This is a genomic window from Aliirhizobium sp. YIM B11859 (genome assembly GCF_057163345.1).
The window spans coordinates 512,424-677,566 of the sequence record NZ_JBXHAY010000004.1; the positions used below are offsets into that span (position 1 = coordinate 512,424).

Sequence of the window (165,143 nt, forward strand, 5' to 3'; positions counted from 1 at the left end):
CTCATATTTAGATACACCCGCACCAAGCGCTGGTCAAAGGGTAAAACGCCGCGTTGCAACGTGACATTGGGGCGCAGGGTGTGCCGGGAGCGAAAGCACAAGCCATCCAACCGCTGAGATTGGCTGAGGTCGCCATGATGGCGGGGCATTGACGGGGCGGCGGAAGGCCGCCGGCCAGGCACCAAAGCCTGATTTCAAAGGTGCAGCTCGTCGCGTCCAACGCTTTCGACATAATTCAGCAGATGCGCGAGAAGCGCTTTTCCGTAGCGTGGCAGTTGGGCTTCGGACCGGGCGCAGAGAAAGAGTTCGCGTTCGGCCCAGTTCTCGGCAATCGGCAGGGTCCTGTAGCACATGAAACCTGCATATCGCCGCGCGGCCGTTTCGGGGATCACGCCGAGACCGGCTCCGGCTTCAACCATTCTGCAAAGGCCTTCAAATCCATCCATGCGAATGCGGATATGGGATTTGCGTCCGAATTCATTGGCATGTCGATGCAGAAATTGTGAGAGCGCAACGTTCTCGCGCAGCGCAATTTGCGGGTGGCTTAGTATTTCGGAGAATGTCATCGGGTTTGTGATGTTCCACTCCACTGGTGTAACGACCACCAGCCTGTCGGCGACGAAGCGCCAGCGCTCCAGCTTGCTCATGTCGGCAGACGAGGCAACAATGCCGATATCGGCTTCGCCGTTTTTCAGCATGGTGACGGCCTCGAGGCTTGGCTTGTCCTGGATCGTCACGTCAATCTGCGGATTGGCGGTCAGAAATGTGCCGAGTGCCTTTGGCAAGTGTTCGGCAAGCATGTTCGTGTTGGACAGCAGTCTCACCTTGCCGCTTCGGCCGACGGCAAACTCCTCCAATTCGGTTTCTGCCTTGCGGGCATCATCGACAAGCTGCCGGGCCCTTCGCACCAGCATTTCGCCTGCCAAGGTCGGGCGAATACCGCGGCCGGTTCTTTCAAAGAGCTCGAGGCCGAAAGTGTTTTCAAGCCGGCGCAGCCGGGCGCTGACTGCGGCGACGACGACATTGTTTTCAGCCGCTGCCGACGTGAGGCTGCCACCATCGACAGCGGAAACGAAAACCTTGAGATCGGTCAGGTCGAATTTCATTATCGGATTTCACATTTTGTGTAAGCTGATTCTACCAAAAACTGATTTCCAAGGCCAGCGCCGCGACGCTATGACCCAGATCAAGTTGCGCACGCGACACATCGACACGCCCTCCGAAATGCTCATATAGGCCGGTAAGGGAAGCGTTTTCGTCCAAGAATTGCTTCGCCAGGCGAGGTATTATTCCTGATGTGGCCGTTTGCATCGCGGCGATAAGAACCGGTCCGGGTCGTGGGAGGCGATCCTGGTTGGCATTTAATGTTCACGCTTGATGAAAGCTCAGGGGTTTATGCCTACGCCCAATATCACGCCCTCCTCCGTCGGCCACATGTTTATCGCGCCGATCTCGGCTTCGCTTCGAACCGCGCTTCTCTGTCTTGGCACGCTGGCCGCAACGTCCAGCGCCGTTCTTGCTCAAGAAGGTTCCGACCTGGTTGCCCGAGGCCGATATCTGGCGACCGCAGCCGACTGTGCTGCCTGTCACACCGCGCCGCATGGCGGTACCCCCTTTGCCGGCGGTTACGGTATCGATACCCCGCTTGGCAAAATCTTTTCCACCAACATCACTCCTTCGAAAGAAGACGGGATCGGCAATTACAGCGAAGAAGAGTTTGCCCGTGCCGTGCGTGAAGGTGTGGCGAAGGGCGGCAGCCACCTCTATCCTGCCATGCCTTATACGGCGTATTCAAAAATCACCGATGACGACATGAAGGCGCTATATGCCTATTTCATGAATGAGGTGAAGCCGGACGACCACAAACCTCAGCAGACCGAGTTGCCATTCCCGTTTTCGATCCGCAGCTCGATGGCCGTCTGGAACCTGCTGTTTCTCGGCAATGACCGTTTTAAGCCGAACCCGGCAAAGTCTGCCGAGTGGAACCGTGGCGCCTATCTCGCTGAAGCGCTCGAACACTGCAGCACCTGCCACACGCCACGCAATGCCTTCATGGCAGAGAACGAAGGCTCGGCGCTGGGCGGTGGTTCCGTCGGATCGTGGTATGCGCCGAACATCACGTCGGACAAGGTCTCGGGTATCGGCGGTTGGTCCGACGATGATCTGAGCCAATATCTGAAGACCGGTCATGTAGCCGGAAAGGCACAGGCGGCAGGCCCGATGGCCGAAGCCGTCGAGAACAGCCTGCAGCATCTGTCGGACGACGACGTCAAGGCTATCGTCACGTATTTGAAGGACGTGCCGGCGGTCGTATCCGGTGAGAAGCAGTCCCGTAGTGACCTGGGCAAGCCTTCGGTCGAGCTCGAGGCCTCGTTGCGCGGCACGCCTGGGCAGTCGATCGATGAAAACGGCTTCCACGTCTTCAGCGGCAGCTGCGCTGCCTGCCACCAGTTGAATGGGCAGGGTAATGATCATTACCCGTCACTGTTCCACAACACCGCGACCGGTGGAGACCGCGCTGACAACCTGGTCTCGACCATTCTCTACGGTCTGCATCGCACGGTCGGCGAGACGGTAGCCTTCATGCCGGCATTCGGTCCGAATGCATCCTTCACGGATCGCCTGTCGGACCGCGATATTGCCGATGTCAGCAACTATGTGCTGGCCAATTATGGCAATTCTGCCGTGAAGGTGACGCCGGCCGACGTGGGGCGTATCCGCGAAGGCGGCGAGAAACCGCTTATCGTCAAGCTGGCGCCGCTGGCGTTACCAGCCGCCATCATGGTCGCTGTCATCGTCATCGCGGCAATTGTCTTGCTGGTGTTCCGCCGCCGTTCACGTCCGGCCTTCGGCTGAATAGCGTCGCATCTTCCTTTTCGCATTGAACGCTCCATTGGAGATCCTGATGCCTTTCGATCCTTCTTCTCCGGCCATCCTCGGCCATGGTCTTTCACGTCGCAGTTTTCTGCGCACCACCGCTGCTGTCGGCGGATTGGCACTGGTTGCCAATCTGGCCGGTCCCTTGTCTGCCGCTGCCGCGGATGACAAGGCCGCTTCCTTCACACAGCTCTCGGAATTCCTGACAGGCTATAAGCTTGATCCCGTTCTCGGCACCCGCTTTCTGGCAGCCCTGAGGAAGCGGGACGCCAATTTCGACGCCAGCCTCACGGCCCTGTCGCAACTGGTCAAGCAATCCGGCGTGCCGAATATGGACGGCTTTCTGGCCCTCACCGGAACCGATCCGGCGCTGACCCAGACTGCCAACCAGATCGTATCCGCCTGGTATCTCGGCGTAGTCGGCGAGCCCGAGGACCGGGAGCTAATCACCTATGCGGAAGCACTGATGTACCGCCCGACAAAGGGCATTCTTCCCATTCCGACCTACGGTCCCGGCCCGAATGCCTGGGGACCGAAGCCCGGCAGCAAGATCTGACAGGACAAGACAATGGCCAACGATTCATTTGATGCGGACCTGATCGTCATCGGTTCGGGCGTCATGGGCGGCATCGTCGCCGCCAACCTCGCCAAGGCCGGCAAGAAGGTCATCGTGCTGGAAGCCGGACCGCGTGTCGATCGCCGCGAGATCGTCGAAACCTTCCGCAACGCGCCGGTCAAGCTTTCGCTTGCCAATGCCAAGCTGCAAGGCGCTGGCTCCCCCTTCCCCAGCATGCCGTGGGCGCCGTCCACCTATGGCGACTATCTGCAATATGAAGGGCCGGTGAAGTACAGCACGTCCTACCTTCGCGTTGTCGGCGGCACGACGTGGCATTTCGGTTCGGCGCTGTGGCGGATGATCCCCAATGACTTCAAGATCCAGTCGCTCTACGGCCGCGGTCGCGATTGGCCGATCGGTTATGACGATCTCGAACAGTATTACAACAAGGCAGAACTCGAACTGGGCGTGACCGGCGTCGACGGCCAGGACGAAAGCGGCCAGGGCGGTATCCCGATGCCGCCACGCACGATGCCTTTTCCGATGAAGCAGCTGAATTCCAGCTACATGTTCCAGACGCTGGCCGAAAAGCTTTCAGTCGGTGGCTTCAACCCTGTACTGGAGCCGCATGGCCGCGCCTCGCGTCCCTATGGCAACCGCCCGGTCTGCGCGGGCAACAACAACTGCAACCCGGTCTGTCCGATCGGTGCCAAATATGACGGCACCCAGCATATTGACGAGGCCGAGCGGCATGGTGCCAAGGTGCTCGACAATTCGGTCGTCTACAATATCGAGGCAGGCGATGACGGCAAGATCACGGCCGTCTGGTACATGAAGCCGGACGGTTCCAAGCATAAGTTGACGGCGCCATATTTCGTCCTCGCCGCCTACGGTATCGAATCCGCCAAGCTGCTTTTGATGTCGACCTCGGAAAAATATCCGAATGGCATTGCCAATTCCTCCGACCAGGTCGGCCGCAATCTGATGGACCATACGGGCATCAGCATGAATATGCTGACCAAGGAGGACCTCTGGCCGGGCGAAGGTCCGACCGAACTGCTGGTTTATCTCAACCAGCGCGACGGCGAGTTCCGCAAAGATTATCCGAGCTACAAGATCAAGGTCCGCAATACCGTGCCGACCGCCCAGATGACCGAGGGTTTTCTCAAGAAGGGTATCATGGGCTCCAAGCTCGATGAGCAGATCCGCAAATATTCGGCCCGCTCGCTCAACTGGGCGATCGATTTCGAACCGCTGCCGCTGCCTGAAAACCGCGTCACGCCGTCGAAGACCAAGTTCGATGCCCTCGGACTCCCGGTTCCTGTTCTTTATTACAGCGTCACCGACTACTGGAACGCCGGCCGCGACCGCGGTCTGGAGGATCTGAACAAGATCGCCCAGCTGCTCGATGCCGAGGTTTTGTCGACCGACGTCAAGTGGCAGAACCGCCAGCATGTCATGGGTACGACCCGCATGGGCGATGATCCGAAGGATTCGGTGGTTGACCGCGACTGCCGCACCCACGACCACAAGAACATGTTCATCGCCGGTACCAGCGTTATGCCCTCCGCATCCTGCATGAACCCGACGCTGACGGGAGCGGCGCTCAGCGTCCGCATCGCCGAGCAGATCATTCGGGAGATTTGAGATCCGGCGGAAGGGTCTTAAAGGACTTCTACGCCACGATATGAAAAAACAGGCGAAGGCGACATCGAATACGATGCCGCCTTTGCTTTTCTATCCGCTCGAATGTTCGCCGGCTGTGATGTTTGCGTCAGGCCGATGGCGGAGGCGCCGGGTTTGATAACGGCCTGATCCTGGGACCGCGGTCAGGTCTCTGACCGCTTGAGATGCTCGACGAGAAAGGCCCCCTCGCGCTCGTTGTGAGCGGTAGCCGCTGCAGATGCCCCGGCCGCGTCACCGCGCAAAAGCGCATCGACGATCGGAGCGTGCTGTGCGGCAATCTCTTCAGGATCCCCCACCAGACCGTCGCTGGATCGGATATAGATGCGGATCTGATGTTCTATGCGCGCATACTGATCGTCCAGGCGGCTATGACCGGCGAGCGAAACGATCGCTCTATGCAGGTTCATGTCGGCATCCGCGATCGCATTGTGGTCGCCTCCCCTGCAGGCTTCCTTCAACCGCTCGAAAGCGGAGGTCAGTGTCCTGGCGGTGAGGCCAGCCGGGTCGCGATCGCCGCCGATCATTTCCGCAACAAGGCGGCTGGCAAGTGCTTCCAGACTGGCCCGCAGCGTATAAAGCTCCCAGGCATCCTTGGAACTCAGCGTCATGACGGTCCAGCCGGTATAGGGAACCTGAACCAGCAACCCTTCCTGCACAAGCTGATTGAAAGCCGAGCGTATCGTTCCGCGGGAAACTCCGACATGCTCGGCCATCACGATTTCCGTGATCCGCGCGCCCAAAGGAATGACGCCGCCGATAATGGCATCGCGCAATGTATCTGCTGCCTTGGCCTCGGTGCTGCGTTTGTGCACCTTTTCAATCGAGAATGACAACGTCGTGTTCATGGGCGCCTAATTATCAGAAGACTTGAATATTGTCGAACGCAGCACGGCTGCCGAAGCACCGCCTTTAGTAGGGCTGAAGGCAGCTGACAAGCTGAACAGACCATAGCATTCCCGGCGAATTGACTGCAAGCATTGTCCTTTGATCAATTGTTTGACAATCGACTATCGTCAGTCTTAGATTGCAAGGCAGGCGAGCAGCCGGCCCTACCTCCCTTTGACCGCAGTCCGACAATGATCAAAATCCGAAATTCCGCAGACATTCTTTCTTCAGGCGATACGACGTCACGCCGGATCGTGCTGGAAATTGCCGACCGCACGCTGGACCGGCTGGACAGTTACAAACGTATCAGGAGCATCATGCGCATGGAGGGCGGCACGCTCCATATCGGTGCTTGCTCATGGGATCTGGCGGCGAAGCGAAACGTCTATCTTTTCGGCGCCGGCAAGGCCTGCAATCACATGGCGATGGCCGTTGAACATGTGCTGGGCGATCACCTGACGCAGGGCATTGCAATCGTCAAGGTGAGCGAGGATACGGACCGCTTCGACAAGACCGAGGTATTTGTCGGGGGCCATCCCCTGCCGAACGAGGAGGGGCATCGCGCATCGCGCAAGATCATAGACATTGTCGATCAGGCCGGCCCCGAAGACCTCTTTATCGTTGTTATCAGCGGCGGCAGTTCGGCTCTGATGTCCTGCCCGATCGACGGTATCAGCTTGCAGGACGAAATCGACACGACCGACGTGCTGCTCAAATCCGGTGCCGGTATCTACGAGATCAATGCGGTGCGGCGCCATATCTCGGCACTCAACGGCGGTATGCTGGCCAAGCGCATTCAGCAGGTCGGCGCCGAACTCATCGGCTTCGGCATCAGTGATGCGGTGGGGTCACCGGCAACCGGAGATATTTCGGTTCCCTATTCCGCCTACAAGAGCACACCGATCGGTCCGGATGCGACGACACTCGACGATGCGCGCGCGACGATCGTCAACTTCGACGTCGCTGATCGCCTGCCGAAAAGCGTGGTCGATTATCTGATGAACGCGGGGCCGGAAGCCGAGACCCCGAAGGCCTTTCCCCACAACACCTATTTCCTGCTCAACACGCTGCCGGATTCCTGCATCTATGCGAAGGAAATCTGCGGGGAAATGGGCATTCCTGCGGTGATTGTCTCATCTTTCCTGGAGGGAGAAAGTCGTGACGCAGGTATTTTCCTCGCCTCGATCGCGCGGGAGATCCAGGCTTATGGCAATCCAGTCATGGCACCCTGCGTTCTCCTGAGTTCCGGCGAGGTTACTACCCAGATTCTCGATAATGCGGCGATCAGGGGCCACGGCGGCCCCGGCCAGGAGATGACGGTGAGTTTCGCCATCGCGGCGGCTAAGACAAAAGGCGCCTGCCTTCTGTCGATCGACAGCGAAGGCACTGATGGCACCACAAAGGTCGCAGGCGGCATCACCGATTCCACCAGCCTGAAAGCGGCGAGCGACAAGGGTATCAACCTCTATCATTCACTGCGCGAACACGCGTGTTTCGAGGCGCTCGAAGCAATCGGTGCGACCGTCTTCACCGGCAATACCGGCACAAACCTCTGTGACCTCAACATCCTCTATGTACCGGATCCGTCGAATGTCAGATAACCGCCAAGACAGGATCGTTTCGGTCCGCGCGCAGCAGATCATCGACTGCAAGTGCCGACCCGCCGTTGAAGTCGAGATCCGCACGGAAAGCGGTGCGATCGGGCGAGGTGCCGCACCGACCGGGACCTCGGTCGGCATGCATGAGGCCTTCGTACTGAGAGACGGAGACGCCCGCTCCTACAAGGGGCTCAGCGTCCACAAGGCGGTCGACAATGCGCAGGATGTGATTGGTCCCGCCCTTGTCGGGATGAATATCTTCGACCAGCGTATGATCGACGAGACGATGTCAGCTCTGGACGGAACGCCGGACAAGCGCCATCTCGGTGGAAACGCTATCTATTCGGTTTCGATTGCCGCTTTTCGTGCGGCAGCCGATTCCCGCCGCATCCCGCTCTACGAACATATTGCCAGTGGCGAAATCCGCACAGTTCCGGTGCCCTGCTTCAACGTTATCAATGGCGGACGTTCTGACGGCTTCGTGCAGGCCTTCAACGAATTCCTGATCGTTCCTTATGGTACCGACAGCATCGACTTTGCCGTCGAGATGGCCGTGGCGGTGTTTCATGAACTTGCAAATGTGCTCTCCCTCTATCTCGGCCACAAACCGCAGGTCGCCAGTTCCTACGGTTACGCTGCTCCCTCGGAGGATCCAGAAATCCTGCTCGGCCTGATGCAGGAGGCGATAGACAATTGCGGTTTTACCGGGCGGATCGCCTTTGCGCTCGATTGCGCATCGAGTGAGATGTACGATCAGGAAAGCAAAACATATCTGCTGAAGGGCGAGCGGGTCTCTTCCGACGAACTCATCGCCTACGCCAAGACGCTCACCGAAAAATTCGACCTCGTCTTTATCGAGGACCTGCTCGATGAAAATGACTGGGACGGATACATTAAAGCCTCGCGCGAACTGACCCGCACGATCGTCCTTGGCGATGACCTGACGGTGACCAACCGGAACCTGCTTGAAAAGGCGCATCGCATCCACGCTGTCGATGGCTTTATCCTCAAGCCCAATCAGGTCGGTACGATCACCGAGGCGATGGATGCCTACAGGTTTGCCAATGATCACGGCATGATCGCCGTGCCGTCCGGCCGCTCCGGCGGGGTTGTCGACGACGTCGTCATGGATTTTTCCGTCGGCCTGCAGGTTCCGTTCCAGAAAAATGGAGCGCCGCGCTCGGGTGAACGGATCGAGAAGCTGAATTTCCTGATGCGGGCGAATGCGCTCAGCCCTGGATGCCGGCTCTACGACATATCGCCACTCCTCAAGTTTCAGACTGCTCCAGCGCTTCTGCAAAATGCCCGCTAACAAGGCTCTCCCGATGGATCCCAAGATCGATTTTCTCTACCTTTCCGAACCGGACATGATTGCAGCCGGGGTGCTAGACGCCGCACGCTGCGTCGAGGTTTGCGAAGAAACCTTCAGTCTGCTCGGCGAGGGCGACTACCTGATGGGCGGTGCCAATCACAACAATCACGGCATGAACATCGTCTTCCCCAAGGAGACCAGGTTCCCTAACATGCCAGTTGCAGGCCCCGACCGCCGCTTCGCAGCCATGCCCGGTTATCTCGGCGGACGCTTCGATGTCTGCGGAAACAAATGGTATGGTTCGAACCACGCAAATCCCGGCAAAGGCTTGCCGCGTTCGATCCTGACGATGATGCTGAACGACAAGGAGACCGGAGCGCCGATGGCGCTGATGTCAGCCAATCTGCTGAGTGCGGCGCGCACCGGTGCGGTGCCAGGTGTTGCTGCCAAATACCTTGCCAACCCCGATGCCAGGATCGTCTCGGTCGTCGGTTGCGGGCCGATCAACAAGGCCTGTTTCACGGCGGTGATGACCCAGCTCGAAACTGTCGAGAAGGTAATCTGTTATGACCTCTTCATCGACAAGGCGAACGAGTTTGCCGGATGGGTGTCCGAAAGCTACGGTATCGAGGCGGTTGGTGTCGACGAGACCGAGGCCGGTTTCCGCGATGTCGATGTCATTACTGTTGCCGCATCGCGTCTCAAGCCGCTTGCCTTCAAGGACGAGTGGATCAAGCCCGGTGCGACCATTCTCGTGTCCGGCCCGGTGAACGCCGACGAGACCTTCCTTACCGGCTGCAAGGTCGTTTACGATCACACGCCGCTGCAGGAGGCCTATGTCGAGGACGCGATCGCTTCCGGCAACAGGGAAGGTTATTACAGCAGCGTCATCGGCGGCCCTTTCTACCGGTTGATCGATCAGGGCAAACTGCCCGAACTGAAGGATTCGACGGGGCTGGGCGACGTTGTCAATGGTCGCAAGCCGGGGCGCGAGACGCCGGAGGACCGGATCATCTTCATTGCCTGCGGCATGGCCGTGTTTGACATCAGCTGGGGATACGAGATGTATTCTTCAGCCAGGAAGAATGGCATCGGCCAGTCTTTGAACCTCTGGGACAGACCTGCGCAGGCGTGATCGCCTGACTGTCCGTGCGACCGTATCGTGCGGGCCTGTCCGGGCCCGTGTCTCTCAAGAAGAAAACCGGGGAATGACATATGACGACGGTAATGAGTTGGGCCGAATGGTTTGCCAAGGATGGGCTTGGGCTTGCGCAACTGGTGAAGACGGGTGAAGTCAGTGCAGCAGAGCTTGCGGCGCAGGCGGCCGCAGGCATAGAAGGCGTCAATCCGGACATCTGCGGTGTTATCGAGATCTTCGAGGATGCCGTTGCCGATGCGAGCGTCAACGGCGCCAATCCGGACGGAGCATTTGCCGGCTTGCCCTTCCTGCTGAAGGACCTTGGGCCGACGCTTGCCGGCCGGCTGCAGGAACAGGGCTCCTTCTACATGAAGGGGAACCGTCCGACATCCGATACCTTTCTGACCAGGAAAATGAAGGCTGCCGGTCTCAACATCATCGCGCGTACGACGACGCCGGAATTCGGCTGCTGCAGTTCGGCAGAAAACCCGGCCATGTATATCACCCGCAATCCCTGGGATACCGGTTATACCAGCTGCGGCTCGTCTGCCGGTTCCTCGGCCATGGTCGGTGCGGGCGTCGTGCCGCTTGCCCATGCCACCGATGGCGGCGGCTCGATCCGCATCCCGGCCGGCACCAATGGGGCGATCGGTCTGAAGTCGTCCCGTGGTACCTTCTCTATCGCACCTGCGACTTCCGACTTCACTTCGGTCGTCTCCACGCAAGGCTGCGTCAGCCGGTCGGTGCGTGATACTGCTGCGTTTGTCGATAATTGCCGCGGGGCCGCTCCCGGCGAATTCATGCCCTACTGGTCGCCTGAGATTCCTTTCCTTGAAACGATCAAAAGCGATCCAAAGCCGCTGCGCATCGCCGTGTCGCATGAATGGGGTCCCTACACGTCGTCGTCGCATATGGTGGCCGAACTGGACCGCGTCGCCCGCTTCCTCGAAGACCTCGGCCATCATGTCGAATGGGTCACGCCGAATGTCGATTTCGAAAAAGCCTACACGGCCCAGACCACCTGCTACATCACCAACTTCGCCCAGACGGTGAACAACTTGATGCGCATGCGCGGCCTCGACAAGCCACCGGCCGACCTGATCGAGCCGATGAACATCCGCATCTGGGAACAGGGCAAGGACGCGACCTATACCGAACGCGCCGACATGCAGCTGGCGTTCAACGAAACGTCGCGGGCCTTTGGCAACTTCTTCGAGGATTGGGACATCATCCTCACACCGGTGACGGCCCGCGAAACCCCGCCGATCGGCACGACCGAATATCTGACGATCACCGACAATCCTTCGGCGCGCGACTGGTTTGCCAATCTCTGGGGCTTCTTCGCCTATACGCCGCTCAACAATCTCTGCGGCACTCCAGCGCTGACCCTGCCGCTTGCCAAGCATGCCAATGGCCTGCCGCTCGGCATGCAGGTGCAGGGCAAGATCGGCAGCGATGCGCTGCTGCTGCAGCTCGGTGCCCAGATCGAACGGGCGATCGAGGGCAAATGGAACCTCGGCGACCTGCCTAAGGTGCATGTCACCAAGCTTTCCTGATCGAAGCAAAGCCCCGGATCGTTTTACGATCCGAGGCTTTGGTCTTTTCCGGCGATTTAAAAATGGCCTGCCTTCGAAGACCGGTTTTGTCGTTATGGCTCGGCAATGGTAACGGCCGATGATCGAACCTCGATCGCCTCGGCTGCCGCCAGGCAGACATCCTCGCGATAACGGGCCGAAACGAGATGGATGCCGACCGGCGTGCCATCATCGGTGAGGCCGCAGGCGAGTGTGAGGCCGGGCATGCCGGCGACCGGAAGCCCTATCATCGGTGCCTGCGCCGTCCAGACGCGCCGATAGGCCTCCGGGCTTTCGAGGTCGAGATTATCCGCAAACGGCAGTTCCCCGCTCGGCGGCAAAAGCACCAGAGGATAGGTCTCCAGGAATAGAGACCACTGCCGCGCAATGCCGAGGCGGCGCGACAGGGCCTGCGAGAATTCCGAAAGACCGATGGTTTTGGCAAACTCCTTCTGGCCGGCTAGAACGGCAATAGCACCCGGATCGCCTTCCTTCGCGGCTGTTGTGACCTGTCCCTCGTAATCGTCGCCGAGCCAGAGCGTGATCTGCACCGGCACGGCCTCGGCGATCGGCGGTAGGCTGTCGAGCTCATCGACCACCCAGCCGGCATCGATCAGCTTGTCCTTTGCGTCGAGGAGTGCCTTCTGCAATTCCGGCGCCGTTTCCATACCATCCGGACGCAGGCAGAGTGCTGCGCGCTTTGCCACGGTCGGGCCGACAAGCGGGGCCGATACATGCCAGGGATCGCGAGCATCCGGCCTTGCCATCGCCTCCAGTGCCAATCGCAGATCGCCGACGGTCCGTGCAAGCGGGCCGGAAACGGCCATGATCTGTCCGCCGATCGTGCGGTCCTTGCCGCTGGCATTATAGGCGGCGACCCGGCCGATCGTCGGACGAAGCCCGTGGACGCCGCAGGCATAGGCGGGATAGCGCACCGAACCGGCGATATCCGTGCCATGCCCGATCGCGCCGATGCCGGCCGCAACTGCTGCTCCCGCACCACCGGACGAGCCGCCCGGCGTCAGATCTTTCCGGCGCGGATTGTAGGTATGACCATGCAAACGATTGTTGGTGAACCAGCGATAGCTGAAAGCCGGCGTGTTGGTGCGTCCGAGCGAGACGGCTCCGGCATCGATGAAGCTCTGGACGACGGGATTGTTGGTCTCGGCGATCAGATCCTTCTGCAGCGTGATGCCATTGGTGGTGGCGTAGCTCCTTTGGTCGACATTGACCTTGATCGTGATCGGCACGCCGGCGAGAGGACCGGGCGCTCTGCCTGCGGCAATCGCCGCATCAACGGCTTGCGCATCCTTCAACACCGCTTCCGGCCGGTAGTCGACCACGGCGTTGATTGCCGGATTGACCGTTTCGAGCCTCGCCATCGCATCTGTCGCCACCTCGACCGCCGAGACCTTTCGGCTGGCGACCAGAGCTGCGATCCGTGTCGCCGGAAGATGCCAGAACTCGTCCTTGTTATCAGCGCTCATCGTCTCTCTCCTCAGCCTGCCGGGAACAGGTCTTCACCTTCCACCACGGCGTCGGCCCAAACATGGAATGGTTCGGCCACACCCTCGTTGATCGTCGCCTGCCGGCGAACGGCGCCGAGCGTGGTGAAATGGTTGGGATGTTCGATCCGCTCGGCGATGACGACCGGATAATGTTGCGACAGGCTGTCGATCATATCGCGCCCGAGGCGTGCATCGACCACGACCTGCGGCGGCGCCGACATGTCGAAGCGCGGCGCGCCGATGGCTGTTTCCAGATCGTAACCGAAATCGGCGACATGGCAGAGCGCCATATAGACCGCCGGCAGGATTTTTCGGCCGCCCGAACCACCGATGGCGATCACGTCGTCGCCCGGTCCGGTCATCATCATCGGCGAATAGTTGGCGAGCGCCTTGCGGTCCGGCCCGATACTGTTCACCCGGCCCGGCCGCGGATCGAACCAGTTGACGCCGTTATTGAGAAGGATACCCGTCTGCGGCGACACAACACCGGAGCCGAACAGCGAAAGCAGCGTCTGCGTCAGCGATACCGCCATGCCATCTTTGTCGACGACGCTGAAATGGGTGGTGCAACTCGGCAATGTCCGTTCGGCTCCGTCGCCGAGATTGGCGAAGCGGTGCTCCCAAGCCTTTTCCATCGCCTTGCAGTAGGACAGCATGTCGGCGGGCGACGGCATCTTGCCGGAAGGCTTTTCCTCACCGTTGAGATGGCGCATGGCGAGCGCAATGGTGACGCCACCATTCAGTTCCGGCACGATATGCAGCATGTGGTCGCGATAGGGTTCACTCTTCGCCGGCGCTTCGACAGCCTTGAAGCCTTCGAGATCTGCCACTGTAAGATAGCCGCCAGCGGTGCGGATATCGTCAGTCAGGGCTTCGGCGAGTGGGCCGGAATAGAGCGCCATCGGTCCCTTTTCGGCGATCGTCCGCAGGGTTTCTGCAAGCTTCGGCGAGGCAAGCCGCGCCACCTTGCCGCTGACGGCGGCCGGCGAGGATGGCGGCAGGCCGCTCGGCAGAAACCACGCCTTGCAGGCCTCGTTGCGCAGAAGGCGGGACATGTCCTGGGCGATCCAGGCAGTGGTTTGTGCATCGACGACGGGACCCTCTTCCGCAATCGCTGCCGCCGGCAGGACCAGATCCTTCCAGGGAAGGCGGCCGAAGCGGGCATGGGCGAGCGCCAGCCCCTTCAAGAGGCCTGGAATGCAGATCGACTTGGCGCCGATGACATTGCGGTCTTCAAGCACGGTCGGCCAACCGAAAAGGTCGCCGTCTTTACCTTCGACCAGCGGGAAATCGGCCGCATCGAGGCCTGCCGGGGAACGGGCGCCGGCATCGATCGTGGTGATCGCGCCGTCTGTTCCGCGCACCAGCATGGCGCCTACGCCGCCAATGCCGCTCATCCAGGGTTCGAGCACGCCGATCGCAAACGAGACGGCAATCGCCGCATCGACGGCGCTGCCACCTTTAGAGAGGATCTCGGCGCCGACCTGAGCAGCCAGTCTGTTCTGGGCAACGACAATGCCTTTTTTGCTTCGCGCGGCCGGCTTTTCCATCTTCAGGTGGCGCGAACGGTTGGGGGAGCGGATATCGACAATGGACATGAAAACTCTTCTTTACTTCAACGTTGCCAGGAGGCTGGCCATCAGCATGGTGGCCGGCACAAGGCTGTCGATATATATGTGTTCGTTCAGCGTATGATGATCACGGCCCGAGGCGCCAAGGCCATCGAGCGTGGTGATACCGAGCGCGCCGGTGAAATTGCCATCGGAGCCGCCGCCCGAGATCTCGCCGGGAATGGCCGTGCCGAGAGCCTTCGCCAGTTCGACGGCATGGGCATGCAGAGCCATGGAGGCTTCGGTCGGCTCCCAACGCGGCCGAAAGCGCAGCGGCTTGATCTCGAAGGACGATGCCTTGCCTTCGACTGCAAGGGCAGAAAGCGCGGCCAGCCGCTCTTCCTTTTCCGCCGGATCGCGGATCAGCACCAGAAGCTCGGCCGTGCAGGTTGTGGTGATGCAGTTCGACCAGAGACCGCCATTGACGATGCCGACAGCGAATGTCGTGCTTGGCGTGCGCAGGCTTTCGATCTCGATGATCTTTTCCGCCATCATCCGGATCGCAGATCTGCCGGCTTCCGGCGTCGCGCCCGCATGGGTCGGCGTGCCGCGGGCTGTGAGCGTAAAGCGCGCGACCTCGTGGCGACCGATGGTGACACCGCCATTGTCGGCGCGGGGTTCAGGCACGAGGATATATTTGTTCTGGCGCGCCAGGGTCTCGATGATGTGGCGGGTATAGGGGCTGCCGATTTCCTCGTCGCCGGTGAAGAGGATGCTGACGGGAAGCGGTGTTTCCATCCCGTTCAGGCCGAGCTGACGCATGGCCCAGACAGACAGAAGATCGCCTGCCTTCATGTCCTTGATGCCCGGCCCGTAGCAGAGATTGCCGTCGCGGCGGAACGGCAGAACGCCGAGCGTGCCGAGCGGGTGGACGGTATCGACATGGCCCATGATCAGAATGCCGGGCTTGCCTATATCGGCATGCGGAAACCGGCCGAGAACGGCGCCCGCCTGGCCTTCAAAACCGCTCACCAGTTTTTCCACCTGTGCGCCGGCGATCGACAGTTCGCTTGCGGCGAGATCGAGCATGGTGTCGACGGATGACGGCGAAATCGTCGGGCTTTCGCATTCCACCCAGCGCTGCAGGGCGGCAAGGATTTCCTCGACATCGATCCCGAGGCTCGCAGGATCGGTGAAAACGGCAGGTGTGGTCATGTCATTCTACCTTGAACATGGAAAATTGAAGGATCAGGCGTGAGGCCGACGACGTTGCCGTTCGGCGTCACGCGTAGTTCGCCGAAACCTCGGCATAGGTCGGGCCGCAGGGCGACATGCGGATATCGGCGGGCAGGTTCTTCCACTGCCAGTCGGTGGCGAGCATCGCCATCGGGCCGGGGGCAACCGCCGTCAGGATGTCGGCTGCGATCGGGCGGAAATCGGCGCGGAAATGGATGGCGCTTTTGACCACCAGGATCTTTTCGGTGGTCGGTTCGATGCCGACATAGCGATACATCGCCTGGTCGGCGAGTTGTGCCTTGTGGCTGGCAACGACCACCCGCACACCACCTTTCCGCAGGCAGATGGACGGGCCGAGATACATGTCACGCTCGCCATAATAGGGCCCATAGGTGCGCAAGTGACCGTCCGAGAGCTTTTCGACGGTAAAGGTTTCGACAAGCGGTGCATCACCCTCGACCGAGGAGTGGCCGCCGAGTGTCAGTTCGACTATTGCCCCCTCGCCTGCCTTATGTGCGACCGCGACGGCGGCTGGATCGTAGATCACCCCGATTGCGGCATCCTGTGCGTCATTGGCAATCAGCGCCCGCAACAGCCCGGTAGTATCGGAATTGCCGCCGGCGCCAGGATTGTCCTGAGCGTCGGCAATCACGATCGGTGTCATGCCCGCTGCAGCATCCGCCATCGCCTTCTTGACCACGGCATCCGGTTCATAGAGAGGGCCCTCGAAACTGGCTTCGGCTGCCATCACTGCATCGTAAAGCTCGGTTGCAGCCTTTTCGGCCGTAGCCTGATCCTCGCCATAGGCCCAGATGACCGGGCTGCACTCTGAAAAATCGGCGGCCGGAAAACCCATTGCGAAGGACATGCTGATCGCGCCCGTCTCTGTCTCGATCGCCTCGAGCTTGCGATAGAGACCGCCGGCCGGCTCGTCCTGGGTGCATTGCCAGCAGATAGGCAACAGGAAGGGAACGCGAAGCGCGTGCATTGCGAAGGATTTGCCGAGCGCGATGCGCTTTTCGATCAGATGGAAGGCGGCCCGGCCGGTATCGGCCATGTCCGTATGCGGATAGGTGCGGTAGGCGACCAGTGCATCGGCTTCTGCCAACATCCGCTGCGTGACGTTCGCATGCAGGTCGAGGCTGGCGACGACCGGGACATCCGCGCCGACGACGGCGCGCACACGCCGCAGCAATTCGCCCTCGCCGTCATCGAAATGCTCGGTGACCATGGCGCCATGGATGTCGAGATAGACGGCATCCGCCGGCAAGGCGTCACGAATGCCATCGACGATCTCGCCGGCGATCTTTTCATAGGTGGCTTCGGTGACATGCGCAGAGGGGCTTGCCGCCGTCCAGAGGATCGGCACCAGTTCGACCCCTGCCTTTTTCGCCTCGATGATGAAGCCGGCGGCCGGAAGATTGGCGGTTGGCACCAGCTCGTCATAGACTTTGTCGCCGCGAGTCATGCCGGGAAAACCGCCGCCATGCTCAAAGGCGGCATAATCCGCCTTGGATGGAGCAAAGGTGTTTGTTTCGTGCTGGAAGCCGCAGAAGATGATGCGCATGGTGATCTTGCCTCGATGGATCGGATGGAGGATCGCCATCACAGCGGTCCCGTCGGGCGAAGGGGAACGCCATCCCGCAACTGGGTACGGGATGGGGGATCATAGTCAGGCTGACGCGCGTGCCGGCCTGAAATTCTGAAAATCCCAGTCCGCGGCGGGCGCCGCGGCGATCAGGGCCTGGGTATAGCTGTGTTGCGGGGCGCTGAGCACGTCGATGGCGCTGCCCTGTTCCACCACCTTGCCGCGTTCCATCACCACGATCGTGTTGCAGATCTGAGCGGCGACGCGCAGGTCATGGGTAATGAACAGGATGGCGACGCCGGTCTTTTCGCGGATTTCCTCAAAAAGCTTCAGAACCTGCGCCTGCACTGACACATCGAGTGCCGAGACAGCCTCGTCGGCTACAAGCACATCCGGTTCCATGACGATCGCGCGGGCGATCGCGATACGCTGGCGCTGGCCGCCGGAAAACTGATGCGGATAACGGCTCATGACATTGGCCGGCAGGCCGACGAGTTCGAGCGTTTCCTCCGCCTTCTTCACCGCCTCAGCCTCCGGCATGCTGTAATTGATCAGCCCTTCGATCAGCGACTGGCCAATGGTGCGGCGCGGATTGAGCGAACGATAGGGGTCCTGGAAGATGTACTGCACCTTCTTGCGGATCGGCCTCATGTTGCGTTCGCCGACGATATCCTTGCCCGACAGGAAGACGGCGCCGATGGTCGGATCGGTGAGATGAATGACGCAGCGCGCTACCGTCGATTTGCCCGAGCCGGACTCGCCGATAATGCCGGTGATCTCGCCCCGTCTGACGGTGAAGTTGATATTGTCGGCAGCGACGACGACCCGGTTCTCGCCGAAGAAGCGCCGTTCTTCGTAGCGTTTCCCCAAACCGATGACTTCGAGCACGGGCGGATTGTTCGGCAGGGGTTCGCGGCGGGGAATGAGGCTCGGCACGGCCGAGACCAGCATGCGGGTATAGTCCTCTTTCGGTGCAGTCAGGATCTCGTCGCGGGTTCCCTCCTCCACCATGTCGCCGCGGTTCATCACCACGATCCGGTCGGCAATCTCGGACACAACGCCGAAATCGTGGGTGACGAAGACGACGGCGGTCTTTTCCTCCTCCTGCAATTCGCGGATCAGCGACAGGATCTGTTTCTGGGTGGTGACGTCGAGCGCGGTGGTCGGCTCGTCGGCGAGAAGCAGGCGGGGACGCAGGATCAGCGCCATGGCGATGACGATGCGCTGCCTCTGGCCGCCGGAAAGCTGGTGCGGGAAGGAATTGTAGATGCGCTTGATGTCGGGCAGTTTCACCCGCTCCAGCATCTTCAGGACTTTTTCCTTGCGTTCGGCGGATGTCAGCTTGGTGTGCAGCCGAAGAACCTCGTCGATCTGATCGCCTACCCGCTGAACCGGGTTGAGCGCTGTCATCGGCTCCTGAAAGACCATCGCAACCTTGCTGGCGCGAAGGGCTCTTATGCGCGCCGGCGTGGCTTTCAGGACGTCCTCGCCATCAAGGAGGATCTCGCCGCCGGTCGGCGCAAGTGCACCCTTCGGCAGAAGCCCCATGCAGGCAAGAGAGGTGACCGATTTGCCGGAACCGGATTCGCCGACGACACAGACCGTTTCGCCTTCACGCACATCGAAACCGATATTGCGGACGATCGAACGGGGATCGCTTGAGACCGTTGCGACGCTCAGATCGCGGACGGACAGGACGACCGAGGGGATGGCGGAAGTGTTGCTCATGATGTCTCTCCTTCGGGCGTTGCGGGTCAGAGGCGCTTGGCCATGCGGGGGTCGAGATTGTCGCGCAGCACGTCGCCGAGAATATTGACGCTGAGCACGGTCAGCGACACCATTACGCCGGGGAACAGGATGAGCTCCGGTTTGAGCAGGAAGTAAGTTCGCCCGTCTGCCATCATATTGCCCCAGGACGGCGTTTCCGGCGGCACGCCGGCGCCGAGGAAGCTGAGGATCGCTTCCGTCATGATCGCCGAGGCGAAAATATAGGTGCCCTGCACCAGAAGCGGGGCAACAGTGTTCGGCAGCATGTGGCGCCAGACCATTTGCGGCACGCTGGTGCCAAGGCAGGTGGCGGCCTCGACATAGGGCTCGTTGCGTACGCCGAGGATGACGCTTCTGACCATGCGAACGACGCGGGGGATTTCCGGGATCGAGATGGCGATCAACACGGTCGTCAGCGTGGCGCCGGAAATGGCGACGAGCGCGATGGCAAGCAGAATGCCGGGAATGGCCATCAACCCGTCCATAAAGCGCATGATCACCATGTCCGCCCAGCGGAAATAGCCGGCGACGACGCCGAAAAAGATGCCGAGCAGGACGCTGACCAAAACCGTTCCCGCACCGACGCTGAGCGAGATGCGGGCGCCATAAACGATGCGCGAGTAGACGTCACGGCCGAAACTATCGGTGCCGAGCCACGACACCGCAGAGATAGGTTTCAGGCGATTGGCGGTGTTGAGCGTGACCGGATCTGAGGTGCCGAGCCAGGGGGCGAGGATCGCCATGGCAACGATCAGCAGCAGCACGATGGCGGCAACTCTTCCGAAATTGTTGGAAAACAGTGCTTCTACCCCTGCTTTCAGGCCCGAGCTCTGGCTCGGCCCGTCCATGCTTGGCAGGGACGGGCTTGCGGGGGGCGCAGAAGGTGGAGCGGTCTGGGTTCCGGGTTGTGTCGTCGTTGTCGTCATGGGTTCGAAGCCAACTCGCGTTCTTTGGGAGACAAGTGACCTCGCCGGTGCCGGCGAGACGGATCGCATGCATTCCCTGCCTCCGATGAGCCGGGAACACGGTTCTGATCAGTAGCGGATGCGTGGGTCGAAGAAGCCGTAGAGCAGGTCCACCACCAGGTTGATCAGCACGTAGATCGCGGAGAAGAGCAGGATCAGCGACTGGATGACTGTGTAGTCGCGCGCCAGTACTGCTTCGAGCACCAGACGCCCGAGACCCGGGATGTTGAACACCGATTCCGTTACCACGACGCCGCCGATCAGCATGGCGATCGAGACGCCAATAATGGTGATGATCGGCACGGCTGCATTGCCGAGCGCGTGGCGGGCAAGCACGGCGGCCTCCGTCATCCCCTTGGCGCGGGCCGTGCGGATGAAATCCTCGTTCATCACCTCGATCACATTGGTCCTGACGATGCGGGCGATCAGCGCGATATAGGGAAAGCTGAGCGTTACTGTCGGCAGGACCATGCGGGCGGCGAAGGGACCGATACCGTTCGAGATCGGCTGGTAGCCCTGAACCGGGAAGAGGTTCAGCATCCTGGCAAAGACCAGGATCAGCGTGTAACCGATGATGAAGACGGGGACGGAGAAACCGAGAACCGACCCCGCCATTACCAGCCGGTCTACCCATTTGCCCTGCTGCCACGCCGCAATGATGCCGAGCGGGATGGCGACGATCACCGCGAAGATGATCGTGCACAGGCTGAGCGAGATCGTCGGCCCCATCCTGTCCATCACCATCTTGGTGACGGGCAGGCCTGAGATGAGCGAGTTGCCGAGGTCGCCCGAGAGGACCTGGCCCAGCCACATATAGAGCTGCTCCAGAATAGGCTTGTTAAGTCCCATGGCTTCGCGCAGGCCGGCAAGCTGCTCTTCCGTGGCATTGCTGCCCGCAATCATGGCAGCCGGATCGCCGGGTGATAGCCGCAACATCAGAAAGACGATGATTGCGACCATGAACAGGACCGGGATGGACGACAGGATGCGTTTTACGACGAAGCCGAGCATACCGTTACTCCGCCTTTTCGATGTTCCAGAACACCGGTGCTTCAGCGGAAATCTGGTTGGTCAGCTTCTTGCTGATCACCTCGACATTGCTGAATTCGCCCATCGGGATCGACGTCGTGTTGTCGATGATCAATTTGTGGATTTCCTGGCCGATCTTCTTGGCTTCAGCCGGATCGGCAGTCCGGGCCAGCTTGGCGCGGGCAGCCTCAATGGCCGGGACATCCGGCCAACCGAACCATGCGGCATCGCCACCGGCGGCCGCGCCGACAAAACCGATCGGGCTTCCGACATCGGGCAGAACATTGGTGGTGGAGAATATATTCCAGCCACCTTCGGCAATCGGTGCCTTGGACGAACGGCGGGCGACGACGCTGGCCCAATCCATCGACACCATGTTGACGGTGAAGCCGCCGTCACGCAGTTCCTGGGCAAAGACTGGACCCATGGGGCTCAGGCTCGGAATGTCGGTGGCATGCAGCAACAGGATCGGCTTGCCGTCATAGCCTGCTTCCTTGAGCAGCTTTTTGGATTCTTCCGGATGTGACGCGACGATCTCGTCGGCACCATAATCGCTGGCATAGGGGCTGGCGCAGCCGAACACGGCCGGGCAGGTCTTGCCGAAAGGCGAACCGGCGCCGACCTGTGCGTCGATCAGCTGCTGCTGACCAAGTGCAAGTGCTGCGGCCTTGCGGATCTTCGGATTATCGAAAGGCGGCTGGCGGAAATTGAGGCGTACGACATTCTGGCTGCCCTGCTTGGCGAAGACGACCTTTTCGACGTCTGCATTGCCTTCAAACAGCGGTAGAAGATCATGCGGAACCTGCTCGATCATGTCGATCTCGCCGCTCATCAGTGCATTGACCGAGGTCATCGCATCCGGCATGCCGATCCACTTGACCTTGTCCACCTTGACGACCTTGCCGCCGGCAAGGCCGCTTGCCGGTTCGGAGCGCGGCACGTAATCGGTGTTCTTTTCAAACACAGCCTGGACGCCGGGCTGGAATTCCGCGGTGACGAACTTGAACGGGCCGGATCCGATGGTCGAGGTGATCGGGGTGCTTACAGGCGTTTCGGCAACTGCCTTGGGGAACATGAACGGAGCAACACCACTCGGTTTGCTGAGTGCCGTCAGAACGAGCTGGGTCGGCTCCTTCAAGGCGATGGTGAAGCTCTTGTCGTCGACCGGCTTCATCTCGGTGACGAGCGTCATCAGAACCTGGCCGAGCTTGTCCGCCTGGGCCCAGCGTTTCAGGCTGGCGATGCAATCCTCAGGCATGACCGGCTTGCCGTCATGCCATTTCAGCCCGTCGCGCAGGGTTATCGTATAGGTCTTGCCGTCGTCGGAGACCTTCCAGTCGGCCATCTGCGGCTTGACGTTTCCGTCGGCATCGAGTGCCAGCAGCGTATCATAGAGCATGTAGCCGAAGTTGCGGGCGATATAGGCTGTGCTGATCACCGGATCCAGTGCACGCAGGGGCGCATGCATTACCGCATTGATGGTGGTCTCGGCGTGTGCCGCATTGCTCATGCTCGCCCCGGCAAGGCACAGTGAGATCAATGCGCTCTTGAGGAGGCGTGAATGGGATTTCTTCATTCGCATGGCTGTCTCCGGAAAATGAAAGGCACAAATTGGTGATTGTCCAACAATCATCAATAAGCAAGCGATGTGCCACTCTCCCCGATCAGCCCGATGTCCGATCTTTGTTGTTTGTATTTCAGGCTATTACAGAAGATGCGAAATTACCGACCGATTGTAGCCCGGCTGCCTGCAAAAGAGACGGGAGAGGCATTCGCTCAAAGTTTGGTCAGTTTTGGAGCTTGGGCTGTTTTCTCTACCATGTCGATTTGACCGTCATGGGTACGAAGGATGCAGTTTCCAGGCGAACGAAATCCACCATGCCCGGTCGGACATGGTGGATTTCGCATAGTATGGGCCTTGAGGATCAGGCCTTGGCCTTCAGCGGCACGACCTGACTACGCTTGGCGGAAGGCGCATCCCTGCGGTCCTCGACATAAGCACGGCCGTAGTAGCTTGCGATCAGCACTTCCCTGATCTCGCCAATCAGCGGATAACGAGGATTGGCGCCGGTGCATTGGTCGTCGAATGCCATCTCGGCCAATCTGTCGATCTTTGCCATAAAATCGGCCTCTGCTACGCCGGCCGCCTGGATAGATGGCGGGATATCGAGATCCCGGCTCAGCTGCTCCAGCCACGCGACGAGATTTTCGACAGAGGCCGCATCCGTCTTGCCGCTAAGACCCAGATGCTGGGCGATTTCTGCATAGCGGCAAAGCGCCTTTGGCCGGTCATACTGGCTGAAGGCTGCCTGCTTGCTCGGATTGTCGACCGCGTTGTAGCGCACGACATTGGCGATTAGCAAAGCGTTCGACAGGCCGTGGGCCAGGTGGAATTCGGCGCCGATCTTGTGAGCCATCGAGTGGCAGACGCCGAGAAAGGCGTTGGCAAACGCGATGCCGGCAAGCGTTGCCGCGTTATGCACCTGTTCCCTCGCCTTCGGATCCCCTGCCCCGTTCTTGTAAGCGGAAGGCAGATAGGCCTTGAGCAGTTTTAAGGCCTGAAGTGCCTGTCCGTCCGAATATTCGTTGGCCATGACCGAAACATAGGCTTCAAGTGCATGGGTAACCGCATCGATGCCGCCATGGGCGGTCAGCGACTTCGGCATGTTCATGACCAGATTGGCATCGACGATCGCCATCTGTGGCGTCAGTTCGTAATCGGCAATCGGATATTTGATGCCGGTCGCCTCGTCCGTCACCACGGCGAAGGGTGTGACTTCCGAGCCGGTGCCCGAGGTGGTCGGCACAGCGACGAAGATCGCCTTCTTGCCGAGTTTCGGGAACCGGTAGATGCGCTTGCGGATATCCATGAAGCGTAGCGCGAGATCGGTGAACTCGACATCCGGATGTTCGTACATCACCCACATGATCTTCGCCGCGTCCATCGGCGAACCGCCGCCGACAGCCAGGATCAGGTCCGGCTGGAACGCATTGGCGAGTGCGGTTGCCTTGCGCACGACCGCAAGCGTCGGGTCGGCATTGACTTCGAAAAACACTTCCACCTCAAGACCGAGATCCTTGAGGATGCGGATCGTGTCGTTGACATTGCCGTTTTCGAACAGGAAGCGGTCGGTGACGATCAGGCACCGCTTCTTGTCCTTGAGGTCTTCCAGTGCGAATGGCAGGCTGCCGCGGCGGAAATAGATCGACGGCGGTAGCTTGTGCCAGAGCATGTTTTCTGCACGCATGGCGACCGTCTTGCGATTGATCAAATGCTGAGGGCCGACATTTTCCGAGATCGAGTTGCCGCCCCAGGAGCCGCAGCCGAGCGTCAGCGACGGTGCCAGGCGGAAGTTGTAGAGGTCACCAATACCGCCATGCGACGCGGGCGAATTGATCAGGATGCGTGATGTCTTGAGCTTTGTGCCATAGACTGAGATCCGCTGTGTCTGGAGGTCCTGGTCTGTATAAAGCACCGAGGTATGGCCGACGCCACCGAAAGCGACGAGAGCCTCGGCCTTGTCGCAGGCCTCCTCGAAATTTGCCGCCTTGTACATGGCGAGCAACGGAGAAAGCTTCTCGAAGGCAAAGGGTTCGGAACTGTCGATCGCCTCCACCTCAGCAATCAGCACCTTGGTGCCGGCCGGGGCTTCGAAGCCCGCCATTTCAGCGATCTTCTGCGCCGACTGGCCGACGATTGCGGCATTGATCGAGCCGTTCTTCAGGATCAGGTTTTTGACGGCACCCGCCTCGTTATCCGAAAGGACGTAACCGCCATGACCACGAAAGCGTTCGCGGACCGCGTCATAGACCTTTTCCACCACCACGACCGATTGTTCGGAGGCGCAGACCACGCCATTGTCGAAGGTCTTCGACATCAGGATCGATGCGACGGCGCGCTTGATGTCGGCGAATTCGTCGATCACTGCCGGCGTGTTGCCTGCTCCGACGCCGATTGCCGGCTTGCCCGACGAATAGGCGGCCCTGACCATGCCCGGTCCGCCAGTCGCCAGGATCAGGTCGATCGACGCGTGGTGCATCAACGCGTTTGAGAGCTCGACGCTTGGTTCGTCGATCCAGCCGATAATATCCTTCGGCGCGCCGGCCTTGACCGCTGCATCGAGCACGATGCGGGCTGCCTCGCAGGTCGATCGCCTGGCGCGCGGGTGAGGCGAAAAGACGATGCCGTTGCGGGTCTTCAGCGCGATCAGCGCCTTGAAGATGGCGGTCGATGTCGGGTTCGTCGTCGGCACGATGGCGCAGATCAGGCCGATCGGTTCGGCGATCGTGACGATGCCGAATTCGGGCTCTTCGGAGAGCACGCCACAGGTCTTTTCGTCCTTGTATTTGTTGTAGATATATTCGGAGGCAAAGTGGTTCTTCACCACCTTGTCCTCCATGACGCCCATGCCGGTTTCCTCGACCGCCATCTTGGCAAGCGGGATACGGGCGTTGGCTGCGGCAAGCGCCGCATTGCGAAAGATCTCGTCGACCTGTTGCTGGCTGAAACCGGCATAGATCTTCTGGGCAGCCTCGACGCGGGCAACAAGTGCGTCAAGCTCGGCTGGGGTGCTGACTGTCATGATGCTCTTCTCCTGGGTTTGATAGGCGCGATGCTGCCTCAGGCCTTGTCCAGAAAGGCTTCGAGGCGTGAGAACGAGAAAGGTTCCTCAGTGAGGTAGCGGAAGTCTTCCGCCACCTTCGTCCGCAGGGCGGGCGTGTCGATCGACCGTCCCCAGAAAGCGGTTTCCTGCAGATAGGCGGCGACCATGGCGACCAACCCTTCATCGGATCCGTCGTCGATCGCGGCGATCGTTTTGATGCGTTCTACGATCTCAGCTGAATCGCGCGGGGGAAATGCCTTGGCAGCCTCGAAACGACCGAGATAGAAAGCAAGCCAGGAGGCAAGCGACAAAGTCATCAACGGAGCAGGCTTGCCGAATTTCTCATCATAGGCCAGCAGCCGCTCCAGATTGCGCGTCTGATATTTGACAATGCCGTTTAAGCTGATGTCGTACCAGAGGTGGCGGATATAGGGGTTCTGGAAACGCCGCAGTACGGCTGCGGCAAACTCCTGAAGTTCGGCCTTTGGCAGAGTAAGGAAAGGAATGACCTCCTCGTTTAAAAGCCGGTCGAGGAAACGAGCGCCGGCCGGTTGCGAGACGGCTTCGCCGACGGATTCGACACCGGCAAGCAGCGAAAGGGCGCAAAGACCGGTATGGGCGCCATTCAAAATTGCCACCTTGCGGGCTTTGTAGGGCGTCACGTCATCGACGACGAGTGTACCCTCGTCATAATCGGCCAGCGGGATCCTGACCTCCGGCATTCCCGGTTTCCGCTCGATCGCGAAAAAGTGGAAGAGTTCGGCCGCCGACATGAACTTGTCTTCGTAGCCCAGTTCCTCGGCAAGCTCGTCGGCCTCGGCCCGCGGAAAGCCGGGCACGATCCTGTCGACCAGCGTATTGTAGAAGGCATTGGCCGTTTCCAGCCAGGTGATGAACGCCGGTTCGAGTGTCCATTCGTTCGCATGCTGCAGCACGATGCGCCGCAACTCCTCGCCGTTATGATCGATGAGCTCGCAGGCGATCATCTGCAACCCGGCTTCCGCCTTGCCGTCGAACGCCTTCCAGCGCTCATGGAGGAAGCGGGTCAGCTTGGCGGGGAAGGAAATGGGTGGCGCATCATTAAACCTGACCGTCGGGACATAAGCGATGCCGGCATCCGTCGTGTTCGATACGATCACGGTAATGTTCGGATCTTGGGCAAGCGCCAATACGCCAGGCCAGTCCTCGTGCGAGGGCATTTCCTTGCGTACGCAAGCGATCAGTCGTGGCTCTGAAACCTTTTCACCCTCGTCGTTCATGCCGCGTGACAGGACAGTGTAGACGCCATCCTGCTCGTTCAAGGTGAAGGGCAGACCACCGGCGATCGGCCTCAGAACGATCACCCCCCAGTCCGAACCGGCTCTCTCGTTCAAGAGATCGACCTTCCAGTCGACAAACGAGCGCAGGAAGTTCCCCTCCCCCCATTGCAATACACGGGGGGTCGGGCGGGCGCGGCCCTTCAGAAAGCTCTCATTCAGACGTGTCATGCATTTCTCCTTGCAATGCAGCGGGCCGTCGCCGAGGCGGCATGCCCATGTTGAAGACCACGACGCCGGGTGCGTCATTGATCTAGCTTCGTGTTTTCTCGCCTTTGGCGGGATTGGGGACTTGGTGGTCAAAGAAAGCGGGGACATGCTGCCGACCGCCTCCCGGCAGTCGAATGGCGCATGAGCGACGCGTGATTGAGGATCAGCTTTTCGAATGGACGTGCAATGCGCTCTTTTGGCCCACCCGGGAGTTGTGGCGGCCAAAGGTATGCGTTGCTGCGGATCGAAGCGCGTGCCGGGCTGCGATGACAGGCTTGCTACCCCATCCGTTGCGCGGCATCTCGTTCGCCTCGATTATGTTGCCGGGCAACATACCCTGCCGACGGCTCGCAGGGCTGCGGCAGTTCGTTGGAGGGATGACATGCCCCCGATTTCTGCCGATGCGATCCGGGATGGGGAGAAATTACATAATTAAATCATAAAGATGGTGCCGCCCCGCCACCATGGGGCATCAGCATGTCGGGTCGCTGCAGATGTTGGAGAGGCATTGTTCCTGATGCCTTGACGCAATCACTTTTGGACCGGCAATTTCCGAGCCCGTGCCGCTGGCCGTAGTCGTCAAGTCACTTGGTGCTGCCCGTGGCCGACCGGACGGTTGTGTCCGTCAGTGACATCTGGTCGCGGTCTGTCACGCCTCGTGCAGCGGCAAACCTTCAGCCTTCTGCAAACGCACTGAGCGCCGGACAATCGCCCATGAATATGACAAAGATCACGCGTGAGGTACGTAAATCAAAAAAGACTTGCAACCTATAAGAAGTGTCGTATCAATAGGCCCGGAGGACGGCAGCGACGGTCAATGAGGGTCGCTGCATGCATCCCCCTGCGCCGGTTTTTCAGGCCGGTGTGGTGGATGGAGATGGGATTTGTGAAGCGGGCCAGGAGCGGCCGCGCTCGAAGAGGAGGCGAGTTATGAAAAGAGCTTTTCTATACACATGTGCAGTTTTGGGCTTGGCGTCCGGCATTTACGCCGTTGCCGGCACGGCGAATGCATCCCCGGACAAGCCGGTGATCGGTTTCTCGATCGACGATCTTCGCGTCGAACGATGGGTGCGCGACCGCGACTATTTCATTCAGGCTGCGGAAGGCCTTGGCGCCAAGGTCAGCGTGCAATCGGCTGACGGCAACGAGGAAAAGCAGGTCAAGCAGGTTGAAAACCTGATCGCCCAAGGCGTCGATGCGATCGTCATCGTACCGATGAATTCCAAGGTGTTCGACGCCGTGGTTGCGGATGCCAAGGCATCCGGCATCAAGATCCTGTCCTATGACCGCCTGATCCTCAATGCCGATATCGACGCCTATATCTCCTTCGATAACGAGCGGGTCGGCTTCATGCAGGCCGAGAACGTGCTGAAGGTGAAGCCGGAGGGCAATTACTACCTTCTCGGCGGCTCGCCGACCGACAACAATGCCAAATATCTGCGCGCAGGCCAGGAAAAGGCGCTGAAAGCGGCCGTGGATTCCGGCAAGGTGAAGATCGTCGGCTCGCAATGGGTCAAGGAATGGAGCCCGACCGAAGCACTTTCGATCATGGAAAATGCTCTGACGGCGGCCGACAACAAGATCGACGCCGTGGTTGCCTCCAATGACGGCACGGCCGGCGGCGCCATTCAGGCATTGGCCGCACAGGGCCTTGCCGGCAAGACTGCCGTGTCCGGCCAGGACTCCGACCTTGCCGCCGTCAAGCGCCTGCTCGACGGCACGCAGACCGTCACCGTCTACAAGCCGCTGAAGCTGATTGCATCGGAAGCTGCCAAGCTGACGGTCCAGCTGGTCAAGGGCGAGAAGCCTGCCTTCACGTCGAAGATCAACAACGGCAGCAAGGACGTGGATACCATGTTGCTGACGCCGACTGCAGTCACCAAGGACAATGTCGACATCTACGTTAAAGATGGTTTCTACACCAAGGAACAACTCGGCCTGAAGTGAACAAGGCGAACGACCCCGGGGCCGGCACACGGTCCCGGGGTCTTCAACCAGGTTGCGAGGGTGCGATGAGCGAATATCTTCTCGAGATGAAGAACATTTCCAAGAGCTTCTCCGGCGTGAAGGCCTTGGATGGAATTCATCTCAAGGTCCGTCGTGGGGAATGCGTCGGTCTCTGCGGTGAAAACGGGGCGGGAAAGTCCACCCTGATGAAGGTCCTGTCGGCAGTCTATCCCTATGGCAGCTGGGACGGCGAGATCGTCTGGGAGGGGCAGGAACTGAAGGCCGCCTCCATCCGCGAAACGGAAAAGGCGGGCATTGTCATCATCCACCAGGAACTGATGATGGTGCCGCATCTGTCGGTGGCGGAAAACATCTTCCTCGGATCGGAAATCAGCAATCGCGGCTTTCTCGACTATGACGCGATGAATGCCCGTGCGCAGGAATTGCTGGCCAAGCTCAATGTCCACGACATCAACCCGGCGCTGCCGGTGCTCAACTATTCCGGCGGCAAGCAGCAGCTGATCGAAATCGCCAAGGCGCTGAACAAGAACGCCAAGCTGCTGATCCTCGACGAGCCGACATCGGCACTGACCTCGACCGAGATCCGCACCCTGCTCGACCTCGTCAAGCGCTTCAAGGCGGAAGGCATGGCCTGCGTCTACATTTCCCACAAGCTCGATGAAGTGGCCGAGATCGCCGATACGGTGACGGTCATCCGCGACGGGACGCATATCGCCACCCGCCCGATGAGCGAGCTGAAGACCAGCGACATCGTGACGATGATGGTCGGCCGCGAGATGAAGAACCTCTTTCCGAGGGAAGAGCATGCGATCGGCGAAGTCGTTCTCGAAGCGCGCAACATCTCCTGCTGGGACGTTACCAACCCGAACCGGAAGGTCGTCGATGACGTGTCGTTCCAGATACGCAAGGGCGAGATACTCGGGATAGCGGGGCTGGTCGGGGCGGGACGCACCGAACTCGTATCGACGCTTTTCGGCGCCTATCCCGGTACTTATACGGGAGAAATCTCTCTCGACGGCAAGCAGGTTACGATCAAATCGCCCCGCGATGCGGTGAAAGCCGGCATCTGCATGGTGCCGGAAGACCGCAAACGCAGCGGTATCCTGCCCATTCTCGGGGTCGGCTACAATATGACCGTCTCGGTGCTTCCGCGCTTTTCCGGCTTCGGTCTGATCGACGAACATGCCGAGCTTGCCCAGATCCAGGCGGAGATCGTGCGGCTGAAGATCAAGACGGCGGACCCGCTCCTGCCGATTGCCTCGCTGTCCGGCGGCAACCAGCAGAAGGCGGTCCTGTCGAAGATGATGTTGCCGGAGCCACGGATCCTCATCCTCGACGAGCCGACCCGGGGCGTCGATGTCGGCGCCAAATACGAGATCTACAAGCTGATCTTCGCGTTGGCCAAGGCCGGTGTGGCAGTTCTGATGGTGTCATCCGAAATGCCTGAAGTGCTGGGGATATCCGACCGCGTGCTCGTCATTGGCGAAGGACGGCTGCGCGGCGATTTCGTCAATGACAATCTGACCCAGGAACAGGTGTTGGCCGCGGCTTTGGGCCAGGCCGCGCAGGTGGCCTGACAAATGCGGCAATGGCTGTAGAGGGCACTTTCATATGAATGGCAATGATTTCCGAAAATTCCTTTCCGAAAACAAGATCGTAGCCCTGCTTATCGTGGTTGGCCTGATCTGGGCCCTGTTCGGATATCTGACCTACAACGCTGATACCGGCGTGTCGGGCTTCCTGACAGCCCGCAACTTCTCCAACCTGCTTCGTCAGATGGCGATAACCGGGATATTGGCGGCTGCGATGGTGTTCGTCATCGTTGCAGGCGAAATTGACCTGTCGGTCGGATCGCTGCTTGGCCTTTTGGGCGGCATTGCGGCTATTCTAGACGCCGTTTATGGCTGGCCGCTGGCGGGGACGATAGCCTTCGTCTTGCTGGCCGGGGCAGCGCTTGGCCTGATGAACGGCTGGATGACCGCCTATCTGGGCATCCCGTCATTCATCGTGACACTTGGCGGGCAGCTGGCATTTCGAGGCGCCGTGCTGGGCCTCACCGGTGGCATCACGATTGCACCGGTTTCGCCGGCCTTGCGTTATGTCGGGCAGGGATATCTTCCCAGCTGGCTGGGCAATGGATGCGCGATCGCGCTGTTTGCTGTTCTGCTGTTCATGGCTTTCAGAACACGTCGCAAGCGCCTGCAGCACAATCTGCGGGTGCCGAGCGTGGTCATGGAGGGTGCGCGGGTTTTCGGGGTCGGCATACTCATCCTGGGTTTCGTGCTGGTGCTGAACTCCTACCAAGGTATCCCGGTGCCGGTTCTCGTCCTGCTTTTTGTGCTGGCGATCTTCACGGTTATCGCCAAAGGCACCGTCTTCGGCCGCTATATCTACGCCGTCGGTTCAAACGCCGAGGCCACGCGCCTTTCCGGCGTCAATGTAAATTTCGTCAAGATGGCGGTGTTCGGGCTGATGGGCGTCATGGCAGCGCTGGCAGGGCTTACCACGACCGCAAGGCTGGCGGCGGGCACACCATCGGCCGGTTTTGGCGGCGAACTCGATGCAATTGCGTCCTGCTTCATCGGTGGTACATCGATGCGCGGGGGGGTCGGTTCCGTCATCGGCGCGCTCGTTGGCGCATTGATCATGGCGAGCCTCGACAATGGCATGTCGATGCTTGGCGTCGACACGTTCTGGCAGCAGATCATCAAGGGAATTATCCTGGTCATCGCCGTCTATCTCGACATCATCTCTTCAGGGGTGAAGCGGGTCTGACAGTTTCAGAAGGCCGGACGGGCCGTGATTTTGCCCGGCCGGCCTTGTCTAAACTTGCCGTTATCGCCGGACCCGATCATCGAAACTGGGTTTAGTTACGGTAATGCTTCTCCGTTCAAGGGTCTCGCAAAGTCTCACCCTGTGGTCTGACGGGATGCGTCTGCGGTCCCCGACAGCAGCGATGTGAGTGTCGACAGTGTTGCGGCGGAAGGGTCTGAATTCGCCCCGAGATGCAGGCCAAGCGGTATGTTCCGTTCGGATCCGGCCTTCATGCGGACGACCGTCAGGGTTCCTTTTTCCAAATCGTCGGCGATAAGATGCTGGGGGAGCCAACCGTAGCACAGTCCGCAGCGAACGGCTTCAATGGCGGCCTCGACAGTGTTCATCGACCAGATTCTGCCCTCGCGCGCCTGCGGTGCAGTTGTCGCCTCCATCCCGCGGATTTCGACCCGTGCGTGACGTGACAGCTGCGTCTTGGTGGCGGGCCGAACGAGATCGGCAAGTGCATGACCGCGTCTCGCGACGGCCACCAGCGGAATGTTGATCGCTGCGCGGGTGAGCTGGGCACCCGGATCAACGATCAGGATCGCAAGATCGTAACTGTCATCCGGTGTCTCGAATATCGTCTGACGGACCGTTTCGTGCAGATGGATTTCCACATGCGGGTGGAGGTCTGAAAAGCGGATCAATGCATCGAAAAGCCGCGTCTTGGGGAAAAGCGCGTCGACCAGAAGACGGATAAGAACCGTCTCTCCGCCCGCCAAAGCGATCGTTCGCTCCTCAAGCCGAGCCATTTCCTCTATCAACGGGATGGCTTCTGCGAGAAGAGAGCTGCCCGCCTGTGTGAGGATTGCGCGCCGTCCTTGCTGCTCCAGCAGTTTTACCCCGATCAGGCTTTGCAGCTTGCCGACCGCATAGCTGATCGACGACTGGCTTCGGTTAAGTTGTGCGGCAGCCTGGGCAAAACCTCCGCTTTCCACCACCGTCCGCAGCACTGCCCATTGTTCTAGGGTCGAATACGGAATTCTTCTCACGCTGCGTTCCTTATCGATTGGGATCCCGCACGAATACATCGAATTATCCGATGAAAATAGATGAAATTTTGCGCTTTTCATTCCTCTTTTTCGATGTTTGATGGGGCATCGTAATTGGAGAAAGACGATGTCAGACCCATTTGAATCGACCAAGCCGGAAGAACTGAAGGCCTTTATCGGCAGGCATTTCATCTACACCTATGAAAACGGGTGGCAGTATGAAGTCTATGTCAAGAATGAGCGGACGATCGACTACCGCATCCATAGCGGCATGGTCGGTGGGCGCTGGGTGCGAGACCAGGTTACCCATATCGTGCGTCTGGCAGCAGATGTCTTCAAGTTTTCCTGGGACGAACCGACCGGGACAACAGTCAGTGTCGCCGTCAACCTGGCGGAGCGCAAACTGCATGGCGTGATTTTCTTCCCGAAATGGATCGAGGAGGACCCGGCCAAGACAGTCTGCTTCCAGAACGAACATGTGGACGAAATGCAGCGCTATCGCGATGCCGGTCCGACCTATCCGAAGCTGGTGATCGATGAATTCGCCAGCATCACCTATCTGGAGCAATGCACGGCAAACGACGAGACCATCATTTCCTGCGCGCCCTCCGACCTGCCGGATGGTTACGCGGCGCGGAAGAACTAAAGCCGCTCGACGATGTTGTCGTCGTGATCCCGAAAACGGACGCGGGCAATCAATGGCCCGCGTTTCCTCGTCCAGGCAGACCGCTTATCGCAGCTTGTTGCTGGGCGAGCCCGCGGCCGAATTCTCTCAGCTACTCTGCCGGATATGGCATTCTATCAGGCGCTTCAGTTCCCGCTCGTCTTTCGCTTCGAGCGCGTCAACCATCTGGACATGTTCCTGCGCTGACAGATCCACGCGCTTGCGTGTCTTCCATTGCGATACGGGCGCCGAAGATGTTCGCTGGCGCAACTCGGCAATCACGGTATGAAGCTCATGGTTTCCCGCGAGGTCAATGAGCGCGTGATGGAACCTCAGATTGGCTTCGTAGAGCTCCAGCAATGTGCCTGACACGGTCAGGGTCTGGAACTCGGCTGCAAGTTTTCGCAATGTGCCGATATCCTTTTGCCGTGCACGGTCGATCATCTTCGGCACCACGCCCGTTTCGAGCATGACGCGGATTTCGGCGATGTCGTCCCATTGCTGCCCGTCCCGCATATAGACGTGATAACCACGGTTGGGGACGTGTTGGACGACACGTTTTAATGCGAGCCGATCGAGGGCGCGGCGGATTTCGTTTCGTCCCCTTCCGTAACGCTCCTCCAGATCGATCTGCTTGAGCCAGGTGCCGGGCGGATAGGCACCCGCCTGAATATCCTGAAGAATCAATTGCGTGACATCCATCTCCTTGACGGCTGCATGGTCGTCCGCAATTCCAGCCATCGTCAAATCGTCTCCTTGCTGTATTTGCCCAATAAATAGTCAAAAAACGATATTGCGCAAAGGATAATCCGCGCATAGGATTGGTACCAATTTTGGATAACATAGAAAATCTGCGATGAAAAATACCGATCTCGTGTGGGACCTCGTCGATGCCAAGGCTTCCGATTTCTGCGCTCTCAGCGACGAGGTGTGGGATACGCCCGAAGTAAATTACGAGGAGTATCGCTCTTCGGCTGCCCATGCGGCACGATTGGAAGCGGAAGGTTTCAGGGTCACCAACAACCTTGCAGGCATGCCGACTGCGTTGATGGGTGAAGCGGGTGAAGGTGGACCGGTTATCGCCATCCTTGGTGAATATGACGCGCTTCCAGGGCTGAGCCAGCAGGCCGGCGTCGCGGAAGAGCGCCCACTTGTTGAAGGCGGACATGGCCATGGCTGCGGCCATAACCTTCTGGGCTCCGCATCGCTGCTCGCGGCCGCGGCGGTCAAGGATTTTCTGGCGGCAAACAATCTTCTGGGACGAGTGCGTTATTACGGCTGCCCGGCCGAAGAAGGCGGCTCGTCGAAAGGCTTCATGGTTCGCGCCGGTGTATTCGATGACGTCGATATCGCCATCTGCTGGCATCCGGCGGCTTTTGTCGGTGTCAACAAGCCGATTTCGCTTGCCTGCAACGAGCTCAATTTCCACTTCAGCGGTCGCGCATCCCATGCGGCTGCGACGCCGCATCTCGGGCGCAGCGCGCTCGATGCGGTCGAACTGATGAATGTCGGCGTCAACTACCTGCGTGAACACATGCCTTCGACCGCGCGGGTTCATTATGCCGTGACGGAGACCGGCGGGCATTCGCCGAACGTCGTGCAGGCACGGGCCACGGTGCGTTACCTTGTTCGCGCCCGCGATCTGCCTGATCTCCTGGAACTGGTCGAGCGCGTCAAGGATGTGGCGGCCGGTGCCGCCTTGATGACGGGGACCTCGGTTCGCAGCGAGATCATCAGCGGCGATGCCAATCTCGTCGGCAATACCCCACTTGAAACCTTGATGCACGCCCACATCGAACGGGTCGGCTTGCCGCCTTTCGATGACGCCGACCGTGCCGCCGCCGCAAGATTTCAGGAGACGTTTACCCCGGCCGATATCAAGGCCTCGTTTGCCCGCTTCGGTCTCAAGCCACGGGCTGGTGTGCCTCTCTGCGATGTCATTTTCCCACCGGATAGCGGTGACGGCACGATTGTCGGCTCCACGGATGTCGGCACAGTCAGTTGGGTCGTCCCGACCGTCCAGATGCGTGGTGCGACCTATGCAATCGGCACGCCCGGGCATTCCTGGCAGTTGGTGGCGCAGGGCAAGCTGCCTGCCGCGCACAAGGGCATGACCCAGGCTGCAAAGGTGATGGCATCGACCGCGGCAGACCTGTTCGGCAATCCGCAAGCAATTGCCGCGGCGAAGGCTGATCATGCGGAACGCCTTGCAGAAACGCCATTCGTCAACCCAATCCCCGATGATGTGGATCCGCCGTTTCCCGAGGCTCGCCATGATGCTGAAAATGCCCGTTAGTTTGACTTGTGGCCTGAGGGGGCGTCCCTTTGACCGTGAGTTTCCAACATGAAAACCCAGTCAGCTAAGAGCGGAGCCGCATGAGCCAGCCGACCATATTCGATCTGATCGGTTCTGGCCCGGATGGCTGGGGGCCGGCCCTGCTGACCGGCGCGATCATGACCGTGCTGATTGCGGTTGCCGGTTTCATGGTTGGCGCCATTATCGGTGCTGGTGGCGCCTGGGCGAAGATTTCCGGGGGCCCGGTTTTGCGGGCCGTCGCATCCACTTACACTACCGTGTTGCGCGGCATTCCCGATCTCCTCGTCATCTATCTCTTCTATTTTGGTGGCAGCAGTGCCGTGACTGCCGTCGGCCGTTTGTTCGGCGCTGACGGTTTCATCGGTTTTCCCGGTTTCCTCGCAGGGGCGCTCGCCGTCGGCATCACCTCCGGGGCGCAGCAGACGGAAGTCTTTCGCGGCGCCTTCAAGGCAGTCCACACAGGCGAACTTGAGGCCGCCGTCGCCTGCGGCATGTCGCGCCTTCTTTGCTTCCGCAGGATCATCGTGCCGCTGACACTCCGGCACGCCTTGCCCGGAATGGGCAATGTCTGGCAGGTGGTGCTGAAGGAATCCGCTCTTGTCTCGGTCACAGGTGTGGTCGAACTGCTGCGCCAGGCACAGATCGGCGCCGGTTCGACCGGCATGCCTTTCGATTTCTATGCCATCGCCGCCGTCATCTATCTGGCGATCTCGACCATCTCGGGGAGTATCCTGCAGCGTGGCGAGAAGCGCTTCTCCCGTGGTGTGAGGAGAGCCTGATGGATTTTCCTTTTCTCTACGAGACCTTCCTGACGCTAGGGGCCGCGGTTCCGCTGACCCTGCAGCTTGCCGCGAGTGCGATCATGCTCGGAGTGTTTCTGGCTTTGGCACTGGCACTCTGCCGGATTTCCGGCATTCCTCCGCTCGACTGGATGGCTCGCCTCTACATCTTCGTGTTCCGCGGAACGCCACTCCTCGTACAGATCTTCCTGATCTATTACGGTCTCGGGCAGTTCCGTGAAGTCCGTCACAGCATGTTCTGGTTCATCCTTCGCGATCCTTACTGGTGCGCGGTGATCGCGCTGATGCTGAACACGGCCGCCTATTCGGCGGAGATCATCCGCGGTGGTCTTCTGTCCGTGCCGCATGGACAGGTCGAGGCCGCGCGCTCATGCGGCATGTCGCCGTTTCTGGTTTTCCGGCGCATCACCATGCCGCTTGCGATCCGCCAGGCGCTGCCGGCCTATTCCAACGAGATGATCTCGATGGTGAAGGCCACCTCGCTCGCGTCGATCATCACCATCATGGAAGTTACCGGCGTTGCCGCCAAGCTGATTTCCGAAACCTTCCGGGCAATCGAGGTGTTCATCGTGGCAGGCGTCATCTATCTGGCGATCAATTTTGTTCTGACACGGCTGGTTGCTTTTGCCGAATACCGATTGAGCCCCCATCTGCGCCAGCCTGCCGCCCTTTCGCGCCTTGCTGCAGGAGACATGCGATGACTGCTGCTTCCCTCCCCTCCCCGTTCGCCATCGAGGTCCGCGGCCTGCGCAAGAGTTTCGGTCCAGTGGAAGTGCTCAAGGGCATTGATCTGGACGCGCGTGAAGGCGAGGTCCTGTCTATCCTCGGCTCCTCCGGCTCCGGCAAGTCAACCATGCTGCGATGCATCAACATGCTGGAGACGCCGGATGCCGGCGAAATTGTCGTTTCCGGTGAGACGATCAGCCTGAAGGCCCAGGCGGACGGCACGAGCCGTGTTGTGGATCGCAAGCAGGTCCAAAGGATCAGGTCCGAACTGGGCATGGTCTTCCAGAGCTTCAATCTCTGGTCACACAAGACAGTGATCGAGAATGTCGTCGAGGCGCCGATCCATGTGCAGGGACGTTCCCGCGCCGAATGCCTGGAAGAGGCCGAGGCGCTGCTTGCCAAGGTCGGCATTGCCGACAAGCGCAATCATTACCCATCGCATCTGTCCGGAGGCCAGCAGCAGCGTGCGGCGATCGCCCGAGCGCTTGCCATGCATCCCAAGGTGATGCTGTTCGATGAACCGACCTCCGCGCTCGATCCGGAACTCGTCGGAGAGGTGCTTAAGGTCATGCGAGCGCTGGCTGACGAAGGGCGCACCATGCTGGTCGTCACCCATGAGATGGGATTTGCCCGGGATGTTTCCAGTCGCGTCGTGTTCCTGCATCAGGGGGCGATCGAGGAACAGGGCACCCCGCAGGACATGTTTGCCAATCCGCAGACTGAACGCTTTCGCAAATTCATCAGCGGTTGACCGATCTTCACGCTCATACAAACGAAGGGGAATTGAAATGAAGACGACGAAATTTCTGGCGGTTGCGGCTCTTGCCGTCTCCGCCCTGTTTTCCGGCAGCGCGATCGCGCAGGACAAGACCGAAATCACCATTGCCACCGAGGGGGCATTCCCGCCCTATAACCTGACCCGCGCCGATGGCACGCTGGACGGTTACGACATCGATCTGGCGCATTACCTGTGCGACCACATGAAGATCAAGTGCACGATCATTGCCCAGGCATTCGACGGCATGATCCCTGCTCTCAATGCCGGCAAGTTCGACGCCATCATGGCCGGCATGTCGGCCACTGCAAAGCGCAAGGAAGTCATCGATTTCTCGATCCCTTACGGCAACACGGGACAAAGCTTCGCGGCGCTGAAGGACAGCGATCTGGCCAAGCTGCCGCTGAAGGATCAGCTGTTTTCGCTTTCCACCGATGATGCTGGCGCACGCAAAGCGATTGAAGACATGAAGCCGATGCTGCAGGGCAAGATTGTCGGCGTCCAGGCCGCCTCCATCGCTGCACGTTTCGTCGACGAATATATGAAGGGCATCGTCGAGGTGCGCGAATACAAGACGACGGAACAGCACGATCTCGATCTTCTGGCCGGCCGCGTCGACTTCACCATGGCTTCGATGGGCTACCTGAAGACCGCCGTCGAAAAGCCTGCAAACAGCGACATGGTCATCACCGGTCCTCGTTTCCAGGGTGGCTTTCTGGGTGCCGGCAGCTCTGTCGGCCTGCGCAAGGGCGACACGGCGCTGAAGGCAAAATTCGATGACGCGATCGCTGCTGCCAAGGCCGATGGCACATTGAAGACGCTTTCCCAAAAGTGGTTCGGCTTCGACGTGACGCCGCAGTAATTGGCGGGAATGATGTGCGACGGCAGCCTATGGGTTGCCGTCGTGTTCGACGATAATGCTGCTGAATTTTGAAGGTCCGACTGATCCGGCAGCGGTTATTCCGGTGTTGTCACCAGATGTTGCCTGTTTTCCTTGACTGTCTGCATGACGACGTTGGTCGATGTGCTGGCGACGAAGGGAAGCGTAGAGATCTTTTCGCCGAGGACGATCCGGTATCGGCGTATATCCCTCGTGCGCACCTTCAGAAGATAATCGAAGCGGCCGGCAATCATGTGGCAGGCCTCGATTTCCTTGATTTTCCGGGCGGCATCATTGAAGCTCTTCAACGCGTCCTCGCGCGTATCGCTGAGTTTGACTTCCACGAATGCAATGTGATCCAGGCCGAGCTTTTCGGAACTCAGGATGGCGCGGAAGCCTTCGATATATCCCTCATCGATCAACCGGCGCAGCCGCGACTGGCACGGCGTCTTTGAAAGCCCTATACGGCTTGCCAATTCGGTGATCGACAGCCGCCCATCAACAGACAATTCCTGCAGTATTCTCGTATCGAATTGGTCTAATTCACTGAACTCAACGCCTTGGCTTGCCATTTTGATCGAAAACTCCGAAATTTTCAGACGAAAAGCATAGGAACTGAGCGAAAACAAGACAACGTGAAAAACTGCGCCATGTTAGTCTCCGCGCTTCTAAGATCCGTCGTCTTCAAAGTAACCGGAAAAACCCATGACGCCCCCACGCCCAGCTGAAAAGAACGAAGACATTTTTCCCGTATTCGAGAGCTTCGCGCCGGTCGTGCGCGAGCAATCGGACCTGCGTCGCGCCATTACGGCCGCTTATCGCAAGTCGGAAGGCGATTGCGTTTCGGCTCTTCTGGAACAGGCCACCTTGCCGGAAGAGATGCGCAAAGCCATCCGTGCGACGGGCAGCAAGCTGATCACGGCGCTGCGTGCCAAGCACAAGGGCACCGGCGTCGAAGGGCTGGTGCATGAATATTCGCTTTCCAGCCAGGAAGGTGTGGCGCTGATGTGCCTCGCCGAAGCGCTGCTGCGTATTCCCGATACGGCCACACGCGATGCGCTGATCCGCGACAAGATTTCGGATGGCGACTGGAAATCGCATGTCGGCGGCGGGCGCTCGCTGTTTGTCAATGCCGCCACCTGGGGCCTCGTCGTCACGGGCAAGCTCACCAACACGGTCGATGGCCGCAGCCTTTCGGCGGCGCTGACCCGACTGATCGCCCGTTGCGGCGAACCGGTGATCCGTCGTGGCGTCGACATGGCGATGCGGATGATGGGCGAGCAGTTCGTCACCGGCGAAACGATTAGCGAGGCGCTGAAACGGGCCAAGCCGCTGGAGGAACGCGGTTTCCGTTATTCCTACGACATGCTGGGCGAGGCTGCCACGACGGCTGCCGACGCTGCGCGCTACTACAAGGACTATGAGACGGCGATCCATGCGATCGGCAAGGCATCGGCCGGGCGCGGCATCTACGACGGCCCCGGGATCTCCATCAAGCTCTCGGCGCTACATCCGCGTTATGTTCGCGGACAGGCCGATCGTGTCATGGCCGAACTGCTGCCGAAGGTGAAGGCGCTGGCGGCGATCGCCAAGGGGTATGACATCGGCCTCAACATCGATGCCGAAGAGGCGGACCGCCTCGAATTGTCGCTCGATCTCTTGCAGAGCCTCTGCGAGGATCCGGATCTGGCCGACTGGGAAGGCATGGGCTTCGTCGTCCAGGCCTATGGCAAGCGTTGCCCCCACGTGCTGGATTTCATCATCGACCTCGCTCGTCGCAACAAGCGGCGCATCATGGTGCGGCTGGTCAAGGGCGCCTATTGGGATGCCGAGATCAAGCGTGCCCAGGTGGATGGGCTTGAGGATTTCCCGGTCTATACCCGCAAGGTTCATACGGACCTCTCCTATATTGCCTGCGCCCGCAAGCTGCTGGCTGCGACCGATGCGGTGTTCCCGCAGTTTGCCACGCATAATGCCCAGACATTGGCCACCATCTATCAGCTGGCCGGCCCGGACTTCAAAAGCGGAAAGTATGAGTTCCAATGCCTGCATGGCATGGGCGAGCCGCTTTATGACGAGGTTGTCGGTCCGACCAAGCTCGGTCGCCCCGCCCGCATCTATGCGCCGGTCGGTACGCATGAGACGCTGCTTGCCTATCTCGTTCGCCGCCTGCTTGAAAACGGCGCCAATTCGTCTTTCGTCAACCGAATTGGCGATAAGAGCGTCTCGATCGACGAACTGGTTGCCGATCCGGCGGATATGGTGCGCGGCATGGCCGAAATCGGCGCCCGTCACGACCAGATCGCCCTGCCCGTCGATCTCTATGGTGCCCGTCGCAATTCTGCCGGTCTGGATCTGTCGAACGAGACGGTTCTTGCCGAACTCTCTGACACGCTGAAAGCTTCGGCGGTCCACGAATGGATTTCCAAACCACTGCTTGGCGGCGCTGAAGCTGTCGGCACGAGCCGGCCCGTCCTCAACCCGGGCGACCGGCGCGACCGCGTCGGGACCGTAACCGAAATCTCGCAAGCCGGTGTTGCGCAGGCGATGACGATTGCCACAGCCGCAGCGAGCTGGGCATCCGTTGCACCTGCCGATCGCGCCGCTTGCCTTGAACGGGCTGCCGATATCATGCAGGCGGACATGCCCAAACTGCTCGGCCTCATCATGCGCGAAGCCGGTAAATCCATGCCGAATGCCATCGCGGAAGTCCGCGAGGCGATCGATTTTCTGCGTTATTACGCCGAACAGGCGCGCCGTACGCTCGGTCCCGGGCATCGGCCCCTCGGACCGGTCGTCTGCATCAGCCCATGGAACTTTCCGCTGGCGATCTTTGCCGGGCAGATTGCAGCCGCGCTTGTTGCCGGCAATCCGGTTCTGGCAAAGCCTGCGGAAGAAACCCCACTCATCGCGGCCCAGGGCATCCGAATCCTGCATGAATCCGGGATCCCCGCCGAGGCGCTGCAGCTTTTGCCGGGCGACGGCCGCATCGGTGCTGCCCTTGTCGCCGCATCTCAGACCTGCGGCGTGATGTTCACCGGGTCGACCGAAGTTGCCCGCCTCATCCAGGCGGAACTCGCGGGCAGGCTGCTGCCGAACGGCAAGCCTATCCCGTTGATTGCCGAGACTGGCGGCCAGAACGCCATGATCGTCGATTCCTCAGCGCTTGCCGAACAAGTGGTCTTCGATGTCATTGCGTCGGCCTTCGATAGTGCCGGCCAGCGTTGCTCGGCCCTGCGGGTTCTCTGCCTGCAGGAAGATGTCGCCGATCGTATCCTCGCGATGCTGAAGGGCGCGTTGAAGGAACTTACCATCGGCCGTACTGATACGCTGAAGATCGATATCGGCCCTGTCATCACCGACGAGGCGAAGGGCACGATCGAAAAACATGTCGACGGCATGCGTGCGCTTGGCCGGAAGGTGGAGCAGCTGCCACTTGGTCCTGAAACCGCAAACGGCACCTTCGTTGCGCCGACGATCATCGAGATCGGCTCGCTGAAGGACTTGCAGCGAGAAGTCTTCGGCCCGGTTCTTCACGTCGTCCGCTACAAGCGCGATGATCTGGAGCGTGTCATCGAGGAGATCAACGGGACTGGCTACGGCCTGACCTTCGGCCTGCATACGCGTCTTGACGAAACGATCGCGCAGGTGACCGATCTCATCCGCGTCGGCAATATCTACGTCAACCGCAACGTCATCGGTGCCGTCGTCGGTGTCCAGCCGTTTGGTGGAAGCGGCCTGTCGGGCACGGGGCCGAAAGCCGGGGGACCGCTTTATCTCGGGCGTCTGGTGGATAAGGCACCGGTACCGCCGCGTCACAGCTCGGTTCATACCGATCCTCTGCTGACGGATTTTGCCCGCTGGCTTGGGCAGCGCGGTCGCAACCGCCTAGCGCAGGATGCACGCGAAACCGGTGCCGCCTCGGCGCTCGGTCTTGTTGCCGATCTGTCCGGCCCGGTCGGTGAGCGCAACATCTACGCGCTTCATCCGCGTGGCCGCATCCTGCTCGTGCCGAAGACGGAAGTCGGCCTCTATCGGCAGCTGACCGCGGCCCTTGCCACCGGCAACGAGGTCGTGATCGATGCGGCGTCCGGCCTGCAGGCTTCGCTGTCGGATCTGCCGGCGGCCATCGCGGCCCGGATTACCTGGAGCAAGGATTGGGCAGAGAATGCGCCATTTGCCGGAGCCCTGATCGAAGGGGAAGGCGAGGTCATAATCGAGGTAACGAAGAAGATCGCAACCCTGCCGGGGCCGCTCGTTCTCACCCAGGCGGCGACCACGCAGGAGCTTGAGGTGGATGCGGAGGCCTATTGCCTCAACTGGCTGCTGGAAGAGGTCTCCACCTCGATCAACACGACAGCTGCCGGCGGCAATGCCAGCCTGATGGCGATCGGCTGATAGCTGACCGATCATAGAATACCGGCCAGGTTCAGCCCTGGCCGGCAGCCTGCTTCATATCCCGTTCGGCGCGTTCAATCGCGCTGGCATTCAGGACCTTGCGTGAAAGGGCAACGGCGACGGCGCGTGTGCGCAGGTTGAACCAGCCCTCTCCCCCCTGCCCCGAGCTTTCATAGACGCCGAGCTTTTCATAAAGCTGCTGCAGCCGGTTCTGGACGCTGCGCAGCGACAGATGCTTGCGCTGCGCGATCGCCTTGTCGGTGAGACCGAGGGCGACATCGACGAGGATCTCGTATTCCACGTCGCTGAGCCCCAACGAATTGCCTAGGCTTTTCTGCTGAATGCCGCGCACCTCGCGGTCGATGACGCACTGGCTTTCGACAAAGACACTGCGTAGAGCGAGCTTCAGTCGCTCTTCCGATGCCGATTTCAGTACATAGCCGTAGGTGGCTCCTTCGGGCACGATCCGGGCCACGCCCCGAACGTAAGCTTCGTCCGAATAATTCGACCAGAACAGGATTTTCGTGTCCGGCCGTTCTCGCCAGATGGTGCGGGCGGCCTCTATGCCGTTACGCTCGCTCATCTGCAGATCCATGACGACATGTTCGACCCGCGAGGAGCGGGCCTGCGTTTCGCCGCTCAGGCCATTGCCGGCCTCCATGATGGTGCCGCATTCCGGCAGTGCAGCTCGTACCGCCTCGTTCAGATAGGAGCGATGCAGAGCATCATCCTCGACGATCAAAACGTCCATTGTCATCCTTCCACCGGCATGCGCTGGCCGGTCTGCAGCGTCAGCCTGACGCGGGTTCCACCGCTTGCCATTGCGGGATTGTGGCCGATCTCGAAACGGGCGGAAATCAGCCGCGCCCGGGTTCTCATGTTGTCGATGCCGTGCCCGGTCATCCCTTTCAGCTCAGCCATGCCCTGCCCGTCATCCTCGACATCGATGGAAAGTCCTTTCTCACGCTGCTCAAGGCGCACGGTTATTCTCTCGGCCTTGCCGTGGCGGATGGCATTGTTGACCGCCTCCTGCACGATCCGGAACAGGGCGACAGTGACCGTGGGCTCAAGCCCGCGCAGCATGCCGTCGCTTTCGTCGATCATCCGCCATTCGATCGGCTGGCCGCTTTCCCGTACCGATCGTTCAAGATGGGTCTCGATCGCTTCCGCAACGCCGAAAAGCTGGAGAACAGTCGGCTTGGCTTCCTCGATGATCTGGCGAAGGTCCTGCATGCACTGCTGGAGAGAGCGACAGAGCGGTTCCAGCGCGTCGCCCGGCACGGAAGCAAGATCGGTCAGCCGCTCCATCCGCCGCGTCAGCCGTGTCAAGTCGGCGAGCGTCTGGTCGTGAAGGTCCATGCCGATCCGCTGACGCTCGGCCTCCAGTGCCTCGGTCAGCTTCAGCGCGCCAAGCCGCAAGCCTTCCTCGCGGGCACTCGCCTCGGTCTCGATCACCGCCGAGCGCTTTGCCTGTTCGGCAGCGCGGAGTGCGAAGAAGTAAGGCGCCAGGAGATCGGCGACCGCCCGGGCGTTCTCGACATCTTCCATCGTGTAGCAATCACTTTGGCGCGATGAGCAGCTCAGCGCGCCGATGACGTTTCCCTGCGCTTTCAGCGGCACATGCAGTCTGCTGTGCAGCTTCAATTGAAGGATGGGGCTCGCAAAAGCGCCGTCGAAATGAAACCGTGGATCGGAGCAGGCATCGCCTGAAAGCAGGAAATCTACCTCGCCAGCCAGCAAGGTGCGTATCGGGCTTCCCGTTAGGAGCGCGGGCGGATGTTTGCTCCACGCGGTTTCGAGCCCGCTTTCATAGGCGATATGATACTTACCATTGACCTGCTTGATGCAGACGTCGAGATGGTCGTGCGGGATGATATGGCTGATCTCCTCGGCCACAGCCTTGATGATCGAGTCGAAGTCGAGCTGTCCTGCCAGCAGCCGGGAAATCCCCAGATAGCGGTCGAACAGCGTATTGCGCGCCGGATTGAGCATGGGCGGACCTCCTCCAGTCCTTTGGCCTGCAATTAAGCGTCAGCTTTTCAAGCATGTCCTGCGGGAACCCGCAGATTTGACGCGGAAGCCCGCAGAAAGCGTGCTTGGATGCGCCTGTACAATGTCAAGAAACTCCTCCATGCTCGATTTACTGAGCAAAAGGGGCTCAGGGCAATCATTATCTCCGGATTACCGTTGAGGAGCGGCCCGGACGATATGCAGGGAGCTTTTGGGAGGAAATCATGACCATCAGAACGATGCTGGCGGCATCCGTCGCACTCGCATGCCTGTGCGGACCGGCGCTCGCCGATACGTCATCCAAGAAAATCGCGCTGTCGAACAATTATGCTGGCAATTCCTGGCGTCAGGCAATGCTGACGAGCTGGGACAAGATCACCAAGGAAGCCGTTTCCAAGGGGGTGGTCGCAGCCGCGGACCCGTTCACGACCGCCGAAAACCAGGCGACCGAACAGGCCGCCCAGATCCAGAACATGATCCTGCAGGGTTATGATGCAATCGTCATCAACGCTGCCTCGCCGACCGCATTAAACGGTGCGATCAAGGAAGCATGTGATGCCGGCATCACGGTGGTTTCCTTCGACGGCGTGGTTACAGAACCATGCGCCTGGCGGATCGCCGTCGATTTCAAGGCGATGGGCGAAAGCCAGATCGACTATCTCGCCAAGAAACTGCCCAAGGGCGGCAATCTGCTCGAGATCCGCGGCCTTGCCGGCGTCTCCGTCGATGACGAGATCCATGCCGGTATCGCGGCGGGCGTCGCCAAGAACTCGCAGTTCAAGATCGTCGGTTCGGTCAATGGCGACTGGGCGCAGGACGTGGCCCAGCGCGCCGTCGCCGGCATCCTGCCGAGCCTGCCGGAAGTGGCGGCGGTCGTAACCCAGGGCGGTGACGGATATGGTGCTGCACAGGCGTTTGCCGCTGCCAAGCGTCCGACGCCGACGATTGTCATGGGCAACCGCGAGGATGAACTCGTCTGGTGGAAGCAGCAGAAGGATAAGGACAGTTACGAAACCATGTCGGTGTCGATCGCGCCCGGTGTCTCGACGCTCGCCTTCTGGGTGGCACAGCAGATCCTTGACGGCAAGCAGGTCAAGAAGGACCTCGTCGTGCCCTTCCTTCGCATCGACCAGGCCAATCTGGAAGAGAACCTGAAGAATACCCAGAAGGGTGGCGTGGCGAATGTCGAATATTCGCTCGAAGACGCCCAGAAGGTGATCGACGCGAAATAGCGTCGCCTCCCGAGTGCCGGGACGTCAGGAGCCCAACGCCTCGCGTCCCGGCATGAATTCCCAGATCAGAAACCCGACAGCGATTTCATGACCGAAACCTTGAAGCGACAAGAGGTTGTTGCCGCGCGCGGCGTTCGTGTGACATTCGGAGCCGTCAAGGCGCTCGATGGCGCAGACCTCGTCATCCATACCGGCGAATGTGTCGGACTGGTCGGCCATAACGGCGCGGGCAAGTCCACAATCGTTAACGTCATCAACGGCGGGCTGACCCCGCATGAGGGATCGCTCACCTATGGCGGTAGCGAGACCCACGGCATTTCCGCTGCCCGCGCCAATGGTGTGCGCTGCGTTTTCCAGGAATTGTCGCTCTGCCCCAACCTCACGGTCGGCGAGAACGCCCGTATCATGCATGCGGAGCTGAAGGGTTGGGCGTGGCGAGGCCGGGCTTTGAAGCTGGTTGAAACGCAGCTGAAGGAAATCTTTCCCGGCCACACGATTGATTGCGACGCGACCATCGATGACCTCTCGATTGCCGAGCGGCAGATGGTGGAGATCGCCATCAGCTTTGCCGGCATCGACAAGCGGCCGAAGCTTGTCATCCTCGACGAGCCGACATCGTCGCTCGATGCAGGGCTGGCGGCGCAGTTGATGGCTTATATCCGTAAATTAGTCGGCGAAGGCGGCTCGGTGCTGCTGATCTCGCATATCCTCGGCGAAATCCTCTCCACCTCCAACCGCATCGTGGTGATGAAGGATGGCCGTGTCGTTGCCGACCGGGCGGCGTCCGAATTCTCGACCCGCAGCCTTGTCGAGGCGATGGGCAATGTCGTGCGCGAGCAAGAATTTTCACGCGCTAACGCGACCCGGACCGGAGAGCCGGTCCTGTCCATGCCGCCGCGCCGCGGCCATGGATTGCCATTCCAGGCACATCGCGGCGAGATGATCGGGCTTGCCGGTCTCGGCGGTCACGGCCAGACAGAGGCACTGCTCGACCTTTATCTTAATCGCAACAGCAATTGGTGGCCGACGAAACGGCGGGAGGTCGCCTTCGTTGCCGGCGACCGCAGCCTGAACGGTACGTTTCCGCTCTGGAGCATCCTCAAAAACCTGTCGATTGCCTCGCTCGGCCAGCTCTCGACCAATCGTATGGTCGACCGCGCCAAGGAAGAGACGCTTGGCGCCGGCTGGAAGCAGCGGATCGAGATCCGCACACCCGACATGGGTAACCGCATCCTGTCGCTATCGGGCGGCAATCAGCAAAAGGTGCTTTTCGCTCGTGCGCTGGCAACGACAGCCAGTACGGTGCTGATGGACGATCCGATGCGCGGTGTCGACATCGGCACCAAGCAGGAGGTCTATGAAATCCTCCGATCGGAGGCCGCAAACGGCCGAACTTTCATCTGGTATTCGACCGAGATGGACGAAATCCGCCTCTGCGATCGCGTCTATGTATTTCGCGAAGGCGCCATCATGGCCGAGCTCGTCGGCGCAGAAATCACCGAAAAGAATGTGCTGGCTGCCTCTTTCAGCGAAGGAGAAGCGGCATGAAGATTTCGTCCGGCACCGTTCGCCTGATCATCCCCGCTGCCTCGCTCGCCTTGCTGCTCGTCGCTGTCTTCTACATGCAGCCGCGTGCCATGAGTTATAACGGGCTCAATCTGCTGTTCAATCTTGCCGTCCCGATCGCGCTCGCGACCATCGCCCAGATGCTGATCATGTCGGTCAACGACCTTGATCTGTCGATGGGGACCTTCGTCAGCTTCTGCGCCTGCGTGGCGGCAACTTTCCTGCAGTCGTCGCCGACGCTCGGCATCCTGATCTTTGTCGGGGCGATCGCCATCTATGCGGTGATCGGGGTTGTCATCCATATGCGCGATCTGCCGTCGATCGTCGTCACCCTCGGCATGAGCTTCGTCTGGGGTGGTCTTGCGGTCCTCATCCTCCCCTCCCCCGGCGGCACGGCGCCGACATGGGCAAGATGGGTGATGACGGCGAAACCACCGCTCGTGCCGATGGCGATCGTTGCCAGCATCCTGATTGCCGCCGTCACCCATTATATCGTGATGCGCTCCTCCTTCGGCGTGCTGATGCGCGGCGTCGGCGGGAATAATCGCTCGGTCGAACGCGCCGGCTGGTCGGTGCTCGGTCTCCGCGCCGCGACCTATGCGCTTGCCGGCGTTTTTGCCGTCCTTGCCGGCATTGCTCTCGTCGGGCTCACCACCTCGGCCGATGCCAACATCGCTTTGCGCTACACGCTTCTGTCGATCGCTGGCGTCATTCTCGGTGGTGGCCAGTTTGTCGGCGGCAAGGTGTCGCCGATTGGGGCCGTCATCGGTGCCCTGACGCTGACGCTTGCCGGCTCCTTCCTGTCCTTCATGCGTATTTCGCCCGACTGGCAGATCGGTGCGCAGGGCGCGATTCTGATCGTTGTCCTGGCGCTGCGCCTTGCCCTCAACCGTCTGGAAAAGCGGGAGAAGAGCCAATGACGCTCAATCGCCTTCTCGTCTCGAAACCCTGGCTATGGTCTTTCGCAGCCACCATCGTCGTCTGGGTGGTCACCGTGCTCTTCACCGGTGGCGCTAGTTCCTTCGGATTGTCGCAGGCAGCGCTTACCTTCGCGGCCTTCTCGGTTATCGTTGGCATCGGCCAGATGTTCATCATCACGCTCGGGCCTGGCAATATCGACCTTTCGGTGCCAGCCACCATGACCTTGTCCGGCACGCTGGCGCTGAAGCTGATGGATGTGCAGGACGGCATGATCGTCGTCGGTCTGCTTGCATCGATCGGTATCGGTCTCGTCATCGGGCTCGGCAATTACATCCTGATCAAGGCGCTTCGCATCCCGCCGATCATCGCCACGCTGTCGATGAGCTTCATCGTCCAGTCGGTGGCGATCTGGAGCAATCGCGGCCTGCGCATCAAGCCGCCGGAGACGCTTGCGAATTTTGCCACTTCCGGCCTGTTCGGCATTCCCAACATCGCACTGGTGGCGCTGGTGCTTTCCGTCATCGCCTGGATCCTTCTGGAAAAGTCGATCTACGGACGCTGGATCTCGGCCATCGGCCAGAGCACATTTGCCGCGCGGATGGCCGGCATTCCTGTCGATGGAACGCGGCTCATCACCTATATGCTCTGTGCCGTACTGGCATCCGTCTGCGGTTATCTGCTTGCCAGCTTCTCCGGTGGCGCGGCGCTCAACATGGGCTCTGAATATCTGCTGATGTCGATCGCGGTCGTCGTCATCGGCGGCACCGCAGTCGCCGGCGGAAACTCCAACATTCCCGGTATCTGGGGCGCCTCACTCTTCATGTTCCTGGTCGTCTCGATGCTCAACACCTATGGGTTCGGTGCCGGTTTCCGCCTGATCCTGACAGGTCTCATCATCATCGCCGTCATTCTACTCGCCGGCGGCCGGCAGTCTCTCCGTTAGCCGCCGACCGTCGACATAAACCCAACCGGACACAATGCCATGTCACAGACCTCATCCATCTATGAAATCCATGATGACCGCTTCCGGTTTCTCATCGTTCCGACATCCCCGCTGGATGAACTCTATTCGGAATGCCGCTGGGCGGAAGGACCGGTATATTTTGCCGACCAAGGTTGCCTGATCTTCAGCGACAATCCCAATGAGCGCATGCTGCGCTGGGTCGAAGGTGGCGGTGTTTCCATTTATCGCAGCGCGTCCAACTTCTCCAACGGCAATACGAGAGACCGGCAGGGCCGGTTGGTCACCTGCGAGCACGGCACCCGGCGTGTGACACGCACCGAGATCGACGGCTCGATCACCGTTCTTTCCGACAGTTTTGAAGGCAAGCGGCTGAATTCGCCCAACGACGTGGTGGTGCATTCGGACGGCGGCATCTGGTTTACCGATCCGACATACGGGATCATGTCGAATTACGAGGGGTTTCGCGCCGAGCCTGAGCAAGCGACCCGCAATGTCTACCGTATCGATCCCCAAAGCGGTGAAATGGAGGCGGTGGTCACGGATTTCGGCCAGCCGAATGGCCTCGCCTTCTCGCCTGACGAGCGTATCCTCTATGTGGCGGATTCATCCTCCAGCCATGACCCCAGCCGGCCGCGCCATATTCGCGCTTTCGACGTGTTGGAAGGCCGCAGGCTCTCAAACAGCAGGGAATATTGCACCATCGACACGGGTCTGCCGGACGGTTTTCGTGTCGACGTCTACGGCAATGTCTGGACGAGTGCCGGCGATGGCGTTCATTGTTTCGGTCCGGATGGAAAGTTGCTTGGCAAGATCCTCGTGCCGCAAACAGTTGCCAATGTCACCTTTGGCGGACCGAGGCGAAACCGTCTGTTCATCACGGCAACCAGATCGCTCTATGCCGTCTATACCGCCACGATCGGGACCGCACTGGGATGAGAGATACGGAACAGCAAGACGAACGTATCCGAAAAGCCGAGATCGGCAGCCCTCTCCGTCTGACGTTGCCTATCCCGTCATACTGCGATGCATCTGGGTGGCGTCTGTCGGCCAGGTTTGCAGCGTGTGCATGCGCTTTGCCTCGCGCATCAGCGGGATTGAGCAGATGACCAAGACGAGGGCCGCAACATACATCATACCGGGGCGGGTTCTAAACGAATTCACGAGATGCCAACTCCTCCTGTGACCGCTCCGAAATTGGAGCATGAAGCTGACATCGGGCTGAACAATTCGCAGGCATGGCGAGATTTATGACATTCAGGTGACTGTCAGGATCGGGTGCGATGCCGCCGGCATTAGAAACTGCCGGGAGCCTCCCCTTGTCCATCAATAGCATCTCCCAACCTATGCGGCTTCTTGGCCGGCCAAGGCTCGGCAGCGTTACGCTTGCGATCCTCGGGGCGGTTTACCTGATCGTGTTTACCAACCACACGTTCTTTTCCCGTGCCTATGCCTATTTCGACAGTCATCTGGCGCTTGCGGCCTTCGCGCTGGGACTTACCTGTCTGTATGCCGCCTTCACCATCACGCTTTCGGTCAAGTATGTTCTAAAGCCAGTGCTGGTTCTGATGATCCTTGCTGCGGCCTCGGCCGCTTGGTTCATGGACGGTTTCGGGACGATCATCGATGTCGACATGATCCGCAATGCGGCTCAGACGACCTCGTCGGAGGCGGGCCATCTGATCACTTGGCCCTATCTGCTCCACATGACGCTGTTCGGACTGGTGCCCTCGCTCCTTATCTGCTGGGTCAAGGTCGAGCATCGGAGCTTCCTGGGTAAGGTGAAATGGAACCTTGCGGCGATCGTTCCCCTCCTGCTTGTGGCAATCGCCTGTGGAGTGAGCAGCGCCCGCAGTGTCGCATCGGTGGTCCGTCTTCATAGGGATCTGATCCTGACACTCAACCCGTTTCTGCCGGTCGGTAGCGCTGTTGCTTTCGCGTTTGCCAGCGAAGCCGACAAGAACATCGTGGTTGCACCGCTCGGCACCGACGCCCATGTTGCGGGTCCGATTGCCTCCGGCAAGCCCCGCGTACTGGTGATCGTAACGGGAGAAACGGCGCGCGCTGAAAACTTTGCATTCGGCGGTTATGGCCGCGATACCAATCCGGAACTGAGAAAGCGCGATGTAACCTACTTTCCGGAGACTTCGAGTTGCGGCACATCGACGGCAGTATCCGTGCCCTGCATGTTCTCCAACCTGATGCGGCGTGGTTATTCTCATCGCGCCGGACTGGAAAACGAGAACCTGCTGGATGTTTTCGGACATGCCGGCGTCAAGACGGAATGGTGGGACAACAATACCGGCAGCAAGGCTGTCGCCGACCGCACGACCTACCGATCTTTCTCGGAAGCCAATGATCCGCGCTACTGCAAGAACAACGAATGCCTGGATGAAGGCATGGTGGCTGCGCTTGACGATTGGCTGTCGAAGGTGAAGGGAGACAGTGTGTTGGTCCTGCATCAGCTCGGCAGCCACGGACCGGCCTATTACCAGCGTTATCCGGCTGAATTCGCGCGCTTCACGCCGGAATGTCGCACCGGCGAACTCGGCACCTGCAGCCGCGATACCATCGTCAACGCCTATGACAACAGCATCCTCTATACGGACCATATCGTGGCCTCTGTCATCGATGCATTGAAGGCTCGCGAGGACAAGATGGCTCCGGCGATGATCTACATGTCTGACCATGGCGAGTCGCTTGGCGAGCACGGGCTGTACCTACATGGGGCTCCCTATATCGTTGCTCCGTCGCAGCAGACGCATGTTCCTTTCGCCCTCTGGCAAGGCTCGGAAATGAAGGCGTCAATCGACGCCGACTGCCTGTCGAAACGCGCCGGTGATGGGGCGTCTCACGACAATCTGTTCCACACCGCGCTCGGGATGATGGATGTGAAGACATCGGCCTACAACAGCGATCTGGATGTTCTCGGGGCCTGCCGCAAGAAAGCGCTGGCGAGTGGAGCAAGCTCATGACCGTCTCCGATTGTGCCGCGATCGGGAAGGTCAGGAGAACCGTTACCGAAGCCAATGAAGGGTCTTCCCCCAGCCGACCCATCGGTAAGGTGACGGGCAGTCGGCACCTCGGGGCAGCACTCGGTTATTCGCTGTGCGGTGCCCTGAGGTTGCTGCGCGAGACCGCATTTCGTCATGAGATCATCGCTGGACTGGTGATTTTCGGGGTTTTCGCCGTTGTTGGCGCCGGGCTGTCCGATTATGTCATGATGATGGTCCTCATGCTCGGCCTCGTCGCCATCGAGGCACTCAACACGGCGATCGAGGAAGTTGTCGACCGGATCTCGCCTGAATGGTCGGAGACCGGCCGCAATGCTAAGGATCTCGGCTCCTTTGCCGTCTTCTGTCTGCTTGTCGCGAATGGCTTGTTGGCGGCTTTTGTCATAATATCACGGCTTATTGCGACATGAGCACGATTGCCGCTCCATTCCCTCTCGAATTCTGCCGGTATTCTTTGCTAGACATGGGATACAAGGTAAAATCGGGATGGGACGGAGCAGGCAGTTTGAGGGTTCTTCTGATCGAGGATGATGTGACGCTCGGGGAAGCGGTGCGCGACCATGTGGCGAGCGGCGATCATGCGGTTGACTGGATGAAGACCATCGACACCGGGCGGAGCGCACTCGCAACCACTCAGTATGGCCTGATCCTCCTTGATCTGCGTCTGCCCGATGGCAGCGGCATCGCGCTTCTGAAGGAATTTCGTGCCAGGGGCGTCACTGCCCCGGTCATCATTCTCACCGCCCATGACCAGATTTCCGATCGCATCGAAGGGCTGAACAGCGGTGCGGACGACTATCTGGTAAAACCTTTCAATCTCGGGGAACTCACCGCGCGCATGCTGGCCGTAAGCCGTCGCTATAGTGGCCGGCCAGTCTCGCTCACGCGTGTCGGTGATCTGGAGATCGACGCCACCGACCGGCGGGTGACCGCAGCCGGCGAGACCGTCACCCTTTCCGGTCGCGAATGGGCTGTGCTCGATGCATTGTCGGCCCGACCCGGCGCAGTCGTGTCCAAGGCCCAGATCGAGGAGGCGCTCTATGCCTTCGGCTCCGAGATAGAGAGCAATACGGTGGAGGTCTATGTCAGCCGGTTGCGCAAAAAGCTCGGCCGCGACAACATCGCCACTTTGCGCGGTGTCGGCTACCGGCTTGGACGCGAACAATGAAACTTTTTGGTGGGGCGGCTGGTCCGTCGATGACACGACGGCTGATCCTGTCGTTGACTTTGGTGATGACCTTTCTCTGGCTGCTGGCCGTGGGCCTCGGGCTGGTTGTCATGGAGGAAGAGCTTGCCGAGATCTTCGACGGTACGCTTCAGGATACCGCGGAGAGACTGGTGCCACTGGTTGTCGATGATCTTGAGCATCGCGGCATGTTGGGCGGCGCTGTCGATGATGTCCCAAGCGCTGCGCCACAGCAGCTGCAGACCGGCAGTTCCAGCGGTGATCATGAATATCTGACCTACCAGGTGCGTGACCCATCCGGCAGGGTGTTGATCCGTTCGCATGATGCGCCGGAGCAGGCGTTCGAAGCGCCACTGAAGGCAGGCTTCTGGAAGGACCAGACCTATCAGTTCTACACTGCCACCAACGACGCCCGCACCATCTTCATCCAGGTGGCGGATGCTTTCGAAAACCGCGAGGAAGCCTTGCGGGAAGGCGCGATGGCTCTGTTTCTGCCATTGGTTCTGTTGATCCCGGTCACGGTCATCGCGATCTGGCTGGTGGTGCGGCGGGCGGTGAGGCCGGTCGGGGAGCTACGCCGCGAGATCGAGACGAAGGATGGCGGGAACATGGAGCCGATCGACGCCTCCATTCTGCCGCGTGAGCTGCAGCCCATTGCCGTGTCGGTCAATCGCCTGATGACGCGGCTACGGACCGCGCTCGATGCCGAACGCGAATTCACGTCCAACAGTGCGCACGAGTTGCGCACCCCGATTGCAGGCGCTCTGGCGCAGACGCAGATGCTGATCGCCGAGCTGACCGACGGAGCCAATTGTTATCGCGCCGGCCAGATCGAAGCTTCGCTGACACGTCTCAGTCATCTTGCTGAGAAACTCCTGCAGCTCTCGCGCGCGGAAGCAGGCATCGGGATGACCGACAAGCCTGCAGATCTCGGTGCGGTCCTGGAAATGGTGATGACCGATTTCTGGCGAAGCATGGCCGAGCCGCGGCGGCTCGTGCTTCATCGTTCGCCGGATGCTCAACTGATTGGCCCCTTCAGCGAAGACGCTTTTGCAATCGTGTTGCGTAACCTGATCGAAAACGCCCTGGTGCATGGCAGGCCAACGGACCCTGTCGAGGTGTTCCTTGACGGCGGCGGAGCGATTCGTGTCGTCAACGGCGCGGCGCCGATGACCGATGCCGAGCTCGATTCGATCCGCAAACGCTTCAGCCGTGGCCGGACCGAGGCCGCTGGCTCAGGATTAGGCCTTTCGATCATCGACCGGTTGCTTGGCCAGATGAATGGGCAGTTGGTGTTGTTGTCGCCGGCAAATGGCCGTAGCGACGGGTTCGAAGCCAGAATTCATCTCGGCCAATCCTGACGGCCAGACACGACAGGATGAGGGGCTCGTCGCGAAGACGCGAAACCCGCTCTCGCCTTTTATGATTGTCCTATATTTGATCTCAATGGCCCAGGCAAAAAGGGCCGGAGCATTTGTCCCCGATCGAAGTCAACAACCGGCTATTTGCCTTGGGCGGCGCCCGCCTCCGATCTTTTGTTGGCAAGTAGCTTGAATGTCGATCATCGCTGGCCCGAGACGAAGCTCTTGTGATCTTTCACATAAATCCGGTTGAATGCGGGCAACTTGCGACTATCTTCTCGCCACTGAAAACAACGGCACGTGTCTGCGTCCCACATTTGGAGGCGCCGCAGACCTTTGTCGCCGTTCTGGTGATACTGCATCCCTTGGCTGCCATGCAGACGGGACCAGAGGTGCGGCGCCGGCCGGTCCATGAGGGGCCTGCCTGCGCGACAGGAAAATTTATATGTCAGGGACAAACATGATCCATCTCGCCTATTCCGACCTGGTCGCTCTGCTTGAAAGCATTTTCGTTGCCAACGGCGTGTCCCAGCACAGTGCCAGAATTCTGGCTGAAAACTGCGCTGGATGCGAGCGCGACGGCTCGCTCAGCCATGGCATATTCCGCATGGCCGGTTACGTTTCGTCGCTTAACAGCGGGTGGGTAGATGGTCAGGCGGTGTCAGAGGTCGAGGATGTCGGGCCTGCCTTCGTGCGTGTCGACGCAAAAGGTGGCTTCACGCAGCCAGCCTTTCTTGCGGCCCGGCCTCTGTTGATCGAAAAGGTCAAGCAGAACGGTGTTGCCGTTCTCGCCATTCGCCGTTCTCACCATTTCAGCGCGCTCTGGCCCGATGTCGAACCCTTTGCCGAGGAAGGTTTCGTTGCGCTGAGCGTCGTCAACAGCATGGCGTGCGTCGTGCCACATGGCGGCAAGAAGGCAGTTTTCGGCACCAATCCCGTGGCATTTGCCTCGCCTCGCGCCGGGGCTGCTCCCTTTGTGTTCGACCAAGCGTCCTCCGCGATTGCCCATGGCGACGTGCAGATTGCTGCCCGGGCTGGTCATGACCTGAAGCCGGGCATGGGTGTCGATCGCGACGGTCAGCCGACCAACGACCCGAAAGCCATTCTGGACGGTGGTGCATTGCTGCCGTTCGGTGGCCATAAAGGCAATTCGATCGCGCTTATGGTGGAGATCCTCAGCGCCGCACTGACGGGCGGCTATTTTTCCGGCGAGTTTGACTGGAGCGGTCACAAGGGAGCGCAGACGCCGTTTACCGGACAGTTCTTCGTCGTCATCGATCCGGAACGTGGTGGAAATGACGTATTTGCGGAGCGTGTTGCCGGCATTTGTGACCTCGTGCTGGAAGCCGGACAGGATCGTCTGCCCGGTGATCGGCGGCATGTCACCCGTGCCAAGGCTGAGACCGACGGTATTCCGCTATCGACGGAGAACTACGAAAAGCTCAAGGCGCTCGCGGCAAACTGATCCGGCCCCGCCGTTCGACCTGCAGAATTCCGTAGCTTTCAGGCCAGGTTCTAAGCGCCGCCGGCCCGAAGAACCTTGCGGTTTTCGGCGACCAGGATGCCTTCCTTGAAAACCCTCCGGTTTTTGGGGAAGCCGACAACGGCTTCGGGCACATGTTCGGCCTTGACGGCGACGAAGTCGGCCTTTGCGCCGATTTCGATCCCGTAACCTTCAAGGCGCAGTGCTTTTGCGCCAGCGGAGGTGACTATGTCGAAAGCTGCTTGCAGTTCTTCGTCGGTGAAGAAGCCTGAGCGGTAACCAATGATCTCGGCGCGGCGCAGCATGTCTCCATCGCCATACGGCCACCAGCTGTCGCGGATATTGTCGCTGCCGGAAAATACGTTGACGCCTTCGCTGCGCAGCAGGGCAACCGGCGGAAAGCCGTGATGGCCGGGGGCGTTGGTCATGATCGAGATGCCGCAGGCGGCAATTTTCGCCGCGATCTTGCGGGCCAGGTCAGGCGGGAGGTCGCCGAGGCCATAGGCATGGCTGATCGATACATGGTCCTGCATGCCGAGTGCCTTTGTTCGGGTGCAAATCTCTTCGATGGTGAAGGCACCCATGCTGCCGCCGTCATGCAGGTGGATATCGACATCGACGCCCCGCTTTTCGGCAATGTTGAAGACAACGTCGAGATGTGCGGTGACGTCGCGGTCGAAACTGGCCGGATCAAGCCCTCCGATGAGGTCCGCACCCATGCCGATCGCTTCGTCGAGAAGCTCCGCCGTGCCGTGGCTTTTCAGGATGCCGCTCTGCGGAAAGGCGACAAGCTGGATATCGATGATGCCCTGATATTTTTCCTTGACCGCAAGGATCGTCTCCAGCGATTTCAGCCCTACCGAACCGTCTACCATCACGTGGCTGCGCATCTGCAAGGTGCCATGCGCAATGCAGAGGTCGAGCTGGCTGCACGCCCGATCTGCCATCGGTTCCGCTTTGGCCATGTTCTCGGCCTGGAAGGCGACACGCTCATGCACGTCGAAGCCATTGGTGCAGGGCCGGTGAGGTACCCATTTTCCACCATAGAAGCTGGTATCGAGATGAATATGCCCCTCAACGAAGCCCGGTAGGAGGAGCTCGCCACCGATATCGACGGTCTTGCCGGTTGCCGCATCAGGCGCAGCGGGCCTGATCGCAACAATGCGACCATTGTCGATATCGATGTCATTCAGGCTTCCATCGGCAAATCTGGCATTAGTGAATGTTGTCTTCGACATTTCCGGAAGCTTCCCCTGAATTTTCTTCATTCAACGCGCCTTATGCGCTTGGCGCAAGATGGGGAGCGAGCTGTCCACCGACCGGCAGGACCGGGTGGATCTACGGGAATGCGGAGAAGGCCAAGCCCCACGGCCGCGAGTTTCCAATGGGATAAGGTATGTGAGAATGCCGTCGGCAGTTCAGGCGGGGTTGTAGCGGTAGGACTCGAACCTGCGGACCGATTTGAATTTGTCATCGCCGGAGCGATCCGCCATTTGCTGAAGGGTCTCGACGAAAAGCTGCGCAACGGGCTGCAGTGAACGGTCGGACTTCCTGATAATGCCGACCCTGCGGCTGAACCAGGAGGCTTCGACCGGTTTGCAGGTGATACCATCCATATTACCCGCCTCTGTCGCGGAGCGGGGAAGGATGGCAACACCTATGCCTGCCCTGACCATGCTCAGAGCCGTCGACATGTAATTTGTTTCCATTGCGATGGATATCTCGCATCCCTCGCGGCTCATCGATCGCTCGAAAAGCACCCGCACACTGCTGTTTCTTCGCGTGAGTATAAGGGGATGAGCGATGATGTCGTTGATGCGCAATATTGGCTGGCCGTCGTTCAATACGTGGCGGATGGGGAAGAATGCGCAGAGATTGTCGGAAACGTAGTCCTCGACCTTGATGCTGCGATCCGAACTGATGCGCATGCCGATGCCAAAATCGACATCCTCTGCCTTGACCAGCCGGATGATTTCTTCGCCGACCACATCCCACACGTTGACGATGATCCCAGGGTTCTGCTGCTGGAAAGCCATTATCGCATGCGGAAGGAGGCCGGATGCGATGGACGGTAGGGCGGCCACCCTGACGATGCCCCTGCGGGCGTAGTTGATATCCGACGCGGCGAGGACGACTTCGTCCATATTGAGCGAAAGGCGCTCCATCAGCGGCAGGATATTGCGGCCCGCCGGGGTCAAGGCCACGTGACGTTTGTTGCGGTCGAACAACCGTATTCCAAGCTGTTCCTCAAGCTGGTTGATCTGGACGGTCAATGTGGGTTGCGAGACATTGAGCTCTTGAGCGGCGCGTGTGAATTTCAGATGCTGTGCGAGCGTCAGAAAGGCACGAATTTGCCGAAATGTCGGAGGAGACGTCATGGAGAAGGACTGCTCCTTGAATGGAAACGGCGGTTGACCGGGTGCCTTTACACGAGGTCCCAGTTTGAAATTGGCAGAGAGCGACATGTCGGCATTGATCCAGCGCATATTTCGCCGCTGGCGGCCGTCAACTACCCATTTTTGCTGCGAAATCGACGATCGTGCATGATCGACGGCAATTGGTGGGGCAACAGAGGTATGGGAGAACTCCGGGCAGCTCGGGGGTGGAGCTGCCCGGAGACTGTCCTGCAGTGACGGGAAGGAGGAGCCGTATACAAGACGGGAACCGTTTCAGCTGACCGACACCCTGCATCGGTTCGCTGATCTATGAGCTAGAATCGTTCGACGCAGAGGGCGATGCCCATGCCGCCGCCGATGCAGAGCGTCGCAATCCCCTTCTTGAGTTGACGGGCCTTCAACGCATGCAGCAACGTGACCAGAACGCGCGCCCCTGATGCACCGATCGGATGGCCAATGGCGATTGCGCCGCCATTTACATTGACCCTGGCCGGATCCCAGCCCATCTCCTTGTTGACCGACAGGGCCTGTGCGGCAAAGGCTTCATTGGCTTCGATCAGATCGAGATCCTCAACGCTCCAGCCAGCCCTTTCAAGAGCCTTGCGTGATGCAGGGATCGGGCCGGTACCCATGATTGCAGCATCGACGCCCATGGTTGCGAAGGATGCGATCCGTGCAAGCGGGGTCAGGCCGCGCCGTGCAGCTTCATCCTCATGCATCAACACCACGGCAGCCGCGCCGTCATTAAGGCCCGACGCATTGCCCGCCGTGACCGTGCCATCCTTCTTGAAGGCGGGGCGCAGGCCGGCCAGGGCCTCGGATGTCGTGGCGCGAGGATTTTCGTCAGTATCGACGACAATATCTCCCTTGCGGTTCCTGATGATGACGGGAACGATCTCGTCTTTGAAGCATCCCCCGGCAATCGCGGATGCTGCTTTGCTCTGGGATGACAGAGCGAACGCATCCTGTTCTTCGCGGCTGAGACCATATTTCTCCGCGACGTTTTCGGCCGTGATGCCCATGTGGTAGTCGTTGAAAGCATCCCACAGGCCATCCCTGATCATCGTGTCGACGAACTCGGCCGGACCCATCTTTATGCCGCTGCGCAAGACAGCCGCATGTGGTGCGAGGCTCATGTTTTCCTGCCCGCCGGCAACGACGATATCGGTATCGCCGGCGAGGATCGATTGTGCACCAAGTGCGACGGCGCGAAGGCCTGAGCCGCAAACCTGGTTGATTGTCAGAGCTGTCGCCGTCATCGGAATGCCGGCGGCGACGGCTGTCTGCCGGGCGGTGTTCTGCCCCTGCCCGGCGCTCAGGACATGGCCGAGGATGACATCGGAGACCTCGTCGCCTTCGAGGCCGGCACGTTTGAGGACTTCACGGATGACGATTGCGCCGAGTTCATGCGCGGGCAAGGTTGACAGCCCGCCGAGGAATTTGCCGACGGCTGTCCGCGCGGCGGACACGATTACGATATTGGTCATGACTTTTTCTCGATACGTTGCCGTTGCCCTTCGTATTTCGAAAGGCTGCGAGTGGTGGTTGAAGGCACGGCCAGATGATGCCGCGCGTTGGTGTATGGCTTTTGGATTGCGGCGGGGCCGGAGGAAGCGCAGGCTCGCGCCCCTCCCCGTTCCTTGCCGGGTTTGCTCAGGCCGCGATGTCCATGATACCGGGCTTTGCCGGGATGATCAGGCGCGCTTCCGTTGCCGCTATGACCTCTTCCACCGTCACCCGCGGAGCGATTTCCAGCAGCACGAGGCCGTCGTCTGTCGGCTTGATGACGGCCATCTCGGTGATAACGAGATCTACCCGACGGATCGATGTCAGCGGCAGATTGCACTTCTTGATGATCTTCGGTGTGCCCTTGGCGGTATGAATCATCGCGACAATAACGCGCTTGGCACCGGAAACGAGGTCCATGGCTCCGCCCATGCCCGGCACCATCTTGCCGGGCACCATCCAGTTGGCGAGCTGACCTTCTTCATCGACCTGCAGTCCCCCCAGGACCGTGACATCCAGATGACCGCCGCGAATGAGGGCAAAGGACATGGCGCTGTCGAAGGCGCAGGCACCTGGCAATGCGCCGATCGGCATTCCACCGGCGTCGGTGAGATTGGCGCCCGCCAAAGCCGGATCGGGCAATGCGCTCATGCCGATGATGCCATTCTCGGACTGGAACGAAATACCGGAATCGGTGGGCAGGTAGGAGGCGACCATGGTGGGGAGGCCGATGCCCAGATTGACGAGGTCGCCGCGCTTCAGTTCCTGGGCGACACGTTTGGCAATGATCTGTTTCTCGTTCATGCTTGCGCTCCCTTCGCGATGATGAGGTCGACGAGAACATGCGGGGTTGCGACGGCATCAGGCTCGATACAGCCGATCGGCAGGATCTCATCGGGTTCCGCGATGACGAAGTCGGCCGCAAGCGCCATGAGCGGGTTGAAATTGCGCGACGTCAGCGAATAGCGCAGATTGCCGGAATAGTCGGCACTCCTGGCGCAGATCAGGGCGAAGTCTGCCTTGAGTGCCTCTTCCACCAGGTAGACGACTCCGCCGATGGTGACTGTCTGCTTGTTGTCGGCGGCGGTTGTTCCGACGCCTGTCGGGGTCAATACCCCGCCAAGGCCCGATCCGCCGGCACGTACCCGTTCGGCAAGCGTACCCTGCGGTACAAGATCAACCTCGATTTCACCGGCTATCATCAGCTTTTGAGTCTGGGGATTGGTGCCGATATGGCTGGCGATGACTTTCCTGACCAGACCGGCGTCGATCAGCTTGCCAATGCCGACCCCGGGGCGGGCGGTGTCATTGGCGATCACGGTCAGGTCCTTTTTGCCTTGCCGGACCAGTTCGTCCATCAGGCGGGGGGGCGTTCCTGCTCCCATGAAACCGCCGATCATCAGGACAGCGCCATCCGGTATCTCTCGGACGGCTACCTCTACATTGTTTACTTTGGACATTGAAAAATCCTCCTGGACAGTGCCGGATACATCCGCTCGTGCGGCTTATCCGGCACTGCCTGTCATTCACCTCGTGGTTGGGACGTCCATCGCAAGCAGCGCCGAAGCCAGGCATTTGCCATGTGCGTCAAGGGCGAGCGATCGCGTGACCCCGCCGCCGAGAGCATCCTGCATGATGAAGTTCAGCGCGCCGAGGCCCGGAATTTCATGGCGAACGACGTCGCCGAAGACGATGCCCTTGAAGTGATCCCTGACCCGCTCGGCCGTGACATGGTCGCGGACGGTCTCGTAATCCTTCTGATCGTAAACAATGACGGAGATGTTGGAGATGTTGCCCTTGTCGCCCGTGCGGGAATGGGCAATGTCGATAAGTTTCATGGACTTAAGCCTCCAGATAATCGATAATGGGATCGACCTTGCTGCGCGGGAAGAGCGCAGACAGCATGGCTACAACCTGTTTTGCGGATTTGGTGGCACCACCGCCGCTGGCGGGGCCGTTGGTATAAAGCGTTTCGACTTCGTTGCCGATGCGGACCGCTTCCTTCATGCTTTCGCAACGCCCGACCACCCGCAGGCGAACTTCCGTCGGCTCTGGAGCCAGCGCGAGGACATCCTTGTGGATCGAGTTGACGCCGATCAGGTCGAAGCGCAACTCGCTCGTCTTCACGCCGGTGATCTTGAGCCGTTCCCTGACGATTTCCAGGGCCAGCTGGCCGCGGGCCAGCGCGCCGGGTCCGGCATAGGAAATCTGCCCCTCGCCCATATAACCGTCAACGTAACCGACTGAGACCTTGAGCGTTTCTGGCCGTGCCCGACCGGTGACACCTTCGACGAGGATACGGTTGGGTGCGATTTCCTTGAAGCTGATCTTGGAGAAATCGGCCGTCACATCGGGCGTCAGATAGGTTGACGGGTCGTGCACCTCATAGAGGATCTGCTCCTTGCAGGTATGTTCGGTTACCTTGCCGCCCGAACCGTCGACCTTGGTGATGACGGCTGCGCCATCTTCTGAGACCTCGGCGATCGGGAAGCCAAGGCGTGCCAACCCCTCGACATCCTTCCGGCCTGGTTCGGCATAATAGCCGCCTGTCACCTGACCTGCGCATTCCAGCAGGTGGCCAACGGCCGTTCCCTTTCCGAGCTTGTCCCAATCGTCCTGAGCCCAGCCGAATTCGTGGATCTGCGGAGCGAGGAACATGGAGGGGTCGGCAACGCGGCCGGTGATGATGACGTCGGCACCCTGTGCAAGGGCTTCGACGATCGGCGCCGCGCCGACATAGGCATTTGCCGATACGAGAACATTGAGCATGTTGGTTGCCGGCTCGCCGGTTTCCAGGATCTTGGTGTCGCTCGTCTTCAATCCTTCGATGACATCGTCGCCGGAGACGGCGGCGATCTTGAGATGGCCGAGGCCCAGTCGGCCGGCGATCTCACGGGTCTTGGCTGCGGCTGCCTGGGGATTGGCGGCCCCCATATTGGTGATGATCTTGACGCCGTTCTTCCTGCAGATCGGGAGGACGGCCTCCATGCGCTCTACCAGAAGAGGGTCATAACCCTGCGTCGGGTCGTTCAGCTTTGCCTTCTGGGCAATGGCGATCGTGCGTTCTGCCAAGCATTCAAATACGAGATAGTTGATTTCTCCCCTTTCGGCCAGTTCAACCGCGGGTTCGATACGGTCGCCGGAATAGCCGGCGCCGGATCCGATGCGAATGGTACGCATAATCATACTCCTTAAGTCTTGTTCAGATTGGGCCGGGTTCATCCGAAGGGGGATGGGAATACGCCCAGGATCACTGCAACGATCGTCATCAGGACGGTGGCTGCAAAGAGGAACGGGATGGCCAGCTTCTGATGCTCACCAAGGCTGACCCCGGTCAGGCCCATGATCAGGAAGGTGGCAGGTGTCAGTGGGCTGACAGGGAAGCCTGTGGTCATCTGGCCGAGGATCGAGGCCTGCGCCACATGGATCGGATCACCGCCGAAGCTGTGATAGACATTGGCGAGGACTGGCATGACACCGAAGTAGTAGGAGTCCGGGTCAAACAGCAGGCTCAGCGGCATGGAGATGATGCCGGTGATAAACGGGATGGCCTGAGCGTGCTCTGCGGGCACATAGGTTGCGCCGGCCGCAGCCATGGCCTTGATCATTCCCGTGCCGCCCATGATGCCGGTAAAGGCGCCGGCTGCGAAAAGGATGGACGCCATCATCAGGGCGGCCTTCGCATGCGCGTCGACCCGGGCCTTCTGATCCTTCACGGACGGATAGTTGATCATCAGGGCGAGCACGGTGCCGATCATGAACATCGGAGCGGCGTCTACATATCCCGAAATCATCGTGCCGAGGATCGCGAGAGCCAGCAGAATGTTGACCCAGAAGAGATGAGGGCGGCGTACCTCCTGTTCGGCGGGGGTGAGTTCACGCTTGTAAGCGCCCTCACCCATCGATGCGACCATGGTCGATCCACCGAGACCAAGGCGACGTTCCTCGCGCTTGCCCATGTACCAGGCGACGGCAAAGGTGAAGATCAAGCCGACGATCTGTACGACGAAAAGCGGCGTGAAGATGTGCGAGACGGGCACGTTGAGTGCTGCCGAGGCGCGCAGGACCGGGCCGGTCCAGGGCAGGAAGTTTACACCAGCCGCGAGGGACACAACGAGTGCCAGAACGCGACGTTGCATTCCCAGCCGGTCATACAAAGGCAGCATGGCCGGGATGGTGACGAGGAAAGTAACCGCGCCTGAGCCGTCCAGATGAATGATCAGGGCAAGCAAGGCGGAACCGACGACGATGCGGGTCGGCTTCAGCCCGACAGCCTTGAGGATGCGGTCGATGATCGGATCCATCATGCCGGCGTCCGTCAACACGCCGAAGAACACGATGGCGAAGACGAACATTGCCGCTGTCGGAGCGATGTTCTTGACGCCGGCGACGATGAATGTCGCAGTCTCTGCGCCGAAGCCCCCGATCAACGACGCAACGATCGGGATAACGATGAGGGCGACAAGCGGTGAAAGCTTGTTGGTCAATATAACGACCAACAGAACAAGTATGGTTATTAAGCCCAGAACGGCTAACATATTTCTCACTCCCTAGAGAAAATCATCACCTGGGTGAGGGATTGCCTCGGCCTGGTGATCTGCCAGATAAAACATTCTCGAATTGGTGCATTTACCTCCTTCATTCCGGCTGAGGCCTGTCCAAAGGTCGCCGGAATAGCCTCAAAGGGATGTCATTTCCCTCCGTCTTTGGTCGGTGAGGTTTTGTGTCAGAGCAGCGGTATTTACGAAATTGAATTTATCGGATCACAGTAATTACGCAGGGTAATTTGACGAGCATTGATGCGAATAACCATTTTATAACAATGCGTTGCGGATTTTGATCTGGGCAATTGTGGTGGAGTTAGTGCCGAGATGCCGACGTTATGTCGCACTTCAAGGCTTTAACCGATCTCATTCTGTTGTTGCGATGGGCCATTACCGGTGTTTGCCAGGGATGTTTTGGTTCCTCCTCCTCCTCGGAGCGCGGGCGCTGTGAGGCCTATCGGTCCGGCGCATTTGATGCTCTCCTGTTTGAATAGCCGGTGTCGAGACGATCAGCGTCGGCACACATGCGATTTGGCGCATGGTCTGATCCTCGTCGAAAGCTTGGCGGATGCGTGACGGTGCGGGTGAATTGCGGCGCGCGTCTATCACCGCGATGGCGGCCGATCGAAACCTTTCGTCTGCGAAGGTTCGGAACCATATCATTCTGTATCGTCTCTTTTGGGGAGGCGCCGTGTCCCGGCAAGGTGTGGCTTGGGAAGCCAGGTATAGGCGGACGGGAAATTGGTCGCCGTCGACAGGATGTCTGAGGGCGCCGCATACGGTGAGATCTTCTTGAGTGAAGTAAGCCGGATTGGCGTCTAACAGGTATGAAGTTTGCCCGACATGCGACGGCGGCTGTTGGCGCAGAGAGGGCTTGCTCTTTTGTCTTCGTTCTGATGTTGACAGCTGTCAACGTCGAGGTTTTTCGCCCTGCCCTAACTCGTTGAGTGTCGCTGGCGACGAGAGGACGGTGTTGAAACTCAACGAGCATACCGAAGCGCGCTGACGAAATCGTGGCCGATCATCAACTTCGAAGTTTGAACATTACCTTTCCTGAACCGGTGAGGTTCTGGATGCTGGCGTCGGAAATCGATCGCAGGGTATCTGCCGGGCGAGCATCGGTGGCCATGGATACGATTGGGCTAGGAATTCGTCGGACGCGGTGGCGGAGCGGGGAGGCGCTGCTTGTTTGGACGTCGTTATTCGTCACAGGTGACGTTTGCATATTGGTCCCTCCTTTGCGACGGCAACAACTGATGCTGAAGGTTGGTCATCGCGCGCGGGTCAATCGCGGCATCGCAGCAGCTTTGTTGCTGCCTGGAGCGTGGTTAAGGTGAGGTGCTGGACGGAAATCTCCGGGTGGTTTCAGGGCGTGACTTTGCTATTTTTCCTCACTGCCTCGATAGCTCACGTAAGATTGCGTTTAGCTGGTAGGTCGCTTGTCTCTTCTTTCAACAGCAACGATGGGTTCGCGCACTGGGATACGGCTGCATGCCGACAACAATTATCTAGGCGTGACCTCGCTTAAGCTTACTGAGTGTCGGGGCGCTTATGGTGGCGCCCGGGTTGCGGGGTTAGCGACGCGGATCCGGAGGTTTGCGAATTTGTATGAGACGCACGCCACTACGGTTGTGACAAACACGGTATCAGTGTTTGGGCTTGACGAAGCCAAGCTCTTCATCGGGATGCGGGAGTTTGGAATTGAGGGAGTCGGATTATACTTATCGATCATTGCGCCGCGGGAACTGATTGATACGCGAGAGCTTGGATCGATGGTGTCTACTGACTGGCAGTGCGTGTTGGCTTTATCCGATCTGAACGGATCGGCTTTGCCCTTGTCTTGGCTCGATTGGTCGTTGTCGATGCGCCATTCCGAATTGCGTAAACGGAGGTCGTGGGCACGGTACTTCGATGGGCACTATCTCTTCGCTCTGATGAGGCTGGGTGGCCGAGGTCATTTGCTGACGGGGAGGGCGTTCGATCGTGGCTACGGGGGAGGCTCTTTCGGAATGAGGTTTCGCCAGCAGGTGCGTTTAGGGAGGCTTTCGCGAGGCAAGCTCAGTCTTGCGTGGGTCTTGCCAGGAACGTCCCCGAATCGCACTTCCTCGGATGTGAGGTTCCAGAGGATGCTTAGTGAATGTTGTGGCGCTGAATCATCCCGGAAGTTAGCTCGGCATCCCGCCCATAGCGCTTCACGTCGATAGCGCTACGATGCCGTGCTTGTCAGATAGGGAGCCACCAATGCTGTTGACAGCTGTCAACGGCTCTTTCCAAAGCCCGTTTTCTCCTGCAGAATTGCACATTGCGGGTTATCTGAGCGTAAAATTCGCTCGGGTCTGGAGGATCGACGTCGCTTAGCAGCGCGTGTCCGCTTCTTGGCGTTATGGTTAACGGACCAGTGACGAAACTAAAGCGGAGATTCCGTTTAATTTGAGTCCAGCTCCCCAACGCTTTCAGTATGTTAGGTCATCCGTTGGCAGCGCAGGGAAAAGCTCGGATTGGGCCGAATACCTCCACCGCAGTATTGATTTGCAAGAATATTCCCCTTCAGACGGCACGGGCAATGCGATCGGCCCGTTTTCAACTCGGATCTCTCGTCGGCCTGATTGCCAAGTTTTGGCAACGTTGGCCGATGGCGGTGCCATGCACGGCAATTTTTCGTCTGCTCTTGAAATAGATGAAAAAAGACTGTCACCATCTGTCGCTAAAGCCTTGGCACAGGATAGGCAGGCGGGAGAATGCAGCCGATGAGCAGGAATTTCGATCTCGCGGTGGTCGGCGCCGGAATTGTCGGGCTGTCAGTTGCTTTGGCCGCAGCGAAAAAAGGCAAGAAGGTCGTCGTCATTGAGCGCAATGCCAAGGCAATCGGTGCTTCGATCCGCAACTTCGGTTTTATCACGATCTCTGGCCAGAAGCAGGGCGATCACTGGGCACGCGCCCGCCGAGCTCGGGACGTCTGGGCCGAGGTGGCGAAGGAAGCCGACATCGAGGTTATCCACCGCGGGCTCGTAATGCCAGCCTATCGAGAGGAAGCCGAAACCGTCCTTGACGCCTTTCTGAAGACAGATATGGGCGCGGAATGCCGCCAGCTGTCGCCGCGAGAAGCATGCGAGCATGTGCCCTCGATCCGCGGGGAAGGGATGCGGGCCGCGCTTTACAGTCCGCATGAACTCAGAGTGGAATCGCGCGAGGCTATCCCCAAGATTGCCGCGTGGCTTGAGACGCGTCACGGTGTGGCATTCAACTGGAATACGGCTGTGACCAGCATTGACGGGACAAAGGTCACGACCAGTCGCGGCATGATCGAAGCCGAGGCTTGTATTGTCTGCCCCGGCGATGACTTCTCTACGCTTTTTCCTGAGCGGATCGCGCCTTACAAGCTCAGGGTCTGCACGCTCCAGATGTTGCGCGTCATGCCGGCCGCTCCGTCGCACTTCGGTGCAGCCGTGATGTCTGACCTGAGTTTCGGCCGTTATGATGGTTTCGCTGATCTGCCGGAAGCGAAGGCGCTCTGCGACAGACTGGATGACGAATGTGGCGAGATGCGACGGGAAGGTATTCACCTGATCGCCGTGCAGTCCGCTGATGGTTCGCTGGTTGTCGGAGACAGCCATGTCTACGGCAATGTGCAGGAGCCTTTTGCGCAGGATCGCATCGACGGCCTGATCATGGATGCATTTGACGAGATCTTTGATCTGCCTGGCCGCCGCATCATCGGCCGGTGGTGCGGAAGTTACGCTTCAGCGAGCGATCGCGTCGTGATGATCGACGAACCGGCGGACAATATCCGTCTGGTCATGGTTACCGGCGGCACGGGTGCGTCCACCGGCTTCGCGCTCGGTGAGCAGGTCATCAACTCCCTCTACGCATAGGTCTGATATCATGGGACATCTCAAAGCAGTCGTCTTCGATTGGGCAGGCACGGTCATCGATTTCGGATCTTTCGCGCCGATGGGCGTTTTCGTCGAAGCGTTTTCCCGCTTCGGTATCGAAGTCTCCATCACTGAAGCCCGGGAACCGATGGGCCGGCCGAAATGGGATCATATCGAAACGATGCTGGCGCAACCGCGGATTCTTGCCGCGTGGCAGGCGACGCATGGTCGCGCGCCGACGCAGGAGGACATTCAGGCTATCTATGATGTCTTCGTTCCACTGAACGAGGATGTCGTCGACCAATATGCCGATCTCGTGCCTGGAACCATTGAGATGGCAAATGCGGTGCGCCAGCGCGGGCTCAAGATCGGCTCGACCACCGGTTACACCCGCTCGATCATGGCACGGGTGTTGCCGCTCGCCAAGGCTCAGGGCTACGAGGCCGACAATCTCGTTTGCGCCGGCGACCTGCCGCATGGGCGGCCGACGCCGATGAACATGTACAAGTGTTTTCTCGACCTCGATGTCTGGCCGGGCAATGCCGTTGTCAAGGTCGATGATACTGGCGTCGGTATAGACGAAGGCCGTGAAGCAGGATGCTGGACGGTCGGTGTATCATTGAGCGGCAACGAGGCCGGCGTTACGCCCGCAGAGCTTGCCGGGATGACCAATACCGAGAAGGATGAGTTGCGGGAAAAGGCCTCGGTGATCCTTCGCAAGCATCGACCGGACTACATTATCGATACCGTTGCCGACCTTTTGTCCATCCTCGACGAGATCGAACAGCGCATGGCAAGAGGAGAACGTCCGATAGGGCAGGGTGCGTAGGCCCAATGCCGGGATAATTCGTCCGGCCTATCCTGTCACGGTCTTGAGCTTCAGCCGGCGGCGAGTGTCGCTCGGGCTTTCCCCGTAACTGGTCCGATAGCTGCGGGAAAAGGCGGAGGCCGAATTGAAACCGGTCTCGGTGGCGATTTCGGCGAAGCTTCCTTTCGTCTCGATCACCTTGCGCCGGGCCGCATTAAGCCTCAGCGCAAGGTAATGGGCGTGCGGAGCAACTCCCATCGTTTCGTGAAACAGATCCTGCAGACGCCGGGCGCTGACCCCGCATCGTTTTGCCAGCCGTGCGAGTGAAAACGGTGCTTCCACCGTCTCCTCCATCAGCTTTACAGCTGCCTGCACGCGCGTATCAACGATGCGCATATTGCCGATGGCAGGCATCTGTAGGAGATCCCCGCGGATGCGCTCCTGCTCGTAGATGAACAGCCGCGACACTTCGAGTGCCAGCGAATAACCGTGAGCGCGGCGGATCAGTTCCAGCATCAGGTCGAGCGTCGGCAGCGAACCGCCGGTGGTGATGCGCTTGCCGTCGATGACGAAGCGTTCGCGGATCATGTTAACCTGCGGATAGGCGCGCGAGAAATCGTCGAAATCCTCCCAATGCGTGGTTGCGGAAAATCCGTCGAGCAGGCTGGTCTCGGCGAGAATGAAGGAACCGGCCTCTATGCCGGCCATCAGCCTGCGGTGCCGAGCCGTCTGCGAGAGCAGGATTTTCAGCTCGCGTGTGGCCCCCTTTTTCCAGTTGTAGCTGGAAAGAACGAAGAGCGGATCGGTTTCGCGGCCGGATTTGAACATGCCCGATACGGGAATGGGAATGCCGGATTTCGTCTCGACCTGCTGACCGTCGGGGGAATAGAGCGTCCAGTGATAGAGGTTGCGGCCCGTAATCCGATTGGCGGCGCGCAACGGTTCGATGAGCGAGGCGACCAGGATGAGATTGGTCTCCGGCAGCACGAGGACGTCGAAATGTTGGCCCGTATTCAGCTGTTCGGTCATCTATTCACCTTCGGTGTTTCCATTTTTGTATAGAATAGCGCTGAATGTGAAAAGCATCGCTGTCTTTTCCAGTTCGTAATGGAGTTCACGAACAAAGGAGGGGAGCATGCCGCTCGAGATGAATCGCGAGGTCTTCATCACTTGTGCCGTGACCGGCGCCGGCGATACGGTGAGCAAGTCGAAGCACGTACCGATCACACCGAAACAGATTGCAGAGTCCGCAATCGATGCAGCGAAGGCAGGTGCAGCGGTCGTTCACTGTCACGTCCGTAATCCGGAGACGGGTGCGGCGGCCCGTAACCTTGAACTCTACAGGGAAGTCACCGACCGTATCCGGTCTGCCGATGTCGATGTCGTGCTTAACCTGACGGCCGGCATGGGCGGTGACCTTGTGTTCGGCAATGTCGAGGCACCATTCCCGGTCAATCCCGACGGCACGGATATGGCGGGGGCCACCGAGCGTGTGGCGCATGTGGCCGAATGCCTGCCGGAAATTTGCACCCTCGATTGCGGCACGATGAACTTTTCGCTCGGCGATTACGTAATGACCAATACGCCATCGATGCTGCGCGAAATGGCGCGGCAGATGACGGCGCTCGGCGTCCGTCCCGAGATCGAGGCTTTCGATACGGGCCATCTCTGGTTTGCCAAGCAGTTGGCGGAAGAGGGGCTGATCGAGGACCCGGTACTGATCCAGCTCTGCATGGGCATTCCGTGGGGCGCGCCGGACGATCTCAACACCTTCATGGCGATGGTCAACAACGTGCCGAAGAACTGGACGTTTTCGGCCTTCTCGATTGGACGTAACGCGCTCGCTTATCCGGCGGCGGCGGTGCTTGCCGGCGGCAATGTCCGCGTCGGGCTGGAAGACAATCTTTATGCCGGCAAGGGCATGCTCGCGACCAATGCGCAGCTCGTCGAAAAGGCGGTCACCGTGATCGAAGGCATGGGCGCGAAGATCATCGGGCCCGAACAGGTGCGTGAAAAACTCAAGCTGACGAAGCGGTGATCGACATGACCGGTATCAAGAAGGCGGCCTGCATCGGCGGCGGCGTCATTGGCGGGGCATGGGCCGCCCGTTTCCTGCTCGGTGGCATTGATGTTTCGATGTACGATCCCCACCCCGAAGCCGAGCGCATCGTCGGCGAGGTGCTGGCCAATGCCGAGCGTGCCTATGCGATGCTCACCATGGCGCCGCTTCCGCAAAGGGGAAAGCTCACCTTCGTCTCATCCATCGAAGATGCGGTGGCCGGGGCGGACTGGATCCAGGAAAGTGTACCCGAGCGGGTAGACTTGAAACGCAATGTCATCACTCAGATCGACGCGGCAGCCGATCCCAAGGCACTGATCGGTTCGTCGACCTCCGGCATCATGCCGACCGATCTTCAGCGGGACATGAAACATCCGGAGCGGATGTTCGTCGCCCATCCCTATAATCCGGTCTATCTTCTGCCGCTTGCCGAGCTTGTCGGCGGCAGCAGGACGAGCCCGGAAACGCTTGAACTGGCCAAGGCAAGACTTGCACCGATCGGCATGAAGGGCGTGATCCTAAAAAAGGAGATAGAGGCCTTTGTCGGCGACCGGCTGCTGGAAGCCGTATGGCGCGAGGGGCTCTGGCTCATTCATGACGACATTTGCGATACCGAGACGCTTGACGACGTGATCCGTTATTCCTTCGGCATGCGATGGGCGCAGATGGGCATGTTCGAGACCTACCGCATTGCCGGCGGCGAGGCGGGCATGCGGCATTTCCTGGCGCAGTTCGGCCCCTGCCTCTCCTGGCCGTGGACAAAACTCACCGATGTCGTCGATCTCGACGACGCGCTGGTCGACAAGATCGCCGGTCAGTCGGACGCCCAGTCCGGCGCACGCGGCATCCGTGACCTGGAACGTATCCGCGACGAAAACCTGGTTGGCATCATGCAAGCGCTGAAGGCCGGTGATGGCGGCAAGGGATGGGGCTCGGGCAAGATCCTTGCCGAATTCGAAAAACATCTCTGGGCGCAGGGAGGCGGACAAAAGTCGGCGCCCAGCCTTTCCGCGCCGCTGCGCCTGATCGACACGAAGGTCAGCGCCGCCTGGGTGGATTATAACGGTCACATGACCGAACATCGTTACCTGCAGGTCTTCGGCGACACGTCTGATGCGCTGCTGCGGCTGATCGGCGTCGATTTCGCTTACGTCGAAGCGGGTCACAGCTATTATACCGTCGAGACCCACATACGGCATCTTGGCGAGGCGAAGCTCGGCACGAGGCTCTACGCAACGCTTCAAGTGCTTTCCAGCGACGAAAAGCGGATCCGGTTCTTCACCACCATCTTCAATTCCGACACCGACGAGGCACTCGCCACCGCAGAACAACTGATGCTGCATGTGGACAGTCATGCCGGCAAGGCCGTGCCAGCTCCCGCCGAGGTTCTGGCCAAGCTTGCGCCGATTGCGGAGGCACATGCAGATGTCGTGGTGCCGGATGGCGCCGGACGGGCAGTCGGCCAGAAAAGGTAGACAAGACGGCTGACATCACCGCGGAGGGGATAAATCATGAATTTCGGACTGACGGGCGAACAGGAAATGATCGTCGCCACCGTTCGCGACTTCGTCGAGACGGAAATTTATCCCCATGAGAACGAGGTGGAGCGTACCGGCTTCGTCCCACCCGAACTCGGCCTTGATATCGCCAGAAAATGTCGAGACATCGGCTTCTTCGCCTGCAATTTCCCTGAAGAGGTCGGAGGGGCAGGGCTTGACCACACGTCGTTCACCCTGGTCGAGCGCGAGCTCGGCCGCGGGTCGATGGGGCTCACCGTCTTTTTCGGCCGTCCTTCCGGCATCCTGATGGCCTGCGAAGGTGAGCAGCGGGAGAAATATCTGCTGCCGGCCGTAAGGGGCGAGAAGTTCGACGCGCTGGCGATGACCGAACCGGATGCCGGATCGGACGTGCGTGGCATGAAGTGTTTTGCACGTAAGGACGGTGACGATTGGGTCGTGAACGGCGCCAAGCATTTCATCTCGCACGCCAATATCGCCGATTTCGTCATCGTTTTCATCGCGACGGGAGAGGAAGATACGACGCGCGGCAAAAAGAAACTGATTACCTGCTTCCTCGTCGACCGTGGCACGCCCGGCTTCGAGATCCGCGAAGGGTACAATTCCGTCTCCCATCGTGGCTACAAAAATTGCATCCTCACCTTCGATGAATGCAGACTGCCGTCGGCACAGATCCTTGGCGAGTTGCACAAGGGGTTCGACATCGCCAATGACTGGCTTTACGCGACGCGCATCACTGTCGCGGCCACTTCTGTCGGCCGGGCGCGCCGGGTCTTTGATTATGCGCTTTCCTATGCGGCCGAGCGCAAGCAATTCGGCAAGCCGATCGGTGCCAATCAAGGGGTCTCCTTCAAGCTTGCCGACATGATCACCGAGATTGATGCCGCCGACCTGTTGACACTGTCGGCCGCATGGCGGCTCGATCAGGGCTTGCCCGCGAACCGCGAGATCGCCTCGGCCAAGGTTTACGCAACCGAAATGCTGGCGCGTGTCACCGACGAGGCGATCCAGATCTATGGCGGCATGGGGTTGATGGACGATCTGCCGCTTGCAAGGTTCTGGCGCGATGCCCGTGTCGAGCGCATCTGGGACGGAACGTCCGAAATTCAGCGACATATCATCAGCCGTGACCTACTCAGACCGCTGGGAGCATGAGCCGATGATGCGCTCTCTCGGCCGCCTCACGCGTCCCAAAACCATTGCCGTGTTCGGCGGCAAGGAGGCGCGGCGTGTCATCGAGCAATGCGACAAGATGGGGTTCAAGGGGGAGATCTGGCCCGTTCACCCGAAGAATGACGAGATTCTCGGCCGCCAATGTTTCCGCTCCGTGGCAGACCTGCCCGATGCGCCGGATGCTTCATTCGTCGGCGTCAATCGGCAGCTGACGGTAGAGATCATCAAGGCGCTTGCCGTTCGTGGTGCAGGCGGGGCCGTCTGTTATGCCTCGGGCTTCCGCGAGGCGGTGAGCGAACTTGCCGATGGTGACGAGCTGCAGTCGGCTCTGATCGAGGCTGCTGGCGACATGCCGATCCTCGGCCCCAACTGCTACGGTTTCATCAACATGCTGGATGGTGCGCTGATGTGGCCCGATCAGCATGGCATGCTGCGCGTCGACCGGGGCGTGGCGGTGCTGACACAGAGTTCCAATATTGCCTGCAACATTTCCATGCAGCAGCGAGGTCTGCCGCTCGCCTATCTGATGACCGCCGGCAACCAGGCCCAGACAGGGCTTTCCGATCTTGCCTGCACCGTTATCCAGGACCCGCGGGTAACAGCGATCGGCCTGCATGTGGAGGGGTTCGACAGCCTACAGAGCCTGGAACGATTGGCCGGTTTGTCCCGCAAGCTGCGGAAGCCCGTGGTGATGCTGAAGGTTGGTAGGTCGGAAGCTGCTCGGCTTGCCACGGTCTCGCATACCGCATCTCTTGCCGGCAACGACAGGGTCTCCTCGGCGCTTCTGGCCAGGCTCGGCATTGCAAGGGTCGAAACCCTGCCGGAACTGCTCGAAACGTTGAAACTGCTGCATCTCAACGGACCGCTTGCCAGCAACGAGATTTCCTCGATGAGCTGTTCCGGCGGAGAAGCATCGCTGATGGCCGATGCCGGGGTGAAGCGAAATATCGCTTACCGAGCGCTCGGCGACGAGCAGCTGAAGCCGCTGCGCGAGACGCTTGGACCTATGGTGACGCTCGCCAATCCGCTCGACTACCATACCTTCGTCTGGGGGAACGGTGAGAAACAGACGGCCGCCTTTTCCGCCATGATGCTCGGTGGGTACGCGCTCAATCTCGTCGTCCTGGACTTCCCACGACTCGACCGCTGTGACGCGACAGATTGGTTGACAACTGTCAACGCCATTGTCGCAGCCCGTAAAGGAACCAATGCTAATGCGGGCGTGGTCACCAGCATGGCGGAAAATCTGCCGGAGACGGTGGCGATCGGTCTTATGCAGAATGGCGTCGTGCCCTTTTACGGTATCGAAGAGGCACTCGCGGCGGCCGATGCCGCAGCCTTTATCGGACGTGCATGGGCAAGTTCGCCTGCCGCGCCGTTGCTGGAGGTTGCTGCCAGTGCTGGGGAGGCGGTGACGCTCAATGAGGATGAGGCGAAACGGGAACTCTCCGCTTACGGTGTGCCGACACCCAAGGGACTGGTGGCAATGGAACCCGATGAAACGGGACCGATGGCTGAAAAACTCGGTTTTCCCGTGGTGCTGAAGGGCCGGGGCGTGGCGCACAAGACCGAAGCAGGCGCGGTGAAACTGAATCTGAAAAACGTCGACGAGGTTGTTGCAGAGGCGCACGCTATGGCCGACGTTGCACATGGTTATCTGGTGGAAAAAATGGCGGGCAGGCCCGTCTGCGAGATCATTATCGGTGCAATGCGCGATCCCGTCGCCGGGCTGGTCCTGACCGTCGGTGCCGGCGGCATTCTGGTCGAACTCCTGGAGGATGCCGCGCTGATTACCCTGCCGGCCTCGCAAGAGGCGATTTCGACCGCAATATCGGGTCTCAAGGTGAAGAGGCTGCTCGACGGTTATCGCGGCGGACCCAAAGGGGACATTGCGGCACTCGAAACAGCGGTTGCCGCGGTCGCTGCCTATCTGGCCGCAAACGCAGCGGATATAGAGGAACTGGACATCAATCCCGTCATGGTGCTGCCGGAAGGCGAGGGCGTCCTGGCCGTGGATGCTTTGATCAGACGGAGGACCGCATGACTGACGAACCGATCAAGACGCGCCGCGAAGGCGGCATTCTGGAAGTCACGATCGACCGGCCGAAAGCGAATGCCATCGATCTCGTCACCTCGCGGATCATGGGGGAAATCTTCACCGATTTTCGCGATGACGAGAGCCTGCGTGTCGCGATCGTCACGGGCTCAGGCCCGAAATTCTTCTGTCCCGGCTGGGACCTGAAGGCGGCCGCGGCAGGTGATGCGGTCGACGGCGATTATGGTGTCGGCGGTTTTGGCGGCATGCAGGAACTGCGGGATCTGAACAAGCCGATCATTGCAGCCGTCAACGGCATTTGCTGCGGCGGCGGGCTGGAGATCGCGCTCTCGACCGATCTCATTCTTGCAGCCGAACACGCTACATTCGCACTGCCCGAAATCCGCTCCGGCACAGTGGCGGATGCGGCCTCCATCAAGCTGCCGAAACGTATTCCTTATCATATCGCCATGGATATGCTGCTGACCGGCCGGTGGCTGGATGCGGCCGAGGCGCATCGCTGGGGTTTCGTCAACGAGATCCTGGCGGCCGACAGATTGATGGAACGGTCATGGGAATTGGCTCGGCTTCTCGAAAGCGGCCCACCGCTCGTCTACGCTGCGATCAAGGACGTGGTGCGGTCGGCCGAAGGCGAGGCCTTCCAGACGACGATGAACAAGATCACCCGGCGGCAGTTGAAGACGGTTGACGTACTCTATTCCAGTGAAGACCAACTGGAAGGCGTCCACGCCTTTGCGGAAAAGCGCGATCCCGTATGGAAGGGGAAATAAGCCAACCGCTCGTTTCCAAGCGGTTCCCGACCGCGAAACCGCGCTACCTTTTTTTGCCGAAATTTTCCTAAGCGGCGATGTCGGCAATTTCGCCGGATTGCCACAAAACCTTCGGCTCCGACATGTCGCCGCTTTCCATGTCCACCTGCACGGAATAGGCCGCTACGCCGACAAAGCGTTCAGCCATGGCGCGCGCGATCTTTTCTGCAGAGGCCGCGTTGGAAGCCGCCCGCATCTCGCCGGGCGCAACATTGCCACGAATTTTCTTGAACGGCAGAACGATGAATTTTTCTGATTTGGACATGATGGTTCCTTGTTGTTCGCATTTTGTTCATGGCGCCGGCAAAGTCAATCTGCAATGGATGGAAATCGACATAAAGGCACGATGGTCGCGATTTGTGGTCATATTGTTGGCGAAATGGCCGATAACGCGTGCCGGCGAAAGCTCCGGCAGCTTTCGGTTCCATTGTTGGTCATGCCGCTGGATTGTCAGTATTGAAAATCAACACGGCGAATGCCTGCCGCGCCCGGATTTGAAAAGCCCATTGGGGTAAAACCGGCGGGTTCTCGCCGTTCAATCCAAAAAGCTTTCAGGGGAGCGATTTTAACCTGTCAGTGATGAAACCGAAGGACTACATTTACTGAACTGCGGTATCTTGTCACATCGCCTTGGTTGACGTACTCCAAACCCATAAGGCCTAAGGCTGATTAACAATACCGTTCGGTGGGGCTGCCCGTCAGCGCCATAAACCTCATGACGTTGGGACTGCAATGAACCTTTACTTGGATTACCTGGCTGAGATCAAAAGCAGAGAAACTCAAGGGCTAGCGCCCAAGCCGATTGACGATGGCGGGCTCATCGGTGACATCATTACACTGATTGATGATGCCGGTAGCGATTACCGGACTGATGCCCTCAAGTTCTTCATCTACAATACGCTGCCGGGCACAACCAGTGCTGCGGGTGTCAAAGCGGCGTTTCTGAAGAAGATCATCCTTGGCGAAACCCTCGTGCCGGAGATCACCCCCGAATTCGCCCTAGAGCTTCTATCGCACATGAAGGGCGGGCCTTCGATCGAAGTGCTGCTCGACATCACACTCGGTGATGACGCCGTGATTGCCGAAAAGGCCGGTGAGGTGCTGAAGACCCAAGTCTTCCTTTACGACGCCGATATGTTCCGGCTGCGCGATGCCTTCAAGGCGGGCAATGCGGTCGCCAAGGGCATTCTCGAAAGCTATGCAAAGGCTGAGTTTTTCACAAAGCTGCCGGATGTAGAGGATGAGATCAAGGTCGTGACCTTCATCGCCGCCGAAGGCGATATCTCGACCGATCTGCTCTCTCCCGGCAACCAGGCGCATTCGCGCTCGGACCGCGAATTGCACGGCCAGTGTATGATCACGCCTGAAGCGCAGCAGGAAATCGTGGCGCTGCAGAAGCTGCACCCGGACAAGCGCGTAATGATGATTGCCGAAAAAGGCACGATGGGCGTCGGCTCGTCGCGGATGTCCGGCGTCAACAACGTGGCGCTCTGGACCGGCAAGCAGTCCAGCCCCTATGTACCTTTCGTCAATTTCGCTCCGGTGGTCGCCGGCACCAACGGCATCTCGCCGATCTTTGCGACCACAGTCGACGTAACTGGAGGTATCGGCGTCAACCTGAAGAACTGGGTCAAAAAGCTCGGCGAAGACGGCAAGCCGATCCTCAACAATGATGGCAACCCGATCCTCGAGCAGAAATATTCGGTCGAGACCGGCACCGTGCTGAAAATCGACGCCAAGAACAAAAAGCTCTGTGATGAGAATGGCCAGGAACTGGTCGATGTTGCTGCAGCCTTCACGCCCCAGAAAATGGAGTTCATGAAGGCAGGCAGCTCCTATGCCATCGTCTTCGGCAAGAAGCTTCAGACATTTGCGGCCCAGACCCTCGGTGTCGAGCCGGCGCAGGTGTTTGCCCCGAACAAGGAGATCACTGTCGAGGGCCAGGGCCTGACTGCGGTGGAGAAGATCTTCAACCGCAATGCCGTTGGCGTGACGCCGGGCAAAGTGCTCCACGCAGGCTCCGACGTTCGCGTCAAGGTGAACATCGTCGGCTCGCAGGATACAACCGGCCTGATGACCGCGCAGGAGCTTGAAGCGATGGCGGCCACCGTCATCTCGCCGCTCGTGGACGGTGCCTACCAGTCCGGCTGCCACACGGCATCCGTTTGGGACAAGAAGGCTCAGGTTAACATTCCCAAGCTGATGTCCTTCATGAACAATTTCGGCGTCATCACTGCGCGTGATCCGAAGGGCGTCTATCACTCGATGACGGACGTGATCCACAAGGTGCTGAACGACATCACCGTGGATGACTGGGCGATCATCATCGGCGGCGACAGCCACACCCGCATGTCCAAGGGCGTGGCCTTCGGCGCGGACTCGGGTACCGTGGCGCTGGCGCTGGCCACCGGCGAAGCGACGATGCCGATCCCGCAATCGGTCAAGGTCACGTTCAAGGGCACGATGCAGCCCTATATGGACTTCCGCGATGTGGTGCATGCCACTCAGGCACAGATGCTCAAGCAATGTGGGGACAACGTCTTCCAGGGACGGATCATCGAAGTCCATATCGGCACGCTGCTGGCCGACCAGGCGTTCACCTTCACCGACTGGACGGCCGAGATGAAGGCCAAGGCGTCGATCTGTATTAGCCAGGACGAAACCCTGATCGAATCACTGGAAATCGCCAAGTCGCGCATCCAGATCATGATCGACAAGGGCATGGAAAATGCTGCAGGCACGCTGAAGGGACTGATTGCAAAAGCGGACGAGCGCATTGCCGAGATCCGATCGGGTGCAAAGCCGGCGCTATCTCCCGACGACAACGCAAAATACTTTGCCGAAGTGGTCGTGGATCTGGACATAATCGACGAGCCGATGATTGCCGACCCCGACGTGAACAACGCCGATGTTTCGAGGCGCTATACCCACGACACGATCCGCCCGGTTTCGTACTACGGCGGCACCAAGAAGGTCGACCTAGGCTTCGTGGGCTCGTGCATGGTGCATAAGGGCGACATGAAGATCGTTGCCCAGATGCTGAAGAACATCGAAAAGGCTGAAGGCAAGGTCGAATTCAAGGCGCCGCTCGTCGTCGCCGCGCCGACATACAACATCATCGACGAACTGAAGGCTGAAGGGGATTGGGAAATTCTTCAGAAGTATTCCGGCTTCGAATTCGATGACCTGAAGCCGAAGACATCCAACCGGACGGAATACGAGAACATCCTTTATCTCGAACGTCCGGGCTGCAACCTGTGCATGGGCAACCAGGAGAAGGCCGAAAAGGGCGACACCGTTCTTGCCACCTCCACCCGCCTTTTCCAGGGACGCGTCGTCGAAGACACTGCCGAAAAGAAGGGTGAGTCGCTGCTTGCCTCCACCCCGGTCGTGGTCCTTTCGGCGATCCTTGGTCGCACCCCCAACATGGACGAGTATCGAACTGCCGTCGACGGAATTGACCTGACAAAGTTCGCCCCTCCGAAGACTGTCCGGCTCGATGCCTTGTCCGTCCATTTCTAGGACATCACGCTTGTAAAAGCCGTGCCCGCGAAAGCGATACCTTCGCGGGCACCGTACTTCACGCCGATTGAGTGTGTTCGGCGGGACGTTTCTTCCTGAGCCTAACCTCTTCATATTGCCGATCGACTTGCACCTTCGGGCATATGCCCGGTGTATCCGGACAGGCGATGGGCGAGGCTGACGGTTATATGTTGGGGTCTTGCCAATAGGGAGCGGCCTCGCGATCAAGACCTGAATTATCGACGATACCATCACCGCCTTAATCTATCGGCGATCTTTGCGACGATGGCATGGTCTTTGGTAGGCCGGGAAGGTTATGGTTGCGCATCGTATCGCATAGGCTCATTTCCACGACATGTTTCATCTGATCTTCGGACTTCCCTGGCTCGTCGTCGCTGCCCGGTTTATTGCACCGCTCCCTTGGCACATCTCGATCAAGATCGCGCTCGCCGCCATTTTGCTGATTGCGTCCCAATACCATTACTTCAGTCGTCTCTCGTCCGGATCGGTTTTCGCGCCGGAATTTCCGCGTCCACTTGTCATCGCCTTTAACCTGCTGATGGCGACAGTGCTGATCCTCGCCGTCTTCCAGATCATTCTTGATGTGGTTTCCGTTGGGCTGATCGCCGTAAAAGGACATTTCCCGGTCGTACCAGCCGCTGTTCGATATGGGATGGGTGCCGTGGCTCTGGGGCTGAGCATGTTCGGTGTCTATCAGGCAATTCGAGTGCCGCCGCTGAACGATATCGAGATTTCCATCGCTGATCTTCCTCCCTCTTTTGACGGTTACAAGCTGGTCCAACTCACGGATCTTCATATAAGCCGCCTGTTTCCTAGGGATTGGGCCGATGCCGTTGTCGCGCGGACGAATGCACTGGATGCCGACCTTATCGTGATGACAGGCGACCTCATCGATGGCAGCGTAAATCATCGGCGCCGAGACGTTGAGCCGATCGCGAAATTGAGGGCTCGGGACGGAGTGCTCGCCATTCCCGGCAACCACGAGTATTTCTTCGACTATCTAGAATGGATGCGGGAATATGACCGGCTCAACCTACGCCCGCTTCTGAATGCTCACACGGTGATCGAGCGGAATGGTTCCAGCATCGTGATCGCAGGGGTAACGGACCATTCCGCTTCCAGATTCGGGGCGACCGCTCCGGATCTTGCGGCCGCACTGCAGGGCATACCTGGCGGCGCGCCGGTCATTCTCCTTGATCACCAGCCGATGTTTGCGGCGCAATCCGCCGCCGCGGGCGTGGCGCTCCAACTGTCCGGCCATACCCACGGCGGTATGGTCGTGGGGTTGGACCGGCTTGTCGCGCGTGCAAACAACGGCTTTGTTTCCGGCCTTTACCGGGTTGGCACTATGCAGCTTTATGTCAACAACGGCACGGCACTCTGGCCCGGCTTTGCGCTGCGACTTGGGACCATGCCGGAACTGACGCGCATCACGCTTAAGCGAAAGAGCTGAACGGGTGGTATCGCACGGCAGTTCTGAGAGCTTCGACGATAGCTCTCCTTACATCAGGCCTTGGCGGACGGTCGTTCATTGTAGTGCCACGACACAGGATCTTACGGGGTTTTGTGCCGCGGCTTTTCCGCCTTATCGAGATGCTGGCTACGGGAGACGAGGCCGAAGCTGCAACATCTCGTATTCTGATGCGGAGGGATAGCTCGCGGCAAGCCATTCAATCGCGGCATTGCGCTGTGCTTGTGCGCACGACGAGCTCGGTCTTCAGAACGATATCAGTGGCCGGCTGATCGCTATCGTCAATGAGGGACAACAATTTTGAAGCCGCGACCTCGCCCATCTGCCGCCGAGGCTGGCGGATGGTCGTCAGCGACGGATGTATGTGCTCGACGATTTCGATATCGTCAAAACCGACAACCGATACTTGGCCGGGAACGTCGATTCCGTGTCTAAGCAGTTCACCGACAAACGCACATGCAACGACGTCCGTCATACAAAATATCCCTGTGGGGCGCTTATCCATGGACAGCCAGTGCAAGGCTGCACGTCGGCCAAAATCGAATGAAAGATCGCCACTGACGACCCATGCGGGATTGAATGGAATATTGGCCGCCTCCATAGCCTCCTTCATGCCTGCGAGGCGTGTATCGGTAGTAAAATTGGCCGGGCCGCTCAAGAACCCGATATTGCGATGCCCCAATTCGATGAGATGGTCGACCGCAATCCGCGACGCCTGTTCATTCCTTATGCTGACGCGGTGCATTGGAATGCCGTCCGGCCATTCGCCGATCTGGACGATAGGGGGAGAAAGACCGTCCAAATTCCAGGCCTCTACCAACTCATTGGCAATGCTGCCGATGGTTATGATCAATCCATCTGCGCGGCGGTTGTTGAAATAATGCCGGGCCACCCTTTCGGCCTCGGCACCGGCATGTGTATCCACAACGATGAGGCTATACCCAGCTTCTGCGATAATCCGCGAAAGTCCTGACAGGATAGTGTGGTAGTAAGGGTTGGCGATATTGGGCAGAAAAGCTACGATCGTACCCGTTCTTTGCCTGCGGAAATTGCTGGCTGCCTCGTTGAAAACATATCCAGTTCTTTCAATCGCGGCATAGACGGCATTGCGCGTTTCCTCGTTAACCAGCGTCGGGTTCGAGAGTGTTCTGCTGACCGTAGCGGTCGATACGCCGGCTGCGGTGGCCACGTCCTTGATCCGCACATTTCCTGCCGTCATTGCTCGTCTCCCAATTAAAAACCGTCAAACATAAGACATAGATCAGCTCGTTGAAAAAAGCTGTTGAAATCGATTACATATTCTGTATTCTCTGCAATGTAACCGATTACATTGAGTGGAGCCTGCGGTAAATACCAATTTTACGAGCGCTCGGCCGCTCCGCAACCAAATCCGATTTTCATGCTTCGGTTGTCTTTGGCCTTATGTGTGACGGTGTTGTTTCCGGAACGTGGTGACAGAAGGCGGCGACCTGACAAGCCATCGGGCCAATTGCGTCATTCCGGAGAGCAAGCGCCGCCGGACCAGGTAGAGGGTTCATCTCAAAAGGCACGGAACTGCCCTTGTATCAAGACATGCATAAGCAACCAAAAAAGGGAACAGCATGAAAAATACACTACTCGCAGCAACAGCTTTTGCCCTAGTCGCGACCTCGGCGCTGAATGCCGCAGCCGCGCCGCAAGACGGTGGTCGCCTCAATATTATCGTCCAGCCAGAACCGCCCGGCCTGATGCTCGGCATCGTGCAGAACGGCCCGGCCTCGCTTGTGGCCGGCGAAATCTACGAGAGCCTTGTCAAATACGATGACAAGTTAAGGCCGATGCCGTCGCTGGCAAAGTCTTGGGAGATCTCGACGGACGGGCTGATCTACACGTTCCACCTGCAGGACAATGTCTTGTTTCACGATGGCAAACCGATGACGGCAGACGACGTATTGTTCTCCGTCAACGAATTCCTACCGAAAACGCTTGCGAAACACCGCAACACCATGACCCGTGTGGAATCCGTTACAGCGCCGGACGCGAAGACAGTGGTTTTCAAGCTGAAGGCACCGTTTGAACCCTTCATCCGTTCGCTGGATTTCGGCGCGATGCCGATTATTCCCAAGCATCTATATGAAGGCACGGATTTCACGACCAACCCCAACAACGAAAAGCCGATTGGCACAGGTCCGTTCAAGTTCGCAGAGTGGAAAAAAGGCAGCTATATCAAGCTGGTCAAGAATACCGACTATTACATGAAGGGCCTTCCACATCTCGATGAACTCTATTACCAGATCATCCCGGATGCAGCGGCGCGGGCTGTAGCTTTTGAAACCGGCGCGATCGATGTGCTGCCGGGCGGCTCGGTCGAAAATTTCGATGTGCCTCGGGTGTCTGCTTTGCCGAATACCTGCATGACCGAGAAGGGTTGGGAATTCTATTCGCCGCTATCGTGGTTGTGGATCAACAATCGCACCAAGCCGATGGACAACCCGAAGTTCCGCCAGGCCATCATGTATGCGATGGACCGCGAATTCGCCAAGGACGTGTTGTGGAATGGTCTCGGCAAGGTGGCGAACGGTGCCATGGCATCAAGCCAGCCGTTTTTTACCGAGGGTGGTCCAGAATATCCGCATGACCCGGCCAAAGCCAAGGCCCTGCTTAAGGAAATCGGCTATGATGGCAAGCCTCTGCGCCTCTTGCCCCTGCCTTATGGCGAGACCTGGCAACGTTGGGCCGAAGCGATCAAGCAGAACCTCGAAGAGGTCGGTATTCCGATCGAGATCCAGGCGACCGACGTGGCCGGCTGGGGACAACGCATCAGCAGCTGGGACTACGATCTGGCCTTTACCTATCTCTTCCAGAACGGCGATCCGGCAATCGGCGTCGATCGCAACTACAAGGCAAGCCAGATTGCCCAAGGCTCGCCGTGGAATAATGTCGAGGGGTACGTCAATCCGGAACTGGATAAGCTGTTCGACAGTGCAGCTTTGGCCTTCCCGGCAGATGCGCGGCGCCCCGATTATGACAAGGCACAAGCTATCCTGAGGAACGACGTTCCGGTCGCCTGGCTGCTCGAACTGGGCTTTCCGACGATCTATAACTGCAAGGTCAAGGATCTTGTCACTACCGGTACGGGTCTGCCGGATTCGCTTCGCGACACCTGGATTCAGAAATAGGCCGACCGGGGGCGGTTGATGACGGCTGCCCCCGATCATTTCGACAATCCGGGCCGGACGACACGGCGTTCTTCCAAAAGACCTATGACGCGTTAAAGCTGCTAATCACGCAGTTGGCCCGCAATTCGTCGCTCTCCGTAACAGCGACGATATCGTCCTGAAACTGGTCGCCGCCGATCAGGCCGTTCACCCGCCAGCAGTGATAGACTTGTCAGGGTGCCGGCTGAACCACAGGCACCGGCGGTTTGGCTGCCGGCGCCCATAGATCATCCCTTAAAGTCATCTGGACCAAGACCCATGCAGAAAGTCCCCGTCGGCATTATCGGCTCAGGCAATATCTCCACCGCCTATCTGAAGGCGATCGCTTGCTTTCCGATCCTGGATGTTCGCGGCATCGCCGACCTCAACATGGCCGCTGCAGAAGCAAGGGCTGCCGAATTCAATATTGCGGCAATGACGGTCGAGGAAGTTTATGCCCATACAGAGATCGAGATCATTATCAACCTGACGATCCCGAAGGCACATGTTGCGGTCGCGACCCGGACACTGGAATCCGGAAAACATGCCTATTCCGAAAAACCGCTGGCGATCACGTTCGCGGAAGGAAAGGCGCTGATGGAACTTGCCGACGCCAAGGGCCTTCGTATTGGCGCGGCGCCGGATACGTTCTTCGGCGGGGCTCACCAGACAGCCCGTGCCCTTGTCGACAAAGGTCTGCTCGGCATTCCTGTCGGCGGCACGGCAATGATGATGCGACCTGGCCATGAGAGTTGGCATCCCAATCCCGATTTCTATTACGATGTCGGTGGTGGCCCGATGCTGGACATGGGCCCCTACTACATCACCGACCTCATCAATCTTTATGGTCCGGTCGATCGGGTCGCCGGGTTTGCGATCACGCCGCGCAACGAGCGGGTTATCACAAGCGCGCCGCGTCATGGCGAACGAATTCCTGTCCATGTGCCGACCCATATTTCCGGCATGATGGCGTTTGCGAACGGTGCGGTCGTACAGATTACCATGAGCTTCGACGTGGCTGGCCACAAGCATCTGCCGATCGAGATATATGGCACCGAAGGTACGCTGATCGTGCCCGACCCCAACTATTTCGGCGGCGACGTGCAATTGATGAAGAAAGGCGGCGAGTTCGAGACCATGGCGCTGACTGCGCCCTATGCCGACGGTAACTATCGGTCAATCGGCGTCGCGGACCTGGCATTTGCCATCCGCAATAATCGCCCGCACCGGGCGAGCGCTGCTCTTGCCTTGCATGTCCTGGAGGTGATGGAAGCTTTCGACACTGCCTCGCGCACGGGGGCCAGCGTCAAGATTACGACAACAGCCGAGCGTCCTGCACCTTTGATGGAATCGGTCGCCGACATGCAGCTCGTTCGATAAAAAGGAGATTATCATGCGCGAAGCACTTATTGCCTGGGGCGGCTGGGACGGCCATCAGCCGGAGGAATGCTCGGTCGTCGTCAGGGACATTCTGGAGCAGGAAGGTTTCACGGTCCGCGTGGAAAAAGGAACCGCCGTTTTTGCCGACCCGGCGATCAGGGAACTTAGCCTTATCGTGCCGATCTTCACCATGGCGAAGATCGAAAAGGAAGAAGCTGCGAACCTGACCGCTGCGGTCAAGGGCGGCGTCGGTTTTGCCGGATATCACGGCGGTGCCGGCGATACATTCCGCGAAAATACTGAATACCAATATATGGTTGGAGGTCAGTTCGTGGCCCATCCCGGCAAATTCATCACCTACGACGTCAATATCGCCAAGCTGGGCGACGCGGTGATGGCCGGTATCGGCGACTTCAACTACGCTTCCGAGCAGTATTATATGCATGTCGATCCGTCGAACGATGTGCTCGCCACCACGACCTTCAGCGGCGAGCACGACCACTGGGTCGAGGGTACGGTAATGCCGGTCGTGTGGAAGCGAAAGTTCGGCGAAGGGCGGGTCTTCTATTCGGCACTCGGCCATTCGGCGGCAGAATTTGCGGTGCCGGAAATGCGCAGCATTTTCACCCGTGGTGCAAGCTGGGCGGCGCGCTGAAGAAAACGAAGTAGACAAGCATTTTAACCGTGCGGAAACGGTTCCGCGCGGGCCTGTAGCGTGAGCGAGGCGCAACGGCTTTAGCGCAGGAGATACCAGTCGCTTTCCCGCGTCATGATCAGCCGTGCAGCGTGGTCTGGACAATTCGATGCGATCCGGGTCGCATCGAATTTGGAAAAGTTTCTTGTAGCCAGAGCGGGCTGCTGGCCTTTTTCGCGTGCCAACCCTTATGCCTTGCTTGCGGCAGCGCAAATCACGTCGAGATCGTCCCGGCTGAATGGCACGCCCGGAAATTCCGCAATGCTTGCCATGGGCGAGGAACGAACCGAATTTCGTCCGGCCTCATCGGACAGGAGGTCGCTGATCCGCCCCTTAATGCCGCCGCGCTCGTCGAAAATCACCTGAAGGCGCGGCCCGAAGGTCGGATGATCCAGCCATTCGCCAAATGTGGACCACGCGGTCAGCGTTGCCGTCAATGGCTCCCCCGGGATCTCGAGCGTTTCGCTCAGGCGGAGATCGCGGGAAGAAGCGCCGACCTGGATCGTCAAAGCTCCGCCAGAATAGACCCATGACTGGAGATGGCCGCTCCAATGCATAAGCCTCTCGCGCATGACCGGGATTTCGACCGTGACCGCTGCACCGGCTTCCAGCTCGATTTTCTCCCATCCCCGCAATTCGAGCGGAGGAGTTATCACGATATTCGCATGATCGCAGACGTAAAGCTGCACCACCTCCGCGCCACTGCGCTTGCCGGTGTTGTGCACTTTCAGGCGGGCGACAAAGGCGGTCTCGTCTTGCAGAGGGCGGACCTCGATCGTCAGATCGCTGTATTCGAAAGTCGTGTAGGAAAGTCCGTGGCCGAACGGATAGTCGACTTCCATCTGGCGTGCATCATACGACCTGTAGCCGACATGAATGCCTTCGCCATAGCTGACGTTTTGGTGTTCTCCCGGAAAATTCAGGAAGGAGGGGGTATCCTGCAGCCGCATGGGCACGGATTCTGCGAGCTTGCCGCTGGGATTGGCGTCGCCGAACAGGATATCTGCAACCGTGTCGCCATGCGCCTGGCCGGTCAGCCAGAATTCGACAATTGCGTTGACCGAGCTGCGCCAGGAAGTGGTGGTGACGACCGAGCCGTTGCTCATCGCCACGATCACAGATGGGGTGACCGCCCGAAGAGCCTCTAGCAGTGCCAGCTGGTTTGCCGGCAGCTCGATCGTGCTGCGGTCGCTGCCTTCCACCTCGTATTCGTCCGGAAGTCCAAGGAAGACAATGACGACATCCGAGATGCTTGCAACTGCGACGGCCTCTTCGATCAAACCCGCAGCGTCCGTGGTATCGGACAGCGTATAGCCGGCGGCAAATTCAAGCGATCCGCCTGCAGCCATGGTGCGCGCCGTCAGCGCATCCAGCCCACTCACGACCCTCATCGGATTGACGCGCGAGCTTCCGGCGCCCTGATAGCGTGGTGTGCGGGCCAATTCTCCGATTGCCGCAATGCGCAGACCGGCGGACAATGCGATGGGCAATACGCCGTCATTGGTAAGCAACACTGCCGATTGTGCTGCCGCTTTCCGCACCAATTCATGATGGCCGTCGTAATCAGGCGCCTCGGCCGGACGACTCGCCTCCGTGCGCGCCGCCAGACGTTTCAGTCGTGCGATGGTATCTTCGATATCCGCCGCATCCACCAGTCCCTTTGCAAAGGCATCGCTCAGGCGACGGTCTCCCTGTCGTCCTGGCATGCGCAGATCAAGACCCGCCGCAAAGGAAGCCAGCGGATCGTGCACCGCGCCCCAATCGGAGATGACGACGCCGTCAAAACTCCACTCATCGCGCAGCACATCCTTCAAAAGCCAATTGCTTTCAGAGGCATATATACCGTTGATGCGGTTATACGATGTCATTATCGACCAAGCGCCGGACTCCTTGAGTGCAATCTGAAATGCGCGAAGATAGATTTCTCGCAGAGTTCGCTCATCCACGTTGGCGCTAACTCTCAGACGGTCGGTCTCCTGGTTGTTGACCGCAAAATGTTTCAGGCAGGCGGCGACACCGGCGGACTGAAGTCCCCTGGCCATCGCTCCAGCAAGCATGCCGGCAAGCAAAGGATCTTCCGAATAATATTCGAAATTGCGGCCGCAGAGCGGACTGCGCTTTATGTTGAGCCCAGGACCGAGGACAACGTCGACGCCGGCTGCACGAGCTTCGACCGCCAATGCCTGACCAATTTGCTCTATAAGATCCGTATCCCAAGATGACGCAAGCGTGACGGCGGGCGGAAAGCAGGTTGCTGGTAGACTTCTTTCCAGTCCGAGGTGATCAGGGTTTTCATCGTTTTGCACACGCAGTCCGTGAGGGCCGTCAGCAAGCCGCATGGATCGAATGCCAAGAGAAGGTATTGCGACCGTCGTCCAGTAGTCGGCACCGGTGCTTAGAGATAGTGCTTCGCTGGAGGATATGCTCGTGCCGTCTTTGGCAAGCAAATAGTCAGTCATATAAGCCTCACGAGATGACGACATGTAATCGAACTCGAACTCGAACCCGAGCGCTGTGCGGGCGGCGATGTGTTGGCGCCTTATCACGATGAGGTTGCATCTTGGGGACGCCAGTCCTCAAAGCCGACTTCGACCATGTCTTCGGTGGTTTCTTGCGGTGTAAGGGCACCGTCGATCAGTTTGGTTTATCACTTGATGTAAACGATTACATCGATGATGTCATGGCATGTAATCGATTGCAACTAATTCTGAAAAAAAGGTCTGTGAATTTATCGGCGCATTTTTTCTGCAGACGGGTGACAAAACCCAATCGAGTCCTTACCGCCGGCTGATCTCCTCGAGATACCAGTTGATGTAGCGCAGCTCGTTCTGTTCCATCGGGGCGATGGGGCCGGGTATGAAAAACCGCGAGATCACGCCACGGGCGGTATGTTCGATGATCGCCTTGTCCTCGTCGGTCGTTACTTTCCAGAGCCATGTCAGCTTTTCGAGATCGTAGTCGCGGCCTTCCTCGGCATTCTGATCGACCAGCCAGATCAGCTCCATCTCGCAGGTATCTGCGGTTTTCGGGATGAAGCGATAGATCATGCCGTGGTCGGCATAACAGACGAGAAAGCTCGTGCCGCCAAGGTGGATCGAGGTGACGCCGCCATCGAAATCCGAAAAGCGACCCATCAGCGGGGCCAGAGGCTGGCCGTCCTTGCTGCCGGTTTTTACCCCGTCATAGAGCGCATAACGGAAGGCATGGATCGCCTCGCGGTTCTCGGTTGAATTTTGCCAGTGATTGCCGGAGCCGACTTCGATGCCGAGCGCGCAGGTGCGTTCCTCCATCCTGGCGTTCAGTTCCTCGATCATGTGCAGTGGCTGTTCCAGTGCATGGGTCTCGGAATATTCCGGATGGGCCGGGCCGCAATGGTAACACTCGACATAGTTTTCCACCGCGAGCTTCCAGTTTGCGTTCAGTGGATAACTCTGGCGGTACGCAATCTTGGCTGTACCCCAGCCATATTGGCCACAGGTGGCGCGCAGCAGGTTTTCCACTTCGGAGAAATCCAGCGGGTCGTGGGCGAAGGAAATGAAGACGAGCCCTTCGACGACGCGGACATGGAGTTTCTTCAGGCCATGGTCCTCGCGCCTAAAATCCTTCGGCATCAGCCGGGCAGCCTTCAGCCGTCCGTCATTGGCGAAGGTCCAGGCATGATAAGGGCAGACGAAAGACTTGGTATTGCCTTTCTCCTTGGTACAGACCTCGGCGCCGCGGTGGCGACAGACATTCAGCATCGCATGAACAGTCCCGTCGCCGGCACGGGTCAGGATCACCTGTTCGGCGCCAAGCTTGAAGAGTTCGAAATCATTGAGATCAGGAATGACGCTTTCATGTGCCAGGCAGTGCCAGTGGCGAAAGAATACCCGTTGCATGTCCCGCTCGAAGATTTCAGGGTCGAGATAAAAAGGTCTGACAAGACCATGTCCCGGCCGGTGTTCGGCGACCAGTCTGTCGATGCGGTCGAGCGATGGCGGCTCTCCGATAAGATCCGATGCGAGCATGCTGCAATCTCCTTCACAACAGGCCGGAAGAACCGCGTTCCGGCGCGCGCACCTGTGAAAATCGTGAAATCTACATGCGTACCCGTTCGGCTTTCGGATCGTACATCGGCGTAAGTGACGCTTCAGCCTTTACCCGTCGGCCGGCGATCTCGATCTCGTAATCCGAAGCCAGAATATCCGCGGTGTTTTGGCCCTTGGCCGGCACGTAACCCAGGCCGATCGCGCCGCCGAGAAAATGCCCGTAATTGCCCGAGGTCACAGTGCCGACGATCTTTCCGTCACGCACCAGCGCCTCGTTGTGGAAGAGCAGCGGTTCCGGTTCGGTCAGCCTGAATTGCACCATCCGCCGGTCAAGGCCGGCTTCCTGCTTGCGCAGCACCGCATCACGGCCGATGAAATCGCCCTTGTCGGTTTTCACGGCAAAACCCAGGCCGGCCTCCAGAACATGATCTTCATCGGTGACATCGTGGCCGAAGTGGCGGAAGGCTTTTTCTATACGGCATGAATCCAGCGTATGCAGGCCGCACAGCTTCAACCCGAGATCACCACCTGCCTCTTCGATGGCCTCAAAGACATGTGCGGTCTGATCGGCCGAGACATAGAGCTCCCAGCCGAGTTCGCCGACATAGGTGACGCGATGGGCGCGGGCGAGCCCCATGCCGATCTCGATCTCCTGCGCCGTGCCGAAGGGATTGGCGGCATTTGAAAAGTCATTGGGGCTTACCTTGCCGATCAGTTCGCGCGATTTCGGCCCCATCAGACAGAGTACGCTTTCGGCGGCCGTGACATCGGTGACGACCACAAATTCGTCGCCGAGGTTCTTGCGCAACCAGGCAAGATCACGCTGCAGTGTCGCTCCCGGCACAACGAGGAAAAACGCGGTCTCGGACAGACGCGTTACGGTGAGATCGCTTTCGATACCACCCTTGCGGTTCAGCATCTGCGTATAGACGATACGGCCCGCGGGGACATCCATCTGGTTGGCGCAGATGCGGTTGAGGAAAGCCATGGCATCGCGACCCTCCACACGGATCTTGCCGAACGAGGTCATGTCGAAAAGACCGACCCCCGATCGAACTGCCATATGCTCTTCGCGCTGATTGTCGAACCAGTTCTGTCGGTTCCAGCTATAGCGGTATTCGCGCTCCTGGCCAGGCTTGGCAAACCAGTTCGGGCGCTCCCAACCGGCTGTCTCGCCGAACACGGCGCCACGCGTCTTCAGATGTTCGTGGATCGGCGAACGGCGCAGGCCTCGGGCGGTCGCCATCTGGCGATAGGGGAAATGATCTGCATAAAGCAGGCCGAGCGTCTCGGTGACACGCTCCTTTAAGTAACGCCGGTTCCTCTGGAACGGCTGCGCGCGGCGGATATCGACCTCCCAGAGATCGAAAGGCGCCTCGCCATCATTCATCCACCGGGCGAGCGCCATGCCGGCACCGCCAGACGAGACGATGCCGATCGAGTTGTAACCGGCAGCAACCCAGTAACCTTTGATCTCCGGCGCCTCGCCGAGATAATAGCGGTCGTCGGGTGTGAAGCTTTCCGGGCCGTTGAAGAAGGTGTGGATGCCGGCCGTTTCCAGCATCGGCATGCGGTTGATCGCCATTTCCAGGATAGGTTGGAAATGATCGAAATCCTCTGGCAACTGGTCGAAGCAGAAATCTTCGCGGATAACCTGCCCCGCCGGCGGCCACGGCTTGGCCTTCAGTTCGAAGGCGCCGACCAGCATCTTGCCGGCATCCTCCTTGTAATAGGTGCATTCGTCCGGAACACGCAGCACCGGCAGTTGCTTCAGTCCAGCAATCGGCTCGGTGACGATGTAGAAATGTTCGCAGGCATGCAACGGAACGGTTACACCCGACTGGGCGGCAAGGTTGCGGCCCCACATGCCGGCGCAATTGACGACGTTTTCGGTTTCGATGACATATCGCTCGCCATTCTGTTCGCACGCGACACCGGTGACGCGGCCGTCTCTAGCGATGACTTCGGTGACCTTTACACCCTCTATCACCGTGGCGCCGCTCTGCCTGGCGCCTTTGGCCAGTGCCATGGCAATATTGGCCGGATCGCACTGACCGTCGAGCGGCAGGTGTACGGCGGCTTTTACGTCGCCGATGTTGAGATGCGGGTACATCGCTTTCGCCTCGTCGGGAGAGATCTCGCGGACGTCGACATTGAAGGCGCGTGCGAGCGAGGCCTGACGGTAGATTTCCTGCTTGCGTTCCTCCGTCAGCGCCACGGTCATCGAGCCGTTCTGTTTCATGCCGGTGCCGATGCCGGTCTCGGCCTCCAGCTTGACATAGAGATCTGCCGAGTATTTCGCGAGCCGCGTCATGTTCTGGCTGGCGCGCAGCTGGCCGATCAGGCCCGCCGCATGCCAGGTTGTGCCGGAGGTCAGCTGCTTGCGCTCAAGCAGGACCACGTCGGTCCAGCCGAGTTTTGCCAAGTGGTAGGCGACTGAGCAGCCGGAAACACCGCCGCCAATGATGACTGCACGAGCTTTTGTCGGTATCGTTTTCTGGACGTTGAGCGAATTCATGCGCGCATCCTTGCGTTTTCCGGATCCCAGAGCGGCCCATCGGGCTGGACCGTCGCCTTGAAGCGATCGCCGCAGATTTCGATTTCTAGCTCTGTACCGGGTTCGGTCAGGTCGGCGCGCAACATGCCCAAGGCCAAGGATTTGTTGACGCGATAACCCCAGTTGCCGGAGGTCGTTTCCCCCACCACCTCACCTCCATGCCAGAGCGTCGACATGTAGGGCGCATCGCAATCGCCGGCCTCGACGGTAAGCGTCACGAAACGCTTCGAAACTCCTTGCTGCTTTTCAGCGGCAAGTGCCGCCTTGCCCTTGAAAGTGGGCTTTGTCCAGTCGACAAAACGTTCAAGACCACCTTGCAGCACAGTGTAATCGGTCGACAGATCGCCCTTCCAAGCACGATAGCTCTTTTCGATCCGCAGACTGTCGAGTGCCTCCATGCCGAAGGGTTTCAATCCGTGCTTCTGCCCGGTTACCCAGACAGCGTCGAAGATCGGGCCTGTGTCATCGAGCTTGGTATGGATTTCCCAACCGAGTTCGCCGGCAAAGGAGACGCGCACCAACTGGCACCAGCGGCCGGCGATTTGCGCCGACTGATGGGTGAGCCAGGCTTTGCCAAGATCGGCGTCGGTGATTTCGGCGAGAATGTCACGGCTTTTCGGGCCGGACAGGATCTGGCAGGCAAAGGCCTCGGTGACGTCATCGATCGTGAAGGCGGGATTGTCTGGCAGATGTTTCTTCAGCCAGTCCAGATCGTGCCACTGGGCGGTGGCGGCGGTGATCAGGAAGAAGAAGTCATGCTCCAGCATCATCACCGACATTTCCGTGACGATGCGGCCCTTGTCGTCGGCAAAATAAGCGAGCCCCATGCGGCCCGGTTTCGGCACCTTGCCGGTGATCATCGAGGACAGCCATTCGGTTGCGCCTGCACCCTTGATCCGATAGCGCGAAAAGCCGGGGAGATCGAGAATGCCGGCGGCATCGCGCACGGCGATGCATTCCTCCTCAATGCGTGGGCTCCACGGGCCTTTACGGCTCCACGTCTGGGCCGCAGCGTCGGATGTGTCGTCGCCAGGCGCTGCATACCACATGGCCCGCTCCCAACCATTGAACGGCTTGAACTGGGCGCCGAGAGCTGCGATCCGGTCATGGATCGGTGAGAGTTTCATGCCTCGGCCGGCAGGCCAGTAATGTTTCGGAAAATGCATCGCATATTCGTGGCCGTAGATTTCCATGCCTTTGTCGACGCAATATTGTTTATCAGATGCAAACGACGTGTAGCGGCGTGGGTCGCAGCTCCACATGTCCCATTCGGTTTCGCCTTCGGTCACCCATTCGGCCAGAACCTTGCCTGCCCCGCCTGCCTGACAGATGCCGAATGTGAAGACACAGGCCTCGAACGCATTCGGGACGCCCGGCATCGGGCCAATCAGCGGGTTGCCGTCCGGTGCATAGGGGATCGGGCCGTTGATCATCTTTGAAAGGCCTGCTGTGCCGAGGATCGGGACCCGCTCGATGGCATCATTCAGATACCATTCCAGACGATCAAGATCGTCGGGGAAGAGCTGGAAGGAGAAATCTTCCGGCATCGGGTCGCCCGGCGTTGCCCAATGGGCGCGGCAGTTTTTCTCGTAGGGACCGAGATTCATCCCGTATTTCTCCTGACGGAGATAATAGGAAGAATCGACATCTCGCAGCAGCGGCAGTTTATGGCCGGCCTCCTTCGACCATGCGGCAAGCTCCGGTACTTCATCGAAGAGAATATATTGATGGCTCATCACCATCATCGGCACGTCACGGCCGAACAGCTTTCCGACTTCGCGAGCATAATAGCCGGCGGCATTGACCACGTATTCGCAGGCGATCTCGCCCTTCGGCGTCGTCAATATCCATTCGTCCTTCTCCCGGCGCGCCGCCGTAACGGGACAGAAGCGGATGATTTTCGCACCCATGTCGCGGGCACCCTTGGCCAATGCCTGGGTCAGTTGCGCCGGATCGATGTCGCCGTCATAGGGATCGTAGAGCGCACCGGTCAGATCGCGGGTTTCGAGAAAGGGATATTTCGACCTCATCTCGTCGGGCGGCAGGATGTCCAGGTCCATTCCCTGATAACGGCCCATGCCGACGACCCGTTTGAATTCGCGCAGTCGTTCGTTGGAGTGGCCGAGGCGGATCGAGCCGGTGACGTGGTAATTCATCGGATAGTCGACGCGCTGCCCAAGCTCCCGGTAGAGCGAGGCGGAATAACGCTGCATGTTCATGATCGACCATGACGAGGAGAAAGTCGGCACATTGCCGGCGGCATGCCATGTGGAACCGGCAGTAAGCTCGTTCTTTTCGAGCAGGACGCAATCCGTCCAGCCTGCTTTTGCAAGATGATAGAGTGACGACGCCCCCACCGCACCACCACCGATGATCACCACGCGCGCCCGTTGCGGTAATTCCGCCATGCTTGAGATCCCCTTGTTTTCATCGAGACTTGCAGGGGAATTGACGTTCATCAAGCGAGCAGAAACTGCTTTATTGATCGAGAAATTCGATTAGTTTCGATATTTCAGAACATTGTGGGGCAATCGATGCAGATCGAGCTTATCGAAACCTTCCTAGATCTGATGGAAACGCGCAGCTTCAATCGCACCGCTGAGCGACTGAACCTGACACAATCCACCATCTCGCATCGGGTCAATGCGCTGGAGGCCAATGTCGATCGCAAGCTCTTCGTGCGGGGCAAGGGTGGCACGGTGCCAACCGCGGCCGCCTTGCGGTTTTTCGATCATGCCAAGGCCCTGCAGCAGAATTGGCACGAGGCGCTGAGAGCCGTGGAGGCCGCCGGCAGCTATGAACAATCGATGCGGATTGGCATGCAGCATGACGTGGCGGAAGTGATCGGTGCGCCATTCCTCAAGAGGTTGCGCGAGGAAATGCCGGGTACTTCTATTTATCTTGAAGCCGATTATTCCAACCAGATGAACCGCGATCTCGGCGCAGGCGATCTTGATCTCGCCATCCTTTACACACCGCATCACTTGCCGGATCTGCATTATGAACGCATCGGCGATATCGCCTACAGGCTGATCAGCACAAAGGCGCGCTTCGTCTCTGATATACGTTTGGAGGACTATATCTACGCCAACTATTCTCCCGCATTCGATCGAGCCCACAGGATGGCGATGTCGCACCTGACGGCTGCGTCACTGACAACCGGCCGAAACATGATGGTTCGCGATTTGCTCTCGACGCTCGGTGGTTCGGCATATGTGATGAAAGCGAACGCCGAGCAGATGATTGCATCGCAAACCGCACGTGCGGTGGAGGATTCCACCGACATCCATCAGACTGTCTATGCAGCGACCACCGTGCGCGCGAAGCATCGCGCCCCGCATCGCCGCATGGTTCATATCCTGTCCGAATTGCTCGTCGCTTATAGTTGACGAAAACTGAGTGTTTGACGCGTTGTGTGGTCTATTTTTACCATTAAAAAGTTGCAGTGATTGAAATCATTGGTCTTTTTTCTTTGATTATCGTTAATACTTTGCGTGTTACAGGATTCACGACAGTCTGAAGCTGTATTACCATCGGTGTTGCGAGATGATTCGCAATAACGCTGATGATTAGCGAGGTTACATTGAACACTCTTAGTCATGCACCAGATCATGGCGGTTCAATTGAGCACTGGGCCATGAATCGCGCACATCAAATCGTCGTTCACGAGGGAATGCGTCTTGTCGATGCGGCTCAAAGCCTCGACAGAAAACAGACGAGCGCCAATACTTACGCTCTCCGAGCAGCGATCATGGAATGCCTGATCGAAGCAATGCGCGACGGGCCTCACCCGATGGCAGCCGAATAACGGTATTCACCGAAAGTTGACCCTTGGGCCGAGAGCGGTTCAAGGTGGGGATCGCCCCTGCGACATCCTGTGCTACAGTTCGGCAATCGACACTGCAGTGAATGGATCGCCATGCTAACAACACTTGCAATGTTACTGAGCCTGTCCGCGACCAATAGTGCGTTGGCGCAAGGGGGGCAGGAGGTCGATGTCGAACTGGTCTTGGCCGTCGATACGTCCCGTTCCATGGACACTGAGGAGGCGCGCATCCAGCGCGAAGGCTATGTGTCGGCGCTCAAGCACAAGGAATTCATCGACGCGGTAAAGACCGGGCTGACGGGTCGCATCGCGATCAGTTATTTCGAGTGGGCTGGCGATGTGGTCCAGGGATCGGTAATCGACTGGCAGATCATCGAGAACGAGAAGGACGCCATCGCGTTTGCGGACAGGCTTGAAGCACGGCCCGTCGAAATGCAGCGTCGGACATCGATTTCAGCGGCCATTACACAGGGCGCGACGATGCTTGTTTCCGGCCCCTATCATGGCATGAGAAAAGTGATCGACGTGTCCGGCGATGGCCCGAACAATTCCGGCAACCCGGTCGTGCCGGCGCGCGACAAGGCCGTTGAGGCAGGGATAGTTATCAACGGGCTGGCGATCATGCTGCGTCCTTCCGGGACGCCCGGCGGTCTCGACCAGTATTACGGCGACTGTGTTGTTGGCGGGCCGGGATCCTTCGTCCTGCCGGTTCATAATATCGAGGATTTTGGTGTGGCCGTTCGCAGAAAGCTGGTGATGGAAGTCAGCGGCATCGATACACGGCCAACTATTCGCCGCATCGCCGACAGGCCGCCCAAGTCCGACTGTATGGTCGGTGAAAAACAATGGCAGGATATGTTTGACCGTTGACAGTGCGCCGCGATGGGCTCTGGCCAGGCATTTTTTGACTGGACAGCGAATTACGCCAAGACGACGCGATCGATAACCTGACATTGGATAGCTTCCCGATACCGTGGGGAATTTGAGCGTCAAGTTCAAACCTGGGGGTCACTTTGCCTCACAGGTCGAGATAATTTGTGTTCCGACACATGGATCATTCTTCTGCCACATGCGTTAGCCAACGCTGTGCACCCATTCGCACCCGAACGAATGGTAATAAGACTATAAGGAGTACAGGGATGAAAAAGACAATTGCCGTAGCGCTTGCCGCTCTTCCGATCGCATTCGTTGCAACTGCAGCTTCGGCTGCGGACGTCATCAGCCGCCGCGACACCGTGCCGACCTATCAGGACACTGATCAGCGCGGAGGTGTTCGTATCGGCTATCTGGATTGCTCGATCGGCGGTGGCGTAGGCTATGTCATCGGCTCTGCCAAAGAAGCCGATTGCGTCTTCAAGTCGACAATGGGCAGCGAAGCGCAGGACCATTATACCGGCGTCGTTCGCAAGATGGGTGTGGACCTCGGTTTTACCACCAAGAGCCGTCTGATCTGGGCAGTCTTCGCCCCGACCGCTGGCTATCATCATGGTTCGCTTGCTGGCCTCTATCAGGGTGCAACCGCTGAAGCCACTGTAGGTGCTGGTATCGGTGCCAACATTCTGGTTGGCGGTACGTCCGGTTCGATCCACCTGCAGACCGTCAGCGTGACGGGGCAGTTGGGCCTCAATGTTGCAGCCACTGGCACGTCAGTAACGCTGACACCGGCTGGTATGTAAATCCTGCTTCAAACTGCCTCCGTCCATGGCGGCGGAGGCAGTTTGAACATGCCTTCGCACTTGCGAAGCGTCGCGGCGATCCATAACTTAGCGACAGCGGGGCCCTTTTATCTCGACGGTTGCCCCGAAAATTACGTGGTTCGTTCTTCAGGATTTGCGCCATGGATCTCGAAAAAATCTTGCGGTCCGTCGTGGCCGTTCGTGCTTCCATTCCGGATAAGGCTTTCACCGCGGACGCGCTCGGCACGAGCCGGGAAGGCAGCGGTGTGGTCATCCGCGAAAACGGGCTGGTGCTGACGATCGGATACCTGATCACGGAAGCCGAGCAAGTATGGCTTACTCGCCATGACGGTCGTATCGTCCAGGCTTATGTCCTTGCTTATGATCAGGAGAGCGGCTTCGGGCTCGTTCAGGCACTTTCGCCACTTGATCTTCCAGCACTGCCCATCGGGGATTCCGACATTGCTGGTGTCGAAGAACCTATTGTTTTCGCAGATGGTGAAGGTCAGTATGTGCGTGGCCATATCGTTGCCAAGCAGGAGTTCGCCGGCTACTGGGAATATCTGCTCGACGAGGCCATCTTCATTGCGCCTGCTCACCCGTCCTGGGGCGGCGCAGCGCTGATCGATGGCGAGGGCAGGCTCGTTGGTCTTGGTTCGCTGAGACTGCAGATGAGCAAAGGCGGTGAGATCGCCGATATCAATATGGCCGTACCGATCAACCTGCTCAAGCCGATCCTCGACGATGTCCTCAATCAGGGGGCTATCAACAAGCCGTCGCGACCCTGGCTCGGGGCCTATTCGGCGGAGACCAATGGCGAAGTGGTGGTGATGAGCGTCACTGAGGATGGCCCTGCAGCAAAGGCGGGGTTGCGCCGAGGTGATGTCATCTCGGAAGTCCGCGACGGCGAGGTCGACGGATTGGCTGATTTTTATCGAAAAGTCTGGCAGAGCGGTTCGCCCGGTGCCGAGATCCCGATGCGGATCCTTCGTGATGGACGCGAGGCGTGGCTCAGGGTGAAGTCGGCCGACCGCAACGATTTCCTGATCAAACCGTCGTTGCAATAACGATCAACGGATCAGGATTGCCCTGAAATCATTGACATTCGTTCCGGTGGGACCAGTTTCGAACAAATCTCCGATAGCTTCAAACCCGCTATAGCTGTCATTGCGTTCGAGCAGCAACCGTCCATCAAATCCGGCAGAAAGCAGTCGTTCGACCGTCGATCCATCGACAAAGGCGCCGGCATTGTTTTCCGAACCGTCGATGCCATCGGTATCGGCGGCAAGCGCCGTAACCTGCGCTCCACCGATCGCAAGGGCTAGCGACAGGGCGAATTCGCCGTTGCGCCCACCCCTGCCACCCTTAGAGCGAAGCGTTACCGTTGTCTCTCCACCGGACAGAAGCAGGGCTGGCTTCCTGAATGGCCGATCTCTGGAAACGATCTCGCGGGCGATCGCGGCGTGCACAAGTGCCGCATCGCGTGCCTCGCCTTCGACCGAATCCGACAAGATATGGGCGTCGACGCCATGGGCGCGCGCAAGGTTCGCGGCGGCCTCCAGCGAGACGCCGGAAGACGCGATAATGTGGTGCTCGTTGTGCAAGAAGCGGGGATCATCCGGTGTTGGTGCATCGGCGGATGAAGAGTTTAGATGCGTGATGATCGCAGGTGGAAGCGACATGCGGTATCGCTCAATGATCGCAAGTGCCTCGTGGCGGTTGCTGGCATCCGGCACCGTCGGTCCGGAGGCGACAAAAGCGGGATTGTCTCCAGGGATGTCCGACACGATCAGGCTGACGACGCGCGCTCGTGTCGCCGCGGCCAGCCGACCACCCTTGATGTTGGAGACATGCTTGCGCAGGACGTTCATGGCTGCGATCGGAGCACCCGAGGCAAGCAGCGTTTCGTTGAGCGCTATTTCGTCGTCGAGTGAAAGTCCTTCCGGAGGACATGGAAGAAGGGCCGAGCCGCCACCGCAGATGAGCGCGATGACGAGATCATTCGCCGACAATCCGGCGATGGTTTCCATCAGCCGGCGGCTGGCCGTAAGGCCTGCTTCGTCCGGCACGGGATGAGCGGCTTCGATGAGCTCTATGGCTTTCGTTTCGCAGCCATAACCGTAGCGGGTAACAACGGTGCCGCTCAGTTGCGGGCCGTTCCAGACCTTCTCTAGCGCGGCGGCCATCTGCGCCGCTCCCTTTCCGGCACCGATAACGACCGTCCGCCCTTTTTCGGGCGGTTGGGGTAGATGTTTGCCTATGCTGTAAATCGGGTCGGCGGCCTTGACCGCTTCTTCAAAAAGCATCGCCAGCAGATGTCGGTCGTCCACGATCCGTCTCCAACTCTTAATCGAAGTTTCTGACCACGCCAGTTCTGACGCGTCAATCAGGTTCTGGCTTTTGGTCACCGTGACCTATCCGGGCAAAGGCGAGCGACTTGGCCTCGGCAGGAGCTGACGAATATGGCACTGTGCACGTCAAGGTGGACGAGTCCGCGGTGTTGGGAGAGAGGACATGATGAAAAGGCTGCTGTTGATCGCCGCTATCTTCGCCATGCTTGGCACGGCGGCATTTGCAAAGACGGTCAGGATTGGCGTAATCGGACCGTTTTCGGGGCCGTTCGCAGTGCAGGGCGAGAATTTTAAGGTAGGTATCGAGGCTTGGATTGCGGTGAACGGCAGCCGGATCGGCGATAACGAGATCGAAGTCGTCTATCGAGACGTCCCCATTGCTGATCCGGCGAAATCGAGAACGCTGGCAGAGGAACTCGTTCTTCGCGAGAAGGTTCAGTATCTGGCCGGATTTTATTTCACAGATGATGCACTGGCTGTCACGCCCCTTCTTCAACAGGCAAATGTGCCGATGGTGGTGATGAATGCCGCGGCCTCGGCAATCGTGACGACAAGCCCCTATGTTGTTCGAACGTCATTCACCACTGCGCAGACTTCCGCACCTATGGGGTTTGCCGCGAGGAGCGCCGGTATCGACAAGGTCATCACGCTGGTGAGCGATGATGCCCCCGGCATCGATGCCGAGGGAAGCTTTACGGCAGCGTTTGAGAAAGAGGGCGGGACGATAGTGGGGTCGATCCGCACCCCTCTCTCTGCCGGCGATTTTTCTGCGCTGCTGCAACGCGTCGGAAATTCCGGGGCGCAAGCACTTTTCGTGTTCCTGCCCACAGGACCTGCGACGCCCGCCTTCATCAAGGCCTATAACGAATCCGGTCTCAAGGCAGCAGGTATCAGGTTGTTCGCGACTGGCGACTTGACGCCCGAAGCAGACCTTCCAGATCTTGGTGAGCAGGCGGTTGGCTTGATGACCACCTATCCTTATGCCGTCTCCCATCAGTCGGCGGAGAATGCCGTATTCGTGAAGGCCGTGCAGAAGGGCATGGGCAATTCCGATGATCTCTCCTTCGCCGCACTCGGTGCTTATGACGGCATGTATGTACTTTCGAAGATGATCGAGGCGACGGCTGGCGAGCAGAATGCGGTAAAGGCTGTCGAAGCCGTGAAGGGCCTGTCTTGGACCAGTCCGCGTGGTTTCGTCATGATCGATCCGGATAGTCGCAACATCATCCAGACGATCTATCTGCGTGAGGTAGTGAAAGAAGATGGCCGCTATATCAATAAGGAGACGAAACGCTTCGAAAAACAGGGTGATCCGGGGCTTGCATATATCGGCAGGTGATGACAAGGCGCGCAACCCGTTTATGCCACGCCACGACACTGGGATGCGCCGGAGGCAGACCTAAATGCTGCCGGAATCTTTGAAGAGCACGGAGTGGTCGGTCAGGTATCGGGCGAAGATGGGGAGGCTCGCACCGCCGATTGCGCGGGCCTGAGAGCCGACAAGCCCCTCGATGATATCCGGAATAATGACGCCTCGCAGATCGAGACGGTCCACGGCTTCAAGGGTCGCTGTGACGATCCGCTTTCTCACCCAGCCGGGAAAGCCGCCATCGATGACCGCAGCGCCGAAGTCAATAATTGAGGCTGCGGCGATGATGGCCTGCGCCAAGGCGGCTGCGGTCGCCTGGATCCAGCGCTCGAGCGGATCGCCGAAATCGACCCAGTCGTCGGCCGAATACCATAGGGGCTGCGGATCGATGCCGCGCTCGCGCAGCATGTTTTCCAGGACGAAGATCGAGGCGATATCGAGCAGCTGACGGTTTTCGCCATCCTTTCCCCGTACAGGCAGAGGTCCAACTGCGCCAGCGGTACCGGTCCGGCCGGAGAAAATGCTCGAATTCAGAACGATGCCGCCGCCGATGAACGAGCCGATGAAAAGATAGACGAAATCCGGATAGGTCGGGCCAACGCCGAAGACCAGTTCGGCCCCGCAGGCGCTGGTCGCATCGTTTTGCAGGTAGACTGCGTAGGGCATTTTGGCGCTGATTTCGGCATGCAGATCGAAACCGCGCCAGCTATCCATGGCATCGCGGGGCGCACCGATTTCATCTGCCCAGTTCCAGAGTTCGAAGGGCGCTGCGATGCCGATGCCCGCAATGCGGCTTCGAGACCCCTCATCGAGCGTCGCCTCGATCTTCTCCACGCCGGACGTGATGATCCGAAGGATTTCCTGCGGTTGGGGATAGGCGTATGTCTCATGATATTGCTGACGGACACCGCCGACGAAATCCATCAACACCAGATCGGCGCTGCGGCGGCCGATCTTGACTCCGAAGGAGAGTACGGCATCGGGATTGAGCCGCATCGGAATGGACGGTTGCCCCACCCGGCCGCGTAAAGGTTCGCCCCGTAGCAACAGGCCATCCTTTTCAAGCGCCCGCATGATGACTGAGGCGGTTTGCGCCGACAGTCCGCTGAGGCGGGTAATGTCGGCCTTCGACAGCGCGCCGTGCAGCCGCACCAGCGACAGGACCAGCCGCTCGTTATAGGCTCGAACCCGCATCTGGTTCGAACCGCCGGAAAAACTCGCCGCTGGAGCAGGCCCGGAAAGCGGGCCATCCATGATCGACATCCTGCACCTCCTCCCGCATGCAGCTCTACGCAATGATTCGAACATGGCGCTGCAGAATAAATAATTCAATCGGAATTAATTATTGACAGGCGTTTTTCTTTAGCGATTATTGACGATTGCAAGGATGCAGGACTGCCTGGAGGAGGCGTCTGGCTCGATCCGGCCTGCATCGCCACGAACCCGTCCGCGCTCGCGGACTTCATCTCTGGGAGGAGATCATGAAAAAATCCGCATTGTCCCTGTCTTTCGGGGTGCTGGCGCTTGGCGTCGTGTTTTCCGCGCCGGCTCAGGCCGCCGATGTTTCGGCATGCCTCATCACCAAGACCGACACCAATCCCTTTTTCGTCAAGATGAAGGAAGGCGCTACCGCCAAGGCCAAGGAACTCGGTGTTCAGCTGAAATCTTATGCCGGCAAGATCGACGGCGATTCCGAAAGCCAAGTGGCGGCGATTGAAACCTGCATCGCTGACGGCGCCAAGGGCATCCTGATCACGGCCTCGGACACCAAGGGTATCGTGCCCAACCTCAAGAAGGCCCGCGACGCCGGCTTGCTGGTCATCGCACTCGATACGCCGCTTGAACCGATCGATGCCGCCGACATGACCTTTGCGACCGACAACCTGCTTGCCGGCAAACTGATAGGTCAATGGGCCAAGGATACGCTAGGTGACAAGGCCAAGGACGCCAAGGTCGCCTTCCTGGATCTCACGCCTTCGCAGCCATCCGTCGATATCCTGCGCGATCAGGGCTTCATGATGGGCTTCGGCATCGACCCGAAGGACCCGAACAAGATCGGTGATGAAAACGATCCGCGTATTGTTGGCCACGACATCACCAACGGCAACGAGGAAGGTGGCCGTACGGCGATGGAGAACCTTCTGCAGAAGGATCCGACCATCAACGTCGTCCACACGATCAACGAACCGGCCGCAGCCGGTGCCTACGAGGCACTGAAATCGGTCGGCCGCGAGAAGGATGTGCTGATCGTTTCGATCGACGGCGGTTGCCCAGGCGTCAAGAACGTTGCCGATGGCGCGATCGGGGCCACCTCCCAGCAATATCCGCTGCAGATGGCAGCGCTTGGCATCGAAGCGATCAAGAAATTTGCCGACACCGGGGAAAAGCCGAAGCCGACATCGGGCAAGAACTTCTTCGACACCGGCGTAACTCTCGTCACCGACAAGCCGGTTCCGTCGATCAAGTCGATCGACACCAAGGAAGGCCTGGGCAAGTGCTGGGGCTGACCGTCTGATGACGGATAATGAGGCGGCCGGATATGTCCGGCCGTCTCACCAATGCAGCCCCGAAAGACAGTGGGGCACAAGGCAACGCGGGAGGAGGATTCCATGAGCGAGCCAGTGGCAGCCGCACCGCATCACGACTACGAAAAAGTGCTGAAGGAAAGCTCGAAGGAAGTGGCGTCCTTCGACACGGACAAGCCGTCCGCATTGCACAAATTCCGCCATTTCCTGCATTCCAACCCGTCTGCCGTATCGTTGATCGTGTTGGTCGTTTCGCTGCTGGTGTTCGGCCTTACGCTCGGCGGCAAATTTTTCTCCGCCTTCTCACTGACGCTGATCCTGCAGCAGGTCGCGATTACCGGCATCGTCGGTGCCGCACAGTCGCTTGTCATCATGACTGCGGGGATAGATCTGTCCGTCGGCGCGATCATGGTCCTGTCATCTGTGGTGATGGGCCAGTTCACTTTCCGCTACGGCTTGCCGCCAGAACTCGCCATCCTGTGCGGGTTTGCGACCGGTGCATTGTGCGGCTTCATCAATGGCGTATTGATCGCCAAGGTGAAATTGCCACCGTTCATCGTTACACTCGGCATGTGGCAGATCGTGCTGGCCAGCAATTTTCTCTATTCTTCCAACGAGACGATCCGCGCCCAGGAAATCGAGGCAAATGCACCGATCCTGCAGTTTTTCGGCGAGACCTTTCGCCTTGGCGGCGCGGTCTTCACCTATGGGGTGATCGTCATGATCCTTCTCGTTGGCGTGCTGTGGTATGTACTCAATCACACCGCCTGGGGCCGCCATCTATACGCGGTCGGCGATGACCCGGAAGCGGCCGATCTTTCCGGCGTCAACGTGCAGCGCATGCTGATCTCCGTCTATGTCCTGTCTGGTGTGATCTGCGCGCTGGCGGGGTGGGCCTTGATCGGCCGGATCGGATCGGTCTCTCCGACGGCCGGCCAATTCGCCAATATCGAATCCATCACTGCCGTGGTGATCGGCGGTATCTCGCTGTTCGGCGGTCGCGGCTCAATCCTCGGGATGATGTTCGGCGCTTTGATTGTCGGTGTCTTTTCGCTCGGTTTGAGATTGCTCGGTACCGACGTGCAGTGGACCTATCTCTTGATTGGTGTCCTTATCATCGTTGCCGTTGCAGCAGATCAATGGATCAGAAAGGCAGCCCGCTGATGGCCCAGGAACAGACCCAGGATCAGAAAAAGCAGCCGTTTCTTACCGGGCGCGGACTGATCAAGCGTTATGGCCGCGTGACGGCTATCGACAATGCCGATTTCGACCTCTATCCCGGCGAGATCCTCGCCGTGATCGGCGACAACGGTGCCGGCAAGTCCTCACTGATCAAGGCAATTTCCGGCGCCATCCGCCCCGATGAGGGCGAAATACGCATGGACGGCCAACTCGTGCAGTTCACCTCACCGATCGAGGCGCGCAAGGCGGGCATCGAAACCGTTTACCAGAACCTTGCGCTTTCGCCGGCGCTTTCCATAGCCGACAACATGTTTCTCGGCCGCGAAATCCGCAAGCCGGGTTTTATGGGCAAAGTGTTGCGTAAGCTCGATCATGCTGCGATGGAAAGGATCGCGCGTGAAAAACTCTCCGAACTCGGCCTGATGACGATCCAGAACATCAATCAGGCCGTGGAGACATTGTCCGGTGGCCAGCGGCAGGGCGTGGCTGTGGCGCGAGCGGCGGCTTTCGGCTCCAAGGTCATCATCCTCGACGAGCCGACGGCAGCACTCGGCGTCAAGGAAAGCCGGCGTGTCCTGGAACTTATCCTCGACGTGCGTTCACGGGGAATCCCGATCGTGCTGATCTCGCATAACATGCCGCATGTTTTCGAGATTGCCGACCGGATCCATATCCACCGCCTTGGCAAGCGCCTGACGGTCATCAATCCGAAGGACTACACGATGTCGGATGCGGTGGCCTTCATGACCGGCGCCAAAGTACCGGAACCGATTGCCGCTTGAGGCCGGTTACCGGCATTGTACCTGGCAGTGCCGGATCGGCGCCGGTTTTGGTTCAACCTCCGGCACCTTGATAGCGTCGCTGGCAGGCCCGCCAGACAAGGATCGCGATAGCGACCGCAATCGGGCCTGCCAGGATCGCCGTGAACGGTGCTGCATCTCCCAGCAGTGGAACCGGTTTGCCGAGTAGGGAGGCGGCAGGAACATAGGCCATGTATCCCAGCGGCATGACTGATAGCAGAACCAGTTGCAGCGGCAGTGCGAAAATGGCCAGCGGATAACGCGACAGCTCCCAGAAATCGAAATAGATACCGAATAGATAGCGCGAGCGGGTAAGAACCAGTGCCAGGGCAGCGATCATGGTCAGCATCGCGCCGGTCAGCAGTGCCGCGCTGATAAGGCTGGCCGCCAATTGCAGCATGGATAGTGCCGACCAATCGATGGCAAGCTGCGGCAGCGCCCAGGCCATCATGCCGACGCCAAGAGCAATATGGCCACCATATTCGATGTTGATGCCGGAGAAGACCAGAAACGCCCAGGGGCTGATCGGCCGTACCAGTAGAGTATCATAGGTACCGAGGCGCACGAGTTCCTCCATGCGACGCAGCTGCACCAGGGTGAAAGCTGCACCCAGCGCATAACCCAGAACATGAAAACCGAGCATCAAAGCGATCTCCGGCCAGGCCCAGCCACCGAGCGTTTCGAAGCGGTTGGTGATGATCCAGATCGCTCCATAGACGCTGGCATAACCGAAAGCCTGCGCTACCCAGCCGATGACGAGATTTGCGCGGTATTGTAGTCGGGTACGCAATTGCATGCGCATAAGATGCAGATAAAGCGACAGGGTCTGGCGCATTTTCTCAGCCTCCCTGCACGACCATGCGACGGCAGGCAGCACGCGACAACATAGCGACGAGGCCTGCCAAAAGCGCTGCCCAGCAAAACCCGTAGAAAAGGTGAAGAACGCTGGAGGCGAGGTCCAGCTCGCCGAGATAGATGGCCAGCGGATAAAAGGTGATCCAGGCAAATGGCAGATAGAGTGTCGCGCTGATAATCGCATCGGGATAGAACCACAATGGTACCAGCCCGCCGGAAAACAATGCGAGCGTACCACGCAAGAACCACTCCAAGGCGAGCATGTCCATAACCCAGAAGCCGATCATCGAAACGGCGATGGAAATGGTAAACAGCAGAACGATCGACAGCATTAGCGCGAAGACGAACAGCATCGCATGGCCAGGGCTTGCGGGTGGCTGCAGTCCATAGACGGCACTCATCAATACGAGAACGGGAATGCCGATCATCAGCATTTCATGAACACGCACCCCGATCTGACGCGCAAATACCGACACCGGATAGCTGTATGGCCGCATCAGGTGGGTAACGACATTGCCGCTGCGGATATCCGCACCCATTTCGCGCAGGATTTGGTTGGAACCCCAGACGGAAAACATCGTGGCACCGAGAATGGAATAGGTAATCATCTGCGCAAGGCCGATGTTGGTCGCGTCCGCACCATGTGAATAGACGGATTGCCAGATAGAAACACGGGCGATGACGTTCAGTACGCCGCTCAGGAGCAGGATCCAGAACTGCGCGTGAAAACTGGCCTGCACGCGGAAACCGGAAGATGCCAGGGCGAGGAACATGATTACCCTGCATGCTTCGACTTGGACTGCACCACTGCCATCTGCCGCGATTGATAGTAGGTGCGAATGACCTCCTCAATGTCCGGCTCGTGCAGATGGACATCGACAAGCCGTACCGCTGGCCCGAGGGCTGAAATGATATCGACCAGCGAACGGTCTTCATGGGCAAGGATAAAGGTACGGATGACGCCGTCGCCACCGGTAGGCTCGGCACCGGCGAGGGTCACTTCGCCCGGGTCGGAGGCGAACTCGAGTGTCAGCCGACGGCGTGCGCCAAAGGATGCATTGAGATTGCTGAGAGGTCCATCGAACAAGAGCTTGCCATCATCCACCATGATCAACCGGGGGCAGATTTCCTCTATGTCGCGCAGGTCATGGGTGGTGAGGATGATCGTCGTGCCGCGCTCCTTGTTGATACGGGCAAGCAGTTTGCGCACGACATCCTTGGCAACGACGTCGAGACCGATCGTCGGTTCGTCGAGAAACAGGATTTTCGGCTCGTGCAGGAGCGTCATGGCGATCTCACCGCGCATGCGTTGGCCGAGGCTGAGCTGGCGTACCGGCCGGTCGAGGAACGGGCCGATCTGAAGCATATCGAGTAGCTCAGCCTTCACCTGTTCGAACCGCGCCTGTTGGACGCGATATATGCGCCGATGCAGATCAAAACTCTCATAGAGCGGCAGATCCCACCATAGCTGGCTGCGCTGTCCGAATACGACGCCGATATCGCGGGCGTTGGCTATTCGCTCGACATGCGGGACGCGGCCTAGCACCTTGACCATGCCCGATGTCGGAACCAGCACGCCGGTCAGCATCTTGATCATCGTCGATTTGCCGGCACCATTTGGACCGAGATAACCAACGGCCTCTCCGGCTGCGATGGAAAAGGAAATTCCATCGACCGCCTTCACCTGCTTCTTTACGGGGGCGAGGTAATTGCGAAACGCGCCGGAGAACCCCGGCTGCGGCACTTTCTGCGCAAACCATTTGGTTGCGTCCTCGGTGTGGATGATGGGCGGCATGGCGGCGTATCCGGGATGGGAGACTCTGCGGTTATCCCGCCAGTATGACTGCCATGCGACATCGGGCAATATGTGCCGGGCATTTTTGAAGAGAGGCGGAAAGAAGCGGCCGCCACAGGAAAGCGCCAGGAGCAGGTATTTGCCTATACCGGAAGACCGGACGCACGTTCGGTCATTGTCTCTGATCCGTGGATAGAGGCGAGGCGACGCCAAGCTTCGGCATAGGAGACTAGGCCAGGGATGTTCAATCGGGTGATGGTAGTTTCATTGTTTGCTGTGGGCCCGGTACCGGTCAGGAGAGCCGCGCCCTGACATGTACCGCTCGATCCTTGGACGGCGATCACGGTTCTGCCGGTCAGTGAGGCCAAGGCCTGAAGGAAAACCGTGTTGCGGGCGAATGGTCCCTCCACCAAGATTGGACCATCGGCGCCGATCAGGCCCAGACAGGTTTGCGTCATCAACGCCAGGTAAAGACATGCTGTAGCCCAGCGTTCGGCCACCGACGCGTGATCCGCTTTGAGCCAACGACCTTGTCGGCCGGGGTAGGGGCCGGATCCATCCGCAAGATTGGGCATAAGCAGGATCTGCCGCTCGATCACCGTCGGCAGAGCATCAAGCGCTGCATGCTGATTTAAGGTGCCGAGTTCGGTGGTCAGCATCTCGAATTCCCGGCCGCCCATGAAGCGGGATGAGGGCACTGCCCGGCCATAGGCATCGACATTGGCGAGCGTATCACGCGCGGGATCGAGGTGATCGAGATCGCCCGCGACCGCAAAATTGACCACCCAGGTACCAGTCGAGACAACGGCAAACGGAGATGTGCGGTTGACCAGATGCGAGAGCAGCGAAGCATTGGAATCGTGGATGCCGCAGAAAACCGGCATCGGTATCGTCAGGCCAATTTTCCCGGCGACATCCGGCAAAACCGAGCCGAGAACATCAAAGGCGGAACGTATCGGGGCCATGAGATCTCGGATATCGAGCTTGTCAAGGAGGGAGGACCAATCACCTTCGCGAGGGCGCCAAAGATCGGTATGGCAGCCGAGCGAGGTGGCTTCGTTGGCGACGACCCCTGTGAGCCGATAGGCCCAGTATTGCGGATAGGTGAGGATTGTCCGAACAGTCGCAAAATTGTCGGGGAATGCGATCTTCTGGTAATGAAGTTGCGCGCCGAGGTTCAATCCGCCGGAAAGCAAAGGGGAAAAGGTCTCGGCAAAAAGCGGACGTACCCCGGCATAGGCCTGTCGGATCTCCTGCGGATATTGGTGCTCGTAGTCCAACACCGGCATTGCCAGCTTTCCGCGTATGTCTAGAAGGGCGGCAGACGCGCCGTGCGCCGTGATCGAAATGGCGTCGTAACCCGGCGCGGCTGCGAAGGAGGCGAGGGCGTCCAATATGAACGACCAGAGGGCGTCGACATCGTAGTGAGGGTAGGGTGGTCCGGGAACGGTCCGGTTCGGCGTGCGTCGTTCGGCAATCTCCTCGCCGGTGCCGCAGTCCAGCACGACAACCTTGGCATTTGTCTTGCCGATATCGAGGACGGCGATCCGGCTGAAATCGTTCATGGCAGATGGAACACGGTTACGAGATCGCTCTGGATTGGGGAGTTATCCGGGTTCGTCTCCATGATGTCGGCCATATAGACCCACCAGCGTTTCATCAGCGGATGGCCGGCAAGGCTTGCCATGTCATGATCGACGGGGCGGCTCAGCACGCCGAACAAGGTGTTGGTCTCGCGGTCGAGATGGATGGAATAATCGCGAACACCGGTCTCATGCAGCAACGCACGCAGTTCCGGCCAGATTTCGTCGTGGCGCCTGCGATACTCGAATTCCATGCCGGGGTTGAGCTTCATCTTGAAGGCGTATTTTTCCATGGTCATTGGCTGCCCATGAGCTTCATGCGCCGGGCAATGATCGGCAGCGCGATGGTGACGATCAGAAGCAGGCCGACGAATATCGACATGACGATGCCCGGCACGTTCAACAGCCCGAGGCCGAAGGTGACGAGCCCCATCACGAAGGCGGCGATGACGACGCCGGCAATCGTGCCTGCTCCGCCGAGAATGGAAATGCCGCCGAGAACCACCATGGTGACGATCTCCAGTTCCCAGCCCTGGGCGATCGACGGACGGGTGGAGCCGAGCCGCGATGTGAGGCAGACGGCAGCAATACCTGACATCAGCCCGGTGAGCAGGAAGAGCTTGAACTTGATCCGCTCGACGGGAATGCCGGAGAAACGTGCGGCCAATTCGTTATTGCCGATGACGAATATCTGCCGGCCGAAATTGGTGGCATGCAGGAGTATACCGAAGAGAATGGCGAGTGCGATAAACAGCACAAATTCGAACGAGAAAACCCAGGCGACATAACCCTGGCCAAAGAAAGCGAAGTCGGCGGGATATTTGCCATAGGCCTTATCGCCGAGCACAATATAGGAAATGCCGCGAAACAGGCTCATCGTGCCGATGGTGACGACGATGGACGGCAGTTTCAGCGCCGAGACGAGCAAGCCGTTGATCGCGCCGCAGCCGACGCCGACGCCGACGCCGATGCAGACCAGACCCGGCGTGCCGACGCCCATTTGAGCTGCAGCCCCCATGGCGGTCGATGCGAGTGCGATGATGGCGGCGACCGACAGATCTATTTCGCCGGCAATGACCAGCATTGCCATGGCAAAGGCAATCATTGCCTTTTCGGTGAAGTTGAAAGTGGCGTCCGACAGGTTCCAGGCATTGAGGAAATAGGGGGACGCGAAGGAATTGGCGATGAAGATTGCCAAGGCCACCCCGAACAGCAGAACTTCCCAGCTGCCGAGCAGCCGGCTTATCGGCGTGCCGAGCTTGTCGGGAATGCTCGCGCGGATTTCGGCGTCGGTCACGATGTCTTTCATGCGGAAACCTCCCTGAGGCTGCGATCGCGAAGAATGATGCGCCCGGCCCGGCGTTCGGCGCGTGCGTTGAAGACCACGGCCAGCACAATGACGACACCGGAAATGGCCATCTGGGCAAAGGGAGAGATACCGATGACCGGCAATGCATTCTTGATCACGCCGAGGAACAGCGCTCCGAGTACCGCGCCTGCGACCGAACCGATGCCGCCGGCAATCGAAATGCCGCCGATGACGCAGGCGGCGACCGTATCGAGTTCGAACCCGGCGGCGACATCGACATAGGCCACGGCATAACGTGAGACCCAGAGATAACCGGCAAGGCCTGCCAATGCGCCGGAGAGTACGAAGGCCCGAAACCGTGTCCAGCCGATATCGATGCCGGCATAGACGGCCGCGGTCGGATTCCCCCCCGCGGCATAGGCCGAGCGACCAAACGGGGTACGGGTCAAAAGCCCCCACATGATGAGAACGATGATGATGGCGATCCAAGACAGGATCGGAAGCCCGAGCACGGGGAGGCGGGGAAAATTCAGAAAGGTCGCCGTCATCTGGTGTGAGTTGACCCAGGCGCCGCCAGACAGGACGAAGGCCATGCCGCGATAGATGGTAAGCGTGCCGAGTGTGACGACGATCGGCGGGATCTGCAGTGCCCAGACGAGATAACCGTTGATTGCCCCGAGTGCCGCACCGATCCCGATCGCCAGCACGATCATCAACGCCAGCGGCAGGCCGGGATAGGTGGCATCCAGCATCGCCACCGCCATGCCTGTAAAGGCGAGGTTGGCGGCGACCGACAGGTCGATCGACTTGGTCAGGATCACCGTCATCTGGCCGAGCGCCAGAATGATGAGGATCGCCGTATCATTGAAAATGTTGGAGAGGTTTCCGGGCGTGGCAAAGCCGGCCGCGCGTGTGGAAAAACCTGCCACCATGATGGCGATGATGCCGAAAAGCAGGAACTCACGGTGTTTCAGGATGCTGTTCAACGGATTGGCTCTCATCTTTCCGTGCTCACGCATTGCCGGTGGCGGCCCGCACCAGCGTTTCGGCGCTGAGCTGGTGACGATCAAAAATACCGGCGGACAGCCCTTCTCGCATCACCATCACTCGATCGGACATGCCGAGAATTTCGGGGAGTTCGGACGAGACCATGATGATTGACAGGCCTTCGGAGGCGAGTTCGCTGATGAAGCCATGCACGGCTGCCTTTGAACCGATATCGATCCCCTTGGTGGGTTCGTCGAGGATGATGACCTTGGGCAGCGTTGCCAGCCATTTACCGATCACCACTTTCTGCTGGTTGCCACCGGACAGCGTACCGACCGGAACCGACAGGGCGGCAGCGCGGAGGTCCAACCGCTCGGCATATTGTCTCGCAAGCGCCAGTTCGTTGGCAGCTTTCAAAAAACCGGAGCGTGATGTCCGGCCAAGCGAGGGTAATGACATGTTCTGGAAGATTGGCATTGGCAGGGCAAGACCATGCCGCCCGCGCTCTTCCGGCACGTAAACGATACCGGCGGATATGGCGTCGCGCGGCGAGCGGATGTCGAGCATCTTGCCGTTCAGGCTCAGCCGGCCGGACGATGGTTGCGATACGCCAAACAGCGACTGGCAGAGTTCTGACCGACCGGCGCCGATCAAGCCGTAAACGCCAAGGATCTCGCCGCGTTTCAGCTCGAACGAGATGTCGCGATATTCGGTCGGATGGCAGTAGTCCTCGACGGACAATACCGTCTGTCCGATCGACACCTCGATCTTGGGAAAGATATTGGCGACATCGCGGCCAACCATCATGCGGACGATTTTATCCTGCGGGGTCTCGGCCAGACGGCCGCGACCTACGGCGCGGCCATCACGAAAAACCACGAAATTTTCGGCAATTTCGTAAAGCTCGTCGAACTTGTGGCTGATGAACAGGATGGCCTTGCCCTGTTTCTTCAACCCTTCGACAATGCGGAAGAGGTCGTCGATCTCCTTGCGGGAAAGGGCAGCTGTCGGTTCATCCATGATGACGATACGGGCTTCGACTGACAGTGCCCGCGCAATGGCAACGAGATGGCGTTGGGCGATCGACAGGTCCTTGAGGCGAATACTCGGGTCGATCTCGCTTTCCAGCGCCCGCAGTAAGGCGCCCGCACGACTATTCATGCTGCGCCAGTCGATCAGGCCGAAACGGGTTCGGGGTGCATGGCCGAGAAAGATATTCTCGGCAACGGTCAGTTCGTCGAACAGCACGGTTTCCTGATGGATGGCGGTGACGCCGGCATCTATGGCAGCTTGAGCGTTGGCAAAATGAACCGGTTCTCCGTCGATGAGGATGTCGCCTTCGCTAGGGCGATAGATACCCGTGAGGATCTTGACCAGCGTCGACTTGCCGGCGCCGTTCTCGCCGATCAGCGCGGTGACTTCACCGGGATGAAGCGAAATGCTGACGCCATCAAGCGCTTTCACGCCAGGAAAGATCTGCGAGATACCACGCATTTCCAGGACAGGCGCCGATCTCTCGACCAGCGCTTTATCGTGGAAATAGGTCATCTCCGGCCTCGTCTGTTCGACTGCGGTCATCATCACATCTGCCGTCTGGAAACTGTGGGCGACCCGGCGCCCCAGCGGCGCCGGGCGTAAAGTCTCAAGAGAGATCAGAAGATCTTCGAGAACTGATCGATATTCTTGGCGTCGTAGACAAAGGGATCGGCCATGGCGGCTTCGCCATTTTCGCCGATCTTGATCTTGCCCATGCGGCCGGCCGGGATTTCCGAACCGGGCTTGCCGTCCGCATCGCCCTTGACGAGATGATAGGAGATCTGGGCCGCCGAATAACCAAGGTCAATCGGGTTCCAGATGGCGAATTCCTTGGTCGCTCCAGACTTGATGGCGCCGGCCATTTCAGACGGAAGGCCTAGACCGGTGACATAGACCTTGCCGATCTTGCCGGCATCCTTCACCGCCTGCGACGCTGCGAGCACGCCAACCGTGGTCGGTGCGACGATCACCTTGACGTTGGGCTGCGAGGTCAAAAGCCCCTGGGCTTCACGATAGGACTTGTCGGCGAGATCGTCGCCATAAACCGTCGTGACAAGGTTCAGTCCGGCGAAGTCCTTCAGCTGCTTCTTCATCTCACCGATCCAGATATTCTGGTTGGTGGAGGTCGTTGTCGCCGAAAGGATGGCGAAGTCACCCTTGCCACCCTCCAGATGATCGGCGGCCAGCTGCAGGCACATTTTGCCGATCAGCGCGTTCGATGATGGATTGAGTTGCAGGATCCGGCCTTCCGGCGCCACGCCACTATCCCAGGAGATGACCTTGATGCCACGCTGCGCCGCCTTTTTCAGAGCCGGCACAACGGCGTCTGGATCGTTGGCAGAAATTGCGATGGCATTGACACCCTGGGCGATCAACGAATTGATGACTTCGATCTGGCCTTCCGCAGTCGTTGTGGTCGGGCCGGTATAGATGATCTCGACGCCGCCGAGTTCCTTGGCTGCTTCCTGCGCGCCCTTGTTGGCGGCTTCGAAAAAGCCGTTGCCGAGCGATTTTACCACAAGTGCGATCTTCATGTCGGCGGCATTGGCCGTAGACGACATCACGGCAACGGCGAACACCACCCCGAGTGCCAGCTTTTTCGAAAGTTTCATGTCAATTCTCCTCCCAAAGATTGAACGGTTGCTTCTCCTATCGCCGGCGCCTCACGCGACCGACGTGGTATCCTCCTCGATCATATCCGCAGCCTCTCCTGCACCGGCTATGATCAGCCTTACCCCGGCATCCTCGACCATGCGGACCGCATCTTCGCTTATGCCCTCGTCGGTGATGATCGTACTGACGCGTTCCAGCGAGCACAGGATCATGCTCGAACGCCGCTGGAATTTCGACGAATCGGCCATCACCACCAGTTCCTCTGCCTGATGCATCAGCTTCTGCTCGCTCTGGATCACCAGCGCATCCGGTTCCATGATACCAAGCGGACCAATGCCCTGCGCGCCGATGAAGATGCGCCGGGCATAAAAATTACGGATGGCGTCATTGTCGAAGGGCGACAGGATCAGGCTTTGCTCACGATAGATCGTACCGCCGGGTATCGTGACATTGTTCTTCGAATGCTTGACCAGATGTTCGGCGATGGCGAAGGAGTTGGTCATGACCTGCATTCGGCGCAACGCCATGTAATGCACCATCTGAAAGGTCGTCGTCCCGCCATTGATGATGATCGACTCACCTTCTTCGCAAAGGGCGACGGCCTGGCGCGCAATTGCACGTTTCTTGTCGATATTGACCGATTCCGACACTCTGAACGAACGGGCTGCCAATTGGCCGATTTGCGGTGGATACACAGCCTCCGCTCCGCCCCGAACGCGGCGCAGTTTTCCCTGCACATGCAGTGAAGCGATGTCGCGGCGGATCGTTGCCTCGGACGCATCCGTCAATTCGGCAATATCCTGCACAGTGATCACAGGCTTTTCCTGGATCGCGCTCAGGATGATGCGATGGCGTTCGCGTTCGTGCATGGGGTCCTCCTGATGCCAACTATTGCCGAATTCTTAAACTTGTCAATCATCAACGATCATGAAATCTTTTGTTGCGACGCAATATGAATGATTCTGATCGTTTGTGATTGACAAGTCGCAAGGCTTTGCGTGATATCCTCTCGCACGACCGGCGCGGGAGGACCAGTGCTGCCGATCGAAACGCTAGGGAGGAATGCGATGTCGGGTCAAACCCGCCTTCTCGATAACCGCTGGGATGATGCCTATGCCACCGCGCTCGATGAGCCGGGCAAGCTGCTCTACCGCTCCAACCTGCTCGGTGCCGATAAACGCATCACCAATTACGGCGGTGGCAACACTTCCGCCAAGGTGATGGAAACCGATCCGTTGACCGGAGAGGCCGTGAAGGTGATGTGGGTCAAAGGGTCCGGCGGCGATGTCGGAACCATCAAGCTCGACGGCTTTGCCACTTTATACATGGATAAGCTGGTCGCACTGAAGGGCCTTTACCGAGGCGTCGAGGACGAGGATCGTATGGTCGGGTTCCTGCCGCACTGCACGTTCAACCTCAATCCGCGTGCGGCCTCGATTGATACGCCGCTGCACGGCTTTGTATCATTCACGCATGTTGATCACATGCACCCGGACGCGATTATCGCGATTGCCGCGTCGAAGAACTCCCGTGACCTGACCCAAAAAATCTTCGGCAGCGATATCGGCTGGCTGCCCTGGCGCCGCCCCGGTTTCCAGCTCGGCCTCGACCTTGAAGCTTTCGTGGCGGCCAATCCGGGTGCCAAGGGTGTCATCCTGGAAAGTCACGGCCTGTTCACTTGGGCCAACGACGCCAAGGAATGTTACCTTCTGACGCTGGAAATCATCAACAAGGCGATCGACTGGTTCGCCCGTGAGACCGAGGGCAAGGCCATCTTCGGTGGCTCGGCCACCGAAAGCTTGGGCGCTGGCGAGCGCCGCGCCATTGCCTCCAGGCTGATGCCGGAAATCCGAGGCCGCATCGGTAAGGCAGAACGCAAGCTCGGTCATTTCGATGATCAGGATGCGGTGCTTGAGTTCGTCAACTCCAATGAGCTTAAGCCGCTCGGCAGCCTCGGCACGTCCTGCCCCGACCATTTCCTGCGCACGAAAATTCGGCCTTTGATCCTCGACTTCGACCCCACCGATCCGGATGTCGAGGCCGTGATCGCGGGCCTCGATAAGGCACTGGAAGATTACCGCGCCGACTATGGCCGCTACTACGAAACTTGCCGCCACGACAATTCGCCAAAAATGCGCGACCCCAACCCGGTTATCTTCCTAGTCCCGGGCATTGGCATGTTTTCGTTCGCCAAGGACAAGGCGACGGCACGCATTGCAGGTGAATTCTACGTCAACGCCATCAACGTGATGCGTGGTGCTTCCACCGTATCCGAATATCAGGGACTTCCGGAGCAGGAAGCGTTCGACATCGAATACTGGTTGCTTGAAGAGGCCAAGCTGCAGCGCATGCCGAAACCAAGAAGCCTGGTGGGTCAGGTTGCCTTCGTGACCGGCGGTGCCGGTGGCATCGGCCGCGCCACCGCGGCCCGGTTGATTGGTGAGGGAGCCTGCGTTGTGCTTGCCGATATCGACCAGAGCGCTCTGGACGAGACACAGAGGCAATTTGCCGAACGCTTCGGCGCCGATGCTGTGTGTGGCATCCAGCTTGATGTGACCCGGGAGGATGCTGTCGTTTCTGCTTTCGCTGCTGCTTGCGTCGAGTTCGGCGGCATCGATATTCTCGTGTCCAACGCCGGTATTGCCTCATCTGCGCCGGTAGAAGACACGACGCTTGCCATGTGGAGCAGGAATATCGACATTCTGGCCACCGGTTATTTCCTCGTGTCGCGTGAGGCCTTTCGGCTGTTTCGCCGGCAGAAGCTGGGCGGCAACGTGGTGTTCGTCGCTTCCAAGAACGGGCTGGCTTCGTCGCCCAACGCCTCGGCCTATTGCACCGCCAAGGCCGCCGAAATTCATCTTGCCCGCTGCCTTGCGCTGGAAGGTGCGGATGCCGGCATTCGCGTCAACACGGTCAATCCGGACGCGGTGCTACGCGGCTCTAAGATCTGGAGTGGAGAGTGGCGCGAACAGCGTGCGGCGTCCTCCAAGATCGAGGTGGAAGAACTCGAGGAGCATTACCGCAAACGCTCGATGCTGAAACTGAACGTTTTTCCTGAAGATATTGCCGAGGCGATCTACTTCCTCGCCTGCGACCTCTCGGCGAAATCCACCGGCAATATCATCAATGTCGATGCGGGGAATGCTCAGAGCTTTCCCCGCTGAGGTCAGTCTCATTTGCGCAGGATGACCCAGATGGCGTGGATGATGCCGGGTACGTAGCCGCAGAGTGTCAGCAGGATATTCAACCAGAACTGCAGGCCGATACCGACCTGAAGGAAAACGCCGACCGGCGGCAGGATGATGGCAAGAAGGATGCGTATGACGTCCATGAAACCCTCGTCTTGGAAAGAATTGCACGAGGTAACGCAGCTGGCGTCCATTCGTTCGCCTGCAGGAGGAGAAAAATGACGGATGTAATGATTTCGCCGGATCTGCTCGACGACCACAACAGGCGCAACGAGGAGGCACTCCGATCAGACTACGCTGCACTGGGAGAGAACCTGTCGCGACGCGGCATTGATATCGAGGCGATAACTCGAAAAGTTTCGGAGTTTTTTGTTGCCGTTCCCTCCTGGGGTGTCGGAACCGGCGGCACGCGTTTTGCCCGCTTTCCGGGTGGCGGGGAGCCGCGCGGCATTTTCGACAAGCTCGACGACTGCGCGGTGATCAACCAGTTGACCCGTGCCACGCCGACAGTTTCTCTGCATATTCCATGGGACAAGACGGATCTGAAAGAACTTAAGGCAAAGGGCGATGCGCTGGGCCTCGGCTTTGATGCGATGAATTCAAACACGTTTTCGGACAGGCCGGGTCAGACGCATTCCTACAAATACGGCTCGCTCAGCCACACCGACTCGGCGACCCGTGCACAGGCGGTCGAGCACAACATCGAATGTATCGAGATCGGCGAGGCGATCGGCTCCAAGGCGCTGACCGTGTGGATTGGCGACGGCTCGAATTTTCCCGGGCAGAGCCATTTTACCCGTCAGTTCGAGCGTTATCTCTTGTCCATGGCCGAGATCTACAAGGCACTGCCGGACGACTGGCGACTGTTTTCCGAACACAAGATGTATGAGCCGGCCTTCTATTCGACCGTCGTGCAGGACTGGGGCAGCAATCTTCTGATCGCACAGACGCTCGGTGAAAAGGCCTTTTGCCTTGTTGACCTCGGTCATCATGCACCGAATGCCAATATCGAGATGATTGTTGCCAGGTTGATCCAGGTCGGCAAGCTCGGCGGGTTCCACTTCAACGATTCCAAATACGGCGACGACGATCTCGATGCCGGTTCGATTGAGCCCTACCGGCTTTTTCTGGTTTTCAATGAGCTGGTGGATGCGGAACACCGGGGCGTCAAGAGCTTCCATCCTGCCCACATGATCGACCAGTCACATAACGTTACCGATCCGATCGAAAGCCTGATGGCGAGCGCCAACGAGATCCGTCGCGCCTATGCGCAGGCGCTTATCGTCGACCGCAAGTCGCTGGACGGCTACCAGCAGGACAACGACGCTCTGATGGCGACCGACACGTTGAAGCGTGCTTATCGCACCGATGTGGAGCCGATCCTCGCCGAGGCCCGTCGCCGTTCGGATGGCGCGATCGACCCCATCTCCGCTTATCGTTCAAGCGGATATCGCAAGCAGGTGTCGGCCACGCGCCCACCGACAACTGGTGGCAGTGGCGGAATTGTCTAGGCTATCAACCGCTGTGGTTCAGGGCCGCCTCGGCTCTCATCCACGAGCGGCCTGATCCGCTGATTTTTCCGATAGTGTCGGTCATGTGAACGCCGGAAAGGAATAGATGGCGGTGGGCCTGGAAAATTGACCTGTCGGCAACAGCTCTCTGCGGAAAATGGCGGACATGCTGCCGATCAATGCGCAAGCATATCCAGCATTGCCCCGATGCGTTCGAATTCGCGAAGATTGGCGGAGTTCGTTTTGCGCAACACCATGCGTATCTGCGTACGTACGGTTTCAAGTGATACTTCTCGGTTGCGGGCCACTGCCTCGGATGTCTGACCACCCAAAAGCGCCATCGCGACAGCGCTTTCTGCAGCACTCAGCCCGAACAGATCCCTCAGCAGCAACGGGTTGATGACCGTCGGGCGCGACAGCTCATGAATCATGATAAGAACCGGATCACCTTCTCCGGCAAAGACCGTGCTGGCGGAAATCTGTGTTGGTTGCGGCAGGACAAAGATGGCGAACTGGCGCGCTCTACCGTCTCTTCCGGCATCGCGTTCGAACCGCATCGCGCCACCATTGCCGCCAAAGGCTGCGTCGGAAATCATCGCGCTCAGCTGCACGGACCTGCCGCGATTGTCGACGTGCAGCCGCATTTTGCCGCTGTTCATCTCCGGCGAAAAATAGATTGGCAAATCGCGCTGTGACAAGGCGCGCGCCGCGGATGAATTGGCATAGATGACATGACAATCGCTATCGACAACGACGGCACTGCCCGGCAGAGCTTCGAATGCCGCATACCCCAGGCGTGCCAGATGCTCTGCCTTGTGCAGGCGCTGCCTCAACTGAAGCACACGCCTGACATGGGGGAGCAGGCGCGAAAGGGTTGATGTCTCCAGGTCGCCAAAGGCTCGGCCTTCGCGGAAGAGGCCGATGATTGTGCGGTCTTCGTCGCCGACCACTCCCAGCAACATGTGCTCCTGGCCATTTGGTCGGGCGAAATCCTGATAGAATTCGGAGCGTCGGTAGTGGTTGCCGTCCACCAGGTCATCTACCACAAGAGCGTTGGTCGGCCGATTTTGATTTGAGGCAAACCTGGTAAGGGCGGAGCGGACAGGATCCACACCGTAATAATAGTCGGTGTAACGAGCTTCGCCTGGCTCCGAGGTTTCCAACACATTGACTGATCCGCCACCGGCCTGACGAAAGCGCATCGAGCCGCCGTTCGCGCCGAGGCACTTTGACAGCGAGCGACCAACCGACAGCCAATCGCTGGCGCCGCCGTCATAAATGTCGTTGATTACGGTGTCGATATCCATCAACGCGCCACAAACCCGAACCGCCGGCCGGGCTCCAAAACAAGCTCCAGCGGGAGCATATTAAGAGAATCGGCACCTCATGTTGCCGAGATCTGCAAAAAATTAAAGATGATCGTAAAAGCAAGGTAAAGGCGTTTTTGTGTTATCGCAATTTGCCAGCGCCGATTCTGGCGGCATACAGGAAGGTCCGTAGCGCGGCAATCGATGATCCAACTGTCGTCGCGGAATGGCTTCGATGGCTTATGGCATATCCTGATGGAAGGCCGTACGGAGACTGCACGGCCTTCCATCTGCAGCGCCTTGGGATGGGGTAATCCCTTTCGCTGCTTCGCCGCTCCCCTGGAGGTCGAGATCGGCAATAGAAACCGCCCGTCATGAGGCAATACGCCCCAGGCCCTCAAAGCTTTTCAGCAGCATGGAGAGCCCCAGAACCGCGAGCAGAATACCGGCCCAGCGGTTTGCAAACGCGAGTGTTTCGAGGTTCAGCCGCTGCCTCAGAAGCGATATGCCGATGCTGAGTGTCATCCACCATGCAAGCGAGCCTGCAAAAACCCCGACCGGCAAGAGCCCGCCTGGGGCCGCGATCTGGCTTGCGAAAGCCGTGAGGGCGGCGGCGCAAAGCGCTGGCGTTACCGGGTTGAGAAAGCCGAAGCAGATTGCGCCGCAATAGGCGCGGGCAAAGCCTGGCGGAACACTGTCCGGTGTCGCGGCCACGAGCTCCCGTCGCCATAGCCGAGCGGCGAAATAGAGCAGCAAAAGCCCAGCGGCGAAGGTCAGAAGACTTGCATTCTCCGGTCGGCTCATCAGCGTCATGCCGCCGACAAGCGCGAGTGCACTGTAGGTGAGGTGCACTGTGGCTATGCCGAGCCCGGTCGCTATTCCGGCCCGCATCCCGTCCGCAAGCGTACGTTCAACGCACATTATACTCGTGGGACCAAAGGGTATCGCAATCGAAAGTCCGGCGCCCGCGCCCGCCAGAAGGCATACCATCTCGCTCATAGATCTCCCCAGCCTTGTATGCTGGAGTAAACCGACAACAATCCCCGTTTATTCGCGGGTGTCGAAAATTTTCTCAGCCACCGCCGGAAAGCTGGCTTCGGTAGAGTGTGGCGAAGGACGAAAGCTCGCCGGAATTAAGGTCGGAAACTGCCCAATAGATCAGGCCTCCGTTGGCCCATTTCATGACATTGGTGCCGTCGATGACGTCCGGCGCGCTGATGTCGCTTTCCGCTGAAGCGGTGACGGTGACGCTGATCGTATGCTGACGACGTTTGTAGACGATCACCGGCACGGGTTTGCCGCCGATGACGTCCACGCGGCCACCGACAAGCGGGAAGCCCTGGGCGGCAAAATTTGGCGCCGTCGGTGCGATGGTCGTCTTGCCGTTGAACCATGGCTTGACGACATGGTTGTCGGAAGAGGCGATGTCGAATGGTTGCGGGGCGATCAGTCCCCTAAGATGAGCGGCGAGGATCTCATTCTCGACCGTGGCAGCTTGTTCATCACCCTGCGTCACATGAACCGCGTAGCCGCCGCCGAGCCCACCTCCCAATATGCCGATGACCAGCGCCGCCGCGACCGATTGCCAATGAGCGGCTCTCAATGCTGCTTTGAGCTTAAGACCAATCGTTTCCCGCTCATCATCGCGGATTTCGTTGTTGTCGCGGGTCAGGTCGACGGAGAGCGAAGCGAGAATGGCGCCGCGCAAGTGCTCCGGCGCCGGCTCGCCGGGTAGCACATTGACAAGTCTGGAGGACAAACCCCCGAGCTGGCGCGCAAACGTCGCAAGTTCCGGCTCCTGTTCGATCCTGCGTTGCATGGAGAGCGCCTCGCCGGGCGAAAGTTCTCCGTCGTGGTAGGCATTGAGCAGCAGGATGGTCTCGTTGTCGATCGTCAATGCTCCATCTCCTTCAAATGGAACAGGAGGGATTGTCTAGCCTTGGCAAGGCGTGACATGACGGTTCCGATAGGCAGGTTGCTGATCGCTGCAATCTCCCGATAGCTTAGTCCGTGAAACTCTCTCAGCACCAGGGTTTCTCGCAGGTGCAGAGGCAGGGTTTCCACCGCGCTCTGTAATTCGGCCGAGCGTTGTTTGGCAAGGAGAAGCTCCTCCGGCGTCGGCACGGCGCTTCCCGTCAGGCCACCGGTTTCGATCTCATATTGCGTTTCGACCGATACATCCTCAAGCGAAACGAGTTTCGCCGGCCGGTGACGCTGCAGCCAGGAATAGGCCACGTTTCGCACAATTGTGAGGAACCAGGCTCGTGCATTGCCTTCGGCGAAGTTTTCAATGGCACGATAGGCCTTGATACAGGCCTCCTGGATGACGTCTTCCGCATCTGTCGCGTTGCCGGTCAGCCAGCGTGCGAGGCGGTATCCCTCGTCGAGGCGTGGCAATACGATCTGCGCGAAACGCGCCTTTGCCAGGGTCGTCATCGGTTCGCTCACTCGATGAACGAAAGCATGGCATTAACCTCTCAACCGTGTGTCACGCGGCAGGCTGTAACATCGAAAAGACACTGAACTTGGCCAACAAGTCAACATGGAACGCCAATTCTTTAAATCGAAACCGTCGATGCGGGTGCCCACCGGAGCAGCGCAAACAGGCCGGAAGCCGGGGCACATGTTCTCCGACCGTCGCCTTTGATCTCATCGATCATCGCGCGGCCTCTAATTGCTTGGTCAAACAATAGGCATCCGCCGCGCAGCTCTTAATCAATGCGCCGCGCGACTGAGCAAAATCTTCTCATGATATAATAATATCGAAAAAATAAGGTGCATTTTTTACATTTATGTTGACTCTGAACTCGCTCCGTTTGCTAATTGCCAAGTCTGCATCAATCCTCGCTCCGCCTTGCGTGCCGCTTCCAGAAGGACCATGAATCATGACGAGTTTCTTCCTCCGCCCAGATCGCCGTCAGTTCCTCGCGGGCCTTGCGCTTGGTGCGGTGCTGCCCTTCACGCCGGCCTGGGCGCAGAGCAAGCCTAAATCTGGCGGCACGCTGACGATCGTCAGCTGGCCGGCGCCGACATATCTCAATGCCGCGATCACCACTGCCGGCCCGGAGACGCTGATCAGCGGAAAATTTTATGAAGGTCTGGTCGATTATGCGGAAGGCATGAAGCCGACGCCGCAGCTGGCTGAATCCTGGGAAATTTCTTCCGATGGCCTGACGATCAAGTTCAACCTTCGCAAGAACGTCACCTGGCACGATGGCAAGCCCTTCACCTCGAAGGACGTTGCCGTTTCGGTCATGGAAATCCTGAAGGTCCATCACGGCCGCGGCCGGTCGACCTTCGCCAACCTGACCGAAGTGCAGACCCCGGACGAGAGCACGGCGATCTTCAAGCTGTCTAAGCCGCAGCCGGCGATGATGAAGGCGTTGAACGCGTCGGAATCGCCGATCATGCCTGCCCATATCTACGCCGGCACCGACATCATGGGCAATGCGGCCAACACGGCACCGGTCGGCACCGGCCCGTTCAAGCTCGCGCAGTATACGCGCGGCGAAAGCGTCATCATGGATCGCAATCCCAATCACTGGGACAATGGTCGCCCCTATCTCGACCGGCTGGTAATCCGTTATGTCGCTGACGGTGCTACCCGCGCTGCGATGCTGGAATCGGGCGAGGCGGATCTGGTGGCCTCGAGCCTTATCCCGCCGCTGGAAATCATCCGTCTTGGCGAGACTGAAGGTTTCGAGATCACCGACCATGGCTACGAGATCTCGTCCTCCATGCACCTACTGGATTTCAATCTTCGTCATCCTATCCTGTCCAACTTGAAGGTGCGTCAGGCTATTGCTCACTCGGTCGATTTCGCCTGGATCACCGAAAACGTCTGGTTCGGTTTCGGCAATGCCGGTACCGGCCCGATCCATCACGACCAGCGCGATTTCTACACGACTGAAAACGTGCCGACCTATCCGCTGGATCTCGAAAAGGCCGCGGCGCTGCTGGACGAAGCGGGTTATCCGAAAAAGGATGGCGGCGTTCGCTTTGCGCTCACGATCGATGCGCTGAACTACGGTGAGGAACCGCTACGCACGTCCGAATATATCCGTGAACAGTTGCGCCAGGTCGGTATCAATCTGACCGTTCGCTCCACCGATTCCGGTGGTTTCGTCAAGCGCGTCTATACCGATCGCGATTTCGACATGAGCACGTTTACCGGCAGCGCCGGAGCCGATCCGACAATCGGCGTGCATCGCTTCTACTGGTCGAAAAACATCAAGCAGGGCGTCGCCTTTTCAAACGGCTCCGGTTATGCCAGCCCGGAAGTCGATGCGTTGCTTGAGGCGGCGCAGATCGAGATGGATCCGGTCAAGCGTAAGCAGCTCTATGCAGACTTCCAGCGCAAGGTCATGGAAGACCTGCCGACCCTGCCGCTGTGCTCGACCGCGCGCGTCACCATTTCAGCCAAGAAGGTCAAGGATCATACCGTTGGCGCCGTCGGCCCGTTCGGAACCTTCTCACAGGTCTGGCTCGACGCATGAGTACAGGTGGAACACAGGCACCGGCGAGGCTCGGCTTCGTTGGGCGCGTGCTGAACCCGACGGCGCTGCGTTTTTTGGCGCGACGCCTCGGCCAGGCAATCATCGTCATGCTGCTCGTGGTGATCGCAAACTTCGTCATCATCCATGCCGCCCCCGGCGACATGGTTGATGTGCTCAGCGGCAATTCGGACATGACAGCCGAACAGATCGCCGAACTGCGGGTCCGTTACGGCCTCGATCAGCCGGTATTCATCCAGCTTGGTCGTTATCTCGGTCAGTTGGCGACTTTTGATCTCGGTTATTCGTTCCGCAATTCGGCGCCCGTACTCGACATCATCATGCTGCGCCTGCCGACGACCGCGACCCTCGTCGTTCTGTCCGTGGTCATCTCCTTGACGATCGGTACGGTTCTCGGCGTCATCGCCGCCCGCAAGGCAGGCCGGGTTCCCGATGCCGTCATCTCGACGGCGGCGCTGATCTTTTATGCGACACCGTCTTTCATCGTGGCAATTTCGCTGATCCTGATCTTTTCGGTCAAGCTCGGCTGGCTGCCGATTGCAGGCCTGACAACCGTCGGCAGCAAGTTGACTGGATTTGCCCACATCCGCGATGTCGCAGCCCATCTGGTCATGCCCGTCACGGCGCTCTGTACGTTCTACATCGCTATCTACGGCCGCCTGGCGCGCGCCACGATGCTCGAGGTGATGGGGCAGGATTTCGTTCGCACCGCCCGTGCCAAGGGCATGAGCGAACGGCGGGTCATCTATACTCATGCGCTGCGCAATGCACTTCTGCCGCTGGTCACCATGGCGGGCCTGCAGGTGAGCTCGCTGATCGGCGGCGCCGTGCTGGTAGAGACAGTTTTCGGCCTGCCAGGCATGGGGCGAACTGCCTTTGACGCCGTCTTTGAACGCGACACGGCGCTTCTGCTCGGAGTGATGTTCGTCAGCTCGCTTTCGGTCGTGGTCGTCAGCCTCGTCGTTGACCTTCTTTATGTCCTTCTTGATCCACGGGTCGAACTGAAATGAAAGCTCCCCCCGGAAAACTGAAGCGCTTCCTGCGCCATCCGAGCGGCATTGCCGGCAGCATCATCCTGCTTGCCGTGTTTGCCAGCGCCATCCTTGCCGGTGTGGTCTATCCGGACGGCCCATGGCGCATGGTCGCCCGCCCGATGCTCTGGCCGGGCCAGAACCCCGCGTATCTGCTGGGTACAGATGGCATGGGCCGCAGCATCGCCGCGGGCCTGATGCATGGTGCCAGGATGTCGATCCTGGTCGGCCTCAGCGCCGCCATCGTCTCCGTCGTGGTCGGATCCTTCGTCGGATCGGTCGCCGGCTATTACGGCGGACTGATCGATGACATCCTGATGCGCCTCACCGATGCTGTTCAGACCATCCCGTCGTTCCTGGCCGCCATCGTCATCGTCGGCGTCATCGGGCCGTCGCTGACCACCATCGTCATCTCGATCAGTGTCGTCTCCTGGCCGATGATCGCAAGGCTGGTGCGGGCGGAGTTCCTGAAATTGCGCGGACAGGATTTCGTCCTTGCCTGCCGGATCATGGGCATGACCGATGCCCGCATCATCGTCACGCAGATCCTGCCGAACTGTCTGAGCCCCATCGTGGTTGCTGCGTCCGTTCTGGTCGCTACGGCCATCATCGTCGAAGCCGGGCTGTCCTTCCTAGGGCTCGGTGATCCGAACATGATGAGCTGGGGCGCGATTATCGGCGGCGGACGTTCAGCGCTGCGCACCGCCTGGTACATCACGGTCATTCCTTCGATCGCAATCGTGCTGACCGTTCTTGCCCTCAACCTGATGGGAGATGCCCTCAATGACGTCCTCAATCCACGCCTCAGGGCGCGCTGAGATGAACGGCCCGGCATTGCTCCAGGTTTCCGACCTGTTCATCTCCGCCGGCCCCGATACTCCGCTGATCGAAGGTCTTTGCTTCGAAGTTGGTCCAGGCGAAACACTGGCGATTGTCGGCGAGTCCGGCTGCGGCAAGTCGCTGACCTCGCTGGCGGTCATGGGGCTTCTTCCGGACCAGCTTGGCAAGCACACGACCGGCCGTATCGAGTTCGAAGGCAAGGCGCTGACCGAGATGCGACCGCGTGAACTGCAGTCGATCCGCGGCAACCGCATGGCGATGATCTTTCAGGAACCGCTGACCGCCCTCAACCCGGTGATGACCGTCGGCGCGCAGATCATCGAAGTGCTGCGCAAGCATCGCGGCCTGTCGAAAGGCGAGGCCCGGGCCAGGGCGATCGACCTTTTGGCGCAGGTGCGTATTCCCGATCCTGAAAACCGCATCGACGAATATCCGCACCGGCTTTCCGGTGGCATGCGTCAGCGCGTGACGATCGCAATGGCAATGGCTTGCGAACCGTCGCTGATCATCGCGGACGAACCGACCACGGCACTCGACGTGACCGTGCAGGCGCAGATCCTCGATCTGCTGAAGGAAATCCGCGAACGCTCGGGGCAAAGCCTAGTGATGATCACCCACGACCTTGGCGTCGTGCGGCGCATCGCCGAGCGGATGATCGTCATGTATGCCGGTGTCGTCGTCGAGGCGGGCAATGTTGCCGATATCATGGTGGCGCCGCGGCATCCCTATACTGCAGGACTGATTGCGGCGCGGCCAAAAGGCAGCTTCAAGACCAACGGCCAACCACTCAACGATATTCCAGGCGCGGTGCCCGCCCCGCAGGCCCGGCCGAAAGGCTGTCTGTTCTCGCCGCGTTGTGGTTTCGCCACCGACGAATGCCGCGAAAGCCGACCGCAACTCACGGATACGGATGGCGATCGCGCATACCGTTGTTTCCATCCCATTTCGAAAGTCGCCTGATCATGCCAGCAGCACTCGAACTTATCGACCTTGTCATGCATCACCCGACACCCGCCGGTCTTTTGAAGGCGGTAGACGGTATCGATCTGAAAGTCGGAGAAGGGGAAACGCTGGGGCTTGTCGGCGAATCCGGCTGCGGCAAGTCTACCCTTGCGCGTTGTGTCGTCGGCCTCAACAAGCCGACCCGCGGTTCCGTCGTCCTCGGCGGCCGCGAGACAGGGCATGACCGTTCCGATCGTCTTGCGCGGGCACGACGTGTGCAGATGGTGTTTCAGGATCCGATGGGAGCGCTCAATCCGCGCCTGCTCATCCGCCAGATCATCGAGCAGCCGCTGAAGGTACACCAGCAGGGCAATGCCGCCGAGCGCCGTGCCAAGGTTGAGGCTCTGGCCAAACAGGTCGGTCTCGGCGAGCATCTGCTCGACCGGTTTCCTCACGAATTGTCGGGTGGCCAGCGCCAGCGCGTCAGCATCGCCAGGGCATTGACGCTGGAGCCCGACCTGATCGTCTGCGACGAGGCTGTTTCGGCCCTCGATGTCTCCGTGCAGGCACAGGTTTTAAACCTGCTGACCGATCTGCAGAAACGGCTCGGCGTAGCCTTCCTGTTCATCTCCCACGACCTGTCGGTCATTCGCTATATCTCCAACCGCATCGCCGTGATGTATCTCGGCCGCATCGTCGAGATCGGAGATTCGGAATCTGTCTGGCAGAACCCGCAGCATCCTTATTCGCAGGCTTTGATCGCCTCGATCCCGGATGAAACAGAGGTCGAAGGAGCGCCGGTTCTGGTCGGCGACGTTCCAAGCCCGATCAACCCGCCATCCGGTTGTGCTTTCCGCACACGCTGTCCCCGAGCCCAGACGCTCTGCGCCGAGACGCGGCCAGATCTTTCCACAGACGGACGCCCGCATGCGGTCGCCTGTCATTTCCCGGGCTAAGCGCATGACGACAGGTCTCCTCGAAAGCGGCATCGAGTTCTGGCACCGGATCGACAGCCCCAATGAGGCCGTGTCCGATTTCTCCGCCGATATCGAACGTCTGGTCGAGGCTTACCATCGCCTGCCGCCGGCCCCGATGGAAGATGAACCTTCGGATTTCACCGTCGCGCTGGCAGTGCGGCAAGACGATCGACCGTCTGCAGCCAATGCCGAGCAGTCCCGTGTTGCCGGTCTGTGTGAGACGGCAGATGCCATTACAAGGGGTGAGACGACGGCACTTGCGGTTGTCGAGCAGTGCCTGAAACGTATTGAAGGCGCCAAGCAGATAAATGCGGTGATCCGCTTCGATGCCGACGCTGCACGCGCAATGGCAAGCCATGCGGATGCGCTGATCTCGGCTGGGGCGATCCCCGGAAAACTGTCTGGCCTGCCGCTTGGTCATAAGGACATGTTTTATCGCGAAGGCCGGCCCGTCACCTGCGGCTCGCTGATCCGGCAAAATTATCGGGCGGATCGCACGGCAAGTGTGTTGACGCGTCTCGATGGGCAGGGTGCTATCCATCTGGCATCGCTGAACATGTCGGAATTCGCGCAAGGGCCGACAGGACATAATCGCCATTTCGGTCCAACCCGAAATCCGTGGGATCTCGCCAGAGTGACCGGCGGATCGTCGGCCGGTTCGGGTGCGGCTGTCGCGGCCGGCATGGTTCTCGCGTCGCTCGGATCGGATACCGGTGGCTCGGTGCGTCTTCCAGCGTCGGCCTGCGGTGTCACCGGTCTCAAGCCGACATGGTCGCGCGTCAGTCGCTACGGCGCCATGCCGCTGGCACCTTCGCTCGATTGCATCGGCCCTCTGGCGCGCAGCGCGCGTGACTGCGCTCGACTGATGTCGATTATCGCCGGCCCGGATGGATTTGATCCGACGGCCAGCGAACTGACCGTTCCCGACTACGAAGCGGGTCTCGACGGCGACATTCGCGGCATCAGGATGGGCGTCCCGAAATTCTATTTCCTCGACGGCGTCGATGACGCCATCCTTGCCCGTTTCGATGCGGCCATGCATGTGCTGGCCTCGCGTGGAGCCAGCTCTGCTTCGGTTGTGCTGGATGCAATGGATGAAGTCGCCACTTATTCAGCGATCCTCAGCAAGGTCGAGGTTGCGACCGTTCACGCCCACTGGATGCGCACACGGGCGCAGGACTACGCCATCCATGTCAATAGTCGCATGTATCCCGGGTTTGCCATTCCCGGCGTTTTCTATCTGGAAGCCTTGCGTCGTCGCGGTGCCGTATTACGCGCCTTCATGGCGGCCGCTTTCGCACAGTCCGATGTGCTCGTCATGCCAACGATCAAGGCCACGCCGCCGACCATCGCCGAAACCGACGTTGATGCCGGGGTTGAGGGGGCGATTCCGAAATTCCTTGGCCTCTCGGCCAATACCCGCGCCTTCAACTATCTCGGCCTGCCGGCCATCACCATCCCGATCGGCCTCGACGGCAAGGGCATGCCTGCCGGTCTGCAGATCGTCGGCAAGCCGTTTTGCGAGGGCCTGCTGCTGCGCATCGCCGATGCGTTTCAGCGCGACACCAACTGGCATCTGGCCATGCCAGGTATGCCGTGACGGAATGGTCTGGTCGTGAGCCCCCGCAGATAATCATAGAACAGGAGGAAAAGATGGACGACTATCTCGTGCAGCCGCAATGGCTTGCCGACCATTTGACTGACCCCAATATCAAGTTGCTCGATTGCACCTGGTTTGTGCCCGAGGCGAAAAAATCAGGGCTCGACGAATTCGCCAAGGGGCATATCCCCGGCGCACAATATATCGATCTCAATGCAATTTCCGATCCCGCGTCCCCCTTCGTCAACATGTTGCCGTCGGCGGAGCAGTTCGCTGCCGAGATCGGCAGGCTCGGCATCGGCAGCGACAATCTCGTCGTCATCTATGACGTGAGTTATGTCTCGGCGCGGCTGTGGTGGATGTTCAGGCTTTTCGGCCATGACAAGGTGCGCATTCTCGACGGCGGTTATCGCCGCTGGCTTGATGAGGGCAGACCAATCGAAACCGGCGCACCGCTGCCTGTCATGCCGGCCATCTTTGGTGCCACCGCACCCAAAGATCAGGTGGCTGGCTGGCAGGACGTCTTGCAGGCGATCGAAAGCGGCGACAGGCTACTGCTCGATGCCCGCACCCCGGGTCGTTTCACCGGCGAGATGAGCTCCGGTTATCCGGGCGTTGCCGGCGGGCATATGCCCGGCGCCATCAACGTGTCGTGGAACGTGCTGATCAATCAGTCGGCGCCGTTTCGTTTCGTCGCCCCGGAAGAGGCGCGAAAGCTGTTCGAGCAGGCCGGTGTCGATCTGTCTCGTCCGGTTATTTCCACCTGCGGCTCGGGTGTCACGGCATCCATTATCGCCTTCCAGCTCGAGCGTCTCGGCAAGCACGACTGGCATATCTACGACGCCTCCTGGCACGAATGGGGCCAGCGCGAAGACCTTCCAAAGGAGAGTATCTGAATGACGACGACCAGCAAGAGCGGTCTCGCGACGCGGCTGACACAGGCCGGACGCACGCTCGACAAATCCGGCATCTCCGTTAATCCGCCCGTCGTTCGTGCGTCGACCTTCGTGTTCAAGTCGCTCAGTGATTTTCAGACGGCTGGAAAAACACCTTATTCGACGCCGTTCTACGGTCGTGTCGGAACGCCAGTCAGTCTCGCCTTCGAACAGGCGGTAGCCGAACTCGACGGTGGTTATGCAGCGATTGCAGCATCCTCCGGTCTTGCCGCGATCACCGGTGTGTTCATGGCTTTTCTCAGCCAGGGCGACCATGTGCTGGTCCCCGATAGTGTCTATGATCCGGTGCGCCGCCTCTGCGCCCGTACGCTGTCACGCATGGGCATAGCCGCGACCTTCTACGATCCGATGATCGGTGCCGGCATCGAGACACTGATCCAGCCCAATACCAGGCTGATCTATATGGAATCACCCGGTTCCGGCACGTTCGAGGTTCAGGATGTTCCGGCCATCGTTGCGGTCGCCAAGGCCAAAGGCATCCGTACAGCCATCGACAATACATGGGCAACGCCGGTGTTCTTCCGGCCGATCGAACTTGGCGTCGATGCTTCCATTCAAGCCGGTACCAAGTATATCATCGGCCATTCGGACGGCATGCTCGGCGTGGTAACGACCAATGAAGAGGCGTTCCTGCCGGTGCGCGTCGCGCTTCAGGATACGGGTGCTTGCGTTGGTTCCGAAGAAGCAAATCTTGGCCTGCGCGGGCTGCGGACGCTGGGTGTCCGGTTGCGCCAGCACAACGATGCCGGCCTCGAAATCGCCAATTGGCTAAAAACAAGGCCGGAAATCGCAAAGGTCCTGCATCCTGGCCTGTCCGATTGCCCCGGCCATGAGATCTGGAAACGCGATTTCACAGGTGCTTCCGGCCTGTTTTCGGTCGAGCTAAATCCTGTCGACGACGGCGCTCTTGCGCGCATGATCGACGGTTTCAAGCATTTCAAGATCGGTTTCAGCTGGGGCGGCTATGAAAGCCTCGTGCTGCCGGCGCATCCGGAAACGTCGCGTGTTGTCAATAAGTGGACCGGCGGCCCGGTCGTACGTTTCCATATCGGTCTTGAGGATGTCGCCGACCTGATCGCCGATCTCGATGCCGGACTGTCGCGTTTGAAAGCGGGCTGAGGAAGGCCTTTACCTTCAGTATAAAAAAGGGGCCACCCGCCGGGATGGCCCCTTTCTTGTTCCTCGTGCCTTACCTCTTGGAACTTAGAAGCCGATCGGCCAGTGGTTGATCTTCGAGCCATCGATGAAACGGTCGTGGCGGAAGGCCGATGCTTCGATTGTCGGCGTCTTGCCCATCACGATCTGGGCCATCAGTTCGCCGGCTGCCGGTCCGATACCGAAACCGTGGCCGGAAAAACCGGTGGCGATGTGGAAGCCCGGAAGCGCGGTGACGCCCGAGATGACGGGGATCGCGTCAGGAGTGACGTCGATCCAGGCGCCCATGCGCTCGTTGACGACGAGATCCTTGAAGGCCGGGAACATTTCCTTGATGTTGATCAGCGCCTGATCGAGTACCTTATGGGCCGGCACAGGGCGCAGAATGCGGATGTCTTCGAATACGGTGCGTTGGTCGAGCGCCCATTTGCGCGGCGTCATCGCTTCCTGGAAGGAGCGCTTGCCGACGCGGAATTTCATCGCCTTCCATTCGTTTTTCAGCGCCGGAATGAAGTCACGCAGATAACGAAAGCTGTCGGGGACGATGTCGACCGGATGGGCCGAGCGCATCGAGAAGTTATAGCCGCCATCAAGACGCTTGCGGAAGCCGAAGCCGGGTCCGGAGCCGCAGCCTTCCGGGCCGCCCGAAAGCGGACGCGTGCGCATCACCTGCGACAGCAGTTTCAGCTGTGGCATCTTGATGTCAAGATTGCCGGCAAACAGCGACGACCACGAGCCGCCGGCCAGTACCACCGCGTTGCAACGGATGCGACCCTTTTCGGTGATCACCTCGCTGACCTTGCCGCCTGACGTCTCGACGCCGCGAACAGCGCAGCCGGTGACGATCGTCGCGCCGAATTTTTCGGCGCCGCGACCGATGGCGCGGGTTGCCATATGCGGTTCGGCAAAGCCGTCGCTGGCCGTATGCAGACCGCCGCCGAACTTGCGCGACGAACCGGGAATAAAATCGGCGATCTCGCTGCCGGAGATGAAGCGGCTATCGAGGCCATAGGGTTCTGCGGCTTTCATCCAGCCGGCGTACCGCTGGAGATCCTTCTCCTCGTTGACGAAATAGGTGATGCCCTTGACCCGGAAACCGGTTTCGCCGCCGACAACTTCGTTTAGAGTCTTCCAGATCTCCATCGAGCGCTGCATCAGCGGAATTTCGCGCGGGTCACGGCCCATCTTGCGAACCCAGCCCCAGTTGCGGTTGGACTGTTCTTCGCCGAGTTCGCCCTTTTCGCAGACCACCACTGACACGCCCTGCTGCGCAAGGAAAAGCGCCGTGCTGACGCCGATGATGCCGCCGCCGATGATGACCACGTCGGCCTCGGGCGGAACTACATTAAATTCTTTCGGTATGGTCATCTGCATGTTCATCGGGGATCCGTCGCAAATATGGCAGGGGAGGTGGGGCTGGTTGTTTGTCTTCACGCCGCAGCGGGCGGATTGGCTTCGAGATAGGAGAGCGCGAATTCGCGGAATTTCGTATTGGCGGCCGACTCCGAGGCGTCGTTCCATATCAGCTGCAACTCCAGCTGAATGCTCGGTGTTACCGAGCGGAAAACCAGCCTGTCGGCGCTGGCGACGTTGGTGGAGAACGGATTGACCATGGCGATACCGAGCCCTGCGCCGACCAGTCCGCAAACGGTGTCGTGCGACATCGCGTCGATCGTGATGTTGCGATCGATGCCGAGGCGGTCGAACAGCATGTCGACCTCGAAGCGAAACGGTGCGCCACGAGGGAAGCTGATGAAATTTTCGTCCCTCAGGTCCTGAAGCTTCAAGTCTTTCTTGTTCGCGAGGTGATGGTCTTTCGGCATCACGCAGACGATCGGCTGTTTCACCAGCATATGGGTGTTGAGTGCCGTATTTCCGTTTGCCTGCGTGGTGAAGCCGATATCGGCGGCGCCTGACACGACCCAGTCCACGACCTGATCGTGACTGAGGGTCTTCAGCGAAATGTTGATCTCCGGAAACTCTTCGCGGAACGCTGCGACCAGTCGCGGCATGAATCCGCTGATATAGGAACTGGTCATTGCGATGGTGACGCGGCCGATCTGCAGGCTCTTGATCGCGGCGACCTCGTTTTCAAGCTCTTCAAGCCCGACGAAGATCTTCTCCACCTGCTCGAACAGATGGCGGGCATCCTTGGTGGGTTCGGCACCGTTTCGCAGGCGCTTGAACAGCTTGAAACCGACGGCTTCCTGAAAATCACTGACCAGTCGGCTGACCGCCGGCTGCGACACTCCGAGAAGTTCGGCAGCCTTGGACATGCTGCCCATCGTGACGACGGCGCGAAAGGCTTCGATCTGACGTACGTTGAACTTGCGCAAGGGGTCTGTGCTCCAGCTTGACGGGAATTCACTTATAACATTATCGGAATAAAAGGCAACTTGACTACATTAAAATTATATCGCACGGTCGTTTCATGATCGATGTCAAATTCGATGCCTTCATCTGAAAAGGCTGAGCCATGCCCATCTTGCGATCCGCTTCCCATTGGGGCGCCTTCCGTGCCGTGGTCGAGGATGGACGTCTGGTCGACGTCCTGCCTTTCGAACACGATCCTGAGCCAAACGACCTGATCAAGGTCTGGCCCGAAATGCTCACCTCGCCGCTCAGGGTGGCACGTCCCGTCGTCCGCAAGGGCTGGCTGGAGAAGGATGGTGGCGCCGGGCGTGGTGAAGACGAATTCGTCGAGATCGAATGGGACGAGGTTATCCGGCTGGTGTCGGGCGAGTTGCGCCGTGTCCGCGATGATTTTGGCAACGCGGCGATCTTTGGAGGTTCCTACGGTTGGTCTAGCGCCGGACGCCTGCATCATGCGCGCAGTCTGGTACGTCGGTTCCTCACCTGTTTTGGAGGCTTTACCGATCAGGTGACAAATTACAGCTATGGTGCGGCGATGGCCTTCCTGCCGCGGATTGTCGGTCGGGCCGATGCGATTGGCTCGCATCTCACCTCGCTGGCCTCGATTCGCGAGCATGCGGATATCGTCTTGGCATTCGGCGGCATTCCCGACCGCAACTGGATCATCCAGGCAGGCGGATCCGGCACGCATGGTTATCAGCGCTTCATGGATGCGATGAAGGGGCTGCGCTTCATCAATGTCTCACCGCGCCAGGAAGATGTCGCACCGGCCGAGGCTTTCGAATGGCTGCCGATCCGGCCCAATACGGATACGGCTCTGCTCCTTGCGCTCACCCAGGCAGTGATCGCGGCAGGACGTGAAGATAGCGCGTTTCTCGCGCAATATTGCCACGGTTTTGAGCCTTTCCGCGCCTATCTGATGGGGGAGACGGACGGAATTGCCAAAACGCCCGAATGGGCAGCCGGCATCACCGGAATTCCGGCCGAAACGATCCGGGCTTTGGCCGACGAACTGCCAGGCAAACGCATCATGCTGACCGCTACCTGGAGCCTGCAGCGCGCCCGCCATGGCGAACAGCCTTATTGGGCGATCGTCGCCCTTGCCGCGGTGCTTGGCCAGATAGGGCTGCCGGGGGGCGGTTTTGCCTTCGGCTACGGGTCGTCAAACGGTATGGGCAATCCGCGTTACGATACGCCGCTTTATGGCCTGCCGGTCGGCCGGAACCCGGTCCAGCCACCGATCCCATGTGCGCGGGTTACCGACCTGCTGCTCAATCCCGGCGGCGAATACCGCTTCAACGGCAAGACTGCGACATATCCCGAGATCAAGATGATCTATTGGGCCGGCGGCAATCCCTTCCATCATCAGCAGGACCTTAACAGGCTGCGGGAAGGCTTTCGCCAGCCGCAAACGGTGGTTGTCCATGAATGTTACTGGACCGCAACTGCCCGCCATGCGGATATCGTGCTGCCGGCGACGACGGCCCTGGAGCGCAACGATATCGGTGGTGCATCCCGCGATCCTTACATTCTTGCCATGCACAAACTGGTTGAACCGGTCGGTCAGTCGCGCAACGATTTCGATATTTTCGCCGCCATCGGCGAAGAACTCGGCATTCGCGAAGCTTTCACGGAAGGTATGGACGAAGCCGGTTGGCTGGCGCGCGCATGGGAGGTCATTGGCGGCAAACTGGAAGCTCGTGGTGTGCCTGTGCCGAGCTTTGACGAGTTCTGGGAGCAGGGTTATCTGCATATGCCCGAACCCAACCGCGACTACGTGATGTTCGAGGCCTTCCGTGAGGACCCGGCGGCAAATGCGCTGCCGACACCTTCAGGGCGGATCGAACTATTTTCCGAAGCGCTGCGTGACGAAAGCGGTGGTGTCCAACCAGGCCACGCCGCTTGGCTTGATCCTGAGGAATGGCTTGGTGCCGCTCTTGCGCAAACCTATCCGCTGCACCTCCTCACCCCGCAGCCAGGGCGAAAATTGCATGGCCAACTGGATGCCTCGTCGCATTCCATGGCCGGCAAGGTCAACGGCCTGGAGCGTGTCGATCTGCATCCGGAAGACGCCGCGTCGCGCGGCATCGCAGATGGTGATGCGGTACGCCTGTTCAATAGCCGCGGCAGTTGCTTTGCCGTTGCTCGGATTACGGAAACCATCGTCCAAGGTCTCGCGGTGTTGCCGACCGGCGGCACCTACGATCCTGATGGCATGACCGATCGCAACAGCAATCCAAATGTGCTGACCCGCGATATCGGAACATCGGAAATGGGGCAGGGGTCTTCGGCCCAGTCCTGCCTGATCGAGGTCGAGCGCGTCGATTACGAATTGCCGGCGATCCGCACCTTCGATCCTCCCATCATTACCCCGCGTACCGACATCTGAAGGAGATAAATTTGGCTTCGCCTGACCACCTGATCGCTCTCGTAAGCGATATCGACAAAGCTGCTGCCGATTACGCCGCACTCGGTTTCACCATCTTGGAACGAAATGACAGCCAGCACGGTTCGGCCGTCTACCGTTTTGTTTGCCTCGATGACGGCAGCTACATTCTACTGACCGCCTTCACCAATGAAGAAGCGCTGAAGAAGCACCGGCTCGGCCCGGTTCTGGCCGCCGGTGAAGGCTGGGGGGATTATTCCTTCACCGTCGACAGCGTCGAAACGCTCGGTCAGCATCTGCAGGCGATGGGATCGAAGGTTGCTGCACCCGTCGATGTCGGAAACACGCTGGCCGATGGCTCGAAATGGGGCCTGAAGCTGATGATGACCGGTCGTGGGACCGGCGGCGACGATGCGCTTCCTTTCGTCGTCGAAGACGTGATCGGCCGCGAGTATCGCATTCCGGCCGCCGTGCCGCATGAAAATGGCGCTACCGGCATTGCCCGCATGGTCATCTCCAGCCCGATAGCCGAGGCTACAGCAAAGGCGCTTGCCGCCCAGATGGGCGTGGCGATGCAGACTGCTGCCACCTATGAAGGCCGTTCCGCCTTCGAGATCGTCGACGGCGGTTATACGGTGACGGTTTTCGAGGACGATGCCACGACGCCGATCGGCCGTATCGGTGGCGGACTTTACGCCGTCGAGCTTTCGGGCTCCGAAAACAAGGGACCGTTCGATCTTGGCCTTTCGCATGGCGCGATGTTGTCCATCGTCAAAGCCTGAGCGAGGGGATAACCGGCATGGGTGGACCATCTCGAAACGAGACCTGCCCGTGCTGCCTGCCGCTTATGTCTGTGCATCCACATTATCCCGGTCGATCAGACGGAATGCCTGGTACGGACTTCGTATTCACGCGCTAGAAGCGGCGCTGAACTCCTGCGATCCAATACCTGGCTCGTCGTCATCGTTTTCTCCCGCGACGTGCCGGCCGCACGCTTGAGGTGATGGAGGCAAGTGGCCCGATATCGCCGCCTGCTGCATCTGTTAAAATGATAAAGGATTGAGCATGACTTCGATCCCGCATGTCCGCGGTTTCCATGATCGCCGTAGCGGCAGCATTCAATACGTGGTTTCGGACCCGGCGACAAAGGCATGCGCGATCATCGATCCGGTCCTGGATTTCGACGAGAAATCCGGATCAGTCGCGACGACCAATGCAGATGCTATCCTTGCCTATGTGGCGGAAGAAAATCTGCAGGTGGAGTGGATCCTCGATACCCATCCGCATGCCGACCATTTTTCAGCTGCGTCCCATCTGAAGCGGAAGACCGGTGCTCCGACTGCGATCGGTGAAAGGGTGAAGGGCGTTCAGGAGATCTGGAAAGAGATCTATGCCTGGCCCGATTTTCCCTGCGATGGCTCGCAATGGGATCGGCTTTTTACAGACGGCGAGACCTTCCGTATCGGCGGACTGAATGCCCGTGTATTGCATTCGCCGGGGCACACGCTCGCTTCAGTCACCTACATCATCGGCAATGCCGCCTTCATTCATGATACCCTGTTCATGCCGGATAGCGGTTCGGCGCGTGCCGATTTCCCCGGCGGCAGCGCTTCGGCTTTATGGAACTCCATCGAAGCCATTCTGGAACTACCTGATGACACGCGACTTTTTACCGGACACGACTATTGCCCCGGCGGGCGCGAGGCGCGCTGGGAAAGCAGCGTCGCTCTGCAAAAAACTGCTAATCCGCATGTTCATGCCATGTCGCAGGCTGAATTCGTGGCGTTGCGTGAGGCAAGGGATCGCACCCTGCCAATGCCGAAACTCATTCTCCATGCTCTACAGGTGAACATCTGCGGCGGTGAGTTGCCCGTCGCTGACGCCGCCGGCCGGCGTTATCTGAAGATGCCGATCGACGCGCTACCCGGCGCGGTATGGGGCTGATCTATATGATCGATCAGGCTATAGCGGCATTTGCGTCCGGCGGTCTGGTCGGCTTTTCGCTGGGGCTGATCGGCGGTGGCGGATCTATCCTGGCAACTCCGCTGCTTCTTTACGTGGTGGGCGTGCGGGATGTGCATACGGCTGTCGGCACCGGTGCTTTGGCAGTCTCCATCAACGCCTATCTCGGCCTGATCAGTCATGCGCTCAAGGGGCACGTCTGGTGGCGTTGCGCCGCGATCTTCGCCCTTGCCGGCGCGCTTGGAGCTTTTCTCGGGTCGACCCTGGGCAAGATCATTGATGGTGAAATGCTCTTATCGGGCTTCGCTGTCCTGATGCTGATCGTCAGTGTGCTGATGTTTCGTCCTTTGCGTGTGAGACAGGCGGCCGATGCCGCCGAGCTCGACGGCAGCGTTTATGCCAAGGCGGTCATGGTTGCTGTCTTGGCCGGCCTGTGCTCCGGTGTCTTTGGCATAGGCGGCGGATTTCTGGTCGTGCCAGGCCTGATGTTCTCGGTTGGCATGCCAGTCGTCAATGCAGTCGGTTCGTCACTGCTTGCGGTCGGGACCTTTGGGCTGGCAACGGCCATGAACTATGCTGCATCAGGTCTGGTGGACTGGCAGATTGCCGCCGAATTCATTCTTGGCGGAATCATGGGCAGTATTGGTGGAATGATGCTCTGTGCCCAGCTGTCGGCAAGGCAGGGAATTCTGAGAGCTCTATTTGGTATCGCGGTTATCTGCGCCGCATGCGCAATTTTAGCTCGTCATTTTTAGTTTGCGACCAAATCTCGGAAGGCAGTCGACCGCGCCGGAGTTGTCGGCTTAAAATTAGGCGTCCATTTTTTCGCCTATGCGTTTTGCGCATGGCTGGACTGCGGCAAGGCACCTAACGCGTAGTCAGGAATGCTGTATAAATCATTCCAACGAAGCGATGCACCTCCTCCCGCAGAGCTTCGTGTTTCAGGCGACCCACTCCTCCTCCCAAGGGAAGCCTGAAGGAACGGCGGCACTCCTCCTCCCAGTCGCTGTTCAGTTAATTTCGAAAAGCCTGCCGCACCTCCTCCCGCGGCAGGCTTTTTCGATTCTCCCTAGATCTTAAAATCCAGCTGCGGCTGTTCCTCATCGACGCTATGTCCTCGTTCGCTTGTCAGCGACGATAATGTGACGCCGAGAAGGCGTACGGACTGCCTGAACGGAAACACCGTCGCCAAAAGACCGGACGCGGCCTCGAGGACATCATTGCAGTTTGAAAAGGGCAGTGAGTTCGTTCGACTGCGCGTTGCCTGGGTGAAATCGGAATACTTTATCTTCACGGTGACTGTCTTGCCGCTGATGCCCTTCGCCTGGCAATGACCCCACACCTTCTCGGCGAGTGGCTTCAGTTCACCGGTTGCCAGATCGAGATCATCAATGTCGCGGACGAAGGTATCTTCCGCACCGACGGATTTGCGCACACGATCAGGTCGGACCCGCCGCTCGTCGATGCCGCGGGCGATACCGTAAAAATAGGGGCCGGATTTACCGAAATGTTCGACCAGAAATTGGAGCGATCTCGCCTTCAGGTCGGCGCCGGTGTCGATCCCCAGTCGATGCATTTTTTCGGCAGTGGCCGGGCCGACACCGTGGAACTTCTTCACGGCCAGTTGCTCGACGAAAGCCGGCCCGTTCTTCGGTGTAATCACCGCCTGGCCATTTGGTTTGTTGAGATCCGAGGCCATCTTGGCGAGGAATTTGTTGTAGGAGATACCGGCCGAGGCATTGAGACCCGTGGCCTGCTTGATTTTGGTGCGTATCGCCATGGCAATCTCGGTCGCGACCGGCATGTCCTTGAGGTTTTCGGTGACGTCAAGATAGGCTTCGTCGAGCGACAGCGGTTCGATCAGCGGCGTGTACTCGGCAAAAATGTCCCGGATTTGCTGCGAGACCTCGCGATAGACCTCGAACCGAGGCTTTACAAAAATCAGCTCCGGGCATTTACGCGCCGCAGTCACCGACGGCATTGCGGAATGTACCCCGAATTTGCGAGCTTCGTAGCTCGCGGCTGCGACCACGCCGCGGGCTGCGGCCCCGCCGACCGCCAATGGCTTGCCGCGCAACTCCGGATTATCCCGCTGTTCGACGGAAGCGTAAAAGGCATCCATGTCAACATGGATGATCTTTCGGACCGGAGGGATATCGCCGGGTGGATCACTCATTTGGCTCTCGGCAGTCGGGCCGCTTCATAACAGCCGGCGATAAAACATCATGAACGAAAAGAGAACATACTTAATCTCGCGGTGAATCGCAACAATCGAATGTCCTTGTGCCGAGCAAGCGCATTTTCGGTAATTGGCAGCTATGGCAGATCTTGTTTTTCTATCGGTTCGTCGAAACGGAGGGGCAATCGACAAACCATAAAGTCCCCACGACAACCCAATCAACGCCTCACCGGGTCGTGGTCAGACGCCGGGGCTCAAGTTGAGTAACGGTTGGTCCAACGGCCCGCCGCGCTATCAGCCGCGATTTCGCGGGGACTCGTGCGTTCATGCACTCGATCTTGCAATCCCGGTCTGAAACTATTCCGTTTTTGTTGTGCCCGCCGGTATCCAACTGAAGTAGTCTTGCGGCATGTAATAAAGCTGGAAACCATTCGATGAACAGCGAAAATCGCGCGCGCCTGCGAAGCTGCGGCATCTCGATCGGTCATTATGAGCCGGGTGCGTTGAACGCCATCACGGATGTCGCGGGTGTCGCTATCGGCCATGTAACCTGTATTGAAGGGCATCGGACCCGCACCGGCGCAACCGCCATTCTCCCGCATGCCGGCAATCTTTTTCAGGATAAAGTTCCGGCTGCACTGGCCGTATTCAACGGTTTCGGCAAGTTTGCGGGCTCGACCCAGATTATCGAACTTGGCGAGATAGAGACGCCGATCCTTCTGACCAATACGCTCGGTGTCGGCCGTGCCATTGAGGCGATCAACGGCTATACGTTGAGTCAGGCTGGTAACGAGCGCGTCGTTTCGTTGAACGCGGTTGTTGGCGAGACCAATGATTCCCGGTTGAACGATATTCGCGCTGCCCGCCCGACAGTCGACGAAATGGCGCAGGCACTCGACTCTGCAACGGCTGGGCCGGTTGAGGAAGGCGCGGTTGGCGCCGGAACAGGCACGGTCGCATTCGGGCTTAAGGGCGGAATCGGCACGAGTTCTCGCATCGTCTCCGTTGCTGGCATCTCCTACACGGTCGGCGTGCTAGTCCAGTCGAATTATGGTGGCAAGTTGATGGTGGCCGGACAGCCTTATCAGGCAGATGCCGAGTGCGACAAGGACGGCTCGATCGTCATGGTCGTTGCCACGGATGCACCGCTCTGCTCACGCAACCTGAAACGTCTTGGCGAACGCTGTTTCGGCGGCCTTGCGCGCACTGGCGCGGCATTGAGCAATGGTTCGGGCGACTATGCGCTCGCATTCTCCACGGCTGAAGACGTACGCCGCACGCCGGAACGCCGCAAGGCGATCGCCAACTATCCGGTTCTCTCCAACGATGTCGTCTCGCCATTTTTTGAAGCCGTCATCGAAGCGAGCGAGGAGGCTATCCTCAACTCGATGACGATGGCGACTGCCTCCCATGGCTACAATGCGGGTACGGACAAGCCATCGACCATTCACGCCATTTCCCTCGACGCTCTCAAGCGCCGCTGATCAATTCCACAAAATCTCCACGGAGTTCTTATGCCCGCCGCGATGTCCCGTACCGTTTATCTCAACGGTGCCTTCCTGCCTGAAAACGAAGCGCATATCTCGATCTTCGATCGCGGTTTCCTGTTCGGTGACGGCATCTATGAAGTCACTGCCGTTCTCGATGGAAAGCTGATCGACAGCCCATTGCACATGGCTCGTCTCGCGCGCAGCGTGGGCGAAATCGGCGGTACGTTGCCGATCACCACGGATGAGATCGTCGCCATTGAAAAGCAGTTGGTTGAGGAAAACAACCTGGCTGAAGGTGTTGTTTACCTGCAATACACGCGCGGTGCCGAGGATCGCAATTTTCTCTATTCAGACAATCTCGAACCGACACTTCTTTTGTTCACGCAAGCGAAGACGCTTGAGCATGTGGCCGCCGTCGACAAGGGTCTGAAGGTCAAGATCGTGCCGGACCAGCGGTGGGAACGCCGGGACATCAAGTCTGTCTGCCTGCTGCCACAGGTTCTCGCCAAGCGTATCGCCAAGGCCGACGGTTGCGACGAAGCGTGGATGGTCGAAGACGGTTTTATCACCGAAGGGGCGTCGTCGACTGCCTATATCATTACCCATGACGACAAGATCGTCACACGCGGCAACGGCAGTGCCATTCTGCCGGGATGCACCCGTCTCGCCGTGCTCGATCTGGCGCGCGAACAGGGGCTGACCATCGAGGAGCGGCTATTCACTCCCGAAGAGGCCATGGCTGCACGCGAAGCCTGCCTGACCAGCGCCTCGAACTTCATCGTGCCGATCACTGCGATCGACGGCAAGCCGGTCGGCGACGGCACTCCTGGCCCGATCTTCAAACGTCTGCGGGCGCTTTACATGGACAATGCCCGTCGTACGGCGGTCTGATGATCAAGATTCCCGCAGCACTCCAGCGCCGTTCTCGTTCTGGAGTGCTGTGGCATCAGTCGGCGGATAATACATCCCAGATACGTTTGACGATGGGCCGCCGGTTTTCCCTGGAGCGATAGAGCCGGATTTCGACCTCGATATCCCATTCAGGTTCGGCGGCGCGCACCAGGCGGCCATCGGCCAGTTCAGCCGTGACAAGGCTCTCGGGGATCCAGGCAAGCCCCCAACCCGACATCACCATGCCCTTGAGGCCGACCGACATGCTGCCGACATGGACGCGGTTTTCGGATGGCAGCCGCGTGGCCATCGCACCTGCCACCAATTGACCGAAGAATGACGTCTTTTGATAACCGACATGGGCAAAACCCGCCGCGATGCGATGTAGTGGAGTGCCGTCATCATTTGGTGCGCTGACCGGCACGATGGTCTCTGCGCCCAACCGGTGATGTTCGAATTGGGGGGCGAGCAGCATCGGCACATGCAGGTTCTGGTAGGTCAGAAGCAAATCGGAATCGCCATCGACGAGAGAGTCGAGATTTTCTTCCATGCTGCCGGAATCCGGTCGCATATGGGAAACGATCGGACCGATTTTTTGACTGAGGTCGTTCAGCCAGTTCGGGAAGAACGTGAAGGACAGCGTATGCAAGGCCGTCAGCGTAACGGTATGGGCGTCCGTTCCTTCCTCATGTTGAAGGTTACGGCGAGCATGGTAAAGGCCTTGCAGTGTCTGCTCGGCGATCGGCACGAACCGATGGCCAGCCTCGGTCAGCCGCGACGGATAGGTGGCGCGATCGATCAAGCTGGTGCCGACCCACCCCTCCAGCTGACGTATCCTGCGGCTGAATGCGGATTGCGTAACGTGGCGCTCTTCCGCAGCCTTGGAAAAATTCAGCGTTCCTGCCAGCGCCAGAAAATCTTCAAGCCATTTGACTTCCACCACGAGCTCCAATTCGCAACCGGCTGCATCAGCCGACTTTCCATTGGTCCCAATGGTGGAAAAATGCAATCAGCCGGCGCGGCTATATTCGATCATTCTTGCGCGGGACAGCACCAGTTCAAGCCGGTCGTCAGCCAGAACATGCAGGCAGACACGCTTTGTCCACGGGCCATCCTTCAGGGTAAAGAGAAAACGTCCACCGCCGAGTGACCGCAATGGCATGCGGTGGCGGACGGGGCCGACACCCATGACGACGACATCGCCATCGATCTCCAAAAAGGCGCCTTCGTCGGAAAACCAGCGGCCGGCAAGCGAGGTCGGCACACCATCGTCAACGGCTGGCAGCAGGCGCCGTTCGGGATGGCCGATCTCGCCGACGATTGCGGAGCCATCCATTTTCAGTCGCATCGGCGATGATGCCGAGAACGAGGAAACGAAACTGTCGTCATCTTCATAGACCGTGTCGTCTGCGTCGAGCCAGGTGACGGTCGATCCCTTCACCTCGATCCACCACGGACCGGTTTCGGTGACATAAAGACCATCGGTCAAAGCGGAAGAGGGGACAGGTAGTGGCAGGCCGATCAGGGCAGCCACGGCCTCCTGAGCGATCTTGTTGCCGTTGGTGTCTTCTCGGTTGGACACAACGACGAAACCGCTTTTACTGGCCGGATCAAGCAGGAAATAGGTCTTGTAGCCGGGATGCGAACCGCCATGGCCGGTAAACTGGCGACCACCGAGAACGGTGCGGCGCAGCCCAAGCCCGTAACCGCTTTTACGGCCATCGACGAGCGCGCGGGGAGCGGAAAGACGAGTGAGCAGTCCGGCAAAGGCCTTTTCGCCACGCAGGAGAATGCGCAGCCAGCTGGCCAGGCTCTGGGCACTGCCCGTCAGACTGCCGGATGCGGAAATATGCAGGCCGGCGGCGGACAGCTGCCAGTCCTTGCCGTCATGCCAGTAACCTGGTGCGAGACCGGCGACCTTATCGTTCCAGCCGTCGGGCGCATCGAATGTGGCGCCCACCTGGCCCCCGAGCGTCCGAATGAATTCGCGGAAAAACACGCCTTTTCGCTGCAGCGCTTCCTCGACCAGTCGGTAACCGGTATTGGAATAGGAGACTTCGGTTCCTGCCTCGTAATTGAGGCGTGTCTGACGGCTGAGGAAATCGAACAGCGGCCCGGCCTTGGTTTCCGTATAGACCGACAGTCCCAGCAGCGACAAGCATTCACGTGTGTCCGGCAAGCCGCCGCTCATGTCCAGCGCCCGGCCCACGGTAACGCTGGAAAGAGGTTCCTGCAGCTCCGGAAGATGCTGGCCAAGCGTGTCGTCGAGGGAAATCATGTCCGGATGCGCGAGCACCATGGCACAGAACGCATGTTTGGTGACGGAGGCGTAACGCACAACCGTCTGCGTGGAGAACGGCGCCATGGTCGCGAGACTTTCAACGCCGCCGGTTTCTGCAAACCGTATGCCCTTGGCGTCAAACCCGATAACCGCGCCACCGGGCTGATCGGCAGCCCACCCATCGGTGAATTTCCGGACAGCGGCGGACGCCGCGGCCCAATCGACTGCAGAGGACATGTGTTACTCCAAATGAAATCTCGAAAACCGGCCTGGGTCCGCCAGAACCGTGTTGGTTCAGGCCGGCTCTTCGAGTTCCACGCTCAGGCTCCGCAATTCGCGGGTATGAGCGTGTTTGACGTTGCCGAGCCTCAGATCCTCGGTCGTCAGTTGTTCGACCATATGGCCGTCGATCATCACGCCGACATCGGTGCACAGATGCGCGATAACACTGAGATTGTGGCTGACCATCACATAGGTAAGATTTCTCTCGATACGGAGGTCGGCCAGAAGGTTGAGGATTTCCGCCTGCACCGAAACATCGAGCGCGCTGGTGGGCTCGTCGAGAAGCAGAACCTGCGGATCAGCGATCAGGGCACGGGCGATCGCCACGCGCTGGCGCTGGCCGCCGGAGAGCTGGTGCGGATAACGGAAACGCGCGCTCATCGGCAGCGCCACATCTGAAAGCGCCCGCGCGATGCGGCCATCGATATCGTCCATCCCATGGACCAGCGGTAGTTCGCTGAGGATACGGTCGATGGTCTGGCGCGGATGCAGCGAACCATAGGGGTCCTGGAACACCATCTGCACCTTGCGGAAAAAGCCCGGCGGGCGTTTCAGCGGCGCGCTTTCGCCGGAAAACGATATGCGGCCGCTCCAGTCGGTGTTGAGGCCAGCCATGGCGCGCAGCACGGTCGACTTGCCGGAACCGCTTTCACCGACGATGCCGAAACTGCCGCCTTGTGCCACGTTAAACGACACGCCCTTGACGACTTCGCGGTCGCCGAAAGAGATGCGCAGGTTGTCGATCTCGATCGTCATGTCAGCCACTCCGGATCACGGGTCAATACGGGCAGGCGCTCCTTCGGATGAATCAGCGAGGGCATGCAGTTCAAAAGGCCGCGCGTATAGGGATGCTGCGCAGAGAGAAGTTCCGATGCCTTGATCTCTTCCATCACCCGCCCGGAATACATCACGGCGACGCGGTCGCAAAAATGCGAGACGAGCGGCAGGTCGTGGCTGATCAGCAGCAGGCCCATGCCGCGTTCCGACACCAGTTCCTCAATCAACCGCAGGATTTCGGCCTGAACCGTAGCATCGAGTGCGCTGGTCGGTTCATCGGCGATCAGCAGTTCCGGATCGGGCGCAAGCATCATGGCGATCATGACGCGCTGGCCCATACCGCCCGAAACCTCGTGCGGATAGGAGGCGGCCACTTTGCGCGGATCGCGGATCCTGACCGTTTCGAGAAGGTTGATCGCGGCTTCCAGCGCTTGACGCTTGCTGCCGCCCTTGTGGGTGCGCCAGGATTCTGCCACCTGACTGCCGATCGTCTTCACCGGGTTGAGTGAATATTTCGGGTCCTGCAAGATGAAACCGGCCCGCTTGCCGCGGATCGTACGCATCTGTTTTTCGGAGGCCGACAGGATATCGATGCCGTCGAAGGAGAGCTTGTCGGCCTCGATGCGCGTCTGTTTTGGCAGGAGCTTCATCAGCGCGCGGGCGGTGAGGCTCTTGCCCGAACCGCTTTCGCCGACGATGCCGAGTTTTTCGGTGCCGAGCGACAGCGACACGCCCTTGACCGCCGGCGCAAAGCCGGTGCGGCTCTCAAAGCCGATATGGAGGTTGTTGATCTCGACCAGCATGTCAGGCTCCCTTCGGATCGAGAACGTCGCGCAAGGCGTCGCCAAGGAAGTTGAAGGCCAAAGATACGAGGAAGATCGCCAGGCCGGGAACGGCCGCAACCCACCATTGTTCGAAGATAAAACGCTTGGCCGTCGCGATCATCGCACCCCATTCCGGCGAAGGCGGCTGGGCGCCCATGCCGAGGAAGCCGAGGCTCGCTGCTGTGATGATGATCGAGCTCATGTCGAGCGTCACGCGCACGATCAGGCTTGGCACGCAAAGCGGGGCGATGTGGCGGAAGATGATGCGCCACGCGGAGCCGCCGGTCAGGCGATAGGCGGCGATGAAGTCGCTGCCGCGCACAGTCATGGTTTCGGCGCGGGCCATACGCGCATAGGGCGGCCAGGCGGTGAGCGCTATGGCGAGAATGGCGCTTTCGACTCCCGGCTGCAGGGCTGCGACGAAGGCAAGGGCGAGAACGAGGCGCGGGAAGGCCAGGAAGATATCGGTGACGCGCATCAGCAGGGTATCGACGATCCCGCCGAAATAACCGGCGATACAGCCGACCGCAAGGCCGATCGGAGCCACCAGCACAACGACGGCGATCACCATTCCGAGCGTGACGCGGCCGCCATACATCAGGCGCGAATAGATATCGCGGCCAAGCTCGTCAGTGCCGAACCAGTGCAGCGCGCTTGGCGCCGCCAGGCGGTTGCCGAGTTCCTGCGTTGCGGGATCGTGTGTGGCGAGCCACGGCGCAAATATCGCCATGAGAACGAACAGCAGGATTATGGTCAGGCCGACCATGCCGAGCGCATTTCCGCGCAGGTTCAGCCAGATGCGGTAGCGGTTGCCCCAGGCGGCCTGTCGGCGCGAGGACGGACTTTCGTCCAGCGCCCAGTTTCGGAAGGTGGCGATCATTATTTTACCCGTGGATCGAGGACGCGGTAGAGAATGTCCGCAATCAGGTTGAGCCCGACATAGATCAGGCCGATCAGGAGCGTGGTGCCGATGACCGGGTTCATATCGGCATTCATCAGCGATACGGTGAGATATTGGCCGATGCCCGGCCAAGAGAACACGGTCTCTGTGACGACGGCGCCTTCGAGAAGGCCGGCATAGGTCAGCGCCAGAACGGTGACCAGCTGCACGGCGACCGTCGGGAACGCATGGCCCCAGATGACGGTCGTCAGCGACAGGCCTTTGGCGCGGGCGGTGATGACATATTCACCCTTCAGCGCATCGATCATGAAGGCGCGGGTCATGCGGGCGATGTAGGCCATCGAGAAATAGGCAAGGATGATGACCGGCTGCGCCATATGCGCCAACGCATCCCAAAAGGCGTCGAAATCGCCGGCGATCAGCGTGTCGATTGTCAGGATGCCGGTGACCGGATCGATCATGCCGTCAAAGATGATGTCCTGGCGACCGGGACCGGGCGCGATGTCGAGTGCCGAATAGAAGATCAGCAGCGAGATCAACGACAGCATGAACACCGGCACCGAATGGCCGGCAAGGCAGACGACACGGATCGCCTGGTCGGTGAACGAGCCCTTGCGGACAGCGGCCCAGACACCAAGCGGAATGCCGACAAGCGCGGCAAGGATGAGCGCTGCGGTCGCCAGTTCGAATGTCGCCGGGAAAAACCGAACAATGTCCTGCGAGACCGGGTTCTTGGTCAGAACCGACATGCCGAAATCGCCGTGGATCAGCTGGTAGAGATAATGCAGGAACTGCACCGGAATGGGCTGGTCGAGGCCCATTTCCGCGCGGGCGCGAAGGATGACATCCTCCGGTGCATTGTCACCGACGGCGGCAATGACCGGATCGACCGGCATGACCCGGCCGATGAGAAATGTCAGGACAGTCAGACCGAACAGCGTCAGGAGGACGCTGCTCAGTGTGCCTGCGATGCTTTTGAAACGACGATTCACGCCTTGCTGGTCCCGAGGTAAGAGTTGCCCTCGGACAGAACGCCGAGCTGGAAGCCGGTGGTGTTCTTGCGGCAGGCCGCGGTCTTGGTGTTCTGGAACATGACAGCGAACGGGCTGTTGTGCATGAATTCACGCTGCAGGGCTTCGTAGAGTTCCAGACGCTTTGCCGGATCCTTTTCGTCGCGGGCAGCTTCTGCCTTGGCGGCCAGTTCATCGTTCTTGAAGCTGGAGCGCCATGCGAAGGGCTTCTTCTTGGCGTCGTCCGAATTGTCCTTGTTGATGCAGAACACTTCGGCGTTGGAGTTCGGGTCGAAATAATCAGTGCCCCATGCCGACAGCGCCATTTCGTGGCCGCGGGCGCGCATCTTGGTGAGGACCTGGCGGTTTTCGGCCGACTGCAGCTTCACGCGGATGCCGATCTCGCCGAGATTGGCCTGGATCGCCTGGGCGAGATCCGGGTATGGCTGGGCCGAATAGTGGTCCATGGTGATGTCGAAACCATCGGCAAGACCAGCTTCCGCCATCAGCGACTTGGCCTTGGCAATATCCTTCTTGAACGGTGTATCGGTGACCGTGCCTGGGAAGCCGGCCGGCTCCATGCTCTGGTGAACGGCATGAGTCAACGGCACGATGTTCTTCTGCATGCCTTCGTAGTCGAGCGCCCACTTGACCGCTTCCCAGACCTGCGGCTTGGCAAGGTTGGCATTGTTCTGGTTGAGCGAGATCAACATTAGCGAAGCGATCTGCTTGCGCACCAGAACGACATTTTCGTCGGACTGCAGCGCTTTCAGCTGTTCAGAGGTCAGGTCTCGGGCGATATCAACATCGCCCTTCTGCAGCATCAGCATCTGCGACGACGGATCAACGACGTGACGGATGATGACGCGCTTCAGGTTGCCCTTGTAGGGGCCGTGCTCGTTGAGCATCAGGGTGATGCTTTCGGAAGCCTTCCACGCCTGCAGCTTGAATGAACCGGAACCGGCGCTGTTCTTCTGCAGCCAGGCATTACCAAGGTCGCCATTCACCTCGTTTGCGAGAACCGTCTTCTTTTCGACGATGGCGCCGATATTGGCCGAAAGGCAGAACAGCAGGAAGGAGATGGCGGTCGGCTGTTCGGTCGTCAGCGTGACGGTCTTTTCGTCCTTGGCAACGATACGGGCCTCGACGTTTTCGGCGGTGAAGCCGAACTGGTTGATGATGAAGGCCGGGCTCTTGTTCATCTTGATGGCGCGCTGAAGCGAGAACGCGACGTCCTCGGCGGTGACAGCAGCGCCGGAGGCGAAGGTGGAATTGCCGAGCTTGAAGATGAAGACCTTGGATTCGGCATCGGCTTCCCAGGAGGCGGCGATGACCGGGGTCACTTCGTTCGGATTGTCGCTGTTGGCGCGGACCAGCTTCTCGTACATGTTGCTGATCATTTCGCCACCGACGGCCTCAAAACCCTCATGCGGGTCAAGGCTGGTCATGTTGTCGAGCTGCTGGGCAACGACCAGAATGTCCTTCGGCGTTGCGGCGAATGCCGTTTCGGCGAGATCGAGATAGGACAGGAAGGGCAAAGCTGCGCCGCCGATCAGAAAGTTGCGTCTGGATACCATCACTATATTCCCTTGAACGACCGGACCTTCGGGAGACCGCAGGCTCGGCAAGATTTTGCCGCAAAAAGATGCAGGCCTCTTATCAGTCGCCATTTGGGGCGACCAATTCCGTTTTTCGCAAAGGTTATGCGCCGTTTGCATTTGCGGCGGCCACGCGACGAACTTACGGATAATCGAAACGCTAGGTTTACGGCAGGACATTTCAGAAAATGCTGAACAATTTGCTCCCGATTTTCGACGGCCATAACGACGTGCTGCTTCGCTTGAGGCGAGGTGGAGGCACCGATCCGGTCAAGCGTTTTCTGGAGGGCGAAGAGAACGGGCACATCGATCTGCCACGTGCAAGGGCAGGCGGTCTGGCCGGGGGGGTGTGCGCCATCTACGTGCCGTCCCCGAGCATGACGAAGGATGCAAACGGTGATTTTCCGACGCCCGCCCAGCCGGAGGCACTGAACGAGACGCTCGCAATGGCGCGGCTTCTGTTCGATATCGAGGCACGTTCCGAAGGCGCAGTGACCGTGTGCCGCACGGCAGCCGATATCCGCCATTCAATCGAAACCGGCAGTTTTGCCGCCGTCTTCCACATTGAGGGGGCCGAGGCCGTCGCTGCCGATCTCGATGCGCTGCATGTGCTTTATCAGGCTGGCCTTCGCACCCTCGGCCCGGTCTGGAGCCGGCCGAATATCTTCGCTTACGGCGTGCCCTTCCGCTACCCGTCGACGCCGGATATCGGCCCGGGCCTGAGCGAGGAAGGCAAGGATCTCATCCGCGCCTGCAACGAGCTGAAGATCATGGTCGATCTTTCGCATATGAACGAGGCGGGTTTCTGGGAGATCGCCAAGCTTTCGAAGGCGCCTCTGGTCGCCTCGCATTCGAACGTGCATGCGCTTTGCAATCACAGCCGCAACCTGACTGATCGCCAGCTCGATGCAATCCGCGATACGGGCGGTCTGGTCGGCATCAATTTCGGCGTGCTGTTCCTGCGTGACGACGGTATCAAGGATGCCAATACCAGCCTCGATCTCCTGGTTCGCCACGTGGCCTATATCGCCGAGCGGATCGGTATCGAACATGTCGCGCTCGGTTCCGATTTCGACGGCACCACCATCCCTGCCGAGATGAAGGACGCGAGCGGCTTGCCGCGTCTGGTCGACGCTTTGCGCCAATATGGCTTCAGCGATGCCGATCTGGCCAAGATCGGCCATCAGAACTGGATATCCGTTCTGGAACGCAGCTGGACTGTCTGAAGTCCTGCCTAGGCGTTGCAGGCAGTAGGGCCGTAGATACCTACGTTCGGCCGGTGTTCAACTTGCGATCCAACCACGTTGGGTTTTCCACCGACTTCCTGCTGGCCCTTATGGAAAGTCGGCCGGGCGTCGGAACGAACGTGAAGAGATCGACCGAAACGCTGCGCGCGCTTGAGGGTTGAGTTGCCTAGCGGTCGAGGCATGGGCATAGGCCTATGCGACATGTCTGCTCGGCATATTCTATGCGCGATCTTGGCCCTAATCGCGCAATGCAGTGTGTCTCCTGCCGCAATATTCGAAACGAAGCGTGATGGCAGTTGTTGCGGGACTACTGCGAACGACCGGGCCAGCCGGGGGCAGAGATCGCGTTGCGGCTCGGCTTCGGTGAGGCGAATTCGTTCCCGTGCACGCCTCCCGCATTTTCTCAGGCTTGAGCTCATGCAAAGGTCGATCTTGCCAGCCCGTCTCAGGCTATTTTGCCGAGCACCCGGTTTCCGGCACGCTTGCGTCCTCCCACGTCGGCGAAGAGAAAAAAATCGCAGATAAATTTGATTTTACGGAAAATTATGCAAAGAAATTTCATTTCATCGAATGGGTGGACTGGTATATACGTTTGAAAAATCTGGAGACGGCACATGCCGAGCACGAAAGCCAAAAATGATAACCGCAATCGCGCCTCAGACGCTGCGAGCGGCATAGGCACGCGCATTCGCCAAAGACGCAAGGTGCGCTCAATGTCGCTGCAGGACGTGGCGCAACGGGCGGATATTTCCATCGGCCAGCTGAGCCAGATCGAACGCGGCCTGACAATGCCGTCGATCAATTCCATGACGGCCATCTGTGACGCGCTCGAGATGCCGGTAAGCTGGCTGTTTCATCCAATTGACGACGAGGAGGAGGATCCGATCGTCGTGCGCCATAACCGCCGCCGCGTGCTCGACCTCGGCGACAAGCGGACGATCAAGGAACTGATGACGCCGGATGTGTGTACGGCGATCCAGATGTGCCGGATGGTGCTGAAGCCGGGCGGATCGACCGGCGATACGCCCTATAATCATACGACAGGCGCGAAATGCGGTCTCGTGCTGGCAGGCCGGGTTCTGTTGGAAATCGACCAAAAGACCTACCACCTGAATACGGGTGACTCTTTCGCATTCGACGCGCGCTGCATGATCCGCTTCGAATGCGAGGGCGATGAAGAAGCGCACATGATCTGGGTGGCAAGTCCGGCCCACTACTGACTTGGGCGACCCAATCGCCGGCTCGGCTGAGAAGGGGGCTGTTTCGGGGCCGCAAGACTGGTTGTCAGCGCCGAAATCCGGATGGAACAAGATTTAGGCATGGTTTGCCTAAGAATGAAATATTTCGTCGATATTTTCAGCAAATATAAAAAAAGAGAAAAAAACCGTCATTTTTCTGGTGACAGTGATGTGACGCTACGGCATCCTGTAGCAACGGGACGAGGTCCGGCAAGGCCGGGCCATCCGGCAGACTGGTCTTCCAAGCGACGATTGGAATCGGATTGAGCCAAGCGCAGGATATGATGTCGTTGCCCAGCCAGGGTGTTCCCGGTTCGCGGCGGCGACGGGACCGGACGGGCCTTCTGGTCCTGCCCTTGCTTCTGTTCCTGCTGATTTTTTATGTAGGTCCCGTCGTCTCGATGCTTTCGCGCGGCCTTGAAGGTAGCGAGGGTTTCTCACTCGATGCCTATGCCACGGTTCTAACCGACGCGAGCTTCATTTCGGTCATGCGGATAACCTTGACCATTGCGTTCCTGACGACGGTTCTGTGTGTTCTGATCGGCTATCCCGTCGCCTATGCGATCGCACGGACACAGCTGTCGACTGCAAACCTTTTGATGCTGCTGGTGCTCATGCCGTTCTGGACATCGATCCTGGTTCGCACCTACGCCTGGATGGTTTTGCTGGGGCGACGTGGCGTGATCAATGATGCCCTGATCGGTATCGGTCTGATCGAGCGTCCTCTATCGCTGCTGAATACCCGTGTTGCGGTCTATATCGCCATGGTCCATGTGCTTCTGCCCTTCGTCATCCTGCCGCTTTATGCGGCGCTGCGGGCCTTCGATTGGCGTCTGGTCAATGCTGCGCGCGGGCTTGGGGCTGGACCATTCGCAGCCTTTCTGCAGGTGACGCTGCCGATGTCGATGCCCGCCGTAGCGGCCGGGACCGTACTGGTCTTCACGCTATCCGTCGGGTTCTACATCACGCCGGCGCTGGTCGGCGGTCCGAGCGACATGATGGTCGCCCAGCTGATCGACATGCAGGTGCGCAATTTCAACTGGAACATCGCCGCTGCAATGGCAACCGTCCTGCTTGTGACCGTGCTTGTCGTCTGCGCCGCATTCGCGCGTTTCGTCCCCCTGAACTCCGTCATGAGGCGCTGACGACATGGAGCGCGTGGGCAAATTTCTCCTCTGGCTTTTCACCGGGCTTGTGCTGATCTTTCTGATCACCCCGATGTTCATCGTCTTCATCCTGTCCTTTTCCGCCGACAAGTTCCTGCGCTTCCCGCCGAGCGGCCTGAGCGTGCAATGGTATCAGCAGTTCTTCGGCTCGACGGCCTGGACGCAGGCAGCGCTGACCAGCGTCTATATCGGCATCTGCGTAACAATCCTGTCCCTGGCGCTCGGCATACCGGCTGCGATCGCGCTGGTGCGCGGCCGGTTTATCGGGCGCAGGGTTCTTGCCGGAATTGTGCTGTCGCCGGTGATTGTGCCGGGCATCATTGTGGCGATCGGGCTTTATTATGCCTATGCCGCCTACCGGATGGTCGGCAATCCCATCGCTCTGATCATCGGCCATAGCTGCCTTGCGGTCCCCTTCGTCGTGATCGCCGTTTCGAATTCACTGAGCGGCGTCGATCCGCGGCTGGAGCAGGCTGCGCGTAATCTCGGGGCGGGGCCGTTTGCAGCCTTCCGGCAGGTCACCCTGCCGATGATCCGCAACGGGGTGTTTTCGGGCGGCATCTTTGCCTTCGCAACCTCGTTCGACGAATTGCTGGTCTCACTGTTCCTGTCGGGATCGGGTGCCGTGACCATGCCGCGCCGGATATGGGACCAGATCCGCTACCAGATCGAGCCGACGATCGCTGCCGCTTCAAGCCTGCTAATCGTGTTGACGGCGGTTCTGATGATCGCTGCCGAAATATTGCGACGACGGGCTGAAAACGCTCGCAGTCGTGGGTGAGCCATACCGCAAATCAAGAGTGTTTTCGCAACAACAGAGAGGCCAGCATGTCAGATCCCAGAGACGAGATTCGCAAGACCATCGCGCTGATGGCGCGCCAGTCACCCCATGCCGCCGACCTGACGCGTCGCCGCTTCCTTGTTCGCGCCGCAGGCCTGGGGCTGACGGCCGCAGCCGCGACGCAGATGACCTCGATGTTCGCATCGCCGGCGATGGCGCAGGATGTGAAACTGCCCGAGATCACCTCCGTCCCCGACGCATTGAAGGGATCGGGCGAGGTGCGTTACTGCTCTTACGGCGGCGCGCTTCAGGATGCCCAGCGCAAGGCCTATCTCGAACCGTTCACGAAGCTGACGGGCATCAAGGTGATCGAAAGCGAAGGCCCGGATCCGGCCAAGATCCGCGCCATGGTCGATACCGGCAACCACGAATATGATCTCTGCGAGCTGGAAGGCGCCACCGTCCTCAACCTGCAGGCCAAGGGCGACTATTTCGAGGAGATGGACTATTCGCTGTTCGACACGGCAAATATCTCCGAGTCCTACCTGAAAAAGCATTATTTCCTGATGCTGCCCTATGCGCAGGTAATCGCCTATCGCAAGGATGCCTTCGACACGGCGCCGACCGGTATCGCTGATCTCTGGGACCAGAAGAAATTCCCCGGCCCGCGTTCCATGCAATCTGGCACGGGCCTCAGCCCTGATCTCGAAGTGGCCGCTATGGCGGCGGGTGTCGCACCGTCCAGCGTTTATCCGGTCGATCTCGACAAGGCCTACGAGAGCCTCGGCAAGCTGAAACCCGACGTGGTAAAATGGTGGGATGCCGGTGCCATGCCGGCCCAGATGCTGTCTGACGACGAAGTGGTAATGGCCACGGCCTGGAATGGTCGTATCGAAGCGGCAAAGCTCGCCGGTGCACCGTTGGAGATCATCTGGAAGGACCAGCTCCTGCGCAACGATTGCTGGGCGATCCCGAAGGGCGTGCCGAACAAGACCAATGCGCTGAAGCTTTCCGCGTTCATGAGCATGGCCGCGCCGCAGGCCCGTCTCTCGTCACTGATCACCTACGGCTTCATCAACAAGGGTGCCGAAGCGCTGCTTCCGCCGGAGCGGCTGAAGATGCTGCCGACCTACAGCGAATATGTCTCCCAGCTCATCGTCTATGACGATCTCTGGTGGGCTAAGAACTATGACGAGGTCACGGCGCGCTGGAACAAGTTCATCCTCGGCTGATCCCGGCGTGCGGCAGGTTGATGAGCTTCGGGGAAGCCCCGCGCTCTTGAAGCCGCAGCCGCTTTCGGAAACCGTGGTGGCGCCTTTGGCGCCGCCTCCTGAATGACAGGGCGCCTGAATGACAGGGCGATAGTGAGATGGTCGACAGTTCTCTTTCCAAGGGCAGCGCCCGCCGCGCCGGTGCGGCGATCCGGTTCAACGGGATCAGCAAGAAATACGGCATCATGGTCGCGATCGATCGTCTCGATCTCGATGTTAAGGCCGGCGAATTCATCAGCCTTCTCGGCCCGTCCGGCTCCGGCAAATCGACATTGCTGATGATGCTGGCCGGCTTCGAATCCGTCAGTGAAGGAAACATCCAGCTCGATGGGCGGGATGTGACCCACTGGGCGCCTGAACGGCGCGGCGTCGGCATGGTGTTCCAGAACTATGCGCTTTTCCCGCATATGACGGTGGCGCAGAATGTCGGCTTCGCCTTGCGCCAGCAACGCCGTCCCGGGGCAGAGATCGCCGAGCGGGTGAAAAAGGCTCTCGATCTGGTGCAGCTGGGCTCCTTCGGTGAACGTTACCCCCAGCAGCTTTCCGGCGGACAGCAGCAACGCGTAGCCATCGCCCGTGCGGTGATCTTCGATCCACCGGTGCTTTTGATGGACGAGCCCTTGAGCGCGCTCGACAAGAAACTGCGCGAGGCGATGCAGCTCGAGATCAAGAGCCTGCATGACAGGCTCGGCATTACCTTCATCTATGTGACCCATGACCAGCGCGAGGCACTGGTCATGTCGGACCGGGTGGCCTTGCTCAATGGCGGCCGGGTGGAACAGATCGGTCCACCGGCCGCCCTTTACGACGAGCCGGCCAACAGTTTCGTCGCCTCCTTTATCGGCGAGGCGAATTTTCTGTCGATCGGGGTGATTTCTAGCAGGGGGCAGGACGCCTACGATGTCTCGATGCTGGGCCAGGCCTATTCGGCCCGGGGCAGTGTCCCGAGCGCGACCCGGGCCATCTTGCGGCCTGAAAAGATCTGGCTTTCGACCGCCGGCTCGCAGCCGTCGCCGGAACCTCCGGCGGCAACGGCCAGCGGTACCGTCACCTCGGCGATCTTCATGGGCGAAAGCATCCGCTACACGATCGAGGCGGCCGGTGAGGCATTGGTGGTGATGGAACCGCATCGCGCCGATCTGCCTGCGCATCACGCCGGTGCCGAGGTGCAAATGCACTGGATGCCGGCGGATCTGCGCCTCGTTCCATAAGTCTCGGCTCTCGATGGGAGCCGGTCACGGTCTTAGTCAAAGAGAAGCGGACATCGGAATGTCCGGTCACAGGCGCCAGAAATGAACACGTCGCATCGTTTTCCCATGAACAATCTCTATCTCGACACGGCAAGACCGATCGACACCTTTACCTCCCTTTCCGGCACGCATACCGCAGACGCGGTTATCGTCGGCGGAGGGTATACCGGCCTGTCGACGGCGCTTCACCTCGCCGAAGCCGGGCTGAAGCCGATCCTGATCGAGTCCGAAGAGATCGGTCATGGTTGCTCCGGCCGCAATGGCGGGCAGGTCAATCCCGGCCTCAAATGGATGCCGGATGAAATCGAGCGGGATTGGGGTTCCGATCTCGGCGGGCGGATGGTCAGGGCATCCTACGCAGCGCCAGACGAGGTCTTCGCCTGCATCGAGAAATACGGCATCGATTGCGCCCCTGCGCGCACCGGTACGATCCGTGCCGCGATCAATGATACCGGGCTCGCACTGATCCAGGATCTGGTCCGGCAAAACCAGGCACGTGGCATGCCGATGCAATTTTCCACGGCTGAGGATATGCGCCGGATGACCGGCACCAGGATCTATCCCGGTGGCGCCTTTGATGCGCGTGGCGGCCATATCAATCCGCTTGGTTATGCTCGCGGGTTGGCGCAGGCGGCACGGGCCGCAGGCGCCGAGATTTATACCCGTAGCGCTGCCGCCTCCGTTCGGCGTGACGAGCGCGACTGGCGGATTGAAACCAATGGCGGCAGCGTGACGGCGCCGCATGTGGTGATTGCGACCAACGGATACACCGGTTCGCTATGGCCCGGTCTGAAACAGACGCTGGCCCCGATCTTCACCTATATCACCGCCACCGACCCGCTGCCGCAGGCGATCAGGGATACGATCATGCCGTCCGGTGCCGCGCTTTATGAGTCGGCCTGGGATGTTGTCTATTATCGGATCGATGATGAGGGACGATTGGTCATGGGAGGGCGCGGTGCCCAGCGTGACGCCCGCGGACCGCAGGATTATCGTCATCTGGTTGACTATGCCAAAAAGCTCTGGCCGCAGCTCGGCGACGTCGCCTGGCCCTGGCATTGGCATGGCCAGGTGGCGATCACCCACGACCATTATCCGCATCTGACGGAACCGGAGCCTGGCGCACATCTGATGCTTGGCTATAATGGCCGCGGCATCGCGATGGCGACGATTTCCGGACGCATGGTCGCCGAACGCATCGCCTCAGATGGCAAGGCCGAGATCGACCTGCCGATCCGCAGCCGGCTTGAGCCGATGCCGTGGCAGCGCTTCTGGCGGGTCGGGGCGGAATTGACGATGGGGTGGAATAAGATCCGCGACCGGATGAACGGGCGCTAAAACGCCTTTGAAGCTGTCGGAATGGCATTTGAAGCATATGTCCATTGGAAGACTGTCGACGGTCGCCCCGCTTCAGGGCATGCTGTCGATAACCGGCGAGATTGCCGAATGCGCGAAAGAGGGAGAAAAGCGTGAGCCAGGCATCGACACTTCTGCAGAAGACGGATTTCTACATTAACGGCACGTGGCGTGCGCCTCTCGATGGCAAGCCGCTCGAGGTCATCAACCCGGCAAACGAGGAGGCCTATGCGGTGATCTCGGCAGGCTCTGCCGCCGACATCGATGCGGCCGTTGCGGCCGCGCGAAAGGCTTTCGACGGCTGGAGCCAGACCAGCAAGGAAGAGCGGATCGGCTATCTGGAAAAGATCGCCTCCATCTACGAAGCGCGCATGGACGAGATGGCGCAGGCGATCATGCTGGAAATGGGCGCCCCGATCACGCTGGCGCGGGAATCGCAGGCTTTCGTCGGCCTCTCGCACCTGAAGGCCTTCATCGCCGCCTTCAAGGACTACAAGCTTGAAAGCACGCCATTGGCCGACCGGCCGGAACAGAAGATAGTACATGAACCGATCGGTGTCGTCGGCCTGATCACGCCGTGGAACTGGCCTATGAACCAGATCTCGCTGAAAGTGATCCCGGCGATCGCGGTGGGATGCACCGTGGTGCTGAAGCCGTCCGAAATCGCGCCGATGTCTGCCATGCTGTTTGCCGAGTTCGTCGATGCGGCTGGCGTGCCGGCTGGCGTGTTCAATCTCGTCAACGGCGAAGGGATCGTCGTCGGCGAGGCTCTTTCCAGCCATCGCGATATCGACATGATGTCCTTCACCGGTTCGACCCGGGCAGGAACGGCAGTGTCGAAAGCATCGGCTGCCACCGTCAAGCGCGTCTCGCTGGAACTCGGCGGCAAGTCGCCGAACATCGTTTTTGCCGATAGCGACCTCGCCGCCGCCATCGAGCGGGGCGTGAACCATTGTTTCGAAAATACCGGGCAGTCCTGCAATGCGCCGACCCGCATGCTGGTGGAGCAGAATGTCTATGAACAGGCCGTGGCGCTTGCCAAGACGGCGGCGGAAGCGGTTGTCGTTGGTGACCCCTCGATGGAGGGCGCCCATATCGGCCCGCTCGTGTCCGAGCTTCAATTCGACAAGGTACAGGGCCTGATCGAAAAGGGCATCGACGAAGGCGCGCGGCTGGTGATCGGCGGTCCTGGGCGCCCGGAAGGTTTCAATCGCGGTTATTTCGTCCGCCCGACCATTTTTGCCGATGTCGACAACGACATGACGATCGCGCGGGAAGAAGTGTTCGGTCCCGTTATGGTGATGATCCCGTTCGAGACGGAAGACGATGCGATCGCCATTGCCAATGGCACGGATTACGGCCTGGCCGGATATGTGCAGACAGGCAGTCCGGAGCGTGCGCAGCGTGTCGCACGCCGCATTCGCGCCGGCATGATCCAGATCAACGGCACGTCGCGTGCACCCGGCACGCCTTTCGGCGGCTACAAGCAATCCGGCAACGGCCGTGAAGGCGGCAAGTGGGGGCTTGAAGACTTTCTCGAAGTCAAACTGATATCGGGTTGATGTGGAGTGCCAGCCGGCGCTGAAAACGCGGGTTCTATGCTCCTCTGGCTTCGGCCCATTCTCTGTGTCAACGGCAGAAATCTCGATTATGGAGTATCTGTCGTTGACGCCACCTTGGGTGGTGTTTCAACTGGAAAAATGCAATCAAATACAAATAGCTAAGCTAATTCAATTGATTGATATGTTTTTGATATTTTTCCACCGGCCCCTGTTGACTTAGAAAAGGGGTTCCGCCTATAACCCGCTCACTGAACGAGGGCGGCGGCGCTGCTAGCGACGGTTTCTTTCGTTCTGTAGCAAACCACGACAGAGTTGGTTATATCTGATTGGG

133 protein-coding genes are annotated in these 165,143 nt (G+C 59.3%); 74 read left to right on the forward strand and 59 right to left on the reverse strand.

Annotated elements, in window-relative coordinates; genetic code table 11:
- Positions 1–194: 194 nt before the first annotated feature.
- Complete coding sequence (locus AC2GXZ_RS18845; protein ID WP_483760720.1) at positions 195–1,106, reverse strand: LysR family transcriptional regulator; 912 nt, start codon at positions 1,104–1,106, stop codon at positions 195–197.
- 289 nt (positions 1,107–1,395) lie between these two features.
- Here AC2GXZ_RS18845 and AC2GXZ_RS18850 point away from each other — a divergent pair, with 289 nt between their 5' ends.
- From AC2GXZ_RS18850 to AC2GXZ_RS18860, 3 genes are read left to right on the forward strand one after another with little or no spacing between them, the layout of a single operon-like run.
- Positions 1,396–2,856: a c-type cytochrome gene (locus AC2GXZ_RS18850; protein ID WP_483760721.1), complete on the forward strand. Its 1,461-nt coding sequence runs from the start codon at positions 1,396–1,398 to the stop codon at positions 2,854–2,856.
- Between the two features lie 49 nt (positions 2,857–2,905).
- The gene (locus tag AC2GXZ_RS18855; protein WP_483760722.1) at positions 2,906–3,433 is read left to right on the forward strand and encodes a sugar dehydrogenase complex small subunit; all 528 of its coding nucleotides are present in this window, start codon (positions 2,906–2,908) and stop codon (positions 3,431–3,433) included.
- 12 nt (positions 3,434–3,445) lie between these two features.
- Positions 3,446–5,080 carry a GMC family oxidoreductase gene (locus tag AC2GXZ_RS18860; protein ID WP_483760723.1) on the forward strand — a complete coding sequence of 545 codons (1,635 nt, stop codon included), beginning with the start codon at positions 3,446–3,448 and terminating at the stop codon, positions 5,078–5,080.
- Between the two features lie 182 nt (positions 5,081–5,262).
- Here AC2GXZ_RS18860 and AC2GXZ_RS18865 read toward each other — a convergent pair whose 3' ends face one another.
- Positions 5,263–5,952: a GntR family transcriptional regulator gene (locus tag AC2GXZ_RS18865; RefSeq protein ID WP_483760724.1), complete on the reverse strand. Its 690-nt coding sequence runs from the start codon at positions 5,950–5,952 to the stop codon at positions 5,263–5,265.
- A 243-nt stretch (positions 5,953–6,195) separates the two neighbouring features.
- Between AC2GXZ_RS18865 and AC2GXZ_RS18870 the strand changes: the two genes are divergently transcribed.
- From AC2GXZ_RS18870 to AC2GXZ_RS18885, 4 genes are all read left to right on the forward strand, one after another.
- A complete protein-coding gene (locus tag AC2GXZ_RS18870) occupies positions 6,196–7,605 on the forward strand; it encodes a glycerate kinase type-2 family protein (protein ID WP_483760725.1) in 1,410 nt (469 codons plus the stop codon).
- The gene (gene eno / locus AC2GXZ_RS18875) at positions 7,595–8,914 is read left to right on the forward strand and encodes a phosphopyruvate hydratase (RefSeq protein ID WP_483760726.1); all 1,320 of its coding nucleotides are present in this window, start codon (positions 7,595–7,597) and stop codon (positions 8,912–8,914) included. The genes AC2GXZ_RS18870 and eno overlap by 11 nt, the downstream gene beginning before the upstream one ends.
- A gap of 13 nt (positions 8,915–8,927) precedes the next feature.
- Positions 8,928–10,049, forward strand: a complete 1,122-nt coding sequence (locus AC2GXZ_RS18880) for a tyramine oxidase subunit B (RefSeq protein WP_483760727.1) — start codon at positions 8,928–8,930, stop codon at positions 10,047–10,049.
- 80 nt (positions 10,050–10,129) lie between these two features.
- Positions 10,130–11,608 carry an amidase gene (locus AC2GXZ_RS18885; RefSeq protein ID WP_483760728.1) on the forward strand — a complete coding sequence of 493 codons (1,479 nt, stop codon included), beginning with the start codon at positions 10,130–10,132 and terminating at the stop codon, positions 11,606–11,608.
- Positions 11,609–11,700: 92 nt separating this feature from the next.
- On the opposite strand, the gene AC2GXZ_RS18890 is transcribed toward AC2GXZ_RS18885, so the two are convergent.
- The 10 genes from AC2GXZ_RS18890 to AC2GXZ_RS18935 form a co-directional block, all read right to left on the reverse strand.
- A complete protein-coding gene (locus AC2GXZ_RS18890; RefSeq protein ID WP_483760729.1) occupies positions 11,701–13,113 on the reverse strand; it encodes an amidase family protein in 1,413 nt (470 codons plus the stop codon).
- Positions 13,114–13,124: 11 nt separating this feature from the next.
- Positions 13,125–14,732, reverse strand: a complete 1,608-nt coding sequence (locus tag AC2GXZ_RS18895) for a gamma-glutamyltransferase (RefSeq protein ID WP_483760730.1) — start codon at positions 14,730–14,732, stop codon at positions 13,125–13,127.
- Positions 14,733–14,744: 12 nt separating this feature from the next.
- Positions 14,745–15,899, reverse strand: coding sequence for a M20/M25/M40 family metallo-hydrolase (locus AC2GXZ_RS18900; RefSeq protein ID WP_483760731.1), 1,155 nt, complete (start codon positions 15,897–15,899; stop codon positions 14,745–14,747).
- 67 nt (positions 15,900–15,966) lie between these two features.
- On the reverse strand, positions 15,967–17,526 hold the full coding sequence (locus tag AC2GXZ_RS18905) for a M81 family metallopeptidase (protein WP_483760732.1): 1,560 nt from the start codon (positions 17,524–17,526) through the stop codon (positions 15,967–15,969).
- Between the two features lie 66 nt (positions 17,527–17,592).
- The gene (locus AC2GXZ_RS18910) at positions 17,593–19,236 is read right to left on the reverse strand and encodes a dipeptide ABC transporter ATP-binding protein (RefSeq protein WP_483760733.1); all 1,644 of its coding nucleotides are present in this window, start codon (positions 19,234–19,236) and stop codon (positions 17,593–17,595) included.
- A gap of 26 nt (positions 19,237–19,262) precedes the next feature.
- Positions 19,263–20,201 (reverse strand): ABC transporter permease, encoded by a 939-nt coding sequence (locus tag AC2GXZ_RS18915; RefSeq protein WP_483760734.1) that lies wholly within the window; start codon positions 20,199–20,201, stop codon positions 19,263–19,265.
- A gap of 108 nt (positions 20,202–20,309) precedes the next feature.
- Positions 20,310–21,251 (reverse strand): ABC transporter permease, encoded by a 942-nt coding sequence (locus AC2GXZ_RS18920; protein WP_483760735.1) that lies wholly within the window; start codon positions 21,249–21,251, stop codon positions 20,310–20,312.
- 4 nt (positions 21,252–21,255) lie between these two features.
- Complete coding sequence (locus AC2GXZ_RS18925) at positions 21,256–22,851, reverse strand: ABC transporter substrate-binding protein (protein ID WP_483760736.1); 1,596 nt, start codon at positions 22,849–22,851, stop codon at positions 21,256–21,258.
- Positions 22,852–23,194: 343 nt separating this feature from the next.
- On the reverse strand, positions 23,195–25,894 hold the full coding sequence (adhE, locus tag AC2GXZ_RS18930) for a bifunctional acetaldehyde-CoA/alcohol dehydrogenase (protein ID WP_483760867.1): 2,700 nt from the start codon (positions 25,892–25,894) through the stop codon (positions 23,195–23,197).
- Positions 25,891–27,360: a tagaturonate reductase gene (locus AC2GXZ_RS18935; protein WP_483760737.1), complete on the reverse strand. Its 1,470-nt coding sequence runs from the start codon at positions 27,358–27,360 to the stop codon at positions 25,891–25,893. The genes adhE and AC2GXZ_RS18935 overlap by 4 nt, the downstream gene beginning before the upstream one ends.
- 969 nt (positions 27,361–28,329) lie before the next feature.
- Between AC2GXZ_RS18935 and xylF the strand changes: the two genes are divergently transcribed.
- From xylF to AC2GXZ_RS18950, 3 genes are all read left to right on the forward strand, one after another.
- Positions 28,330–29,346: a D-xylose ABC transporter substrate-binding protein gene (gene xylF, locus AC2GXZ_RS18940; protein ID WP_483760738.1), complete on the forward strand. Its 1,017-nt coding sequence runs from the start codon at positions 28,330–28,332 to the stop codon at positions 29,344–29,346.
- 65 nt (positions 29,347–29,411) lie between these two features.
- Positions 29,412–30,944: a xylose ABC transporter ATP-binding protein gene (locus AC2GXZ_RS18945; protein ID WP_483760739.1), complete on the forward strand. Its 1,533-nt coding sequence runs from the start codon at positions 29,412–29,414 to the stop codon at positions 30,942–30,944.
- Positions 30,945–30,978: 34 nt separating this feature from the next.
- Positions 30,979–32,142 (forward strand): sugar ABC transporter permease, encoded by a 1,164-nt coding sequence (locus tag AC2GXZ_RS18950; RefSeq protein WP_483760740.1) that lies wholly within the window; start codon positions 30,979–30,981, stop codon positions 32,140–32,142.
- Between the two features lie 134 nt (positions 32,143–32,276).
- Here AC2GXZ_RS18950 and AC2GXZ_RS18955 read toward each other — a convergent pair whose 3' ends face one another.
- Entirely contained in the window at positions 32,277–33,176 is a 900-nt protein-coding gene (locus tag AC2GXZ_RS18955) for a LysR family transcriptional regulator (RefSeq protein ID WP_483760741.1), read from the reverse strand.
- A gap of 127 nt (positions 33,177–33,303) precedes the next feature.
- On the opposite strand from AC2GXZ_RS18955, the gene AC2GXZ_RS18960 reads away from it, so the two are divergent.
- Positions 33,304–33,822: a phenolic acid decarboxylase gene (locus AC2GXZ_RS18960; protein WP_483760742.1), complete on the forward strand. Its 519-nt coding sequence runs from the start codon at positions 33,304–33,306 to the stop codon at positions 33,820–33,822.
- Between the two features lie 126 nt (positions 33,823–33,948).
- Here the strand turns inward: AC2GXZ_RS18960 and AC2GXZ_RS18965 are convergent, their stop codons facing one another.
- A complete protein-coding gene (locus AC2GXZ_RS18965) occupies positions 33,949–34,581 on the reverse strand; it encodes a GntR family transcriptional regulator (protein ID WP_483760743.1) in 633 nt (210 codons plus the stop codon).
- A gap of 115 nt (positions 34,582–34,696) precedes the next feature.
- Here AC2GXZ_RS18965 and AC2GXZ_RS18970 point away from each other — a divergent pair, with 115 nt between their 5' ends.
- The 5 genes from AC2GXZ_RS18970 (at position 34,697) to AC2GXZ_RS18990 (ending at position 39,320) form a co-directional block, all read left to right on the forward strand.
- Positions 34,697–36,136 (forward strand): amidohydrolase, encoded by a 1,440-nt coding sequence (locus tag AC2GXZ_RS18970; RefSeq protein WP_483760744.1) that lies wholly within the window; start codon positions 34,697–34,699, stop codon positions 36,134–36,136.
- 80 nt (positions 36,137–36,216) lie between these two features.
- Complete coding sequence (locus AC2GXZ_RS18975) at positions 36,217–36,936, forward strand: ABC transporter permease (protein ID WP_483760745.1); 720 nt, start codon at positions 36,217–36,219, stop codon at positions 36,934–36,936.
- Positions 36,936–37,658 carry an ABC transporter permease gene (locus tag AC2GXZ_RS18980; protein ID WP_483760746.1) on the forward strand — a complete coding sequence of 241 codons (723 nt, stop codon included), beginning with the start codon at positions 36,936–36,938 and terminating at the stop codon, positions 37,656–37,658. Before AC2GXZ_RS18975 ends, AC2GXZ_RS18980 begins: the two co-directional genes overlap by 1 nt.
- On the forward strand, positions 37,655–38,434 hold the full coding sequence (locus AC2GXZ_RS18985) for an ABC transporter ATP-binding protein (RefSeq protein ID WP_483760747.1): 780 nt from the start codon (positions 37,655–37,657) through the stop codon (positions 38,432–38,434). The genes AC2GXZ_RS18980 and AC2GXZ_RS18985 overlap by 4 nt, the downstream gene beginning before the upstream one ends.
- Before the next feature lie 37 nt (positions 38,435–38,471).
- A complete protein-coding gene (locus tag AC2GXZ_RS18990; RefSeq protein ID WP_483760748.1) occupies positions 38,472–39,320 on the forward strand; it encodes a transporter substrate-binding domain-containing protein in 849 nt (282 codons plus the stop codon).
- 95 nt (positions 39,321–39,415) lie between these two features.
- On the opposite strand, the gene AC2GXZ_RS18995 is transcribed toward AC2GXZ_RS18990, so the two are convergent.
- Entirely contained in the window at positions 39,416–39,910 is a 495-nt protein-coding gene (locus AC2GXZ_RS18995; RefSeq protein ID WP_483760749.1) for an Lrp/AsnC family transcriptional regulator, read from the reverse strand.
- Between the two features lie 133 nt (positions 39,911–40,043).
- On the opposite strand from AC2GXZ_RS18995, the gene putA reads away from it, so the two are divergent.
- A complete protein-coding gene (gene putA, locus AC2GXZ_RS19000; protein WP_483760750.1) occupies positions 40,044–43,736 on the forward strand; it encodes a trifunctional transcriptional regulator/proline dehydrogenase/L-glutamate gamma-semialdehyde dehydrogenase in 3,693 nt (1,230 codons plus the stop codon).
- 31 nt (positions 43,737–43,767) lie between these two features.
- On the opposite strand, the gene AC2GXZ_RS19005 is transcribed toward putA, so the two are convergent.
- Together AC2GXZ_RS19005 and AC2GXZ_RS19010 are read right to left on the reverse strand one after the other, a co-directional pair.
- The gene (locus tag AC2GXZ_RS19005; RefSeq protein ID WP_483760751.1) at positions 43,768–44,487 is read right to left on the reverse strand and encodes a response regulator; all 720 of its coding nucleotides are present in this window, start codon (positions 44,485–44,487) and stop codon (positions 43,768–43,770) included.
- Positions 44,488–44,489: 2 nt separating this feature from the next.
- Positions 44,490–45,728: a GAF domain-containing sensor histidine kinase gene (locus AC2GXZ_RS19010; RefSeq protein ID WP_483760752.1), complete on the reverse strand. Its 1,239-nt coding sequence runs from the start codon at positions 45,726–45,728 to the stop codon at positions 44,490–44,492.
- 242 nt (positions 45,729–45,970) lie between these two features.
- Between AC2GXZ_RS19010 and AC2GXZ_RS19015 the strand changes: the two genes are divergently transcribed.
- The 10 genes from AC2GXZ_RS19015 (at position 45,971) to AC2GXZ_RS19060 (ending at position 57,452) form a co-directional block, all read left to right on the forward strand.
- Positions 45,971–46,978 carry a substrate-binding domain-containing protein gene (locus AC2GXZ_RS19015; RefSeq protein WP_483760753.1) on the forward strand — a complete coding sequence of 336 codons (1,008 nt, stop codon included), beginning with the start codon at positions 45,971–45,973 and terminating at the stop codon, positions 46,976–46,978.
- A gap of 87 nt (positions 46,979–47,065) precedes the next feature.
- Positions 47,066–48,526, forward strand: coding sequence for an ATP-binding cassette domain-containing protein (locus AC2GXZ_RS19020; RefSeq protein ID WP_483760754.1), 1,461 nt, complete (start codon positions 47,066–47,068; stop codon positions 48,524–48,526).
- A complete protein-coding gene (locus AC2GXZ_RS19025) occupies positions 48,523–49,464 on the forward strand; it encodes an ABC transporter permease (protein WP_483760755.1) in 942 nt (313 codons plus the stop codon). The genes AC2GXZ_RS19020 and AC2GXZ_RS19025 overlap by 4 nt, the downstream gene beginning before the upstream one ends.
- Positions 49,461–50,408: an ABC transporter permease gene (locus AC2GXZ_RS19030; protein ID WP_483760756.1), complete on the forward strand. Its 948-nt coding sequence runs from the start codon at positions 49,461–49,463 to the stop codon at positions 50,406–50,408. Before AC2GXZ_RS19025 ends, AC2GXZ_RS19030 begins: the two co-directional genes overlap by 4 nt.
- Before the next feature lie 39 nt (positions 50,409–50,447).
- A complete protein-coding gene (locus AC2GXZ_RS19035; protein ID WP_483760757.1) occupies positions 50,448–51,365 on the forward strand; it encodes an SMP-30/gluconolactonase/LRE family protein in 918 nt (305 codons plus the stop codon).
- Positions 51,366–51,745: 380 nt separating this feature from the next.
- A complete protein-coding gene (locus AC2GXZ_RS19040; RefSeq protein WP_483760758.1) occupies positions 51,746–53,401 on the forward strand; it encodes a phosphoethanolamine transferase in 1,656 nt (551 codons plus the stop codon).
- Positions 53,398–53,850: a diacylglycerol kinase gene (locus AC2GXZ_RS19045; protein ID WP_483760759.1), complete on the forward strand. Its 453-nt coding sequence runs from the start codon at positions 53,398–53,400 to the stop codon at positions 53,848–53,850. The genes AC2GXZ_RS19040 and AC2GXZ_RS19045 overlap by 4 nt, the downstream gene beginning before the upstream one ends.
- A 95-nt stretch (positions 53,851–53,945) precedes the next feature.
- A complete protein-coding gene (locus AC2GXZ_RS19050) occupies positions 53,946–54,608 on the forward strand; it encodes a response regulator (protein ID WP_483760760.1) in 663 nt (220 codons plus the stop codon).
- A complete protein-coding gene (locus AC2GXZ_RS19055) occupies positions 54,605–55,987 on the forward strand; it encodes a sensor histidine kinase (protein WP_483760761.1) in 1,383 nt (460 codons plus the stop codon). The genes AC2GXZ_RS19050 and AC2GXZ_RS19055 overlap by 4 nt, the downstream gene beginning before the upstream one ends.
- A gap of 445 nt (positions 55,988–56,432) precedes the next feature.
- Positions 56,433–57,452 carry an Ldh family oxidoreductase gene (locus AC2GXZ_RS19060; protein ID WP_483760762.1) on the forward strand — a complete coding sequence of 340 codons (1,020 nt, stop codon included), beginning with the start codon at positions 56,433–56,435 and terminating at the stop codon, positions 57,450–57,452.
- A 50-nt stretch (positions 57,453–57,502) separates the two neighbouring features.
- Here the strand turns inward: AC2GXZ_RS19060 and AC2GXZ_RS19065 are convergent, their stop codons facing one another.
- From AC2GXZ_RS19065 to AC2GXZ_RS19100, 8 genes are all read right to left on the reverse strand, one after another.
- Entirely contained in the window at positions 57,503–58,708 is a 1,206-nt protein-coding gene (locus AC2GXZ_RS19065) for an amidohydrolase family protein (protein ID WP_483760868.1), read from the reverse strand.
- A gap of 180 nt (positions 58,709–58,888) precedes the next feature.
- Positions 58,889–59,848, reverse strand: coding sequence for a LysR family transcriptional regulator (locus AC2GXZ_RS19070; protein ID WP_483760763.1), 960 nt, complete (start codon positions 59,846–59,848; stop codon positions 58,889–58,891).
- 332 nt (positions 59,849–60,180) lie between these two features.
- Positions 60,181–61,353 carry an acetyl-CoA C-acetyltransferase gene (locus tag AC2GXZ_RS19075; RefSeq protein ID WP_483760764.1) on the reverse strand — a complete coding sequence of 391 codons (1,173 nt, stop codon included), beginning with the start codon at positions 61,351–61,353 and terminating at the stop codon, positions 60,181–60,183.
- A 166-nt stretch (positions 61,354–61,519) separates the two neighbouring features.
- Entirely contained in the window at positions 61,520–62,176 is a 657-nt protein-coding gene (locus AC2GXZ_RS19080) for a 3-oxoacid CoA-transferase subunit B (protein WP_483760765.1), read from the reverse strand.
- Entirely contained in the window at positions 62,173–62,832 is a 660-nt protein-coding gene (locus tag AC2GXZ_RS19085) for a CoA transferase subunit A (protein WP_483760766.1), read from the reverse strand. Before AC2GXZ_RS19085 ends, AC2GXZ_RS19080 begins: the two co-directional genes overlap by 4 nt.
- A 66-nt stretch (positions 62,833–62,898) precedes the next feature.
- On the reverse strand, positions 62,899–63,210 hold the full coding sequence (locus tag AC2GXZ_RS19090) for an AtuA-related protein (RefSeq protein ID WP_483760767.1): 312 nt from the start codon (positions 63,208–63,210) through the stop codon (positions 62,899–62,901).
- Positions 63,211–63,214: 4 nt separating this feature from the next.
- On the reverse strand, positions 63,215–64,552 hold the full coding sequence (locus AC2GXZ_RS19095) for an acyclic terpene utilization AtuA family protein (protein WP_483760768.1): 1,338 nt from the start codon (positions 64,550–64,552) through the stop codon (positions 63,215–63,217).
- 38 nt (positions 64,553–64,590) lie between these two features.
- On the reverse strand, positions 64,591–65,910 hold the full coding sequence (locus AC2GXZ_RS19100; protein ID WP_483760769.1) for a CitMHS family transporter: 1,320 nt from the start codon (positions 65,908–65,910) through the stop codon (positions 64,591–64,593).
- 2,753 nt (positions 65,911–68,663) lie between these two features.
- Here AC2GXZ_RS19100 and AC2GXZ_RS19105 point away from each other — a divergent pair.
- Positions 68,664–69,788, forward strand: a complete 1,125-nt coding sequence (locus AC2GXZ_RS19105; protein ID WP_483760770.1) for a TIGR03364 family FAD-dependent oxidoreductase — start codon at positions 68,664–68,666, stop codon at positions 69,786–69,788.
- A gap of 10 nt (positions 69,789–69,798) precedes the next feature.
- On the forward strand, positions 69,799–70,617 hold the full coding sequence (gene phnX, locus AC2GXZ_RS19110) for a phosphonoacetaldehyde hydrolase (RefSeq protein ID WP_483760771.1): 819 nt from the start codon (positions 69,799–69,801) through the stop codon (positions 70,615–70,617).
- Between the two features lie 27 nt (positions 70,618–70,644).
- On the opposite strand, the gene AC2GXZ_RS19115 is transcribed toward phnX, so the two are convergent.
- Positions 70,645–71,625, reverse strand: a complete 981-nt coding sequence (locus tag AC2GXZ_RS19115) for a GlxA family transcriptional regulator (RefSeq protein ID WP_483760772.1) — start codon at positions 71,623–71,625, stop codon at positions 70,645–70,647.
- A gap of 106 nt (positions 71,626–71,731) precedes the next feature.
- On the opposite strand from AC2GXZ_RS19115, the gene bcoG reads away from it, so the two are divergent.
- The 5 genes from bcoG to AC2GXZ_RS19140 are packed head-to-tail and all read left to right on the forward strand — an operon-like array spanning position 71,732 to position 78,171.
- On the forward strand, positions 71,732–72,634 hold the full coding sequence (gene bcoG / locus AC2GXZ_RS19120) for a 3-dehydrocarnitine:acetyl-CoA trimethylamine transferase BcoG (RefSeq protein ID WP_483760773.1): 903 nt from the start codon (positions 71,732–71,734) through the stop codon (positions 72,632–72,634).
- Positions 72,635–72,639: 5 nt separating this feature from the next.
- Positions 72,640–74,130 carry a carnitine 3-dehydrogenase gene (locus tag AC2GXZ_RS19125; RefSeq protein WP_483760774.1) on the forward strand — a complete coding sequence of 497 codons (1,491 nt, stop codon included), beginning with the start codon at positions 72,640–72,642 and terminating at the stop codon, positions 74,128–74,130.
- 36 nt (positions 74,131–74,166) lie between these two features.
- Positions 74,167–75,327, forward strand: a complete 1,161-nt coding sequence (locus AC2GXZ_RS19130) for an acyl-CoA dehydrogenase family protein (protein ID WP_483760775.1) — start codon at positions 74,167–74,169, stop codon at positions 75,325–75,327.
- Positions 75,328–75,331: 4 nt separating this feature from the next.
- Positions 75,332–77,389, forward strand: coding sequence for an acetate--CoA ligase family protein (locus tag AC2GXZ_RS19135; RefSeq protein ID WP_483760776.1), 2,058 nt, complete (start codon positions 75,332–75,334; stop codon positions 77,387–77,389).
- Entirely contained in the window at positions 77,386–78,171 is a 786-nt protein-coding gene (locus AC2GXZ_RS19140) for a carnitinyl-CoA dehydratase (RefSeq protein WP_483760777.1), read from the forward strand. The genes AC2GXZ_RS19135 and AC2GXZ_RS19140 overlap by 4 nt, the downstream gene beginning before the upstream one ends.
- Positions 78,172–78,238: 67 nt before the next feature.
- Here AC2GXZ_RS19140 and AC2GXZ_RS19145 read toward each other — a convergent pair whose 3' ends face one another.
- Positions 78,239–78,475: a hypothetical protein gene (locus AC2GXZ_RS19145; protein ID WP_483760778.1), complete on the reverse strand. Its 237-nt coding sequence runs from the start codon at positions 78,473–78,475 to the stop codon at positions 78,239–78,241.
- Positions 78,476–78,942: 467 nt separating this feature from the next.
- On the opposite strand from AC2GXZ_RS19145, the gene AC2GXZ_RS19150 reads away from it, so the two are divergent.
- On the forward strand, positions 78,943–81,732 hold the full coding sequence (locus AC2GXZ_RS19150; protein ID WP_483760779.1) for a bifunctional aconitate hydratase 2/2-methylisocitrate dehydratase: 2,790 nt from the start codon (positions 78,943–78,945) through the stop codon (positions 81,730–81,732).
- A 355-nt stretch (positions 81,733–82,087) separates the two neighbouring features.
- On the forward strand, positions 82,088–83,206 hold the full coding sequence (locus AC2GXZ_RS19155) for a metallophosphoesterase (RefSeq protein WP_483760780.1): 1,119 nt from the start codon (positions 82,088–82,090) through the stop codon (positions 83,204–83,206).
- 217 nt (positions 83,207–83,423) lie between these two features.
- On the opposite strand, the gene AC2GXZ_RS19160 is transcribed toward AC2GXZ_RS19155, so the two are convergent.
- On the reverse strand, positions 83,424–84,443 hold the full coding sequence (locus tag AC2GXZ_RS19160; RefSeq protein ID WP_483760781.1) for a LacI family DNA-binding transcriptional regulator: 1,020 nt from the start codon (positions 84,441–84,443) through the stop codon (positions 83,424–83,426).
- A 382-nt stretch (positions 84,444–84,825) separates the two neighbouring features.
- Here AC2GXZ_RS19160 and AC2GXZ_RS19165 point away from each other — a divergent pair, with 382 nt between their 5' ends.
- From AC2GXZ_RS19165 to AC2GXZ_RS19175, 3 genes are all read left to right on the forward strand, one after another.
- Positions 84,826–86,382 (forward strand): ABC transporter substrate-binding protein, encoded by a 1,557-nt coding sequence (locus AC2GXZ_RS19165; RefSeq protein ID WP_483760782.1) that lies wholly within the window; start codon positions 84,826–84,828, stop codon positions 86,380–86,382.
- A gap of 297 nt (positions 86,383–86,679) precedes the next feature.
- Positions 86,680–87,780, forward strand: coding sequence for a Gfo/Idh/MocA family protein (locus tag AC2GXZ_RS19170; RefSeq protein WP_483760783.1), 1,101 nt, complete (start codon positions 86,680–86,682; stop codon positions 87,778–87,780).
- Between the two features lie 13 nt (positions 87,781–87,793).
- The gene (locus AC2GXZ_RS19175; RefSeq protein WP_483760784.1) at positions 87,794–88,435 is read left to right on the forward strand and encodes a ThuA domain-containing protein; all 642 of its coding nucleotides are present in this window, start codon (positions 87,794–87,796) and stop codon (positions 88,433–88,435) included.
- Positions 88,436–88,662: 227 nt separating this feature from the next.
- Here AC2GXZ_RS19175 and AC2GXZ_RS19180 read toward each other — a convergent pair whose 3' ends face one another.
- The 4 genes from AC2GXZ_RS19180 to AC2GXZ_RS19195 form a co-directional block, all read right to left on the reverse strand.
- Positions 88,663–90,957 (reverse strand): beta-glucosidase, encoded by a 2,295-nt coding sequence (locus tag AC2GXZ_RS19180; protein ID WP_483760869.1) that lies wholly within the window; start codon positions 90,955–90,957, stop codon positions 88,663–88,665.
- Between the two features lie 294 nt (positions 90,958–91,251).
- Positions 91,252–92,481, reverse strand: coding sequence for an aromatic ring-hydroxylating oxygenase subunit alpha (locus AC2GXZ_RS19185; RefSeq protein WP_483760785.1), 1,230 nt, complete (start codon positions 92,479–92,481; stop codon positions 91,252–91,254).
- 70 nt (positions 92,482–92,551) lie between these two features.
- Entirely contained in the window at positions 92,552–95,020 is a 2,469-nt protein-coding gene (locus AC2GXZ_RS19190) for a GcvT family protein (protein WP_483760786.1), read from the reverse strand.
- Positions 95,017–97,467 carry a GcvT family protein gene (locus tag AC2GXZ_RS19195; RefSeq protein WP_483760787.1) on the reverse strand — a complete coding sequence of 817 codons (2,451 nt, stop codon included), beginning with the start codon at positions 97,465–97,467 and terminating at the stop codon, positions 95,017–95,019. The genes AC2GXZ_RS19190 and AC2GXZ_RS19195 overlap by 4 nt, the downstream gene beginning before the upstream one ends.
- A gap of 126 nt (positions 97,468–97,593) precedes the next feature.
- Between AC2GXZ_RS19195 and AC2GXZ_RS19200 the strand changes: the two genes are divergently transcribed.
- The 5 genes from AC2GXZ_RS19200 to AC2GXZ_RS19220 all read left to right on the forward strand — a co-directional run bounded on the left by AC2GXZ_RS19200 (position 97,594) and on the right by AC2GXZ_RS19220 (position 101,628).
- On the forward strand, positions 97,594–98,448 hold the full coding sequence (locus tag AC2GXZ_RS19200) for a LysR family transcriptional regulator (RefSeq protein ID WP_483760788.1): 855 nt from the start codon (positions 97,594–97,596) through the stop codon (positions 98,446–98,448).
- Between the two features lie 194 nt (positions 98,449–98,642).
- Positions 98,643–98,867: a hypothetical protein gene (locus AC2GXZ_RS19205; protein WP_483760789.1), complete on the forward strand. Its 225-nt coding sequence runs from the start codon at positions 98,643–98,645 to the stop codon at positions 98,865–98,867.
- Positions 98,868–98,978: 111 nt separating this feature from the next.
- Entirely contained in the window at positions 98,979–99,755 is a 777-nt protein-coding gene (locus AC2GXZ_RS19210; protein ID WP_483760790.1) for a DUF1194 domain-containing protein, read from the forward strand.
- 269 nt (positions 99,756–100,024) lie between these two features.
- Positions 100,025–100,561 (forward strand): DUF992 domain-containing protein, encoded by a 537-nt coding sequence (locus AC2GXZ_RS19215; RefSeq protein ID WP_483760791.1) that lies wholly within the window; start codon positions 100,025–100,027, stop codon positions 100,559–100,561.
- Between the two features lie 161 nt (positions 100,562–100,722).
- Positions 100,723–101,628, forward strand: a complete 906-nt coding sequence (locus tag AC2GXZ_RS19220; RefSeq protein ID WP_483760792.1) for a S1C family serine protease — start codon at positions 100,723–100,725, stop codon at positions 101,626–101,628.
- A 3-nt stretch (positions 101,629–101,631) separates the two neighbouring features.
- Here AC2GXZ_RS19220 and AC2GXZ_RS19225 read toward each other — a convergent pair whose 3' ends face one another.
- On the reverse strand, positions 101,632–102,867 hold the full coding sequence (locus AC2GXZ_RS19225) for a glycerate kinase type-2 family protein (protein WP_483760870.1): 1,236 nt from the start codon (positions 102,865–102,867) through the stop codon (positions 101,632–101,634).
- Positions 102,868–103,078: 211 nt separating this feature from the next.
- Here AC2GXZ_RS19225 and AC2GXZ_RS19230 point away from each other — a divergent pair, with 211 nt between their 5' ends.
- The gene (locus AC2GXZ_RS19230; RefSeq protein WP_483760871.1) at positions 103,079–104,251 is read left to right on the forward strand and encodes an ABC transporter substrate-binding protein; all 1,173 of its coding nucleotides are present in this window, start codon (positions 103,079–103,081) and stop codon (positions 104,249–104,251) included.
- Positions 104,252–104,311: 60 nt separating this feature from the next.
- On the opposite strand, the gene AC2GXZ_RS19235 is transcribed toward AC2GXZ_RS19230, so the two are convergent.
- On the reverse strand, positions 104,312–105,544 hold the full coding sequence (locus tag AC2GXZ_RS19235; protein ID WP_483760793.1) for an ROK family transcriptional regulator: 1,233 nt from the start codon (positions 105,542–105,544) through the stop codon (positions 104,312–104,314).
- 218 nt (positions 105,545–105,762) lie between these two features.
- On the opposite strand from AC2GXZ_RS19235, the gene AC2GXZ_RS19240 reads away from it, so the two are divergent.
- From AC2GXZ_RS19240 to AC2GXZ_RS19250, 3 genes are all read left to right on the forward strand, one after another.
- Positions 105,763–106,788 (forward strand): substrate-binding domain-containing protein, encoded by a 1,026-nt coding sequence (locus AC2GXZ_RS19240; protein ID WP_483760794.1) that lies wholly within the window; start codon positions 105,763–105,765, stop codon positions 106,786–106,788.
- A gap of 102 nt (positions 106,789–106,890) precedes the next feature.
- Positions 106,891–107,970 carry an ABC transporter permease gene (locus AC2GXZ_RS19245; RefSeq protein WP_483760795.1) on the forward strand — a complete coding sequence of 360 codons (1,080 nt, stop codon included), beginning with the start codon at positions 106,891–106,893 and terminating at the stop codon, positions 107,968–107,970.
- Positions 107,946–108,770 (forward strand): ATP-binding cassette domain-containing protein, encoded by an 825-nt coding sequence (locus AC2GXZ_RS19250; RefSeq protein WP_483760796.1) that lies wholly within the window; start codon positions 107,946–107,948, stop codon positions 108,768–108,770. Before AC2GXZ_RS19245 ends, AC2GXZ_RS19250 begins: the two co-directional genes overlap by 25 nt.
- Positions 108,771–108,822: 52 nt before the next feature.
- Here the strand turns inward: AC2GXZ_RS19250 and AC2GXZ_RS19255 are convergent, their stop codons facing one another.
- The 10 genes from AC2GXZ_RS19255 to AC2GXZ_RS19300 all read right to left on the reverse strand — a co-directional run bounded on the left by AC2GXZ_RS19255 (position 108,823) and on the right by AC2GXZ_RS19300 (position 118,835).
- On the reverse strand, positions 108,823–109,623 hold the full coding sequence (locus AC2GXZ_RS19255; protein ID WP_483760797.1) for an ABC transporter permease: 801 nt from the start codon (positions 109,621–109,623) through the stop codon (positions 108,823–108,825).
- A 4-nt stretch (positions 109,624–109,627) separates the two neighbouring features.
- Positions 109,628–110,416, reverse strand: coding sequence for an ABC transporter permease (locus AC2GXZ_RS19260; protein ID WP_483760798.1), 789 nt, complete (start codon positions 110,414–110,416; stop codon positions 109,628–109,630).
- Between the two features lie 2 nt (positions 110,417–110,418).
- Positions 110,419–111,438, reverse strand: coding sequence for an ABC transporter ATP-binding protein (locus AC2GXZ_RS19265; RefSeq protein ID WP_483760799.1), 1,020 nt, complete (start codon positions 111,436–111,438; stop codon positions 110,419–110,421).
- A 143-nt stretch (positions 111,439–111,581) separates the two neighbouring features.
- The gene (locus tag AC2GXZ_RS19270) at positions 111,582–113,003 is read right to left on the reverse strand and encodes an FGGY-family carbohydrate kinase (RefSeq protein WP_483760800.1); all 1,422 of its coding nucleotides are present in this window, start codon (positions 113,001–113,003) and stop codon (positions 111,582–111,584) included.
- Positions 113,000–113,320, reverse strand: coding sequence for an L-rhamnose mutarotase (gene rhaM / locus AC2GXZ_RS19275; protein WP_483760801.1), 321 nt, complete (start codon positions 113,318–113,320; stop codon positions 113,000–113,002). Before rhaM ends, AC2GXZ_RS19270 begins: the two co-directional genes overlap by 4 nt.
- The gene (locus AC2GXZ_RS19280; protein WP_483760802.1) at positions 113,317–114,330 is read right to left on the reverse strand and encodes an ABC transporter permease; all 1,014 of its coding nucleotides are present in this window, start codon (positions 114,328–114,330) and stop codon (positions 113,317–113,319) included. Before AC2GXZ_RS19280 ends, rhaM begins: the two co-directional genes overlap by 4 nt.
- A complete protein-coding gene (locus AC2GXZ_RS19285; protein WP_483760803.1) occupies positions 114,327–115,331 on the reverse strand; it encodes an ABC transporter permease in 1,005 nt (334 codons plus the stop codon). Before AC2GXZ_RS19285 ends, AC2GXZ_RS19280 begins: the two co-directional genes overlap by 4 nt.
- A 10-nt stretch (positions 115,332–115,341) precedes the next feature.
- The gene (locus tag AC2GXZ_RS19290; protein ID WP_483760872.1) at positions 115,342–116,865 is read right to left on the reverse strand and encodes a sugar ABC transporter ATP-binding protein; all 1,524 of its coding nucleotides are present in this window, start codon (positions 116,863–116,865) and stop codon (positions 115,342–115,344) included.
- A gap of 104 nt (positions 116,866–116,969) precedes the next feature.
- On the reverse strand, positions 116,970–117,965 hold the full coding sequence (gene rhaS / locus AC2GXZ_RS19295) for a rhamnose ABC transporter substrate-binding protein (RefSeq protein ID WP_483760804.1): 996 nt from the start codon (positions 117,963–117,965) through the stop codon (positions 116,970–116,972).
- Positions 117,966–118,016: 51 nt separating this feature from the next.
- Positions 118,017–118,835, reverse strand: coding sequence for a DeoR/GlpR family DNA-binding transcription regulator (locus AC2GXZ_RS19300; RefSeq protein WP_483760805.1), 819 nt, complete (start codon positions 118,833–118,835; stop codon positions 118,017–118,019).
- A gap of 198 nt (positions 118,836–119,033) precedes the next feature.
- Here AC2GXZ_RS19300 and AC2GXZ_RS19305 point away from each other — a divergent pair, with 198 nt between their 5' ends.
- A complete protein-coding gene (locus AC2GXZ_RS19305) occupies positions 119,034–121,130 on the forward strand; it encodes a bifunctional rhamnulose-1-phosphate aldolase/short-chain dehydrogenase (RefSeq protein ID WP_483760806.1) in 2,097 nt (698 codons plus the stop codon).
- 8 nt (positions 121,131–121,138) lie between these two features.
- Here the strand turns inward: AC2GXZ_RS19305 and AC2GXZ_RS19310 are convergent, their stop codons facing one another.
- Positions 121,139–121,297 carry a YqaE/Pmp3 family membrane protein gene (locus AC2GXZ_RS19310; RefSeq protein ID WP_483760807.1) on the reverse strand — a complete coding sequence of 53 codons (159 nt, stop codon included), beginning with the start codon at positions 121,295–121,297 and terminating at the stop codon, positions 121,139–121,141.
- Between the two features lie 75 nt (positions 121,298–121,372).
- On the opposite strand from AC2GXZ_RS19310, the gene rhaI reads away from it, so the two are divergent.
- Entirely contained in the window at positions 121,373–122,665 is a 1,293-nt protein-coding gene (gene rhaI / locus AC2GXZ_RS19315; RefSeq protein ID WP_483760808.1) for an L-rhamnose catabolism isomerase, read from the forward strand.
- A gap of 176 nt (positions 122,666–122,841) precedes the next feature.
- Here rhaI and AC2GXZ_RS19320 read toward each other — a convergent pair whose 3' ends face one another.
- The 4 genes from AC2GXZ_RS19320 to AC2GXZ_RS19335 form a co-directional block, all read right to left on the reverse strand.
- A complete protein-coding gene (locus tag AC2GXZ_RS19320; protein ID WP_483760809.1) occupies positions 122,842–123,972 on the reverse strand; it encodes a helix-turn-helix transcriptional regulator in 1,131 nt (376 codons plus the stop codon).
- 372 nt (positions 123,973–124,344) lie between these two features.
- Complete coding sequence (locus AC2GXZ_RS19325) at positions 124,345–124,971, reverse strand: LysE family translocator (RefSeq protein WP_483760810.1); 627 nt, start codon at positions 124,969–124,971, stop codon at positions 124,345–124,347.
- 73 nt (positions 124,972–125,044) lie between these two features.
- Positions 125,045–125,869, reverse strand: a complete 825-nt coding sequence (locus AC2GXZ_RS19330; protein ID WP_483760811.1) for an anti-sigma factor family protein — start codon at positions 125,867–125,869, stop codon at positions 125,045–125,047.
- Positions 125,866–126,408: a sigma-70 family RNA polymerase sigma factor gene (locus AC2GXZ_RS19335; protein ID WP_483760812.1), complete on the reverse strand. Its 543-nt coding sequence runs from the start codon at positions 126,406–126,408 to the stop codon at positions 125,866–125,868. The genes AC2GXZ_RS19330 and AC2GXZ_RS19335 overlap by 4 nt, the downstream gene beginning before the upstream one ends.
- A 449-nt stretch (positions 126,409–126,857) precedes the next feature.
- Between AC2GXZ_RS19335 and AC2GXZ_RS19340 the strand changes: the two genes are divergently transcribed.
- The 8 genes from AC2GXZ_RS19340 to metC are packed head-to-tail and all read left to right on the forward strand — an operon-like array spanning position 126,858 to position 135,951.
- Complete coding sequence (locus AC2GXZ_RS19340) at positions 126,858–128,468, forward strand: ABC transporter substrate-binding protein (protein WP_483760813.1); 1,611 nt, start codon at positions 126,858–126,860, stop codon at positions 128,466–128,468.
- On the forward strand, positions 128,465–129,496 hold the full coding sequence (locus AC2GXZ_RS19345; protein ID WP_483760814.1) for an ABC transporter permease: 1,032 nt from the start codon (positions 128,465–128,467) through the stop codon (positions 129,494–129,496). The genes AC2GXZ_RS19340 and AC2GXZ_RS19345 overlap by 4 nt, the downstream gene beginning before the upstream one ends.
- The gene (locus tag AC2GXZ_RS19350) at positions 129,493–130,335 is read left to right on the forward strand and encodes an ABC transporter permease (protein WP_483760815.1); all 843 of its coding nucleotides are present in this window, start codon (positions 129,493–129,495) and stop codon (positions 130,333–130,335) included. Before AC2GXZ_RS19345 ends, AC2GXZ_RS19350 begins: the two co-directional genes overlap by 4 nt.
- Positions 130,301–131,317: an ABC transporter ATP-binding protein gene (locus tag AC2GXZ_RS19355; protein WP_483760816.1), complete on the forward strand. Its 1,017-nt coding sequence runs from the start codon at positions 130,301–130,303 to the stop codon at positions 131,315–131,317. The genes AC2GXZ_RS19350 and AC2GXZ_RS19355 overlap by 35 nt, the downstream gene beginning before the upstream one ends.
- 2 nt (positions 131,318–131,319) lie before the next feature.
- The gene (locus tag AC2GXZ_RS19360) at positions 131,320–132,255 is read left to right on the forward strand and encodes an ABC transporter ATP-binding protein (protein ID WP_483760817.1); all 936 of its coding nucleotides are present in this window, start codon (positions 131,320–131,322) and stop codon (positions 132,253–132,255) included.
- A 4-nt stretch (positions 132,256–132,259) separates the two neighbouring features.
- A complete protein-coding gene (locus AC2GXZ_RS19365) occupies positions 132,260–133,876 on the forward strand; it encodes an amidase (RefSeq protein ID WP_483760818.1) in 1,617 nt (538 codons plus the stop codon).
- A 53-nt stretch (positions 133,877–133,929) separates the two neighbouring features.
- Positions 133,930–134,772, forward strand: a complete 843-nt coding sequence (locus AC2GXZ_RS19370; RefSeq protein ID WP_483760819.1) for a sulfurtransferase — start codon at positions 133,930–133,932, stop codon at positions 134,770–134,772.
- Positions 134,773–135,951 (forward strand): cystathionine beta-lyase, encoded by a 1,179-nt coding sequence (metC, locus tag AC2GXZ_RS19375; RefSeq protein WP_483760820.1) that lies wholly within the window; start codon positions 134,773–134,775, stop codon positions 135,949–135,951. It begins immediately after the preceding gene.
- Between the two features lie 84 nt (positions 135,952–136,035).
- On the opposite strand, the gene AC2GXZ_RS19380 is transcribed toward metC, so the two are convergent.
- On the reverse strand, positions 136,036–137,355 hold the full coding sequence (locus tag AC2GXZ_RS19380) for an NAD(P)/FAD-dependent oxidoreductase (protein ID WP_483760821.1): 1,320 nt from the start codon (positions 137,353–137,355) through the stop codon (positions 136,036–136,038).
- A gap of 62 nt (positions 137,356–137,417) precedes the next feature.
- A complete protein-coding gene (locus AC2GXZ_RS19385) occupies positions 137,418–138,323 on the reverse strand; it encodes a LysR family transcriptional regulator (RefSeq protein ID WP_483760822.1) in 906 nt (301 codons plus the stop codon).
- Positions 138,324–138,463: 140 nt separating this feature from the next.
- Between AC2GXZ_RS19385 and AC2GXZ_RS19390 the strand changes: the two genes are divergently transcribed.
- The 4 genes from AC2GXZ_RS19390 to AC2GXZ_RS19405 all read left to right on the forward strand — a co-directional run bounded on the left by AC2GXZ_RS19390 (position 138,464) and on the right by AC2GXZ_RS19405 (position 143,463).
- Positions 138,464–140,749 (forward strand): molybdopterin-dependent oxidoreductase, encoded by a 2,286-nt coding sequence (locus AC2GXZ_RS19390; RefSeq protein ID WP_483760823.1) that lies wholly within the window; start codon positions 138,464–138,466, stop codon positions 140,747–140,749.
- 11 nt (positions 140,750–140,760) lie between these two features.
- Positions 140,761–141,528 (forward strand): VOC family protein, encoded by a 768-nt coding sequence (locus tag AC2GXZ_RS19395; protein ID WP_483760824.1) that lies wholly within the window; start codon positions 140,761–140,763, stop codon positions 141,526–141,528.
- Positions 141,529–141,811: 283 nt separating this feature from the next.
- Entirely contained in the window at positions 141,812–142,690 is an 879-nt protein-coding gene (locus AC2GXZ_RS19400) for an MBL fold metallo-hydrolase (RefSeq protein ID WP_483760825.1), read from the forward strand.
- A 5-nt stretch (positions 142,691–142,695) separates the two neighbouring features.
- Positions 142,696–143,463 carry a sulfite exporter TauE/SafE family protein gene (locus AC2GXZ_RS19405; RefSeq protein ID WP_483760826.1) on the forward strand — a complete coding sequence of 256 codons (768 nt, stop codon included), beginning with the start codon at positions 142,696–142,698 and terminating at the stop codon, positions 143,461–143,463.
- 314 nt (positions 143,464–143,777) lie between these two features.
- On the opposite strand, the gene dinB is transcribed toward AC2GXZ_RS19405, so the two are convergent.
- A complete protein-coding gene (gene dinB, locus AC2GXZ_RS19410; RefSeq protein WP_483760827.1) occupies positions 143,778–144,884 on the reverse strand; it encodes a DNA polymerase IV in 1,107 nt (368 codons plus the stop codon).
- A gap of 437 nt (positions 144,885–145,321) precedes the next feature.
- On the opposite strand from dinB, the gene AC2GXZ_RS19415 reads away from it, so the two are divergent.
- On the forward strand, positions 145,322–146,371 hold the full coding sequence (locus tag AC2GXZ_RS19415) for a DmpA family aminopeptidase (RefSeq protein WP_483760828.1): 1,050 nt from the start codon (positions 145,322–145,324) through the stop codon (positions 146,369–146,371).
- 30 nt (positions 146,372–146,401) lie between these two features.
- Entirely contained in the window at positions 146,402–147,268 is an 867-nt protein-coding gene (locus tag AC2GXZ_RS19420) for a D-amino-acid transaminase (RefSeq protein WP_483760829.1), read from the forward strand.
- A gap of 55 nt (positions 147,269–147,323) precedes the next feature.
- Here the strand turns inward: AC2GXZ_RS19420 and AC2GXZ_RS19425 are convergent, their stop codons facing one another.
- From AC2GXZ_RS19425 to AC2GXZ_RS19455, 7 genes are all read right to left on the reverse strand, one after another.
- Positions 147,324–148,208: a LysR substrate-binding domain-containing protein gene (locus tag AC2GXZ_RS19425; protein WP_483760830.1), complete on the reverse strand. Its 885-nt coding sequence runs from the start codon at positions 148,206–148,208 to the stop codon at positions 147,324–147,326.
- A 69-nt stretch (positions 148,209–148,277) separates the two neighbouring features.
- On the reverse strand, positions 148,278–149,786 hold the full coding sequence (locus AC2GXZ_RS19430; RefSeq protein WP_483760831.1) for a serine hydrolase domain-containing protein: 1,509 nt from the start codon (positions 149,784–149,786) through the stop codon (positions 148,278–148,280).
- Between the two features lie 57 nt (positions 149,787–149,843).
- Entirely contained in the window at positions 149,844–150,587 is a 744-nt protein-coding gene (locus AC2GXZ_RS19435; protein ID WP_483760832.1) for an ABC transporter ATP-binding protein, read from the reverse strand.
- A complete protein-coding gene (locus tag AC2GXZ_RS19440; RefSeq protein WP_483760833.1) occupies positions 150,584–151,411 on the reverse strand; it encodes an ABC transporter ATP-binding protein in 828 nt (275 codons plus the stop codon). The genes AC2GXZ_RS19435 and AC2GXZ_RS19440 overlap by 4 nt, the downstream gene beginning before the upstream one ends.
- A 1-nt stretch (position 151,412) precedes the next feature.
- Complete coding sequence (locus tag AC2GXZ_RS19445) at positions 151,413–152,315, reverse strand: ABC transporter permease (protein ID WP_483760873.1); 903 nt, start codon at positions 152,313–152,315, stop codon at positions 151,413–151,415.
- Positions 152,312–153,325 carry an ABC transporter permease gene (locus tag AC2GXZ_RS19450; protein ID WP_483760834.1) on the reverse strand — a complete coding sequence of 338 codons (1,014 nt, stop codon included), beginning with the start codon at positions 153,323–153,325 and terminating at the stop codon, positions 152,312–152,314. The genes AC2GXZ_RS19445 and AC2GXZ_RS19450 overlap by 4 nt, the downstream gene beginning before the upstream one ends.
- The gene (locus tag AC2GXZ_RS19455; RefSeq protein WP_483760835.1) at positions 153,322–154,920 is read right to left on the reverse strand and encodes an ABC transporter substrate-binding protein; all 1,599 of its coding nucleotides are present in this window, start codon (positions 154,918–154,920) and stop codon (positions 153,322–153,324) included. The genes AC2GXZ_RS19450 and AC2GXZ_RS19455 overlap by 4 nt, the downstream gene beginning before the upstream one ends.
- A 209-nt stretch (positions 154,921–155,129) precedes the next feature.
- On the opposite strand from AC2GXZ_RS19455, the gene AC2GXZ_RS19460 reads away from it, so the two are divergent.
- From AC2GXZ_RS19460 to AC2GXZ_RS19505, 10 genes are all read left to right on the forward strand, one after another.
- The gene (locus AC2GXZ_RS19460; protein ID WP_483760836.1) at positions 155,130–156,167 is read left to right on the forward strand and encodes a dipeptidase; all 1,038 of its coding nucleotides are present in this window, start codon (positions 155,130–155,132) and stop codon (positions 156,165–156,167) included.
- Between the two features lie 403 nt (positions 156,168–156,570).
- A complete protein-coding gene (locus tag AC2GXZ_RS19465) occupies positions 156,571–156,828 on the forward strand; it encodes a hypothetical protein (protein ID WP_483760837.1) in 258 nt (85 codons plus the stop codon).
- Entirely contained in the window at positions 156,803–157,408 is a 606-nt protein-coding gene (locus tag AC2GXZ_RS19470; protein WP_483760838.1) for a helix-turn-helix domain-containing protein, read from the forward strand. The genes AC2GXZ_RS19465 and AC2GXZ_RS19470 overlap by 26 nt, the downstream gene beginning before the upstream one ends.
- An 81-nt stretch (positions 157,409–157,489) precedes the next feature.
- Entirely contained in the window at positions 157,490–157,693 is a 204-nt protein-coding gene (locus AC2GXZ_RS19475) for a hypothetical protein (RefSeq protein WP_483760839.1), read from the forward strand.
- 23 nt (positions 157,694–157,716) lie between these two features.
- On the forward strand, positions 157,717–158,571 hold the full coding sequence (locus AC2GXZ_RS19480) for an ABC transporter permease (RefSeq protein ID WP_483760840.1): 855 nt from the start codon (positions 157,717–157,719) through the stop codon (positions 158,569–158,571).
- Between the two features lie 13 nt (positions 158,572–158,584).
- Positions 158,585–159,373, forward strand: coding sequence for an ABC transporter permease (locus AC2GXZ_RS19485; RefSeq protein ID WP_483760841.1), 789 nt, complete (start codon positions 158,585–158,587; stop codon positions 159,371–159,373).
- 47 nt (positions 159,374–159,420) lie between these two features.
- Positions 159,421–160,605 (forward strand): ABC transporter substrate-binding protein, encoded by a 1,185-nt coding sequence (locus AC2GXZ_RS19490; protein ID WP_483760842.1) that lies wholly within the window; start codon positions 159,421–159,423, stop codon positions 160,603–160,605.
- 137 nt (positions 160,606–160,742) lie between these two features.
- The gene (locus tag AC2GXZ_RS19495) at positions 160,743–161,855 is read left to right on the forward strand and encodes an ABC transporter ATP-binding protein (RefSeq protein WP_483760843.1); all 1,113 of its coding nucleotides are present in this window, start codon (positions 160,743–160,745) and stop codon (positions 161,853–161,855) included.
- An 81-nt stretch (positions 161,856–161,936) separates the two neighbouring features.
- Positions 161,937–163,232, forward strand: a complete 1,296-nt coding sequence (locus AC2GXZ_RS19500) for an NAD(P)/FAD-dependent oxidoreductase (RefSeq protein ID WP_483760844.1) — start codon at positions 161,937–161,939, stop codon at positions 163,230–163,232.
- A gap of 131 nt (positions 163,233–163,363) precedes the next feature.
- Entirely contained in the window at positions 163,364–164,812 is a 1,449-nt protein-coding gene (locus AC2GXZ_RS19505; RefSeq protein WP_483760845.1) for an aldehyde dehydrogenase family protein, read from the forward strand.
- Positions 164,813–165,143: the final 331 nt, after the last annotated feature.

Coding starts and splice junctions, on each gene's coding strand:
- AC2GXZ_RS18995 (WP_483760749.1), bottom strand. CDS start 39,910: ATGGCAAGCCAAGGCGTTGAGTTCAGTGAATTAGACCAATTCGATACG.
- AC2GXZ_RS18890 (WP_483760729.1), bottom strand. CDS start 13,113: ATGAGCGCTGATAACAAGGACGAGTTCTGGCATCTTCCGGCGACACGG.
- dinB (WP_483760827.1), bottom strand. CDS start 144,884: ATGAGTGATCCACCCGGCGATATCCCTCCGGTCCGAAAGATCATCCAT.
- AC2GXZ_RS18870 (WP_483760725.1), top strand. CDS start 6,196: ATGATCAAAATCCGAAATTCCGCAGACATTCTTTCTTCAGGCGATACG.
- AC2GXZ_RS19125 (WP_483760774.1), top strand. CDS start 72,640: ATGACCGGTATCAAGAAGGCGGCCTGCATCGGCGGCGGCGTCATTGGC.
- AC2GXZ_RS19075 (WP_483760764.1), bottom strand. CDS start 61,353: ATGACCAATATCGTAATCGTGTCCGCCGCGCGGACAGCCGTCGGCAAA.
- AC2GXZ_RS19230 (WP_483760871.1), top strand. CDS start 103,079: ATGAAAAGGCTGCTGTTGATCGCCGCTATCTTCGCCATGCTTGGCACG.
- AC2GXZ_RS19455 (WP_483760835.1), bottom strand. CDS start 154,920: ATGGTATCCAGACGCAACTTTCTGATCGGCGGCGCAGCTTTGCCCTTC.
- AC2GXZ_RS19360 (WP_483760817.1), top strand. CDS start 131,320: ATGCCAGCAGCACTCGAACTTATCGACCTTGTCATGCATCACCCGACA.
- AC2GXZ_RS19045 (WP_483760759.1), top strand. CDS start 53,398: ATGACCGTCTCCGATTGTGCCGCGATCGGGAAGGTCAGGAGAACCGTT.
- AC2GXZ_RS19305 (WP_483760806.1), top strand. CDS start 119,034: ATGTCGGGTCAAACCCGCCTTCTCGATAACCGCTGGGATGATGCCTAT.
- AC2GXZ_RS19170 (WP_483760783.1), top strand. CDS start 86,680: ATGCAGAAAGTCCCCGTCGGCATTATCGGCTCAGGCAATATCTCCACC.
- AC2GXZ_RS19340 (WP_483760813.1), top strand. CDS start 126,858: ATGACGAGTTTCTTCCTCCGCCCAGATCGCCGTCAGTTCCTCGCGGGC.
- AC2GXZ_RS19430 (WP_483760831.1), bottom strand. CDS start 149,786: ATGTCCTCTGCAGTCGATTGGGCCGCGGCGTCCGCCGCTGTCCGGAAA.
- AC2GXZ_RS19225 (WP_483760870.1), bottom strand. CDS start 102,867: ATGCTTTTTGAAGAAGCGGTCAAGGCCGCCGACCCGATTTACAGCATA.
- AC2GXZ_RS18950 (WP_483760740.1), top strand. CDS start 30,979: ATGAATGGCAATGATTTCCGAAAATTCCTTTCCGAAAACAAGATCGTA.
- AC2GXZ_RS19280 (WP_483760802.1), bottom strand. CDS start 114,330: ATGAAAGACATCGTGACCGACGCCGAAATCCGCGCGAGCATTCCCGAC.
- AC2GXZ_RS18960 (WP_483760742.1), top strand. CDS start 33,304: ATGTCAGACCCATTTGAATCGACCAAGCCGGAAGAACTGAAGGCCTTT.
- AC2GXZ_RS18945 (WP_483760739.1), top strand. CDS start 29,412: ATGAGCGAATATCTTCTCGAGATGAAGAACATTTCCAAGAGCTTCTCC.
- AC2GXZ_RS18885 (WP_483760728.1), top strand. CDS start 10,130: ATGACGACGGTAATGAGTTGGGCCGAATGGTTTGCCAAGGATGGGCTT.
- AC2GXZ_RS19235 (WP_483760793.1), bottom strand. CDS start 105,544: ATGTCGATCATGGATGGCCCGCTTTCCGGGCCTGCTCCAGCGGCGAGT.
- AC2GXZ_RS18975 (WP_483760745.1), top strand. CDS start 36,217: ATGAGCCAGCCGACCATATTCGATCTGATCGGTTCTGGCCCGGATGGC.
- AC2GXZ_RS19310 (WP_483760807.1), bottom strand. CDS start 121,297: ATGGACGTCATACGCATCCTTCTTGCCATCATCCTGCCGCCGGTCGGC.
- AC2GXZ_RS19440 (WP_483760833.1), bottom strand. CDS start 151,411: ATGCTGGTCGAGATCAACAACCTCCATATCGGCTTTGAGAGCCGCACC.
- AC2GXZ_RS18910 (WP_483760733.1), bottom strand. CDS start 19,236: ATGAGCAACACTTCCGCCATCCCCTCGGTCGTCCTGTCCGTCCGCGAT.
- AC2GXZ_RS19055 (WP_483760761.1), top strand. CDS start 54,605: ATGAAACTTTTTGGTGGGGCGGCTGGTCCGTCGATGACACGACGGCTG.
- AC2GXZ_RS18970 (WP_483760744.1), top strand. CDS start 34,697: ATGAAAAATACCGATCTCGTGTGGGACCTCGTCGATGCCAAGGCTTCC.
- AC2GXZ_RS19215 (WP_483760791.1), top strand. CDS start 100,025: ATGAAAAAGACAATTGCCGTAGCGCTTGCCGCTCTTCCGATCGCATTC.
- phnX (WP_483760771.1), top strand. CDS start 69,799: ATGGGACATCTCAAAGCAGTCGTCTTCGATTGGGCAGGCACGGTCATC.
- AC2GXZ_RS18925 (WP_483760736.1), bottom strand. CDS start 22,851: ATGCGAATGAAGAAATCCCATTCACGCCTCCTCAAGAGCGCATTGATC.
- AC2GXZ_RS19500 (WP_483760844.1), top strand. CDS start 161,937: ATGAACACGTCGCATCGTTTTCCCATGAACAATCTCTATCTCGACACG.
- AC2GXZ_RS19220 (WP_483760792.1), top strand. CDS start 100,723: ATGGATCTCGAAAAAATCTTGCGGTCCGTCGTGGCCGTTCGTGCTTCC.
- AC2GXZ_RS19325 (WP_483760810.1), bottom strand. CDS start 124,971: ATGAGCGAGATGGTATGCCTTCTGGCGGGCGCGGGCGCCGGACTTTCG.
- AC2GXZ_RS18905 (WP_483760732.1), bottom strand. CDS start 17,526: ATGGCGATCCTCCATCCGATCCATCGAGGCAAGATCACCATGCGCATC.
- AC2GXZ_RS19265 (WP_483760799.1), bottom strand. CDS start 111,438: ATGCCGCCCATCATCCACACCGAGGACGCAACCAAATGGTTTGCGCAG.
- AC2GXZ_RS19460 (WP_483760836.1), top strand. CDS start 155,130: ATGCTGAACAATTTGCTCCCGATTTTCGACGGCCATAACGACGTGCTG.
- AC2GXZ_RS19065 (WP_483760868.1), bottom strand. CDS start 58,708: ATGTCGAAGACAACATTCACTAATGCCAGATTTGCCGATGGAAGCCTG.
- AC2GXZ_RS19150 (WP_483760779.1), top strand. CDS start 78,943: ATGAACCTTTACTTGGATTACCTGGCTGAGATCAAAAGCAGAGAAACT.
- AC2GXZ_RS19025 (WP_483760755.1), top strand. CDS start 48,523: ATGAAGATTTCGTCCGGCACCGTTCGCCTGATCATCCCCGCTGCCTCG.
- bcoG (WP_483760773.1), top strand. CDS start 71,732: ATGCCGCTCGAGATGAATCGCGAGGTCTTCATCACTTGTGCCGTGACC.
- AC2GXZ_RS18845 (WP_483760720.1), bottom strand. CDS start 1,106: ATGAAATTCGACCTGACCGATCTCAAGGTTTTCGTTTCCGCTGTCGAT.
- AC2GXZ_RS19250 (WP_483760796.1), top strand. CDS start 107,946: ATGGATCAGAAAGGCAGCCCGCTGATGGCCCAGGAACAGACCCAGGAT.
- AC2GXZ_RS19020 (WP_483760754.1), top strand. CDS start 47,066: ATGACCGAAACCTTGAAGCGACAAGAGGTTGTTGCCGCGCGCGGCGTT.
- AC2GXZ_RS19370 (WP_483760819.1), top strand. CDS start 133,930: ATGGACGACTATCTCGTGCAGCCGCAATGGCTTGCCGACCATTTGACT.
- AC2GXZ_RS19380 (WP_483760821.1), bottom strand. CDS start 137,355: ATGACCATACCGAAAGAATTTAATGTAGTTCCGCCCGAGGCCGACGTG.
- AC2GXZ_RS19365 (WP_483760818.1), top strand. CDS start 132,260: ATGACGACAGGTCTCCTCGAAAGCGGCATCGAGTTCTGGCACCGGATC.
- AC2GXZ_RS18880 (WP_483760727.1), top strand. CDS start 8,928: ATGGATCCCAAGATCGATTTTCTCTACCTTTCCGAACCGGACATGATT.
- AC2GXZ_RS19085 (WP_483760766.1), bottom strand. CDS start 62,832: ATGTCCAAAGTAAACAATGTAGAGGTAGCCGTCCGAGAGATACCGGAT.
- AC2GXZ_RS19070 (WP_483760763.1), bottom strand. CDS start 59,848: ATGACGTCTCCTCCGACATTTCGGCAAATTCGTGCCTTTCTGACGCTC.
- AC2GXZ_RS19090 (WP_483760767.1), bottom strand. CDS start 63,210: ATGAAACTTATCGACATTGCCCATTCCCGCACGGGCGACAAGGGCAAC.
- AC2GXZ_RS19355 (WP_483760816.1), top strand. CDS start 130,301: ATGACGTCCTCAATCCACGCCTCAGGGCGCGCTGAGATGAACGGCCCG.
- AC2GXZ_RS19030 (WP_483760756.1), top strand. CDS start 49,461: ATGACGCTCAATCGCCTTCTCGTCTCGAAACCCTGGCTATGGTCTTTC.
- AC2GXZ_RS19175 (WP_483760784.1), top strand. CDS start 87,794: ATGCGCGAAGCACTTATTGCCTGGGGCGGCTGGGACGGCCATCAGCCG.
- AC2GXZ_RS19155 (WP_483760780.1), top strand. CDS start 82,088: ATGTTTCATCTGATCTTCGGACTTCCCTGGCTCGTCGTCGCTGCCCGG.
- AC2GXZ_RS19390 (WP_483760823.1), top strand. CDS start 138,464: ATGCCCATCTTGCGATCCGCTTCCCATTGGGGCGCCTTCCGTGCCGTG.
- AC2GXZ_RS19475 (WP_483760839.1), top strand. CDS start 157,490: ATGGAACAAGATTTAGGCATGGTTTGCCTAAGAATGAAATATTTCGTC.
- AC2GXZ_RS18980 (WP_483760746.1), top strand. CDS start 36,936: ATGGATTTTCCTTTTCTCTACGAGACCTTCCTGACGCTAGGGGCCGCG.
- AC2GXZ_RS18920 (WP_483760735.1), bottom strand. CDS start 21,251: ATGCTCGGCTTCGTCGTAAAACGCATCCTGTCGTCCATCCCGGTCCTG.
- AC2GXZ_RS19255 (WP_483760797.1), bottom strand. CDS start 109,623: ATGCGCCAGACCCTGTCGCTTTATCTGCATCTTATGCGCATGCAATTG.
- AC2GXZ_RS19200 (WP_483760788.1), top strand. CDS start 97,594: ATGCAGATCGAGCTTATCGAAACCTTCCTAGATCTGATGGAAACGCGC.
- AC2GXZ_RS19095 (WP_483760768.1), bottom strand. CDS start 64,552: ATGCGTACCATTCGCATCGGATCCGGCGCCGGCTATTCCGGCGACCGT.
- AC2GXZ_RS18985 (WP_483760747.1), top strand. CDS start 37,655: ATGACTGCTGCTTCCCTCCCCTCCCCGTTCGCCATCGAGGTCCGCGGC.
- AC2GXZ_RS19290 (WP_483760872.1), bottom strand. CDS start 116,865: ATGACCTATTTCCACGATAAAGCGCTGGTCGAGAGATCGGCGCCTGTC.
- AC2GXZ_RS19285 (WP_483760803.1), bottom strand. CDS start 115,331: ATGAGAGCCAATCCGTTGAACAGCATCCTGAAACACCGTGAGTTCCTG.
- rhaM (WP_483760801.1), bottom strand. CDS start 113,320: ATGACCATGGAAAAATACGCCTTCAAGATGAAGCTCAACCCCGGCATG.
- AC2GXZ_RS19035 (WP_483760757.1), top strand. CDS start 50,448: ATGTCACAGACCTCATCCATCTATGAAATCCATGATGACCGCTTCCGG.
- AC2GXZ_RS19435 (WP_483760832.1), bottom strand. CDS start 150,587: ATGACGATCGAGATCGACAACCTGCGCATCTCTTTCGGCGACCGCGAA.
- AC2GXZ_RS18895 (WP_483760730.1), bottom strand. CDS start 14,732: ATGTCCATTGTCGATATCCGCTCCCCCAACCGTTCGCGCCACCTGAAG.
- metC (WP_483760820.1), top strand. CDS start 134,773: ATGACGACGACCAGCAAGAGCGGTCTCGCGACGCGGCTGACACAGGCC.
- AC2GXZ_RS19350 (WP_483760815.1), top strand. CDS start 129,493: ATGAAAGCTCCCCCCGGAAAACTGAAGCGCTTCCTGCGCCATCCGAGC.
- AC2GXZ_RS18935 (WP_483760737.1), bottom strand. CDS start 27,360: ATGACACGTCTGAATGAGAGCTTTCTGAAGGGCCGCGCCCGCCCGACC.
- AC2GXZ_RS18990 (WP_483760748.1), top strand. CDS start 38,472: ATGAAGACGACGAAATTTCTGGCGGTTGCGGCTCTTGCCGTCTCCGCC.
- AC2GXZ_RS19190 (WP_483760786.1), bottom strand. CDS start 95,020: ATGAATTCGCTCAACGTCCAGAAAACGATACCGACAAAAGCTCGTGCA.
- AC2GXZ_RS19005 (WP_483760751.1), bottom strand. CDS start 44,487: ATGGACGTTTTGATCGTCGAGGATGATGCTCTGCATCGCTCCTATCTG.
- AC2GXZ_RS19140 (WP_483760777.1), top strand. CDS start 77,386: ATGACTGACGAACCGATCAAGACGCGCCGCGAAGGCGGCATTCTGGAA.
- AC2GXZ_RS19010 (WP_483760752.1), bottom strand. CDS start 45,728: ATGCTCAATCCGGCGCGCAATACGCTGTTCGACCGCTATCTGGGGATT.
- AC2GXZ_RS18900 (WP_483760731.1), bottom strand. CDS start 15,899: ATGACCACACCTGCCGTTTTCACCGATCCTGCGAGCCTCGGGATCGAT.
- AC2GXZ_RS19115 (WP_483760772.1), bottom strand. CDS start 71,625: ATGACCGAACAGCTGAATACGGGCCAACATTTCGACGTCCTCGTGCTG.
- AC2GXZ_RS18850 (WP_483760721.1), top strand. CDS start 1,396: ATGCCTACGCCCAATATCACGCCCTCCTCCGTCGGCCACATGTTTATC.
- AC2GXZ_RS19185 (WP_483760785.1), bottom strand. CDS start 92,481: ATGCTCGCATCGGATCTTATCGGAGAGCCGCCATCGCTCGACCGCATC.
- AC2GXZ_RS18855 (WP_483760722.1), top strand. CDS start 2,906: ATGCCTTTCGATCCTTCTTCTCCGGCCATCCTCGGCCATGGTCTTTCA.
- AC2GXZ_RS19470 (WP_483760838.1), top strand. CDS start 156,803: ATGCCGAGCACGAAAGCCAAAAATGATAACCGCAATCGCGCCTCAGAC.
- AC2GXZ_RS19135 (WP_483760776.1), top strand. CDS start 75,332: ATGATGCGCTCTCTCGGCCGCCTCACGCGTCCCAAAACCATTGCCGTG.
- AC2GXZ_RS19495 (WP_483760843.1), top strand. CDS start 160,743: ATGGTCGACAGTTCTCTTTCCAAGGGCAGCGCCCGCCGCGCCGGTGCG.
- AC2GXZ_RS19420 (WP_483760829.1), top strand. CDS start 146,402: ATGCCCGCCGCGATGTCCCGTACCGTTTATCTCAACGGTGCCTTCCTG.
- AC2GXZ_RS19130 (WP_483760775.1), top strand. CDS start 74,167: ATGAATTTCGGACTGACGGGCGAACAGGAAATGATCGTCGCCACCGTT.
- AC2GXZ_RS19180 (WP_483760869.1), bottom strand. CDS start 90,957: ATGTCGTCATCTCGTGAGGCTTATATGACTGACTATTTGCTTGCCAAA.
- AC2GXZ_RS19195 (WP_483760787.1), bottom strand. CDS start 97,467: ATGGCGGAATTACCGCAACGGGCGCGCGTGGTGATCATCGGTGGTGGT.
- rhaS (WP_483760804.1), bottom strand. CDS start 117,965: ATGAAACTTTCGAAAAAGCTGGCACTCGGGGTGGTGTTCGCCGTTGCC.
- AC2GXZ_RS19015 (WP_483760753.1), top strand. CDS start 45,971: ATGACCATCAGAACGATGCTGGCGGCATCCGTCGCACTCGCATGCCTG.
- AC2GXZ_RS19240 (WP_483760794.1), top strand. CDS start 105,763: ATGAAAAAATCCGCATTGTCCCTGTCTTTCGGGGTGCTGGCGCTTGGC.
- AC2GXZ_RS19105 (WP_483760770.1), top strand. CDS start 68,664: ATGAGCAGGAATTTCGATCTCGCGGTGGTCGGCGCCGGAATTGTCGGG.
- AC2GXZ_RS19320 (WP_483760809.1), bottom strand. CDS start 123,972: ATGGATATCGACACCGTAATCAACGACATTTATGACGGCGGCGCCAGC.
- AC2GXZ_RS19345 (WP_483760814.1), top strand. CDS start 128,465: ATGAGTACAGGTGGAACACAGGCACCGGCGAGGCTCGGCTTCGTTGGG.
- AC2GXZ_RS19260 (WP_483760798.1), bottom strand. CDS start 110,416: ATGTTCCTCGCCCTGGCATCTTCCGGTTTCCGCGTGCAGGCCAGTTTT.
- AC2GXZ_RS19490 (WP_483760842.1), top strand. CDS start 159,421: ATGTCAGATCCCAGAGACGAGATTCGCAAGACCATCGCGCTGATGGCG.
- xylF (WP_483760738.1), top strand. CDS start 28,330: ATGAAAAGAGCTTTTCTATACACATGTGCAGTTTTGGGCTTGGCGTCC.
- AC2GXZ_RS19060 (WP_483760762.1), top strand. CDS start 56,433: ATGTCAGGGACAAACATGATCCATCTCGCCTATTCCGACCTGGTCGCT.
- AC2GXZ_RS19100 (WP_483760769.1), bottom strand. CDS start 65,910: ATGTTAGCCGTTCTGGGCTTAATAACCATACTTGTTCTGTTGGTCGTT.
- AC2GXZ_RS19210 (WP_483760790.1), top strand. CDS start 98,979: ATGCTAACAACACTTGCAATGTTACTGAGCCTGTCCGCGACCAATAGT.
- eno (WP_483760726.1), top strand. CDS start 7,595: ATGTCAGATAACCGCCAAGACAGGATCGTTTCGGTCCGCGCGCAGCAG.
- AC2GXZ_RS19165 (WP_483760782.1), top strand. CDS start 84,826: ATGAAAAATACACTACTCGCAGCAACAGCTTTTGCCCTAGTCGCGACC.
- AC2GXZ_RS19400 (WP_483760825.1), top strand. CDS start 141,812: ATGACTTCGATCCCGCATGTCCGCGGTTTCCATGATCGCCGTAGCGGC.
- AC2GXZ_RS18860 (WP_483760723.1), top strand. CDS start 3,446: ATGGCCAACGATTCATTTGATGCGGACCTGATCGTCATCGGTTCGGGC.
- putA (WP_483760750.1), top strand. CDS start 40,044: ATGACGCCCCCACGCCCAGCTGAAAAGAACGAAGACATTTTTCCCGTA.
- AC2GXZ_RS19145 (WP_483760778.1), bottom strand. CDS start 78,475: ATGTCCAAATCAGAAAAATTCATCGTTCTGCCGTTCAAGAAAATTCGT.
- AC2GXZ_RS19405 (WP_483760826.1), top strand. CDS start 142,696: ATGATCGATCAGGCTATAGCGGCATTTGCGTCCGGCGGTCTGGTCGGC.
- AC2GXZ_RS19080 (WP_483760765.1), bottom strand. CDS start 62,176: ATGAACGAGAAACAGATCATTGCCAAACGTGTCGCCCAGGAACTGAAG.
- AC2GXZ_RS19335 (WP_483760812.1), bottom strand. CDS start 126,408: ATGACGACCCTGGCAAAGGCGCGTTTCGCGCAGATCGTATTGCCACGC.
- AC2GXZ_RS19160 (WP_483760781.1), bottom strand. CDS start 84,443: ATGACGGCAGGAAATGTGCGGATCAAGGACGTGGCCACCGCAGCCGGC.
- AC2GXZ_RS19270 (WP_483760800.1), bottom strand. CDS start 113,003: ATGAACGATTTCAGCCGGATCGCCGTCCTCGATATCGGCAAGACAAAT.
- AC2GXZ_RS19300 (WP_483760805.1), bottom strand. CDS start 118,835: ATGCACGAACGCGAACGCCATCGCATCATCCTGAGCGCGATCCAGGAA.
- AC2GXZ_RS18915 (WP_483760734.1), bottom strand. CDS start 20,201: ATGACGACAACGACGACACAACCCGGAACCCAGACCGCTCCACCTTCT.
- rhaI (WP_483760808.1), top strand. CDS start 121,373: ATGACGGATGTAATGATTTCGCCGGATCTGCTCGACGACCACAACAGG.
- AC2GXZ_RS19415 (WP_483760828.1), top strand. CDS start 145,322: ATGAACAGCGAAAATCGCGCGCGCCTGCGAAGCTGCGGCATCTCGATC.
- AC2GXZ_RS18965 (WP_483760743.1), bottom strand. CDS start 34,581: ATGGCTGGAATTGCGGACGACCATGCAGCCGTCAAGGAGATGGATGTC.
- AC2GXZ_RS19245 (WP_483760795.1), top strand. CDS start 106,891: ATGAGCGAGCCAGTGGCAGCCGCACCGCATCACGACTACGAAAAAGTG.